Genomic DNA, 230,686 nt, shown 5'->3' with positions numbered 1-230,686 from the left:
CATTTACACCCTGTAAACTCCGCGTTTTCGCCGATTTTTGCCTTGTCTCGCCTTCGCTCGATGACTTTTCGTACAAACCCTAGAGCCAGCCCCACGGAACGTGACTCTATTCAAAGCGCTTCATATACCAGATTCAAGGGACGGCCCCGATGTCGGATCATCTGCACCCACGCCCCAGCCAGCTCACGCGCGAGGATTTCATCGCCAGCTATGGTGATATCTACGAACACTCGGCGTGGATCGCCGCCGCCGCCTGGGACAGCGGCCTCGATAGCCGCCACGATACTCCCGCGGGGCTCGCCACGCGGCTGCGCGAACCGATCGACGCCGCCTCCCCCGAGGCCCAGCTCGCGCTGATCCGCGCCCACCCGGACCTGGCCGCCAAGGCCGCCGTGGCCGCGACCCTGACCGCGGATTCGCGCCGCGAGCAGGCCGGGGCCGGGCTCGACCAGTGCACCCCGGATGAGTTCGCCCGCTTCGAGCAGCTCAACGCCGCCTACCGCGAGCGCTTCGGCTTCCCCTTCGTGATCGCCGTACGCGGTCTCGACCGCCACGCCATTCTCGACGCCTTCGAACAGCGCCTGGCACAGCCCCCGGAGGCCGAGCGCCACACCGCGCTTGCCCAGATCCACCGGATCGCCCTGCTGCGCCTGGAGGCGCGCGCCACCCCCGCCTGACGTCGGCCCACGAAGACAGCCTACTACCGCTCGGGTTATCCTGAACGATGCCCGGCGCCACCCGCATGGCGCGCGCCGGGCTCAGCCAGGAATCTCAATCACGAATCTCAACCACGAGAGCGGCAGCGGGTGACGGAACGAAAGCGGCAGCGGGCGAGCGACACCAACCAGCAACGGGCAGCGGACACGACGCAACCGCAGGTACCCGAGACGGCAGCGCAGCGGACCACCGGCGAGAAGCGCCGAGCGGTCGGGCGCCCCGCCGGTGGCGGCAAGAGTGCTGGCAAGAGCGGCGGTGGCCACAGCCAGTCGCTGGTGCGCGGCCTGACCATCCTCGAAGCGCTGGCCGCCGCGCCCAACGGGCTGGCACTCTCGGAGGCCGCCGATGCGGTCGGCCTGGCCCCTTCCACCGCCCACCGCCTGCTGCAGGCGCTGCACCAGCAGGGCTTCATCACCCAGGATGGCAGCAACGGCCTGTGGCGGATCGACGTCAAGACCTTCCGTATCGGTAACAGCTTTCTCGAGGCGCGCGATTTCGTCGCCACCGCGCGCCCCTTCCTGCGTCGGCTCACCGCGCTCAGCGGCGAGACCGCCAACCTGGGCATCCGTGACGACGGCATGGTGGTCTATCTGGCCCAGAGCGAATCGCCGCAGATGATGCGCATGATCACCCGCCTGGGCTCGCGCGCGCCGCTGCACGCCTCCGGCGTGGGCAAGGCATTGCTGGCGTGGATGCCCGAGCCGGAGTTCGCGCGCATCATGGGCGGGCGCGTCCTCGAGGGCGAGACCCCCAATACCCTCACCGATCTGCCCACGCTACGCGCCCAGCTGGAGACGATCCGGCGCCAGGGCTATGCGGTCGACCGCGAGGAGCACGCCATCGGTCTCAACTGCGTCGCCGCCACCCTGCACGACGAGAGCGGCCTGCCGCTGGCGGCGATTTCGGTCTCCGGCCCGGTGGCGCGGATCGACGACTCGCGCCTGCCCGAGCTGGCCGCGCTGGTCGCCGATACCGCCCGCGAGATCACCGCCAGGCTCGGCGGCAAGACCCCCAGCGAACCGCCGGCCTGAGGCGCGGGGCAAGTATCGCGACGTGCGACGGCTGATCGCGGGACGGATGATCCCGGCGAGCCTCGGCGCTACACTATCGCCCGGCCAGACCGGCCCCGATACCGCCACCCGCCAGTGAGGTCCGCCATGTCCCCGCACCTGCTCTCCGTCGACTCTCTCAATCGCGACGCCGTGGATCATCTGATACGCCTCGCCGAGCGCATGGAACCGATCGCCCAGCGGCGCCAGGTGACGCGGGTACTGGAGGGGGCAGTGCTCGGCAATCTGTTCTTCGAGGCCAGCACGCGCACGCGGATCAGCTTCAACGCCGCCTTCTGCCGCCTCGGCGGCAGCGTCTGCGACACCACCGGCTTCACCTTCTCGTCGATGGCCAAGGGCGAGTCGCTCTACGACACCAGCCGGGTGATGGGCGGCTATGTCGATGCCATCGTCATGCGTCACCCGGAGCAGGGCTCGGTGGCAGAGTTCGCCGAGGCGACCCGGGTGCCGGTGATCAACGGCGGCGACGGCCCCGGCGAGCACCCCAGCCAGGCGCTGCTCGACGTCTATACCATCAGCAAGGAGTTCGCGCGGCTGGGCAAGCCGCTGGCGGGGGCGCATCTGCTGCTGACCGGGGATCTCAAGTACGGGCGCACGGTGCACTCGCTGATCAAGCTGCTGTCGCTCTACGATCCCCTGCGCATCACCCTGGTGTCGCCGCCGGGGCTGGAGATGCCGCAGCACCTGATCGACCTGGTCGCCTCCCGCGGCCACCGTATCGAGACCCGACCCAGCCTGGCCGAGGACTTTGCCGATGTCGACGTGATCTACGCCACGCGCATCCAGCGCGAGCGCTTCACCGCGGAGATGACCGAAAGCTTCACCGAGCTGACCGCCGATTTCGTCGTCGACCGCGGCTTCCTCGACCGCCGCTGCTCGCCCACCACCGTGGTCATGCACCCGCTGCCGCGGGACAGCCGCCCCGGCGCCAACGACCTCTCCACCGATCTCAACGGCGACCCGCGCCTGGCGATCTTCCGCCAGACCGACAACGGTATCCCCATGCGCATGGCGATCTTCGCCCACCTGCTCAAGGTGGAAGAGGAGATCACCCGCGACCTGCGCGAGGTGCGCTGGTTCGTGCCGGAGACCTTCGGCGTCGACGATCGCACGCTGAAGGCCCAATAAGACATACCGGATCGAGCGACAGGCGGGATCGAGCGGCAAGCGTGACATCCGGATGCAGTGTCACGCCTGCCCGCGGGTGAACCAGTTCTCCAGAATCAGCTGTGCGGCGATGCCGTCGACGCCGCGATCGCGGTAGTTGCCGCGGTGGCCACCTTGGGCGGCGATCTGCTTGGCCGCCTGGGTGGTGCCGCGCTCATCGAACATCTCGACCGGCTTGCCGAAGCGCCCGTGCAAGCGATTGCCGAACTTGCGCGCACGCACGCTCATCTCCGACTCGCTGCCGTCGTCGTGGATCGGCAGCCCCACCACCAGCAGGTCCGGCTGCCACTCCGCCAACAGGCGTTCGATCTGCGCCCAGTCGGGAATGCCGTCCCGCGCCGGCAGTGGATCGAGGCCGCTGGCCGAGCCCAGCATCTCATTGCCCACCGCCACGCCGATCCGCCGAGTACCGTAGTCGAAGGCCATCACCAGACGCTGGCCGCGCTTGTCGCTGGCGCCGCCGCCGAGGCTTGCCATCAGGCGTGCCCGGCGTCGCGGGTCATCAGGTTGAGGTCGACCCCGAGCCGCCCGGCGGCGGCGGCCAGACGCTGCTCCGGGGGCTGGCGGAACAGGATGTCGCCGTCACCCTCGACCGTCAGCCAAGTGTTCTGCTTGAGCTCGTCCTCGAGCTGACCGGCCTTCCAGCCGGCGCAGCCCAGGGTGACCAGAAAGTGCTCCGGGCCGCGCCGCTGGGCGATCGCCTGGAGCATGTCCATCGAGGTCGTCAGGGCGATGTCCTCGGCCACCTGGATGCTGGAGTCCCACTCACCGGCGCTGCCACGGTGCAGGATGAACCCGCGGTCGCGATAGGTCGGGCCGCCGTCGTAGACCAGGATCTCGTTGTGCGGCCCCGGCTCGGACTCGATGTCGAGCTGCTCGAACAGCCCCTGCAGGGTGAGTTCGGAGGGCCGGTTGACGATCACCCCCAAGGTGCCATCGTCATCGTGGTCGCACAGATAGGTCAGGGTGCCGGCGAAATTGGGATCTTCCAGGTGCGGCATCGCCATCAGGAAGTAGTGTTTCAGGCTTTGCATGAGACTCCGTCGAAATCGCAGCGCGCCGCCGGCCTGCCGGCACGCCTGAGGTCAGCTTGCAGTGTAACACCCGCGTATCCCGGCGTTGTCGTCGGGGCGACGGAAGTCGCAGCGCCACCGGGCGTCGCGCGCCATTCACTGGCGCGCAGCGTGACAGGACACGCCGAGATGGGGTCGTGTCGCGGCGGAATCAAGCCAGACGCGTCTCGATCGCGGCCATCAGCAGCCCCGGGATATCGGTACCGCGCTGGTCGTCGATCTCGCGCACGCAGGTCGGGCTGGTGACATTGATCTCGGTGATGTAGTCGCCGATCACGTCGAGCCCGACGAACAGCAGGCCGCGCTCGCGGATCGCCGGCTTGACCTGCTCCACCAGCCAGTAGTCGCGCTCGGTCAGCTCGCGGGAGACCCCGCGCCCGCCGGCGGCCAGGTTGCCGCGGGTCTCGCCGGCGCTGGGAATGCGCGCCAGGCCGTAGGGCACCGGCTCGCCATCGACCAGCAGAATGCGGGTGTCGCCCTCCTTGATCTTAGGCAGGTAGCGCTGGGCCATGATCTGGCGCTGGCCGCGCTCGGTGAGCTGCTCGATCACCGCGCCGAGGTTGCGCCCCTCGGGGCCGATATGAAAGATCCCGGTGCCGCCCATGCCGTCGAGCGGCTTGAAGATGGTATCGCCATGCTCGGCCTGGAAGGCGCGCAGCACCGCCGCATTGGCGGAGACCACGCTGGGCGGGATGCACTGGGTGAACTGCTGGGCGAACAGCTTCTCGTTGCACTCGAACAGCGCCCGGGTCGGGTTGACCACCAGGGTGCCTTCGCGCTCGGCGAACGCCAGCAGGTGCACGGCGTTGAGGAAGTGCCCGTCCACCGGCGGGTCCTTGCGCATCAGAATCACGTCGAGCTCGCCCAGCGGCATCGCCTCGCGCTCGCCGAGATCGAACCAGTGCTCCGGGTCGCGGTGCACATCGAGCGTGCGCACGCTGCCCATGGCGCGCCCTTCGTAGAGGTAGAGATCCTCCTGCTCGAGGTAGTAGAGCGACCACCCCTTGGCCTTGGCCGCCCACAGCAGTGCCAGGGTGGTGTCCTTCTTGTAGGCGATATCGGCGATGGGATCCATCACCACGCCCAGCTTGATGGTGTTCTGACTCATCGGTGAGGTCTTCCGTGTCGGTGTGTCCCGCCGGCCGAGCGGGCGGGAGAAGCGTGGCGCTCAGTATGCCCGAGCGCCACGCGCAGCACCAAGACGCCGGCCGGCGCCCTAGCTCGCTCCCAGTCTTTGCCACAGAAAACGCCACGCCAGCGCGCCGAGACGGGCGCGCTGGGCGTTGTCGGCAGCGCCGCCGTGGCCGCCTTCGGTGTTCTCGTAGTAGTGGACGTCACCTGCGTGCATCGCTTCCATCTTCGCCATCATCTTGCGCGCGTGCCCGGGGTGCACGCGGTCATCGCGGGTCGAGGTGGTGAACAGCACCGCCGGGTAGTCCACGCCCTCGTGCAGGTTATGATAGGGCGAGTAGTCCTTCAGGAAGCGTTCCCAGTCGTCGCTTTCCGGATCGCCGTACTCGGCCATCCAGGAAGCGCCGGCAAGGAGCTGGTGGTAGCGGCGCATATCGAGCAGCGGGACTTCACAGACCGCAGCGGCGAAGTGGTCCGGGTAGCGGGTGATCATGTTGCCCACCAGCAGGCCGCCGTTGGAGCCGCCCTGAATGCCCAGCCGACGCGGTGTGGTCACGCCGCTGGCGACCAGGTCCGCGGCCACCGCGGCGAAATCCTCGAACGCCTTGTGGCGATCCGCCTTGAGCGCGGCGCGGTGCCAGCGCGGGCCGTACTCGCCGCCACCGCGGATGTTGGCCACCGCGTAGGCACCGCCCCGGGAGAGCCAGCAGCGCCCCACGTCGGGGGCATAGTGCGGCGTGAGCGAAATCTCGAAACCGCCATAGCCGTAGAGCAGCGTGGGCAGCGCTGTTTCACGTGAAACGTCGTCAGCGCCCGCCGGCAGCACGAGGAAATAGGGCACACGGGTGCCGTCGGCGCTGGTGGCGAAGCGCTGCTCGACCCGCATGCCGCTGGCATCGAAGAAAGCCGGCGCCTGCTTGACCGGGCTGGGTGCCACGGACGCGGTCTCGGCCTGGGCCAGGTCGAGGCGCGATAGCGTGGTCGGCGTCAGATAGTCGGTAACCACGACAAAGACCTCGTCGCTGGCCTCGTCGTCCACCGCCGAAAGACCGACCTCGCCGGTGGCTGGCAGGGCGTCGAGGGCAAAGCTCGACCATTCGCCCTCGACGCGCGGTTCGAGGCGCACGAAGCGGTGTTTGACGTCTTCGAGGATATCCAGCACCAGGTAGTGGCGGGTCCACTCGAACCCTTCCAGCGAGCGCCGGGCATCCGGCGTGAACAGCACGCGGAAGTCGCGGGCGCCGGCCTTGAACGCGGCGTAGTCGATCGCCAGCAGCGCCCCGCTGGGGTAGCGGGTCGTCTCTGGCATCCAGTCGTCGCGCAGCAGTACCAGCAGCCACTCGCGGTGCACGCTGGCCTGGGCCGAGAGCGGCAGGTCGAGCGGCAACTGGGTGCCATCGGGTAGCCTTTCGATCAAGCGCTGCTCGTAGAACGCCAGGGCGTGGTGGATGAAGTCGCGCTCGAAGCCGCGGGTGTGATCGCGAAAGGCCACCGCCATCAGATCACTCTCCGCCGCCTCGAACAGCGTCTCCGCCGCCGCCAGCGGCTGCCCCCGCCGCCAGCGCTTGACGCAGCGCGGATAGCCCGAGCTGGTGAGCGCGCTCTGCCCCGCGGCATCGGCACCGAAATCGGTATAGACATAGACCGTATCGCGGTCGATCCAGCTCATCCCGCCCTTGGCCGCGGGCCGCTGGAAGCCCTCCTCGACCCAGCGCTTGTCGATGAGATCGAACTCGCGCGTCACGTCGGCATCGGTTCCGCCCGGAGAGAGTGAGACCAGCGCCCGCTCCCAGGTGCCCGCCGGGTCCTCGGGCTCGAGGCAGTGCGCGCCGTGCCACACCCAGCTCTCGCCCTCGGCGGCGTTGAGCGCGTCGACGTCGATCAGCACTTCCCACGCCGGCCTGGCCTGGCAGTAGTCGGCCCAGTGGGTCCGCCGCCATACCCCACGCGGGTGGTCGGCATCCTGCCAGAAGTTGTAGTAGTGCTCACCGCGCTTGACCACGAAGGGGATGCGGTCGTCGGCATCGAGGATCTCGCGCAGCTCGGCGCTCAGCGTATCGAGCTCGGGGCCGCCCAGGGCGCCGAGGGTCTCGCGGTTGTGCGCCTCGACCCAGGCCAGCGCCGCGGGGTCGTCGATCGCCTCCAGCCAGCGGTGCGCGTCGGCCTCGGCGGTCACGTCGAGGTCGGCCCCTCCGCCCGCGGCATCGGGCGTCTTGGCAAGATAGAGAAATCCGGGGAAGCGGCGCATCGCGCGTCTCCTGCTTGTCGTCGTTGGCATCGAATCTCAGAGCCTACGCCATGAGCAGAGTTCACGCGCGCCCTGGCATGCGCCCCCGGCGCCGGCTCAGAAGTGATCGACGGCGGCAGCGCGCCAGTCGGCCTGCCACGCCTCGGGAATCTCATCCACCAGCAGCTGGCCGTCGGTCAGCCGTGGCAGCTCGAACGCCGCATAGCCACGCGCCGGCGCATAGCTGCTGCGGTGGCGGATATGGTCCGGGGTCAGCGCATCGAAACGCTCGAGCCCCATGGCGCCGGTGATCGCGGCGAAGCCATCCAGGGTTGCGCGGTGATAGCGCGCCACCCGCTCGGCCTTCTCCGGCACGTTGATCGCGCGTGCCCGCTTGGGGTCCTGGGTGGCCACGCCCGTGGGGCACTTGTTGGTGTGGCAGCGCCGGGCCTGGATACATCCGACCGCGAACATGAATGGGCGCGCAGCGTTGCACATGTCGGCGCCGAGCGCGGTCTTGACCACCATGTCGTAGCCCAGGGCGACCTTGCCGCTGGCGACCAGGCGGATCTTGTCGCGCAGCCCGGCGCCGCGCAGGGCGTTGTCGACGAACGGCAGCGCCTCGTCGATGAACACGCCGAGGCGGTCCGAGAACTCCTGCGGTGCCGCGCCGGTGCCACCCTCGGCGCCATCGATGACGATGAAGTCGACCAGGGTGCCGGTCTCGATCATCGCCTTGCAGATACCCAGGAATTCGTGGCGCACACCGAGGCACAGCTTGATGCCCACCGGCTTGCCGTCGCAGAGTTCGCGCAGCCGGGCGACGAACGCCATCAGCTCGCGTGGGTTGGAGAACTCCGGATGCGCGGGGGGCGAGGCACAGTCCTGGCCGGCCTCGATCTGGCGCGTGCTGGCGATCTCCTGATTGACCTTGGCCCCCGGCAGCAGCCCGCCGTGAGAGGGCTTGGCCCCCTGAGAGATCTTGATCTCGACCATCTTGACCTGATCGCGGCGCGCCTTGTCGCGAAAGGTCTCGGCGTCGAAGCGGCCATTCTTGTGGCGACAGCCGAAGTAGGCGGTGCCCAGCTCCCAGATCAGATCACCGCCGTGCTTCTCGTGATAGGGGCTGATCGCGCCTTCACCGGTGTCGTGAGCAAAGCCGCCCTGCTTGGCCCCCAGGTTCATCGCCTCGATGGCGTTGCCCGAGAGCGAGCCGAAGCTCATCGCCGAGATGTTGAGGCGCGACGAGCGGTAGGGGCGTGTGCACTGGGGGCCGCCAATGGTGATGAAGCGCTGCTCGTCGGGCACTTTGCGCGGCGCCATCGAGTGGAAGGAGAAGTTGTAGCCGGCGGCATCGACGTCACGGATGGTGCCGAACGGCGAGGTGTCGCCGGTGCCATCGGCACGGGCATTGATCAGGTTGCGCTGCTCACGGGAGAAGGGCCGCCCGCTGGTCTCGGACTCGAAGAAGTACTGGCGCAGCTCCGGGCGCACAAACTCGAGCATGTAGCGCAGGTGGCCAATCAGCGGATAGTTGTAGAGCACGTTGGCGGTGGAACTCAGATCGCGCCAGCCGATCAGCGCCAGCGGCACCCATAACAGCAGCAGCCACAGCCAGGGGTGCCAGACCACGCCGACGGCGAGAATCAGCGCCAGCATCACGGGAACGAGAAGATAAAAGAGGCGACGGTACATGTCGTGGTGTCCATCCGAGGAGTCGGTCTTTCAGTGTTGGTCGCGGTGACCGATTGTTCAAATCGGTAACACGCCCCTCTCCGTTCTCCTCTCCTTTCCCTCACCCCTTTTCACTCCCTGCTCGCTATTGTCCGACATTGATCATTCAATATCTGACATAAAGACCATCGTCGACTGTCGTCGTTGCCCACTTCATGCCACTTTGATAGATCAGGTTTCCCTACTAGAGGTCTCTCCCATGGACGGCTGGACGCAAACCCTGTCGGCCGGGCCACTGCTCGGCATCGCCGCCGCCGCGATCGCCCTGCTGCTGGTTCTAATCATTCGCTTTCATCTGCACGCCTTCCCCACCCTGGTGCTGGTCAGCCTGCTGACCGCCTTTGCCACCGGCATCCCCGCCGGCGCCATCGTCGATACCATGACCGACAGCTTCGCCGGCACGCTGGGTTCGGTGGCGCTGCTGGTTGGCTTCGGCGCCATGCTCGGCAAGCTGGTGGAGCACTCTGGCGGTGCCCAGGTGCTGGCCGAACGCATGGTGTCGCTGTTCGGCGAGTCGCGCGCACCGTTCGCACTGGGTATCGCCTCGCTGATCATGGGCTTCCCGATCTTCTTCGATGCCGGGCTGATCGTGATGCTGCCGATCATCTTCGCGGTGGCCAAGCGCCTCGGTGGCCCGGTACTGCTCTATGCGCTGCCGGCGGCGGCGGCGTTTTCGGTGATGCATGTGTTCGTGCCGCCCCACCCCGGCCCGGTCACCGCCACCGAGCTCTACGGTGCCAATCTGGGCCTGGTACTGCTGGTGGGGATCCTGATCGCCTTCCCGATGTGGTACCTCTCGGGTTACCTGTGGGGGCGTTTCGCCGCCAGCCGCTTCGACTTCAAGCTCGAAGTCAGCCTGTTCGGCGGCCAGGACAACGACACCATCGAGAACCCGCCCAGCGTGGGCACGGTCATCGCGCTGCTGCTATTGCCGCTGGCGCTGATCTTTCTCAACACCGGGCTCGATTTCGCCCGCGCCGCCGGCGTGGCCGACAGCGACGCCACCTGGTTCCAGTTTCTCTCCTCGCTGGGCGAGACGCCGATCGCGCTGCTGATCTCGGTGCTGGTGGCGATCTACGTACTGGGCAGCCGCCGCGGTGAAGGCGGCAGCGCGCTGGAGAAGATCGTCGACTCCTCGCTGGGGCCGATCTGCTCGGTGATCCTGATCACCGGCGCCGGCGGCATGTTTGGCGGCGTGCTGCAGGCCTCTGGCATCGGCGATGCGCTGTCGGATTCGATGAGCGATCTGGGCATGCCGGTGATCGTCGCCGCCTATCTGGTCGCGGTGGTCATGCGCCTGGCCCAGGGCTCGGCCACGGTGGCGCTGGTCACCGCCGCCGGGCTGATGGCACCCGCCGTCGCCAGCGGCGATTTCTCGGCCATGCAGGTGGTCGCGATCACCCTCGCCACCGCCGCCGGCTCGGTGTTCGCCGGCCACGTCAACGACTCCGGCTTCTGGCTGGTGGGGCGGCTATTGGGCATGGACGTCAAGACCACGCTGATGACCTGGACCGTGCAGCAGGCGCTGGAGTCGATGGTCGGCTTCCTGCTGGCCGGCGTCGTCTATCTGCTGTTCTGATCCAGCCAGGGGGAGATATCAGGGGTATCAATCGGGGGGTAGAGATCCAGCGTATAGTCAACGCCTATCGCAACGGTAGTCAGCGACATTGGTTGGTCGGCTAATCGTTAACTAGACTTTGGTCGACCTGCCGATACCGGCAACCAATTCCGTCGCCAGTCTGGAAAGGAGTTCTCGATATGGCATCGCTGTTCGAACCGTTCGATCTCAACGGCACACGGCTCAATAACCGCATCGTCATGGCGCCGATGACCCGCTCGCGCGCGCCGGACGATATCCCCAACGAAATGGGCGCACTCTATTATCGCCAGCGCGCTTCCGCTGGCCTGATCATCTCCGAGGGCACGCCGATTTCGCGCCAGGGGCAGGGCTATCTCTACAACCCCGGTATCTTCGGCCCTGACCAGATCGCAGGCTGGGCCAAGGCGACCCGCGCGGTACACGAGCGCGGCGGTGTCTTCTTCGCGCAGATCTGGCACGTGGGCCGGGTCTCGCATACTTCGATCCAGATCGCCGGCCAGCCTCCGGTCGGCCCCAGCGAGCAGCAGGGTGGCATGGCCTTCGGCTATAACGACGCCGGTACCCCGGACATGCTCGCGGCGAGCCAGCCGCGCCGGCTCGAGACCGCTGAAGTCCGCGAGATCGTGCGCGATTTCGCCCAGGCGGCGGTCAATGCCCGCGAGGCGGGCTTCGACGGGGTCGAGGTGCATGGCGCCAACGGCTATCTGTTCGAGCAGTTCCTCAATCCCCACGTCAACGACCGCGACGACGCCTATGGCGGCTCGCGGGAGAATCGCTGCCGCCTGCTGCTGGAGGCCGTCGACGAGGCGAGCAAGATGATCGGCGCCCACCGGGTCGGCGTCCGGCTGTCGCCCTTCGGCACGCTGTTCGACATGCCGGAGTACGACGACAACGGTGAGACCTATCTGTATCTCGCCCGTGAATTCGACAAGCGCGGACTGGCCTATGTCCACCTGCACGATCAGGGTGGCCAGGGCATGCCGCCGATGCCGCGCGAGTATCTGCGCCGGTTCCGCGAGGTCTACCACGGTAATCTGCTACTCGCCGGCAACCTGGATCAGGCCGAGGCACAAGCACTGGTCGATGAAGGCACCATCGACCTGCCGGTATTCGGGCGTCTCTACACCTCCAATCCGGATCTGGTCGAGCGCATGCAGAACGGCTGGCCGCTGGCCGACTTCGACCCGGATACCTTCTACGGTGGCGATGCCCGCGGCTATGTCGACTTCCCCACCTATGCCGAAGAGCAGGCGCGCAAGGCGCGCGAGCAGGCGATCCAGGCGAAGTCCTGACATCCTGAAAGCTAGAGCGCCGCGTCAGATCATTGCGGCGCTCGATAGGCGCGCCACGCTGCGCACGCCACTCAGAGCGGCCAGCCCAGAGCAGCTAGCCCAGACGCCCCGGCCAAGCGCCGGGGCGTCTGCGTGTCGTCACCCATGGCGCTCTCTCGCCGAGGGCGATCACTCATGTCCGCGCGCCTCGTTCCCGCGCGCATAGAAGCGCTGAATACTGGAGAAGTCGTGGCCCTCGCCACCGGCGGCAGCGTGAAAGCCATAGAGACTCTTGGCCAGCGCCCCCAGCGGCGTGGTCGAGTGGCTCCTGAGCGCGGCCTCCTGGGCCAGACGCAGATCCTTGTTCATCAGCGTGACGCCGAAGCCGCCTTGATAGTCGTGGCTGGCCGGCGCCTCGGGCATCACCCCGGGCCAGGGGTTGTAGACCTTGAGTGCCCAGTTGCTGCCGGAACTCTCGGCCATGATCGCCGACAGCACAGCGGGGTCGAGGCCGTTGTCGACGCCGAGCTGCAGCGCCTCGGCGGTGCCCGCCATGAGAATGCCCAGCAGCATGTTGTTGCAGATCTTGGCGGTCTGCCCGGCGCCGCTGTCGCCGGCATGGAAGACGTTGCGCCCCATCGTCTCCAGCACGGGCCGGGCGCGCTCGACCGCCGCCGCCGGGCCGCCGCAGATGAAGGTCAGGGTGCCGGCGCGGGCCCCGCCCACGCCGCCGGAGACCGGGGCATCGAGCATGACCCGCCCCAGCTCGCCGGCACGCGCCGCCAGCGCGCGGGAGGTCGCGGCGTCGATGGTTGAGCAGTCGATGATCAGCGCCGCCGGGTCGATCGTCTCGAGCAGGCCGGCGTCAGCGGCGCCGTCGCCCAGATAGAGCCCCTGGGCCGCCGCCGCCGAGGGCAGCATGCTGATCACCACCTCGGCCCCGGTGACCGCCTCACGCGGCGTAGCGGCAGCGCTCGCACCGCTGGCCACCGCCGCCTCGACCAGCGCCGGCAGCAGATCGAAGACACGCACCGTATGCCCCGCCTTGACCAGATTGGCGGCCATCGGCCCGCCCATGTTACCGACACCGAAAAATGCGATGTTCATCGTCCACTCTCCCCTGAGATGGCGTATCCGTCTCTCGTCCTGACCTACCCGTCTCTCTCGTTCTCACGTATCTGCCCCAGGCCCTGACCTATCCGCCGAGAGACCTGGGAGGCTGGCCGCGGCGGCGTCTCACTGCAGCTGTATGGAAAGATTGGGCCCGGCCACGTCTTGCTCCTCGAACCAGCGACTGGTGACCGTCTTGGTCTCGGTGTAGAAGCGCACCGCCTGCTTGCCGTAGGCGTGCTGATCACCGTAGAACGAGCCCTTCCAGCCGGTGAAGCTGAAGAACGGCAGCGGCACCGGGATCGGCACGTTGATGCCCACCTGGCCCACCTCGACCCGCTGCTGATAGCGCCGCGCCGCCGCCCCGCTGGCGGTGAAGATCGAGGTGCCGTTGCCGTAGGGGCTGGCGTTGACCAGCGCGATCGCCTCGTCGAGGGTGTCGACGCAGATACAGCAGAGCACCGGACCGAAGATCTCCTCACGGTAGATCGCCATCTGCGGGGTGACCTCGGTGAACAGCGTCGGCCCCACCCAGTTGCCATCGGGCAGCCCGGCCACCTGGCAGTCGCTGCCATCCAGCCGGCAGGTCGCCCCTTCGGACTTGCCGCGGGCGATCAGATCGAGAATCCGCGCCTTGGCCTGAGGGCTGATCTGCGGGCCGTAGGCGGCATCGGGATCGTCCCAGGCGCCGGGGCGCAGCTCGGCGAAGGCGGCGGTGAGCGGTTCGATACACTCGCGCGCGCTGCCGACGAACACCGCCACGCTGATCGCCATGCAGCGCTGGCCGGCGGCACCGCAGGCGGACCCCACCAGGGCGTTGACCACCTGGGTGGGGGCGGCGTCCGGCATCACCACCATGTGGTTCTTGGCCCCGGCGAAGCACTGGGCGCGCTTGAGATGGTCGGTGGCGGTACGGTAGACGTGCTGGCCCACCGCCACCGAGCCGACGAACGAAACCGCGGCGATCTGCGGGTGCGTGAGCAGCGCATCGACCTGCTCGCGGCCACCGTGGATTACCTGCAGCAGATCCGGCGGCGCGCCGGCTTCGAGAAACAGCTCCGCCAGCCGGTTGGGGGTCATCGGGTCCTGCTCCGAGGGCTTCAACACAAAGGCGTTGCCGCAGGCGATCGCCAGCGGGAACATCCACAGCGGGATCATCGCCGGGAAGTTGAACGGGGTGATCCCCGCGCACACGCCCAACGGCTGGGTCCAGGAGTGGGTATCGATGCCCCGGGCCACGTTCTCCAGCGTCTCGCCCATCATCAGCGACGCCACGTTGGCGGCCTGCTCGACCACTTCGATCCCGCGCCACACGTCACCCTTGGCATCCTCGAAGGTCTTGCCGGTCTCCCGCGAGAGACCCGCAGCGATCTCCGCCTGATGGGCCTTGAGCAGCGCCTGGTAGCGCATCATCAAGCGTGCCCGCTCGCTCACCGGCACCTCGCGCCAGCGCTCGAAGGCCGCCCGCGCCGAGGCCACGGCGCGCTCGATCTCCTCCGGGGTCGCCGCCGGCGCCTCGCACAGCACCTGCTGCGTGGCGGGGTCGGTGACCGCGATCCAGTGTTCGCTCTCGCTCTGGGCGAATTCGCCCGCGATCAGTTGAGGCAGTCTCAAGGTCATGGTCAGCTCCTGAAGCGCTGACAGACCGAGCTGACGCCAATGGCCATCGTGACGTGGATGCCACCGGCAGCGCCGCGCGGTCCGCCTTCTAGGGTGATCCCGAGCCGTGTCGAGCCGGGCCGTTCGATCAATGGCTAAGGTGTACCACGCGCCTGGCGATCATAAGATGGTGGAAATTGCCGGGAGATGGACAATGTTGCGCCAGCCGTTGCCACCATTGTCGGCCCAGACCTCGCCCTGGCCGCTGCCGCTGAGCGGGCGACGGGTGGTGATCCCCCAGGCGGCGATCGCCACGCTGGAGACCCACCCGCTGTGCCGTGAGTGTCTGCCCCATGGAGTCGGCTTCTATCCCCACGCCGCCGGCCACCAGATGCGGCGGCCGGCCCCGCGCGACCATCTGCTGATCTACTGCGAGGCGGGGTCAGGCATGGTGGAGTGCGCGGGTCAGCTCTTTCCGGTGCGCGCCGGCGACGTGCTGCTGCTGCGCCCGCAGCGCGCGCATCGTTACCGCGCCAATCCACGTGATCCGTGGACGATCTACTGGGTGCACCTGGGCGGGACGGCGGCGGCGGACTACTTCGATGCCATCGCCGAATCGCACGACGAGGTGTGTATCCCTATCGGCCACCATCCGCGAATCGTCGCCGAGTGGGAGCTGCTGCTGTCGGTGGTGACACGCTTTCGCACGCTGCCGCTGATCCACGCCGCCAATCAGCTCAAGGCGCTGCTGACCTACATCGCCCTGGTGCGCCATCAGCGCGAGGCTCGCCATGCGGCGCTGGACGTCGCCCGAGTCAACGCCTGGCTGCAGGCGCACCTCGACCACCGGGTGGAACTCGCCACCCTGGTCGAGGCCACCAGCGAGCTCTCGCGCTGCCAGTTCATCCGCGAGTACAAGCGCCAGACCGGGCAGACGCCGATGCAGGCGTTCCAGCACTTCAAGATCAGCCGCGCCTGCTACCTGCTCGATGTCACCCCGCTCGGCGTAGGCCAGATCGCCGCCGACCTGGGCTACGACGACCCCTACTACTTCTCGCGTCAGTTCAAGAAGGTGATGGGCGTGGCACCCCGCGACTACCGCCGCGAGCGTGCCACGCATTGAATGCCCCCGCTCGTCTCCAGCGCTCCACCTAGGCCGGCAATGCGTCTGCAAGCGCAAGTTTCACCACAGGCGCCCTACATTAAATTTACTTCAGGCCGATAATCTCCCGCCCAGCACTCGAACTTTAATTCGAAATCAGGAAAGGACTCCGGGACGATGCATTGGCCCATTACCTCCAAGACACCCCAGGCGCTCTCCCGCCTGCTGACACAGCTCGAATTCGGTGAAGCCCCGAGCTTCGGCAATACACGCGAGTCACGCCGCCTGGGCCCCATCGTCGAGCGCATCGCCGAGCTGATCGACCGCGCCGGCGACAGCGGCGATACCGAGACCGCCGAGGCCTTGGAACACCTCCAGCAGCGCTTCGACCTGATCTGCGATGTCACCTCCGACGGTCTCTGGGACATGACCGTGCGCAACGGTAACGCCGCCGACCCGAGCAATCCGTTCCAGTGGTCGCAGCAGTTCCGCCGTCTGCTCGGTTTTCGCGATACTCAGGACTTCCCCAACGTGCTGGGTAGCTGGTCGGACCGGCTGCATCCGGAAGACAAGGCGCGCACCCTGGCGGCGTTCAAGGCCCACCTGGCGGACAGCAGCGGGCGCACGCCGTTCGACGTTAAATATCGGCTCGCCACCCGCAGCGGCGATTACCGCTGGTTCCGCGCCCAGGGCGATACCCTGCGCGATGCCCACGGCGCGCCGCTGATCGTTGCCGGTTCACTGCGTGACATCCACGACCAGACGCTGCGCGAGGCCGAACTCGACAAGGTCGTGACCCGCTTCGAACTCTCGCGCGAAATGCTCAATGACGGTCTGTGGGACATGGAGGTGATCGCCGGTGACCCGGTCAATCCCAACAATCCATTCTGGTGGTCGCCGCAGTTCCGCCGCCTGCTGGGATTCGAGACCGTGGAGGAGTTCCCGGACGTGCTGGAGAGCTGGTCCGGCCGCCTGCACCCCGAGGACAAGGAGGGCGCCATCCAGGCGTTCGGCAATCACTTGAACGACTATTCGGGGCAGACACCCTACGACATCACCTTCCGCCTCAAGTGCAAGAACGGCGCCTATCGCTGGTTCCGCGGGCGGGGTCAGACCCGGCGCGATGCCGACGGCCGGCCGCTGCGCGTGGTCGGGGCGCTGGTGGATATCCATGCTCAGCACGAGCAGTCACTGATGCAAGAGGCACAGCAGGCGCAGCAGGCCCGGCTGGAACGGACCATCGCCAGCGTCGACGATATCGTCTCGACCATTCAGCGCATTGCCGATCAGACCAATATCCTGTCGCTCAATGCGACCATCGAAGCCGCGCGGGCGGGAGAGAGCGGGCGCGGGTTCGCGGTGGTCGCCAGCGAAGTGCGCAAACTGGCCAACGAGATCCACGACGCCACGCGGAAAGCACGCGAGCTGGTCAACCGTGCCACGACCGAGGATGGCAACGCGGCGTCATCCGCGGCCGCTCTTAGCCACGCCTGACAGGCAGGGGCCGCCGGCGCCCGGCTCTCCCGGTGCGACTCGCGGCCCCGCTCAAGGTAGATAAGAAAAGAGGGTGGATACGAAAAGAGGGTAGGTACGAGAAGAGGATAGATAGGAAAAATCGGCGAGCGCAGGCAGGTGACGTACGCAGCCTACAGGTCGCCGAAGTAATGTTGCAGCAGCGTCAATGCCACTACCGGGGCGGTTTCGGTGCGCAGGATGCGCGGGCCGAGGGTGAGCGGCTGGAAGCCGGCATGCTGCGCGGCGGCGACCTCGGCGTCGGTGAGGCCGCCTTCGGGGCCGATCAGCAGTGCGGCGCTGTCGACCGCCTCGGCCTGACGCCAGCTGTCGTCGGTGGCGGGGTGGAGCACCAGACGCAGGCGCTCGTCACGCGCGGCGAGCCAGGTGTCCAGCATCTGCGGCGGATGCACCCGTGGCACGCTGGCGCGCCCGCACTGCTCGCAGGCGCTGACCGCCACGCCCTGCCAGTGGGCGAGCTTCTTGGCCTCGCGCTCGCCTTTCAGGCGCACATCGCCGCGCTCGACGTAGAGCGGGGTGATCGCCGCCACGCCCAGCTCCACCGCTTTCTGGATCGCATAATCCATGCGGTCGCCCTTGGAGATCGCCTGCCCCAGATGCACCGCCAGCGGTGACTCGCCGCGGCCGGATGCGAGCGACTCGACGCGCGCGACCACGCGCTTGCGCCCGGCCTCGATCAGGCGGGCGTGAGCTTCGAGCCCGGCACCGTCGAAGAGCACCAGCGGCGCGCCCTCGCCCAGGCGCAGCACCAGCGCCACGTGGCGCGCGGGCCCCTCGGGCAGAACGACGTCGCCGCCGACCCGGAAGTCGGCGGCGACATGAATACGCGGCATGGCCATGGCGCGCTTACTGCGTGGTGTCGCTGGCCTGGGCGGCGCGCTGCTGCTTCTGGGCGTACATCGCCTCGAAGTTGACCGGCGCCAGCATCAGCGGCGGGAAGCTGCCGCGCCCGACCAGGCTATCGATGCACTCCCGCGCGTAGGGGAAGAGCACGTTGGGGCAGAAGGCGCCCAGGGTGTGGTCGAGCTGCGCGCCGTCGAGGCCCGCGATACGGAACAGGCCGGCCTGCTCGACCTCGACCAGGAAGGCGGTGGCGTCGTCTTCGTTGTTGGAGACCTGAGCCGTCACCTTGACCACGACCTCGTAGAGATCCTGGCCGACCGACTCGCTGGTGGTGTCCAGATCGAGACCGACCTTGGGCTTGAACGGCTGCTGGAACACGCGCGGGGAGTTGGGGGCCTCGAACGAGATGTCCTTCACGTAGATGCGCTGCAGGGAGAACTGGAGCTGCTGTTCCTGCGTGCCCTGCTGATTGTTGTCTTCCGCCATGGTGCGTTTCCTTTGGATGAGATCGGAGCGGTTGGCGTGTGGCCCGCGGACGGGCGCGTATCGGGTCGGCTCAGCGCTTGACCACCGGCAGGCTGTCGGCCTGCCACTGGGCCATGCCGCCCTTGAGCTTGTAGACCCGCGAGAAGCCCGCCTGGCTCAGCTCGGTGACCGCAGCCGCCGAGCTCTGGCCATGCTTGCAGACCACCACCACGGGCTGGTCCTTGTGCTTCTCCAACTGGCCCAGGCGCTCCTTGAGGCGGGCCTGGGGCACGTTCTTGGCGCCGGCGATATGGCCGGCCTTGAACTCGGCGCTGTCGCGGATATCGATGACGACGCCATCTTCGCGGTTGATCAGCGTGGTCGCCTCGCTGGTGGAGACGCCGGAAGCGCTGCCCCGCTTGGCCTCGAACGCCAGCCACGCGAGCAGCACGACCAGGAAGGCGCTGACCAGCAGCGGATGATTTTCAATGAATTCGAACAACTGATCGATCATGGGTCTGCCGACACTCTCAAAGCGGGAATGCTGGGGCCGGGAAGCGCCGGGCCGCAAGACGCGGCGGCGCGGTTCCTGGCGCGCGTGGCCAAGCGCTGGCGCGGCACCTGAACCCAGGCAAGAGCACCACGCTGGCTGAAACTCACGGCCCGTTTTCGGGCGCCGGCCATTATACACGAGGCGGCAGCCGAGACGAGGCGCACGCCGGCCGAGCCGATACCGCGGGTGCGCTATCTCCCATGGGTACGCTATGCTGCGAGGCCGGGGCGCGCCCGCCGCGCCGCCGTGCGTATCGTCACCCTGTGTGTTTTCCGTTCATCCGATCTTACCGAGGCTTGTCATGGCAGAGACTTCCACGCCGCGCCCCGTGGCGCTCTTGATTCTCGACGGCTACGGCCAGAACGACGATAGCGCCGCCAATGCGGTCGCCAGGGCCGAGACGCCGGTGATGGATCGGCTCAAGCGCGACTACCCCAATACCCTGATCCACACCGACGGCCCCTATGTCGGTCTGCCCGAGGGGCAGATGGGCAACTCCGAAGTGGGCCACATGAACATCGGCGCCGGGCGCATCGTCTATCAGGACTTCACCCGGATCACCAAGGCGATCGAGGATGGCGAGCTGGGCGAGATCGCGGCGCTGACCACGCCGATCGACGACGCCGTCGCCAATGACCGCGCGGTGCATCTGATGGGGCTGCTCTCGCCGGGTGGCGTGCATAGTCACGAAGATCACCTGCTGGCGGTGGCCGAACTCGCCGCCGACCGCGGCGCCAAGCGCATCTACCTGCACGCCTTCACCGATGGCCGCGACACTGCGCCCAAGAGCGCCGGCGCCTCGATCGAGCGCGCCAACGCCAAGTTGGCCGAGCTGGTCGGCGGCGACAACGGCTTCGTCGCCTCGCTGGTGGGCCGCTACTACGCCATGGACCGCGACAACCGCTGGGACCGGGTGGAGCAAGCCTACCGCCTGGTGGCCTTCGGCGAGGCCGAGCAGGTCGCCGAGAGCGCCGAGGCGGGGCTGGAAGCGGCCTACGACCGCGGCGAGACCGACGAATTCGTCAGCGCCACCGCGGTACGCCCGAACGGTGACAAGCGCGCCATCGCCGAGGGTGACGCCGCGCTGTTCCTCAACTTCCGTGCCGACCGCGCGCGCGAACTGACCCGCGCCTTCGTCAATCCGGATTTCGACGGCTTCGACCGCGGCGAGCGGCTTAAGCTCGCGGGCGAGGGGCTGGTGATGCTGACCCAGTACGCCGACGACATCGATGCGCCGGTCGCCTTTCCGCCCAAGGATCTGGTCAACACCCTGGGCGAAGTCGCCGCCAGCCATGGTCTCAAGCAGCTGCGCATCGCCGAGACCGAGAAGTACGCCCATGTCACCTTCTTCTTCTCCGGCGGCCGCGAGGAGCCGTTCGACGGCGAGGATCGCGAGCTGATCCCCTCGCCGAAGGACGTCAGAACCTACGACGAGAAGCCGGAGATGAGCGCCTATGAGCTGACCGACACCCTGGTCGGCGCAATCGAAAGCGGCAAGTACGACCTGATCATCTGCAACTACGCCAACGGCGACATGGTCGGCCACACCGGCGATCTCGACGCCGCCACCAAAGCGATAGAGGCAGTGGATGTCTGTCTCGGCCGGGTGGTCGAGGCGATCCAGAAGGCCGGCGGCGAGTGCCTGGTCACCGCCGACCACGGCAACGCCGAGCTGATGACCGACCCCAAGACCGGTAACCCGCACACGGCGCATACCACCTTCATGGTGCCGCTGGTCTACGTGCATCGGGATGGCCAGGACGACGCGGCCACGCTGCAGGCGGATGGCCGCCTGTGCGATCTCGCGCCGACGCTGTTGCATATGCTGCACCAGCCGGTTCCCGAGGAGATGACCGGCAACGTGCTGATCGAGGGGGCCTGACGCGGGCATGGCGGCAGTGCAACGTGACACCGCAGGACCCCGGCGCTCGTGACGCGCGGGGGTCTGCGTTTGGGGGTGATCGTGCTGGCCGGCAGCCTGCTGCTGGCCGGCCCGGCGTGGGGTCAGGCCAACCCGCAGGAGGCGCGCGCGCGTCTCGATAGCCTGGCCACCGATATCGAAGCGCTGCAGGGCAAGCTCAAGCAGACCCAGGCGGCGCGCGGCGACGCCCAGAGCCAGCTCGAGACGGTGGAGACCGCGATCGGCGCGATCCACAAGCGCATGGACGCGCTCCAGAACGAGCGCCACGATCTCGACGACCAGGTGGCCACGCTCAGCGCCCAGCGCCAGACCCTGGACGCCGAGCGCCATCGCCAGCGCCAGGCCCTGGCGCAGCAGTTCGACGCCCTCTATCGGCTCGGCACCACGCCGCAGCTCAAGCTGCTGCTCAATCAGGACGACCCCGCCGAAGTCGATCGCCTGCAGCACTATCTCAATGCGATCTCGCAGGCGCGCCAGGCACGCCTCGACAAGCTGCGCGATCTCAACCGACAGCTCGACCAGAACCTGGCCGCGATCGACCAACGCCGCCAGCGGCTCGATCAGGTGCAGCGCGATCTCGACCAGCAGCGCGAACGCCTGGCCACCAGCCTGCGCCAGCGCCAGACGCTGGTCGCCAAGCTCGACTCGCGCTATGCCAGCGAGCAGTCGCGGCTGGAGGATCTCAACCAGGACCGCGCCCACGTCGAGCGGCTGCTCGATCGCATGCAGCAGGAACTGGCCAAGCTCAAGCAGCCGCCGCCCTCGACCGCCATACGCAAGACCCGAGGCGATCTGCCATGGCCGGTACAGGGGCGCGTGCTCTCGAACTATGGCGACGGTGATGGGGTCGATCGCAACGGTGTGCTGATCGGTGCCGCCGCCGGCAGCGCGGTCAAGGCGGTGCATGCCGGGCGCGTGGTGTTCGCCAACTGGATGCGTGGCTTCGGCAACCTGCTGATCCTCGACCACGGCGATGGCGTGCTCACCCTCTACGCGCATCTGCAGCAGTTCACGGTCACCCCCGGCCAGCAGGTCTCCAACGGCCAGACCGTGGGTGCCGTGGGCGACACCGGCGGCCAGACCCGCCCCGCGCTCTACTTCGAGGTGCGCCAGAACGGCGAGCCGATCAACCCCAACCGCTGGATGGCCAAGCGCTGAGCCACTCCCGTCTTACGCCGCGTTAACATCCGCCCCGGGAGGCGCTATGCTGGGGTTATCAAACGCCGTTCCATCATCCGGCCAGCCGTATTGACGTAGCGCCGGGTGGCAGCCCCCGTCGGCGCCAGCGGCCCCTCATCCAGCCCGAGTCGCGGAGACCGCATGACACCCACCCGCCCGAATGCCCTGGCTCGTCGCCGGTGGCTCGCCCCCGCCGCCTGCGCCCTGAGCCTGGCCCTGGCCATTCCCGGTGCGGCGCTGGCCGCCGAACCGGCCGCGACACGCCAGCCCGCCGACGACGACCTGCCGGTCAAGGACGTGCAGACCTTCGCCGAGGTCTTCGAACGCATCAAGCGCGCCTACGTCGAGGAGGTCGATGACAAGACCCTGCTGCGCAACGCCATGCGCGGCATGCTCAGCCAGCTCGACCCACACTCGGAGTATCTGGATGCCGATGCCTTCGAGGCGCTGCGTGAAACCACCGAGGGCGAGTTCAGCGGCGTCGGCATCGAGGTCGGGCTGCGCGACGACCAGCTCACGGTGATCTCGCCAATCGACGACACGCCGGCGGCCAAGGCGGGTATCCAGCCCGGCGACCGTATCGTCGCCATCGACGGCACGCCCACCGAGAACCTGACGCTGCAGGAAGCGGTCGACCTGATGCGCGGCGACCCCGGCAGCCACATCCAACTGACCATCCTGCGCGACAGCGAGCAGACGCCGCGCACCTTCGACCTGCAGCGTGAGTCAATCCAGTCGGAGAGCGTCACCCAGCGCGAGCTCGAGCCCGGCTACGGCTACCTGCGCATCAGCCAGTTCCAGAGCCGTACCGGCGACCAGACGCGTGAGGCGCTCGCAGCGCTCACCGCCAAGGGGCCGCTCAAGGGGCTGGTGCTGGACCTGCGCAACAATCCCGGCGGCGTGCTCTCCAGCGCCACCGAGGTCGCCGATCAATTCCTCTCCAGCGGCCTGATCGTCTACACCAAGGGCCGCCTGGTCGACGACGACATGCGCTTCACCGCCCACGCTGCCACCCTGGCGCCGGACGTGCCGCTGGTGGTGCTGATCAACGGCGGCAGCGCCTCGGCGGCGGAGATCGTCGCCGGTGCACTGCAGGATCAGCAGCGGGCGGTCTTGATGGGCACCCAGAGCTTCGGCAAAGGCTCGGTGCAGCAGGTACTGCCGCTGGGCAACGGCGATGGCCTCAAGCTGACCACGGCGCGCTACTACACCCCCAGCGGGCGCTCGATCCAGGCCGAGGGCATCACCCCGGACGTGCGTGTAGTGCGCGGCCGGCTGGAGGTCGACGACACCCCCGGCTTCCAGCTGCGCGAATCCGATCTGCGCGGCCACCTGCAGAACGCCAGCCCCAGCGCGCAGCGCAACGCCCCGGAAACGCCCATCGCCGCCAACGACTATCAGTTGAGCGAAGCGCTCAACCTGCTCAAGGCGCTCAACGTGGTTCACTCGGCCCGCGCGTCGGCCAAACCAAGCGCAGCCGAGCGCGAGACCGCCGACTGAACCGAGCGCTGGCCGAGCGTCGATCGATGAAGGGGAGCGAGAATGGGAACGGGAGTGAGAGTGGGCGTATAAATGGAGTATATAAAGTAACGTAGAGAGCGTCGTGGAGACGGAGGCGTCGACATGAATCGAAGTGAAACACTACGGCGACTACGCGATCATATGCCCACACTGGTGGCAAAGTTCCAGGTCGAGTCGCTGGCGCTGTTCGGGTCTGTCGCTCGCGACCAGGCGGCGGCGGAGAGCGATATCGACATCCTCGTCAGCTTCCAGGGGCCGGCGACCTCGGCGCGCTACTTCGGTCTGCAGTTCTATCTCGAGGATCTGCTGGGCAGGCCCGTGGATCTGGTCACCGACAAGGCGCTTCGCGCTGAACTCAGGCCCCGAGTCGAGCGCGAGGCGGTGCATGTCCCGGCGCACGCCTGAACGTGAATGGCGTTTCTATCTCGATGACATGATCGGTTTCATCGAGAAGATCACGAGCTATACCCAAGGGCTCGACCAGGCGTCATTCGTCGCCAGCGAGCTGACCTACGACGCCACCCTGCACAATCTAGCCCTACTGGGCGAGGCCGCGACTCGCATACCCGATACCGTCCGCCAGCGCCATCCCGAGATCCCCTGGCGCCTTATCGTGGCGACGCGAAATCGCTTGATGCATGCCTATCTCGGCATCGACGACGACACGATCTGGAGCATCATCCAGGACGAGCTGCCCAAGCTGTCGAATCAATTGGCATCGATTCGCGCCGCGCAATGAGCCACTACCGACACCGCTGTGGCACGTCGCCATATTCGCCCAGCGCCTGACGGATCAGCAGGCGCTTGAGCAGCGGCAGCCGGTCGACCCCGGAGAGCCCCCAGTTGCGCGCCAGCCGCAGCGCCGGCTGACGGCTGCCGAAGAGCCGCTGGAAACCCTGCATGGCGGCGAGCATCGCCGCGTTCTCGCCGCGCCGGCGCCGCGCATAGCGCGCCAGAATGCGCGGGTCGCCGGGCTCGGCCCCGCGCTGGCGGGCGCGTATCCACTCCTCCGCCAGCACCGCGGCGTCCATCAGCCCCAGATTGACCCCTTGCCCGGCCAGCGGATGCAGGGTGTGGGCGGCATCGCCGATCAGCGCCAGGCCCTCGGCGACATAGTCGCTGGCGTGGCGCTGCACGATGGGAAAGTGAGGCGCGGCATCGATCACTTCGAGCCGCCCCAGGCGCCCGTCGATGGCCCGTTCGAGCTCTCCGGCCAGCGCCGCGGGCCCGCTCTCCTGCTCGCCCAGTGCGGTGAGCCGGCGGGCCTCCGCCGGCGTGGTCGACCACACGATCGAACAGTGGTGCGCTGCGCCATCGATCGCCAGTGGCAGAAACGCCAGCGGGCCGCTGGGCAGGAAGACCTGGCGCGCGGTGCCCGCATGGCCATGCTCGCAGCGTACGCTGGTGACCACCGCCGCCTGGCCGGTATCGCGGGCGGAGAGCGCGATGCCCGCCAGGGTGCGCAGCGGCGAGTGAGCCCCATCGGCGCCCACCACCAGCGGCGCACGCCACTGCTCGCCGCTGTCCAGGGTGACCACCGCCTGCCCCGCCTCGCGGGTGTAGCCGGTCAGGCGCACGCCGCGCAGGCAGGTGACCTGGGGCAGCGCCTCGAGCCGCGCCTCGAGCCCGGCGACCAGTAGATCGTTCTCGACGATATGGCCCAGCGCCTCGACGCCGACGTCATCGGCATCGAAGCCGATCTCGCCACCGCCCTCACCGTCCCACACCTGCATGCGGCGATAGGGCGCGACGCGCCGGGCGGCGACCCAGGGCCAGACGCCGAGCGACACCAGCAGCCGCTGCGAGGCGGCGGTCAGCGCGCTCACCCGCAGGGCCGGCGCGCCCTTGCCAGGCGGCGTCGCCCGTTCGGCGGGCGGCGCGGCATCGAACAGCGCGACCCGCCAGCCGGCTTCGCCCAGCAGCAGCGCCAGCGTGGCGCCGACCATCCCGCCGCCGACGATCAGCACGTCGCTGGTTGGCTGTGTCATGTCGGATCTCCCGTCTTGCTCATCGTCATCTCTCGAGCCCCATGGCTCGTCTCGCCACCATTCGCTTGAGCGGCGCGACGGTGTTGAGCCCACCCAGCCCCAGCCCGCGCGCCTGCCCCATCAGCGGGTAGTTCAGGCCGAATAGCCGGATCAAGCCGTCGCTGAAGCGCACGATCTGGCGATAGTCGGCGCTGCGCCGCGCCTCGAATGCCGCCAACACGCTGGCATCCCCCGGCGAGCGCTCCTCGGCCCGGGCACGTTGGATCTCGGCGGCCAGGTCCATCACCCCGCGCAGGGCGAGGTTGAAGCCCTGCCCCGCCACTGGGTGCAGCGCATGGGCGGCGTTGCCGAGCACCGCCAGGCCGGGGCGGATCGTCTCGCGCGCGGTGACCAGCGACAGCGGATAAGCGTAACGCTGGCCGACCCGCTGAAAGCGCCCGGCGCGGTCACCGAAGGCGTGCTGCAGCCGGCTCAGAAAGGCATCGTCGGAGAGCGCCAGCGCGGCCTGTTCGGCACCCTGCTCGAAGGTCCACACCAGCGTCATGCGCCGCCCCGAGAGCGGCAGCAGCGCGATCGGCCCCTCGCTACTGAAGCGCTCGAAGGCCCAGCCCTGATGCGCCCGGCTGGTCTCGACCGTGGCGATCAGCGCGCTCTGATCGTAGGCGTGGTGCGCGCTCTCGATCCCCAGGCGCTCCTTGAGGCCGGAGCGGCCACCGTCGGCGAGCACGGTCAGCCCGGCCTCCAGCCTCTGGCCGTCGTCCAGGGTCAGCCGATAGCCTTCGGGAGTGGCGTCGAGCGCCTCGACCCGGGCCGGACAGTGCCAGTCGAGTGGCAGCTCGGCGAGCCGGCGGTGCAGCACACGGCCCATCCAGGCATTGGGGATCACATAGCCCAGCGCCTCGCTGCCGACATCCTCGGCGTGCAGCCGGGTCACCCCTAACTGGCCGCGCTCGCTGATATGGATATGGCGGATCGGCGTGGCCTGCGCCGCCATGCCCTCGTCCTCGGCGTCAGACCACAGCGCCAGGCGCTCGAAATGGCGCCGCGAGCCGTAGGCGATAGCGCTGGACCGCACGTCGAAGCTGGGCTGCAACGGCGACGTATCCGTGGCGGGCAGCGGCTGGGCCTCGACGATCGCGATGCGCAGCCCCTCTTCGCGGGCCAGCTCGCCCAGCGCACAGGCCAGGCTGGCGCCGACCAGGCCGCCGCCGATGATCGCCACGTCGACCTGCACCGGTTGTGTCGCTTCACTCATGGGCACTAGTCTCCTCAGCACGGGCCGGTGCGGCCCGGCCTCTTCGTCACGTCCTGGCCGCCGCCATCAGCGCTTCGATCTCGTCGGCGGCCTTGGGCACGCCGGCGGTCAGCACCTCTCCACCACCAGCGGTCACCACCACGTCGTCCTCGATACGAATGCCGATACCGCGATAGGCCGCGGGGATATCCTCGGCGTCGGGGATATAGAGCCCCGGCTCGATGGTCAGCACCATGCCAGGTTCGAGTGGGCGCGGCTCGCCGTCGACCCGGTAGCTGCCGACATCGTGCACATCGAGCCCCAGCCAGTGCGAGGTGGAGTGGAGATAGAAGCGCCGGTAGGCCTTGGACTCGATGCACGCGTCGAGTTCACCTTCGAGCAGGCCCAGCGCCAGCAGCCCGGCGGTGAGATCGCGCACCACGCCATCGTGGATCGCTTCCAGCGTGGTGCCCGGTGCGACCGCGGCCACGGCGCGCTCTTCCGCCGCCAGGACGACGTCGTAGAGGGCACGCTGGGCCTCGCTGAAGCGACCGTTGACCGGGAAGGTGCGGGTGATGTCGCCGGCGTAGAGATCGAACTCGGCACCCGCATCGATCAGTACCAGATCGCCGTCGGCGAGCCGAGCGGCGTTCTCGACATAGTGCAGCACACAGGCATTGATGCCGCCGCCGACGATGGTGCCGTAGGCGGGCGCGCGGGCGCCGTGCCAGGCGAACTCGTGCTCGATCGCTGCCTGCAGCTGATACTCGAAGCGCCCCGGGCGGCTTTCGCGCATGGCGCGGCAGTGCGCCTGGGCACTGATCTCGGCGGCATGGCGCATCAGCGCCAGCTCGCTCTCGCTCTTGGTCAGGCGCAGTTCGTGGATCAGCGCGCTGACATCGACGAAGCCGCTCGGGGCCGCCGCGCCGCGTCGCGCGCGCGCCTGCAGCCGGGCACGGATGCCGTCGGCCAGGGCCATGGCGTGGCTATCCGCCAGCGGCAGGTAGAGCGTGCGTCGCCCTTCCAGCAGGTCGGCCAGGTCGTCGCGACTGGCGTTGTCGAAAGCCTGATCCATCCCGTAGTCGCGGATCGCCCCTTCGGGGCCGATGCGAATGCCGGTCCAGGCCTCCTTCTCGGGGTCCTTCTCCTGGCAGAACAGCAGCGCCTCGCCGGCCTCGCGGCCGGGCAGCAGCACCAGCAGCGCGTCCGGCTCGGGAAAGCCGCACAGATAGTGGAAGTCGCTGTGCTGGCGGAAGGCGTAGTCGCTGTCGTGGTTGCGGGTCTTGAGCACGGCACCGGGCAGCAGCACCGCTGCGTCCTGTGGCAGCTCGGCCATCAGGCGCTCACGCCGGGCGGCGTACTCTTCCTGGGTGATCGGGGCGGGCCCGGGGCGCAGGTCCTCTGTCGTCACGGCGTCTTGTGTCGAACTCGCGGCTGTCGGCATGCTCTCTCCATAGGCGGGGTGTCCATCGCGCCAGGTGTCGTGCTCTTGGCGGTGCTCGTGGTGATGATCGTCATGGGCATCGCGCTGGCAGCTCAATGCAGTGTCGGCGTGTCGTCGTTGGCGCCAGCGTCAGCCGAAGGGTCCTGGTCGCTCTGCTCGACCTGGGGCTGACCGGGGTGCTGCTCGGTATACAGCAGCATCGCCGCCATGCGCGCGTGCTCGGTGAGCGCGAACAGGTCGTTCTCGTTCTCCGGGTCGTCGTCGATCTCGACCTCGATCGCCGCCAGCTGGCCAAGATCCTCGAGCGCTTCGCGTAGCGGGCTCGACCAGCGTTCGTAGGTTTCGCCATCGACTTCGTTGACCACTTCGGTGAAGCCCTGCACCCACTCCTTGAGTCCCTGAGCGCGCTCGCCCAGCGAGAACAGCTCGTCGGGCAGCAGCGGCTCGAAGTTGAGCTCCGATGCCGCCAGCGCGTCCAGGGTCTGGCGGCGCCAGCCCAGCAGCACATCGGCATCTTCGCGTCTCTCCGGCTGTTCGACGTTGAGCGCCAGGCTCACCTCCTCCAGCCAGCGCTCGGCGCTGAGGTCCTCGAGCGCCAGCTCGGCGCACAGTCGCCCGTCGAAGAAGGCCGGCGACTGCAGACTGCCGTGGGCCAGAAAGACATTGGCGACGGTGGAGAAATCGAGTTGCTCGTTGATGATCGACATGTCGGCATCCGTAGTGGCACGCCGCCCTGTGGCCCGCGCCGGCAGCGCGTTGACCGGGTGTGGGCGGCTCTCTATAGTGGCTGGTCAATCGCGGCGCCAGCGGTGCCGGCGGCCATCAGCATAGCCGCTGACGTGCGAATCCCCCCATTTTACCCGATCGGTCTTCAAGGCCCACCCCGGAGCGAACCATGAGCGACACGTCTCGCCCGACCACCGAAGTGACCCTCTTGGGCAAACCCTACGTGATCGCCTGCCCGCCGGAAGAGCAGGAACAGCTGAAGCGCGCCGCGCGCTATCTCGACCGCGCCATGCACGGCATCCACTCCCGCGGCAAGGTGCTCGGCGCGGAGAAGATCGCGATCATGGCGGCACTCAACATCACCCACGAGCTGCTCAGCGCCTTGGATGCCAACCGCGCCGGCGAACAGAGCTTGAGCGAGCTGGGTGAGCGTCTGGAGCGTGCCCTGAGCGGTATCGGCAACGACACCCCGCAGGCCTCCCGCTGAGCCGGCAGCCCGGCCGTCGCCCCGTCTGAGTCGATTGCGATTGGGCAACGCCGCCCCCTCTGCTACGATAGTGTCGTTCCCTGGGGTGTGCGCCAGTCGTTACAAGTCCCTCGAGCCTATGCGCAGTACCCAGGGGGCCAATAGCTAGGCAGGCCCGTGTGCATGTCCGCGCGACGGAAAGCCTAACGGCCTGCCTGCGGCCACCCACCTTGAACCAATGGGTTCAAGGGCCAGAACGACAGCGGCACTCTGGGGAACTCTGCTTGTCTTCGACGTCGATCACCAGCGCTCTCGATGACGGGTCCACCGCTGACGGACCCAACGCGCTTGCCCTCTCGGGCGATCGGCGTCGCCTGCGGCGCGATCTGCGCCGCGCCCGCCGCGCGCTGAGCCCACACCAGCAGCGCATCGCCTCGCAGGCGCTGTGCAGGCGCCTGCGCCAGTTGCCGGAGCTCCAGCGCGCCCGCCGCGTGGCGCTCTACCTGCCCAACGATGGTGAAATCGACCCCACGCCGCTGATCGCCTGGCTGCGCCGGCGTGGTGCCGAGGTCTATTTGCCGGTACTGCGCCCGCTGGTCGAGAACCGGCTGTGGTTCGTGCGCTACGACAGCGATACGCGCATGCGCCGCAATCGTTTCGGTATTGCCGAGCCGCACACCCGCTTCGGTGCCAAACGCCAGCGCCGACTGCCGGCGTGGGCGCTGGATAGCGTGCTGATGCCGCTGGTGGGGTTCGATGGGGCCGGTGAGCGCATCGGCATGGGCGGCGGCTTCTACGACCGCACCTTCGCCTTCACCCGCCTGCGCCGCCCGGCGCCACGCCTGATCGGTCTGGCCCACGCCTGTCAGCGAGTGACGGCGCTGCCGGTGGCCGCCTGGGACGTGCCGCTGGATGCGATCGTCAGCGACTGCGAGGTTCTCCGCCCGCAGCGCACCAAGGGCACGAACGACGACGGCCGGTAGCGCTCGAAACGCTACCGGCCGTCTTGCGATCAGTGCCCCCTCTGGCGGTCACTGATCGGGCGTGTCTGGTCTATCCATTACTGCTCTGGCTACTACGACTCTGGCTACTACGACTCTAGCTACTACTACGGTCTATCTACTCATCTAACTAACCTGAACTATCTACTACCCACTATCTAATAGTTACAGACTACTGACTATTGCCTACGAGCTTACTATCCGCAAAGGCTGCCCGCGGCCGTTACCCGCCGTATTGCTATCTTGCCGTATTGCTACAGCCTCAAGCGCCGAGCAGCGTCTGCGCATACCCCGTCGCGACCACACCCACGCCGAAAATCAGTACCAGTGCCATGACCAGGTCGGGCTTGCGTTTCATTTCGACTCCCAGAGATTCGGTTCGGTCTCCGCCCCCGCGGCGACGCGCACGACTATAGGGTTAGGCTAAAAGCTTGACAAGACGCTTGCCAGGCGGACTCGCCCCTTTTTTCGTTACCGAAGATTATCGGACGTTACCGAAAAAGGTTTAGCTCGAATTGACCCCGAAAAAGGAGCTATTTCATCATCGCCAAAACGCCGCTGACCTCATGCAGAGGCCAGCGGCGTCAGGGGTGGAAGAAAGCAACCTCGGCGGCGTGCTCAGGCCATGAACAGCCGGTAGGCGGTGTTGTCGGTCTCTTTCCAGTAGCGGTAGCCGATCCGATCGAAGTGCTCCTCGGCATGGGCCCGGTCGCCATTGGGCATCTGCAGCCCGACCAGCACTCGCCCGTAGGCGGCACCGTGGTTGCGATAGTGGAACAGCGAGATGTTCCAGTCGGCGGGCAGATGCGTCAGGAAGTTCATCAGCGCGCCGGGGCGCTCGGGGAATTCGAAGCGATAGACCTCTTCCGAGAACTCGACCTTGGGCCGACCGCCGCCGAGGTGGCGAATATGCAGCTTGGCCAGTTCGTTATCGGTGAGATCCTCTACGGGATAGTCCGCGTCGCGCAGCTTTTGGATCACCTCGGCGCGATCCTCACCACCCGGCTTGACCTGCACACCGACGAAGATATGCGCGCGGTCGTCATCGGCATAGCGATAGTTGAACTCGGTCACCATGCGCCGCCCGATGGCGCGGCAGAACTGCTTGAAGCTGCCCGGCCGCTCGGGGATCTCGACCGCCAGAATCGCTTCACGCTGCTCGCCGAGCTCGGTACGCTCGGCGATGTGCTGGAGCCGGTCGAAGTTGATGTTGGCGCCGGAGTTGATGCACAAAAGCGACTGGTCGCGCGCCTGGGTCTGCTGCACGTACTTCTTGAGCCCGGCCAGCGACAGCGCGCCGGAGGTCTCGGCGACCGCCCGGGTGTCATCGAAGGTGTCCTTGACCGCGGCACACATCTCGTCGGTATTGACGGTGATGACGCCATCCACGGTGTGACGCAGGATCTCGAACGGTGCCTCGCCGATCTGGGCCACCGCGACCCCCTCGGCGAACACCCCGACCTGATCAAGCACCACCCGCTCGCCGGCGTCCAACGCCGCCTTGAGGCAGGCCGAATCCTCCGCCTCGACGCCATAGACCTTGACCTCCGGGCGCAGATACTTGATGTAGGCGGCGATCCCGGCCAGCAGCCCGCCGCCGCCTACCGGCACGAACACCGCATCCAGCGGCCCGGTGTGCTGGCGCAGAATCTCCATCGCCACGGTGCCCTGGCCGGCGATGACGTCGTTGTCGTCATAGGGCGGTATATAGGTGTAGCCGTGTTCGGCGATCAGCGTCTTGGCGTGCGCCAGCGCTTCGCCGAAGGCATCCCCCTTGAGCACCACCTTGGCGCCCCAGCCGCGTACCGCCGCCACCTTGATCTCGGGGGTGACCCGAGGCATCACGATCACCGCCTTGACCCCCATCTGGCGCGCCGCCATCGCCAGCCCCTGGGCGTGGTTGCCGGCCGAGGCGGCGATCACGCCCTTCTCCTTCTGGGTCTCGTCGAGCTGCGCCATCTTGTTGTAGGCACCGCGAATCTTGAACGAGAACACCGGCTGCAGGTCTTCGCGCTTGATCAGAATGCGGTTGCCGAAGCGGCGCGAGAGCGAGGGCATGGGCGAAATGGGGGTCTCCCGGGCCGCTTCGTAGACGCGGGCCTGGAGGATCTTCTTGACGATGTCTTCGAGTAGCATTGCGGTGTCCTGGCGTATCGCACTGGCGTATCGCACTAAAAGAGGCTGCCTGAGCGCGCCGCGGAGAGCCCGACGGCGGCGATGAACGTGGCGGATCGACATTGTTAACAGACGCCAGCCCCGAGCGTCCAGCGTTAACAGATGCCCGCCCCGCGCGTCAGCGCCATCGGCAGCGCAGGCGGCTTGCTCTATACTGGCGCCTCTCTTTTGCCAGCCTGCCAGAGCCGACATGAACCAGGACGACCTCAAACGCGCAGTGGCCGCCGCGGCGCTCGAAGACATCGATAGCCTGCTGACGCCGGATGCGGTGATCGGCATCGGTACCGGCTCCACCGCCAATCATTTCATCGATCTGCTCGCCGCGCGGCGCCATGACTTTCGCGGTGCCGTGGCCAGTTCCGAGGCCAGCGCGGAGCGCCTGAAGGCCAACGGGATCGACGTGCTCGAGCTCAACCACGTGGGCACGGTGCCGGTGTATGTGGACGGCGCCGACGAGATCGATGGCCACCTGCGCATGATCAAGGGCGGCGGGGCCGCGCTCACCCGCGAGAAGATCGTCGCTGCCTGCGCCGAGCGCTTCGTCTGCATCGCCGATGCCAGCAAGCGGGTCGAGGTGCTCGGCGGCTTCCCGCTGCCGATCGAGGTGATCCCCATGGCGCGCTCCTACGTCGCCCGTGAGATGGTCAAGCTCGGCATTACGCCGGTCTACCGCGATGGCGTGCTGACCGACAACGGCAACCGCATCCTGGATGGCTACGACAAACTGTTCGACGAGCCGGAAGCCATGGAAGCGGCCCTCGATGCCATCGTCGGCGTGGTCACCAACGGCCTGTTCGCCAAGCGTCCGGCCGACGTGCTGCTGCTTGGCGGTGCTGGGGGGGTCGAGCGCTTCACCCGCTGAGAGGGTGTTTACAAAATGCCTGCGCTCGACGATACGGCGTTGAAATCGACCTCAAAGTACTCATTTACACCCCGTAAACTCCGTCTTTTTCGGCCGATTTCGCCTTGTCTCGCCTTCGCTCGTCGAATTTGTAAACACCCCCTGAGACCGAATCAGAGCCGATTGGGGCAAGCCAGGTCGCGGGCGTAGGCGACCAGGTTGGCGCAGGTGACCTGCGCGATCTCGTCCAGCGCCTCGGCGGTGAAGAAACCCTGATGGCCGGTGATCAGCACATTGGGGAAGCTGGCCAGGCGGGCGAAGACGTCGTCTTCGATGATCTCCGCCGAGTGGTCGTGGAAGAACAGCTCGCTCTCCTGCTCGTAGACGTCGATCGCCAGCGCGCCGAGCTGGCGCGACTTCAGCGCATCGATCACCGCCGGGGTGTCGATCAGCGCGCCGCGCGAGGTGTTGACCAGCATGGCGCCGGGCTTCATGCCCGCCAGCGCGGCGGCGTCGATCAGATGGTGGGTCGCCTCGTTCAGCGGGCAGTGCAGCGAGACGATGTCCGCGCGTGACAGCAGCGCCGCCAGCGGCACGTTCTCGCCGTAGGCTTCGAAGGCGGCCGCAGGCGCGGGATCGTAACCCAGCACCTCGCAGCCCAGCCCGTGCAGGATTCGCGCCATGGCCAGGCCGATGCGGCCACTGCCGACCACCCCGGCGGTCTTGCCATGCAGGGTCACCCCGAGCAGCCCATCGAGGGCGAAATTGCCCTCGCGCACCCGGTTGTAGGCGCGATGGGTCTTGCGGTTGAGCGTCATGATCATGGCCAGCGCGTGTTCGGCCACCGCCTCCGGCGAGTAGGCCGGCACCCGCGCCACGAACAGGCCGAGCCGCCGGGCGGCCTCCAGGTCGACGTTATTGAAGCCGGCACAGCGCAGTACCACGGCGCCTACACCCTGGGCTGCCAGGGCCTCGAGCACGGCCGCTTCGAGGGAGTCGTTGACGAACACGCAGACGGCGTCACTGCCCGCCGCCAGCGCCACCGTCTGCCGGGTCAGGGCGACGGGCTGGTAGTGCCACTCGATCCCGGCGTCGGCGAAGCGGGTGGCGCCGACCTCGTCGAGAAAGCGACGGTCGTAGGACTGGGCACTGTAGACGGTGACTCGCATGGCAACGCTCGCACGGCAATCGAAGAGCCCCTATCGTAATCGATCCCCAGGGCCTCACCAGTGACAGGACGCCGCAACCCGTGGCTCGACCGCTCACCTCAATGCCACTCACCTCAATGCCATTCACCTCATCGCCACTCAGCCTACTGCCATTCACCCCACTGCCGCGCATCCACCGTCCGGGCCATAGCTGCGCCTGACCCAAGCGCCACTCCTTTCCCCTGACCGAGCATGATCGCCGGGCGGTTACGATCGCGACCTGAACGCGCTCGCCGGTCGGCACGCCCAGTTGTTCCAGGCTGGACTCGCCACCCTCGACGCCGCGGGGTCGAGCTGACCCGAGAGCGCCAGATACTTGTGCATCACCAATAGCCCCAGCAGCAGCTCCTGACGCGGATCGCGAAACTGGGCGACATGGGCGTTGGCGCGGCGCACGATCGCCTCGGCCTCGGCGGGATGGGCATCGTAGTAGGCCATCTGGGCTTCCATGTCGCTGCAGTCCTCCTTCAGCGGCACATAGTGCACGTAGGGTTCGAGCGTTCCCTCCATGAACCAGGTCTCGAAGCGCGGCGGCGGCATGAAACAGAGCGAGTTGGAGGCCAGAATCCACTTGAGGTTGGTGGCCACGTCCTTGCCTTCGAGGCTCAGCACGTAGCGATAGCGCAGCTGTTCGCGGATCGACAGGTAGGGTCGATAGTCGCGCTGATCACGGCGCTTGGCATGGCTCTGGCCGATATCCATGCGCGGATGGTCGCAGAACTCACGCAGCACTGCGGCGCGATGCGCGTGGAAGCACTTGCCCCGCCACACCACGCCCGAACGCTTGTCGCGAAACGCCAGACGATCGTCGACGAACTGGAAATGACGCACACTGTTGAGCTTGAGCAGCACGCCGTTGGCGTTGCTGGGCGGCGTGGCGCGACAGATCGGGCGGCTCTTAACCAGCGTGGGCCGCTCCGGCACCCAGGTGACGTCGCCAAAGCGGTAAGCAAAGCGGTGCTGCGGGGCGAAGTGGCGCACGATCTGCTTGGCATCGAGATAGTAGGCGCCGCGCCGCTCGTAGCGGAAGTCGCCGACGGCGACCGCACCTTCGCCGGGATCGAACGCCTCCTCCAGGCGGTTGTAGTAGTCGACGCGCGCGGCGAGCCGCTGCCACTCGGCTTCGGGGAGTTGTTCCATCCACTGTATCAGGCGCCGGCGGTAGTACGCATCGGGGATCAGCAGGCGCGCAACACCCGCGGTATAGAAGCGCAGCTTGCGGCTCTTGAAGCGGATATCCATCGGCGGTCACCGGTCGTGATTCCTGGTCGGGGACGATTGTCGGGGTCGGGCATGACAAGCGTTTGACAGGTATCACGGCGCGGTGCCAGCGTGCCTGGCGTCAGCTATCGCCGGTGGCGGTATCCAAAAGATACGTGGCGAGATGCTGGCGCGTGGCGGCGAGCGCGCCGCGGTTGGCCGCGACCACCTGGCGGCCGGCAGCACCCAGCCGCTCGCGCCGCGGGGCATCGTCGAGCAGTGCCGCCACCGTCTGCCCCAGAGCCTCGCCATCGGCGACCTCGCAGCGCGCCTCGTGCTCGGCCAGGGTATCGGCGATCTCGCGCAGGTTGTCGAGGTGGGGCCCGCTCACCACGGCCACGCCGAGGGCGGCCGGCTCGAGCAGGTTGTGGCCGCCGATCGTCACCAGCGAGCCGCCGACGAAGGCAACATCGGCGCAGCCGTAGAGCTTGATCAGATCGCCCATGGTGTCGCCCAGCAGCAGCGTGGTTTCGGCGTCCACCCGAGCGCCGGCGCTGAGCCGCACCAGGCGCTCGCCGGCGGCCTCGCACAGCTCAGCCACGGCCTCGAAGCGCTGGGGATGACGCGGCACCAGGATCAGCAGCGAATCGGGAAGCTGGCGCCGCACCCGAGCGTGGGCGGCGAGCACCTGTTCATCCTCGCCGGGATGGGTGGAGCCGGCGATCCAGACCGGTCGCGGCCCCCAGCGCTGGCGCAGACGCCGGCTGGCCGCCAGCACGCTCTCGTCGACATTGAGATCGAACTTGAGCGCGCCGGTCATCGCCACCGCCTCGGGACGCGCCCCAAGGGCCCGGAAGCGCTCGGCATCGCTTTGCGACTTCGCCCCGACCCAGTCGAGCGGCGCGAGCATGCCGCGACACAGCGCGCCGAGACGCCGATAGAGGCGAAAGGCACCGGGGCTGAGGCGCGCGTTGGCCACCACCACCGGTATGTCGCGACGGTAGCAGGCCGCCAGCAGGTTGGGCCACAGCTCGGTCTCGGCGATGATCGTCAGGCGCGGATTGATGCGCGCGACGAAGCGCCGGGTCGCCCCGGGAAAATCGAGCGGCAGGAAGTGGTGGCGCACGCGGTCGCCGAAGGTCTGCTGCAGCTGCCGGGCGCCGGTGGCGGTCATGGTGGTGACGATCAGAGCGTGATCGGGGTAGTCGTCGAGCAGGGCACGAATCAGCGGCGTCGCAGTGACCACCTCGCCGACCGAGGCTGCGTGCAGCCAGATACAGCGGCGCGCGCCCACCGCGGGCACATAGCCCAGCCGCTCGCGGCGCGGGTGAGTGGGCAACCACTCACGCCACACCCGCCACCAGATAAGCGGTGATAGCAGATAGAGCAGTAGCGAGTAGAGTCGCCGCGCCAGCCGGGGAGACATCGCCGCTCAGCGCTCGCGGTCGAGAATGGTATCGATCATGGTGGTGGTCGAGACGCCATCCTCGAATCCCAGCACGCGCACCTCACCGCCGTTGGCGATCACCGCCTCGCCGCCGGCGATCTGCTCGGGAAGGTAGTCGCCGCCCTTGACCAGCAGGTCGGGCAGCACCGCCTCGATCAGCCGCGCTGGCGTATCCTCGGCAAAGCCCACCACCCAGTCGACCGCAGCCAGCCCGGCCAGCACCTGGGCACGCCGCGCCAGGGTGTTGATCGGCCGCTTGGGACCCTTGAGCCGGGCCACCGAGGCGTCGTCGTTGACCGCCACGATCAGCCGGTCACCGAGCTTGCGCGCCTGCTCCAGATAAGCCACGTGGCCGGCATGGAGAATGTCGAAGCAGCCGTTGGTCATCACCACCTTCTCGCCGCGCGCCTGGGCCGCGCGCACCGCAGCGATCAGCGGCGCTTCGGCAATCACGCCGAACTCGGCCAGCTTGTCGCCGTGCAGTGCGGTGTAGAGCTCGGCCACCGAGAGCACCGCGGTGCCCGGCTTGGCCACCACCAGCCCGGCGGCCAGATTGGCCAGCATCACCGCTTCACCGAAACCGTGCCCGGCGGCCAGGGCCAGCCCCAGCACACCGATCACGGTGTCACCGGCGCCGGTGACGTCATAGACCTCGCGCGCATGGGTCGGCAGGTGCAGCGGCGCGTAGCCTTCGCGGATCAGCGTCATACCGCGCTCGCTGCGGGTCACCAGCAGCGCTTCCAGGGCCAGCTCGGCGCGCAGACGCTCGCCCTTCTCGGCCAGCTCAGCGTCATTGGCGCAGGGGCCGACGATCGCCTCGAACTCGCCCAGGTTGGGGGTGATCACGCTGGCGCCACGGTAGCGGGTGAAGTCGCTGCCCTTGGGGTCCACCAGCACCCGCTTGCCCGCCGCCCGCGCCGTGGCGATCAACTGCTCGACCCGGTTGAGGCTGCCCTTGCCGTAGTCGGAGAGAATCACCACATCGACCTCGGCCAGGGCCTGCTCGACCTGGGCATCGAGCGGCGCGGTATCGACGTTCCACAGCGGGCTCTCGAAGTCGAGCCGGATCAGCTGCTGATTGCGACTCATGACTCGCAGTTTGGTGATCGTGGGCACTTCGGGGCTACGCTGAAAGTAAGTGCTCACATTGGCAGCATCCAGCGCGCGTTCGAGACGCTCGGCGTTGTCATCATCGCCGACCACGCCGGCGAGACTCGCCCGCCCACCCAGCGCCGCAATGTTGAGCGCCACGTTGGCAGCCCCGCCCGGGCGATCGTCGGCCTCTTCCACCTTGACTACCGGCACCGGTGCCTCGGGCGAAATGCGCGACGTGCCGCCATGCCAGTAGCGGTCGAGCATCACGTCGCCGACCACCAGCAGGCGGGCGTGCTCGAGCTGGGAAAGATCGACTTTCATGCGTTGGGCTCCCTATCGTCCTGAGCCACCGGCCCCTGCTCGGGCCGATGAATCCCGCCATCATCCCGGTTCGTGGCAGTCTCCGCCAGCAGCCGATCCAGTTGCCCGACCACGTCGTCGAGGGTGATCAGGCTCATGGCATCGGCATGGCGCACGCGGGTGCCCCAGTTCACCGTCTCCGGGGTCTGGTGCAGATAGTGCGCCAGGGCATCGGGATAGCGGTCGACCACGTGGCGACGCCAGCAGTAAGGCGCGGCGCGATCCGGGTTGGTGGTGGCATAGAGCCCCAGGGTCGGTGTGCCCAGGGCGTTGGCCATGTGCACCGGGCCGGAGTCCGGCGCGATCACCGCGCGGGCGCGATCGAGCAGCGCCAGCAGGCCCTTGAGCGAGGTGCGGCCGATCGCATCGATGATCTCCACCTGCGGGCATAGGCGCCGAATCTGCTCGCCCATCTCGCGCTCCTGGGGGCTGCCGCCGCCGCTCAACACGCTGACCAGGCCGTGGCGCTCCCAGGCATGCGCGATCACCGCGGCATAGCCCTCGGCCGACCAGTTGCGGAAATTGCGCAGCCGCGGATTGGCGCACGGGCTGATCACCAGATAGGGCGCTTCACCGCTGAGGCGGGCGGCCTCGGTATAGGCGGCGTCGGGAATCGGCAGCGACCAGTCGAGCGAAGTGTCCTCGACCCCCAGCAGACGGGCGAAATCCATGAACGACTCGAGCACGTGGGCGCGCGGGTGCGGCGCCAGCTGGCGCTGGGTGAACCAGTGCTGCCAATCCTTGGCCCGCGCCTTGTCGTAGCCCACGCGCAGATCGCACTTCAGCCCCAGCGACAGCACGCTGGCCCGCAGCGCCTGCTGCATGTGCAGCAGCACATCGAAACGCGTACCGCGCAGTTGGCGCCAGATCCGGCGCATGCCGCCGAAACCGGTGGACTTGTCGTAGACCACGAACTCGACGCCGGAGAGCCCCTCGAGCAGCGCGTGCTCGGTCTTGCCCACGATCCAGGTGATACGCGCATCCGGCCACTGACGCTGCAGGGCACGCACCGTGGGCACCAGATTGCACACATCGCCCAGCGCCGACAGGCGCAGAATGGCGATATGGCGGGGCGAGCCTTGAGCGGGAAAAAGGGTGTGGGTCATTGATTTGTCGCGGGACGGAAAGCGTGGGAGGGATACTACACTGGGGCTGCCTCGATTTCATGTACTCGGCCCGCGCAGCGGGGCTCTCAGCGCGCACCTGGCGCCCCCGAGCTGAGCTGCGCGACCCTTTTATCGCGGTGTGATATCTCGACGTTCCATATCCGCCAGGGTCCGTTCCAGCCAGATCTTTCGACGCTGATAGGTTGCGGTGGATTGGTGAGCCTTTTTGTAGCTCTCCTTGGATACGACGAAGTTTCCCATCTCACCATGACTCTCACGATCGGCGTAGCGGTTGTCGGCTGCAAAGAAACGCGCTTTGCACGTTTCACTCCATCGCGTCTCCAAAGCGTCGTTGAAGCAGTATCCAGTGGCGAAATAGGGCACGAAACCATGGCGCTCGGCATCGCGGATGATCTGCACACCGATCGGGGCTGAACTACGCCCATCGATACCGACCTTCTGTAAGCATTTACGACTGTTGGATACATAGAGTGCCCTTGGTCTCTCACGAAAGAGGTGCGTCACCAGCAGATCGAAGACATGCTGAATGATAGGGTCGCCACGCTGCGCCGCGATGAACCAGACTTCTATTGGACGCGTGACGACTGCTTCCCGGCGAAAGGTGTAGAAGCCGAACTCACCGATGAGTAGGGGCATCCATGTCTCGAGAGGCTTCAGACAGAAAAGCGTTGCATCCGCCCAGACCCCGCCAAAGCGACTCAATAGATACAGTCGCAGGACATCGGCCTTAGTCGCCACCTTTAGGCGCACGCGACAGAGTTCAAAAGCAGCCATGAAATCGAACCCCAAGTGCGCCTCCAGCGTGTCATCGCTCAGCAGCCTGACCTCGTAATCTGGATTCATCACCTGCCAGGATCTTACGCTCAGCTGCACGACCTCGGGTGCCTGCTCCAACGGTGCATGCCAGTACATCCAGATGATTTTCGAACAAGCACCCGGACTTTCGCGTGTCTCGGCCGCGCTAAGAATGGCGCTTGCTGCCCGATGAGCATGCCTACCGGCCTGCGCCTTTCCAGAACCGCCAATGCCGTGAACGTAACAATAGCGCTTGTCCAGCCAGGCGCTATGTCGCCTCAGCCAGAAGCCCTTACGCTCGAAATTTCGACTCGCCAACCACTGATTCAGCATCGAAAACTCATTTGTCGCCTATCGATTTATCGTATGCAAAGACGCCTTTGACATACCGCGTGAAACCAGAGTGGTATTGCATCAGAGCCCCCTTTACACTCAGCTCTCTCATGCTCTGCGATCATCAAGATATGCCAGTTTCAGACGACACCGCCCCGACTATCGCACATCTCGTCAGCCTCAAGAATCTGGGCGGGGTCGAGCGCTATTTCGCACGCTTCTACCGTGCCTATGGGCATCGCCTGACACTGAGTATTCTTCTGCAGACGCAGGACATACATCCATTCATCCGTCCCTCGCTGGCAGATGCGACAGCCCGTATACACAGCATCAAAGGGCCCGGCCACTGGAGGCTACCCGAGCAGTTGGGTCTGCGCGGCGCCTATCAGCGCTCACTTGCCAAGCGGCTGACGCCCGATGCGGTCCTGGTCTGGAACAAGCTAGCGGGTAATCCCATGCCCCTGTTGGAAGGTCAGCGCGTCTTCCACTATGAGCACGGCACCGCCTGGACGGACCAGGAACCAGCGGCCGTCGCAAGCTATCTGGCTCGGATTCGCGGCCTGGTGGCAGTGTCTCGCGCGGCACAGCGCATGCTGGAGATCCGCTGGCAATTGCGGCAGGACCTGCCCGCCCTCGTTCTACACAATGCCATTGCGGTGCCCGAGCAGCAGACCGAGCACCCGGAAGGCCGCTTTCGGCTCGGGTTCGCGGGACGCCTGAAGGGCCTGAAGGCGCCGATGGTAGCACTGGAGACCTTCCGCTGCGTGCAGGCTCGCATCCCGCATGCCGAACTCTGGATTGCCGGGCAGGGGCCGCTGGAGGCCACGCTGCGCGAATGGACACGGCGCTGGGGACTAGAGGAGCGGGTCAAGTTCTGCGGCCTGATCGACGACATGGCCAGTTTCTATACCCATTTGGATGCATTCATCTGCCCGTCCTGGCGCGAGCCGTTCGGGCTGGTGGCACAAGAAGCAATTGCTTATGGCCTGCCGACCGTCGTCAGCAATGTCGATGGGCTGCCGGAAGCGATCATGGATGCTGGTTGCGGTGCCATCGTCGAGCCACGCCGTCCCAAGGCGAGCTTGAGCGTCTACGGCGATGCCTGTGCCGACGGCCCAGACCTGGTTTACTCTCCGGCGAAAGACGATCTGGTAACCGCAAGCGTCGTCGATCCAGAGGAAGCCGCAGAGCCACTGATCGCCTGGGCGCAAGATTCCAGGCTACGACGCGAGATTGGAGACCGGGCCCGAGAACGACTAGCCAGCCAGCAAAACCTTCAACGCTACGGTGACCAATTGATGGCCTTCCTGCGCCAGCACTGTTGAATCGCCCTATCGGCTGAACGCCATTGGCGTTAACGCCGACAGGCGCATGACAAGACGCTCATTTCACCGAGCCTCTGCTCTGCATCAGGGCCTCGAAAGAGCGCTTCAGCTTTTCCGTCTGTCGGCGATAGGAGTAAGCGCTCGCCAACTGCGAAAGCGACTCGCCTAAAGCGGTGCGGTCATCTTGCTCGATCAGCCGCTCAATCCGCTCCACCCAGCCTTGAGTATCTCGGCTATCGAGGATCAGATCGGAGTGCGACTCCTCGAGCAGCTCCGCCGCGCCGGTGGTGCGCGACAGCAGCACGGGTGTACCGCAGGCCATCGCTTCGAGCGAAACCCTGCCGAACTCTTCGATATGTGCCGGCAGCACGAATAGATCCAGCGCGCCATAGAGGGTCTCGACATCGCTGACCGTCGAGCGCCACTCGAAAGCGTCGGCGATGCCGGCGGCTGCGGCCTGCTGGCGGTAGGGAGCGGCATCGTCCTTCCCCACCACCAGAAAGCGACAACGCCCTGGCAGGCGCTGTGTCAGCGCCGTCGCCATCTCGACGAAGCCCGCCACGTTGCGCTTGGTGAAATTACCAGAGGTGATCAAGCCGATCAGGAAGGTGTCGTCATGAGCGCCGAGCGCTTGGCGCCGGGCATGGCGATCTTCGCGCGCACGTTCGATATTGAATGTCTCGGGATCGTAACCGGGATAGCTGATCTCTATCTTGGCGGCGTCGATGCCGTAGCGCGCTTGAAAATCCTCCGCCATCAGGCGCGAGTTGACCGCCACCTGGCGAAACTGGCCGCCGCTGAGCACGTGATCATGGATCGCCGCGACCTCGTGTCCAGCCGGCAGTTCGCGCCCATGAATCAGGCGGCTGGCGAGATGCACGCAGTTGTGCATGTAGACCGTATCCGGCGTCTCGACGTCGCCGTGGCTCACCAGCAGCGCTGGACGCTGACGACGACACCAGGCCTGCACCCGGCGATTGAACCAGAAGCGCCGGAAAGGCCCTTTCAGCGGCCAGCGCCATAGGCGAACCAGCTCGGCACCGAAGTGCTCGGCCAGCGCAGGGCGGCCACGCTCGGCCAGAATGACCACGCGGTAGCCCAGGCCCCCCAGGGCGACCGCCTGCTCGAAGGCGTTGCGACTGGCGCCAGTGCTCTTCTCCACCTGGCGAATGGCAATGACCGCCAAGGGCTTGTGTGAATCGCGGGTCACGAGGCTTCCTCATGGATGAAAACGGATAACAACGAACGTCGAGTGCAACGCTATGCGCGGCAGGTGCCTGCGCCGGGCCACGCAGCGCGCCTATGCGCCCACCTTCCGGCACGGGTACAATGCCGCGCGAACAGTGGACGGCGCCTGGCCGTCAGTCAAACCGCCGGCTGAACATGGCGGCGCCAACAGGACCCGGCCATGGCCCTTGCGACCTATCATCACCGCGGCACCCACATCTTATACGATCCGGCCCGCCTCGCTCAGCCCGATCATGCGCTGCTGCCAACTCCAGGCCCGGATTGGCTGAGCCCCGCCGCGTGGCGTGCCAAGGGCCTAGTGGTGGGCTCGGCACCCGGCCGCGGCGCGAGTCAGTTCCTGCAGGTGGAAGACCAAGCCTGGGTACTGCGCCCCTATCGGCGCGGCGGCATGGTCGCCCGCCTCAGCGAGCAGCGCTACCTCTGGCAGGGTCTGGAGCGCACCCGGGCCTTCCGCGAGCTGCGCCTGACCCTGGCGCTCTACGAGCGCGGCCTGCCGGTACCGGCCCCAGTGGCCGCACTGGTCTGCCGCCAGGGACCCACCTACCGTGCGGCCCTGCTGACCCAGCGCCTGGCCCACTCGCGCGCGCTGGCCGACTGCCTGGATCCAGACGCGACCGAGCTGCTGCATGAGGTGGGGCGAGTCACTCGGCGCTTCCACGACGTTGGCCTCGACCATGTCGATCTCAACGCGCGTAACCTGCTGATATCGACCGACCCGGTTTCAGGCCACGACAAGGTGTGGATGATAGATTTCGACCGCTGCCGTCTGCGCCCGGCCGGAGCCTGGCAGCAGCGCAACCTGGCACGTCTGGAACGCTCCCTGGCGCGCTTTTCCCCCGCGAACGCCAGCGCCCTCTTCGCCGCCATCCGCGATGGCTATCACGGCGCCAACGTTTCTGATCAAGGTTAGAGCCCCATGCACGACACTCTGAGACGCCGCTGGCGTACCACACTGGTCTTCGCCCTGCTGCAGCTACCGTTGGTGTGGCTGATCGCCCTGCGCTATACCCCCTATCTGGCCCTGCCGCACGATGCCATGGGCATCGCCTATCTGGTCCTGACCTGGGTCGGACACTTCGGCATGCTGGTGCTGCTCGGCTGGTTGCCGCTGGGCGTGCTGGCGCTGGTGCTCAGGTCACGCTGGCTATGGCTGCCGGCCACACTGCTGGGCGCGCTGGGACTGTGTGCGCTGCTGCTCGATACGGTGGTCTACGCCCAGTACCGTTTTCACGTGAACCTGTTCATGGTGTCGCTGTTCTTGAACGACAAGAATGGCGAGATCTTCGACTTCACCACCTCCACCTGGCTGGTGGTCGGTGCCTGCGTCTTCGTGGCACTAGCACTGGAAGCTTGGCTCGCCCGCCGGGTGATCATCGGCGATCGCGCGCGCCGCCTGCCCAAGGGCCTGATCTGCGGCGTGATTCTGCTGACACTGATCGGCAGCCACGTCGTACACCTGATCGCGGATGCTCGCTACATGCGCAGCGTCACCCAGCAGGTGGGCATCTACCCGCTGCTGTTCCCGGCCACCGCCAAGGACTTCATGGAGAAGCATGGCTGGCTCGACCCGCGTGCGGCGCGCGCCGAGCGCGCCGACATCGACGGCAAGCAGGCGCAGAATCTCGACTGGCCCAAGCACCCGCTGAGCTGCCAGGCAGACTCGCCGCCCAACGTGCTGGTGGTGCTGATCGACTCCTGGCGCGCCGATGAATATGGCCCCGAAAATACGCCCAATCTCTACGCCGCGCTCGACGCCGACGGCCGACGCTATCTCGATCACTTCAGCGGCGGCAACGCCACCCGCAACGGCACCATGAGCCTGTTCTATGGCCTGACCGGCAACTACTACGCCTATCTGGACAATACACAGACCCCGGCGCTGTTGATCACGCAGATGCAGAAGCAGGGCTACGCCATGGGTATCTTCGCCTCGGCCAGCCTCAACGGTATCGGTTTCGATCGCACCATCTTCTCCTCGATCGACTCGCTGCGTCTGCGCACCGAAGGGCCGACGCCTGCCGCGCGCGATCGCCAGATGACCGACGACTGGCTGGCCTGGCTGTCGCAGCAGGAGCAGTCAGACACGCAGCCGTGGTTCGGCATGCTGTTCTACGACGCCCCCCACGGCTACGACGTGCCGGCGGACGCAGCACAGCCTTATCAGCCTTCGGTCCAGGATATGAACTATCTGAAGCTGGGGCCGGATACCGACCCGACGCCCTACTTCAATCGCCACCGCAATGCCGTGCACTACGACGACACCCTGCTCGGCGAGGTGATCGACGATCTCAAGGCCAAGGGTGAGTGGGACAATACCCTGCTGGTAGTCACCGCCGATCACGGCCAGTCGTTCAACGATTTCGGCAAGAACTACTGGGGCCACAACAGCAACTTCGCCGCCCCCCAGACCCACGTGCCGATGATCGTGCACGGCCCTGGCGTCGACCCCGGCACGGTCGACGGCATGACCAGTCACCTCGATGTGGCACCGATGCTGATGCGCCATGCCCTCGACTGCACCAACCCGCTCTCCGACTATGCCCAGGGCGTAGACCTGCTTACCCCGGGTATCGATCAACCCTGGGTTCAGGCCAGTAGCTATCTGGATTACGGCATCATCGAGCCGTCACGGATCACCGTGATCGACGGTGCCGGCCAGTGGCAGATTCTCGACCACCGCCTCGACCCGATTCCCGGCGCAGAGTTCTCGCCCGCGGTTTTTCAGGCGATGCAGACTTTCCGTCAGTTCTATCGCTAGGGCATCGACGGCTACAATGGACGCCGCCCAGCCCCGGGCGCGCGTCCATCGATGACTCAGGATACAGCCATGGCTAATATCAGCGGCGTGGTGATCACGCTCAACGAAGCGGACAACATCGAAGCCTGCCTGGCCTCGCTGGGACGCGTGTGCCAGGAGCTGATCGTGGTCGACTCCGGCTCGCACGATGCCACCGTGGCCCTGGCCGAGGCCTGCGGCGCACGTGTCATCAGTCAGCCCTATCTGGGTGACGGCCCACAGAAGAACGTCGGCCCGGCGGCCGCCAGCCATCGCTGGGTGCTGTCACTGGACGCCGACGAGCGTCTCACCGACGCGGCGGTGGCCAAGATCGGCGCACTCGATCTCGAGAACACGCCGCACGACGCCTTCGCCCTGCGCCGGCGCAACTTCATCGGCAGCCGCTGGGTGAAGCGCTGTGGCTGGTACCCGGACTACTGCCTGCGACTCTACGATCGCCAGCGCTGCGCCTTCTCCGACTCGCGTCAGCACGCCTCGGTGCAGGCACGCCAGCCGCACCGGCTCGATGCCGATCTCGAGCACTACTCCTTCGCCAACCTGGGCGAGCTGTTCGGCAAGGCCAGCGGGCGCTTCTCCAACCGCGCCGCCAAGATCATGTATCTGAAGGGCAAGCGCGCCAACGCCGGCTCGCCGGCGCTGCACGGTGCCAACGCCTTCATGCGTAAATACCTGTTCCAGGGCGGCATACTGGGCGGGCTGGACGGCCTCTCGGTCTCACTCTCCGCGGCAGTCAACGCCTATCTCAAGTACGCCAAGCTGCTCGAACTCCAGCGCGACGCCCGGGTGCGCGACACCGAAGATTTCGACAAGGTGTGGTGAACGCATGCCGGCCGCTCCCCTGCATATCCGTCACGTCAATCTGGCCCGCGGCTTTCGTGGCGGCGAGCGTCAGACGCTGCTGCTGATCGAGGCACTGGCAAAGCTCGGCCAGGGCATCACCCAGAGCTTGGTATGCCGGCGCGATTCACCGCTGCGTACCCAGTTGACCACTCCGGAGGTGCAGCTGATCGATGCCGATCACGCCCTGGCCGGACACCTGCGTGGGCCGCGCCCCAGTCTGGTCCACGCCCACGAGGCCAAGGCGGTGCACTGGGCCTGGCTCGAGCGGCGCCTGCGCGGTACACCCTATCTGCTCACCCGACGCGTGCCCCAGCCGGTCAAGGACAAGCCCTTCAACCGCCTGACCTATGGTGCTGCGGCCCGCGCCGTGGCGATCTCCTCGGTGATCGAGACCCACCTGCGCCAGCGCGCTTGGTGCCCGGTCGAGCGTATCCCCAGCGTACTTTCCGGTCAGCCCAGCGACCCGGCGAAGGTGGCGGCGCTGCGCCAGCGTTTCGCCGGTCACCCGGTGATCGGCCACATCGGCGCGCTGGTCGACCGCCACAAGGGCCAGCGGGTCCTGCTCGATGCCGCCCGCCGCCTGCGCGAGAGCCACCCCGAGGTGCGCTTCCTGCTGCTCGGCGAGGGCGAAGATGGGGCGGCACTCGCGGCCGAGAGCCGGGATCTAGACAACGTGATCTGGGAAGGTTTTCAGCCCAACGTCGGCGACTATCTCGAGATCATGACGCTATTCGCCTTCCCTTCACGCAACGAAGGCCTGGGCTCGACGCTGCTCGACGCCATGGATCATGGTGTACCCATCGTGGCCAGCCGGGTCGACGGCATCCCGGATCTGATCGAGGATGGCGTAAGCGGCCTGCTAGTGCCGCCCGCCGACGGCGCCGCCCTGAGCGCGGCGCTGGCACGGCTGCTCGACGATCCGCCACGCCGCCGAGCGCTGGCCGCGGCCGCCCGTGCGCGTTTGGCGGCCTTCACGCCCGAGGCCATGGGGGCGTCCTACCTGGCTTGCTACCGCAGTATCCTCGACGAGCACGAGCCAAAGTCGCCCGGTAACTGACGGCAGGCCGGCCGGGGCATGCTCGGGCTCGCTGCCACCAATAGAATAATGAGCGGACGGCGGGCACCACAAACCGCCAGCACCAAAGACAAGACCATGAAACTACTCATCACCGGCATGGCCGGTTTCATCGGCCACGCCGTGGCCAGTCAGCTGGCCCCGCGCGGGATCGAGATCGTCGGCATCGACAATCTCAACGACTACTACGACGTGGGGCTCAAGCGCGCGCGCCTCGCCGATCTCGAACCCTATGCCAACGTGCGTTTCGTCGCCTGCGATCTGACCGATCGCGACGGCATGCAGGCGCTGTTCGCGCGCGAACGCTTCACCCGGGTGATCCATCTGGCTGCCCAGGCCGGCGTGCGCTATTCGCTCGAGAATCCCCACGCCTACACCGACAGCAATGTAACTGGCCACCTCAACGTGCTCGAGTGCTGCGCGCATCACGCCATCGAGCACCTGGTCTACGCCTCCTCCAGCTCGGTCTACGGCATGAATCCCAAGGTGCCGTTCTCGACCCAGGACAGCGTCGATCAGCCGATCAGCCTCTATGCGGCCACCAAGAAGGCCAACGAGCTGATGGCCTATACCTACGCCCACCTGCATCGTCTACCGGTGACGGGGCTGCGCTTCTTCACCGTCTACGGCCCCTGGGGGCGACCCGACATGGCGCCGTTCAAGTTCACCCGGGCGCTGCTGGCGGGCGAACCGATTCAGGTCTTCAACCACGGTGACATGCAGCGTGACTTCACCTATATCGACGACATCGTGGCCGGAGTGACACGCATTCTAGAGGTGATACCGCCGGCAGGTAGCCTCGACGGCGGCGAACGCCCGCCCTACGCGCTCTATAACATCGGTCACGGCAGTCCGGTGGCGCTGATGGATTTTATTCACGCCCTCGAGAAGGCGACCGGTCGCCAGGCACGCTGCGACTTCCAACCGATGCAGCCGGGCGACGTGCCGCGCACCTGGGCGGACACCGAAGCCTTCTTCGCCGCCACCGGCTACCGCCCCCGAATCGGCGTGGAGGAAGGCGTGGCACGCTTCGTCGACTGGTATCGGCGCTTCTATCGCGTCTGACATCATCAGGCACCGCTGCCATGGTCACCCCGGGCAGCGCAATGGACGGCGACGTGGCATCATGGCGCGCAGGATGGCGCCCCAGGCGCTCACCAGATCTATCAGCGGAGCGGTGGCATGAGCAAAATTCGGGTCGGGGTGATCTGCGGCGGCAAGTCGGCGGAGCACGAAGTCTCTCTGCAGTCGGCGAAGAACATCGTCGACGCGCTGGACCGCGAGCGCTTCGCGGTGAGCGTCATCGGTATCGACAAGCAGGGGCAGTGGCATCTCAATTCGGCCGATGACTTCCTGCGCCATGCCGATGATCCGCGGCGTATCGCACTCAACCCATCGTCGGGCGATCTCGCCCTGGTCCCGGGCCGCCCCAGCTCACAGCTGATCGCCGCTGACGACGCGCGCCAGCTCCTCGACCAGCTCGATGTGATCTTCCCCATCGTCCACGGCACCCTGGGCGAAGATGGCTCGCTGCAGGGGCTGCTGCGCATGGCCAACTTGGCGTTCGTCGGCTCCGGCGTACTCGGCTCCGCCGTGGGTATGGACAAGGACGTGGCCAAGCGGCTGCTGCGCGATGCCGGCATTCCTGTTGCGCCCTTCGTCACTTACACCCGTCACAGCGCCCGCGAAGCGAACTTCGAGGCCCTGCGCGAGACCCTGGGCACGCCGCTGTTCGTCAAGCCCGCCAACCAGGGCTCCTCGGTCGGCGTCAGCCGGGTCGAGAGTGCCGCGGCGTTCACCGAGGCCCTGGAGCTGGCTCTGGCGTTCGACCACAAGGTGCTGGTCGAGGCCGCCATCGACGGCCGCGAGATCGAATGCGCGGTGCTCGGCAATGAACACCCCGAGGCCAGCGTCTGCGGTGAGATCGTGGTATCCCAGGGTTTCTACTCCTACGACACCAAGTATATCGACGACGGCGCGACCATCGCCGTGCCGGCAGACATCGAAGAGGCGGCGAGCGAGCGTATCCGAGCGCTCGCGGTGCGCGCCTTCCAGGTGCTGGAGTGCGCCGGCCTGGCCCGGGTGGATGTCTTCCTGACGCCGGCGGGCGAGGTGGTGATCAACGAGATCAATACCCTGCCGGGCTTCACCCGTATCAGCATGTACCCCAAGCTGTGGCAGGCGAGCGGGTTGACCTATCCCGCCCTGGTGACGCGCTTGATCGAACTGGCACTGGCGCGTCACGCCGCCGATGGGGAATTGCGTAGCTCGCGCGACTGAGATTTTTTGCGCAAAGTCGGCGAGGAAGCCGGTCACCGAACGGTCATGATAAAGTCATCCTGACCCGCCGCGAGCCGGCACGCTCGAGCAACGGCACTCAGGCGGTACCCGGGATGGGTGCCGCGCCTCAGCAGACGTTCACGGATCGAAAACGTCATGACTCTCTCCCGCAATATGCGACGTTGGTTTGTACTCACTTACATCGGACTCTGCATCGGCTATGCGGTCATGGTGATGTGGGTACTGCCCTGGTGGACCCCGGCGCTGATCGCGCTGGCATGGCTGGTACCGGCCCATCGCTTCGGCTGGGGCGCCCCCGAGCAACGTGCCGCGCGGCGCCGGGCGTGGCCCTGGTCGCTGCTGCCGCTGGCTCTGTGGTGGGTCTATATCTATCTCGACGACAGCTTCGGCAAGCTCGATCTCGGCGCGGTGATCTTCCACCTCCAGGCCGGCATCGAGGAGAACGGCAGCACCGACCGCCAGATCGCCGGCGCAATCTACACCCTCGCCGCCATCCTCATGCTGGTATGCGTGACCTGGCTAGTGCGCGCAGACCACCGCTGGCGCCTGTGGGAGCGCGTGCTGAGTCTGTTTCTGCTCGCTTTCAATCCGCTACTATTCGGACTCTCGCTGCGTGGCGCCTCGGTGATCGACGATAACGCCTCGTGGCTCGCCGATCGCTATCGTCCGCCGCAGATCGTCTCCGCTCCAAAGCAGCCACCCAATCTGATCTATCTCTATCTGGAGAGCACCGAGCGCACCTATGCCGATACCCAGCGCTTCGGTAACGCCTATGAAGACCTGGCCGCGCTGGGCCGACGCGGCGTGGTCTTCCACGGCGTTCAGCAGCTCGACAACACCGGCTGGACCATGGCCGGCATGGTTGCCAGCCAGTGCGGCGTCCCGCTGATGCCGGCGGGGCTGATGCACGACAACCAGTTCGAGCCGCTCTCCGACGTGCTTCCCGGCGTCGACTGCCTGGGCGACCTGCTCAAGGCCAGAGGCTACGCGCTGACCTTCATGGGTGGCGCCAGCACCAAGTTCGCCGGCAAGGCGAAGTTCTATCGCGGCCACGGCTTCGATACCGTGCTGGGCAAGGACGAGCTGCTGGATCGGGCCCCCAAGGACTATCTCAACGACTGGGGGCTCTATGACGACACCCTGCTGGGCCTGGCCGAGGCGCGCATCCGCCGCCTGCACGACGCCCACAAGCCCTACGCCTTCTTCGGTCTGACCCTGGCTGCGCATCCGCCGTTCGGCCATCCGTCGCAAACCTGCCGCGACAATCAGGGGCCGTTCGACGGCACCGACATTCTCTATTCGGTGAAGTGTACCGGCTGGCTGGTCAAGAACTTCATCGCGCGGCTCGATGCCGATGGTTTGCTCGACAACACGCTGGTGGTGGTGTCCAGCGATCACCTGTCGATGAAGAACTCGGCCTGGGAGCAGCTGATCGCGGGGCCGCGTGAGGACACCCTGATCCTGTTGGGCAAGCACCAACGCCCTCGTATCGTCGAGCGCCAGGCCAGTATGGTCGACGTCCTGCCGACGGTGCTCGAGGCGATGGGTTTTGGCATACCCGACCATCGCGCCGGCCTGGGTGTCTCGCTGCTGTCGCCACAACCAACGCTGGTCGAGCGCTACTCGCTGGAGGAGCTGAACCGACGCATGCGCAGCGAAAATCGGCTGCAGGAAGAGCTATGGAACGGCGTCAACTAGCACGCCGTTCTGTCGCGTTGCTCTTGATGCCCTTCGCCGCTGGCATGCGCCCGCTCCTCTCCACAAAGCGCCCAAGAGGCGGCACGCATGGGTGATGGACACGCCGTCGGCCGCTGCCTGCGCGGCGCCGGCCAACTGAAGGGCTCCTCGCGACGGGTTGGATCCAGATCACCCGGCTCACGCGCCGGCAGGCACCCTGGCAGCGCCGCGGCGACCCGGGCCAGCGCCTGTTCGCCCCGCGCGCCCTGGACCACACGCGCCCACCACTGGCGATGGACGGCGCGCACCACCACCGGAATCGACGGCAGGCCCAGCCGCTGAGCCATTGCCAGCCGGTGCAACCCGCGATTGATCTTGAGCAGCGTACCGTCACGGGTCACCGCCACTCCCAGCGCATCCTTGCCCAGGCTGGCATCGAAGCCATGGGTAGCCATATGGTCGAGATAGCCCAGGTAGGTGCGCAGATAGGCCAGGATCTTCTCTTCGGAGTCGAGCACCAGGCCTTGGCTGCGCGAGCGCCAGGGATTTCCCGCCGCCAGCCGAGAGCGATACTGGCGAAAGCGTTCGGTGCGGGTGAGATCGTCGCGGTTCTCATCCAGATCGCTGATGAAGCGATAGCGCGAACCGAAGCGCAGGTCTCCCCGGCTACGGTCCCAATCGCCATCCCAGATGAACGCGGACGACGGATTCTTCTTGCCGCCCACGCCCGCGGCGTTGCGATCGCGAATCAGCTGACGCGGATCGATCTCGACCACCAGCGCAGCGCTCAGTCGCGCATCGACCACCCGGCGTGGCAGGCCTCGCCGGGCCACAAGGTCACCGCCCGGCCAACCCCGTTGCCAGTAGCTGAAGAGAGCGGTTTCCAACGGCCGCACGACGCCCTGCTGGACGGCACCACGCAGCCGTATCACCCTGCGTGTGTGGGGCCCTTGATCCGCTCGCTTCGACGCGCTCGAGCACGCTCGCCCGGACCCATAGCAAGAGTCCTGTGTCTCGGCTATCGGCGCTGGGGAGCAGGAGATACGGCACATGGCTAACTCGAGAGGTAGATTGCAGCGGTTTCATGAGGTGCTGCTCAGAAAAACAATAGCACCCTAATAAGGATGCTATTAAATTACACTCAGGATAGCAGGTCGCGCATTATAGTCCAGGCGTTATCGTTGGTAACACGATAGTGACATAGCCTCATCAATGGTGTGGTCCATCAGGGCGTGGTGGGCAGATCCAGAAACTGCTGCATGATGCGGGTATCACGATAGCGCTCGACCAGCTCCGGGTCGCTCGCCAGATCGGGCGGCTGGCTCAGGCCTTCGCGAATCTTCTGCGCCAGACTAGCAACACTTTCATCGGCGATCAGACGTGCCTGATCGTGTACGAGCACGTTGCGCACTCCGCCGGGGCAGCCGATCGCCGCACAGGGTGTACCGCAGATCAGGCTCTCCGCCAGCACGATACCGAAGGCTTCGCTGTGCGAGCTCAGGACGAACAGTCGAGCGTGTTTCATCCACGGATAAGGATTGGTCTGGCTGCCCACGAAGTGAACGCGCTGGCGCAGCCCCAATTCGTCGACGAGCGCCTCGAGCTCTGGCCGCTTGGCGCCGTCACCGACGATGACCAGATCCTCTTCGATCTGCGCTTCACGATAGGCACGGATCAGCCAATCCTGCCGCTTGACCCGAGAAAGCCGAGATACATGTACGATGAAGGATCGCGATGGTAGTTCGATCGGCGCCTCCGCCTGACGTCGTACGCTCTCGATATCACACAGATTGGGGATGATCACGCTGTGCGCTGGCGTGATGCCATGGCGCTGCCACAGGACCTCGAGCTGCCGGGCCACGAAGTCGCTAACGCTGATCACCCGCTTGCCTTGATAGAGGCACGCCAGATAGCGCCCTCTCAACCAGCCGCGGTGCTCTCCCGGCCACGACTCGGTGACCTGCCATAGCCGCGGATCGCGCCACGACCAGGCGGTTTCGAAAGCTCCCTGGCCCCGAATCACGATCAGATCCAGGCGGCCACATTCACGCTCCAGGCGCTGTACGAAACGCTTCAGATAGCGCCCGCCATACCAGCCACGCCAGACGAAACCCGACCCCGGCAGCAGCGGCTTGAGCAGTGCCCGGGTGAAAAGATCGTAGAGCAGGCCGATACCGGTTCTGCGGAAGTCCTTGTCGAAGTCGACCCGATGTACCACGACACCGGGCGCCGGCTCCAGCTCATGGCCGCCCTTGAGTACGAGCACGTGCACCTCGTGCCCCTCGCGAACCAGCACACTGGCCAGATCCAGGGTGGCACGCTCGATGCCACCGATCTTGAGCTTGCGTAACACCAGCAGCACGCGCTGAGACATGGGTCATCACTCCTGGAAGCCGTCGTCGGCGGCGACTCGGGGGTCACTGCATCGCCCGCAGCACCAGCGACGGCGTCAGCTGACGCAGGCAGTCGTGGTGGCCCAGCGGACAGGTACGCTGGAAGCAGGGCGAACAGGAGAGCGCCAGATAGTGGATCTGGGCATCATCGCTCAGCGGCGGCGTGTAGGCCGGCGAAGAAGAGCCGTAGAGCGCCTGGATACGCGTGCCGACCGCGGCGGCGACGTGCATCAGCCCGGAGTCGTTGGTGACCACCTGCTCGCAGGCCGCGAGCAGGTCCACCGCATCGGCGAGACGGGTCTTGCCGCACAGGTTGCGGGCGTGTTCGAGCCCGTCGACGATCGTCTCCCCGGCCTCGACATCCTTGGGGCCACCGAGTATCCACACCGTGTAGCCCTGGCTGATCAGCGTCTGGGCCAGCTCACGGAAGTAGGCCAGCGGCCACTGCTTGGCCGGGCCGTACTCGGCCCCCGGCATCATGCCGATGGCCGGGCGCGTGCCGAGGTCCAGCGTTTCGCACAGGCTCGCCTGGCGTTCGGCGTCGACGCGCAGTCGCGGATGCGGCAGGGGGAAGTCGCCCTGCGCCGCGGTCTGCGCGTCGAGGCCCAGCGCCACGAAGCGTTTGACGGTCTGATCGAGCACGCTTTTGTCGAGCTGGCGACGATCGTTGATCAGCCAGTAGCGCTGCTCGCCGGTGAAGCCGGTGCGCTTGGGGATACGTGCCAGAAACGGCACCAGCGCCGACTTCAGCGAACGCGGCAGCACGATGGCGTGATCGAAGCGGCCCTGGAGTTGGCGCGCGAGTTCGCGGCGGGTACTCCAGCCGAATTCACCGTGCTTTACATCGAGGGCAATGGCCTCATCGACCTCCGGCATGCGCTCGAGAATCGGCAGCGACCACCCCGGCGCCACCACCCCCAGCATGGCGCCGGGATGGCGCTGCTTGAGAGTGATGAACAGACTCTGCGCCATGACCATGTCGCCGACCCATGACGGGCCGACGACGAGGATCCGCGGCGCGCGGCTTACTGTCTCAGCCATTCAGCCATTCCAGATAGGCCGTGACGCCCTCGCGCACGGTCTTGAACTCGCCACTGTAGCCCGCCTCGCGCAGGCGCCCGATATCGGCCCGGGTGTAGCTCTGATAGCGCCCCTTGAGCTCATCGGGGAAGTCGATGTACTCGATCTCGCCCTGGGCCCCGCCATGGCGTGCATGAAAGTCGATAACCGTCTCGGCGATCGCCTTGAACGGCTCGGCGCGCCCGGTGCCCAGATTGAAGATGCCCGAGACCTCGGGGTTGTCGAGGAACCACAGGTTGACGTCGACCACGTCGCCCACATAGACGAAGTCGCGGCTCTGCATGCCGGCCTCGAAACCATCCCAGGCGCCGAAGAGTTTCGGATTCTCGCCACGCTGGACCTGGTTGTGATGGTGAAAGGCGACACTCGCCATCTTGCCCTTGTGCTGCTCGCGCGGGCCGTAGACGTTAAAGTAGCGAAAGCCCACCACCTGGGTCTCGAAGCTGTCCCAGCGCGCACGCACGTACTGATCGAACAGCAGCTTGGAGTAGCCGTAGACGTTGAGCGGCTTCTCGTGCTCCGGCGCCTCGACGAACACCTCGCTGCCGCCATAGGTCGCCGCCGAGGAGGCATAAAGAAACGGGATGCGCTTGGCCTGACAGTAGCGCAGCAGCGTCTTGGAGTACTCGAAGTTGTTCTCGAGCATGAAGCGCCCGTCCCACTCGGTGGTATCCGAGCAGGCGCCTTCATGGAAGATCGCCTCGATCGGCGGCAGGCCACCGATCTCGCCGCGCAGTTCGGCCTGGACCCGAGCCAGGAAGTCGTCCTTGTCGAGATAGTCGCCCAGCGTGCAGTCGGCCAGATTGACGAACTTGGTGCCATCGCTGAGGTCATCGACCACCATCACGTCCTGGCGACCGCGCGCGTTGAGTGCCTTGACCAGATTGGCCCCGATGAAGCCGGCCCCGCCGGTGACTACGATCATGTCGCTATCCTCTCTGTCTCGACTCGGCCATGCCGACAGCGGCCCGGGGATATCGCCCGCGGTCGATTGCTGCCGGTGCCTATAACCGATTGAGTGCTAATTGTATACTTGGCGGCTTACGAATTCATGGGCAACGGTACGCAGTCAATGACAGAGTCGACGGCAGATGCGAAAACCTTTCAGGGGCTGATCCTCGCCCTACAGCAATACTGGGCGGAACACGGCTGCGTCGTGCTGCAGCCGCTCGATATGGAAGTGGGCGCCGGCACCTTCCACCCGGCCACCTTTCTGCGCTCGATCGGTCCGGAGAGCTGGAACGCCGCCTACGTCCAGCCTTCGCGCCGCCCCACCGACGGGCGCTATGGCGAGAACCCCAACCGCCTGCAGCACTACTATCAGTTCCAGGTGGTGATGAAGCCTTCGCCGGCAGACTTCCAGGCGCTCTATCTCGGCTCGCTCGAGCGTCTGGGCATCGACCCCAAGGTCCACGACATCCGCTTCGTCGAGGACAACTGGGAGTCGCCGACACTGGGGGCCTGGGGCCTGGGCTGGGAGATCTGGCTCAACGGCATGGAGGTGACCCAGTTCACCTACTTCCAGCAGGCCGGTGGCCTGGAGTGCTATCCGGTCACCGGCGAGCTGACCTACGGTCTCGAGCGCATCGCCATGTACCTGCAGGACGTCGACAGCGTCTACGACCTGGTGTGGACGATCGCCCCGGATGGCACCCGCGTGACCTACGGCGACGTCTATCTGCAGAACGAGCGCGAGCAGTCGGCCTACAACTTCGAGCACGCCGACGTGCCCTACCTGTTCGAGGCCTTCGACCACTGCGAGGGCGAGTGCAACAAGCTGCTCGCGGCCAATCTGCCGCTGCCCGCCTACGAGCAGGTCCTCAAGGCCTCGCACACTTTCAATCTGCTGGACGCCCGCCACGCCATCTCGGTGACCGAGCGTCAGCGCTATATCCTGCGCGTGCGCACGCTGGCGCGGGACGTGGCCCACGCCTACTACGCCTCGCGTGAGGCGGCCGGCTTCCCGCTGGCACCGGAAGCGCTGCGGCGCGACCTGCTGGCGCAGACATCGCAAACCACTCAGGGAGACGCATGAGCATGGCAGCCAACACCCTACTGATCGAACTGGGCGTCGAGGAGCTGCCACCTGGGGCCCTGCGCGATCTCGCCCAGGCCCTGCGTGACGGCGTGACCAAGGGGCTCGCCGAGGCCGAAGTGCCCATGGCCAGCGCCACCGCTCTGGCCTCTCCCCGCCGCCTCGCCGTGCGCGTCGAAGCGCTCGCCGACAAGCAGCCCGATCGTGAGGTCGAGAAGCGCGGCCCGGCCCTCGCCGCCGCCTTCAAGGATGGCCAGCCGACCAAAGCAGCCGAGGGCTTTGCCCGCTCCTGCGGTGTGAGCGTCGACGAGCTGATCCACCTGGAGACCGACAAGGGCACCTGGCTCGGCTACCGCGAGCAGCAGCAGGGCGAGTCCATCGACGCCCTGCTCCCAGCCATCGTCGCCAACGCGGTCAACGCCCTGCCGGTGCCCAAGAACATGCGCTGGGGCGCCTCGCGCATCGAGTTCTCGCGCCCGGTGCACTGGCTGGTGCTGCTCTACGGCGATCGCGTCATCGATGCCGAGGTGCTCGGCCTGCACGCCGGACGCGCCACCCGCGGCCACCGCTTCCATGCCCCCGAGGCTTTCGACCTGGCCCACGCCGACGACTACCAGGCGGCGCTGGAGAACGCCTATGTACTGGTCGACATGGACCGCCGGCGCACGCGCATTCGCGAGCAGGTGCTGGCGGAGGCCGAGGTCCACGATGGGCAGGCAGTCATCGATGATGCCCTGCTCGAAGAGGTCAACGGCCTAGTGGAATGGCCGGTGGCGCTGACCGGAAGCTTCGACGAGCGCTTCCTCGAGGTCCCCGCGGAGTGCCTGATCTCCTCGATGAAGGCCAATCAGAAGTACTTCCACCTGCTCGATGAAAACGGCAAGCTCATGCCGCAGTTCATCACCGTGGCCAATATCGAAAGCGAAGATCCGCAGCAGGTGATCTACGGCAACGAGAAAGTGATTCGCCCGCGCCTGGCCGATGCCGTCTTCTTCTTCGAGACCGATCGCAAGCAGACGCTGGCCTCACGCCAAGCCTCACTGGCCAACGTGGTGTTCCAGCGCGAGCTCGGCAGCCTAGCCGACAAGGCGGCACGCAGCGAGGTGGTGGCGCGCTTCATCGCCGAGAAGATCGGTGGCGACAGCAGCGCCGCGGCGCGCGCGGCCCAGTTGGCCAAATGCGACCTGGTCACCGAGATGGTGCTCGAGTTCCCCGAGCTCCAGGGCATCATGGGCACCTACTACGCCCGTCACGATGGCGAACCCGATGCGGTCGCCGATGCGCTGCACGAGCAGTACCTGCCGCGTTTCGCCGGCGACGAGATTCCGCGTACGCCGACCGGCATGGCGATCGCCCTGGCCGATCGTCTGGATACGCTCACCGGCATCTTCGGTATCGGCCAGCGCCCTACCGGGGCCAAAGACCCGTTCGCCCTGCGCCGCGCCACCATCGGTGTGCTCAACATCCTGATCAAGGGCGAGCTGGACCTGGACCTGCGCGAGCTGCTCGAACTCGCCGCCTCCCAGCACCGCGACCTGCCCAAGGCGGACGGCCTGGTAGATGACGTCCTCACCTACATGCTCGATCGCTTCCGCGCCTGGGCTCAGGACGAAGGTCTGCCCGTGGATGTCTACCTTGCCGTACGCGCACGCCCGGTGACGCGTCCGCTCGACTTCGCCCGTCGCCTGCGCGCGGTGCATCGCTTCGAGCAGCGCGAGGAAGCCGCCGCCCTGGCGGCCGCCAACAAGCGCGTGGCCAACATCCTCTCCAAGCAGCAGCACCATGCCGGCGCCGAGATCGACGCTTCGTTGTTGAGAGAAGAAGCGGAAATCGCCCTGGCGCGTGCCGTTACCGACTGCCGCGATCAGGTGGAGCCGCTGTTCCGTCAGGCCGACTACGCCCAGGCGCTGGATATTCTGGCCACGCTGCGCGCGCCGGTGGATCGCTTCTTCGACGAGGTCATGGTGGCGGTCGATGACGACGCCGTGCGCACCAACCGCCTGGCACTCCTGGCCAGCCTGCAAGGGCTGTTCCTCGCCGTGGCGGACATCTCCGAGCTGCAGCAGTAACGTTTCACGTGAAACATTCCCCGCCCGGAACATTCGGGCGGGTCTCTTCTCTCCCGGTATCACCCCGAGTCTCTAGCCTCCGCACGCCCCTTCCGCCCCTGTCGCCCCTGTCGCCCCTGTCGCCCCTGTCGCCCCTGTCGCCCCTGTCGCCCCTGTCGCCCCTGTCGCCCCTGTCGCCCCTGTCGCCCCTGTCGCCCCTGTCGCCCCTGTCGCCCCTGTCGCCCCTGTCGCCCCTGTCGCCCCTGTCGCCCCTGTCGCCCCTGTCGCCCCTGTCGCCCCTGTCGCCCCTGTCGCCCCTGTCGCCCCTGTCGCCCCATCATCGCCTCACTGGCCAAGCACACCGCAATAGCCAGATTGTTCCACGTGAAACATCGCAGGACCGAGTTGGCGCCAGAGCGCGGCAGCGCGATAATGCATTGACATTCGCCTCGAACCAGGCCGCGCCATGCAGAAACTGGTCATCCTCGACCGCGACGGCGTCATCAACGAAGATTCCGACGCCTATATCAAGTCCCTCGACGAGTGGCACCCCTACCCCAGCGCTATCGAAGCCATCGCCACGCTTACACAGGCAGGCTGGCAAGTGGCCATCGCCACCAACCAATCGGGTATCGGCCGCGGCTACTACGATCGCAACACTCTGGATGCCATTCACGCACGGCTGCGCGCGCTAGTGCATCAGGCCGGCGGCGAGATCGTGCATATCGCTTACTGCCCCCATCTGCCGCAGGACGAGTGCGACTGTCGCAAACCCAAGCCGGGCCTACTGTTGCAGATCCAGCAGGCCCTGGGGCTGCCGACACTGACAGGCAGCTGGATGGTGGGCGATAGCCTGCGTGACATCGAGGCAGGAATCGCGGCCGGCGCGCAGACCGCACTGGTCAGCACGGGCAAGGGGGGACGCTACGCCCACGACGTCGCCCGCGAGCATCCGGAGACCTGGCACTGCGACGATCTCACAAAATTCGTTGAACGCCTGTTGTTGGCAGCGGACTGAGTCGAGCTCGACCTTTTCGCCGAGAAAGCGAACGAACTCTCTCAACGACTGTGGTGATCGCCGCCAATGCTCTGCGCTGAATCCTGAGTGAGCCCTGAGACCGGCATGTTTCACGTGAAACATATTGACCCGACCGCAGGCTTGGCCTGGCAACGTTACGTCACAAACGCTACGTGAAGACTCGGCTATTCTTGGGACAACAAGCCCAAGGGATGGGACAGGGTCATGACAACGGGGAAGAAGATCGGCCTTTCACTACTGGCCTTCGTGCTGGTAGTCGTTATCGCACTGGTCATCGTGGTGCTGACATTCGACTGGAATCGTCTCAAGCCCACGCTCAACCAGCGGGTCTCGGCGGCCATTCACCGCCCTTTCGCCATCGAGGGCGACCTCGATCTCTCCTGGGAGAGACCGAAGGATGTCGACGGCTGGCGCGGCTGGGTGCCCTGGCCGCATCTGCACGCCGAGCAGATTCGTGTCGGTAGCCCTGAGTCCATCACCGATGCCGATCTCGCCAGGCTGCGCGCGCTGGACTTGACGCTGGCGCCGCTATCGCTGCTCGAGCGCCGCGTGACGATCCCGCGCATAGCGCTCAGCGGCGGTGAAGCCACCCTGGTCAAGCGGCAGGATGGCAACAACAACTGGACCTTCGATCTCGGCGATACAGCCGACGATGCCGATACGACCGACACCCAGCCCGGCTGGACCGTGGATATCGGCGATATCACCTTCGACCCCATCGCCCTCCACTATCGCGACCCGACCCTGGATGCCGATGTCGATGCCACCCTGAGTCTGCTGGGCCAACCCATCGCCTTCAGCGAGCTGAGCGGCGAAGTGCCTGTGACGAACAGCGGCACTGATCGACCAGTCGCCGACTACGCCTTTGGCTGGCAGGCCAGCGGCACCTATCGGGGCCAGCAAATCCGTGGTGAAGGCAAGCTGGGCAGTCTGACAGCGCTGCGCCAGGCGGGCGCACCCTACCCGTTGCAGGCCGATGTCACCGCAGGCCAGACGCGCGTGAGCGTCGCCGGCACGCTGACCGATCCGCTGGCGCCCAAGCGGATCGATCTCGATCTCACCTTCGCTGGCCAGAATCTGGGCGACCTCTACCGGGTGATTGGCGTCACACTGCCGGATACGCCACCGTACTCGACGCGGGGCCATCTGAGCGCCGACCTGGCGACGCGGGACGCGCTCACCTTTCGCTACCGGGACTTCGACGGTCAGGTTGGCGACAGCGATATCCATGGCGACCTGACCTACACCCTGGGCAAACCCCGCCCGTCCCTTACCGGAGAGGTCGTCTCGCGCCAGCTGCGTTTCGCCGATCTGGCACCATTGATCGGTGCCGATAGCAGCGGCGATGATGGCGAATCCCAGCAGGAAGCGCCGCAGCAGCCAACCGACAAAGTACTGCCGGTGGCGGAGTTCCAGACCGAGCAGTGGCGCGCCATGGACGCCGACGTCAAGTTCACTGCCCAGCGTATCGAGCATGGCGACTCGCTGCCGCTGGAAGACCTGTATACCCACGTCCGGCTCGACAATGGTGAGATCCTGCTCGACCCGCTGCGCTTCGGCGTCGCCGGCGGCAACCTCAACACCACGCTGCGTCTGGATGGCAGCCAGACACCGCTTCAGGCGAGAGTCGACCTGCATATCCGGCGCCTGCTGCTCAGTCGCCTGTTCCCTGAGGTCGAGTTGATGCAGAACAGTCGTGGCGAGCTCAATGGAGACGCCTCGCTCAGCGGCCATGGCAACTCGATTGCCGCCCTCCTGGGTAGCAGCAACGGTGACCTCGGCATGATCGTCAGCGATGGCCTCATCAGCCGCAATCTGATGGAGCTGGCCGGGCTCAACGTAGGCAACTACCTGGTGGGCAAGCTGTTCGGAGACGAGCAGGTTCGTATCAACTGCGCCGCCACCAGCCTGGAAGTCGACGATGGCCTGGCACGTCCGCGCTTCTTCGTCATCGACACCGAGAACGCGCTGATCAAGATCGACGGCAGTATCAACTTCGCCAACGAAAGGCTCGATCTCAACATCGTGCCTGAGAGTAAGGGCGCTCGGGTATTCACCCTACGCTCGCCGCTCTATGTTCACGGCACTTTTGCCAACCCCTCGCCAGGGGTGGATGCCAGCTCACTACTGGCACGCGGCGCGGTGGGTGCCTTCCTCGGTACCGTCGCCGCGCCCGCCGCTGCGCTGCTAGCCCTGGTCTCGCCGAGCGCCGGAGAGACCACGCCGTGCAATGACTTCCTGAGCCAGATTCAGACCCGGCCGTGATGCCTGATTGTTTCACGTGGAACATTGCCGGCGTTGCATAGCAGTGGTTGCTGCCACGCCTCGTGGGAGCGGCAGCCGAGGGGCTCGCCCTCTCTGGCTCGGATGCCGCCCGCTTCCCAGATACGTGGGTTTTGCGGCTCCGGTGGCTGTCCCCATTCTGCCCCCGCCATCGACGATTGATCGCCACTCGATCAGCACGGCGAATCTTGTGAGGGCGCATCAGGCGTGCGGATCAACGGTCGCAGGCCTTGTTCCACGTGAAACATCTCGCAGACGATCTCATCATCCATACTCATGAATGCGTCCGACGAGTATCAGTGGCTCGGGAAAGCGCACACAGAGAAGGAGCTACTTGCAGCGATCCACGCATAAAAGAGGCCCGCCCTGGTCTTGAAACGACACAGTGGCGGGCCGGGAGGCAACTCGTGTGGAAGGTCAGTCGCGGGACGCGGTATTGCCACCTTGGGCATCGTGATGAGCCGCGCTGTCGGTATCAGCGCTATCACGATAGTGGCGGCCCAGGGATGCCAAGGCGTCGATCAGCTTGTCGATCTCGCTGCTGAAGCGCTGCTGCTGCTGAGCGTAGAAGTGGCGGGTATAGGAGGAGCCCTTGTGCTTCTTGACCAACGAATCGAACTGCTCGCCCAACTGCTGGGTATGGAAGCGCAAACGCTCGGTCAGAAACTCGGCATGCCCTTGGTGACAGGCCACATCCATCAGCGCCCTCACCTGCACGGTGAGCAGGTAGAGCTGCATGACATTGCGCTCCTGTACCTCCTTCTGCGTGGAGACGCTGTCATCGAGCAGATTGATCGCACTCATCTCGCAGCAGTCCGTTGCCTCCGACATCGGACGCTGCTCGCGGCGTTCCTGCGTCTGCATCATGATGACCTCCTCGGCTACGGTGCGTGCAATACCTTCAGTCTAAGCAGCGCCGGGGCTTAACTCCCTCAGCCATTAGTCGAAAGCGTCAATGCGCCGCAGGCCGGTTCGAACGGGACGACATCACGCGCCCATCCACGCGATGCGAAAATCTGACTTTCAGGGTGGCCTGGGCATTCGATGAGAGTGCTCCGGTCAACATCACACACGCTCTCGTCTCATGCGCGATCCGCACGCGTGGTTGCCTGGGGCGCGGCCGCCGAGATCAGTTCGGCGAAGCGTTGCAGATCGACGTTGCCCCCGGAGAGCATGATCCCGACACGCTGTCCCTTGATCCCTACGCGGCCCGAAAAAGCCGCCGCGGCCGCCAGGCAACCGGTCGGCTCGACCAACTGCTTCATGCGGCCGGCGAGAAAGCTCATGGTCTCGACCAGCTCAGCGTCAGTGACGGTGACGATCTCATCGACGCACTGCTGCAGCACCGGGAACGTCAGGCAGCCCAGTGCCTGGGTCTGAGCGCCATCGGCGATCGTGCGCGGCGTGGCAATCGTGACGATCTCGCCACTGGCCAGGCTTCTCTGGGCGTCGTTGCCGGCTTCCGGCTCGACGCCGATGATCCGGCAGCGCGGATAGCGCGCCCTGGCAACCGTGGCACAGCCTGACAGTAGCCCACCGCCGCCCAGCGGCACGATCAGCGTATCCAGCTCGCCCACATCGTCGAACAGCTCCTTGGCCGCAGTTCCCTGCCCCGCCATGACGTGGGGATGATCGAACGGCGGGATCAGGGTCAAGCCTTCGGCCTCGGCCAGTTCCCGGCCCAACGTCTCGCGGTCCTGGGTATAGCGATCATAGAGCACCACCTCGGCACCATAGCCCCGCGTGGCCGCTATCTTGATCGCAGGCGCATCCTCGGGCATCACGATGACGGCACGAATGCCGTGCAGTCTGGCCGAGAGCGCAATCGCCTGAGCATGATTGCCCGAAGAAAAGGCGATCACCCCCGAAGCCTTCTGGCCATGATCGAACTGACTGAGGGCGTTATAGCCACCCCGAAACTTGAAGGCGCCGACGCGCTGGAGATGCTCGGCCTTGAAGTACAGCGCGGCGCCGCTGCGCGCATCGGCTGTCGCCGAGCGCAGCACGGGCGTATGGTGGGCGATGCCCGCCAACCGCCGGTGTGCCGCCACCACATCGTCATAATCGATCGCCAAACAGCTCATGCGCTATCTCCTGTCACCTACCACCATCATCTGTCCCCTGTCACGGCCGTCCCTGACACCCGTTGGCGGGCTGCGTAATATGTTAGGTGCTGTCTGAAAAGTCGACGAGCGAAGGCAAGGCCGGGGCGCACAGCTAAGGCAAAAATCGGCGAGAACGCGGAGTTTACGGGGTGTAAATGAGCATTTTTGACCGGGCTGGCGCTCCAGCCGATTTTTAACGCCGCATGGGCGAGCGCAGTACTTTTCAGACAGTGCCTTGTGACAGTGTCACGCGCAACGCCCCCCAAGGAAAGTGACAGATGACGACATACGACTGGCGCTGGTACCGCGGCGAACAGCTCGATACCCACACCCTCTACGCCCTGCTGGCGCTGCGCACGGCGGTGTTCGTGGTCGAACAGCAGTGTGCCTACCAGGAGCTGGACGGTCATGATCTGGATACCACGACCGAACATCTCGCGGTGTGGGCAGATGGCACCTTGGCCGCATCACTACGCCTCCTGGCGCCGGTATCGCCAAGCGAGCCTGTGACCATCGGGCGCGTGGTGATCGCGCCCGACCATCGCGGCGCGGGCCTGGGTCATCGGCTGATGACGGCAGCGCTCGAACATCTCGCCGAGCGCTGGCCGGGTCGCGACGCCTACCTCTCCGCTCAGGCCCACCTGCAGAACTACTACGCTGGCCACGGTTTCGTCGCGGTGACAGACACTTATCTGGAGGACGATATCCCGCATATCGGTATGCACCGGCACGGCGGCTGAAAGGATCCGAGCGCAGATGGCACCTGCGCACAGGCTCGAACTGGCGCCACCAGCGAGTCATTGAGGCCAGGCGCCCAAGACCCGCAGCACTCACCGGACATAAAAAAACCGGCACCCTCGCGGGTGCCGGTCGCATGCGTCACGACGCCGTTCAGGCGCCGAATTCGCTCAGCATGGCCTCGATCAGGTCCAGACCCTCTTCCAGCACCGCGTCACTGATGGTGACCGGCATCAGGAAGCGGATGGTGTTGCCGTAAAGGCCGCAGGAGAGCAGGATCAGCCCGCGCTCGCGCGCGGTCTTGCACAGCTTGGCCGCCAGCTCGGTGTTGGGCTGCGCGCTCTTCTTGTCGCTGACCAGGTCGAACGCCGCCATGGCGCCCAGGTTGCGCGCATTGGCGACCGAGGCGTAGTCCTGCTGCCACTTGTCGAAGCGCGCCCGCAGTTTCTCGCCCAGCGCCTGGCTCTTCTCCAGGATGCGCTCCTCCTCGAACACCTCGAGTACCGCCAGCACCGCGGCACACGACACCGGGCTGCCGGTATAGGTGCCGCCCAGCGAGTTGCCGCCGGATGCGTCCATGACCTTGTCGGTGCCCACCACGGCGGAGATCGGCATGCCATCGGCCATGCTCTTGGCCATGGTCATGATGTCCGGCTCGACGCCCGAGTGCTCGATCGCGAACAGCTTGCCGGTACGTCCGAAACCCGACTGCACCTCGTCGACGATCATCAGGATCCCGTGCTCGTCGCAGATCTCGCGGATCGCCTCGAGGAAGCGCTTGGGTGCGGCGTGGAAACCGCCCTCGCCGAGCACCGGCTCGATCACGATCGCCGCGGTGTCGCGCGGGTTGGCGTCGGTCTTGAGCACCATCTTGAGGTGGCGCAGGGCCTCCTCTTCACTGACCCCGATCGACTCGACCGGATAGGGTGCACGATAGACCTGCCCCGGCATCGGGCCGAAGTCGTTGCGGTAGGGGGCGACCTTGCCGTTCATCGCCATGGTCATGAAGGTACGCCCGTGATAGCCGCCGGAGAAGCAGATCACGCTGGAGCGCCCGGTGGCCGCCCGTGCCACCTTGACCGCGTTCTCCAGCGCCTCGGCGCCGGAGTTGGCCAGCATCACCTTGGCGTGACCACGCACCGGCGTGACTTCGCTCAGCTTCTGCGCCACGCGCACGTAGCCCTCGTAGGGCATCACCGTCTGGCAGGTGTGCATGACGCGGTCGAGCTGCGCCTTGACCGCCTCGACCACCTTGGGGTGCCGGTGACCGATATTGAGCACGCCGATACCGCCGGCGAAGTCGATGAAGCGCTTGCCGTCCTCGTCCCACAGCTCGGCGTTCTCTGCCCGCGCGGCGAATTCGACCGCCGGGCTGGCCGCACCGCTGGCCACGTAGCGCTGCTTGAGTTCATTGAGTTCTGCGTTGGTCATGCAACTCTCCTCCTGAAACGGCGCGCGTCATGGCGCCGATGAGCCGTCCCGGACGTCCGCACGGGTGTCGACGGGACGAGGGTGACTGTCACGATTTCGTGTAAGAGGCACGGATGAGACGATCGCCTACCTCTCGACCGTAGCGCTGTCGCGCCCACACGTACAGCAGCAATCCGCCGATCATCCAGCCGCCGAACACCACCCACTCCACCGGCACCAGCGCCGACGGGCTGCCCGGCAGATAGAGAAACACCATGCCCAGCGACAGCAGGACCGCGAGTACGCCGACCAGACCGCCGGCCTTGACCCGATAGGGGCGCGCCATCTCCGGCTCGCGCCGGCGCAGAATCAGAAACGACAGCGACACGAACAGATAGGCGATGACGATCCCCAGGCCGCCGGCATCGACCAGCCACACCAGCGCCGGGCGGCCGAAGAACGGCGCCAGGGTGGAGAGCACGCCGATCAGGATGATGGCGTTAGTGGGCGTCTTGTAGCGCGGGTGCAGCTTGCCCAGGAACGCCGGCAGCATGCCCGAGTGGGCGAGCGCGTAGATCGCCCGCGAGCCGCCGATGTAGAAGGCGTTCCAGCTGGTGATGATCCCGGCGATCCCGGCCAGCACCATCAGATTACCGGCCCAGGCGCCATCGAACACCGCCTGCATGGCATCGGGCACGCTCAGGGTACTGCCGCCCAGGGCGTCGTTGTCGAGCATCAGGCTGGTGCCCAGCACGATCAGGGTGTACCAGGCCACCGCCATGAGTACCGACAGCACCAGTACCTTGCCGATGTCACGGAACGGCAGATCGATCTCCTCCGCCGCCTGGGGGATGACGTCGAAACCGACGAACAGGAAGGGCACCAGCACCAGCACCGCGACGATACCGCCGAAGGCGCCGTGTTCGCCGCTGGCGAACAGCGGCTGCATGTTGCCGGTGTCACCGCTGAACAGCGAACCGGTGACGAACATCACCCCGGCGATCAGGATCAGACCGGTGACCACCTTCTGCAGCAGCGCCGCCGTCGAGATCCCCAGATAGTTGATCACCATCATCACCAGCGAGCCGATCACCCCGACCGCCACCCAGCTGGCCTTGACCTCCCAGCCTGCGATGGTCCACAGATCGCCCACGGCATAGCCGGGGAACAGGTGCTCGACCACCGTGGGCAGCGCCACCGCCTCGAACGAGGCGACGCTGACATAGCCGAGCACGATGCTCCAGGTACAGACGAAGGAGGCGAAATGCCCCAGCGCGCGATAGCTGTAGACGTGCTCGCCGCCGACCTGCGGCATCGCCGCCGCCAGCTCGGCGTAGGTCAGGCCGACCAGCAGCACCGCGATGCCGCCGATGATGAAGGCGATGATCGCCCCCAGGCTGCCGCCGTCGAGGATGGCGCCGCCGGTGAGCACGATCCAGCCCCAGCCGATCATCGCGCCGAAGGCGAGCGCCAGCACATCGGCCCGCGCCAGCACGCGCACGAACTCGGTGGGTTGAGAAGCGTTGGACATAGCAAGATCTCTTGACGTTGTTGTTGATGAAGCGTGTCGATGACGCGCGGTTGCCGAAGCATCGTCGACGAGTCGCTATTGGGGCGACCCTGGTGCCACGCTATCACCGCCGCCGGCAGCGATGAGTAGACCACTCCTGCTACTCAGATAGACCACTTGAGCGGCAAGCGCCATAATTCCATCGTCACTGCCTGCCCCGGAGGCACCCATGGAAGATCGCCGCCGGGCGCTGACCCGGATCGAGAGCGGCTACCACGCCCAGCCCGCCCATCTGACCAAGCACCAGCGCCTGGAGCAGACCCTGCTGTGGCTGATCGAACGCCACTGGCAGAAAGGTCAGCGTCTGCCCGGGCACCGCGATTTGTGCGCGTCGCTGGGCGTGGCCCGCAATACCCTGGCCGGGGTGATCGAGCGGCTGGTCCAGCAAGGCCACCTGATCACCGACCACGGCCGCGGTACCTGGGTCCACAAGCCCGCGCCCCCCGAAATCAGCGCGCCCACCACCGGGCCGATCTCCCGACGTGCTCACCGGCTCCTGGGCGATGTCGGCGCCAGCCCGGTACAGAGTGGCGCCTTCGTCCCCGGGGTGCCGGATATCGTGCACTTCCCGCTGGCCCGCTGGCGTCAGCTCTACTCGCGCGTCTCCGTGCCGCACAACACCCTGCTGCTCGCCTACGCCTCGGGCGGCTACGGCCCTCTCAAGCGTGCGATCGCCGGCTTCCTCGCCCGCTGGCGCGGCATCCACTGCGAGCTCGATCAGATCGTGATCACCGAAGGCGCCCACCACGGTCTGCAGCTGTGCGCCCTGGCGCTCGCCGACGAGGGTGATCGGGCGGTGATGGACTCCCCCTTCTACTGGGGCGCGCGCAATGTCTTCCAGGCCTGCGGCCTGAGTGTCGATCACGCCATATGGGACCCTCGCCACGGCTATCGTCAGCCGTTGCCGCCCCCTGCGCCGCGCCTGGTCTACTTCACCGGCTCGCACCACTATCCGCTGGGTGTACAGTCAGTAATCGCTCACAAACAGGCACTGATCCAGCATCTCGCACCCGAGTGGATTCTCGAGGATGACTACGAGTTCGGGGACGGCGACCGCCAGCCCCTGGCGTTCGACCCGCGCAGCGGCAACCGCATCCTGATCGGCTCCTTCTCCAAGCTGATGTTCCCCGGGCTACGGCTGGGCTACCTGGTGGTGCCCAGCGCTCTCAGCCATACCCTCAACCGGGTGCGTACCGGAGTCTTTCGCGAAGGCCGGCTGCTGGACCAGGCGGTGCTCGCGGCTTTCATCGACGCCGGCGATCTGGATCGCTGGTGCCACCGAATCGCCGCCGACTACCTGGGCCGCCAGCGCGAGCTCCACGCCCTGCTGGCAGAGACGCCTGGGGTGATCGCCGTCTCCCCGCCGGCACCCAATATCAGCTTGAGCGTCGAGCTCTCCCCCACCCTCGACGACGAACGCCTGTCGCACTACCTGCTCAACCGCCACCACCTGGTGGCACGGCCGCTGAGCCGGGTCTGCGCGCCCGGCGATACGCGTCGCGGTCTGGTACTCGGGGTGGGCATGGCCGAAGGGGAGGCGCTGACACGCCAGGGTCGGCAGCTGGCGGCGGCGATCCGCACTTTCGTCGAGCAGCAGGCGTAAGTCTCGACAGCGCCAGGGTCCGTCGCGCGGCGTAGAGCGTTGTTTCGAGAAGCGTTGTTTTTAGAAACCCTGTTATCAAAAGACGCCGCCTCGAAAAGCGCTGTCTCTAAGAGTGCCTTTTACAACCGCTGGACGACGTGGGCTTATCCGGCGGCAGGGCGTCGCGAGGGCGCTGTGAACCCCTCCCTGGGCGCTACCTTTGCCATCCCTGGCAAAGGACCCTCGCTTTGCCCTGCCCCCGGCGCCCATCGTCAGAGGGTTGGGAAATGGCCTCTAAAAGCGTTGTTTCTAAAAACTGGGTTTCTAAAAAACCATCCCTGAACGCAAAACGGCCCGCCCCCGGTCGGGGGCGGGCCGTCGGCTGGCCTGGCAGTGTCTCGAGCGCGCTCAGATATCCAGATTGGCCACCAGCGCGAAGCGCTCGATGAAGTCGCGGCGCGGCTCCACTTCATCACCCATCAGGGTGTTGAACATCTGGTCGGCAGCCACCGCGTCCTCGATCGAGACCCGCAGCATACGCCGCGACTGCGGATCCATGGTGGTCTCCCACAGCTGGTCCGGGTTCATCTCGCCCAGCCCTTTGTAGCGCTGGATCGAGAGCCCGCGCTGGGCCTCGAGCATCAGCCACTCCAGCGCATCGTAGAAGGTCTCGATCGGCTTCTGGCGCTCGCCACGGGCGATGTAGGCGCCCTCCTCGACCAGCCCGTCGAGGGTCTCGCCGAGGCCCGCCAGCGCGCGGTAGTCGGCGCTGCGGAAGAAATCGATACCCCACACGTAGTCGGTGGTGACACCGTGGGCGGTGAGCGACACGCTCGGCAGCCACAGACCGCGCTCGGTGTCCTCCTGCAGCTGGAAGGTGTAGCGCGGGCCGCCCTCGTGGGCGATCAGCGAATCCATCTCCACCTGCAGCGCCTCGATCCACTGCTGCAGGGTGCCGCGATCGCTCAGGTTGGCCTCCTCCAGCTTGGCGGCGTGGACCATCTTGCGCAGCACCGCATTGGGATAGACCCGCGACAACCGGTCGATGCGCTTCATCACGTCACGATACTGGCTCACCAGCGCCTCGAGCTGTTCGCCGGCGATCCCCGGTGCGTCGGCATTGACACACAGGCGGGCGCCGTCCAGCGCGGTGGTGGTGAGATAGTCGGTCATCGCCTGCTCGTCCTTCAGGTACATCTCCTGCTTGCCGCGCTTGATCTTGTAAAGCGGCGGCTGGGCGATGAACACGTGCCCGCGCTCGATCAGCTCCGGCATCTGGCGGAAGAAGAAGGTCAGCAGCAGGGTACGGATGTGCGAACCGTCGACGTCGGCATCGGTCATGATGATGATCGAGTGGTAGCGCAGCTTGTCCGGATTGAACTCCTCGCGCCCGATGCCGCAGCCCAGCGCGGTGATCAGCGTGCCCACCTCGGCCGAAGAGAGCATCTTGTCGAAGCGCGCCTTCTCGACGTTGAGGATCTTGCCCTTGAGCGGCAGGATCGCCTGGGTACGCCGGTCACGGCCCTGCTTGGCACTGCCGCCGGCGGAGTCACCCTCGACCAGGTAGAGTTCGGAGAGGCTGGGGTCCTTCTCCTGGCAGTCGGCCAGCTTGCCCGGCAGCCCGGCGATATCCAGCGCGCCCTTGCGCCGGGTCATGTCGCGCGCCTTGCGCGCCGCCTCGCGGGCACGCGCGGCGTCGATCATCTTGTTGACGATCGCCTTGGCCTCGTTGGGGTGCTCGACCAGATAGTCGGCGAACTGACGGCTCAGCTCCTGATCGACCGCTGTCTTGACCTCCGAGGAGACCAGCTTGTCCTTGGTCTGCGAGGAGAACTTGGGATCCGGCACCTTGACCGAGATGATCGCGGTGAGACCTTCGCGGGCATCGTCGCCGGAGGTCGCCACCTTGGCCTTCTTCTGGATGTCCTCGGCTTCGATGTAGCTGTTGAGGCTGCGCGTCAGCGCCGCGCGGAAGCCGGCCATGTGGGTGCCGCCATCGCGCTGCGGAATGTTGTTGGTGTAGCAGAAAACGTTCTCGGCGAAGGTGTCGTTCCACTGCATCGCCACCTCGACACCGATGCCATCCTCGCGCTGGACCTCGAAGTGGAAGACCGGATTGAGCGCGGTGCGGTTGGTGTTGAGATGCTCGACGAAGGCGCGCAGGCCCCCCTCGTAGTGGAACAGCTCCTCGCGACCGTCACGCTCGTCGACCAGGCGGATCGCCACGCCGGAGTTGAGGAACGACAGCTCGCGCAGGCGCTTGGCCAGCACATCGTAATGGAACTCGATGTTGGCGAAGGTCTCGCTCGACGGCTTGAAGCTGATCTGGGTGCCCGACTTCTCGGTCTCGCCGACCACCGTCAGCGGCGCCTGCGGCACGCCGTGGTGATAGACCTGCTCGTGAACCTGGCGATTGCGCCAGATGGTCAGCTTGAGCTGTTCGGAGAGCGCATTGACCACCGACACCCCGACCCCGTGCAGGCCACCGGAGACCTTGTAGGAGTTGTCGTCGAACTTACCCCCGGCGTGGAGCACGGTCATGATGACCTCGGCGGCGGAGACCCCTTCGTCGTGAATGTCGGTGGGGATACCACGGCCGTCGTCGGAGACGGTGATCGACTCATCCGGGTGGATGACGATGCGGATCTCGCTGCAATGGCCGGCCAGCGCTTCGTCGATCGAGTTGTCGACGATCTCGAACACCATGTGGTGCAGGCCGGTGCCGTCATCGGTGTCGCCGATGTACATGCCCGGGCGCTTGCGCACCGCGTCCAGCCCCTTGAGGACCTTGATGCTCGATGAATCGTAGGCCTGTTCGCTCATTGCTCACTCCATGGTGAAATCATTCCGAATGCAGCCGTCCGCCGGCGATACACGATGCCACGACATCCGTGTCCGGCTGCCAGACGTCGGCCAGCGCCGAGCGCTCGACGCTGGTGATGAAGACCTGACAGTCGAGCGTCTCGAGCCACCGGCAGAAGATGCGCTGGTGTTCGCCGTCGAGCTCCGCCGGCAGGTCGTCGATCAGATAGAGGCAGGTCTGCCCGCTCAGCTGCTCGAGCAGGCGCCCCTGGGCCAGTTTCATGGCGCTGACCACCAGCTTCTGCTGCCCGCGGGAGAGCACCTCCACCGCGGCGTGGCGCCCGACCCGAATGCGCAGGTCAGCGCGCTGTGGCCCCTGCTGGGTGAAACCCATCTGGCGATCGGTGTCGCGACCGCTCTCGAACACCTCGAGCAGGGCGCGCTGGCGATCCCAGCCGCGCGAGTAGCGCAGGCTCAGATCCGGCAGCGGCAGCAGTGCCGCCAGGGTCTCCTCGAACACCGGCAGGAAGCGCGTCATGTAGCCGTCGCGCAGCGCGTCCAGCCGCTCGCTCCAGTGGGCCAGTTCCTGCTCCCAGACGCCTATCGACGCGCGGTCGATTCTATCATGCCTGAGCAGGGCGTTCCGATGTTTCAGCGCACGCCGCACGCGCTTCCAGGCGTCGAGAAACAGCGGCTCGGCATGGAATACCCCCCAGTCGAGAAACTCGCGTCGCGCCGCCGGCGAGCCCTCCAGCAGGCGGAACGCATCCGGGTTGATCAGCTGCAGCGGCAGCGCCTCGGCGAGCTGGGTCACGCGTGCCGCGCGCTCCCCGCCGATGCGGATCTCAAGCTCCTGGGTATCGCGCCGCCGGCGCACTCCCAGCGGGCGTGGCGGATCGCCGTCGAGACGCCCGAACAGGGTCATCTCCTCGGCATCGTGGGTAATCAGCGCCTTGAGCTTCTGGGTACGAAAGGAGCGCGCCATGCCCAGCACGTGGAGCCCTTCGAGCAGCGAGGTCTTGCCGCTGCCGTTGGCCCCGCTGATCACATTGATGTGCGGCCCCGGCGTCATCTCGAACGGATGGAGATTGCGCAGGCCGTGAAAACTCAACCGATCGAGCGGCATGGCACGTAAAGACTCATGACGAGAGACGAGAGGAAACGCCCGGACCGCGGGCAGCATGGAAAGAAGCACCCGAACATTTAACCGCCGAAATGTAAGAAGTTGGCGAGCGACGATCAGGCGCGGCAAAAATCGGCGAACCAGCGGAGCTTATGTGGGTATAAGTGAGCAAGGTTCGCCGGTTTTTAACAAAGCATGATCGAGCGCAGCCACTTCCCTGCACTCAAAGGCGCATCGGCATGACCACGTAACGGGCATCCCCACCGCCCGGCTCTTCCATCAGCGCCGAACTGTTGGCATCCGACAGCGTCATCTGCATGCGATCGGCGTCGAGCACGTTGAGCACATCGATCAGATAGCCGACGTTGAAGCCGATTTCCAGCGCGTCCCCGGCATATTCGATGCCGACGTTCTCCTCGGCCTCTTCTTGCTCGGGGTTGTTGGCCATCACCTTGAGGTTGTTCTCCTCGAGCTGCAGGCGCACGCCGCGATACTTCTCGTTGGAGAGGATGGCGGTACGCGCCAGGATCTGACGCAGCTCGCCGCGCTCGGCGATGAAAGTCTTGTCGCCGCCCTTGGGGATGACCCGGTCGTAGTCGGGGAACTTGCCGTCGACCAGCTTGGAAGTGAAGGTGAATTCGCCGGTATTGGCACGGATATGGTTGGCGCCCAGCGCCAGCTCCACCGGCTCCTCGCTGCCGTCGAGCAGCCGCGACAGCTCCAGCACACCCTTGCGCGGGATGATCAGCTTGCGCGAATCGGTAAGCTCGATCTCGGCGCTACGCTCGCACACCGCCAGACGGTGGCCATCGGTGGCCACGGTGCGCACCAAGTGGTTGGCCAGCTCCAGCAGCATGCCGTTCAAGTAGTAGCGCACGTCCTGCTGCGCCATGGCGAAGGAGGTGGCGTCGATCAGATACTTGAGCGTGCCCCGCGGCAGCGACAGCGTGGTGTCGTTTTGACCATCCTCGATGTTGGGAAACTCGGCCACCGGCAGGGTGGAAAGGGTGAAGCGCGAGCGTCCCGCACGCAGCACCACGCGGCCATCCTCCAAGGTGAAGCTGATCTGCGACTGATCCGGCAGCGACTTGCAGATATCCATCAGCTTACGCGCCGGCACGGTGACGGAGCCCGGCTCGTCGACCAGGTCAGCGGTCGCGCGGCCGATCAATTCCACCTCGAGATCGGTGCCGGTCAGCGAGATACCGCCGTCCTGGACTTCGATCAGCACATTGGAGAGCACCGGCAGGGTCTGACGGCGCTCGACCACGCCGGCCACCAGCGTCAGCGGGCGCAGCAGGGCTTCGCGGGAGATGGAAAATTTCATGGGAGCTCCGTGGTTGAATTCGATCCTGAAAGAAACGTCGGCGCCGCGGCGACGCTGCCGGCTGGGGTTCATTCTTGCTGCCCGGGGCGCTACGGGCAATCCCTCCGGCAACAGCCACCGCCAGCCGGGGTCAGCTGGTCAGCAGCCGCATCAGATTCTTGTAGTCCTCGCGGATGTCCGCGCTCTCCTCCTTCAGCGCCACCACCTTGCGGCAGGCGTGCAGCACGGTGGTGTGGTCGCGTCCGCCGAAGGCGTCGCCGATCTCGGGCAAGCTGTGGTTGGTCAGCTCCTTGGCCAGCGCCATGGCGACCTGGCGCGGCCGCGCCACCGAGCGCGAGCGGCGCTTGGAGAGTAGATCGGCCATCTTGATCTTGTAGTACTCCGCCACCGTGCGCTGGATGTTCTCGATGCCGACCTGCTTGTCCTGCAGTGCCAGCAGATCCTTGAGCGACTCGCGAATGAAATCCTGGGTGATCGGCTTGCCCATGAAGTGGGAGTCGGCGATCACTTTCTTCAGCGCCCCCTCCAGCTCGCGCACGTTGGAGCGGATCTTCTGGGCGATGAAGAAGGCGGCGTCATGCGGCAGGTCGACCTTGGCCTGATCGGCCTTCTTCATCAGGATCGCCACCCGGGTCTCCAGCTCCGGCGGCTCGATCGCCACCGTCAGGCCCCAGCCGAAGCGCGACTTGAGGCGCTCCTCCACCCCGCTGATCTCCTTGGGATAGCGGTCGGAGGTGAGGATCATCTGCTGGCCGCCCTCGAGCAGCGCATTGAAGGTGTGGAAGAACTCCTCCTGGGAGCGCTCCTTGCCAGCGAAGAACTGGATATCGTCGATCAGCAGCGCATCGACGCTGCGGTAGAAGCGCTTGAAGTCGTTGATCGCATTGAGCTGCAGCGCCTTGACCATGTCGGCGACGAAGCGCTCGGAGTGCAGATAGACCACCTTGGCGTTGTCGCGCAGACCGGCCAGATGATTGCCCACCGCATGCATCAGGTGGGTCTTGCCCAGCCCCACGCCACCGTAGAGGAACAGCGGGTTGTAGGCGCCACCGGGGTTTTCCGACACCTGGCGCGAGGCGGCCCGCGCCAGCTGGTTCGACTTGCCCTCGACGAAGGTTTCGAAGGTGAAGTTGGGGTTCAGCCCGCTCTGGTGCTTGAGACTGCCCTCCACCTGCACCTGGCGTTCACCGCCTCGCCGGCCGCCCTCTTCACGCTCGCGGCTCTGGTCGAGCGCCTGCTCCTCGGCAACCTCGGGCGAGCGCGGCGGGGTCTGCACGCTGGGCGCACTGGGGCGCTGCGGCGGCTGGCTGGGGGCCGACACCGGCGCGCCCAGATCCCGCGGCGACACGGCGGCCGCGCGGCGGCTGCCCACCACCAGACGCACCTTGGGGGGCTTGCTGCTGGATGCCACTTCGCGCAGCAGCTCGTTGATACGCTTCAGGTACTTGTCGCTGACCCAGTCGCGCACGAAGCGGTTGGGCGCCAGCAGACAGAGCTCGTCCGTCTCGCCATCCTCCGCCTGCAGGGGGCGGATCCAGGTGTTGAACTGCTGCGAGCTCAACTCATCCTGAAGCGAATTGAGACATTGTTGCCAGAGAGCGACCGACACACGACCTCACGGGGATTTCGGCAGATGAAAAGAAAACGGCCGCACAGTGTAGCGCCGGCCAGGCAGGTTATCCACACGTGGTCGCCAGGTCATCTCTCTGTGGATAAGCGGCAGAGAACCCGTTGACAGCCTTGGGAAAACGATCGCGAGATGGCGCTCTGCCATAGACGCCCAACGCCTCGGGAGTTCTCGCCACACGCAGGATTTTCACCTCTCTTACGCATCTTCCCCACAGCCGAGAAAATCCCATAAGCATATGAAAATATAAGGTTAATATGAGTTACCCACAAACATTATCCCCATCCTTAACCACATGGTGCGATTGACAAGCAGACAGCTTGGGGATAAGCCGCAGACACGCATGGCCGCCCTCGGCTGCCGATCGCTTCGCTACCTAACGGCGTGCGCGCGTGACCGCCGCGGCGATGTGACGCAAGGGTTTCGCCCACAAACGGGTGTGGATAATTCAGAGAAAAATTGCACCCGATCGCCTGATTCACTAGAATTCCCGCTCTTGAGCCGAGTGAGCCCGGTTTCCGTACGCGTGTCGGGCATCCCGTTTCGAACCAGTTTTTCGAGCTAAATCAATAGCTTAATCACTCAACCAATTGGGAAAAAGCCACCATGAAACGTACTTTTCAGCCGAGCGTCCTGAAGCGCAAGCGCGTCCACGGTTTCCGTGCCCGCATGGCGACCAAGAACGGCCGTCAGGTCATCAATCGTCGTCGTGCCAAAGGTCGCAAGCGTCTCAGCGCCTGATCGGACATCGGGTGTCCGATCAAGGTTTCCCCGGCAGCTTCGGTTGCTCAACGCCGGGGACTACAAGCACGTTTTCGACCACGCTCCCTTCAAGGTCCACGGTAAAGGCATGCTGGTGTTGGCACGCCCCAACGCGCTTGGCCATCCGCGGATCGGGTTGATCTTCAGCAAGAAGAACGTGCGTCGTGCCGTCGACCGCAATCGCCTCAAACGCCTCGTGCGCGAATCCATCCGTCTGCAGCAGCATCGCCTGCCGCCCGTGGATATCGTTCTTCTCGCTAGGCGAGGCGTACACGAGCTGGACAATGCAAGCGTCGCACGCCAGCTCAACGGCATGTGGCGACGCCTGGAAAAGTCCGCGCGTCAGACACGCCACGACACCTCGTCGACCTGATCGGACATCCCCGCGCTGCTGGCCGGGGAGCTTCGGCGTCCATCGCCGAATGATCGCCGTTGCCCGGCGCCTACCGAACCACTCCCTCACCGGGCAGACCCCTCTATGGATTTCAAACGACTCCTTTTCGTGATTCCGCTGGCCGTACTCGCCTATCTGCTGATCATGCAGTGGAATCAGGACTACGGTCAGAACGTCGTGAACAACCCGGCACCGGAAGTCGCCTCCGCCGCCAGTGATGGTGGCAACGAGAGCAACGCCCTCTCCGCCCCCGACAGCAGCGGTAAAGGCAAGACCCAGCCGATCGAGGACGACATGCCCGCGGGCAGTGAACCCGCCAAGGGCAGCAACCTGATCCAGGTCCAGAGCGACGTGCTCGATCTGCGCATCAACCCCAACGGCGGCGATATCGTCTACGCCGCGCTGTTCGGCCATGACCAGGTCCTCGACTCCGACAAGCCCTTCGTGCTGCTCAGCGACAACAAGGTGCGCAGCTACGTGGCCAAGTCCGGCCTGCAGATCGAGGGGCACAGCGGGCGTATCGATTTCCGCGCTGACAAGTCGAGCTACACCCTCGGCGAGGGCGAGAAGACGCTCAACGTCGACCTGCACGGCAGCGTCAACGGCGTCGATATCATCAAGCGCTTCGTGATCGACCGCGACAGCTACGCGATCAAGGTCGAGTACCTGCTCGACAACGAAAGCCAGCAGCCGGTCACCGCCCGCTTCATCGGCCAGCTCGCCCGCGACCAGAGCGCCGACCCGACCAGCGGCCAGGGCGTCGGCATGCACTCCTTCCTGGGCGCAGCCTTCTCGTCGCCGGAAGAGAAGTACAGCAAGGTCAGTTTCGAGGACATCCGCAAGGGCAACTTCCAAAACCGCGACGTCAAGGGCGGCTGGGTCGCGATGATCCAGCACTACTTCACCTCCGCGTGGGTGCCCAACCCGGATCAGCAGAACCTCTACTACGGCAGCGTCGACAATCGCGATCGCACCGTGGCGGCCTTCGCCGGCCCCAACGAAACCGTCCAGCCGGGCCAGAAAGAGACACTCGCCGCGACCCTCTACGTCGGACCCAAGGTGCAGTCGGAGCTGGAAAAAGTGGCCCCGCACCTGGAGCTGACGGTCGACTTCGGCTGGCTGTGGTTCCTCGCCAACCCGCTGTTCTGGCTGCTCGACCATATCCACGACATCGTCGGCAACTGGGGCTGGTCGATCGTCCTGCTCACCGTCTGCGTCAAGATCGTGCTCTTCCCGCTGGCAGCCAAGGCCTACAAGTCGATGGCGCGCATGCGCAAGATGGGCCCGGAGATGCAGCGGCTCAAGGAGCAGTACGGCAACGACCGCCAGAAGATGTCGCAGGAGATGATGAAGTTCTACCAGAAGGAGAAGATCAATCCTCTGGGGGGCTGCCTGCCGATGGTGATCCAGATGCCGGTGTTCATCGCGCTCTACTGGATGCTGATGGAGTCGGTGGAGCTGCGCCACGCGCCCTTCATCCTGTGGATCCATGACCTCTCGGCCAAGGACCCCTACTTCATCCTGCCGATCATCATGGGCGGCACCATGCTGCTGCAGCAGTTCCTGAACCCGACCCCGCCGGACCCGATGCAGGCGAAGATCATGAAGATGCTGCCGATCGTCTTCACCTTCTTCTTCCTGTGGTTCCCGGCCGGTTTGGTCATCTACTGGATCGTCAACAACTCGATCTCGATCCTGCAGCAGTGGTTCATCACCCAGCGCGTCCTCAAGGACGACAGCGGTGGCGGCAAGGCGCTCAAGAAGAGCTGATCGCCCTCCGCGAACCCTCCCAGACCCCCGCCCCGGCGGGGGTCTGGCGTTTATGTCCCGCCTTCCTGTACAACTACCCGCGCGCGGCCCCGAGCGTCGCCGTTACCCCGTGCCACCGGAGACCATGATGAACGCACCGCTCTATCGTCAGGACACCATCGCCGCCCTGGCCACGCCCCCGGGACGGGGCGGCGTGGGTATCGTGCGAGTCTCCGGGCCCGCCGCCGGCGTCATGGCGGAACATCTGCTGGGCCACCGTCCCCAGCCGCGTCACGCCCACTACGGCCCCTTCCACGCCGAGATGGGCATCATCGACGAGGGCATCGCCCTCTACTTCCCCGGCCCCCACTCGTTCACCGGCGAGGACGTGCTCGAGCTCCAGGGCCACGGTGGCCCGGTGCTCATGGACATGCTGCTGGAGCGCTGCGTGGCGCTGGGCGCGCGCCTGGCGCGGCCGGGCGAGTTCTCAGAGCGCGCCTTCCTCAACGACAAGCTCGACCTGGCCCAGGCCGAAGCGATCGCCGACCTGATCGATGCCAGCTCCCGGGCCGCCGCGGAGAACGCCCTGCGCTCACTGCAGGGCGAGTTCTCCAGCCGCGTCTCGCAGCTGGTCGCCGAGCTGATCGAACTGCGTCTCTACGTCGAAGCGGCCATCGACTTTCCCGAAGAGGAGATCGACTTCCTTGCCGACGGCGTGGTCGCGGCCAAACTGGCGGCTCTGCGCGAGACCCTGGCCGCGGTGCGCGCCAGCGCCAACCAGGGCGCGCTGATGCGCGAAGGCATGAGTGTGGTGATCGCCGGACGCCCCAACGCCGGCAAGTCGAGCCTGCTCAATCGTCTCACCGAGCGCGACAGCGCCATCGTCACCGAGATCGAGGGCACCACCCGCGACGTGCTGCGCGAGCATATCCATATCGACGGCATGCCGCTGCACGTGATCGATACCGCCGGCCTGCGTGACACCCCCGACGCGGTGGAGCAGATCGGCGTCGCCCGCGCCTGGGCCGAGATCGAGAAGGCTGACCGCGTACTGCTGCTGGTCGACGCCCGCACCACCGCCGAGACCGACCCGAGTGCGATCTGGCCCGAGTTCGTCGCCCGCCTGCCTCACCCCGAGCGGCTGACGCTGGTGCGCAACAAGATCGACGAGAGCGGTGAAGGCGATGCCGCCGACTTCGATGCCACGCCGCCGGTGATCCGCCTCTCGGCGCATACCGGCGCGGGGGTGGATGAGCTCAAGACCCATCTCAAGGCGGTGATGGGCTTCGATGCCACCACCGAGGGGCGCTTCTCCGCCCGCCGTCGCCACCTGGATGCCCTCGAACGCGCCAGCCAGGCGCTGACCAGCGGCACGGCCCAGTTGGAGGGCGCCGCCGCCGGCGAGCTGCTCGCCGAGGATCTGCGCGATGCCCAGCAGGCACTCAACGAGATCACCGGCGAATTCACCGCCGACGATCTGCTCGGCGAGATCTTCGGCAGCTTCTGTATCGGCAAGTAAACAGAGAGTGAGCCGAATATAACCTCTATTCGGCTCATAAAATGAGCCGAATATGCTACGCTTTTGGCTCATCGCCCCCACGAGCCACCATGACCATGTCCTCAGCGCCTTCATCGACGACCTGGATCTGGCAACAACCGCAGTGGCCCAGATTCCATTGGCAGACAGCAGCCGTCGCGCCGGCGCTACGTCGAGCCACGCTGCGTCAAGGCGAGCTGCTGGGATTGAGCCACAGGGGCGATGACACTCAGCCCGAGCAAGCGCTGGAAACGCTACTGACCAATATCGTCCACTCGTCCGCCATCGAAGGCGAGAGACTCAACGTGCAGTCGCTGCGCTCCTCGCTGGCACGGCGCCTAGGGTTGAGCGACGCGTCAGCCTACCCCGTCTCGCGCCGTTCGGAAGGGCTGGCGGAGTTGATGCTCGAAGCCGTTACCGCGCTGGAAATACCGCTGACGCTGGATACGCTGCTGCGTTGGCATGCGCTGCTGTTTCCAGAGCCGGGGCTGTTGCAACCCGTCGCCGCCGGCCAACTGCGCCGAGATGATGACGGCCCGATGCAGGTGGTCTCGGGGCGCATCGACCGGCCCAGGGTGCATTTCGAAGCGCCTCCGGCCAGCCGCCTGGGGGGCGAATTGACACGCTTCGTCGAGTGGTTCAATGCCAGTCTCGACGATAACGCGCTGGATCCCCTGATCCGTGCCGGACTATGTCACCTCTATCTGATTACGCTGCATCCGTTCGAAGATGGCAATGGACGCCTGACGCGGGCGCTGACCGATCGCGCCCTGGCACAGGCCGAGGCGCAGAGCATAAGGCTCTACGCCATGTCGGAAGCGATCATGGCCCGGCGCAGCGACTATTACGCCGTATTGGAGTCCACCCAGCGCGGTGGTCTGGATATCACCGCATGGTTGGTTTGGTTCCTGGAAACCCTGGAAGCCGCGATGCGCGAGGCCATCGCCAAGGTCGAACGTACCTTCGAACGCCAGCGGTTCTGGCAACGACACGCGATGACGGCGCTATCCGACGCTCAGACCCGCGTACTCGAGCGCCTGCTGGCGGGCGGCGAGCGTGGTTTCGAGACGGGCATCAGTGCGTCTCAGTACCAGAAGGTCGCCAAGGTCAGCAAAGCGACCGCGACGCGCCATCTGCAGGATCTGGTCGAGAAGGGTTGCCTGGAGCCGATGCCCGGTGGCGGGCGTAGTACGCGGTATCGGGTCAGTGGCGAGCAGTAAAAGCCGAGGTTGAATATCGGCAGCATGGCCTGAGAGCGGGTACACTCGAGAGTTACGACATAAAAATTAAGAATGTCTTATCAGCGGCTCAGAGGAACACTCGATATGGCGAGGATGTGGATGGTGCGCAGCGATGGCAGCAGTCTCTACGCGAACGTAATGTCGCAGCCATCGGCTGGGGTCAGTTGGCTACCCACGCAGAGCCCAGTATCAAACGCCAGAAGCTGGTCGAAATTTATCAACCCCTTGAGCCACAAACGAAACAAGGCACCATCATCGCCGGTGCCTCCCAGGTTTGGCGCTTCGTCAAAGAAATCCAGGATGGTGATGGTGTCATCACCTACTCCCCCGTCAGTCGACTTTACCTAATGGGCAGCATCAGCGGCCCAATGGAGTTCCATACCGAATGGGCTGAGCAGAACATGCCCCTGGCACGGCCAATGCAATGGCAGTCACAGGAGTTAGTCCGTGACAGTCTGGGTACCGGCACCAAGAACAGTCTGTGTTCCACCTTGACCATGTTGGAGGTTCTACCCAGTGCCAAGGATGAAATTCCAGCGGCACTCAAGGGCGAGCTAACGCTTGTCGTCGAGGAGAGCAGTGAAGAGTCCGTGGTCGATCCACTGGCCGACATCGAACTACACATCAAGGGTTTGGTCAGTGAACTCGATTGGGACGAGATTCAGCAGTTGGTCGCTGGTTGAATCGCGCCATGGGCTACAAGACGCAGGCGTCACCGCCCGGCTCCGACCGCGGCAAGGATATAGTCTCCTCGCCGGACGGCTTTGGCTTTGGCTTTGAGCACCAGCGTATAGTCGTGGAGGTTAAGCACCGCAAGGGACAGATGGGCAGCCAGGAGATTTGCGGCTTTCTCGGTGGGCGCCACAAGGACAATCGCGGACTGGATGTCAGCACCAGCGGCTTCACCAAGGATGCCCAGTACGAAGCCGACCGCGCCTCCACCCTCCTGGCGATGTGGACGCTGGACCACGTGGTCCGCTCTTTGATCGAAAACTACGACGCCACCGACGCCGAAACCAAGTGCATAGAGCCACTGAAGTGGCTGTAATGGCCAGCGTGAGCTAGAAATGAACAACATTGATCCAACTGCCATGCCACAGAAGCTCAACCGACATGCGACAATGCGACTTCAACACACCATCAAGGTGAGCATATATGGCGCAAGCTGACACCTTGGTTGCCCTGGTAAAAGCAGCCAGCAGCGGCGACCAACCATCCTTCCGAAAATCGGCCGAAGCCTTGGTACAGGAAGAACGCGGGAAGGGTCACCGTATTCTGGCCGATCGCCTGGAAAAAGCACTGCTTGCGTCCTCTTCCCAGGCACGTTTGTTCGAATCACCGGCTTCGACGGCCCGACAGACACATGCCAGCGGCTTTACACGGAAGGATCTGGTGACAGAGTCGATACCAGAACGCTCCCTGGATAGTCTGGAGCTCGCTGACAATCTTCGCGGGCAGTTACGGGAAGTCATCGAAGAACAGCATCGCGCTGAATTGCTACATGCTCATGGCTTGAGCCCAAGGCATCGTATCCTTTTGGCGGGTCCCCCTGGAAATGGCAAAACATCTCTCGCTGAAGCTCTGGCATTCGAGTTGATGGTCCCATTGATCGTTGTGCGCTATGAGTCACTGATTGGCAGCTATCTGGGTGAGACGTCTGTTCGCTTGAAGTCCCTGCTCGACTATGCCCGGACACGGCACTGCGTGTTGTTCTTCGATGAATTCGAGACTTTAGGCAAGGAGAGGGGAGATACCCACGAGACGGGAGAAATTAAACGTGTCGTCAGTTCCCTACTGATGCAACTCGATGACCTCCCCGACTATGTGGTGGTGGTTGCCGCCAGTAACCATCCAGAACTCCTGGATAGGGCCACCTGGCGTCGCTTTCAGGTTCGACTAGAGCTTCCCCTTCCCACACGTGCACAGTTGACCGCATTCATCACCTCGATCGGCCAGCGTAGCAAGGTCAATTTTGGCCTGATGGCTGAGACCATCGCAAAAAAACTACTGGGCTTAAGTTTTTCAGAAGTGGAAGAGTTCTGCCTGGGTGTGATTCGACGGGCGGTGCTGGACAAAAAAGTGGATGACGCTAGAAGCATCGTCTATTCCAGGTTGGAACAATGGAATAAACGACTGAAACCTGCCGATAAAGAACCACCAGGAAAATAAAACACTAGGGGGGAGTATGCCTGCTGAGTACTTACCGTTGCTGGTCTTTCCTGAAAGGCGAATTCTCCAACCAGAAAAAGGTAAGGGGTTTCCGCCGGGTACACAGAGCTTGCCCAGTCATGGTGCCCAAACAGTACGTATCGGCAGGCAGATCGAACAACTGGAGCAAGATTTCGCACGCTACCAGGCCAGCCTGACCGGAGCACTGGCTGGGTTGGAACCTGAAATGGTTTTGGTCATCGAAATCGTTGGACTTCTGGACGACTTCAAGCAAGCTGTCGAAGCTGCTGGTCTAGAGTGGCTGGGAGAGACCGAGATCGACGATCTGGAAGCCGAAGATGAAGGCTTCTACAAGATAGATAATGCATTGGAACGAACGGTCAAGCCACTGAGCGGCCGAATGTTTCTGGCTATGAGTAACATGGCCGGCATGCAGGAAATACTCTCTCTTTGGGAACAGTGGAAGGCGCATAAAAGCTTGCCCCACGGCAAAACTAAATGGAAAGCTATCTTCGAGCAGCTAAATGTGCTACGACGCTGGGGGATTGAAGAGACACTGGTCGAAACCGGAATGATCGACCTCTGGCAGGACCTTCTGGACCCTATCAACCCTGATGAGAAGATCACCTTCCAGATAGAACTTTTCTACCGAAAAAATTCCGAAATTCGGAGGAAAAACGAAAACATTATCCGTTCTTTGCTTAAAAGTCTTGGAGGCAGGGAGCTTTCCTACTTTCTGGATATACCAGAAATCGCGTTCCACGCAGCCAAGGCCGAGTTACCTGCCCACGCCATCCAGTCGCTTCTCGATCAAGTGGTTGCGGAAGGAAAGGATGTCGACATCGAATTATTCAAATTCGCCGGCATCATGTATTTCCGCCCCACCGGCCAGAGCCTGACGGTTTCAGAGGACGGCGAAGGTGAACCTGCCATTTACCCCCAAGGAATAAGCGACCTTCCTCCTGTCGCAGCGCTTCTCGATGGTGCACCACTCCAATTGCATAGAGCCTTGGAAGACCGACTTCTGATGGATGATGCATTTGGTCTGGAGGCTTCCTACCAGCCCGGTGAACGCAAGCATGGTACCGCCATGGCATCCTTGATTCTACATGGAGATCGCAGCAATCCGGAATCTGAGCCGCTAAGACGCAAGTTGTATTGCATCCCGGTAATGCAGCCTAACCATCAGACCCGAGAGCACGATGAGCACATGCCGGACGACATCTTCTTTGAAGACCGCATCCATATAGCTATAAGGCGCATGTTCGAAGGCTCAGGGGAGGTTCCTCCACAGGCGCCGACGGTCAAGGTGATCAACCTTTCAATAGGTGATCCTGCACGAGAATTTATTCATGCACCCAGTCCATGGGCGCGGTTACTCGACTGGTTGGCCTATCGCTACCGCATACTGTTCTGCATTAGCGCGGGCAACTACTGCGACGAGATTAATATCGGATTCAATCAACAGCAGTTCGCTGCTCTTTCTCATAATGACAAGATAAAAGCCACCGTCAAAGCAATATCTCAAAGCCTCTCTTCTCGACGTCTGCTTTCACCGGCTGAAGCGATGAATGCCATTACGGTAGGGGCAGCTCATGCCGATGACTCAGGAGATGCCTATCAGCAATATGGCCAGCGTGTAGATGTGTTTCCTTCGCACGCTTTGTTCAGCCCCGCCTCCCGGCTGGGGTTCGGTTTTCGGCGCTCCATCAAACCAGATATTTTCATGCCAGGAGGGCGGCAACTCTACAACGCCCCTATGCTGAATAGTGCCACCCTGTACAGCATTGACCATTCAATCGGTGCTCCAGGTCAAAAAGTGGCACTCGACAGCCAACAGCAAGGCGTATTGAGCAACGAAGCCTTCTGGCGCGGCACCAGTAACGCGACGGCACTGGCAACTCGTGGCGCGGTTCAGTTGTACGATATGTTGGACCGACTCCGTACCGAAGAAGGAGAGGACATTCCCGAGACGTTGATATCGGTGCTGATAAAAGCGCTATTGGTGCATGGCGCTAAGCAAAACGACACTGGCAAACAACACATCGAACAAGCGTTAAAAGATACGCGCAACTCTCGTCAGTTCAAGCAAGTTATCACGCGCTATCTTGGCTATGGCACTGTAGATATCGAACGTGTGCTGACTTGTACTGCTCAACGGGCAACAGTTTTAGGCTGCGGAGAAATCCGAGAAAACGAGGTGCATGAGTACGCGTTCCCCATCCCTCCCGGTTTTTCTTCCCAAAAGATCTGGCGGAGGTTAGTCGTAACACTCGCCTGGTTGACACCGATTAATCCGAATCACCGCAATCTCCGGGAAGCCAAACTAACCGTATCACCAGGAGGCGAAAACTGGTCCAAGCAAATCCTGCGTCTAGAACGTCAAGACGGAGAGTGGAGACAGGTCGAGCGCGGCACCGTGCAGCATGAGGTGCTGGAAAGCAAAAAACAGATTCAAGCCTTCGAAGATGGCGAGACCCTGCGCCTTCGTGTCACTTGCAAGAAAGACGCAACCGACCATCTCGATGCAGTCATTCCCTACGGCCTTGCCGTCACGCTGGAAGCTAAGGAAGACATTCCTATCTATCAACAGGTCCGCGCCCACATCAAACCGCAGGTTCGCATCGCTCCTGGCATAGACAGATAATCACTGAAAAGCATGAAGCATACAGATCACCGGCGAATTCACCGCCGACGATCTGCTCGGCGAGATCTTCGGCAGCTTCTGTATCGGCAAGTGATCGGCCAAAAGTCGACTTCTCCGATGCCGTCGCCGGCGCTATGCTGATGGACGGATATTCACACTCGAATGACGGTTTCCCATGTCGCCACGCATCCCGCATCCGCACGCTTCCCGCCTTACCGAACTGTCGGTAGGGCCGCGGGTGCTGGCGGCGACACCTCCCCCCGCTCCTCTGCCGCACGTGTCGTGGCCGACGTCTTGGCTGACACCGTGGCTCCGCCTGCGGTTGTCGCGAGTGTCGCTGGCGTGCAAGCGCCGCCACGCCTCGTCGCGCTGGGCTGATCCGCCCGGCGATCCCAAGCCCAACAATCCCCGTTCGCTGTGCATGCTGGTCGACGCGCATCGCGTCCAGCAACGGGGCGTCACGTCTTCGACAGATGAGTCTTTACATGATCCGTTCTTCTTCATGGGGCCAGGCCGCCCCGATGGCCCTGTTCGTGCTGCTGTGGGGCAGCGCCCCGATCTTCACCCGCTGGGGGCTGGATCACGGTTCGCCGCTGGCGCTGCTGATCCTGCGCTTTCTGCTCGCCCTGGCCGTGCTGCTGCTGCTCGCCGCCCAGCGCGAAGCCTGGCTACCACCGCGGGGCCAGCGGCTGCGCGTCGCCGGCGTCGGCACGCTGCTGATCGGCGGCTACTCGGTGTGCTACTTCGAAACGCTGGACCACGCCATCACGCCCGGGCTGTTGGCAACCCTGCTGGGTATCCAACCGCTGCTGACGCTACTTTTGACCGAGCGCCGGATCTCCGGCTGGCGCATCGCCGGGCTGTTGCTGGCGCTCTGCGGCCTGGCACTGGTGGTATTGCAGAGCCTAGTGGCCGCGCACTTTCCCGCATCCGGAATCTTGCTGGCAATGGCCACCCTGGCCTGCATGACCCTCGGCGCGATCGGGCAGAAGTCGATCGCTCTGCCGCCAAGCCAGGTGCTTCCACTGCAGTACATGGCAAGCCTGGTGCTGTTCCTGCTGCTGACGCCGTGGCGCCCGGTGAGTGTCAGCTGGCAGCCTGGGTTGATCGTCGCCGTGGTGTGGTTAGGACTGGTGATTTCGGTACTGGCACAGCTGCTGCTCTATCGCATGATCCGGCAGGGCAACCTGGTCAACGTCACCAGCCTGTTCTATCTGGTGCCGATCGTCACCGCAGTGCTGGACTATCTGCTGCTGGGCAACGCGCTCTCGCCGCTGGCCATCCTCGGCATGGCCGCGATCCTAGGCGGCGTGGCGCTGGTGTTCCGCACGCGTTAGCCACACCCAGGGTACCGTGGTGCGCGCACCGCGTTCATACTGAACGCCATCGCACACCGGAGATCCACGATGACCACGCGTACCCTGCTCTGCTACGGCGACTCCAACACCCACGGTACCGAGCCGGTCAGGGCGCTGGGGCCGCTTTCACGCTATCCCTTCGAGACGCGCTGGACCGGAGTGATGGCCGCGGCCCTCGGCAGCGAGTGGCGGGTGATCGAGGAGGGGCTACCGGCACGCACCACGCTGCACGACGACCCCATCGAAGGGGTGCACCTCAACGGCCTGCGCTATCTGCGCCCGTGTCTGCTCAGCCAGCTGCCGCTGGATGTGATGACGCTGATGCTGGGCACCAACGATCTCAAGGCGCGTTTCTCCGTCACCCCCGACGATATTGCCCTGAGCATGCAGCGGCTGCTGTGGGAGATCGACGCCGTCAGCACCCAGTTCGGCGTGGCCGCCCCCAAGGTGCTGCTGATCGCGCCGGCGCCGATCCGTGAGATCGGCCCACTGGCCGGTATCTTCGCCGGCGGCGAGCGCAAGTCGCGCCAGCTGGCGAGCCGCTACCGCAAGATGGCGCGGGAGGCAGGTGTCGGCTTCGTCGACGCCGGTAGCCTGATCCAGGTCAGTGAAGTCGACGGGGTACACTTCGAACCCGATCAGCAGCGTCTGCTGGGCGAGGCGATCGCCGCCGAAGTGACTCGCCTGATCGACTGAGCGCCAAGATCGGGCGCGGCAACCAAGCGGCCTGATCGAGGGCGGTGGATCAAGCCGTCTCCGGCCGCGCGACGCCAGCCCCCTGGATCAGCAGCTCCGTCACACGCTGCCCCACGCGCCTCACCGCAAGGGCAATATCGTCATCGAACACGGCGTGGTTCAAGCGCAGACAGTGGCGGTACTTGCCGGTGGCGGAGAACACCACCCCGGGGGCGATGCGGATGCCCTCTGCCATCAGGCGCTGATTGAGCGCGACGCTGTCGATGCCCTCAGCGCACTCGAGCCAGAGCATGAAGCCCCCAGCCGGATAGCTGACCCGGGTCGAGACGGGGAAGGCGCGGGCGATCACATCGAGCATGCGGTCGCGGTTGCCCTGATACTGGGCCCGCATCCGCCGCAGGTGCGGCTCGTGGTGCCCCTCGCGGATGAACTCGGCCACCGCCATCTGCCCCTGGGTCGCGGTGGAGCCGGTGCCGACGTACTTCATGTGCAGGGCGCGCTCGTGATAGCGGCCCGGGGCGATCCAACCGATGCGCAGCCCCGGCGCCAGGGTCTTGGAGAACGAGCTGCACAGCAGCACCCGGCCATCCTCGTCGAACGACTTGATCGTCGGCGGGCGCGGAAAGCCGTAGCTGAGATCGCCATAGACGTCGTCTTCGATGATCGCCACGTCGAAGCGCCGGGCCAGCGCGTAGAGCGAGCGCTTGCGCGCCTCCGAGAGGGTATAGCCGAGCGGGTTGTTGCAGGTCGGGGTGAGCTGGATGGCGCGGATCGGCCACTGCTCCAGGGCCAGCTCCAGCGCCTCCAGGCTGATGCCGGTCTCGGGGTCGGTGGGGATCTCCATCGCCTTCATGCCGTAGGCGCGGATCGACTGCAGCGCGCCGTAGAAGCTGGGGGAGTCCACCGCGATGATGCCGCCGGGCTCGCACACTGCGCGCATGGCGATCGAGATTGCCTCGTGGCAGCCGGTGGTGACCACGATGTCATCGGGATGCAGCCGGCAGCCCTGGCCCACCGCTAGCCGGGCGATCTGCTCGCGCAGCTCGGGGCGCCCGTGCAGGGTGTCGTAGTTGAGCCCGATCAGATCCTGGCGCCGGCTGACCCGGGCCAGCGCACGCAGCAGCGGCTTGAGCGTCGGCGCATCGATATCCGGCATGCCGCGGCCCAGGTTGTGCATGCTGGCGTCCGGCAGTACACAGGTGCCCTCGCGCACATGCTCCCACTGGGACACCTCCACCGGGCGCTGGGCGGTACGCGCGACCGGCGGCGCGGGCAGGCGCTCACGCCGCGGCGAGACGAAGTAGCCCGACTTGGGCCGCGCCTCGATCAGTTGAGCGTCTTCCAGCTGATGATAGGCGTGCTGCACGGTGGAGAGACTGACCCCGTGCGCCTGCGCCAGCGCACGCACCGAGGGCAGGCGCTCGTGGACCTGATAGAAGCCGGCCTGGATACGCTCGCGCAAATGATCGGCCAGGCGCTCATAACGGTGCATGTTCCCCTCCCCGCCTCGCATGATGTGTCACGTCCGTCATTGTGTATGCTCGCGTTTGGCACTTCACGTGACAGATCGCGCACAAAGCGGGCATACAGAGCGCAAAAGCGCCTATCTGTGTGCCAGAGATAGTCGTTTTCTGCCTCTGTGTGGCACGCCGGCGGCTGCCTAAGCTGGACGCTCCCTCATCGAATCCGGGAGCCTCCGCCATGCGCTTCATGCCCTTGCACCTGTTCGTCACCACGCTGAATACCGTGGACGGTATCCTGTGGGGTGATATACACCAACGCCAGCGCTCGCTGCGGCGTGACTCGCCCAACGTCTGGCAGCGTCGGCGCACCCGCCGCCAGTTGGCCGAGCTCGATGCGCACCAGTTGCAGGATATCGGTCTGTTGCCTAGTCAGGTATACCGGGAGACTCATCGTCCGTTCTGGCGCTGAGTCGACCACGGAGATAGCCCAGCCAGCCGGAGAATGAAGCGATGAGTGAGCACACACTATCGACCGATAGCACGCCAGAGAAACGTTCTCTGTTGCAGGCTAGCCAAGCTCGTGGACGCCGTGGCTATCGCTACGTGCTGCTGGATGTCTTCACCGCCACGCCCTTCGCGGGCAATCCGCTGGCCGTGTTTGCTGATGCCGCCGCGCTGACAGACACGCAGATGGCGCAGTTGGCCAAGGAGCTGAACCTCTCCGAGAGCGTGTTCATCACCGCACGCGAGCCCGGTCGTATCGCCTTGCGCATCTTCACCCCCAGCGGCGAGCTGCCCTTCGCCGGGCATCCCAGCGTGGGTACCGCCTGGCTGGCGCGGGCGCTGGGCTGGCACGACGCGGACACGCCTCTGATCCTCGCGGAGGGCGTGGGCGACGTGCCAATCCGTTTCGCCGGCACTCAGGCCTGGCTGAGCACGGCGCAACCGCTCGAAGTCAGTGAAGACTCACTGTCGATCGAGCAGGCAGCGGAGATCGTGGGGCTGTCCCAGGCGCAGATCGCTACTCGGCCGGTCAGAGCCTCTTGTGGCGTGCCCTATCAGTTGATCGAACTCGCCGATCTCGATGCACTGGCCAGCGTTCAAGTCGAGAGTGGCGCGCTCGCCCGCGCCCTGCCCGCTGCCAGCGAGCGCAATCTCTACCTCTACGTACGCGACACGTCGCTGCGGCTGCGCACGCGGATGTTCACAGGGGAAGCGAGTCTCTACGAAGACCCCGCCACCGGCAGCGCCGCCGCACCGCTGATCGGCTATCTGTCCCGCCAGTCGGGCACCCGGACGCGCGACTGGCAGGTCGTCCAGGGGGTGGAGATGGGGCGGCCGAGCCATATCCACGGCCGCGTGACCCGCACCGAGGCGGGCCAGCAGACGATCCAGATCGGCGGCGAGGCGATCATCGTCGGCGAGGGTGTGCTCTACGTCTGAGCGCGCCACGGATGCCCAGGTCCGGATTGCGCACCATCGCGGTGCAAATTATTCCCCTTTCCCGATAACACCGCTTTATCGATAGGCGTCTTTGAGCGACCCTCGGCCCGAACGGCACGCTTACTGCATGGTAGAGACAGAGCCTTCCTCGGGAGAGATGCCATGTGGTCGCTGCTTCGCCCGCTCCGTGCCCTGCTCGGCAGTGTCGCCCTGCTGCTGCTGGGCAACGGTCTGATCAACACCCTGCTGACCCTGCGCGGCGCCAGCGAAGGATTTCCGACCGCTCTGATCGGTCTGATCATGTCCGGCTACTTCGTCGGCTTCGTCTGCGGCACCTGGGTCAGCGGGCGCCTGATCCGGCGCATGGGCCATATCCGCACCTTCGCCTTCTGCGCTAGCCTCTGCGCCTCGACCGCACTGCTGCACCTGATCTTCATCGACCCCTGGGTCTGGCTCGCGCTGCGCGTGCTCTACGGGCTCAGCTTCATCACTGTGATGACCGTGATCGAGAGCTGGCTCAACGCCCAGGCCGCCAGCCACGAGCGCGGCCGTGTCTTCGCCCTGTACATGGTGATCAACCTGGGCGCCCTGACGCTGGCCCAGCAGATGCTGCGCCTGGACACTCCCGAGGGTCATCTGCTGTTCCTGATGACCGCGATCTTCATCTGCTGGGCCCTGCTGCCGATCACCATGACCAAGCGCAGCCAGCCGGTGATCACGGCACGCCCCAAGAGCCAGCTCAAGGCGCTGCTCGGCTTCGCCCCGCTGTCGGTGGCCGCCGCCGCGCTCTCGGGGCTGGCGATGGGCGCCTTCTGGGCGCTGACGCCGGTCTACGCCCGCGCCCAGGGCTTCGATGTCGGCGGTGTCGGTCTGGTGATGAGCGCGGCGATTCTGGGTGGCGCGCTGCTGCAGATTCCCATCGGGCGCTTCTCCGACCGCCACGATCGCGCTCGGGTGATGACCTGGGTGGTGCTGCTCGCCGCCCTGTGCGCCGCGGTGATGCCTCTGGTGCCTGACCCCAGGGCGCTATTGGGTCTATTCTTTGTCTGGGGCGGCTTGGCATTTTCCCTCTACCCCCTGGCGGTGGCGCAGTTGGTCGACCAGTTGCACCCCGACGAGATCGTCTCAGGCTCGGCCGACATGCTGGTGGTGCAGGGTGCCGGCAGCGCCTTGGCGCCGATTCTCGCCGGCGCTGCGATGAGCCTGTTCGGTAACCAGGGGCTGCCACTCTACATCGCCGGCGTGCTGGCCCTGCTGGGGCTCTACGCGCTCTATCGCCGCCGCCGCGTCTCGACCCTGGTCAGCGGCGACAGCGCACATTTCGAGCCGATGACACCGACCAGTAGCCAGGCGCTGGAGATGATGTACGACGACGTGCAGCAGGATCTATTCGCCGACCCCAGTTTTTACGCAGAGCACGAACGCCGGCGGATCCTCGACACGGCCGCAAAGGCCTGAGGCGCCCCCGGCCGACGTTGCAGGGAACTACACCCCGGCCGCGCCGGGCAGGAGAAGAACATGCTACTCGCGACCGATCTCGACGGTACCTTTCTGGGTGGCGCCCCGGAAGACCGCCTGAGCCTCTATCAGACCATCGCCGCGCATCCGGACATCCAGTTGGCCTACGTCAGCGGGCGCAGCCTCGAGGCGATCCTGCCGCTGCTCTCCGACCCCACGCTGCCGCAGCCCGACTATATCGTCGCCGACGTCGGTGCCAGCCTCTATCACGGCGATACCCTGCAGCCGATCCAGGCGCTGCAGAACCCCATCGACGCATGCTGGCCGGGCGAGTCGCGTATCGCCAGCGCCATGACCCGCTTCCCCGAGATCGTGCGCCAGGACGAGCCGCAGATCCGGCGCTGCTCCTACTACTGCGCGCCGGAGCAGGCCGAGAGCCCCGAGCTCGCCGCGCTGGCCGACGAGCTCGGCTGCGAGATGCTCTACTCCGCCGGACGCTATCTCGACTTCCTGCCACAGGGCGTCAACAAGGGCTCCAGCCTGCAGAAGCTGGTCGAATGGCTGGGCATCGCCCACGACGAAGTGCTGGTGGCCGGCGACACCATGAACGACCTGGCGATGCTGAGCGCCGGCTTCAAGGCGGTGTGCGTGGGCGACGCCGAGCCCGAACTGCTCGAGCGCACCCGCCAACTGCCTAAGGTGATGCACGCCAGCGCCGTCGGCTGCGGCGGTATCATCGAAGCCTTCGCGCACTTCGGCTTTCTGGGCGCGCGCGGGCTGGCGGCGGAGAATCGCCGCGACACCCCCCATGCCGGCAAGGCCGAGCTGGTGATGGTCTACCACCGCCTGCCCTATGAAGAGTATCGCGTCGACGGCAAGATCCGCCGCCGCCGCCCGACCTCGCCCAATGGCATCATCCCGACGCTGCAGAGCTTTTTCGCCAACCAGCGCGGCTCGTGGATCGCCTGGTCGATCTACGAAGGCGACGAGGAGCCCGAGGACTTCGTCACCCATACCAGCGTCGACGCCAAGCAGTATCCGCTGCTCACCGCGGCTCGCGTGGCGCTGACCAAGGCGCAGGTGGACATCTTCTACAAGCGCTTCTCCAAGGAGGCGTTCTGGCCCACGCTGCACACCTTCTGGGAGCGTGCCCGCTTCCGCGAGGAGGACTGGGACACCTACTGCGAAGTCAACCGCGCCTTTGCCGAGCGCACCGCCGAGGAGGCCGCCGAGGGCGCGCTGGTCTGGATCCACGACTACAATCTGTGGTTGGTGCCGGCCTATCTGCGCGAGCTGCGCCCGGACCTGCGCATCGCCTTCTTCCACCACACCTACTTCCCCTCGGCGGATGTCTTCAACGTACTGCCGTGGCGCCGCGAGATCGTCGCCAGCCTGCTGCAGTGCGACTACGTCGCCTTCCACATTCCGCGCCAGGTGGAGAACTTCGTCGATGTCGCCCGTGGCGTGGTGCCGCTGACCACCCTGTCACGCCAGAATTGCGCCCCGCGTTTCCTCACCTACGGCTGCGCGGTGGGGCTGGAGACCATGACCACGGCGATCGACACCGGCTCACGCGTGGTCAGGCTGGGCGCGCATCCAGTGGGTCTGGATATCGGGCGTATCCGCAACGCGCTGGAACACGACGGCGCCGAGGCGCGCATGGCCGAACTGCGCGACGAGTTCGAGGGCATGAAGCTGATCCTCTCGGTCGAACGCCTCGACTACACCAAGGGGGTCCTCGAGAAGCTCAAGGCCTACGAGCTGCTGCTCGACGAGAACCCCGAGCTGCGCGGCAAGGTCACGCTGGTCAGCATCTGCGTGCCGGCGGCGCGCGAGATGACCATCTATGACGAGCTGCAGACCCAGATCGAGCAGACCATCGGCCATATCAACGGCCGCTTCGCCGATGTCGGCTGGACCCCGGTGCAGTTCTACTTCCGCGGCTTCCCGTTCGAGGAGCTGATGGCGTGGTACGCCATGGCCGACGTGATGTGGATCACCCCGCTGCGCGACGGGCTCAATCTGGTGGCCAAGGAGTTCGTCGCCACCCAGGGGCTGACCCAGGGCTGCGGCGTGCTGGTGCTGTCGGAGTTCACCGGCGCCGCGGCGGAGCTCAAGGGCGCGATCCTGACCAACCCTCACGACCTGCACGATCTGGCACGCACCTGCTATCTGGGGCTCAACCTGCCCCGCGCCGAGGCCCAGGCACGCCTGCGCCAGCTCAACGATATCGTCGAGTACAACGATATCCGGCGCTGGGGCGACGAGTTCATCGCCGCGATCAAGGATGACAGCGAACCCAGCGCCAGCGCTTAAGCACTGCCATCTTGCCGAGCCCGCCGATTGGCGGGCCTGGTGTTTCAACGCTCCGCGGTCCACCACTCCCCATGATGCACCGCCCGCTCGGCGAGCAGCGGTGCCAGCGTGGCGAAGGCGTTGTCCAGGGTCTGATCGAGCTGCCACGGCGGGTTGAGCAGTACCAGCCCGCTGCCGTACATACCGCGCTCGGCATTGGCCTCGCGCAGGGTGATCTCGCTGCGCCACAGCTTGGGAATGCGCGCCTCGCGCAGCCCCTCCAGAAGCGTCAGGTGACGCCCGGCCGGCAACAGCGGATACCAGATCATGACCACCGCGTGGCGCACCTTGCGCACCACCTGGACGAGCGTGTCGACCACCTCGCGGTACTCCTCCTTGCGCTCGTAACTGGGGTCGATCAGCGCGCACAGCCGCGGCGTGGGTACCGGCAGCCGCTGACACAGCCCCTTGAGACCGTCGGCATGCAGCCGCTGGGCATTGGCATGGATCGGCGCCTGCGCGTCGAGGTGCTGATGCTCGCCGGGGTGCAGCTCATACAGCGTCAGCCGATCCTGCGGGCGCAGCGCGTCGCCGAGCCACCACGGCGAGCCCGGATAGCACTCCAGCACCGGGCCGGCCTGCAGCGTGGCCAGCCGCGCCAGCCAGGCGCCCAGGGCAGGCTCGGCGGCCAGCGCCTGGCGCCGCCGCCACAGCCGCTCGACACCCTCGCGATACTCGGCGAGCTTCTGCGTCTCCGTCGCTGCCAGCGGATAGAGCCCGCGCCCGGCATGGGTGTCGACGAAACTGATCGCAGAGGACTTGCGCGTCAGCGCCTCGAGCAGGTGGAAGAGCCCCAGGTGCTTGTGTACATCGGCGAAGTTGCCGGCATGATAGGCGTGCTGATAGGCCAGCATCGGCGGCTACCCCTCGCAGTGAGACGCTTCGCGGTGAAGCGCCTGGAAATGTAATGTCTGCTGATGAAGCGTTCAGCCGTGAAACGCGCGAACGTGAAACGCGGCCCCGAGAGGCCGCGTCATCCCACCAATCGATACGCGATCAGGACTGTTGCGTCGGCGTCAGGGTGATCTCGACGCGACGGTTCTGAGCCCGCCCGGCATCGGTGTCGTTGCTCGCCACCGGATGGCTCTCGCCATAGCCCACCGCGCTGATCCGCCCGGACTCGACGCCGCCCTGTTCGAGGTAGCTCGCCACTGCCTGGGCGCGGCGCTCGGAGAGCTTCTGGTTATAGCTCTCGGCGCCGGTGCTGTCGGTATAGCCGGCAACACCGATGCGGGTGTCCGGATAGGCACGCAGCACCGCGTTGACGTCGTTGAGCGCCTGACGCGCCGGCGTCTGCAGCTCGCTCGAATCGAAGCCGAAGGTGACACTGCTGGGCATGTTGAGGATCAGGTTGTTGCCGTTACGCTCGACCCCGATACCGGTGCCGTCGAGGCGATTGCGCAGCTCTTTCTCCTGGGAGTCCATGTAAGCGCCGACGCCGCCACCGATCGCGGCACCGGCAGCGGCACCGATCAGCGCACGGTCGCGAGTACTGCTGCCACCGTGACCCGTAAGAGCCCCAGCCACCGCCCCGGCCACGGCACCGATACCCGCACCGCCCCAGGTGTTGGTGTTGCCGCTCTCCTGCTGGGAAGATTGCTGCTGATAGCCGTCGTTACTGGCACAGCCGCTGACACCCACGGCCACGGCGAGCGGTACGGCCAGCCACCAGGTCTTGTTCATCATCGTTTTCATGCGCGAATCGCTCCTTGCCCTGCGTCGCCGGATCGATCCGACGACGACGTTATGTAGTGACACGGCTCGCGACGGGTCACGCCTCGTCGAGCAGTGCCAGCAGATCATTCAAGAATAACAGTCCTTGCGGCGTCGCCTGCAGCCGAGACGGCGAGTCCACCAGCAGGCCTCGCTGCCGCGCCACGGCGAGACGCGGCGTCAACTCAGACAGCGCGCGCCCGGTATGGTTTTGCCAGTCGTCGAGATCGACACCTTGCGTCAGCCGCAGCGCGTTCATCAGAAACTCCAGCGGCAGCGTCTCCTCATCGACCGTACGCCCGCCGGCGACGAAGCCGCGCGGGTCGTTGGCTCGGCGCAGATAGGCCTGCGGCTGACGCGTCTTCCAGCGCCGCTCGATCTGCAGCCCACCGTCGCCATCGGGTCGGCTCAGCTTGGCGTGGGCGCCGGCGCCGATCCCCAGATAGTCGCCAAAGCGCCAGTAGTTGAGATTATGCCGTGCTGCGCGCCCGGGCCGGGCATAGGCGGAGATCTCGTAGCGCGAGAAGCCGGCCACCTCGAGCAGCGCATGGCCAGCATCCTGGATGTCCCACAGCCGCTCCTCGTCGGGCAGCGGCGGCGGCTGCGAGAAGAATTCGGTGTTCGGCTCCAGGGTCAGCTGATACCAGGAGAGATGCGTCGGCCCCAGCGCCAGCGCCTGCTCGATGTCGGCCAGCGCCAGCGCGGTGTCCTGCCCCGGCAGCCCGTGCATCAGATCGAGATTGACGTTGTCGAACCCGGCGTCGCGCGCCAGCTGCATCGCCTGTACCGCCTCATCGCCGCTATGGATGCGCCCGAGTGCGGTCAACTGCGCGGGCTGGAAGCTCTGCACACCCAGCGACAGGCGATTGATTCCCGCCTCGCGGTAGCCGGCGAAACGCCCGTGCTCGGTGGTCCCGGGGTTGGCCTCGAGGGTGATCTCGATATCTGCGGCAAAAACCAGCCGCTGGCGCAGCCCGGCGAACAGCTTCTGGTAGGCCTCGGGGGAAAACAGGCTGGGGGTACCGCCACCGATGAAGATGCTGACGATCTCGCGCCCCTGCACCCACGCCAGGTCGGCGTCGAGATCCTCGAGCAGCGCAGCCACATAGGCCGCCTCCGGCAGGGCAGCGCCGTAGCCGACCCCGTGCGAGTTGAAATCGCAGTAGGGACACTTGCGCACGCACCAGGGCACGTGGATATAGAGCGCCAGCGGCGGCAGCCCGCCGGGCGCCGCCGCATCAAAGAAATCCAAACTCACGCCTTCAGCCGCGCAATCAGCGCCTGCAGGGCGCGGCCGCGGTGACTCAGGCGGTTTTTTTCCTCGGCGCTCAGCTCGGCGACACTGGCACCGCACTCCGGCACCCAGAACAGCGGATCGTAGCCGAAGCCGCCCTCGCCCCGTGGGTAGGCAAGAATATCGCCCGGCCAATCCTGCTGGACGATGATCGGCACCGGGTCGTCGGCGTGACGCAGATAGACCAGCACACACCAGTAACGCGCCCCGCGCTGGCCCTCGGGCACTTCGCGCAGCGCGCTCAGCAGCTTGTCGTTGTTGGCGCGGTCGCTCTTGGGCTCCCCGGCGTAACGCGCGGAGTAGATGCCCGGGGCACCGCCCAGCGCATCCACCGCCAGGCCGGAGTCGTCGGCCAGGGCCGGGCCGCCGCTGGCACGGGCCGCGGCGCGCGCCTTGAGCAGGGCATTTTCGACGAAGGTCAGGCCGGTCTCCTCGACGTCATCGACGCCGAACTCGGCCTGGGCCCGGACACGAAACCCCAGCGGCCCGAGAAGCTGTTGAAACTCGGCCAGTTTTCCCGGGTTACCGCTGGCGACAACGAGATCTTGCGGGGTGGCGGTCATGCGCGTCTTCCTGCCAAAAGCCCCATTCTACGGGCCGCACGGAAGCGGGTATAGCGTTGCCGGAAACGCCAGAAAACGCCGAGCCCCCACCCCGGCGGACTTCGCTCTTTCGGGTTCAATTGAGCCGCATGCGTTCCTGAATCAGCGAGGCCAGGGTCAGGTTGGCGTCGGCTGCCGTGGTATCCAGATGCACCAGGTAGCTAGCCTCATCGTCGGCGAACGGCTCGAAGCGCTCGAGCTGGCGGTCGAGGATTGTCAGGCTGGTTTCGGATGGCTCGCCGCTACGACGGGCGCGCTTGACGATGCGCGCGCGCAGGGTGGCGTGATCGGCCTCGAAGCTCACCATCAACACCGGCAGCCCGCGGCGCTCGGCCTCGAAGCGCAGCAGCTTGCGCTGTTCGCGCAGCAGGCAGGTGGCGTCGATGCACGCCGGTAGCCCCGCCTCCAGTACGCTGCCAGCCAGCTCGGCCAGGCGCTGGTAGGTCTGCGCCGTGGCGGCCTCGCCATAGACTTCGTCGGCGTCTGCGGGCAGCGCGCTGAAGTCGAACAGGCGCTTGCGCTCGACGTCGGAGCGGATGCGTACCCCGCCCAGACGGCGCACGATCTCCTCGGTGAAGCGGCTCTTGCCGCTGCCCGACACGCCGACGGCGAGGATCAGATAGGGAAAGCGAAATTCGCTGTACTCCCGAGCCATCGCCAGATAGCGCCGGAACACCTCTAGCGGCTCCCCCTCTGGCAGATCGTCGATGCGCCCGGCGTCATGGTCGCGGATCAGCTCGATGCGCGCCCGCAAAAGCGCCCGGTAGCGCTTGTAGAAGTCGAGCAGGCGCACCACGGGGTAGTCGCCGGAGAGTTCGAGATAGCGGTTGAGCGCGTGGTGGGCGAACTCGCGCTCGCCGCGCGCCTCCAGATCCATGATCAGAAACGCCAGCTCGCAGGCGACATCGCACCAGCGCAGGCGCTCGTTGAACTCGATGCCGTTGAACAGGATCGCCTTGCCCTCGAAGCGCACCGCGTTGCCGAGATGGATATCACCATGGCTCTCGCGGATGAAGCCGTCACGGCGGCGCGCCGCGAGCAGTGGCTCGAGCCGGGCGAAGCTCTCCAGGGTCAGTGTCTTGACGCACTCGAGCTCGGCGCGGTCCTCGCTCGTCTGGCCGACCGCTTGCTGGTCGAGCAGCGACTCGATCAGCTCGAACTCCTCCACCAGCATCTGCCGGGTATGCGCCGGCGAGCCGTAGGGGCTGTCGTCAGCGATGCGTGGCGCCGACTCGTGCAGCGCCACCAGCTGGTCGATCAGATCGTCGAGCAGCTCCAGCGACAGCTCGCCGCTGGCCTGCAGCGAGCTCAGCAGATGGCGGTTGCTGAACTGGCGCATCTTGACCGCGTATTCGATCGGCGCGCTGTCGTCGTTGACCCGCGGCGCCTCCTCGCTGCCGGAGATGGCGACACAGCCCAGATAGAGCGCCGGCGCCACACGCCGGTTGAGCTCGACCTCCTGCTCGCACAGCCGCCGACGCTTGTCGAGGCTGGAGAAGTCGAGGAAGGTGCCGTAGTCCAGCGACTTCTTGATCTTGTAGGCGTAATCGCCGGTCAGCACCACCCAGGAGATGGGGGTCTCGAATACGTCGATGGCACCGACCGGATGGTCGAAGCAGTCACTCTCCTTGAGTGCCTGGATCAGCGCTCGGCTCATGCCGGATCTCCCTGTCGATGGCGGCGCGGTCGGCTCACCGGGCCATGGCCGCGAACGCACGCTCGCTGGCCAGCAAAGTGGTCTGGATGTCGTCGTGCGTATGCGCGCTCGACATGAAGCCGGCCTCGAAGGCCGACGGCGCCAGATAGACGCCGGACTCCAGCATCCGGGCGAAGAAGTCGCGGAACGCCTGGGCGTCGCAGGCCATGGTCTGGCCGAAGTTGTCGACCCGCTGCTGGGCGGTGAAGAAGAGCCCGAACATGCCACCGGCACGCTGGGTGATCAATCCCACCCCGGCTTCTCTGGCCCGCGCCTCGAGCCCGTCGCAGAGGGTCTCGACGCGGGTCGCCAGGGCCTCGTGGAAGCCCGGCTGGCGCACCTTCTCGAGCAGCGCGATGCCCGCCGCCATGGCCAGCGGATTACCCGACAGCGTACCCGCCTGGTAGACCGGCCCCAGCGGCGAGATCTGGCTCATGATCTCACGCTTGCCGCCGAACGCGCCCACCGGCATACCGCCGCCGACGATCTTGCCCAGGCAGGTGAGGTCCGGGGTCACGCCGAAGTGCGCCTGGGCCCCGCCGAGGGCGACACGGAAGCCGGTCATCACCTCATCGAAGATCAGCACGCTGGCATAGCGGTCGCACACCTCGCGCAGCGCCTCGAGGAAGCCAGGACGCGGAGGGATCAGGTTCATGTTGCCGGCCACCGGCTCGACGATGATGCAGGCGATCTCGTCGCCCAGCGACTCGAAGCACTCGTGCACCGCCTCGATGTCGTTATAGGGCAGCGTCAGCGTGTGCTCGGCGAGCGCTGCCGGTACACCGGGCGAGCTCGGCTCGCCGTGGGTCAGCGCGCCGGAGCCCGCCTTGACCAGCAGCGAGTCGGAGTGACCATGGTAGTTGCCCTCGAACTTGACGATCTTGTCACGCCCGGTAAAGCCGCGCGCCAGGCGAATCGCCGACATGGTCGCCTCGGTGCCCGAGTTGACCATGCGCACCATGTCGATCGACGGCATGATCTCGCAGATCAGGTCGGCCATGGTGGTCTCGATTGCGGTCGGCGTGCCGAAGGAGAGCCCGCTGTCGAGACGCTCGCGCACCGCCCCGAGCACGTCCGGGTCGGCGTGACCGGTGATCATCGGCCCCCAGGAGCCGACGTAGTCGATGTAGCGCTTGCCCTCGACATCGAACAGATAGGCCCCCTGGGCGCGCTCGACGAAGACCGGCGCGCGCGACATCCCCTTGAAGGCACGCACGGGAGAATTGACGCCGCCCGGAATATGGCGGCAGGCACGTTCGAAGAGTTCGGCGGAGGTCGTCATGAGGTCATTTCTACCCATCAACAGTTACGGAATTCAGAAATCGGTGCCAGACGCGCATCCAGCGCGCGTACCGCGGCGGCGATATCGGGGCTGGCGAAAATGGCGTTGACCACCGCCAGCAGCTCGGCGCCGGCTTCCCGCGCGGCGCCAATGGTAGCCGCCTCGATGCCGCCGATCGCCACCCGCGGCAGGCCGAAACGGGCGGCCTCGGCGAGCACGGATAGCGGCGCCGGCGGCGCCTCGGGCTTGGTGCGCGAGGCGAAGAAGCGGCCGAAGGCGAGATAGCTGGCGCCGGCATCGGCGGCCTGCGCGGCCAGCGTCAGCGAGGCGTGGCAGGTGGCGCCGATGATCGCGCTATCGCCCAGGCGCTGGCGGGCCAGCGCCAACGGGGTGTCCTGCTGGCCCAGATGCAGCCCGACCCGCTCGCCCCAGCGCTGCTGCAGACGTTCGGCCAGGGCCAGGTCGTCATTGACGATCAGCGTCACGCCGAAGCGCTCGCCGAGCGCCGCCAGCGCCGTGGCCTGGCGCCAGCGGCGCTCGGCATCCGCCGACTTGTCGCGGTACTGCAGCAGCACCACCCCAGCCGCCAGCGCCTGTTCGCAGGCCGTAAGCAGCGTATGGTCGTCCGCCAGCAGCTGGCTGTCGGTGATCGCATAGAGCCCTCGGGGCAGTGCCCCTGGCCTGCCGCCAGGTGGTATCGGCATCGTCACTCCAGCGTGGCATCGAAGTCGGGCGCCCGCCACACCCGGTCGGGCAGAAACTGCCCCCGGCCCAGCGCCAGACCGTGATCGAGGGTATCCCAGGTAAAGCGCTGCGCCTGGGCGCAAGCGGCGGCCAGCCCTTCACCGGCGGCGAGCCGGGTAGCCAGCGCCGAGGCCAGGGTGCAGCCGGAGCCGTGATAGTCGGCGGGCAGCCGCGGCCACTGCCACTGGCGGTTGAGCTCCGGGGTGTGCAGCGTATGCACCACATGCCCGGCGGTCGGCTCGCCCTCCAGCGGGTCGGTGCCGGTGACCAGCACCGCGGCACAGCCGAGCGACATCACCTCGACCACCTGGGCGACCTCGTCCGCCGCCGGCTGGGTGGCCAGCAGCGAGAGCTCGCGGCGGTTGGGGGTCAAGATATCCACAAGGGGTAAGAGGCGATTGCGGATGTCAGCGGCCAGACCGGGTGTGGATAACTCAGAACCACTGCCGCTGGCGATCACCGGGTCGACGATCAGTGGAATGCCCGGGCGCATGCGCGCCACGTCGATGATCGCCGCCAGTACCTCGGCGTCGGGGATCAGACCCACCTTGATCGCGGCGATGCGAAAATCCTCGAACAGCGCCCGGGCGGCGCGGCGGATGAAGTCGCCGCTGCACGGCTCGACCGCATGCACGTCGCGGGTCGACTGCACGGTCATCGCGGTGGGGATGGTGACCGGCCAGCCGCCGCAGCCGCGCACCGCCTCGGCATCCGCCACCAGCCCGGCGCCGCCGCTGGGATCGTGCCCCGCCAGCACCAGTACCACCGGCTTGTCTTCATAACGGATCATCTGCCCCTCCCGCACCCGCTCATGGGGGCCATTGCCGTGGTGTCGAGGTAGCCTGTCAGTCGTCGCATGCGTGCTTTCCTCTTCACTCGCTGTCCGTCTAGGCGTTATCTACTCGCTATCGGTAACAAGCCTGCGCTCAGCGCTTGCGCCGATAATAATTCTCGATCGCCTCGCGGGTGATGATACCGGAAATCTTGCGGATCATCGGCGCCGTGGTGTGCTCGACGTAGAGCGCCTCTACCCCGGATTCGTTGAGGGTATCGTAGGCTTCCGACAGCGTCGCCTCCAGGTGCACCGGGGCCAGCTCCAGACGCTGCCCGGGCACCTCCTCGAGATCGATCTGCGGATGCTCGGCGAGCCAGGCATCGTCATGCAGCACGCGGGCCAGGTTGGCCGCCTTCATCGCCAGCGGCGGCTTCTCCTTGTCGTCCTGCATGATGATCAGCCAGGTCGGCTTGGCATCGAGCAGCGACTTGGCGCGCTCGTGGTCGATCACCCGCGGCGTGCGCGCCAGATTGCGCTCCATCACGGCCGGCACCGCCACCCGCGACAGCGCCTGCATCAGCGGCTGCTGCAACGGATGCAGCCCCTGCTGAGCCAGATGCGACATGAAAAAGCCCTGACAGCCGCAGAGCTGGCGCGCGGTCATCACCGCCACCACCACTGCCAGCATGCCGGGCAGCATGATCTCGGTATTGCGGGTCAACTCCAGCAGCGCCAGCAGCGCCGCCAGGGGGCCTGCAGCGCCGCCGCCATCATCGCCGCCATGCCCAGCACGGCGTAGAGCGCCGGGGTATCGACCACGCTCGGCCACAGCATCGCGCCCAGCGCCCCCAGCAGCGCGCCGGTCGCCGCCCCCGAGACCAGCAGCGGGCCGATGATGCCCACCGAGACGCCGCCGGCCATGCAGATCGCGGTCAGCGCCAGCTTGACCACGGCCAGGGCCAGCAGCACATCGAGAGTCATGCTGGCGTTGAGCATGCGGTCGATGCTGTCGTAGCCGATCCCCTGGACCTGTGGATACCACCAGGCGGCGAGCGCCGTCAGCCCGCCGATCAGCGCCAGACGCAGGGCGAACGGCAGCCGGGTCACCGCCGGATGGCCCTGGGCGAGTCGCACGAAGCCCCCCGCCAGCAGCCCCACCACTAGTGCGGTGAGCACGATGCCGGGCAGATCCATCAGCGAGGAGAGCTGCAACGGGGGAACGCTGAACGCCGGTTCGGCGCCGTAGACCGCCCACGACACCAGCGCGCCCATGGTCGAGGCGAGAATCACCGGCATGAAGCCGGCGATGGTGTACTCCATCATCACCACTTCCATGGCGAAGATGACGCCGGCGATGGGGGTGTTGAACGACGCCGCGATGCCCGCCGCGGTGCCGCAGGCCACCAGCACGCGCAGACTGTTGTGGGGCAGACGCAGACGCGAGCCGATCCAGCTCGAGGCCGCCGAACCGAGGTGGATCGCCGGCCCCTCACGGCCGGCGGATAGCCCGCCGATGACCGAGATCACCCCGACCCACCACTGGTTGATCCAGTTGCGCAGCGGCATCTTGCCCTGCTGATAGGCAAGGCGTTCGATCACATGGCCGATCCCCATCTTCAGCGCGCGGCTGGGCTGCGGCCACAGCCAGACGCCGATCAAGCAAACCGCGATCAGCGGCAGTAGCGCGCGAATCGGCGGCGGCAACGCCTCGAACGCCTCCGGATTGCCATCGGGCATGAAGAATAGAGCTCCGAGCTTGAGCAGCAGGCGGAACAGCACCATCACGCTGCCGGTGAGAATGCCGGCGAAGATGCCCAGCAGGCACAGCTGAGGCATGGCATCGACGCTCGCCAACTGGCTGCGGAAACGATCGAGACTCAGACGTCGCAGAGCGAACCTCGGCATGCGTGAACCGCCCTCCTGGATTTCCCGATGGCCAGCATCCGCCTTTTGTGGGACACGCTGCGGCCACCGAGCGAGCGTGAAACGGTCATGACATCATACACGCTCGGCGACCCGCCCGGGCCCGGGTGACTTCCACGTGCGAGCGGCGGGCGTGGTCATATCCCCCTATGGCATCCCCCTATGGCGGCCGCGCCAAAGTTGACCCTTTTACTGGGTATTAACGATAATGGCCCCATCGACAGGCGATCCGGCCTGCGCAACCCTTCCACCGACGAGGTCGGCACCCCCGACACTCAGGGAACGTGACGATGAGTACAGTGGAGTCCTTCGCTCCGACCCCGATGTTCTTCACCGATGCCGCCGCCCGCCGGGTCAAGGCGCTGATCGCGGCGGAGAACAACCCCGACCTCAAGCTGCGGGTCTACGTCACCGGCGGCGGCTGTTCCGGTTTTCAGTACGGCTTCGATCTCGCCGATCAGCTCGCCGAAGATGACACCGTGATCGACAACGACGGCGTAAGCCTGGTGGTGGATGCGCTCTCCTATCAGTATCTGGTCGGCTCCACCGTCGACTATGAAGAGGGCCTGGCCGGCGCCCGCTTCCTGGTCAAGAATCCCAACGCTCAGTCCACCTGCGGCTGCGGCGCTTCTTTCTCGGTGTGACCCGGCGCGGCGGGTCTCGCCGCCGCGCGCCCATCGTCTCTCTTGACGCTAGCCCCGGACCTCCTCAAGGTAGTGAGTGATTGTTTTGCTCAATCAACCACTTGAGGTCTACATGAAAAACAACGCTCGCCTCCGCAAGACACTGGCCCTCTCCGCCCTGGCGCTCTGCCTGGGCGTCGGCGGTGTGGCCAACGCCCAACAGACCACGCTCAAGGCCGTCACCGATCCCAGCTTCGTCCCGTTCGAGATGATGGATCAGGACAGCGGCAAGATGGTCGGGTTCGACATGGATATCCTGCAGGAAGTCGCCGATCGCGCCGGCTTCGACGTCGATCTCAAGACCATGGATTTCAACGGCATCATCCCCGCGGTACAGACCGGCAACGTCGATCTGGCCATCGCCGGCATCACCATCACCGACGAGCGCCAGAAGATCGTCGACTTCAGCGATCCCTACTACGACTCCGGCCTGCGCATCCTGGTCAAGGATGGTAGCGAGGTGAAGACGCTCGATGATCTCGCCGGCAAGCGCATCGGCACCAAGATCGGCTCCACCAGCTACGACTTCCTCCAGAAGCAGCTCGGCGACAAGGCCGAGATCACGCCCTACCCGGGCAGCTCCGACATGTACATGGCGCTGATGGGCGGCAACGTCGATGCCGTGTTCTACGACGCCCCCAATGTCGGCTACTTCGCCCAGACCAAGGGCAAGGGCAAGGTCGAGACGGTCGGCCCGCTCTACGAAGGCCAGCAGTACGGCATCGCCCTGGCCAAGGGCAGCGACTGGGTCGAACCGGTCAATCAGGCGCTCGCTGCGATGCATAAGGACGGCAGCTACGACGAGATCTACGAGAAGTGGTTCGGCAAGGCGCCGGACGCCAAGTAACGCTGCATCCCGAGCGGGCCGGAGACACCTCCGGCCCGCTGCCTTCGGGCCCTGATATCGCGGCGTGGCGACGGCGTCGGTCGTCGCTGGCGTCCGCTCGACGGAGACCTCTTTCGTGGACCTGCATTTTCAGTTCGACTGGCAGGCGGCGATCGCCTCCCTGCCCTATCTGCTCAAGGGTGTGCCCTACACCCTGCTGATCTCCTTCGGTGGTCTGGCCATCGGTTTCGTCATCGGCATGCTCTTCGGTCTGATGCGTATCGCCCCCAGCCGCTGGCTGCGCTATCCCGCCGTCTTCTATATCGAAGTGTTCCGCGGCACCCCGGTACTGGTCCAGGTACTGTTCATCTTCTACGGGCTGCCGACCCTGCTGGGCGGGCCGATCGATGCGCTCACCGCGGGGATCGCAGCCATCGCGCTCAACGCCGGGGCCTATATCTCGGAGATCGTGCGCGGCGGCGTGCAGTCGATCGAGCGCGGCCAGCGTGAGGCGGGGCTGTCACTGGGCCTCTCCGCCACCCAGACCTTCCAGTACATCATCTGGCCCCAGGCGCTGCGACGCATGATTCCGGCCCTCGGCAACCAGGGCATCGTCAGCATCAAGGACACCTCGCTGTTCTCGGTGATCGGGGTCGGCGAGCTGGTGCGCCAAGGTCAGGTCTACATCGCCCAGACCTTCACCGCGCTGGAGGTCTACTTCATGATCGCGCTGCTCTATCTGGCGATCACCCTGAGCCTGTCGATGGCTCTGAGTCTGCTCGAACGCAAGGGGCTGGTGGGATGAAAGACGACAAGCAGATCCAGCGCGATACCACACCGATCGTGCGCCTCGACAAAAACGACAACAAGCAGATCCAGCGCGACGCGGCGCCGATCGTACGCCTCGACAAGGTCAACAAGCACTTCGGCGAGCTGCACGTGATGCGCGACATCGACCTCAGCGTGGCCCCGGGCGAGGTGGTGGTGATCATCGGCGCCAGCGGCTCAGGCAAGTCGACCCTGATCCGCTGCGTCAACGGACTGGAGCCGTTCCAGTCCGGGCGTATCGAGGTCGACGGCAAGACCCTGGCCCCCCACGGCGCCAGCGGCAAGTCGCTGCAGGCGGTACGTACCGAGGTCGGCATGGTGTTCCAGCAGTTCAACCTGTTCCCTCACCTGTCGATTCGCGACAACGTCACCCTGGCCCCGCGCAAGGTGCGTGGCTGGTCGCGCCGGCAGGCCAACACCACCGCCGAGCGCCTGCTCGAACGCGTGGGGATCGCCGACCAGGCCGACAAGTACCCCAGCCAGCTCTCCGGCGGTCAGCAGCAGCGCGTGGCGTTGGCCCGGGCGCTGGCCATGGAGCCGCGGCTGATGCTGTTCGACGAGCCTACCTCGGCGCTGGATCCGGAGATGATCGGCGAAGTCCTGGATGCCATGCGCGAACTGGCCAAGGACGGCATGACCATGATGATCGTGACCCATGAAATGGGCTTCGCGCGTGAAGTCGCCGACCGCGTGGTGTTCGTGCACGGCGGCGAGATCGTCGAGCAGGGAACGCCGGAAGCGGTCTTCGACGACCCCCAGCACGAGCGCACCCGCGCTTTCCTTTCCCGCGTGCTGAAACACTGACCCCTCTCCCACCCGGCAAGAACGGGGCCACCCCGGCGGTGGCCCGTTCTCGCTAGCTTCGATCGTCTCTCATGAGCCCCTGGCTGGCTGCGGTTCCTGCGCCGCTCTGTCTTCGCGTCATGCCCCTTCCCCTGAAGCCCATTTCCAAACCCTCTGACGATGGGTGCCGGATTCCCCTCGGTATCCCCCCCGAATCCCCTTCGAATCGTCTCGATATCTGCACGCCATAGCGCCAGAAAGGTTATCCCGAGCGGTTTTTTCCGCCTGTGGATAGTTTTTTGGCCTATCTGGACCCAGCCCGCGTCGGGCGTGCCCTTCAGCGCGATGTCCATGCTGGGGACCGTCACGGTGACAGCAGGCGTATGCAGCGGTGGACAAGCGCTGGGTGGCTGGCGCTGTGTATAAAGCCGCTTTTCGTCCACAGCTTGAGCGCTGTCTATCAGCAGCCTCATCAGTGCTTTTCAATGCTTTCGATAACAATCCAAGCAAATGTTTTCTATAGAGAAAATCTGCTTGTCCACAAAATATGTCCACACCAGTAGTAACCATCACTACAGAACTTCTTTTCTATTTTTCTTTATTTTTTTAGTAATGACTCTGTGGTCTGGCTGACACCGCCACGCGGTGTGGAAAACCCCTGACGGTTACCCACAGGACGTTTATACTGGGCGGCTTTCGCGACTCCGGTCGCCGCTGCCGGTGGGATCCTTGACTCCGAGTCAACAATCCCGGCGGGCAGCCATTTTCGAGATTCATTCACTGTCGGGTGCCGGTTCGAGCACTCAACGAGGTGGACTGTGGAGTACCCCGACCGCTTTCAGGTCATCGTCATCGGTGGCGGCCACGCCGGCACCGAAGCCGCGCTGGCGGCGGCCCGCAGCGGCGCACGCACGCTGCTGCTGACACACAACATCGAGACGCTGGGCCAGATGTCGTGCAACCCGGCCATCGGTGGCATCGGCAAGAGCCATCTGGTCAAGGAGATCGATGCACTCGGCGGCGCCATGGCCACCGCGACCGATCTCGCCGGGATCCAGTTCCGCGTGCTCAACTCACGCAAGGGTCCGGCGGTGCGGGCGACCCGTGCCCAGGCCGACCGTGTGCGCTACAAGGCCGCCATTCGCTCGCTGCTGGAAAACCAGACGAACCTGACGCTGTTCCAGCAGGGGGTCGACGATCTGGTTGTGGATAACGACCGGGTCACCGGCGTGGTCACCCAGACAGGCATCCGCTTCATGGCCGATACCGTGGTGCTGTGTACCGGGACCTTCCTCGGCGGGGTGATCCATATCGGTCTCGACCACCACGCTGGCGGCCGTGCCGGCGATCCGCCGGCCAACGCCCTGGCCCAGCGGCTACGCGCGCTGCCGTTCCGGGTCGATCGGCTGAAGACCGGCACGCCGCCGCGGATCGACGCCAAGAGCGTCGATTTCAGCCGGCTCGAGCCGCAGCCGGGCGATACGCCGCTGCCGGTGATGTCCTATCTGGGGGCGCGCGAGCAGCATCCGCGTCAGGTCGATTGCTACATCGCCCACACCAACGCCCGGACCCACGAGATCATCTTCGCCAATCTCGATCGCTCACCGATGTACTCCGGGGTGATCGAAGGCGTCGGCCCGCGCTACTGCCCGTCGATCGAGGACAAGGTCCATCGCTTCGCCGACAAGTCGAGCCACCAGATCTTTCTCGAGCCCGAGGGGCTCGACACCCACGAGCTCTACCCCAACGGCATCTCGACCTCGCTGCCGTTCGATGTCCAGCTGCAGGTGGTACGCTCGATCGAGGGGCTGGAGAACGCGCATATCACGCGTCCCGGCTACGCCATCGAGTACGACTTCTTCGATCCGCGGGATCTCAAGCACTCGCTGGAAACCAAATTTATCCACAACCTGTTTTTCGCCGGCCAGATCAACGGCACCACGGGTTACGAGGAGGCCGGCGCTCAGGGGCTGCTAGCGGGCATCAACGCGGCACGCCGGGCACGCGGTGAATCCGCCTGGTGGCCACGCCGCGACGAGGCCTACCTCGGCGTGCTGGTGGATGACCTGATCACCCTGGGCACCCAGGAGCCCTACCGCATGTTCACCTCGCGCGCCGAGTACCGGCTGCTGCTGCGCGAGGACAATGCCGACCTGCGCCTGACCGCCGCCGGACGCGAGCTCGGGCTGGTCGACGACCAGCGCTGGGCGGCGTTCGAGGCCAAGCGCGAGCGCATCGCCCGCGAGAGCGAGCGCCTGCGCACGACCTGGATTCAGCCCGGCACCCCGGCCGCCGATACCCTCGCGACCAAGCTCGGGCAGCCGCTGGCGCGCGAGTACAACCTGATGGATCTGCTCAAGCGTCCGGAACTCACCTACGCCGACGTGGCATCGCTCAAGGGCGAAGCGGAGCGCGACGAGACGGTCGCCGAGCAGGTCCAGATCGAGGCCAAGTACTCGGGTTACATCGCGCGCCAGCAGGAAGAGATCGAGCGGCTCAAGCGCCACGAGGCGACCCCGCTGCCGGAGGCGCTGGATTACGCCAAGGTCGAGGGGCTCTCCCACGAGATTCGCCAGAAGCTCGAGCAGGCGCGGCCGCAGACCCTGGGTCAGGCCGGACGCATCTCCGGGGTCACCCCGGCGGCGGTGTCGATTCTGCTGATCCATCTCAAGAAACGTCGCCTGATCGACGACAGCCAGGCGCTGCGTGCATGACCCCGGCCTGCGAACGCATTCTCGACCAGGGTCTGGCGGCGCTCGAAGTGGCCGTCGACGCCGCCCAGCGCCAGCGGCTGCTGGCGCTGCTGGGGCTGTTGCACAAGTGGAACCGCGCCTATAACCTCACCGCAGTGCGCGAGCCCGAGGCCATGGTCGCGCGGCATCTGCTCGACAGTGCCAGCGTGGCCTTCGCGGTGCGCGGGCCGCGGCTTCTGGATGTCGGTGCCGGTCCCGGTTTCCCCGGTCTGGTGCTGGCCATTCTCGACCCGCAGCTGGCGGTCACTCTGCTCGACAGCAACGGCAAGAAGGTTCGCTTCCAGCGCCAGGCGGTGATGGAGCTGGGGCTCGACAACGTCACCTGCGCCCAGCATCGGGTGGAAGCCTTCAGCGGCGAGTACGACCAGATCATCTCGCGCGCCTTCGCCGCACTGGGCGATTTCGTCGGCCTGACCGAGCCGCTGCTGGCGGCCGACGGCGAATGGCTGGCGATGAAGGGGGGCCTCGAGGCGGACGAGCGCGAGGCGCTGCCCGCCGGGGTGAGCATCGAGACCCGCCAGGCGCTCGAGGTGCCGGGGCTCGATGGGGCCGAACGCCAGCTTTTGCGGCTGCGCCGCATCGCGGGCGGCGATCGATAGCGACGGCGCATCGCCGTTGCGCTGCAGTTTCGACGAAGGGAGTCGCCAGTGACCAGAATCATCGCCTTGACCAACCAGAAGGGCGGCGTCGGCAAGACCACCACCGCGGTCAATCTGGCGGCCTGCCTGGCGGCGCTCGATCGCCGCGTGCTGCTGATCGATCTCGATCCGCAGGGCCACGCCACCATGGGCAGCGGCGTCGACAAGCACGATCTCGACGGCAGCGTGCTCGACGTCCTGTTGGGTGACAAGAGTGCCGCCGAGGTGATCGTCGACTGCGCCGTGGCCGGCTATGCGCTGCTGCCGGGCAACGGCGATCTCACCGCCGCCGAGGTCGACCTGCTCGACCGCGACGGCCGGGAGCGGGTGCTGACCCGGGCGATCGACAGCGTGGCCGCGGACTACGACGTGGTGATCATCGACTGCCCGCCGTCGCTCAACATGCTCACCGTCAACGCCCTGACCGCGGCCAACGGCGTGCTGATTCCGGTGCAGTGCGAGTTCTATGCCCTCGAAGGGCTCTCGGCGCTGCTCGATACCGTCGAGCAGATCCAGGAGAGCGTGAACCCCAATCTCGAGATCTTCGGCATCGTGCGTACCATGTTCGACCCGCGCAACAGCCTGACGCGGGACGTCAGCAAGCAGCTCGGTCAATATTTCGGCGACTCGCTGCTCAAGGCCACCATCCCGCGCAACGTGCGCGTCGCCGAAGCGCCCAGCCACGGGCTGCCGGTCACCAAGTACGCCCGCCTGTCGCGGGGCAGCCAGGCGCATCGCGTGCTGGCCAAGGAACTGATTCGCCGCCTGGCGCTGTAATGATGATCTCTGCGAGGAACACGCCATGACGACGCGCAAACGTCCGCTGGGACGCGGGCTCGATGCCCTGATCGGTTCGGGGGCCCGGCGCCGCGACGGCAGCGTGACCGAGAGCGCCGCCGACGCCGCGCGGGCCCAGGCGCTGCCGGCGGGCGAGGGCGGTGGTGAGCGGCTCGAACGCCTGCCGCTGCGTCAGCTCAGCCGGGGCAAGTATCAGCCGCGCCGCGATATCCAGCCGGAAGCGCTCGAAGAGCTGGCCGATTCGATCCGTGCCCAGGGCGTGATGCAGCCGATCGTGGTGCGTCAGATCGGTGCCGAGCGCTACGAGATCATCGCCGGTGAGCGCCGCTGGCGCGCCTCCCAGCTGGCCGAGCTGGAGACCATCCCGGCGGTGATCCGCGAGGTCAGCGACGAGGTCGCGCTGGCGCTGGCGCTGATCGAGAACATCCAGCGCGAGAATCTCAATCCGGTCGAGGAGGCGATGGCGCTCAAGCGTCTGCTCGACGAATTCGAGCTGACCCAGCAGCAGGTCGCCGATGCGGTCGGCCGCTCGCGCGCCCAGGTCGCCAACCTGCTGCGTCTGCTGGCGCTGGACCCGCACGTGCAGACGCTGCTCGAGCGTGGCGATCTCGACATGGGGCATGCCCGCGCGCTGCTTAGCCTGTCCGCGGCCAAGCAGCGCCAGGCCGCCCACGAGGTGGTATCGCGGGAGCTCACCGTGCGTCAGACCGAGGCGCTGGTGAAGCAGATCGCCGAGGGGCGCAAGAAACCCGACGACAAGCGCCCGCCGGCGGACGTGGGGCGGCTCGAGAATCGCCTCGCCGACCTGCTCGGTGCGCCGGTCAAGATTCATCACAACGCCTCGGGCAAGGGGCGGGTCACCATTCGCTACACCAGCCTCGACGAGCTCGACGGCATTCTCGGGCACATCCGCTGAGGCCTGCGCGCTGGCAAGGCGCTTCGGGGCGAAAACGTTTAGCGCGATAATGGAATTTGCGCACTTTTCGTGATCGTTTTTCGCGCAGGACGCCTCAGATCGGTGCAGGTTCGGTTGATGCGGCATGGCCGCTTCTCTATAATCCGCCGAGGTTTGCCAGGCGCACGCCGAACGCAGCAACGACAAAATACGCATTCAGAATCAACGGCGAGACCGACGCCATGCAACCAAGGGCACCGGCCAGGCTTCCTAGACCGCGCATCGCGGCGATGATTCTCGTGCAGTTCGGCGGCGTGATGGGCATGGCCCTGATCGCCTGGGGCGTCCTGGGGCAGGGCGTGGCGCTATCGCTTTTGTGCGGTGGGCTCGTCGCGGCCGTGCCCAGTGCCTTCTTCGCTTGGCGCGCCTTCCGCTACCAGGGAGCGGGGCAGGCGCGATACATCGTCAAGAGCTTCTACCACGCCGAGGCCGGCAAGTTCGGTTTGACGGCGGCACTGTTCACGCTGGTGTTCGTGGCCGTGCCCCCCTCAAACCCCGCTTTCTTCTTTGGCGCTTATGTGCTGACGCTGCTGCTGCAGTGGCTGGGGCCCTGGCTGCTGCGCCGTCCGTCACACATTCAATCTCGAGGCTGAACCATGGCTGGCAACAACCCGACGAGTACGGAGTACATTCAGCACCACCTGCAGAACATGACCTTCGGTCTGCATCCGGAGCATGGCTGGTCGCTGGCGCACTCTGCCGCAGAGGCCCGTGAAATGGGCTTCTGGGCGATCCATGTCGACACCATGGGATGGTCCATCGGGTTGGGGGTGCTGTTCCTGTATCTGTTCCGCCTGGTTGCCAAGCGCGCTTCCACCGGTGTGCCCACCGGTCTGCAGAACTTCGTCGAAATGATGGTCGAGTTCGTCGACGGTTCGGTGCGCGAGACCTTCCACGGCAAGAGCAAACTGGTCGCCCCGCTGGCGCTGACCATCTTTTGCTGGATCTTCTTGATGAACCTGATGGACCTGGTGCCGGTGGACTTCCTGCCGATGCTGGCCCAGAAGGTCGGTGCCTGGTTCGGTGCCGATCCGGCGCACGTCTACTTCAAGGTCGTGCCGACCACCGACGTCAACGCCACCTTCGGCATGTCGCTGTCGGTCTTCGCGCTGATCATTTTCTATTCGATTCGTACCAAGGGCCTCTCCGGCTTCCTCGCCGAGCTGACCCTGCATCCGTTCAACACGCCCAACAAATTCGCCCAGATCCTGTTGATTCCGGTCAATCTTCTGCTTGAGCTCGTCACCCTTCTGGCCAAACCGGTCTCTCTGGCGTTGCGACTCTTCGGTAACCTCTACGCCGGTGAGTTGATCTTCATCCTGATCGCGATGATCGGACTGTGGCAGCTGCCGCTGCACTTCCCGTGGGCGGTGTTCCACATCCTGATCATCACGCTGCAGGCATTCATCTTCATGATGCTCACCATCGTCTATCTCAGCATGGCGACCGAAGAGCAGCATTGAGACGCGTTTCCTTCAACCCCTAACCCGTAAACTCGACTGCAAGACTGACTGAAAACTGGAGACAACCATGGAAGCACAAGTTCTGGGCATGACCGCGATTGCCGTTTCTCTGCTGATCGGCCTCGGCGCACTGGGTACCGCTATCGGTTTCGGTATTCTGGGTGGCAAGTTCCTGGAAGGCGCTGCGCGTCAGCCGGAGATGATCCCGCAGCTGCAGGTCAAGATGTTCATCGTCGCTGGTCTGCTCGACGCCGTGACCATGATCGGCGTGGGTATCGCTCTGTTCTTCACCTTCGCCAACCCGTTTGTCGGTTAACGTCGCCGTCTACGGCCCGCGTGGCCGCGGTGACCTTAACCCCAAACTTGTGACGCGAGAGGTGCTGGCGTGAATCTGAACCTTACACTGATTGGTCAGGCCATTGCCTTTGCGGTCTTCGTCTGGTTCTGCATGAAGTATGTATGGCCGCCGGTCATGCAGGCGCTGCAGGAACGACAGAAGAAGATCGCCGACGGTCTGGATGCGGCCAGCCGTGCTACCCGCGATCTCGAAGTGGCTCAGGAAAAAGCCGAAGAGACGCTCAAGGAGAGCAAGGAGCAGGCGCAGCAGATCCTCGAACAGGCCAACAAGCGGGCCAATCAGATCGTCGAAGAGGCCCGTGACAACGCGCGGGCGGAAGGCGAGCGCATCATTGCAGGCGCTCGCAGCGAAATCGATCAGGAGATCAATCGCGCGAAGGAAGAGCTGCGTGCCCAGGTGGCGCTGCTGGCCGTGGCCGGCGCCGAGCGCATCCTGGAATCCTCCATCGACGAGTCGAAGCATCGTGAACTCGTCGACAAGCTCGCTGCCGAGCTCTAAGGAGGCGCACCATGGCTCAAACGTCTAGCGAAACCGTTGCACGACCCTACGCCAAGGCGGCGTTCGAGTTCGCGCGCGACAAGCAGGCGCTTCAAGCGTGGTCTCAGAGTCTTGCCCTGGCCGCGCAGGTGGCCGGGAACGCGGATGTCGGTGAGCGCGTGCTGGGCAATCCGCGGCTGACCGCCGCGGACAAGACCCGGCTGCTGCTGGAAGTGTGCGGCGACGACCTGAACGACACGAGCGTGCAGAACTTTCTGCACCTCGTCGGCGAGAAGGGGCGTCTGGCTGCACTGCCCGACATCTTCGAGGAGTTCGAGGCGCTGCGCGCCCAGGAAGAAAAGCGGGTCGACGTCACCATCGTCTCCGCCTTCGACCTGGACGAGGCGCAGCAGAACGTCCTCGCCGAGGCTCTGAAGAAGCGTCTGAATCGTGAAATCTCCATTACTACTCAGGTGGACCGCGAGCTGTTGGGCGGCGTGATCCTGCGTACCGGCGATACCGTCATCGACGGGTCGGTACGCGGTCGATTGCAGCGTCTGCGCGAAGCGCTCACCGCTTGAGTTCGAGGGACATGGCATGCAGCAACTGAATCCTTCCGAGATCAGCGACATCATCAAACAGCGTATCGACAAGCTGGATGTCGCCTCCGAAGCCCGTAATCAGGGCACCGTCGTCAGCGTCGCTGACGGCATCGTCCGCATCCACGGCCTGGCCGATGCGATGCTCGGCGAAATGATCGAATTCCCCGGTGGCGTCTACGGCATGGCGCTCAACCTCGAGCGCGACAGCGTCGGCGCCGTGGTCCTGGGTGACTACCTCGAGCTCGAAGAGGGCATGACCGCGCAGTGCACCGGTCGTATCCTCGAAGTGCCGGTGGGTCCGGAGCTGGTCGGCCGCGTGGTCGATGCGCTGGGCAACCCGATCGATGGCAAGGGCGACATCGAGACCACCCAGACCGACGCGATCGAAAAGGTCGCCCCGGGCGTCATCACCCGTCAGTCGGTCGACCAGCCGGTGCAGACCGGCCTCAAGTCGATCGACGCCATGGTGCCGATCGGCCGCGGCCAGCGTGAGCTGATCATCGGCGACCGTCAGATCGGTAAGTCCGCGGTGGCGATCGACACGATCATCAACCAGAAGGGCACCGGGGTCACCTGTATCTACGTCGCGATCGGTCAGAAGCAGTCGACCATCGCCAACGTGGTGCGCAAGCTCGAAGAGCACGGCGCCATGGACCACACCATCGTGGTCGCCGCCGGCGCCGCCGATCCGGCCGCCATGCAGTACCTGGCGCCCTACGCCGGCTGCACCATGGGCGAGTACTTCCGCGACCGTGGCGAAGATGCGCTGATCGTCTACGACGACCTCTCCAAGCAGGCCGTCGCCTACCGTCAGATCTCGCTGCTGCTGCGCCGTCCGCCGGGCCGTGAAGCCTATCCGGGTGACGTCTTCTACCTCCACTCGCGTCTGCTCGAGCGCGCCGCGCGCGTCAACGCCGAGTACGTCGAGAAGTTCACCAACGGTGAAGTGAAGGGCAAGACCGGCTCGCTGACCGCGCTGCCGATCATCGAGACCCAGGGTGGCGACGTCTCGGCGTTCGTTCCCACCAACGTGATCTCGATCACCGACGGCCAGATCTTCCTCGAGACCGGTCTGTTCAACTCGGGTATCCGTCCGGCCATCAACGCCGGTCTCTCGGTCTCCCGTGTGGGTGGTTCGGCCCAGACCAAGATCATCAAGAAGCTCGGCGGCGGTGTGCGTCTGGCGCTGGCCCAGTACCGTGAGCTGGCGGCGTTCTCGCAGTTCGCGTCCGACCTCGACGAGGCGACCCGCAAGCAGCTCGAGCACGGTCAGCGTGTCACCGAGCTGATGAAGCAGAAGCAGTACTCGCCGATGTCCGTGGCTCAGATGGCGCTGACGCTGTACGCCGCCAACGAAGGCTATCTGGACGATGTCGCGGTCGACAAGGTCCTCGATTTCGAGCGTGCCCTGCAGGACTACATGAAGTCCGAGCACGCCGACCTGCTCGACAAGATCAACTCAAGCGGCGGCTACGACGACGAGATCCAGAAGGGTCTCAAGTCGGGTCTCGAGTCGTTCAAGTCCACTCAGACCTGGTAAGCGGTGCGGCCCGCCTCCTCCGGGAGCGGGCCGCCTCGCCCAGCTGAGCGGCAGGAATCAGGTGATCCGCGATGGCAGCTGCAAAAGAGATCAAATCCCAGATCGGGAGCATCAAGAACACGCAGAAAATCACCAGCGCCATGGAAATGGTCGCTGCGTCGAAAATGCGTCGGGCCCAGGACCGCATGGCGGCCAGCCAGCCCTATGCCAACCTGATCCGCCGGGTGGTCGGCCACGTCGCCAAGGCCAATCCGGAGTATCGTCACGAATATACCCTCGAGCGTGAGGTCAAGCGCGTGGGCTATATCGTGGTCTCCAGTGATCGGGGCCTGGCCGGCGGCTTGAACGTCAATCTGTTCAAGGCCGTGGTCAACCACGCCCGCGACTGGCACGACAAGGGTGTCGGCGCCGACTTCGCGGCCATCGGCAGCAAGGCCGGCGGTTTCTTCCGCAAGCGTGGCGGCAACCTGCTGGCGGCCAAGAAGGGGCTCGGCGATGCGCCGGAAGTCCAGGATCTGGTCGGCAGCATCAAGGTGATGCTCGATGCCTTCGACGAAGGCAGTCTGGATCGGCTCTACGTGGTGTACAACGAGTTCGTCAACACCATGAGCCAGAAACCCGTGGTGCGTCAGCTCCTGCCGCTCGAGGCGGTCGAGGACGACACCAAGGGCGATGAACAACCCAGTCCCGGTACGAATCAGGGTAATTGGGACTACCTGTATGAGCCGGATGCCAAGACCCTGCTCGATCACCTGCTGGTTCGCTACGTCGAATCCCAGGTGTATCAGGCCGTGGTCGAGAACGCGGCCTGCGAGCAGGCTGCGCGCATGATCGCGATGAAGAACGCGACCGACAACGCTGGCAATCTGATTGACGATCTGCAACTGGTGTACAACAAGGCGCGTCAGGCGGCCATTACCCAGGAAATTTCGGAAATCGTCGGTGGTGCCGCGGCGGTATGACGACGTCGCCCCGCGGGGCGACGCTCGCGAGTACGGCTTGGCCTACAGGTTTCATTTGCAGGTTTACGAGGAACCACTATGAGCGGACGTATCGTACAAATCATCGGCGCGGTGGTTGACGTAGAGTTTCCGCGGGACAATGTCCCCAAGGTCTACGACGCGCTGACGGTCTCGGGCAAAGAGGCCATTCTCGAAGTGCAACAGCAGCTCGGCGACGGCGTGGTGCGCGCCATCGTCATGGGCTCCAGTGAAGGTCTGCAGCGCGGCATCGAAGTGGCCAACACCGGTGCCCCGATCTCCGTGCCGGTGGGCAAGGAGACGCTGGGCCGCATCATGAACGTGCTCGGCGAGCCGATCGACGAAGCCGGCGACATCGGTGGCAGCGCCAGCGCCGACGTCGAGCGCATGCCGATCCACCGTCAGGCACCGACCTACGCCGAGCAGGCCGCGTCGAGCGAACTGCTCGAGACCGGCATCAAGGTCATCGACCTGGTCTGCCCGTTCGCCAAGGGCGGCAAGGTCGGCCTGTTCGGCGGCGCCGGCGTGGGCAAGACCGTCAACATGATGGAGCTGATCCGTAACATCGCCACCGAGCACAGCGGTTACTCGGTGTTTGCCGGTGTCGGTGAGCGTACGCGTGAAGGTAACGACTTCTACCACGAGATGCAGGAGTCGAACGTTCTCGACAAGGTCGCACTCGTCTACGGCCAGATGAACGAGCCGCCGGGCAACCGTCTGCGCGTGGCCCTGACCGGCCTGACCATCGCCGAGAAGTTCCGTGACGAAGGTCGCGACGTACTGCTGTTCGTCGACAACATCTACCGCTACACCCTGGCCGGTACCGAAGTGTCGGCCCTGCTGGGTCGTATGCCGTCGGCGGTGGGCTACCAGCCGACCCTGGCCGAAGAGATGGGCGCCCTGCAGGAGCGTATCACCTCGACCAAGACCGGCTCGATCACCTCCGTGCAGGCCGTCTACGTGCCCGCGGACGACCTGACCGACCCGTCGCCGGCGACCACCTTCGCCCACCTCGACTCCACCGTGACGCTGTCGCGCTCGATCGCCGAGCTGGGTATCTACCCGGCCGTCGACCCGCTCGACTCCACCTCGCGTCAGCTCGACCCGCTGGTGGTCGGCGAGGAGCACTACGACACCGCGCGCGGTGTGCAGAACGTGCTCCAGCGCTACAAGGAGCTCAAGGACATCATCGCCATCCTGGGGATGGACGAGCTCTCCGACGAGGACAAGCTGGCGGTATCGCGGGCGCGTAAGATCCAGCGCTTCCTGTCGCAGCCGTTCTTCGTCGCCGAGGTGTTCACCGGCGCGCCCGGCAAGTACGTCTCGCTCAAGGAGACCATCCGTGGCTTCCAGGGCATCCTCAACGGTGACTACGACGACATGCCCGAGCAGGCTTTCTACATGGTCGGTACCATCGACGAAGCGGTCGAGAAAGCCAAGAGCATGAAGTAAGTCAGCCTGGTTCCGGGGTATCGTACCCCGGGGCCTCTGGCACAAGAGGATAGCGCTATGGCCACATTTCAGTGCGATATCGTCAGCGCCGAGAAGGAGATCTTCTCGGGCAGCGCGGAGCAGCTCATCGCTGCCGGCGTGGCTGGCGATCTGGGTATCCTGCGCGGTCACGCGCCGCTTCTGACCGAGCTCAAGCCCGGTCCGGTGCGCGTCATCCAGGAGAGCGGCGAGGAAGAGCTCTACTACGTCACCGGCGGCTTCCTCGAAGTCCAGCCGGACGTGGTCTCGGTGCTGGCGGATACCGCCATTCGCGCCAGCGACCTGGACGAAGCCGAAGCCGAGCAGGCGCGCCAGCATGCGCTGCAGTCGCTCAACGACCAGCAGTCGGAGCTCGACTACACGCGTGCCGCCGCCGAGCTGGCCGAAGCCGCCGCCCAGCTGCGCACGCTGCAGCAGCTGCGGCGCAAGGGCGGGCGCGGCTGATCCTGCGCACCTGCGCAGGTGCCGACCCCGCTGGCAGGACCCGAAAAAGGCGACTCTCCGGAGTCGCCTTTTTCATGCGGTGCGGTTACCTCGATAATGGCACCGACCCGATACCGAACAGGAAAGGATGATCCCATGTCACTCGACGTCGTGATTCTGGCCGCCGGCCAGGGAACCCGCATGCGCTCCAAGACCCCCAAGGTACTGCACCGCCTGGCGGGCAGACCGCTGGTGCAGCATGTCGTGGACACCGCCGCGGGGCTCGAAGAGGCGCGTCTGCACGTGGTGGTCGGTCATGGCGGTGAGGCGGTGCGCGAAGCCCTCGACGGACGCGGCCTGAACTTCTGCGAGCAGGCCGAGCAGAAGGGGACCGGCCATGCCGTTGCCCAGGCCCTCGACGACCTCGGCGATGGCAAGGTGCTGGTGCTCTACGGCGACGTGCCGCTGATCCAGGCCAAGACCCTCAAGGCACTCCTCGAGGGGGTCGACGAGCAGCACATGGGGCTTCTGACCGTGACCCTCGACGACCCCAGCGGCTACGGGCGCATCGTGCGTAACGACAAGCAGGCGGTGGTGGCGATCGTCGAACACAAGGATGCCACCAGCGCGCAGCGCGCCATCCGCGAGTGCAATACCGGAATCATGGCGATGACCGCAGCCCAGCTCAAGCGCTGGCTGCCGCAGCTCTCCGCCGAGAACGCCCAGGGCGAGTACTACCTGACCGACGTCATCGCCATGGCCGCCGGCGATGGGGTCGAGATCAAGGCTGCCCAGCCGGCGTCGCCGATCGAGGTCGAAGGGGTCAACGAGCGCCGCCAGCTCGCCACCCTGGAGCGCGCCTTCCAGCGCCGCCAGGCCGAACGGCTGATGGCCGCCGGGGTGACCCTGGCCGACCCGGCACGCTTCGATCTACGCGGCGACGTCACCGTGGGGCGCGATATCGAGATCGATGTCGGGGTGATCCTCGAAGGCCATGTCATTCTCGAGGATGACGTGGTGATCGGCCCCCATTGCGTGATCAAGGACAGCGTCATCCGCCGCGGGGCGGTGATCAAGGCGCACAGCCATCTCGACGGCGCCGAGATGGGCGAGGAGAGCGACTGCGGGCCCTTCGCGCGTCTGCGCCCGGGGACGCGTCTCGGCGCCCGCGCCCATATCGGCAACTTCGTCGAGACCAAGAACGCCACCCTCGGCGAGGGCGTCAAGGCGGGGCATCTCAGCTATCTGGGGGATGCCGAGATCGGCCGCGACACCAACGTCGGCGCCGGCACTATCACCTGCAACTACGACGGTGCCAACAAGCACCTCACCCGGATCGGCGAGCGGGTCTTCGTCGGCTCCAACACCGCCCTGGTCGCGCCGCTGGCGATCGCCGACGATGCCACCATCGCCGCCGGCTCCACCATCACCCGCGAGGTGGCGCAGGGCGAGCTGGCCCTGGCCCGCAGCCGTCAGGTGGCCAAGCCCGGTTGGCAGCGCCCGGTGAAAAAGCCAAAAAACTGACTCTAGGCATCGCCAACTTCACCAGCGCTGGGATTAGCCACCCGATAGCGCCTATCGAGCGCACGCTGCGTATCTCTCGCCAAGCTGGGTCTTGCGACATGGATGTCGCAAGAGGCGCGTTGGGACAGGGATGTCCTTACGCGCCGACCCAAAGCGTGGGCGCGTGATACGCAGGGTTTCGTGCGCTTGTGGCGCGAAAAAGGGGAGCGCGAGGGGCTTGCCCCTCGCATTCACGAGCAGAAGGCTGGTCAATGAGCCCACAGTGGTAAGCGCTCGGCATTGAATCCAATCCGATACCTCCTCAAAGAGAATCTCCTCAACGACGCATACACTGCTGCCAGCGCGTTTCGACCCGCTGGGCGAACCAGGCGGTGGTCAGGTCGCGGGTGATCTTGGGACTTTCGAGCTTGATCCCCGGCAGGTGCGCATAGGGGGGCGGATGACCCGCCTGCCGCGCCGCCAGCGCGCGGACCTTGTCATAGAGCGCGGTACGCTCGAAGTCGAGAGAGTCTTCCTGCTCGAGGGCATCGCGGATCTCGCCGTTATCCATCCCCAGCCGCGGTTTCAGCGTGCGTACCGCGAGTTCGGTCTGTCCGGCCTGGCGTGAGCCGGGAATGATCAGGTCGCCGTCGAGGGCCAGCGGAATGCCGGAGAGCTGGCTCACCGCAGCCTGAAAGGCCGCATTGCGACTGGCGTACCAGCCCGCGTTGTAGTCGGCGAAGCGGTAGATCGGCTCAGCGTAGTGGGCGGTGTAGCCGAGCAGATGTGCGATGCCGAAATAGACGCCGCCGCGCCGGGTGAACACCTCGTGACGGATCGAGCCGTCGATCGGGTACGGGTAGTCGACGGCGTGCTTTTCGGCGAAGGCCACGCTGACCTGCATCGGCCCACCGGTATGCACCGGGTTGAGACCGCCGAACAGCTCCCGCCCCAGCGGCGCCATGTCGATGAAATCCTCGTACAGCTCGCTCAGTTGGCGCTCGCTGCGCACCTGGTCGAGGCGTTCGGCATAGGTCTCGCCGGTGGGCGAGGTCAGCTTCAGCCCCGCCGCGAGCAGAAAGCCGGGCACATGCAGCGCCGCGGCGCGGCGTTCGATCTCCTCGCGGGCGATACGGCCCAGATGGGGCACCTGCGGGTCGGCGTCGAAGGTCGACTCCTGGCCGATCACCGCCAGCGTGGCGCACAGGTTTTCGCGCGTGGCCGGCAGGTTCTGGGCCGCGAACGCCGCGGTGATGTCCGTGGCCCAGCCGTCGCGGTCGTGAGTGCCGGCAGGCATCAGCGTGACCAACTGCTGCTTGACGCTCGCCGGGGGCTGCTCGAAGCCGGGCTGCGGCGCCTGCGAGCTGCAGCCGGCGAGCAGGGCCAGCAGCGCCACGCCCAGCCAGCGGCGGGGCGCGCGCCGCACGCGGTCGCGGTGACAAGCCTTCGGACGAGGACGCCCGCCAGACGGGGCCAGGGCGAGGGGCGATAGCAGGGAAGTCGGCACGCGGGTCTCCATGGACGAGAAGGGATGATGATGCCCAGCCCGCGGCGGCTTGACCATGACATGGGACATTTTTACGCCCTCTTTACGCCTCACGGCGCTTTTCGATCTCGAATTTTTACGCCGCCGGCATCGAGACTGAGCCTCCCCTGACCTGGAGTGCTCGGCATGTCCTACCTGATGCTGGCGATCGCCGCCGCCACCGCGCTGTATCTGGGAGTCGCCCTGTGGCGGCCGGAGCGGTTCTGAGATGAGTGCGCTGACGCTCTGCTATGCGCTGCTCATCGGCCTGGCGCTGCCCCTGGGCCTCTACATGGGCCGTGCGCTGGATACGCATCGCCCCAGCGCGCTGGATCGCCTGTTCGGGCCGCTGGAGGCGGCCCTGATGCGCCTGGCCGGTGTCGACCGACGCGCGTCGATGACCTGGTCGGCCTATCTGCTCGCGGTGTTGAAACTCCACCTGCTGCTGATCGTGCTGGCCTGGCTCGTCTTCATGGGCCAGGGAGTGTTGCCGCTCAACCCCGATGGCATTCCCGGCATGCACTGGGATACGGCACTGCATACGGCCGTCTCGTTCGCCACCAACACCAATCAGCAGCACTACTCGGGCCAGGCCCAGCTCTCCTACCTGAGCCAGACCCTGGCCATCGTCACCCTGCAGTTCCTGACCCCGGCCACCGGGCTTGCGGTGCTGCTGGCGATCACCCGCAGCCTGCTGCGCCGCCCCGCAGCCGCGGACAATGCGACCGCCGGCGTGGGCAACTACTACCTCGACCTGACCCGCATCGTGATCCGGGTACTGCTGCCGCTGGCGCTGGTGACCGCCCTGGTCCTGGTATGGCAGGGCGTGCCGGCGACCTACCAGGGCGCCCAGCGGGTGACGATGCTCGAGAGTGGCGCGCTGCAGACGATCCCGCGCGGGCCGGTGGCGGCGATGGTGGCGATCAAGCAGCTGGGTACCAATGGCGGAGGTTGGTACGGGCCCAATTCGAGCGTGCCGCTGGAGAACCCCACCGCGCTCGCCGACGTGGTCGAGAGCGTGGCCCTGCTGCTGATTCCGCTGGCCTCGCTGATCGCGGTGGCGATGATCAGCGGGCGCCGTCGGCTCCTGCTGGGGATCGGCGGGGTGATGCTGGCACTGTCGTTGGCGAGCACCACCCTGGTGATGTTCTCCGAGCGCCTGCCCAATGCCGCTCTCCACGGTCTGGCGCTGGCCGGGCCCAACCTGGAGGGCAAGGAGCTGCGCTTCGGCAGCGACCTCTCGGCGCTGTGGGGTAGCTGGACCACCCAGACCTCCAACGGCTCGGTCAACGCGATGCTCGACAGCTTCAATCCGCTCGGCGGGCTGGGGCTGTTGATGGACATGTTCGTCAACGTCACCTTCGGCGGTATCGGGGTCGGCCTGATCGGCTATCTGCTCTACCTGATGCTGGCGGCCTTCATCGGCTCGCTGATGGTGGGGCGGGCGCCGGAGCTGTTCGGCAAGCCCCTGGAGACCCGTGAGATGCGCTGGATCTCGCTGGCGATCCTGGCTCAGCCGCTCAGCGTGCTCGGCCTGAGCGCCCTGGCGGTGAGCTTCCCCGGCCTCGCCGGCACCAGCAACCCGGGCTATCACGGGCTCTCCCAGGTGCTCTACGAATACACCTCGGCGTTCGCCAACAACGGCTCGGGCTTCGAAGGTCTCGCCGACGCCACGCCGTGGTGGAACCTGAGCTGCGTGGTGGCGCTGGCGCTCGGGCGCTTCCTGCCCATGCTGGTGCCGCTGGCGGTCGCCGGCTGGCTGGCCGGCAAGCGCACGGCGCCGCAGGGGCGCGGCAGCCTGGATCTGGAGAGCGGCGCCTGCGTCGGGCTCACCGCCGGGGTCATCGTCATCGTCAATCTGCTGGGGTTTCTGCCCGTGCTGGTGCTGGGCCCCATCGCCGAACAGTTGAGCCTGGCCGGCTGAGCCCGCGCCCGGACATCACGAGGAGCTCCCATGACTCTGCTTGCCTCTGATACTGCCGCGCGCCGCGCGCGCCCGGCACCGCTGTGGCTGATGGGCGAGTCCCTGCGCCGGCTCGATCCGCGCAGCCTGGCGCGCAACCCGGTGATGGCGGTGGTCGCCATCGGCACCCTGGTGTGTGCGCTCTACACCGCGCTGACGTTCGCCCGCGGCGAGAGCGGTACCGGCTTCGCCCTCGCCGTCAGCCTGATCCTGCTCGCCACGCTGCTGTTCGCCAATGCCGCCGAGGCCCTGGCCGAGTCGCGCGGCAAGGCCCACGCCGGTGCCCTGCGTGCCACCCGCGGCGAGTTGCAGGCACGCCGTCTTACCCAGAACGGCGAGGAGATGGTCGCCGCCGAGCGGCTGCGCCGGGGGGACCGCGTGCGGGTGGTCGCCGGCGAGCTGATCCCCGCCGACGGTGAGATCGTCGACGGGGCCGGCTCGATCAACGAATCCGCGGTCACCGGTGAATCGGCCCCGGTGCTGCGCGAGGCCGGCACTGACAACAGCGGCGTCAGTGCCGGTACCAAGCTGCTCTCCGACGAACTGCTCGTCGAGGTCAGCGTCGACCCCGGTGAGTCGCTGCTCGATCGCATGATCGCCCTGGTCGAGGGCGCCAGCCGCCAGAAGACTCCCAGCGAGCTGGCGCTCTCGGTGCTGCTGTCGACGCTCACCCTGATCTTTCTGATCGTCGTCGTCACGCTGGTACCGCTGGCCCAGTTCGTGGGTATCTCGGCTTCGCCGGTGATGCTGGTGGCGCTGCTGGTGTGCCTGATTCCGACCACCATCGGCGGGCTTTTGCCGGCCATCGGTATCGCCGGGATGGAGCGCGCCATGCGGGCCAATCTGGTCGCCAAGTCGGGCAAGGCGGTGGAGATCGCCGGCAGCATCGACACCCTGCTGCTCGACAAGACCGGCACGATCACGCTCGGTGACCGCCGTGCCACCGAGTTTGCCGCCTGCCACGGGGTCGACCCGGCGCGACTGCGCGAGGTCGCCGCGCTCTGCTCGCTCGAGGACCCAACGCCGGAAGGCCGCTCGATCGTGGTGCTGGCGAGAGCGCAGGGTGCGGCGCTGGCGCCCGTCGAAGACGCCGACGTGGTGCCGTTCAGCGCCGCCAGCCGGGTCTCCGGGCTCGACTTCGCCGATGGCCGGCGTTGGCGCAAGGGCGCGCCCAACGCCATCGCCCGGCAGATACAGGAAGCCGGTGGTCGCGTGCCGGCGGATTTCGAGACGCTGGTCGAGCGCATCTCGCGCCACGGTGCCACCCCCTGGCGGTGGCCGAAGAGGCGCGCCTGCTGGGCGTGATCGCGCTCTCCGACGTGATCAAGCCGGGCATCGCCGAGCGCTTCGCGCAGCTGCGCCAGATGGGCGTGAAGACGCTGATGATCACCGGCGACAACCCGATCACCGCCGCGGCGATCGCTGCCGAGGCGGGGGTCGACGACTACGTCGCCGAGGCGACCCCCGAGCGCAAGCTCGCGCTGATCCGCGAAGAGCAGGCCGCCGGGCGGCTGGTGGCGATGATGGGCGACGGCACCAACGACGCCCCGGCGCTGGCCCAGGCCGATCTCGGCCTGGCGATGAATTCGGGCACCCAGGCCGCGCGCGAGGCGGCCAACATGGTCGATCTCGACTCCGACCCCGGCAAGCTGCTCAGCGCGGTGGAGATCGGCAAGCAGCTGCTGATCACCCGCGGCGCGCTGACCACCTTCTCGTTGGCCAACGACGTGGCCAAGTACTTCGTCATCCTGCCGGCGATCTTTGCCGCCAGCGCGCCGGCGCTGGGCAGTCTCGACGTGCTCGATCTGCACTCGCCGCAGTCGGCGGTGCTGGCGGCGGTCATCTTCAACGCCCTGGTGATCCCCGCGCTGATCCCGTTCGCCCTGCGGGGCGTGCGCGTACACGCGGCCTCGGCCAGCGCCATGCTGCGGCGCAACCTGCTGATCTACGGCGTCGGCGGCCTGCTGCTGCCGTTCCCGGCGATCAAGCTGATCGATCTGGCACTCGGCGCCCTGATGTGACGCCCTGCCGCTGGATAAGTCGACTGCTTCTACCGGTTGGGAAAGACATTCTCAGAAAAGGTCGTGAAAGACGCTCCGAGAGGGACAAGACGATGAGCAACGAGACGATGAGTGATGTGGCGATGAGTGATGTGCAGAGGGTCGATGAGACTGGCGCGGCCGCCGCGCCGGCCCGGGCCGGCGCCGGCTGGGGCTCGGCGCTGCGTTTCACGTTCGCCATGGCGCTGCTGCTGGGCCTGCTCTACCCGCTGGCCGTGGTCGGGCTGGGACAGTGGCTGTTTCCCCATCAGGCCAACGCCAGTCTGTTGGCCGACCCCGAGGGGCGGGTGCTCGGCTCGACGCTGGTGGGGCAGGCGTTCACCGGCGAGCGCTACTTCCAGGGCCGGCCCTCGGCGGTGGATTACGCCGCCGACACCCTCGGCGGCTCCAATCTGGCGCCGAGCAATCCGGCGCTGCGTCAGCGCGTCGAAGCCGATGCCAAGCGCATCACGGCCCGTGACGGTGTGGCGCCGGGCCGGATACCGGGGGATCTGCTGACCGCCTCGGGCTCCGGGGTCGACCCGCACATCAGCCCTCAGGCGGCGGCGATCCAGATCGCCCGGGTGGCCCGCGCCCGTGGCCTGCGCGAGGCGGATGTCCGCGCGCTGGTGGCGCGCTATAGTGACAGCGGCGGGTTCGGCCAGCCGCGGGTAGCGGTGCTGCCGCTCAATCTGGCCCTCGATGGCATCGCCATGCGGCCGCTGCCGTGAGCCTGCGTCGGGTATCTGCCGGTGTACCGTGCCGCCCCTGTCGGAGCCCTGTGTGAACCACACCCAAGACCCCCCGCGTCCGGACCCGGATGCGCTGTTGGCCACCACCCAGCATGGCGCTGCGCTACGCATCTTTCTGGGTGCCGCGCCGGGGGTGGGCAAGACCAGCGCCATGCTGCGTACCGCCCGCGAGCGTCACGAGCGCGGCGAGGAGGTGGTACTGGGGGTGATCGAGGCCCACGGGCGCGCCGAGACCGAGCAGCTGTGCGTCGGGCTCGAGCAACTGCCACCGGTGACGCGCGACTACCGCGGCCGTGGCTACTCGGAGTTCGATCTCGACGCAGCGCTGGCCCGGCGTCCGGCGATCCTGCTGGTCGATGAGCTGGCCCACCGCAATATTCCCGGCGGGCGCCACGCGCGGCGCTGGCAGGATATCGAGGAGCTGCTCGATGCGGGCATCGAGGTGTGGACCACGCTCAATGTCCAGCACGTCGAGCGGCTCAACGACGACGTCGCCCGGATCACCGGTGTGCGCATGCGCGAAACCGTGCCCGACGCGCTGATCGCCCGGGCCCGCGACCTGTCGCTGATCGACCTCACCCCGCAGGAGCTGATCGAGCGGCTCAAGCAGGGCAAGGTGTACGTCCCCGAGCAGGCCCGCGCGGCGCTGGCGCGCTACTTCTCTCCGGGTAACCTGACCGCGCTGCGTGAGCTGGCGCTGCAGGTGATGGCGGAGCGGCTCGACAGCGATGTGCGCCGGGTGATGGATGCCGGCGGCGTCGCCGGGCCCTGGCCGGTGCGCGCGCGTCTGCTGGTGGCGGTGGAGGGGCGGCGCGGTGACCAGGCGCTGCTGCGCGCCGCCAGCCGCTGGGCGCAGCGCCATCAGGCGCCGTGGGTGGTGGTGCTGGTGACGCCGCTGCGCGAGCTCGATGCCGCGGCGGCCGGCGAGGTGGGCACGCTGCGCCAGCAGAGCGAACAGCTCGGCGGCCGCTGGGAGACCCTGCGCGGTGACGATCCGCTGGCCGAGCTGCTCGAATACGCCACGCGCCACAACGTCACTACGCTGATGCTCGGACGCACCCCGCTCAAGTGGCGCTGGTGGCAGGCGCCGCTGGTCGATCGTCTGCTCGCCCGGCGTCCGCCGTTCGATCTGATCCTGCTTGCCGAGGCGCCCGCGGCACCGTCGCGGCGTACCCGGCAGTGGCGCTGGCCGCGCTGGCGCGAGGGGCTATGGCCGCTGGCCAGCGTGGCCCTGGCGGCAGCGGTGGCGGCGGGGCTGTCGAGCCTGCTCGATCTGGCCAACCTGTCGCTGGTGTTCCTCGCCGCGGTGCTGGCCTGCGCGCTCAAGGCGGGGACCCGCGCGGCGATGCTGGCGGTGGCGCTGAGCGCGCTGGTCTACAACTTCCTGTTCACCGAGCCGCGCTTCAGTCTGGCGATGATCCATCAGGATCAGGTGCTTACGGTGCTCGTGTTCTGCCTGGTCGCGGCGGTGGCCGGGCAGCTGGCCGGCAAGGTGCGGCGCCAGCTGCTGCTGCTGCGCCAGAGCCGGCATCAGATTCAGGAGATGCTGTCGATCTCGCGCGCCCTGGCGGCAGCGGTGGACCGCGAGCGGGTCCGTGAGATCGCGGTCAAGGTGCTGGCGGACCAGCTCGAGTTGCCGTGCGTCTTCGTCGACAGCCCCGAGGCCGAGGCGCCGCCGCGGGTCAGCGCCTCGCACCCCGGCAGCATCTCACTCGACGCCGCCACCCTGCAGGCGGCGCACTGGAGCCAGCGCCACGCCCGTCCCAGTGGCCACGGCACCCAGACCCTGGCCGCGCAGCGCTGGCGCTTCGTGCCGATCCTCGAGCAGGGCGCCAGCGAGGGGCCGGTGCCGGCGGTGCTGGGGCTGGCGCTCGGCGAACGTGGAACGGGGCTCGACGAAGCCGAGGAGGCGCTGGTGGCCAACCTGATCAATCAACTGGGTGCCGCGCTGGCGCGCACTCGGCTGGTCGAGGAGCTTGGCGCGGCCAGGCTGGCGGAAGAGAACGAACGCCTGCGCTCGGCGCTGCTGTCGTCGGTCTCCCACGACCTGCGCACGCCGCTGGCGGCGATCATCGGCTCCGCCAGTGCGCTGCGCGACCTGTGGGCCGAACTGGCGGAGAGCGACCGTCGCGAGCTGCTCGACGGCGTGCTCGGCGAGAGCGAACGTCTCAACCGCTATATCCAGAACCTGCTCGACATGACCCGGCTCGGACACGGCGGGCTCAAACTCGAGCGCGACTGGGTCGCCCTCGCCGATATCTTCCACTCGGCGCTCACGCGCCTGGGCTCGGTGGTCGAGCCGCTGCGCATCGAGCGTCACCTCGACCCACAGTTGCCACTGCTCTACGTGCATCCGGCGCTGATCGAGCAGGCGCTGATCAACGTGATCGAGAATGCCGCGCGTTTCTCGCCGCCGGGCGGGCGACTGCGGCTGGTGGGCGAACGGGAAGGGGAGTGGATCGTGATTCGGGTCGCCGATCAGGGGCCGGGTATTCCGGAAGCGCTGCGCGAGCGTATCTTCGACATGTTCTTCAGCGGTGGCGACGGCGACCGGGGCCCCCAGGGCAGCGGTCTGGGTCTGGCCATCTGCCGCGGCATGGTCGGCGCCCACGGTGGCGAGATCCGTGCCCGCGCGGCGGACTGGGGCAGCGGTAGTGAGATCGTGATCCGGCTGCCGCTGTGGGCGCTGCCCGAGACCGACACGAATTCCGAGATCGATATCAATAGGGAGAGCCAACCCCGCCATGACTGACGTCTCCCCCGAGCGTGGGCCGCGCCTGCTGGTGATCGAGGATGACCGCCAGATTCGGCGCTTTCTACGTATCAGTCTCCGCTCCCAGGGCTTCGAGGTGGAGGAGTGCGAGAGCGGTGCCGCCGGGGTGGCGGCGTTCAACCGCCAGCCGCCGGCGCTGGTGCTGCTCGATCTCGGCCTGCCCGACGTCGACGGCATGGAGGTGCTCGACGCCCTGCGCGCCCAGAGCGAGGTGCCGGTGCTGGTGGTCTCTGCCCGCGGCAGCGAGCGCGAGAAGGTCGCCGCGCTGGATGCCGGCGCCAACGACTACGTGACCAAGCCGTTCGGTATCCAGGAACTGCTGGCGCGGGTGCGTGTGGCGCTGCGCGCGCCTGCCACCGGTGCCACCCCCACGCTTTATCATCTGGGCGAGCTGACGCTGGATATCGCCGGGCACCGTGTCACCCGGCGCGGCGAAGCGCTGCACCTGACGCCGCGCGAGTTCAGCGTGCTGTCGATGCTGGCGCGCCAGCCGGACCGGGTGGTCACCCAGCATCAGCTGCTGGCCGAGATCTGGGGGCCGGTGCATGTCCACGACACCCACTATCTGCGCATCGTCATCAGCCGCTTGCGCCACAAGCTGGGCGACGACCCCGACGCCCCGCGCCTGATCCAGACCGAGCCGGGGGTCGGCTACCGTCTGGTGGCGACGCCTTGAGTCGAGCCGCTCGCCGCAACGTTCAGGGCAGCGCCTTCACCAGGTCAGAGCCGTCCAGCGCCGGGCTCCGGCTCTCGTGCAGCTTGCCATCGCCATCCTCCTGGATGAACAGCACCGCCAGATGCTGGGCCCGCGCCACCGCCATGCCCGCCTGCTGACCCAGGCAGAGCATCGCCGTGGCCCAGGCGTCGCCCAGGCGCGGGTCGCTGCCGATCACGCTTGCCGAGACCAGATCGTGGGTCACCGGGGCGCCGGTGCGCGGATCGAGGATATGCGAGTAGCGGTGGCCTGCCGCATCGAAGAAGTGGTGATAGGTGCCCGAGGTATTGATCGACACCCCCGATTTACCAGTGATCGCGAGCACCCGCTCGACCGCCATGCGATCCGGCGAGGGACGCTCGATCGCCACCTTCCAGGTGCTGCCATCCGGCTTGCGCCCGCGCGCCAGCATGTCGCCACCGAACTCGATCAGATAGGCCTGGATGCCGGCGTTCTCCAGCACCTGACGCAGGCGCCACAGGGTGTAACCCTCACCCATCGAGGACATGTCCACCGAGAGCCCGGGCAGCGTCTTGCGTACCCGATCCTGCGCCGGGTCGAGCTGCAGATGGTCGAAGCCGACCTTGGCCAGGGTCGCTTCGATGCTTGACTGGCTCGGCGGCTGGAAGTGGTCGGCGCGAAAGCCCCACAGATCGAACAGCGGCGCGATGGTGGGGTCGTAGCAGCCCCGCGATTCGCGGTGCACCGTGTGCGCGATCGACAGCAGCTGGACGACATCGCTGGGGAGCGTCTGCCACTGGGTGGACGACCCGCGGTCGAAGCGCTCGATCAGGGAGTCGTCGCGGTAGTTGGAGATCCACAGATCGACCTGCTGCAGCGCCTGATCGATGTTCTTTTCGAGCGCTTCGGGGTCGACCTCGCGCTGCGACCACCAGCTGATGTGATAGGTCGTGCCCTCGGCCGCCCCCGCCAGCTTGTGGATCTCCGGCGGGCGCGAACAGCCCCCCAGCAGCAGCATGGCGAACAGCGTGACGACGGTGATGAGCCAGCGGAGATGGCGGCGACAGAGGGCAGTGGGCGAGGAAAGATGAAGCATCGCGGGATGACCTGAGATGAGCAGCGGTAAACGGCGTTCATTATCGCAGATCGGCTGACGAGCGGGCTGTCCGTGCGCGGAAGAGGGCGAATCCTAGACCTCTCGCTTGACATGAGACGCGCTTTAAGTTTCGATTCGATCTCAATTATCTTTCGAAGTGAAAGAATGCCGAAACGCGATACCGCCCAGCGACGCCACGCCATCCTCGCCTACGTCAACGCCCACGGCGAGACACCGGTGGAGGCGCTGGCATCGCGCTTCGCCATCTCCGAGGTCACGGTGCGCAAGGATCTCGCCACCCTGGAGAGCAGCGGCCTGCTATTGCGCCGCTATGGCGGGGCGGCGCCGCTGCCCCAGGAGATGCTGGCCGAACCGGCGCAGACGCTCTCGCCCCACAAGCGTGCCATCGCCCGCGCCGCCCGGGCGCGTATCCGTGAGCACAACCGCATCATCGTCGACAGCGGCACCACCACGGCGGCGCTGATCGGTGAGCTCGGCGGCCTGCGCGGGCTGGTGGTGATGACCAACTCCCTCGCCGTGGCCGGCGCCCTGCGCGAACTCGAACCCGAGCCGGCGCTGCTGATGACCGGCGGCACCTGGGACCCGCACTCCGAATCCTTCCAGGGGCAGGTCGCCGAACAGGTGCTGCGCGCCTACGACTTCGATCAGCTCTTCGTCGGTGCCGACGGCATCGACATCGACCGTGGCACCACCACCTACAACGAGCTGTTCGGCCTTACCCGCGTGATGGCGGAGGTCGCGCGTGAAGTGGTGGTGATGGTCGAGGCTGATAAGCTCGGCCGCCGTATTCCCAATCTGGAACTCCCCTGGGCAAGTATCGACATCCTGGTGACCGACTGGCGCCTCGCGACGGCGGATGCCGTCGCCATAGAGGCTCAGGGCGTGACGCTGGTGGTCGCCGACGCGCCCCAATAATCTCGAGGACATCGAACATGTGTGGAATCGTCGCCGCGTTGGCAGCGCGCAACGTGCAGGGCATCCTGCTGGAAGGGCTCAAGCGGCTCGAATATCGCGGCTACGACAGTGCCGGCATGGCAGTGCTGGGCGGCGATGGTGGGCTGGCACGCCTGCGCGCGCTGGGCAAGGTCGCGGCGCTGGAAGAGAAGCTCGCCGCGGAGGATCTCAAGGGGCATATCGGTATTGCCCACACCCGCTGGGCGACCCACGGCAAACCCTCCGAGGCCAACGCCCACCCGCACGTCGCCGGTGGCCGTCTGGCGCTGGTGCACAACGGCATCATCGAGAACTACGAACCGCTCAAGCGCGATCTCGAGGCCGAAGGCGTGACCTTCCACTCCGAGACCGACACCGAGGTGGTGGCGCATCTGCTCGAACGCGCCTTCGACGCCCACGGTGATCTGCTCGCCGCGGTGCAGGCGACCCTGGCCCGGATCGACGGCGCCTACGCGCTGGCGGTGATGCACGTGGAGGCCCCGCGCGAGATCGTCGGCGCGCGCAAGGGCAGCCCGCTGGTGGTCGGCGTAGGGATCGACGAGCACTTCCTCGCCTCCGACGCCCTGGCGCTTTTGCAGGTCACCGACCGCTTCATCTATCTGCAGGAGGGCGACGTGGTGCGCCTCTCCGACGCCCACGGTATCGAGATCCACAGTGCCGGCGGCGAACGCGTCGAGCGCGAAGCCCATGTCTTCGAGCATGGTGACGGCGCCGCCAGCCGCGGCGAGTATCGCCACTTCATGCTCAAGGAGATCCATGAGCAACCGGCGGTGGTCGCCGCCACCCTGGAGGGGCGCCTCAGCGGTAGCCGGGTACTGGAGAACAGCTTCGGGGTCGACGCCAAGGCGCTATTCGCGCGCGTCGAGCAGATCCATATCATCGCCTGCGGCACCAGCTATCACGCGGGTCTGGTGGCGCGCTACTGGCTGGAAAAGCTGGCCGGGATACCGACCCAGGTGGAGGTCGCCTCGGAGTATCGCTACCGCGAAGTGGTGGTGCCGAAGAACACCCTCTTCGTCACCCTCTCCCAGTCCGGAGAGACCGCCGACACCCTGGCCGCGCTGCGCTACGCCAAGGGCCGCGCCGACGGCCAGCGCTATCTCGGCGCGCTGGCGATCTGCAACGTACCGGGCAGCTCGCTGACCCGTGAATCGGATCTGGCGCTGATGACCCAGGCCGGGCCGGAGATCGGGGTCGCCTCGACCAAGGCGTTCACCACCCAGCTGGTGGCGCTGTTGCTGCTGACCCTGGCGCTGCGCCGTGAGCGCGGCGATGCCCGCGAGACGGCGCTGGTACAGGCCCTGCGCGGTCTGCCGGCGCTGCTCGAACAGGCGCTGGAGATGGACGGCCCGATCGCCGAACTTTCGGAAGCCTTCGCCGAAAAGCACCATGCGCTGTTCCTGGGCCGGGGGACCCAGTTCCCGATCGCCCTGGAGGGCGCGCTCAAGCTCAAGGAGATCTCCTACATCCACGCCGAAGCCTATCCGGCGGGTGAGCTCAAGCATGGCCCGCTGGCGCTGGTCGATGCCGACATGCCGGTGATCGCAGTGGCACCCAACGACGAGCTGCTGGAGAAGCTCAAGTCCAACCTGCAGGAAGTGCGCGCCCGCGGCGGTGAACTGTTCGTCTTCGCCGACGCCGACGTCGGGCTGACCGCCGCTGACGACCTGCGCGTGCTGCACCTGCCGCAGATCGATGAAGTGCTCGCGCCGATTCTCTACACTCTGCCGCTGCAGCTGCTCTCCTACCATGTCGCCGTGCTCAAGGGCACCGACGTGGATCAGCCGCGCAACCTGGCCAAGAGCGTGACGGTGGAATAGATCGCGACGGCGCGACGGGGACCAAGCGGTGCCCGTCGTGCCAACCGTTGCCTCGAATCATCCCTGACGCCAGACAGCCTGACTTCTCCCCCGCGCATACCGATCTCCGAAGCCGTCAATCCGGCCATAGCGCATCTCTAAATCGTTATGTTATAACTTCGCGCTTCTCGACCTTTCCAGCAGGAGCGTGGCGTGGTGCCCGAGCCCAACGAGCCCGTGTTACGGGTGGACAATCTGTCGGTGCGTCTCGGCGCGCAGCGCGTGGTGGATGGTCTCGATTTCACGGTCGGGGCGGGTGAGCGCGTCTGCCTGATCGGCCCCTCGGGTTCGGGTAAGTCGCTCACCGCGGCGGCGATCCTGGGCATCACGCCGCCCACGGCGAGCGTCGAAGGGCGTATTCGCCTTGGCGAATTCGATGTCGCCGGCGTGGTGGCGGCCCGGCGTCCGCGTGCGCTGCGCATCGGCATGGTATTCCAGAACACCCAGGCGGCCCTGAACCCGCTGGTGAGCGTGGGCGCCCAACTGAGCGAGCCTTTCGTGCGCTTCCACGGGCTACCGCGCCGGGCGGCGCGGGTCGCCGCCGCCGAGCTGCTGACGCGCATGCGACTGACGGCGGCTAATGAGCTGCTGACGCGCTCGCCCGCCGAACTCTCCGGTGGCCAGCGCCAGCGGGTCTGCGTGGCGCTGGCATTGGCCTGCAAGCCTTCACTGATCGTGGCCGATGAGCCGACCACCGCGCTGGATGCGTTGACCCAGGCAGAGGTGCTGACGCTGTTGCATGAGACCACCGGTGGCGCCGGGAAGCCTGCGCTGCTGTTCATCTCCCACGACATGGGGGCGGCCAGCCGACTGTGCCAGCGCGCGGTGATTCTGGAGCAGGGGCGGATGATCGAGAGTGGCCCGCTGGCGGATCTGGTTGCGTCACCCCGGCAGCGTTTCACCCGCGAGCTGGTGTCTGCGATGCGCAGCGCCGAGATGGCGCCCGAGATGCTGGCGGCAGCGGACGCCTGGCCCGCCGGTGCTGCGGTGGGTGAGCGATGAGACACCTCGATGATTGCCATCCGTCGAAACGCGACGAGGGCGTTCGCCCAGACGCCGATGGCTTTTCTCCAAACGCTGATGGCTCTCTCCTTAGCGCTGATGGCTCTTGTTTAAACGCTGATGGCTCTTCTCTAAACGCTGATGGCTCTTGTTTAAACGCCGATGGCGCTTCTCTAAACGCTGATGGCTCCCTCCTGCGCGTCAGTGGGCTGAGCCGCTGGGTGGCGGGGCCACGGCGCTGGGGCTGGCGGCGCGAGCGGCAGCCGATCTTGAAGGCGGTGGATTTCGCCATCCGCCCGGGGGAGTTGATCGGTCTCGCCGGGGTCTCCGGGGCGGGCAAGTCGACGCTGCTCAATCTGATGCTGGGCCTAGCGCGTGCCAACCGCGGCGAGATCTGGTGCCAGGGGCGGCGTATTCGGCCCGGTTCGGTGCGCGCGCTGCGCTGGTACCGCCGGGTGGTGCAGTACATCCCGCAAGACCCTGCTGCCTCCCTCGACCCGCGCATGCGAGTCCGCGAACTGGTGCGTGAGCCGCTGGTACATCTGGGTATCGATGGCGATCACCGGCGGCGGGTAGGCGAGGCGCTGGCCCAGGTAGGGCTGGATGGCAGTTTTCTCGAGCGCCGCCCCGACTCGCTCTCGGGTGGGCAGGCGCAGCGCGTGGCGATCGCCCGGGCGATCGTAGTGCGGCCCCGGCTGCTGCTGGCGGACGAGCCGTTGAGCGGGCTCGACCTGCCAGTGCAGGCCAAGGTCACCCGGGTGCTCAAGTCGCTCAACCACGATGCCGGCATCGGCCTTTTGCTGATCTCCCACGATCTCTCGGTGGTGTGCCGGCTGTGCCAGCGCACGCTGATCCTCGATGCCGGCGAGATCATCGAAGACCGCCCCACGGCGGCACTTTTCCGCCAGCCGGCCCAGGCGCATACCGCAGCGCTGCTGCGCGCCGCCACGACCTTTTCTACTGCCTTGTCCACGCCCGTACCGACCTCGGAAGCCGCCGGGCGCCGCCCCACGACCCAGGAGATCCCCTCGTGACCTTCCCTGCCACTGCGACTTTCGGCATCGCCGCGACGCCCCGGCGCGCCTCGACCACACGCCACCCGGTCAGCCTGCTGCGGCGCGCCCTGACGCTACCGCTGATGGTGCTGTCGTTCTCTCTTCTCGCCGGCTGCGGGCAGGATGAGGAGACCTCGGCGGCGCGTGACGATGCTCCCGAGAAGACACAGACGCAGGACCGACGACTCCGCGTCGCCATGCTGCAGCCGCCGCGCTCCGGGCTCAATCCGCTGACCGATGACGCCTTCAAGCTGTCACGCTGGCGCACCGCCGAGACGCTGATTCGGCTCGATACCAATGGTGATCCGCAGCCGTTTCTGGCCACCGAATGGGATCAGCTCGACCCGCAGACCTGGCGTTTCACCCTCCGCCCGGACGTGACCTTCCATGACGGCACCGCGCTGACCGTCGAGCGCGTGGTGGCCTCGCTCACCGCCGCGACCAACGCCGTGCCCAAACCGCGCATCCTAGACGGGGTCGAGATGCATATCGAGGCGGACGGCGAGAACGCGATCATCGTGCGCACCGCGGATGCCGACCCGCTGGTGCCCAACCGGCTCTCCAGCCCACAGCTGGCGATCATGGCGCAGCGGGCCTATGCCCAGGCGGGCCACGTCGACCCCACCCGCGCGGGCACTGGGCCCTTCGTGCTCACCGAGATCAACGGCACCCAGAGCGCCACCCTCGAGCGTTACGACGGCTACTGGGGCGAGCGTGCCGAACTCGCCGGCATCGACGCCGACTACGTGCCCGATGGCACTGCCCGCGGCGCCGCGCTGCGCACCGGGGCGGCGGATGTGGTCGAAGCGGTACCGGTGTCGCAGGTAGCGCTGATCGACCCCAAGCTGATTCACGAAGTGCCGATGCCGCGCACCAACACCCTCTATCTCAACACCACTTCCGGTGTGTTTAAGGACCCGGCTCTGCGTGCCGCGGCACGCGAGGCGCTCGACCGTGGCGCCATCGTGCGCACCGTCTACGAGGGGCGCGCCGATGTCGCCGAGGGGCTGCTGGGCCCGGCGGTGGCCTGGGCAAGCGGGCTGCGCCAGCCTGTTCAGCGCCCCGCCGCCGCCGAGCCCAGCGGCGCCCGCATCACGCTGGCTACCTTCACCGATCGCGCCGAGCTGCCTGAAGTGGCCGTGCTGCTCGAACAGCAGCTCGAGGCGGCGGGTTTCGATGTCGAGCAGGAGGTGCGCCAGTACGCGCATATCGAGCCCGACATGCTGGCGGGCAAGTTCGACGCCTTCATCCTGTCGCGGGCGACCCTGCTCGATTCCGGCGACCCGGTCGCCTATATGGTCAGCGACTTCTCCTGCGTGGGCTCGTTCAACATCGCTCAACTGTGCGATCCGGCGATCGACGCCGCGCTGGCCAAGGCCGGCGATCTGCCGCCAGGCCCGGAACGGCGTCAGGCGATCATCCAGGCCGAGGCGGCGATCCTGAAAACGGACGCCGCGATCCCCATGCTCCACGAGCGGGTGATCCAGGGCGAAGCCACCAATGTGGTCGGGGCACTGCGCGACCCGCGCGAGCGCGAGCTGATCGATGAGCACACCCACTTCCGTCAGGCTGACGATGCCCGCTAGTCAGGCGCCGAGCAGGGCCCCGCGGGCCATCACGATGGCATGGCGCTGGGAGGCGTGGCAGCGCCTGCTGCCGACGCTGTCGCGGCTGGTGACGCTGGCCGGCGTGGTGGTACTGGTGGGGCTGCTGCCGTGGCTCTCCGGGCGTGACCCGGCGCTGAGCATTCTGCGCGCCCGCGCCGGCGATCAGAATCCGAGTGCAGAGGCGCTGGATGCCATCCGTGCCCAGCTCGGCCTGGCCATGGGGCCGTTCGAGAAGCTGGGCCACTGGCTGAGCGGGCTTACGCACGGCGATGCCGGTGTCTCCTGGATCTCCGGCACCCCGGTGCTGCCGGGCATGTTGCAGGCGTCACAGGTCTCGCTGACGCTGATGGCTGCAGCGCTGGGCGTGGCGCTGGTGGTCACCCTGCTGCTCTGCCTGCCGACGCTCAAGCGGGGGCTCGCCGGCGAGGCGACGCCGACCTCCGGTGCGCTGGGGGCGGCGCTTACCGCGCTGCCGGAATTCCTGCTCGCGGCGCTGTTGCTGGTGGTCTTTGCCGCCTGGCTCAACTGGCTGCCGCCCTATGGCTGGGGTGACTGGCGCCATCTGATCCTACCGGCGCTGGCCCTCGGCCTGCCCGGCGGCGGGCTGCTCGGGCGGCTGTTCAGCGATGCGCTGACGGCGGCATTCGCCGAGCGCTGGGTGGTGACCTGGCACGTGGCCGGCTTTGCGCGCCGGCGTATCGCCCTGGCGGCGATCCAGCGCACCCTGTCAAGCCTGCTGCCGCAGGTGGGGCTGGTGATGGTGGGGTTGACCGGCGGCGCGGTCGCGGTGGAGCAGGTGTTCTCCATTCCCGGTCTGGGGCGGGCCACCCTGGGGGCCGCCTCGGCCCAGGACCTGCCGGCGCTGCAGACCGGTATCCTGATTCTGCTCGTTATCGCCATCGTGCTGGGTGGCGCCGCCAATCTGTGCCGGACACTGCTGCTGGGGCGCACCCTGCGTGCCGGCGCTGTGCCAGTGGCGATGGCGCCAACTGAACCCGGACGCTGGCGCTGGCTGATACCTGCGCTCGCGGCGGCGGCGCTCGCGCTGATCATCGTCGCGGGGCTTTGGCGTGATCCGCTGAGTTCGGCTTACCTGCGGCTGCAGCCGCCGAGCCTGGCGCTGCCGCTGGGGGCCGATGGGATCGGCCGCGATATCCTGGCGCGGGTCAGCCATGGCGCGCTCTCGACCATGGGCATGGCGCTGCTGGCGGTAGGCATCACCTTTGTGCTTGGAGTGACGATGGGGCTAATGCCGCGTCTCGCCGCCGGGCCGATCGAGATCACCAACGCCACCCCGCCGGTGATCGCCGGACTGATCGTCGCCGGTCTGATGGGGCCGAGCGCCAGCGGCGCGGTGATTGCGATCACGCTGGTGAACTGGGCACCATTGGCGGCCCACACCGCAGCGCTGGTGACCGAAACGCTGGGACAGCCGCACGTGCGCATCACCCCGATGCTTGGCGTGGGGCGGCTGCGGCTGCTCACCCGCTACCTGCTGCCGGCGGTGGTTGGCCCGGTGTTCCGCCACGCCATGCTGCGCCTGCCGGGCACCGCGCTGGCGCTGGCGGCGCTGGGCTTTCTCGGGCTGGGCCCACGGCCACCGGCGCCCGAGTGGGGGCTGCTGCTGGCCGAAAGCCTGCCCTATCTTGAACGCGCGCCCTGGGCGGTACTGGTACCCGCACTGGCGCTGGTGCTGATGTCGGTCCTGGCAGTCTCGCTCTCCAGCGCCGGGTCGCTGCCGCGGTGGCGCAGGACGGCAGCGCCGGTTTCAGCCTGAACGCCTGTGGCTACGGTGTTCGCGTGAGTGGGCCTCAGCTACCCGCATACGAGCGCATCGTCTGCTGATTCCAGGTCTCGAAGTGATCGAACATGGCCTGGCGCGCCAGGTCGGGGTCCCTCGCCTTGATCGCCGCGACGATGGCGATATGGGTTTCGTTGGTCTTCTTCAGCGACTGCGGGTATTGGCGCGCGAGCACGCGGCGGTGGTGAAGCACTTTTTTCAGCACCGACGAGAGTCCCTGGAAAATGATCAAAATGGCGGGGTTACCGGCCATGATCGCCAGCTGTTCGTGGAACTCGTAGTCGGCCTGGAGACCGTCGTTGATATCCGTGGTGGTGACGATGCGCTCGCAGAGCTGCTCCAGTGTTTCCAACTCCTGGGCGGTGTGATGCGTCGCCGCGGCCTGGATGATCTCGCGTTCGAACATCTCCCGCGCCGTTTCCATGTGATCGACGGAGATATAGTTCAACTTCAGGGCCAGTTCGAAGTAGAGCTGGATGAAGACGGGTTCGGGCATTTTCAGGAACGTGCCCGAACCCTGCCGGCGCTCGATGAATCCCAGGCTCTGGAGCACCGACAGCAGATTCCTGACCGATGAGCGATGCATCGAGAAGCGCTCGCACAGCGTTCTTTCCGGCGGCAGTTTCAGGCGTCCATCGCGGGACAGTTCCGATACCGAAACGAAGTCGTGCAATTTGGCCAGAAGGTCGGAATCAATCTCGCTCATAGGCGTTCCAGTCGCTGCCGTCGGTCGAAAGAGGTCGGCGGCAGCTTAGCATGTCAATGAATGTGCATACCGCCGTTCACATCGATCGTGGCACCGGTGATATAGCTGGAGAGGTCGCTGGCCAGGAACAGGAATGCGTTGGCGACATCGTCGGGCAGGCCGAGCCGCTTTAGTGGAATCCCTTCGAGGATCGGAGCCTTCATTTCCTCGGTCAACTTGCCGGCAGTGATATCGGTATCGATCAGCCCGGGCGTCACCGAGTTGACGCGAATGCCAAAGGCCCCCAGCTCGCGGGCCATCGCCTTGCCCAGACCCAGCATTCCGGCCTTGGCGGCGCTGTAGTGGGGCCCGCCGAAAATACCGCCGCCGCGCTGCGCCGAAACCGAAGAGGTATTGGCGATCGCGCCACCGCCCGCTGCCTTCATGTGCGGCACCACGGCCTGGGACATGTAGAGCATACCGCGCAGGTTGACGTCGAGGATTCGGTCGTAGCCCTCGGGGTCGATCTCTTCGAACTTCACCGGCTGGGTGATACCGGCGTTGTTGATGAGCACATCGATCTTGCCGAATCGTTCGAGCGCGCGCTCGACCACGTCGCGGCATTCGTCGCGGCGGGTGACATTGGCCACCACCACCAGACAGCGCTCGGGGTCGAACGCCTGGCGTACCGCATCGCAGGCCGATTCGTCGATATCGGAGATGACGATGTTCGCCCCGTGTTCGTAGAACAGGCGAGCGGTCTTCAAGCCGATGCCACGGGCACCGGCGGCGCCAGTGATGAGGCAAACCTTGTTGTCGAGAAGCATGTGGGTATCTCCAGGCGTCATTGAAGGTTGTCGAGCCATTCGAGGGAACGGCCGAGTTTTTCCTCGATCAGATCGAGAGGTAGTGGCTTGGCGTCCCGCCAGGGTTGCGCCTGGGGGTCCCGGTGGAGCCGGAAGGGAAGTTCCAGCGAGAACGACCGCTCGGCGGCCACGAGGGCGCGGAGTACGCGGGCCTCGTCGATATCGCTGTCGCCGAGTTCGGTGAAGTCGTACCCGTCAGCCGTGCGGCGGCAGGGCTTGATATGGAAGTGATCCGCCAGCGGCAGGGCCTGCTCGATGTCCGCTTCGGGTGAGCGTGCGGGCTGGTGCGAGAGCAGGTTGCCGCAGTCGTAGTTGATGCCGAAGGTCGCATCATCGAGGGTGGCCATCAGCGCCGGGATGTCGCCGGCGTGATCGAGCATGTTGGGTTCACCGTTGCCGGGGTTCTCGAGCAGGATGCGCACGCCATGGTGGCGGGCGATATGACCCATCCGCTCGGCATTGGCGAGAAAGCGTGCCCGGTTGCCGAGCGTCGCGGCATTGGTGATAACGAACTTGGCGCCGAGTGCTGCGGCGAATCGGCAGCGCGCTTCGAGTCGCGCCGGGGCGTTGTCGAGCCCGAGATCGATATGGCCGGAGAAGTAGCGGCAGTGCTGATCGAGACCGCGCATCTCGCGACACAGATCGTCGGCCAGTGCCAGGGTCAGATCGGCATCGGTGAACGCCTCCACGTAGCCGTCGATGAAGGCGAACTCGACTTGGCGCACGCCGCAGCGGGCCAGGGACGGCAGGATGCGGTCGAAGCCGTAACCGTCGTAGGCCGCTGTGCTGACGGAACACGAAAGCGCGCTCATGCCTGGCTGCCTCCCTCGGGGTCGCAGCCGTTGAGCCGGCGATAGGTGCGGATCAACTGGCTGTCGTCCAGACGGCCTTCGCCGCCCTCTGCCGTGGCCACGAAGAGCTGATGCGCGCTGTGGGCGAGAGGCGTATAGGCCCGCGACGAAGCGGCGGCGTCGCAGACGATGCCCAGGTCCTTGCAGAAGATATCGATGGCGCTGGTGACCTCCCCCGGCGGCGCGACCATTCGCGGCCCCCGGTCGCGCAGCATCCAACTGGAGGCGGCCGACCCCTGGACCAGCTCGAGGGCGACCTGCCGGTCGATGCCGCTCTTCTCGGCCAGGGCCAGCGCTTCCGCCGCCGCCGCGATATGCACCCCGCACAGCAACTGATTGACCGCCTTCATGGCCGCGCCCTGCCCGGGGCGATCGCCGACCTCGAAGATCGCCTGGCCGAGGATCTCGAACAGCACACGACAGCGCGCGAGTGGCGCCGCCTCGCCGGCGGCCATGATGCTGAGCGTGCCGGCTTTCGCCCCCACCACGCCGCCCGACACTGGGGCATCCACGTAGTGAAGATCCGGCCGTACGGCCGCGACCTCGGCGGCCAGCGCTGCGGCATCGGCCGGCGCGACGGTGGACATCTGCACGATGCAGGCGTCTGCGGGCAGCTGGGATACCAGCCCGCCGGCGACGAGAACATCGGAGAACAGCAGCGCGCGAATCTGCGCGGCGTTGACCACCATGATCACCAGCGCCTCGACGCTGTCGATAGCGGCTTTGTGGCCGGACGCCTGGCGGTGAAAGGCGTCGGCACGCTCGCTCAGGGCGTCCAGAGCGAGTACCTCGAGCCCGGCCTGGTCGAGGTTCTCGGCCATGGGCCAGCCCATGGCACCCAGGCCTGCAACAGCGACTCTCTTCATCAGGGTTCCTCAGTAAAGGATCAGTGCGGGCACGTACGAGACGAGCAGCAGCACGCTGATCGCGACGAGATAGAACGGAATGAGTTCGCGCACGACGCTGCCGATGCGCTCGCGCGCGATGGCCGAGGCGACGAACAGCGTGGTGCCGATAGGGGGTGTGAACAGCCCGATGCTCAGGTTCACACACATGATGATGCCGAGCTGGACCAGATCCATGCCGATGGCGTTGGCGATCGAGACCAGGGTCGGCCCCAGCAGCAGGATCGCCGCCGGTAGATCGAGGAACATGCCGATGAACAGCAGCAGCAGGTTGATCGCCAGAATGACCAGGATCGGATTGCCGAGGGTGTCCACCGCCCACTGGGCCACCGCCTGGGGCACACCACCGCTGGTGAGGATGTAAGCGATGATATTGGCGGCGGCGATGATCAGCATGACCATGCCGGTCGTCACCACCGTGCCCGAGAGCGCGGCGACCACGCGGGCAAGGGTCAGGTCGCGGTAGATCAGCGCACTGACCACCAGCGCATAGGCCACGGCGATGATGCTGACCTCCGTGGGCGTGGCGATACCGGTGCGCAGCAGCACCAGAATGATCACCGGCATCAGCAGGGCGGGCAGCGCCGTGACCAGGATGCTCCGGACCTCCTGTGCGGTGTATTTCAAGGTGAGGCGGGGAAAGTTGCGGCGCTTTCCGGTCACGTAGCAGGCGGTCATCATCCCGATCGCCAGCATCAGCGCCGGCAGCACGCCGGCAATGAACAGCGCCGCGATGGAGACGTTGGAGACCGTGGCGAACAGGATCAGCGGGATCGACGGCGGCATCAGACCGGCGATCACCGACGACGAAGCGGTGACCGCGGCGCCGAAGGCCCCAGGGTAGCCCTCTCTCTTCTGCCAGGGGATGAGCATCGACCCCAGTGCCGACGCCTCGGCAACGGCAGAGCCGGAAACACCGCCGAAGATCGTCGAACCGACCACGTTGACCTGGCCGAGCCCGCCGGGGTACTTGCCGACCAGCATCGAGGCGAGCGCCACCAGGCGTTGCCCCAGCTTGCCGGACATCATCAGGCTGCCGGAGAGCACGAAGAACGGAATCGCCAGCAGCGGAAAGCTCTGGGTCGGCTGGAAGATCTTCATCACCACCATGCTCGAGGGCATCGAGCCGAACACCGACAGCGCCGTCCAGCCGCTGATCACCAGCGAATAGCCCACTGGCATCGCCATCAGCATGAGCAGCACGAAGGAGATCAACATGTTGACCGTCATGAGGCTTCCTCCCCGTGGGTCGCCAGCGACTCGGCGACCGGCACCCGGCGGTCGAGCGCGATGAGAACGTTGAGCAGGGAAACCAGTGCCAGGCCAGCGAAGCCGACGACGACCGACCAGTAGGACCACGACATGGCGATGCCGGTAATGGGCAGGCGCTGGCCGCCCGCGATGGCGACCACGTCCAGCCCGTGCCAGGCGATGAATGAGAAGGCGACGACTGCGAGCAGGTTGGTCGCGAGACCGATCACGCGTCGCAGCGGCGGCGGCAGCCGTTCGACCACCGCCTCGATCCCGATATGCTCGTTCTTGGCCGCGGTCGCGACGATCGCGCACATGGTGAGCCACGGAAACAGGATGTTGGGGACTTCCGACGTCCAGTCGAGATTCGTCTCCCACACGTAGCGCACGAACACGGCCGCCAGCAGCGTGGCGAACATCACCAGCAGCGAGAGAATGCCGAGCCACTTGAACAGGTGATGAATCGCGGCTTTCAGGCGCAGCGGGGGCGAACCGGGATGCCCCGGTTCGCCATGCCTTCCTGCGATGACATCAGACATGGCGAACGCTCCCGTTTACTGTGACGCGGTTTTCGCGGCTTCGACGACCATGTCGACCATCTTCGGGTACTTCTGCCGCCAGGCATCGTAGACGCCGCGCGTCGCCTCGATGAAAGGCGCCTGATCCACCTCGTTGAATGTCACCCCCGCCTGCTCCATCTTCGCGCGCAGCTCCTTGTCGGCCGCGAGCGAGGCCTGGCGGTTGTACTTTCCGGCTTCGATGGCGGCGTTCTGGATGACCTTCTGGTCTTCGGGAGAGAGGCCATCCCAGACGATCTTGCTCATCAGCAGCGGCGTGGACTCGTACTTGTGGCCGGTAAGCGAGATGTACTTCTGTACCTCATAGAGCTTTGACGAATAGATGTTCATCAGCGGGTTCTCCTGGCCATCCACCACGCCCTGCTGCAGCGCGATATAGAGCTCGGAGAAGTTCATCGGGGTTGGTGTCGCCCCCAGCGCGTCGAAGATATCCACGGTCATCTCGTCCGGCGGCGTGCGGATCTTCAGCCCTTTCAGGTCGGCGGGCTTCTCGATCGGGCGGACGTTGTTGCTGACGTGACGGATGCCGTTGTCCCACAGCGCCAGCAGCACCAGCCCCTGCTCTTGCGCCAGGCGCTTGAGTTCGTCGCCGACCTTGCCATCCATCACCTTCCAGGCGGTGGGCAACGAATCGAACAGAAACGGCAGCCCCAGCACGGAGAACTGCGGGACGATGCTCGCCACCGGGCCCTGACTGTTGGCGCTGAATGCCAGGCTGCCCATGCGCATCAGGGTCAGCGCTTCCATGTCATCGCCATACTGGGCATTGCCGCCCACGTCGACGTGGATCTGGCCGTGGGTGCCCTCCTCGACGAGCTTGGCGAAGCGCTCGGAGGCTTCCCATTTGGGATTGCCCTCGGCGGCGTTGTGGGCCAGTTGCAAGGTCTGCGCTGCCAGCGCCGGCGTGTTGGCGGCGAGGGCGACGGCGAGAGCGGCAGCCAGGGCCGTGGTTTTCTGAAGCGCTTTTGGAATCGCTTGTGGAATCGCTTTTGGAATCGTTGTCGGAATCGCTTTCAGGATCGTTTTCAGGGTCGCTTTAGTCATTGTCGTTGCGCTCATGGTTGCTGACGGGGCATGGGGTTACTGACGGTACGTGGTGAAGCCCTCGCTATGGCGCGTTCCGGCTCAGCTGGCGTGCGTGAGCGAGATGCGCGACGCCAGGGTCTTCACCACTGCCTGGGTCGAGATGCCATAGCGGTCATGCAGGGTGGGCAGTGCGCCGGCGTCGAGGAACGCATCCGGCAGCCCGATCTGGTGGAACTCCGGATGCACGCCGGCATTCATCAGGAGTGCGGCCACGCTCTCGCCCAGCCCGCCGATGACGGAGTGATTCTCCGCCACGTAGACGGGGCGCTGGGGATGACGCCGAATCTCATCGAGAATCGTCTGCGCATCCAGCGGCTTGATGGTGGGCGAGTGAAGCACTCCCACGTGCATGCCGCGCTCGGCGAGGAGGTCGGCGGCTTCGATGGCACGCATGGTCATCAGCCCGGAGGAGATGATCAGCGCATCCTCGCCATCCATGAGTCTGCGCGCCTTGCCGATCTCGAAGCGGTAGTCCGCAAAGCGATCGAGCACGCGGGGCACCTTGCCGCGCAGCAGACGCAGGTAGACCGGCCCATCGTGGGCGGCCATGGCATGGGTGGCCTGCTCGATATCCACCGCATCACAGGGGTCGACGATGGTGAGGTTCGGCATGCCGCGGAAGATCGCCATGTCCTCGGTCGCCTGATGGCTCGGCCCGTAACCGGTGGTGAGGCCCGGCAGCGCGCAGACGATCTTGACGTTGAGTTTCTCCTCGGCGATCGCCATGCAGATGAAGTCGTAGGCCCGGCGTGAGGCGAAGACGCCATAGGTGGTCACAAATGGGATAAAACCCTCGCGTGCCATGCCGGCACCGGCACTCATCAGCAGCTGCTCGGCCATCCCCATCTGATAGTGGCGCTCGGGATAGGCCTGGGCGAAGACGTGCAGGTCGGTGTACTTGCCCAGGTCCGCGGTCATGCCGACGATACGCTCATCGGCCGCGGCCGCCTCGACCAGGGCATGGCCGAAGGGTGCCGAGGTGGTCGGCTGACCTTCCGCCGCCAGTGAAGCGATCATCGCGGATGTCTTGAGTCGCGGTTGGGTCGTCATGAGTGCTCGCTCCCTGCGGCGTGGGATGAATGGGCATAGGTATCGTCGAGTTGCTTCAGGGCGATGCGCCATTCGTCTTCGTCGACGCGTATGAAGTGGGTCTTGTCGCGGTCTTCGAGCAGCGGCACGCCGCGCCCCATCAGGGTGTCGCAGATGATGACGCAGGGTTTGCCGTCGGCGCTTTCCAGTGCGCTATCGAAGGCCTCGACCAGCGCGGCGATGTCGTTGCCGTTCACCCGTAGCGCGGTCCAGCCGAAGGCGCGCCACTTGTCGGCGAAGGGCTCGTAGTCGAGTACGCTCGACGACTTGTCGTCGGCCTGCTGATCGTTGACATCGACGATGGCGACCAGGTTGTCGAGCTTCCAGTGGGCGGCCGAGGCGGCGGCCTCCCAGGTCGAGCCCTCGTTGAGTTCGCCGTCGGAGAGCAGGTTGAAGATGCGCGAATGGCTCTGCTTGCGCTTCAGGCCGAGCGCCATGCCGACACCGATTCCCAGCCCGTGGCCCAGCGAGCCGCCGGTGATCTCCATGCCGGGGGTGTAGGCCGCCATCCCGGACATCGGCAGCATGCTGTCGTCGCTGCCGTAGTTCTCGATTTCGCTCTCGCTGATGACGCCTGCCTCGATCAACGCGGCATAGAGAGCGATGGCGTAGTGACCGATCGACAGCAGGAAGCGATCGCGCTCTTCCCACTCGGGGTCGTCGGCGCGCAGATTCATGGCACGGAAGTAGGCGACCGCGAGGACGTCGGCAATGCCCAGGGCCTGGCCCACGTAACCCTGGCCCTGCACTTCTCCCATGAGGAGCGCATGGCGACGGATCCGATAGGCGTGTCGTCGAAGGGCGGGAATATCGGCGGGGGCGATCACGCGGTGGGTAGCCGGCTGCATAGAACGGGTTCCGTGAATTGGTTGACCAATTAACGGTAATGAGGGCCTGCAGTGAAAAGAAGACCGACTTTGGTCGCAGCAGCGCCATCACTCGAAGTGGATGAATCGGCTCAACCCCGTCTGAACGAAAGAAGCGGCCACGCGGTCGCCAAAAAATGCTTCTGGTTATCAGATGATTACGGGATTCTTGAGTGACGCCTGTCTGTTACGGCTAGGTACGTCCAGGCAGGGGGCTGGAAGGGATCGGGTACTGCCAACCTGAGACTAATGGTTAACCATTTTAAGAGTGCTGGCGGCAGGTATGAGACGAGAGCGCCTCGTGGCACCGATAGGACATCGGTGCCACGAGGCGTCTTTAGCTCACCGCCACCAGCAGGCTCTCCAGCGACTCGCGCGGGATATCGCGGGTGATGAACACCGGCCGCGCAGCCGGGCTAGGCACTGTCTAAAAAGTACTGTGCTCGCCCATGCGGCGTTAAACATCGGCTGGCGCGCCAGCCCGTTCCGGTTTCGCCGATTTTTGCCTTACCTGGCCTTCGCTCGTCGACTTTTCAGACAGCGCCTAGGCGCTTCTCCGTTGAATGAGCAGGAGGAAGGCCGGGAGACAAAACGATGGAGGGATACAGTGAAGAGGCTAGGGCGACCTCTACAACTGGCATTCGTTGCCATCAACGCTCCAGAGGCAATTGGTATATCTCGGGAGAGTCGGAGAGCGACTGATGCACGCTTCGGGAAATCTCGTCGGCGAGCACCTCTCTCGCATTCGCCTCGAGCGCTGCATAAGTCTTATCCACGACCTCGCCAGGAGCCGTCTTGGGCACATCTAGATCGCGGGTGAGATCGGTGTCGATAAAGCCGACATGTAGCGCCAATACTTGGGTTTGCTGCTCGGTGAGCGCGTGTCGCAGGCCATTTGTCAGCGACCAGGCCGCGGCCTTGCTGACGCCGTAGGTGCTAAGAAAAGGCGTATTGATCCAACTGGCGACCGAGAGCACGTTGATGATTCCGCCACCACCATTGGCCTTCAGCACGGGTGCAAAGGCCTGCGTGACACGCAATGGGCCGAATAGATTCACCGCCAACTCTGCTTGCATGGCGATTTCCGCCTCAGCATCGAGAAGCGGGCGCGAGTCGGCAATGCCGGCGTTGTTGATCAGTAGGGTGACGTCATGGCAGCGCTTGGCTGCGATCTTCACCTCGTCAGGTGAAGTCACGTCCATTTGAACCGGTATCACGCCCGGGATGGCTACTCCATCAGGGTTGCGTGCTGCGCCATAGACCTTTTTCGCGCCCAACGTCAGCGCACGCTCGGCAAAGGCCTTTCCCAGGCCACGATTGGCGCCAGTCACGAGGACGACGGCATCTTTGAGTTTCATGGCTTTCTCCAGTGAAAACTATGGGACGTACTTCTCGAATGACATAATCAATCTAGCCTGATAGATTACGAGTGTCATCTAAAAAGAGTCGAAAGATGAGTCGAGTTTCCAAGGAACGTGCCGCCCTCAATCGCGAAGCCGCTGTGGTGGCGGCGTCCGCCCTGATCCGCGAAAAGGGACTGAACGGTATCGGCGTGCGAGAGCTGATGGCGTCGGTGGGTCTGACCCAAGGCGCTTTGTCGAAGCAATTCGGTAGCAAGGAACAACTGGCGGCCGAGGCCTGTCGTCACGCTTTTGAGAGCGCGAGCGAAGCATTGAGCGCTGCTGCGGGCGCGAGCGATGCCGATCAGCCGCGGCGTCTGACCGCGTTTTATCTCGAACCCAAGGCGGCGGATCGGAGCTGCCCGATGGCGATGCTCTCGTCAGACGCTGCGCGCTGTCCGCAGGCGAGCGCTTTCCGCCAAGCTTATGATGAGGGACTCAGCGCGATGATCACCGACTTCACCGGTAATCCGCCGTCACGTGATCGTTTGGCGCTGGTTGCTGCTTGGGTGGGCGCGGCGCTGTTGATCAACGCCACGCAGGATGAGGCGCTGATCTTGCAGATTAGGCAGGCGGTCGAGCAACTGAGCGAGACGATAGCCTAGTTGGATTCCGCTGGTGCAGTGGCGGGAAAGCGCGCGCGATGGCGGTCGGCGAAGCGCGCCAGGTCCGCCTCGGTGCAGGGCTGACCGGTAAAGATGCGAACGTACTCGGCGACCCGGGTAATGCGGGTGTCCTTGCTCTCCTGTACGTGCATGGAGATGTAACCGATCTGGAGCAGGTAGACGGTCCTCGCGCGAGTATCCGCCTCCAGCGCGGGGTAGCCGAAGCGCGAAAACATCGCCTGGATCGCGGCCAGCCGCTCGGCGTCGGCGCGCTGCACGCGCTTGGCCACCGCCGGGTCCTGCAGGCTCCAACTGCGTACGGCGTATTCGAATTCGGAATCGAACACCGCGGGATCGAACCAGCAGTCGAAGACGTTGAGCGTAGCTTCGACGATCGAAGCGGCGTAGCGCTCGCTTTGGGTGATGACGGCCTGGGTGTTCTGCGCCTCCCAGCGTGCCAGCAGCGCCTCCAGAATCTCCTCGCGATCCTTGAACAGCCAGTAGAAGCTGGTCCGCGAGGTCTTCAACTGCTTGGCCAGCGGCATGATCTTGACCGCGCCGACCCCGGCGCCGATCAACAGCGTATAGGCGGCATCGACCCACGCCTTGCGGTTGTTGGCGAGTTCGTCTTTCACGATGAGTCCTTGGTGACGGTGGGCAGGATGCTGAGCGTAGCAGGCCGGAGGCCGGTGTTTTAGACCCGCCTTGACCTTTCGTGTACACCAGTGTCATTTAAATTGACACTGGTGTACAGGTGGCGCTAGCGTGGAGTCCACCCCACAATAACAAGGGTGCCTGACCGTGAAGAACGATCCCCTGCTGCAGCCGCTGACGATCAAGAACCTGACGCTCAAGAACCGCGTCATGCTGACCTCCCACGAGCCTGCCTATCCCGAGGACGGCATGCCCAAGGCGCGCTATCGGGCCTATCACGTCGAGCGCGCCAAGGCCGGTGTGGCGCTGACCATGACCGCCGGCTCGGCGGCGGTATCCCGCGATAGCCCGCCGGTGTTCAACAACATCCTCGCCTACCAGGACGAGGTGGTGCCATGGATGCGCGAGCTGAGCGACGCCTGCCACGAGCATGGCACCGCAGTGATGATCCAGCTCACTCACCTGGGACGGCGCACGCGCTGGGACAAGGGCGACTGGCTGCCGGTGATATCGGCTTCCAACCACCGCGAGGTCGCCCACCGGGCCTATCCCAAGAAGGCCGAGCCGTGGGATATCGAGCGTGTGATCCAAGACTATGTCGATGCTGCCGAGCGCATGCATGCCGCGGGGCTCGACGGGCTCGAGATCCAGGCCTATGGCCATCTCATGGATCAGTTCTGGTCCCCCCTGACCAACGAACTCGACGGCCCCTACGGCGGTAGCCTGGACAACCGCCTGCGCTTTACCTTCGAGGTGCTCTCGGCGATTCGTGCCCGGGTCGGCGACGACTTCCTGCTGGGCGTGCGCTACACCGGTGACGAGTGTCTGCCCGGTGGCCTCGACGCCAATGACGGCATGGAGATCTCGCGCCGGTTCAAGCACAGCGGACTGATCGACTTCCTCAACGTGGTCAAGGGGCACATCGACACCGATGCCGGCCTCACCGACGTCATCCCCATCCAGGGCATGCCCAGCGCGCCGCATCTCGATTTCGCCGGCGACATCAAGCGTGAAATCGACTTCCCCACCTTCCATGGTGCCAAGATCCAGGACGTCGCCACCGCGCGTCACGCCATCGCCTCGGGCAAGGTCGACATGATCGGCATGACCCGTGCACACATGGCCGACCCCCACCTGATGCGCAAGGTGATCGAGGGGCGCGAGGAGGAGATCCGGCCCTGTGTCGGCGCCAACTACTGTCTCGATCGCATCTATCAGGGTGGCGCCGCCTACTGCATTCATAACCCGGCCACCGGGCGCGAGACGAGCATGCCGCACACCATTGCGCCGGCCGCGACGCGGCGCAAGGTGGTGGTGGTGGGAACCGGCCCCGGGGGAATGGAAGCGGCCCGGGTCGCCGCCGAGCGCGGCCACGAGGTGGTGGTGTTCGAGGCCGCCGACGTCCCGGGCGGGCAGATTCGCCTCACCGCTCAGAGCGAGCGTCGGCGCGAGATGATGGGCATCATCGACTGGCGCTACGAGCGCTGTCAGGCGCTGGGTGTCACCTTCCACTTCAATGTCTTCGCCGAGCAGGAGGAGGTGATCGCCGAGTCGCCGGAGGTGGTCATCGTCGCCACCGGCGGTTTGCCCAACGAGCAGGCGCTGAGCCAGGGCAACGAACTGGCGGTGACCGGCTGGGACATTCTCTCGGGGCATGCCAAGCCGGGGGCAACGTGCTGGTCTACGACGATGCCGGTGATCATACCGCGCTGCAGGCCGCCGAGATCATCGCCAGGAGCGGGGCCCGGGTCGAGTACATGACCGCCGACCGCGCGCTGGCGCCCGAGGTGATGGCGATGAACCTGGTGCCCTACCTGCGTTCGCTGCAGGTGCTCGATACGACCTTCACGCCGACCTTCCGCCTGGTCGCGCTGCGGCGCGAGGGTGACGAACTGGTGGCGTCGGTGGAGAGCGACTACACCCGCGTGGGCAAGGAGCGCCGCGTCGACCAGGTGGTGGTCAACTTCGGCACCCTGCCCATGGAGGATCTCTACGAGTCGCTCAAGCCGCTGTCGAGCAACCAGGGCGCGGTGGACTACGACAAGCTGATCGTGGGTGACCCGCAGCCGATCATGAAACCTGTGGACACGGCCGGGGGATTCCAGCTTTTCCGGATCGGCGATGCGATCTCGCACCGCAATACCCATGCCGCGATCTACGACGCCCTGCGTCTGGTCAAGGATCTGTGAGCGATCTCACGCGAATGGCACGGCTCAACTCTCGCGCAGCATCTGCTCCAGCATCGCGGCGTTGGGATCGTCGGGCTGGCTGACGATGGCATAGTTGTAGTTGCCCTTCGACCAGTACTGCGCCATGAGCTTGCCGTCGACTCGCTTGCCCGGCTCCAGCATGTGGTGACCGGCCCCCGGCGGGCGGATATACATCATCATCTGGCGTCCGCTCTGGTCGCGATAGACCACCATCGCGGCGGGCCCTTGATCGGTGGCAAGCAGACGGGCGTCGGTCATCTCCAGGCCGGCGGCGCTGAGATCCGGCGGCATGATCCCGTCGCTGAAATGGGCCCGGAATAACCTGGCGATCTGTTCCCGACCGTGGCTGGCCGGCACAGGCGCCGTGGTGGCCGTGGCGTCATTGGCATCGACGATATGGCCCTTGTCGATGGCGTCATGGCCGTCGAGCGAAACGTCAGCGGTGAACAGGCGGTAGGCCTGGACCGCATCCGCCATTGGCGGTGGCGAGTCCGGACTCGTCATGTCGCGCATCGTCCAGCCGCCGGTCAGGCCGATACCCAGGGCCATGACCAACATGGCAGCCGTGGCCAGCCAGCGCCGCTGCCCCGCTCGCTGACGGCGGCGAATCGCAGCCGGATCGAGTGCGGGGTTGGCCGGCCACTGTTCCGGATTGGCGTAGCGCGCGCGCAAGTGTTGGGCGTCCCGACGCCACGCCTCGAGTTCCGCCGCCCGCTCCGGATTGGCCTGGAGCCAGGCTGCCACCCACTGCCGGCGCTCGGCGTCCAACTGGTCGTCGAGATAGGCGTGCAGGTCCTGTTCGGTGGGTTGATTCGGGTTCATTTGAGCCTCCTGAGTGACGGTGCCGGACGCTTCTCGCGTGATTCTCCTTCATCCAGCTCGCGCAGAGATCGACGCGCTCTTGAGAGTCGCGACATGACCGTCCCCATCGGAATATCCAGGGTTTCGCTCACCTCGCGATAGCTCAACCCCTCCACCGAAACGAGCATGAGCAGGGCCCGCTGCTCGGGGGGCAACTGGTCGAAGGCGTCCCAACTGGCATTGACCACGACGATATCTTCCGCCGAGGCGCTGGTCTGAGGTTCGCTGGTGAACAGCTGCAGCAGCCGGGCATAGCGCCCGGCGCGACGCCGACCGTCGAGGAACTGCCGATACAGAATCGAAAACAGCCAGGCGCGAAGATCGCCGTCGGGGCGGCGGCGCTGCCAGTGGCCGATCGCTTTTTCCATCGTCGCCTGCACCAGATCGTCGGCATCGCTGGGATCGTGGGTCAGCGACACGGCAAAGCGCCGCAAACGGGGCAGGATTTCACGCAGTTGATCGTCATCGGGTGGATTCATGGAGGTTCCAGCGTATCGAAGGAAGTCGCTGTAGGACGAACCGGAGGGAATTCTATTCCCTTTCATCGTCAAGGGAATCGTCAATCGCTCTCCGGCGGGATTCAGGTACGCAATGACCGAGCGGGAATAAAGTATCGGCAGCGGCGTCCTACTCGCTCCATGCAGGCCACCTCCCCGGAGCAGACATGACCCCGAAAAACCCACCACCGCTGAACACGATATTCCGGTTCACGGTCATCGGACTCGTTGTCGCCATCCTGGCGACGGCCTTCGCCTATGTTGGCGGCTGGCTGGACCCCGGCCGGCTGACCCCGGATCGGATGATCAATACGCTGGAAGACAACGCCGGCGTTCATGAAGGTTATCGCCGCAATCACGCCAAGGGGTACTGCGTGGTGGGCAGTTTCGAGAGCAATGGCAATGCAGAGAGTCTCTCGCGTGCCACGGTTTTCGCGACGGGACAGGTCAGCCCGCTCATCGGCCGCCTCGCGATCCCCGGAGGCAACCCCCATGCCGATGATGGCATGCCGCCGATACGCAGTTTCGCGCTGCAATTCGAGTTGCCGAACGGTGAGCAGTGGCGAACCGCGATGAACGCGATGCCGGTGTTCCCGGTATCGACGCCACAGGCGTTTTGGGAACTGTTGCAAGCCTCCCAGCCGGATCCCCGGAGCGGCAAGCCGGACCCCGCGAAGATGGGGGCCTTCTTTGCCGGCCATCCGGAAACCAAGCCATTCCTGGCCTGGGTGAAAACCGCCCGGCACTCCTCGAGTTTCGTCAATGTCGAGTACAACAGTCTCGACGCATTCCGCTTCATCGATGCCGGCGGGACGACTCACTTCGTGCGTTGGGGGCTGGTGCCGGAAGCGCCGTTCAAGCCGATGACCGATGCCCAGAAGCAGGATCCCGATTTCCTCTCCCATGACCTGCGGGAACGCCTGGATAAAGGTCCCCAGCGCTGGCACCTGATCGTGACCGTGGCCAATCCCGGCGACCCCACCAACGATGCCACCCTGGCCTGGCCCGCGGACCGCCGCCAGATCGATGCCGGCATCGTCACCATCGATCGGGCCCAGGATCAGGCCGACGGCCCCTGTCGTGACATCAACTACGACCCGCTGGTGCTGCCCGACGGTATCGCCGGCTCCGATGACCCGCTGTTGAGCGCGCGCTCCGCGGCCTATTCGGAATCCTACAACCGACGCACTCGCGAGGAGGCCGAATCGGCGACATCCTCGACCCAGGAGCCACGATCATGAGCCCGCGGACTGCCGTTACCTTTTCCCTTCCTGCCCGTCTGCTTCACTGGCTGATGGCGATCATGATCCTGACGATGCTGTTTGTCGGCGTCGGCATGGTGGCCACGGTTTCCGAGCGTCATGTATGGCTCGTGCAACTGCATAAACCGCTGGGGATCGCGATTCTCGCGCTGGTCATCGTGCGGCTTCTGGTGCGCTGGCGATATGGCACCCCGGCGCTGCCCGCGGACCTGCAGCCCTGGCAGCGCCACTCCGCCCACCTCTCCCACTGGATGCTATATGCGCTGATGCTGGCGATGCCGCTGATCGGCTGGACCATGCTCTCGGCTGGCGGTTATCCGGTCACCCTCTTTGCCGGCGTCACGCTACCGGATCTGGTCTCGCCTTCTCCCACGCTCTACAGCGCGTTGCGTTTCGCCCACACCTGGTTGGCGCTGAGCCTGTTCGCGCTCATTCTTCTCCACTTGGCGGCAGCCTTGTACCACGGCTTGATTCGTCGGGACGGCGTACTGGCCAGCATGACGAAGGGCCGCCGAAAGCCCTGAATCATGGGTCGCTTTTTCATGGAAAAGGCGATTGAATTGAACCTGAGTAAAGCGGTCGGGGTAGGTGTAACCCCACGCCGATCGCTGTCAGCGTTTCCCTGAAGATATCAGGAAGTGCCATGTCGGTATGGACTAAAGGAAGTTGATGTCGGTATGGGAAAAGCAAAAATAATTCTAGGTTATAGGCACTGTCCGAAAAGTACTGTGCTCGTCCATGCAGCGTTAAAAATCGGCTGGAGCGTCAGCGCGCTCGGTGCCCCCGTCAAAATGCTCATCTACAACCCGTGAACTGAAGCGAAAGACGGGACTGTTTTCGCCGATTTTTGCCTTGGCTGCGCGCCCCGGCCCGGCCTTAGCTCGTCGACTTTTCAGACAGTATTCAGGGTAGAAAGACAGCAAAAAGCCGAGGTGATTAGCCTCGGCTTTGACGTGAAGGTCGCTATCCATCAAGCATCTCTCAGGCGGGATCGACGCTGTAGAGACGTTTCACAACGTCCATCTGAGCAGCACTCTGCCCTTCCGCTATCAAGCTCTGCTGGGCCCGGCCCAGCGCTTTCATGGTGGTCATGCCGGTGCGGTTTTGTTCGGCACGCAGCGCATTGGCGCTGGCTTCGCTTTGGCCGGCGCCGATATCCACGCGCCAGTCGCCGAACTGGTTGGCCGTCATCATCGCCGGCTGCAGATTCAGCGGCTGGTGCAGTCGCTGCATGGCTTCCTGCTGGGCGATGCTATCGTTGGCCTGCGCCAGCACGGGCAGAAATCCGGCAAGCGCCACGGCGGCGGCGACTCGGGCCAGGTGGGACACGATCTGAGTTTTCATCATCGACTCCTGTCATCGAAATGTCTGCGACCTCGACATGGGGCCGCGGTCGACAGCGGGAGAATTCCTGTCACTGTCGGCTGCAGGTAAGACGAATGACACTGCGATCTATTCCCCTTTTTGTTTCTCGGATTTCTCGTTCCATGTCAGAAGTGCATCCAGGGCGGGGCAAAGTTCCTGTCCCCAGGAGGTCATCCGATAGTCGACCTTGGGTGGCACCTCGGGATAGACCTTCCGGGAGACGATGCCGTCGTTTTCGAGCTCGCGAAGTTGCTGGGCAAGCATCTTCTGGGAGATGCCCGGGATCTGGCGTTCGAGATCGGAGAAACGCTGAATCTTGCCATCGAAGAGGTGGAAGATGATCAGCAGTTTCCATCTCCCTTTCAGTAGTTTGAATATCGATTCCAGCTCGAGCGCGGCGCTCTCCGGCGTGTGATTCTTGGCCATAACTTTTGGGTAAGCCTCTTACTATTTCGTGCGTTCTTGTTTCCCTTTCAGCAGCGAAGATAATGGCATTTCACCGAGCGGGTTGGCTTTTTGAACCAAGACGATAGCTAAAAAGGAACGATCATGGACCTGGGCTTACAGCATACTCGTGTCTTTGTGACCGGCGGTACCAAAGGTATTGGCAGAGCCGCCGTCGAGCTTTTCCTCGACCTGGGGGCGAGTGTGGTCACTGCCGCTCGCCACAGGCCCGACACGATGCACCCGGAGCTCGTCATCGCCGCGGATCTCGCCACCGACGAGGGCTGTCGCCTGGCGGCGGAGTCGGCGCGCGAGCGGCTGGGGCATATCGATGTCTTGGTGCATGTCCTGGGCGGGTCGTCGTCGCCGGGTGGCGGCTTCACCGCCCTGGGCGAGGATGAGTGGAGGCAGGAGCTCGATCTCAATCTGTTTCCCGCGGTACGGCTTGACCGCCATCTGGTACCGCACATGATGGCGCGCGGCTCTGGGGTCGTGATTCATGTGACGTCCATTCAGCGAGCGCTGCCTCTGCCGGAGTCCACCACGGCCTATGCTGCGGCGAAGGCGGCGTTGTCCACCTACAGCAAGAGCTTGTCCAAGGAGCTGGCGCCTCAAGGCGTGCGGGTGGTACGGGTGTCGCCGGGCTGGGTCGAAACCGAGGCATCAGTCGCGCTCGCCGAGCGATTGGCCGAGGAGGCGGGTACCGACTACGAGGGCGGCAAGGAGATCATCATGCAGTCGCTCGGGGGCATTCCGCTGGGACGGCCCTCCTCGCCTGGGGAAGTGGCCAATCTCATCGCGTTCCTGGCCTCATCCAGGGCGGCGAGCATCACCGGTTCCGAGTTCGTCGTCGACGGCGGTACCATTCCCGTGGCGTGAGTCTTCAACCATCCGCTGACCACGCCGCCCCGGTCAATTCACACGACACTGTCCATAGCCGATCTTCCACCGCCCGGTCCCTGGCCGCAGCACTGCGATGGGCGCGCTTGGGTGCGCCGCGGGTCTCGCTGAAGCCGTCGGGGCCGAAGTAGTCGCCGGGGCGCACGTCATCGGCGAGTGCAGCGTGGAGCGTGGGCCTGGCGCCTTCGGCGGCGGATTGGCTGACCAGCGGCATCACCAGCTTGAATGCCTGGCCGATCAGCGCGCGGCTCTTCACCCCGGCATCGAACAGCGCCGTGCGGGAGAGCCCGGGATGGGCGGCGACGCTCAACAACCCCCAGCCGTGCCGGTCGCTCCGTTGCTGCAGCGCCTGGGCGAACAGCAGCATGGCGAGCTTCGACTGGCGGTAGGCGCGCCAGGGATCGTAGTCGCGTTCTCCATTCAGATCGTCGAAATCGATCCTGCCGCTGCGGTGCGCCAGGCTCGAGAGCTGGACGACGCGCGCAGGCGCTAAATCCCCCGACGAGGCGGCGACCAGCAGCGGCAGCAGCAGGCTGGTGAGCAGGAAGTGGCCGAGATAGTTGACCCCGAACTGGCGCTCGAAGCCGTCCTCGGTGCGCTCGCGCTTGGGCAGCGCCATGATGCCGGCGTTGTTGATCAGCCGGTGCAGCTCGGTTTCGCGCTCGCGCAGGCGCGCGGCGAACTGACGCACCGACGCGAGACTGTCGAGATCGAGCCACTCGAAGCGAACCTCGGCACCGGGCTGATGGGCGCGCACCGCGTGGCAGGCGAGCTTGCCCTTGTCGGCATTGCGTCCGGCGACGATGACGCGATACCCGTTCGCTGCCAGGCCCTTGGCAGTTTCCAGTCCGAGTCCGGCGGTGGCGCCGGTGACAATGGCCAGCGGCGCTGCCGGCGGGGCGGATTCGGTCATCGAAGTCACTCCCGTGAAGGTCTATGTTGAAGATCGGTATTGAACGATAGATTCGGTGCAGCGTTCAGGTTTCCTCGAACAGGGATATCAATGGGAGTCGTCAATGGCAACGAGAAGTCTCATCGGACGTAGCTGGTGGATCCTGATGACGTTCGGCGTCATCGCCATCGTATTCGGCCTGATCGCGGTGTTTCAGCCGCTGGCCGCCATCGCGGCGTTGACCTGGATCATGGGCATCATGGCACTGGCGGAAGGCGTCTCCACGCTGTTCATGACGGCGACGGCCTATCGAGGCGCGGGCAAGGGATGGCTGATCGGCTACGGCGTGCTGTCGATACTGTTCGGCCTGCTCGCGATCTTCGATCCGCTCTCCATGGCCAGCGCGTTGCTGGTGCTGGTGGGTATCTGGTTGATCATCGCCGGCGTCTATCGCTTGCTGCTGGGGCTGCGCATTCGCCGCCCGGTGGCCGGCCAGGGCTGGGCGCCCGGAGAGGGATGGACCGTTCTCAGTGGGGTGCTGGCGCTGCTGCTGGGTATCCTGCTCGTCGTCAGCCCGCTCAGCGGCCTGGTGGCCACCGCGCTGTGGATCGGGATCGTCGCGCTGGTCTACGGCGTCATTCAGGTGATCGCGGCGTTGCGGGTGCGCAAGATGTTCGCCGGCTCTCGCTAGCGAGGGCCGCAATGTCCAGAGAGCGCCCAAGCGATCGGGCGCGCTCTCATTTGGGCATCAGCACCCACATCTCGCCCCGCTGTTTCATCCGGCTGGCGGCTTCGCCGGCGGCGTCGCCGTGGCCCCAGTAGAAGTCCGCTCTCACCGCGCCCTTGACCGCGCTGCCGGTATCCTGAGCCACCATCAGGCGCTGCAGCGGCTGGTTGGAAAGCGGCTGGGTAGTGGAGAGAAACACCGGCGCGCCGAGCGGGATCTCGTCGGGGTCGACCGCGATGCTGCGCTCGGAGGTGAGCGGCACCCCCAGCGCGCCCACCGGGCCGCTACTGTCGGAAAGCGCCTGGTCGCCGGTCAGCTCGCGGAAGAACACCATGCGCGGATTGACGTTGAGCATCTCTTCCACCTGGCTCGGGTGGCGCCGGGCCCAGGCGCGCACGCCGGGCAGCGTGGCCTCGGCGGGGGTGATCTCGCCGCGATCGATCAGCCGCTTGGCGAAGGAGCGAAAGGGCTGATTGTTGGTGCCGGCATAGGCCACGCGCATGGTGGTGCCATCGGTCATCTCGATGCGCCCCGAGCCCTGGATCTGTAGATAGGCTGCCTCTACCGGGTCATCGACCCACACCAGCTCGGTACCCTTCAGATCGCCGCTGCGCATCAGCTCGCGGCGGGTCGGGCCGACGTGGGTGTGCTTCTTCCAGTACTTCGGATACTCGTAGAGCGGCGTCTGGTAGGGGCCGCCACGCACCCGCGAGCCGCGCAGGATGGGCTCGTAGTAGCCGGTGATCAGCCCGGTGGAACTGCCGTCGCTGTTGGTCACCCGGTAGGGCGTGAAGCGGGTCTCGAAGAATTGCTGAATCGCCTGGGCGTTGAGCGGGTCGACCGACTTGGCATCGGCGCACACCCCGCGCCACAGCGGCTTGCGCGCCAGCCGGGTGCAGCTTTCGCGAAAGGCGCTCCACGCCGCCATCGGCTGATCCCGGCTCCAGCCGGGGAGGTGCTGCCAGCTGGTGGCGCGATCCTGGCGCTCGACCCGGGTCTCGGCATCGCCGCTCGGCGTCACGCTGGTGATCGGCGCGCTGCTGCAGCCGGCCACTACCAGCGCCAGCAGCAGGCTCCCCAGCAGTGCCGCATGCCGGTGCAGCGCAGCCATCGGGCGGACGCGTAAGCGCGGCGCCGAAAGAGACGCCGATAGCGGGCAAGACGATGCGGAAAAAGGCAGCGCGGGGGAAGACGACGCGGGTAAAGACAACGCGGAAGGAGAAGCGGCGGCGCGCTCGGCTGACAGCATACGGTTTCGATCCTTGAACACGGTAAGGTGGCGGCGCGGCGGGGCCTAGGTCGCCACTTCGCGAGCATATCGCCACCGCCTGCCAGCGTCGAGACGCCGCCGTGCCGAGGCCTAGCCCTGCCCCTCGTTCATTTGGGGCATTACACTGTGCTTTTTCCCCGCGGTAGGAACGCGCCATGACCCATGTCATCTCCATCCAGAGCCACGTCGCCTACGGCTATGTCGGCAACCGCGCCGCGGTCTTCCCACTGCAGCGGCTGGGGCTGGAAGTCACCGCCATCAACACGGTCCAGTTCTCCAACCACACCGGCTACGGCGCCTTCACCGGCGAGGTGTTCTCGCCCGCCCACCTGCGCCAGGTGCTCGATGGCGTCGAATCGCTGGTCGGTCTGGGCGGCGTGGATGCGGTGCTCTCCGGCTACATGGGCGACGAAGGCATCGGCCGTGCGGTGCTCGACAGCGTCGACCGGGTCAAGCAGGCCAACCCCGAGGCGCTCTATTGCTGCGACCCGGTGATGGGCGATGTCGGCCGCGGCTTCTTCGTGCGCGAGGGAATTCCCGAATGGATGCGCGATCACGCCATCCGCCGCGCCGATATCGTCACCCCCAACCAGTTCGAACTCGGCTTCCTTGCTGGGCGCGAGATTCACACCCTGGAAGACGCTCTCGCCGCCACCGCGGCGCTACGGGCCCAGGGCCCGCGGGTGGTGCTGGTCACCTCGCTCGAGGTGGCGGACGACGACGCCGGCCATATCGGCATGCTGGTGGACGCCGCCGGCGGCAGCTGGCGCATCGCCACGCCCAAGGTCGACTTCGCCATTCCGCCCAACGGCGCGGGTGACTTCACCGCCGCCATGTTCCTGGCCCAGAGCCTGCGCGCCGGGCTCGGCGACGAAGGCCCGGCGCGGGCACTGGAGCAGACCGCCGCCGCGGTGCAGATGCTGTTCGAACACACCCGCCGCGCCGGCACCCGCGAACTGGCGATGATCAGCGCCCAGCACGATATCGTCTCGCCGACGGTGACCCTGCACGCCGAGCGCCTGCGCTGACCGATGACCCTCGCGGAGACACCCCAGCCGCCGCTCTACCTGGGCATGGCGATGTGGGCCAACAACGACTGGCGCGGCAGCCTGCTGCCGGCCCACGGTGACGCCGGCCTGGCCGACTACGCCCGGGTGTTCAACGCGGTGGAGGGCAACACCACCTTCTACAGCGGCCTGCCCAAGGCGGAGACCATTGCCGCCTGGGCCGCGCAGGCGCCTTCGACCTTTCGTTTCTGCTTCAAGCTGCCGGGCCAGCTGACCCACGCCAAGCGCCTGCGAGAGATCGACGACGAGTTCGCGCGTTTCGTCGAGGGCCTCGGCCCGCTGGCGGATCGGCTCGGCCCGCTGATGGTGCAACTACCGCGGGATTTCGGCCACGCCGAGCTGCCGGCGCTGGCGCAGCTACTCTCGCGCTGGCCGCCGGGCCTGCCCTGCGCGGTGGAAGTGCGGGAGCTTGAATTTTTCCACAAGGGGTTGGCGGAACAGTCACTCAACCGCTTGTTGATAAGTCAAGACGTGGATCGCGTGATGCTCGACGTTCGCGCGCTATTTGCCACCCCCGCGGGGCTTGACAAAAAGCTCGCAGCCGCTCAAGGCGAAAAGCCGAAAGTCCCATTACACGTGCTCTCCACGGCGGTCAACCCTGTCGTGCGCTTCATCGGGCACTTCGATGAAGCGATCAACGCAGCGCGCTTCGCGCCGTGGATAGAACGGCTTGGCCTGTGGATAAAACAGGGGAAAACCCCTTTTCTCTTTGTGCATACGCCGGATAATCGCCAGGCGCCGGAGCTGGCGCGACAGTGCTACAGCCGGCTCGCCGAGCGGGTTGCGCTACCCCCGCTGGCCGAGTTTGCTGGTGACCGGCAGGAATCCCTGTTCTGAGTGGCATGCCCCGCTAGAAACAGCGGCAGCGCACCCTGCCTTGGTTGATCTTCACGTTAAGGTCAAATCCCGGTAGGGTGAAGAAAAGTTAACAACAGGCAATGCCCGTGTCCGGCCCAACCTACGCCATTGGCGAACTCGCGCAGCAGTTCGACGTTACCACCCGCACCATCCGCTTCTACGAGCAGGAAGGCCTGCTCTCTCCCGAGCGCCGCGGCAAGACCCGCGTCTACCGCGACAAGGACCGCGTGCGCCTCAAACTCGCCCTGCGTGGCAAACGCCTCGGCTTCTCGTTGATCGAGATACGCGAAGTGCTTGATCTCTACGACGACCGCAACCACGGCAGCGTACGCCAGCTCGAACGCATGCTCGAAATTCTCGCCGACAAGCGCGCCAATCTGGAACGCCAGCTAGAAGACATCCGCGCCATGCAGCGCGAACTCGATCAGGTCGAAGCGCGGTGCCAGAGTGCGCTGGGCGAATTGAAGGCATCCGAGCGTTCTTGAAGCTGGCCGCTCTCGTTATGCCAAGCAGCCAGTGACACTCCCCACCTCCTAAATAATCCTCGGTTTCCAAAGCACCAGTGCCCCTCCCTCTGACGCCACGACTGATTAATGCTTTAGTGGCGTTGTCTCTAATGTAATGCTTGGTTACTGTGCGTAGAACAGCACAAGAGAAGGCTTACAGCGTCACAAGCTTACAAAGGAGAGCCGCGCTGGGGCGATGGTAACCATCGTCATCCTCCATGGCTGGCGGTAGCGTGGCGGATTTCTCCATAGTGCACCTGAACGGGCACTAAGATATGACTGTATCTATGCACAGTTATATCGGGCCGAGCAAAATGCGCGAGCACGTGAATTCTGTAAAGCACGCCTAATTATTTTTAGAAATCTTTAAAATCAATGGGTTAATTTCGAAATGGCTGACTAGATAAGTCTGTTAAACGCGCGAGATTGTTCAAGTGGTAAAGTCAGCGGCTACCTACCCCTACTGGGCATAAGAAAGGATGAGTAATGAGCGAAAGTGGTGCAAATGAAAGTGGGGAATTAACGCCCACCAGTAAGGACATCTCCCTAACACCTTCACTGACAGCTCTATTTAAGCCTACTTTTGATTTGGTTGGCTTGGAGATAAGAAATTATGTCAAAGAAAGTATTGATAGCTTGAAAGAAAAACGTAGGAAAAGGAATCTCGAATCGCACATTAAAGCAGTTAATGAGAAGATAAAGGGAGATCGGCCTTTTGGCCAGAATGAGCCCTCTATCAATCAGCTAAGTCTCTTTGAAGATTGGGTAGAGGGTGTTCAGGATATTGATCCAGCCGATGAAGAACTTAGCGCCATCTGGCAAAGTTTGTTGATTCGGGCAGCGCAAGGCGAGCACATAGGAGAAGAAGTTCGGAATATACTAAAATCTTTGTCGCCAAAAGAAGCGCAGTTTCTCTTGGAAATAAAAAAACGAGTGCCAGCATTTCCTCTAGGGTCCGGTATAGTTAAATCCAGGGATCGATACTTAGCAAATCAGTTGTTGGCTAAAGGTTTGGCTGAAAAAGACTATGCGTTTCCGATTTTTTTTATAACAACGATGATTGCGTCCACAACTATTATGTTTTCTATTGTTGGAGGCTCTATGGGAGGCTTGAACATTGGAGTGGTTGCGAGCGGTGCAGCGGTCTTTATTGCTGCGCTGGGCTTTTCTCTCAGGTCAGGATTAGCTCGGTGGCGATTAAGCTGGCTCGGCCAAGAGCTAATCGGGCTAGTCAAAACTCCGAGCAGAGAATAGCGGACCGAGCCCAACAAGACGCTCTAGCCGACTGCTAAAGCGACGGTTGAACTTCGGCGTTATGCAGTGCGAAGCAGTTCAATTTGATCTAGGGGGAATAGTCATGAGCGATGATGCTGGCACAGAAAAGCCAGAAGAGGCAGCAAAGCCTGAATCACCTAAGAGTGGTGCAACTGGTAAAACAAGGGCAAAACCCAAGCGCAAGCCAAAACGTGAATTTCCTCAGTATAGCATCGAAGAGAGCAAAAAAGTTGTAGAGGTCATAAAAGACCTCAATGCAGGCAACCCATGGTCACCAGCCGACATCGCCTCCGCTTTAGATATGGGTAAAGGCAACAACTTTTTCTACCTCACCGCTTCATCTAGAGATTACGGTCTAACAATTGGAACACGCGATACGGCTAAGATTGAAATCGGTGACATTGGAAAACGATTTGCCTATCCCAAGTCGCCAGCGGAAGAATATGAAGCGGTGAAAAATGCGTTTCTTAATGTCGAGCTATTTAAAAAAGTTTATGAGTATTATCAGGGCGAAAATCTTCCTGAAATCCAGTACCTAAAAAATACACTCAAAACCGAATTCGGTGTCGATGAATCGTTGCAAGATGAGTTTTACGATCTTTACCAAAAGAACCTAAAGTTTCTAAATAGTGTAAAAGAAAAAACTGGAGTATCAGAATCTCCTAGTGCTGAGTCGGCAACCGCCGGGCGCTCAGGTTCTTCATCTTCTATTCTTCTGGGTGAGTCGAAAAATGCCGGAGGATTAGTCGCATTCGTTGCAATGCCTTTTTCTGAAAAAACGTCGCAGTATCCCAAAGGCTACTTCGATGAGGTGTTAAAACACCTGATAACTCCCGCTGCGGTTCAAGCAAACTTTAATGCAAAAACAGCAAAAAAAGCAGGGAGTGAGGTGATCCAATCCACTATAGTGAACGACCTAGATGCTGCAGATCTTGTTATTGTAGATTTATCTGAGCACAATCCTAATGTTCTTTTCGAGCTTGGAATGCGTATCGCCTTTAATAAGCCAGTATGTTTGATTAGAGCAAAAGGGACTACCCCGATATTTGATATCGACCACATGTTAAGGGTGTACGATTACAACCCTTGCCTGTGGCCATCAACACTTGAACAAGACATCCCCGGGCTTTGCGAGCACATTACCGAGACATGGATTAATAAAGATAAAGAGCGGTCATATTTGAGCCTGTTGCGTGAGAAGAGCAATGCATAACCAAACTTGTCACGGCGACAGCTTTTACTTTGCTGCTGCGCCTGCATTACAAATGCTATGCATGTTGGCGGCGATAAAGAATACTAAGTCATGCACTAGACACCACAGAATAAAATCAATCGGAGATAAGGTATGCCTTACCTGCACAATTACAGGCTTTTCGTAAGCCATGCTTGGCGTTATAGCGAACGGTATGACCGAGCGATCAAATTTTTAAACTCAGCTCCTAACTTTTCTTGGACAAACTACTCGGTGCCCGTTGACAAGAAATTTGGGCATATGTCAGTCCATGCACTTGAAGAAGAACTTCGTCAGCAGATCCGTCCCACCCAGTGCGTAGTTGTGCTCGCGGGAATGTATGTAGCCCATAGTGATTGGATCCAGTTTGAAATAGATTTTGCAAAATCGCTAGGTAAGCCCATTCTTGGAATTATTCCATGGGGTGCAGACCGGACACCGATAAGTGTTTCATTGGCAGCAAATAAGATGGTTGGCTGGAACGCTAATGCCATCGTTTCGGGTATTAGGGAGATAACACCTTGAGATCTTTGCACTTGGATTATCCGGCACTATATAAAGCTGCAAGTGATTTGTCAGAGAAATCTCAGAATTGGTATCACCGCCTCCTGAAATTGGAATACTGCCTTTTGATCTTGGCCGCAGTTATTTCGATGGTCGCCAATCCTAGTAGAGAAGTCCAGTCATTACATGCAGTAGTATTTATTGCACTTGCTGCGTTATTGTTTTATCGTTTCAAGAATAAGCCGGAGCAAGATTGGTATAAGGGGCGGGCACTCGCAGAGTCAATTAAAACCTCAACTTGGCGTTACTGCATGAGATCGGCTCCATTCGAGAATGTAACGGATGTTCGGATAATTCGAGCTGAATTCAGAAATCATCTACGCGAAATCTTACGAGCCAACCGATACATCGGAGATCGTATCCCTCCAGATTCGGCCGCAGATGATCAAATCACTGGTTCGATGGGTGACATTAGAGCACTATCGATTGAGGAACGTAAGCAGTTTTACATGGAAAACCGCATCAAGGAGCAGCGTGGTTGGTACACAAAAAAAGCGAGAGGCAATAAAAAAGCTGCAACGCGTTGGGTCGTCGTATGTACGGTGACATATGGAGCTGCGATTGTCCTGTTAGTGCTCCGTCCCTCATTTCCAGAATGGCAGATTTGGCCATTCGAGCCACTAATAGTGTTAGCGTCGTCAATTATCGGCTGGATGCAAATTAAGAAGTTTAATGAATTGGCCTCGGCCTATACGTTGACTGCACATGAAATTGGGATAATCCAAGGGCGCCTCGAAGAAATAGAATCTGAAGAATTGCTATCAGAGTTTATTAATGAAGCAGAGCTGGCTTTTTCTCGAGAGCATACGCAATGGGTTGCACGACAAAATGCGCTCTAACCAGCTCCGGCACGGTTGCGCCCACTGTATTGCACCCTCGGCTCAATTTTGTGGGCGCGCATGCTGCAAGTGTTATTCAATAGGGGAAATGTTTTGCTAGGACGAACTTTTAGTTTCAAGAAAACATAAAATCCACTTCTTCGTGGTTACAGCGAAGAAATTATAGATGAAATATATTTTTGCTTCCTGCGATGCAGAAAGAAGTGCGCATATTCGGGCTCAGGAGCGAGCCAGAGAAATAAAAATGGATCTTTCATTTGCTCAAGGAGAGCCCCGAGATACCGCTGACGCCAGCTGTGCTACTCGAACTGAGGAGTACCCTGGCCAAAGGTGAGGCGCTGCTGGAGCCGCGCAATTGCGATGTCGCTGTCGATTAAGTGATGCATGTCGGAGACTACAGTGCCGCTTCATGGGCTCACTCAAGGCGACGTTCGATATACTCGCAGAGCAGTGCGGGGGTAGCGTCTGGCTCGATGAGTGGCAGTAGCTAAGCTCAGCAGCCCGGATAGCCAATGCGCTGAGCATATGGATCTCATGTTCTGTACTGCAAGACTCGCGTCTATCGCGAGAAGGACGCTTGCGCCAACTCGAGCGTATGCTGGAAACCTTCGCCGAACAAGCGCGCCAACCTCGAACGCCAGCTGAAAGACATCCGCGCCATGCAGCGCGAACTCGATTAGGTCGAAGCGGGGTGCCAGAATGCGCTGGGTGAGTTAAAGGAATTCGGGCGCTCTTGAACCTGGCCTCTCTCGCTAAGCCAAGCGGGAAGCGCCCCCTCTAAACCTAAATAATCTTCGGTTTTAGACGCAGCGACGCCCCGCCTCTGAAGCCACGATTAATTCTTTTGTGGCGTTGTTTCTAATATTATGCTTGTTTACTGTGCGTATAACAGTACAAGAGATGGTCTACAGCATCACAAGCTCACAAGGGATAGCCGCGCTGGGACGATGGTAACCATCGTCATCCTCCATGGCCGGCGGTAGTGTGGCTGCCTTTACCAAAAAGCTAGTCAGACGACCTGCCGCTACATGACTGTATCTATGCACAGTCATCTCAGCCTGAAAAAAGCGCGCGAGCACGCAAATTCTGCAAATAGCGGCTAATTATTCTGAGGGCTATTTTAAGTTAATGGATTAAATACGAAATGTTTGGCTAGATAAAGCGTATTAAACGCGCAAACTTGTTCAAGTGACCAAGCGAGCGGGCTATCTAATATCTGTTATGTGTTAATTCCCGCATCAGTAAGTGAGAAACTAAATGAAAGATTTATGTAAATTTTATAATAAGAGAGAGGCTATCGAAAACTCCCATGTCATTCCCTCTTATATATATAAATGGCTAAAAGACACATCTCCAACTGGCTACCTTAGAGCGACTAGTGAACCAAATAAGCGTGAGCAAGACGGGTCTAAATCGCCCTTGCTATGCAAAGAATGTGAGCGTGATTTTTCGGAGCATGAAAATTTTTTTAAGAAAGAAATATTCTCGAAAGTGGCAAACTACAGAGATCCATGCCCTGAGCGATTAGAGGTTTCAGAATCATCTAAAATATGTATATACATCATTGCCTGGAGGGTTTTAGCTGATGCTTATTATTTTCCAAAGGCTAATCAGTATACACAAGATGAATTTGATAGACCCCCTGGTTTTTTAGTTGATATAAAATCTCTAATCAAAGGGAATAAAAGTAATAAGTTTCGGACTCATCTCATTCCTTGTACAAGAGAGGTTTTAACTAAATTAAACCTCCCAAAGGTTGATTGGTTTTATTACGAAAGGTCGGTTGGGGCAGAGCCAAGGATATGGGATGATTTGGAAAGGTTTTTAATATATATAAAAATCCCATTCTTGATAATATGTTTCGAAATGGTGCCCAATGATGGTGACTGTTGGGAAGGGACTCAAATTGATGATGTCGACAGCATCCCTCTTAATGCAATAAACTCATGCGCAGATTATGTTCCTGCTCAGGTGGAGCACTTTTTTGAAGTGTTTAAAAGAAGTAGAGATCGTGTTTCAGAAAAGCAGATAGAGAAGATGAAAAAGGATATGGAAAAGGCAAATCTAGACTGTGGTTTTTTTAAATCAATGAATAAAATGTGGTGAACACGCCAACACATAACAAGATCTTGCAATCTGACCTTCGGCCGCTTTCAGCTTTTGTGCAAAGAGCCGCACAAAAGCCGCCAGCATTTGGCGGCGGTGTTATGCGAATAAAGGAACTTCTAGATGACAGCAAGTGTGTTTTTAAGTCATAACCATCGCGACAAGGATTTTGTGAAAAAATTTGCGAGAGACTTGGAAAGTCACGGTGTTCGTTATTGGCTTGATGAGGCGGAAATGAAAGTAGGCGATTCATTGATACAGAAAATACGCGAAGGTATTGATTCTGTAGACTTCTTCGCCGTTGTCCTCTCTCCTAATTCTGTTGAATCACCTTGGGTTGCAAATGAGCTTGATGTTGCTATGAATCACCAGATAAACGGAAAGCCTATTAAAGTACTCCCCATTCTGCTCAAAGAGTGTGAGCCTCCAGGGTTTCTAATTGGGAAAAAATGGGGGGATTTTCAGAACGAAGCTCAGTACGAAAACTCATTTAGAGAGTTTGTTAATAGTATGGGTTTGGTATTTAATAAGAGCGTTATGATCTCTGAAAGAAGCTCAAGCAGTCTCGGAACTGCCCTAGATAAAGCTTTCTTGAAAAGTTTGCCTCTAATGTCAAAACCTTTTCATCGGCCATTTCAATATATTGGAATGCCCATCCACAAGGCTGAGGCAGAGGTTGGAGTCAATGCGAACCCTGTAGGTAACATTATCGTCGAGAATGATGATTGCAGAATGCTCTTAGAGGCAGAAGGCAACTTTATTAGCTATGTAGAAATTGATCTGAAAGCCACTGCTCCACATAACCAAAATAAAGAATTCGACTCTGAGCCTGTTCTTGGTGCTTTAAGCATCGGATTGACGGAACTTGATTTAGAAAGGAAGAAAACCCATTGCCACACCTACTATGACCATAGAAGAAAGCTCAAAGTCAGCGTTTCATGCCTTTATGATGGGGCACCGCTTTCAGTGGCATTCAGTTCAAAATACTATGGTATGTGAATCGCAGAACAAATCATTACAGCGGATAAGCTGCTGAATTCGGCGTTAAAGGGTAAATAAAATGCGGCGTACTTTCCCAAATATGTTGTTGCCACCAGAAATAGCGTACGAATTTCTTGGGACTTTCGCACGCTGCGAGTACGCCCTCAAGGGTTCTGGGTTTGCACGCGGAAATGAAAACTCTGTAGATGCAAACTGGGATGCCTTTGCTATAAGTATCGATCAGAGCTTTCAAACCTTGGGAGAACCTGAGTTCCGTGAGGCGATTGACTACCTGTTGACAGAGCCGCCGAGGAAGCAAGTTCTTAATAATGGTCGGATTGGTTGGAAGGAATCTCCACCCGATAAAAATTTACCGCAAGCGCAACAAGTATTGCTAATGGTTCGAAGGGTCAGGAACAACCTCTTTCATGGCGCTAAAATTTGGTCTCCTGAGAATAGTAATCGTGAGCGTGACATAAAACTTGTGAAGGCTGGATTGTTAGTTATGAAGCACTGCGTTAACCTCAGTGACGAAGTTTGCATGGCATACAAAGTGGGTGTTTTCTAGCAATTCAAATCAGGCTGGCGGCTTTTCCGTTCCTTGTTTTGTGATTTAACGCTACGCTATCACAAAAGAGCCCACTACAAAGTCGCATCTCTTTGCGGTGTTAGCTTTTCAGTGGTTCTACTAATTGAGATATTTGCAGGTCGATTTATTAAACACACATTCTTTGGGGGCTCACATGGTCGTCGTTTATGGCATCAAGGAGCACTTGAACTCTATCAAGGCACAGCTTTCGAACGTCATCCATGGCTGCATGCAGGATGTTCTCGGGTTGCCGGAGAGCAAGCGTGCCCATCGATTCGTGCCGCTGGACGCAGAGAATTTCTATTCCCCTGACGATAGAACGTCGGCTTACACGGTCATCGAAATCAACATGATGGAGGGGCGCTCCAAGGAGACGCAGAAGGCGCTGATCAAAGCGCTTTTCCGCCAGATAGAAGCCGAGATTGGCATATCGCCCATCGATATCGAGATCACGCTCAAGGAGCAGCCCGCTCACTGCTGGGGATTTCGTGGCATGACCGGAGATGAAGCGCGTGATCTACAATATTCGGTGAATGTCTGACGTGGCAGCTAGTGCCTAGACTCATGCACGCGGGATCAACCGAGTACTGACGATGGATTGGCTGACGTTCATTTCGAGCCTCGTCCGGTCGCTGGCCTGGCCGGTGTTCGCTCTGATTCTCGCGCTTCTCTTCCGCGACCAGATCCTGCAGTTTGGGTCCTTCATCAAGAAGCTGCGGGCCGGGCCCATCGAGGCCGAGTTCGAGCACGACCTTGAGCAGTTGCGCTCGCTGTCGCCAGGTCGGGGTGACGTCGTCGGCGTGCGTGCTGGTGAAGAAGAAACGTTTCTCACCGAGCTGGCCGAGCGCCATCCCCGTACGGCGATAGTGGAGGCGTGGACTCGACTGGAGCGCGCGGCCCGCGCGTCGCTGTCGTCACAGGAAGGCGGCGAGAGTGGCCCGGGCGAGGTATCAGCGGCTCGGCTGCCGGAGCTGCTGGTGCGGGCAGGGCTGATTGATCAGCCTCAGGTGACGCTGTATCACGAGCTGCGGCGTCTGCGTCGCGAGGTGGCTCGCGATCTGGAACCGGCGAAAGAGGCGGCACGCATCTATGTCGAGTTGTCTCTCGCGCTGCAATCCCAGCTAATCGCGCAGCCCTGAACAGTTGATCCATGAATGACGAGGTTCTGTATGAAAAGTCAGCGAGCGAAGGCAAGACAAGGCAAAAATCTGCGAAAACGCGGAGTTTACGGGTTGTAAATGAGCATTTTGAGCCGATTTTTAACGCCGTATTGCCGAGCGCAGGTAGTTTTCGTACAAAACCTAGCGCGCCGCCAGCGCAACCCCCACCTTTGACCGATTCGGCTTGCCGATCGTCTGTGTTATCCACATCCCTGTCTCTGCCAAGTTATCCAGATCCACGCCGCTGTCGATGCCGAGGCCGTTGAGCAGGTAGATCACGTCTTCCGTGGCAACGTTGCCGGTGGCGCCCTTGGCGTAGGGGCAGCCGCCGAGTCCGGCGACGGCGCTGTCGATCACGCTGATGCCCTCTTCGAGTACAGCGTAGAGGTTGGCCAGCGCCTGGCCGTAGGTGTCGTGGAAGTGGGCGGCGAGCTTGTCCCTGGGGATATCTCGGCTCACGGCGTCGAGCAGGCGCTTGGCCTCGAGTGGGGTGCCGACGCCGATGGTGTCGCCCAGCGAGATTTCATAGCAGCCCATCTCATAAATCGCCCGAGAGACCTCGGCGACCCGCTGCGGGGCGATGTTGCCTTCGTAGGGGCAGCCGAGCACGCAGGAGACATAGCCGCGCACGCGCACGCCGGCTTCCCGGGCGCGTTCGATCACCGGTTCGAAGCGCGTTAGCGACTCGGCAATCGAGCAGTTGATGTTCTTGTGCGAGAAGGCTTCGCTCGCTGCTGCGAAGACGGCGACCTCCTCGACGCCGCATTTCAGCGCGGCTTCCAGCCCTTTGAGATTGGGCGTGAGCGCGGAGTAGATCACACCTGGCCGGCGGCGAATGCCGGTCATCACCTCGCGGTGATCTGCCATCTGCGGCACCCATTTGGGCGAGACGAAACTCGCCGCTTCGATCCGCTTGAGCCCCGCCGCGCCGAGCCGCTCGATCAGCTCCAGCTTGGCGGCGGTGGCGATGGGCTCGGCTTCGTTCTGCAGCCCGTCCCGTGGGCCGACTTCGACGATACTGACGTGCTTCGGCATTGCCATGTCAGCTGTCCCCACCCGTGTCGGCGCCGGTGTTGGTCATCGCTTCGGCATTGGTGAACGCGAGCAGCTCATCCCCCTGCGCCACGGCGTCGCCCACCGCGACGTGGAAGGCTTCCACCGCGCCGTCGGCGGGGGCGCTCAGGGTGTGCTCCATCTTCATCGCTTCCACCACCACCAGCGGCGTGCCTTTCTCCACCGTTTGTCCGGGTTCGGCCAGCAGCGCCACCACGGTGCCGTGCATCGGTGCGGTCAGCTTGGCTTCGGTCTCTTGCGGCAGATGGTCGGCGCGGTCGGCGCGGCGCCAGATCAGGCGCGATTCTTGACCTGCGGCGGTGAGCACGATGGCGTCGCCCTCGCTGGCCGGGTCGAGCCGGGCGAAGAGGCGCTGGCGATGGCCATCCAGGGTGAGCGCCAGGGTGTCGTTGTCGAGGCGCTGGCACTGCCCGGCGAGTCGGCTCGTCTCCTCGCCGTCGCGCTGTACCTGAAGCTGCCAGGTCGCCTGTGCTGGCTCCTGTGCCAGACCCTGAGTCAGCGCCTGGGTGGCGATCACCTCATACGTGCCGCTGCCATCGGTCTCCTGGAAGGCGAGACGTACTCGGTGTGGTGCGTTGAGCCGCCAGCCGTCGCGGCGCTGCCAGGGGTCGTCGGCGCGCGATGTTCCGTCGGTATGGTTCCTGGCAAGCTGATCGATAGCAACCAGGGCCGCGCGGGCGATATCGGCGTCGGTGGCGTGGGGCGCGGCGAACAGCGCATCGTGATGATGCTCGATGAAGCGGGTATTCAGCTCGGCGGCGATGAAGTCCGGGTGGGTCACCAGCCGCTGCAGGAAGCGGCGATTGGTGGTCACGCCGCTGATATCCAGCGCGGCCAGGGCGCGGGCCATTTCGGCCAGGGCCTGGCCGCGATCCTCGCCGTGGACGATCAGCTTGGCCAGCATCGGGTCGTAGTGCATGGTCACCGTGTCACCGGCCTCGACGCCGCTGTCCAGGCGGATGCGCCCGTTTAAATCGGCGCTTGCCAGCGGCAGCGCAAAGCGCAGGAGCTTGCCGGTGGCGGGGAGGAAGTCGTTGTCCGGGTCTTCGGCGTAGAGCCGCGCTTCGATGGCGTGGCCGGTGAGCGTCAGCTCGCTCTGCGCCTTGGGCAGCGCCAGGCCGGCAGCGACCCTTAGCTGCCACTCGACCAGATCCTCACCGCTGATCATCTCGGTAACCGGGTGCTCGACCTGCAGCCGGGTGTTCATCTCCATGAAGTAGAACGGTGAGCCGCTCTCCTGCGTGGTCTCGGCGGCGGCATCCAGCAGGAACTCCACCGTGCCGGCGCCGACATAGCCGATTTCCTGGGCGGCGCGCACCGCGGCCTCGCCCATCTCTCGGCGCAGCGCTTCGGGCAGATGCGGTGCGGGGGCCTCTTCGAGCACCTTCTGATGGCGCCGCTGCACGCTGCAGTCGCGCTCGAACAGGTAGACGCCGGCGCCGAGGCTGTCGCAGAACACCTGCACCTCGACATGGCGCGGCTGGGTCAGATACTTCTCGATCAGCATGCGCTCATCGCCGAAGGCGGCGCGGGATTCGCGGCGGCAGCCATCGAGCGCCGCCTGGAACTCGCGCTCGGACTCGACCACCCGCATGCCCTTGCCGCCGCCGCCGGCGCTGGCCTTGAGCAGCACCGGGAAGCCGATCTTGCCGGCTTCTTCCCGCAGCAGGGCGTCGTCCTGCGCTTCGCCGCGATAGCCGGGCACCAGCGGCACGCCGGCGCTGGCCATGCGCGCCTTGGCCGCGGCCTTGTCGCCCATGGCGGCCATGGCGCTGGCCGGCGGGCCGATGAAGACGAGCCCGGCAGCGTCGCAGGCGGCGACGAACTCGGCGTTCTCGGAGAGAAAGCCGTAGCCCGGATGGATGGCGTCGGCGCCGCTGCGCTGGGCGGCGGCGATGACCTTGTCGATGGCGAGATAGCTCTCGCCGGCTGCCGCCGGGCCGAGGCGGATCGCTTCGTCGGCCTCGCGCACGTGGCGGGCGCGGGCGTCGGCATCCGAATAGACCGCGATGGTCCGCAGGCCGAGGCGCCGCGCGGTGCGAATCACGCGGCAGGCGATCTCGCCGCGGTTGGCGATCAGTACGGCGCGCAGCGGGCGGGGCGCAGTGGCGAGACTCATGAGCGCGGCTCCTTGTCGCCGCCGCTGGCCGCGAGCCAGGCGGGCGGGCGTTTGTCGAAGAAGGCGGCCAGCCCTTCCTGGCCTTCGGCGCTGACCCGTAGCTCGCTGATGGTGCGGCACGCAGCCTCGCGGGTGGCGTCGCTCTCCGGTTCGCGGGCGATCTGCGCGAGTAGCGCCTTGGTGGCGCGCTGGGCCTGGGGGGAGGCAGCGAGCAGGGTGTCGATCTGGCGGTCGATCTCTTCATCCAGCGCGTCGCCAGCCACCACCTGGTGCACCAGCCCCAGTTCGCGGGCGGTGGCGGTGTCGATCACTTCGGCGGTCAGCGCGTAGCGGCGCATCTGGCGGGCGCCGATGGCGCGCTGGACATAGGGCCCGACCACCGCTGGCGAGAGGCCGATCTTGACCTCGGAGAGGCAGAAGCGCGCCGCCATTGATGCGATCACCAGATCGCAGCAGGCGGCCAGCCCCACCGCGCCGCCGTAGGCCGCACCCTGCACTCGGCAGAGCGTGGGGCAGGGCAGGGTGTCTAGCCCGTGCATCAAGCGCGAGAGCTGGCGTGAGTCGGCCAGGTTGTCGTCGACGCTGTAGTCGACCATGCGCTTCATCCAGGCGAGATCCGCCCCGGCGGAGAAGTGCTTGCCGTGGGAGCCGAGCACCACCACCCGCACCTCGCCGCTCGCAGCCAGGGCGTGGAGGCGCTCGAGATGGGCGTTGAGTGCGGCGATCAAGGCGTCGTCGAAGGCGTTGTGTACCGCGGGGCTGTCCAGCGTCAGCCGCGCGACGCCGCGGGCATCGATGTCCAGTTGGGCGTGCTGTGAAGTCGTCATGGCATCACATCCTGAAGACGCCGAAACGCGTCTCTTCGATCTCTGCGTTCATTGCGGCGGAGAGTGCCAGGCCGATCACATCGCGGGTCTGCAACGGGTCGATCACGCCGTCGTCCCACAGCCGGGCGCTGGCGTAGTACGGGTGGCCCTGGCGCTCGTACTGTTCGCGAATCGGCGCCTTGAAGGCGGCTTCCTCGTCTTCCGGCCAGTCGCTGCCGTCGCGCTCCATCTGCTCCCGTTTCACCTGCGCCAGCACGTTGGCCGCCTGTTCGCCGCCCATCACCGAGATGCGCGCGTTGGGCCACATGAACAGCAGGTTGGGGTCATAAGCACGGCCGCACATGCCGTAGTTGCCGGCGCCGAAGCTGCCGCCGATCAGCACGGTGAACTTGGGCACCTTGGCGCAGGCCACGGCGGTAACCAGCTTGGCGCCGTGCTTGGCGATGCCCTCTTGCTCGTATTTGGAGCCGACCATGAAGCCGGTGATGTTCTGTAGAAAGATCAGCGGGATCTGGCGCTGGGCACACAGCTCGATGAAGTGCGCGCCCTTCTGCGCGGACTCCGAGAACAGCACGCCGTTGTTGGCGACGATACCCACCGGGTGGCCGCACCAGTGGGCGAAGCCGGTGACCAGGGTGTCGCCGTAATAGCGCTTGAACTCGTCGAAGTCGGAGTCGTCCACCAGCCGCCCGATCACCTCGCGCACGTCATACGGCTTGCGCAGGTCGGTGCCGACGATGCCGTAGAGCTCCGAAGGGTCGAGCCGCGGCGGGCGGGATTCGCGCAGCGCCAGTTCGCCGCGCTTGCGCCAGTTGAGCCGGGAGACCGCGCGGCGGGCGAGCTGCAGCGCATGGGCGTCGTTCTCGGCGTAATGGTCGACCACACCGCTGATCCGTGCGTGCACGTCCGCGCCGCCGAGATCCTCGGCGCTGATGGTCTCACCGGTGGCGGCCTTCACCAGCGGCGGGCCGCCGAGAAAGATGGTGCCCTGGTTGCGCACGATGATCGATTCATCGGCCATCGCCGGCACGTAGGCGCCGCCGGCGGTGCACGAGCCCATCACCACCGCGATCTGCGGGATGCCCGCGGCGGAGAGCGTGGCCTGGTTGTAGAAGATGCGGCCGAAGTCGTCGTGGTCGGGGAAGACCTCGTCCTGCTCCGGCAGGTAGGCGCCGCCGGAGTCGACCAGGTAGAGGCAGGGCAGGCGGTGCTTGCGGGCGATCTCCTGGGCGCGCAGGTGCTTCTTCACCGTCAGCGGGAAGTAGGTGCCGCCCTTGACCGTGGCGTCGTTGGCGACGATCACGCACTCCACGCCGCTGACCCGGCCGATGCCGGCGACCACGCCGGCGGCGGGCACCGGGGTGTCGTAGACCTCATGCGCCGCCAGCGCGCCGATCTCGAGAAAGGCCGCGCCCTCGTCGAGCAGCTGGTCGATGCGCTCGCGCACGAACAGCTTGCCGCGGGACTCGTGCCGGGCGCGGGCCTTGTCGCCGCCGCCCCGGGCGATCTCGGCGCTCAGCGCGTGGAGCTTGTCGACCTCCGCCCGCAGCGCCTGGGCATTGGCCTGGAAGGCCTCGGCGCGGGGGTTGATCTGGCTACTCAGTATGGCCATGCGACCCTCCTATGCCGATTCGGAGAACAGTTCTCGGCCAATCAGCATCCGCCGAATCTCGCTGGTGCCGGCGCCGATCTCGTAGAGCTTGGCGTCACGCAGCAGCCGCCCGGTGGGGTACTCGTTGATATAGCCGTTGCCGCCGAGCAGCTGGATGGCATCCAGCGCCATCTGGGTCGCCTTCTCTGCGCAGTAGAGGATCACCCCGGCGGCGTCCTTGCGGCTGACCCGGCCGCGGTCGCAGGCGCCGGCCACGGCGTAGAGATAGGCGCGGCAGGCGTTGAGCGTGGTGTACATGTCGGCGAGCTTGCCCTGGATCAGCTGGAACTCGCCGATCGCCTGGCCGAACTGCTTGCGCTCGTGGACGTAGGGCAACACCACATCCAGACACGCCTGCATGATCCCGATCGGGCCGGCGGCGAGCACCGTGCGCTCGTAGTCGAGCCCGCTCATCAGCACGCGCACGCCGCGGTTCTCCTCGCCCAGCACGTTCTCCGCCGGTACCTGGCAATCTTCGAACACCAGCTCGCAGGTGTTGGAGCCGCGCATGCCCAGCTTGTCGAGCTTCTGTGCGGTGGAGAAACCGGCGAATCCCTTCTCGATCAGAAAGGCGGTGATGCCCTTGGCACCGGCCTCGGGGTCGGTCTTGGCGTAGACCACCAGCACGTCGGCGTCGGGGCCGTTGGTGATCCACATCTTGTTGCCGTTGAGCACGTAGTGGTCGCCTTGCTTGTCGGCGCGCAGACTCATCGAGACCACATCCGACCCGGCGCCGGGTTCGGACATCGCCAGCGCCCCCACGTGCTCGCCGCTGATCAGCTTGGGCAGGTACTTGGCCTTCTGCTCGTCGGTGGCGTTGAGCTTGATCTGGTTGACGCAGAGATTGGCGTGGGCGCCGTAGGAGAGCCCCACCGAGGCGCTGGCCCGGGAGATCTCCTCCATGGCGATGCAGTGGGCCAGGTAGCCCATGCCGCTGCCGCCGTCTTCTTCGCTGACGGTGATACCGAGCAGGCCCATGTCGCCGAACTTCTGCCACAGGTCCGCGGGGAAGGCGTTGTCGTGGTCGATCTGGGCCGCGCGCGGTGCGATCTCGTCGCGGGCGAAGGCGTTGACCTGCTCGCGCAGCATTTTCAGCTCGTCGTCGAGGCCGAAATCGAGCTCGGTGTAGGGGGCGTGCATCGGATGATCCTCCGCTGTCGATGGACGAGAACGCGGGGTCGCGGGCCATGGCTCGCAGGCGCTCTCGGCTTTATACGTTGACGTTAACGTCAATATTTAGATAGAGCCAGAGCCCCTCGACCATGGTCTTAGGCACTGTCTGAAAAGTACTGCGCTCGCCCATGCGGCGTTAAAAATCGGCTCACTGAACAACGTTCAGAACGTCCGAAGGACGGCCCGAAGGGCGAGCGGAGCGAGTCACATGCTCATTTACACCCCGTAAACTGGAGCGCCAGCCCGGTCCGTTTTCGCCGATTTTTGCCTTGCCTGGCCTTCGCTCGTCGACTTTTCAGACAGCACCTAGGCTCTTCGAGGAGGACTAAGAGCATCGGGCCTCCCCCGGGACCGCCGCCCGATCCAGCAGCAGGATCTTGCCGTCGGCCTCGGCGACGATCTCGTCGCGCTGGTTGCGGCAGTGCCCCGCCAGCACCGCGATGCCGCCCTGATGGTGGGGCTTGGCGATCAGCTCGGCGATGCGCCACTCGGTGGTCAGGGTGTCACCGGCGAAGACCGGGGCCAGAAAGCGGCAGTCGTGCGCCAGATAGGCGACTGCGGTGGCATAGAAGTACATGCCGATGGAGGCGGTCATGTAGGCCGAGGTCATCGGCCCGTGCAGGATGCGCTGGCCGAAGCGTGTCTGCTGGGCGAAGGCGTCGTTGCTGTGCAGCGGGTTGAAGTCGCCGAACAGGCCACAGGCCTGGACGATATGCACCTCGGTGATGGTCAGGGTCTGGCCGAAGATGTCATCGACGGCGATCTCGTCGAAGGCGTTGCCGACAAAGTTCATGCGATCACTCCAGGGCTCGCAAGGGGCGTGTTCATGGGGTCTCGTCGCGATCCAGCGTTCTCTCGTCATGATCCAGCGTTCGCAGTGCCTTGCGCACGATCTTGCCGGTGGCGGTCATCGGGAATTCGTCGACGAAGTGGATCTCGCGCGGGTACTCATGGGCCGCCAGGCGCGAGCGCACGTGCTGCTGCAGCGTCTCCACCAGCGCCGGGGAAGCGTCCCAGCCGTCGGCGAGCACCACGTAGGCGGCGACGATCTCGGTGCGCAGTTCGTCAGGCTTGCCTACCACGGCGGCCATGCGTACCGCCGGGTGGCCCAGCAGGCAGTTCTCGATCGGCGCGGGGCCGATGCGATAGCCGGCACTGGTGATGACGTCGTCGTCGCGGCTGAGAAAGCTGAAGTAGCCCTCGGCATCGCGCCGGCCCATGTCGCCGGTCAGCAGCCACTCGCCGGCGAACTTGGCCGCGGTCGCCTCCGGCTTCTGCCAGTAGTGCAGAAACATTACCGGGTCCGGCGCGCGCACCGCGATATGCCCGGTCTCGCCGTCGGCGAGGCGTTCACCCTCGGCGTCGACGATGGCCAGCTCGTGCCCCGGCACCGCCTTGCCGATCGCCCCCGGTCGGTGCACGCCGAGCGCCGCGCAGGCCGAGAGCACCATGTTGCACTCGGTCTGGCCGTAGAACTCGTTGATGGTGAGCCCGAAGGTCTCTTGTCCCCACGCCAGCAGCGCCTCCCCCAGCGACTCGCCACCGCTGGCGACGCTGCGTACGTCGAGTCGCCAGCGGCGTTGCGGCTGCTCGACCCGGCGCATCAGCTTGAGCGCGGTCGGCGGCAGGAACAGGTTGCGCACGCGGTGGCGCTCGATCAGCGCGAACGCCGCCTCCGGCGAGAACTTGAGCATGCGGTGGGCGACGATCGGCACTGCGTGGTAGAGCGCCGGCAGCAGCACGTCGAGCAGGCCGCCGATCCAGGCCCAGTCGGCCGGGGTCCACAGGCGGTCACCGGGCTGCGGCAGCAGGTTATGGGAGATCTCCACCCCCGGCAGGTGTCCCAGCAGCACCCGGTGGCCGTGCACTGCGCCCTTGGGGCTGCCGGTGGTCCCGGAGGTGTAGATGATCAGCGCCGGCTCGTCGGGTGGGTTGGCCATTTCCGGTGACGAAGGCGTCGCTGGCAGCGGCTAGCTCGGCGTGGAAGTCGAGCGCGTCAGAGGTCGGCCGACCCCCGTCGGGCACGCCATCGACGGTGTAGATCGCCTGCAGCGCGGGTAGCTGGAGGCGGATCTCGTCGAGCGTCGCCAGGCCGCGGGCATCGCTGACGATGGCACGCATGCCGCAGTCGGCGAGCCGGTGATGCAGCGCCTCGGGACCGAACAGGCTGAACAGCGGCACCGAAATCGCCCCCAGCTTGAAGCAGGCCAGATGCACCAGCGCGGTCTCGTGGCGCTGGGGCAGCAGCACCCCGACCCGGTCGCCGGGCTGCACGCCCTGGGCGGCCAGGCTGTTGGCCAGCCGGTTGGCACCGCGCTGGAGCTCGGCGAAGGTGATCTCGCGGGCGCTGCCATCGTCACCGATCTCGATCATCGCCAGGCGCTCGGGGTCCTCCGCCCAGCGGTCGCAGCAGACACTGGCGATGTTGAAGCGTGCCGGCACCGCCCACGCGAAGTTGGCGTGGAGGCGGTCGTAATCGCTCTCCGCTGGCAGCAGGGCGTTGGCGTCGGGGGTATTCATCGGCTCAGAAACTCCCGAACAGGGTGCCCAGGGTGATCACCGCGACCAGCGTGATCATCGGCACCACGATGGTGACCATGGCGATGTTGGGGTAGGCCTGGCGGTGGGTGAGGCCGCAGATCGCCAGCAGCGTGATCACCGCGCCGGAGTGGGGCAGGGTGTCCATGCCGCCGGCGGCGATGGTGGCGACCCGGTGCATCAGCTCGGGATTGAGACCGACCGCATTGGCCATGCGCAGATAGTCGTCGCCGAGCACGCTGAGGGCGATGCTCATGCCGCCGGAGGAGGAGCCGGTGACCGCCGCCAGCACGTTCATCGACACCGCCTCGGAGATCAGCGGATTGCCCGGCGCCAGGCTCAGCACCGCATCGCGGATGACCACGAAACCGGCGAGGCTGGCGATCACCGCGCCGTAGCCGACCTCGGAGGCAGTGTTGAACACCGGCAGCATCGAGCCGAAGCAGCCCTTGTTGATGGTGCCCTTGAGATCCGCCCAGTGGCGCCAGCGGCTGACGATCAGCCAGGCGCACGACACCAGCAGTGCGATGATGATCGCCCACAGCCCGAGCATGGCGCCGGGGTCGAGGGTGCCGAAGCGCGCCTCCGGCAGTCCGGAGAAGTCGAGACCGGGCAGGATGGCGTAGGTCAGCAGGGCGTTGAGGCCGATCACCATCACCAGCGGGGTGAAGGCGGCCAGGGTACCGATCTCGGGTACGCCGGCCGCGGTCTCGAGGGGCTCGATCTGCTCGTCGGGGTGATGGCCGTAGCCCTCGCCCCGGCGCGTCGCCCGGCTCGCCCGAGATTGCAGCCACCAGGTACCCAGCCCCAGCATCATCGCCCCGGCGATGATGCCGAGCCCGGGCGCGGCGAAGCTGGTGGTGTGGAAGAACGGAATCGGGATCGCGTTCTGGATCGCCGGCGTACCGGGGAGCGCGGTCATGGTGAAGGTGAACGAGCCCAGGGCGATGGCGCCGGGGATCAGCCGCTTGGGCGTTCCGGTCTCGCGGAACAGCGCCGCCCCGATGGGGAAGACCGCGAACGCCACCACGAACAGCGACACCCCGCCATAGGTGAGAATGGCGCAGGCCAGCACCACGGTCAGCACCACATGGCGGGTGCCGAGGCGCTTGATGATCCAGCGCGCGATGGCGTGCGCGGCGCCGGAGTCGGCCATCAGCTGGCCGAACAGCGCGCCCAGGATGAACAGCGGAAAGAACTTGATCAGATAGCCGCCGAGCGCCTTCATGAAGGTATCGGTGTAGATCGGCAGCAGCAGCCCGCCATCACCGGAGAGCAGCACCGCCAGTGCCGCCATCAGCGGCGCCAGCAGCAGCACGGTGATACCGCGATAGGCGAGCACGATCAGCAGGATCAGCGAGACGACGATAGCCAGGGTACTCATGGTGCCAGGCCCTTGTGTCGGGGACTCGTGGCGCAGGCACGCCGGAGCCGCGTTGTTGTGGTTGTGAACGTTGTCAGCGCTGCGGGAGACGCGCGTGGCGCGATGCCGCACGGGACGACATGACCATAGATATCGATTAACGTTAACGTCAACGTGGTGTCGCGCCAACTAGCCGAAAGGGGGAGGCGCTTCGGACATACCTAGAGCGGTGCTCAGACCAACGCAGTGATCTACAGCCCGATCGAGATAGTCAGGGCCAATGGTCTTTCACCCTACGAGTATCTGCAGTTTGTTTTCGAAACCCTGCCGACCCTGTACGCAAGACTGTCTCCGCTCTCTGCTGCCCTGGCATTGGACGGAAACATGGCCGGCCTGAGTCAGGTCGGTACAGCTGGGGTTTATGGAGTGCGAAAAACCCGTAGTGCCCCTGTATCCGGCCGAATCATTACGCCTCCTCCACGGGGACAAAGCGCGGGGACGCGGCGGGGGTAACGCGCGCTGCCGCTCGTCGATGTGGGATCGGCTGTGAGGTGCGGGCGTAGATCGATGCCACGCTCTGGCTGATCACCGAGGTCGCGCACGACATGAGCGACACCGGCTACATCACCACACTATCGCTCGAGATCGATGCGGGCTAGAAAAGATAACCCTGGGCGCATAAAAAATTGGAAAGATACGCCCAGAGTTATAAGATATGACCCATACATACGGCAACAGGGGCGGGGGGTGAAAAGCAGAGACCTGATCAAGGAGTTGGAAGCCGATGGCTGGGTACTGGACCGCATCCGAGGTAGCCACCACGTCTTCAAACACCCAACGAAGCCAGGAGCCGTGCCGGTTCCTCACCCCAAGAAGGACATGAAGATCGGCACGATCAACGCCATCAGGAAACAAGCCGGGCTCAAGTAGCCCGGCTATCTGCGACTCACCGCCCAGGAGGAACGAACATGCAATATCCGATCGCCATCGATTGGGGCGACGACACCCACGCCACCGGTATCGTCTTCCCCGACATTCCCGGCGCCATCACCGCCGGCGACAGCGTCGCTCACGCCTATGAAATGGCGGTGGAGGTCGCCCATATCCAGCTCGAGGAGCTGGTCAGCGCCGGCCAGCCGATCCCCAAGCCGGGCAGCATCGAGCAGCACCGCCAAAACCCCGACTTCGAGGGCTGGGGTTGGGGGTTGGTCGAGATCGACGTCACGCCCTACCTGGGCAAGACCGAAAAGGTCAACGTCACCCTGCCCGGAACGCTGGTCAAGCGAATCGACGACTATGTCAGCCTCCACGGCATCAAGAGCCGTTCGGCCTTTCTGGCGTCCGCCGCGCTCCACGAACTGGAGCATCGCTCCCGCTGATTAAGAGATCGCGGCCATTCGCGTCGGCACCCCTTGACCTCGCGGCCCCGGCAACTGCCGGAGCCGCGTTGTTGTGATTGTGAGCGTTGTCAGCGCTGCGGGAGACGCGCTTGGCGCGATGCCGCACGGGACGACATGACCATAGAGATCGATTAACGTTAACGTCAACGTGGTATCGCGCCAACTAGCCGAAAGGGGGAGACTCCCCGCTGCCCCATCTGTCGATCAAGGAGACCATCGATGTCGATCTGGAAACGTTCCGCTTCCCTGGAAGCCCTCGCCACCCAGTGCCAGCAGACGCTGGTCACACATATCGGGATCGAGTTCACCGAGCTGGGTGACGACTGCCTGCGCGGGCGCATGCCGGTGGATGCGCGCACCCACCAGCCCTATGGCCTGCTCCACGGCGGCGCCTCGGTGGTGCTGGCGGAGACGCTGGGCAGCATTGCGGCGAACCTGTGTCTGGCCGACGAGAGCAAGATGGCGGTGGGGATGGAGATCAACGCCAACCACGTGCGCGCGGTGCGTGAAGGCTGGGTCGAGGGGTGTGCCCGGCCGCTGCATCTGGGCAGTACCACCCAGCTGTGGGAGATCCGTATCGAGGACGAGCGCGGCCGGCTGGTGTGCGTGTCGCGGTTGACCATGGCGGTGGTCAAGGCGGCCTGATAGGGGCCGCCTCGACAGGCGGTATCAGGGCGCCAGTTCGTCGCTCATCGCCTGGCGCATGCGGAATTTCTGTACCTTGCCGCTGACGGTCATCGGGAAGTTGTCGACGAATTTCACGTAGCGCGGAATCTTGTGGTGGGCGATGCGCTCGCGGCAGTAGGCGCGCACGCCCTCGGCGTCGAGTTCGGCGCCGTCCACCAAGCGTATCCACACCGCCACCGCCTCGCCGTAATGGGCGTCCGGCACGCCGAACACCTGGGCGTCGGAGATCGCCGGGTGGGTGTAGAGAAACTCCTCGATCTCGCGCGGGTAAAGGTTCTCGCCGCCGCGGATGATCATGTCCTTGATGCGCCCGGTGATCGCCACATAGCCGTCGTCGTCCATCATCGCCAGGTCGCCGCTGTGCATCCAGCCGTGGGTGTCGATCGCCTGGCGGGTGGCGGCGTCGTTGTCCCAGTAGCCCTGCATCACGCTGTAGCCGCGGGTGCAGAGTTCGCCGCTGGTGCCGCGCGGGAGCACCTGGCCGCTGGCCGGGTCGATGATCTTCACCTCCAGGTGTGGATGTATGGTGCCGACGGTGGCGACGCGCTTCTCCAGCGGCGCGTCGGGGCGCGTCTGCAGGCTCACCGGGCTGGTTTCGGTCATGCCGTAGGCGATGGTGACCGCTTCCATGTGCATGCGCTCGATCACCCGTTTCATCACCTCCACCGGGCAGTTGGAGCCGGCCATGATGCCGGTGCGCAGGCTGGAGAGATCGAAGTTGGCGAACTCGGGGTGCTCGAGCTCCGCGATGAACATGGTGGGTACGCCGTAGAGGGCGTCGGCGCGCTCGGCTTCCACCGCGCGCAGGGTGGCCGCCGGATCGAAGGCGGCGTTGGGGTAGATCATGGTGGCGCGGTGGGTGAGACACGCCAGGTTGCCCATCACCATGCCGAAGCAGTGGTAGAGCGGCACCGGGATCACCACGCGTTGTGCCGGCTGCAGGTTCATGCCGGCGCCGACGAAGTAGCCGTTGTTGAGAATGTTGTGGTGGGTCAGCGTCACCCCCTTGGGCGCACCGGTGGTGCCGGAGGTGTACTGGATGTTGATCGGGTCGTCGAACTGCAGTTCGGCCTGCAGCGCCGCCAGCCGCTCGGCGGGTACCGCCTCGGCGAGGGTGTGCAGCTCGTCCCAGCGCCACATGCCCGGGGTGGCGAGCTCGGGGTCGAGACACACCACTTGCTTGAGTTGGGGCAGGCTGGCGCAGTCGAGTCGGCGCTGCTCTGCGTTCGGAGCGGGGGCGTCGCGCAGCTCCGGGGCGAGCTGGCAGAGGATGTCGACGTAGTGGGAGCGGATCTCTCCGCCGGCGCGGTGGGCGCCCTGCAGCACCAGTACCGAGAGCCCTGACTGCAGCAGCGCGTGCTCCAGCTCGCGCGCCCGATAGGCCGGGTTGAGGTTGACCAGGATCGCGCCGAGCTTGGCGCTTGCCAGCTGGGTGAGCGCCCACTCCGCACAGTTGAGTGACCAGATACCCACCCGGTCGCCGCGCTCGACCCCCAGCGCCATCAGGGCGCGGGCGATGCGGTTCGCCTCGTCGCGCAGCTCGGCGTAGGTGTAGCGCAGATTCTGATGGCAGCTCACCAGTGCCTCGCGGTCGGGGCAGTCGCTGGCGGTGGCGTCGAGACAGTCACCGATGGTCAGGCCCAGCAGCGGCTGCTCGCTGGTGCCGCTGACGTAGCTGGGCGCTGGAAATTGAGCATGCGCCGAGGCGCCCGGGTCGTGGCTGTGCATCTCTCTTCCTCTCTTCTTGTCGTTGTCCTGAACGGCCGCGCTTTTCAGGCCGCGCCTAGCGCAGCCGTTCGATGCCTACCGCCGTCGCCTCGCCGCCGCCGATGCAGATCGCCGCCACGCCCCGGGTCAGGTCGTGATGGGTGAGCGCGTTGAGCAGCGTGACCACAATGCGCGCGCCGGAGGCGCCGATCGGGTGGCCCAGGGCGCAGGCGCCGCCGTGCACGTTGACCCGTTCGTGGTCGAGAGCGAGCTCACGCATGGCCGCCATCGCCACCACCGCGAAGGCTTCGTTGATCTCGTAGAGATCGACGCTCTCCCGCGACCAGCCGAGCCGCTCGTACAGCTTGCGCACGGCGTGGATCGGCGCCACCGGGAAATCGCCCGGGCGCATGGCGTGGCTGGCGTGGCCGTGGAGACGCGCCAGCGGGGTCAGACCCTGGCGCTCGGCCTCGCGCTGGCGCATCAGCACCAGCGCCGCGGCACCGTCCGAGATCGAGCTGGCGTTGGCCGCGGTGACGCTGCCACCCTCGCGAAAGGCGGGCTTGAGCTGGGGGATGCGCTCGAGATTGGCCTTGTGCGGCTGTTCGTCCTGGTCGACCCGGCGGGTGTCGCGGCCGGCGGGGGCGTCGAGGGCGACGATCTCATCCCGAAAGACACCGCTCTCGATCGCCTGGCGCGCGCGGGTCAGCGAGGCGATGGCGTAGGCGTCCTGGGCCTCGCGGCCGAAGCCGAAGGCCTGGGCGCAATCCTCGGCATAGGTGCCCATCAGCCGCCCCGGCTCGTAGGCGTCCTCGAGCCCGTCGAGGAACATGTGATCGAGCACCTGGGCATGCCCCATGCGCAGCCCGGCGCGCGCCTTGGGCAGTAGGTAGGGGGCGTTGCTCATGCTCTCCATACCGCCGGCGATGGCTTGGGCGGCGTGACCCAGCGACAGCGCGTCGAACGCCTGCATCACCGCCTTCATGCCGGAGCCGCACATCTTGTTGACGGTAGTGCAGGGCGTCGACTCGGCCAGGCCCGCGCCGAGTGCCGCCTGGCGCGCCGGCGCCTGGCCCTGCCCGGCGGGTAGCACGCAGCCCATGATCAGCTCGTCGAGGCTGTCGGGCGCCAGCCGGGCCTGTTCGAGGGCGCCGCGAATCGCCGCCGCGCCCAGCTGCGGGCAGTTGAGCCCGCCCAGGGCGCCCTGGAAAGCGCCCATCGGCGTGCGCTTGGCGCCGACGATGACGATCGGGTCCGGGGTGTTCATAGTCTGCTCTCCCATACTGGTGAGGGATCGATGTTCAGCCGCTTTTCACCGCGCACTCATGCGAATGGCGCCATCCAGACGAATCACCTCGCCATTGAGATAGCGGTTCTCGAGGATCTGACAGGCCAGCGCGGCGTACTCCTCGGCGTGGCCCATGCGCGGCGGGAACGGCACCTTGGCGTTGAGGCTCTCGCGCACCTCCTCCGGCATGCCCTGCATCATGGCGGTGTCGAAGATGCCGGGGGCGATGGCCATCACCCGGATGCCCGAGCTGGCCAGCTCGCGGGCGGCGGGCAGGGTCAGCCCGACCACACCGGCCTTGGAGGCGGCATAGGCGGCCTGGCCGATCTGGCCTTCGTAGGCCGCCACCGAGGCGGTGTTGATCACCACCCCGCGCTCGCCGTCGTCCTCCGTCGCCGGGTTCTCCTGCATCGCTGCCACCGCCAGGCGCAGCATGTTGAAGGTGCCGATCAGGTTGATGTCGACCACCCGGCGGAAGCGTTCGAGATCGTGCACGCCGCGCTTGCCGTGGATCTTCTCTGCCGGCGCCACCCCGGCGCAGTTGATCAGCCCGTGGAGAGCGCCGAAGTGGTCGCGGGTGGCGGCGATCACCCGCTCGGCATCCGCCGCCTGGGTGACATCGGCGGTCACCGCCAGGGCGTTCGCCCCCAGCGACTCGGCGTGGGCCTGTACTGCTGCCTCATCATGGTCGGCCAGGGTCACGCGGGCGCCGGCCGCCACCAGCCGCTGGGCGGTGGCGGCGCCCAGGCCGGAGCCGCCGCCGGTGACGATGAAGGTGTGGTCGGCCAGTTGCATGCGTAAAGCTCCTTGGACTGTGTAAAAAACGGCCTGCGCGCGCTGACTTTTTTCAAACCCTAGCGTGGCGGTGAACGCGCCGCGGGGCAGGGTCAGGGGTTGCCGGGCGGCTGACGCAGTTCGGGGAAGTCGCTCTCGCGGTACTCGTCGTGGGCGCCATTCGGGTCGGCGGCGGCGGTCGCTGCATGGGCGCGCAGCTCGACCCGGCGAATCTTGCCGGAGATGGTCTTGGGCAGTTCGAAGAACTCCAGCCGGCGGATACGCTGGTAGGGGGCCAGCCGCGCGGCGGCGAAGCGCAGGATCGAGAGCGCGGTATCGCGGTCGGCTTCGAAACCCTGGCGCAGGGTCAGATACGCCTTGGGCACGTTGAGGCGCAGCTCGTCGGGGGCCGGTACCACGGCGGCTTCGGCCACCGCCTCGTGCTCGATCAGCAGCGACTCCAGCTCGAACGGGCTGATGCGGTAGTCGGAGCTCTTGAACACGTCGTCGGCGCGGCCGATGTACCAGTAGTAGCCGTCGGCGTCGCGGCGGGCGACATCGCCGGTGCGGTAGTAGCCCTCGTCGAGCACCTGGCGCATGCGCGCGGCGTCGTCGCGGTACTCCTGCATCAGGCCCACCGGGCGCTCGTCGAGGCGGATCGCGATCTCACCCTCGTCGCGCTCCTGGCCATCGGCGTCGAGCAGCGCGATGCGATACCCCGGCAGCGGCCGCCCCATCGAACCGGCGCGCATCGGCTGCCCCGGCGGGTTGCCGATCTGGGCGGTGGTCTCGGTCTGGCCGTAGCCGTCGCGAATCTCCAGCTTCCAGGCCCGGCGCACCCGCTCGATCACTTCGGGGTTGAGCGGCTCACCGGCGCCGACCAGCGCGCGCAGCTGGGTCCGGTAGCTGGCCAGATCCTCCTGGATCAGATGCCGCCACACCGTCGGCGGGGCGCACAGGGTAGTGACCCCGTAGCGTGCAATGGCGTCCAGGGTCGCCGCGGCGGAGAAGCGCGCGGCGCGGTAGACGAAGATGGTGCAGCCGGCGTTCCAGGGCGCGAAGACGTTGGACCAGGCGTGCTTGGCCCAGCCCGGCGAGCTGATGTTGTAGTGGACGTCGTCCGGGCGCAGGCCGATCCAGTAGAGGGTCGAGAGCGACCCCAGCGGATAGCTCTGATGGGTATGTACCACCAGCTTGGGCCGCGAGGTGGTGCCGGAGGTGAAGTAGAGCAGCAGCGGCTCGTCGGCCCGGGTCGGGGCGTCCGGGGTGAAGTTGTCATCGGCGTCGAAGGCATCGTCGTAGGCCTGCCAGCCGGGCACCGCGTCGCCCACGGCGATCCGTGTCAGGCCGGGGTCGAGCCCGTCGAACTTGGCCGTATGCGCCTGACCCACCACCAGATGGCGGATATTGCCGCGCTGCAGGCGGTCGGGCAGGTCCTGCGCCGCCAGCAGTGTGGTCGCCGGCACGATCACCGCGCCGAGCTTGATTGCCGCGAGCAGGGTCTCCCACAGCTCGACCACGTTATCCAGCATCAGCAGCAGGGCGTCGCCGCGCTTCACCCCCTGGGCGCGCAGATGGTTGGCGAGCTGATTGGAGCGCCGGCGCATGTCGTCGAACGAGCGCTTGAGCTCGCCGCCGTCTTCGTCCACCAGCCACAGCGCGGTGCGGCTATTGCCCGCGGCCTGAACGTCGAAGACATCCAGGGCCCAGTTGAAGTGGGTCAGGCGTGGCCAGCGGAAGTCCCGGTAGGCGCGGGAATAGTCTTCGCGCTGGGCGAGCAGGAAATCGCGGGCGGCGAAGAACTCGGCGGTGGCGGACATGACGATCGGCTCTCCTGGTGGTGGCGCGGGCGGGCGACGCTTACCCGATGACGTGGTCGTGCAGCTCGCGTAGCGGATGCGCCTGCCGCGGCCACGCCGGGGCGAGGCAGGCCTCGAGGTCGGCCGCCGGCACCGCGCCGTGGGCGTGGCGCCAGGCCGGCGCGTGGTCCTTGTCGATCAGCAGCGCACGCACGCCCTCGGCGATATCGCCGTGGGTGGCGCAGGCCAGCGACAGGTCGAGCTCGCTGCGCAGCGCCTCGGCCAGCGAGACCCGCCGGCAGCGCGCCAGCTGGCGCAGGATCAGCCGTGCCGAGAGCGGTGAGCCGGCGGCCAGGCTGCGCGCGGCGCGGGCGATCCAGGCGTCGTCGCTGTCGCTGGCGGCGATGACCGCGGCGATCAGGTCTTCGTCGCTGTCGGCGTCGGTCAGTGCGGCGATCGCCTCCTGGCGCGGGGCGACCTCGGCGGGCGGGGCGAACTCGCGGCTCGCGGAGGCGTGCGTGCGCAGCACTCGGTCGAGTGCCGCGCGCGGCCGCGACCAGTCGGCCTCGAGCAGGTCGTCGATCACCGCGTCGCGGCGTTCGGCGGCGATCAGGCGGTCGGCGAGACCGACGAACAGGGCGTCGCTGGCGTTGAGGCGGGCGCCGGTCAGGCCGAGGAAGATGCCGCTGGCCCCCGGCATGCGGTTCAGGAACCAGCTCGCGCCCACGTCCGGGTAGAGGCCGATGGTGATCTCCGGCATCGCCAGCATCGAGCGCGGCGTCACCACCCGATGCGAGGCCCCGGCCAGCAGCCCCATGCCGCCGCCCATGACGATACCGTCGCCCCAGGCGACGATCGGCTTGGGATAGGTGTGGAGGGCGTGGTCGAGGCGATACTCGTGGGTGAAGTAGCGCGCCACGGCGCCATCCGCGGACTCGGGATCGCGGCCGGTGCGGCCCTCGGCGATGGCGTGATAGAGCGCGACCACGTCGCCGCCGGCGCAGAACGCCTTGTCGCCGGCGCCCTCCAGCCACAGCGCGACTATCTCGGGGTCCGCGGCCCAGGCGTCGATCTGCGCCTGGATGGCCTCGATCATCTCCAGCGACAGCGCATTGAGACTCTTGGGGGCATCAAGGACGATGCGTCCGAGACGGTGGCCGTCGGCGGTGGCCAGGGTGTCGAATTGCACCGGCGCGCTCATGCCTGATCTCCCTCGCCGGTATCGTCGCCGGCGCCCGGGGTCGGGTCCTCGCGCCAGCGCGGCGGGCGCTTGTCGAGGAAGGCGCCGATGCCTTCCCCCGGGGCGGCGGTGTCGAACAGCTCCATGAACAGTTCACGCTCCATGCGATAGCCGTGGGGCAGGCCGTGGTCGCGAGCGTTCATTATCAGGCGTTTGCAGCGCGCCAGCGCGTCCGGGCTCTGGCCGCCGCTCTGCTCGGCCAGGGTCAGCGCGGTGGGCAGTGCCTGGCCGGATTCGACCAGCTCCTCGACCAGACCGATGCTCAGCGCGCGCTCGGCATCGATCCGCTCGCCGCACAGGATAATGCGCTTGGCCCAGCCTTCGCCGACCAGCCACGGCAGGTGCTGGGTGCCGCCGGCGCAGGGCAGCAGCCCCACCTTGGCTTCGGGCAGCGCCAGCTTGGCCTGGCGCTCGGCGATCCGGATGTCACAGGCCAGCGCGCACTCCAGCCCGCCGCCCATGGCGTAGCCGTTGATCGCGGCGATGGTGACCCCGGGGTAGGCGCTCAGGGTCTCGAAGGCGCGGCCGAAGCGGGTCGCCATCTCCAGCGCGGTGGCCTTGCCCTCGGTGAAGCGCTTGAGGTCGGCCCCGGCGGAGAAGAACTTGTCGCCGGCACCGGTGATCACCAGCGCCGGCGGCTGGGGCTCGGCGGCCAGCGCGTCGAGATGCTCGGCGAGCGCCGTCAGCGAGCCCTCGTGCCAGGTGTTGGCGGGCGGGTTGTCGATGGTCAGCACGGCGATGGCGCCACGGCGTTCCAGGCGCAGTCCGTCGGCGGCGTGGTCGGTCATATCAGGGTCTCCAGGTCGTCCTTGTCGAGCAGGCGGCGGGCGATCACCAGGCGCATGATTTCGTTGGTGCCTTCGAGAATCTGGTGCACCCGGCAGTCGCGCACGTGACGCTCCAGCGGGTAGTCGCGCAGGTAGCCGTAGCCGCCGTGGAGCTGCAGGGCCTCGTTGCAGATGGCGAAGCCCTGGTCGGTGGCGAAGCGCTTGGCCATGGCGCAGTAGAGCGTGGCGTCGGGGTCGCCGCGGTCGAGCTTGCTCGCCGCCAGACGCACCATCTGGCGCGCGGCGACGAGCTGGGTGGCCATGTCGGCGAGCTTGAACTGCAGCGCCTGGAAGCTGGCCAGCGGCCGCCCGAACTGTTCGCGCTCGTTCAGGTAGCGGTGGGCGGTGGTGAGCGCGGCCTGGGCGGTGCCCACCGAACAAGTGGCGATATTGATACGCCCGCCGTCGAGGGCGCGCATGGCGATACGGAAGCCTTCGCCTTCGTCGCCGAGGCGGTGGTCCGCCGGCACGCGCACGCCATCGAAGCTGATCGCCCGGGTGGGCTGGCTGTTCCAGCCCATCTTGGTCTCTTTCTTGCCGTAGTCGATGCCCGGCGTGTCCGCCGGCACAGCGAAGGCGGAGATGCCGCCGGCGCCGCTATCGGGCGCGCCGGTACGGGCCATCACCACCAGCAGGTGGGTATCTCCGGCGCCGGAGATGAACATCTTGTTGCCGTCGATCACGTAGGCGTCGCCGTCGCGGCGCGCCCGGGTGCGCAGCGAGGCGGCATCGGAGCCGGCGTTGGGTTCGGTGAGGCAGTAGGAACCGAGCTTCTCACCGGCGAGCATCGACGGCAGCCAGGCCTCGCGCACGGCCTCAGTGGCGTAGCTGGCGAGGATCCAGTTGACCATGTTGTGGATGGTCAGAAAGGCGGTGGTGGAGGTGCAGCCCTGGGCCAGCTCCTCGATGATCAGGGTCGCATCGAGGCGGCTCAGCCCCAGCCCGCCGGCGGCTTCAGGGGTGTACAGGCCGCAGAAGCCGAGATCTCCGGCCTGACGCAGGACATCCACCGGAAAGACGCTGTTGGCGTCCCATTCGGCGGCGTTGGGTGCCATTTCGCGCTGGGCGAACTGACGTGCCGCCTCCCGATAGGCCTGCTGGTCGGCGTCGAGTTCGAAGTCCATGAGCAGTCGACACTCCTCGTCTTGGAAAATCCCGTCTGGAACGCATCCGCCTGGAAATAGCCCGGCCGGGCGTAGTCCGTCTGGAGATAGTCCTTCTGGAAATAGTCCGTCTGGAAAGAATCCGTCTGGAAATAATCCGTCTGTAAATAGCCTCATGATCAGAGGACGCACGCGCCTGACCGGGTAGATCGGGCGCGTCGCACTGTTCTAGCGACGCTGCGTCGCGCAGGACAATAGGACCTAGTGCTGAAAGACCAAGGTCGGATGGCGGCGAGTTGACATTAACGTCAAGGTCATATGTCGAAAGCCGCTCACAAAGCGCATCGCTCTCTCGGCCATCTCGATTTCAGGAAGCGCCAGATGAAGACGACCCGATCCACGGCGAAGCCGGTCCACAAGCCCGTCTTCGCCAATGGCGACGATATCCAGATCCCCGTATTCACGCTGCTCAAGCCCGATGGCACCCTCTACGCCGGTGCGGGCCAGCCGAGCCTGGAACGCGACACGGCGCGGCGCCTCTACTGCGCCATGCTCTACACCCGGGTGCTCGACGAGCGCATGATGGTGGCCCAGCGCCAGGGGCGGCTCAGCTTCTACATGCAGTGCACCGGCGAGGAGGCCGCGGTGGTGGGCGCCACCGCGGCACTCGACGATGCCGACATGATCATGGCGCAGTACCGCGAACAGGGGGCGCTGGCCTACCGCGGCTTCACCACCGAGGCCTTCATGGATCAGCTGTTCGGCAACCAGGGCGACCCCGCCCACGGCCGCCAGATGCCGATTCACTACGGCTCACGTGAGCTCTACTACCTCACCATCTCGTCGCCGCTGGCGACCCAGATTCCCCAGGCCACCGGCTACGCCTACGGCCAGAAGCTGGCCGGCCAGGGCCACTGTACGCTGGCGATCTTCGGCGAGGGGGCGGCCTCGGAGGGGGACTTCCACGCCGCGCTCAACATGGCCTCGGTGCACAAGGTGCCGGTGATCTTCCTGTGCCGTAACAACGGCTACGCCATCTCCACCCCGGTCACCGAGCAGTTCGCCGGCGACGGCGTCGCCGCGCGCGCGTTCGGCTATCGCATGCAGTCGATCCGGGTCGACGGCAACGATGCCCTGGCGGTCTACGAGGCGACCCGCGAGGCCCGGCGGCTGGCGGTGGAGGAGAACGAGCCGGTGCTGATCGAGGCGATGACCTACCGCCTGGCGGCGCACTCCTCCTCCGACGACCCCTCCGGCTACCGCAGCAAGAAAGAGGAGGAGGCGTGGCGCAAGAAGGATCCGCTGCGCCGCCTGCAGCGCTGGCTGCTCGATCGCGGCTGGTGGGAGGAAGACGAAGAGCGCGAGCTGGTGGAGTCGCTGCGCCGTGAGGTGCTCGATACCATGAAGCGCGCCGAGAAGCGCCGCCCGCCGGCGCTGGAGACGCTGGTCACCGACGTCTACGCCGAGGTGCCGCCGGCGCTGCGCGAGCAGTTCGAGACGCTGGTGGCGCATGTGCGGCGCCACCCGGAGGCCTATCCGCGCAGCGCGCCCTGGCTCGATACCGACCAGGCCGATGAGGCGCTGCGGGGTGATGCTTCGACCAATGGTGGGGAGGCACGCCCATGAGCCGCATGAATCTGCTCCAGGCGATCAATAACGCGCTGGATACCGCCATGGCGGCGGACCCGCGGGTACTCTGCTTCGGTGAGGACGTGGGCGTGTTCGGTGGGGTCTTCCGTGCCACCAGCCATCTGCAGGAGAAGTACGGCCGCGAGCGCTGCTTCAACACCCCGCTGGTGGAGCAGGGCATCGTCGGCTTCGCCAACGGGCTGGCGGCCCAGGGCTCGGTGCCGGTGGCCGAGATCCAGTTCGCCGACTACATCTTTCCGGCGTTCGACCAGATCGTCAACGAGAGCGCCAAGTTCCGCTACCGCTCCGGCAGCCTGTTCGATGTCGGCGGGCTCACCATCCGCGCCCCCTACGGCGGCGGTATCGCTGGCGGCCACTACCACTCGCAGTCGCCGGAGGCCTATTTCGCCCACACCCCGGGGCTGACCGTGGTCGTGCCACGCAATCCGCACCAGGCCAAGGGGCTGCTGCTGGCCGCGATCCGCTCGCCGGACCCGGTCATCTTCTTCGAGCCCAAGCGCCTCTACCGCGCCGCCGTGGGCGAAGTGCCGGACGAGGACTACCAGCTGCCGCTGCGCCAGGCCGAGGTGATCAAGGCCGGCGAAGACATCACCCTGCTCGCCTGGGGCGCCCAGGTCGAGGTGGTCGAGCAGGCGGCGGAGATGGCCGAGGAGGCGGGTATCTCGTGTGAAATCATCGATCTGCGCACCATCGTGCCGTGGGACGTGGAGACCGTGGCCAGCTCGGTGCTGAAGACCGGGCGGCTGGTGGTGAGCCACGAGGCACCGCTGACCGGCGGTTTCGCCGCCGAGATCGCGGCCACCATCCAGAGCCGCTGCTTCCTCTACCTGGAGTCGCCGATTGCGCGGGTCACCGGGCTCGATACGCCGTTTCCGCTGACGCTGGAGAAGGAGTACATGCCCGGGCCCCTGAAGGTGTTCGAAGCGATCCAGCAGACGATGGATTTTTAGGCTATGTACGAAAAGTCGGCGAGCGATGACCAGACAAGGCAAAAATCAGCGAAAAGACGGAGTTTACGGGGTGTAAATGAGTACTTTGAGCTGTTTTTTAACGCCGTATGGTCGAGCACAGGCAGGTTTCGTACAAAGCCGAGGAGGGTGAGATGAGCGATTTCCTACTACCCGATCTCGGTGAAGGCATCGTCGAGTGCGAAGTGGTCAAGTGGCTGGTCGCCGAGGGCGACAGCATCGCCGAGGATCAGCCGGTGGTCGAGGTGAGCACCGACAAGGCGGTGATGGAGATCACCGCGCCCGACGCCGGGCGGGTGACCCGGCTCTATTGCGGCGAGGGGCAGACCGCCCGCGTGCACGCGCCGCTGTTCGCCTATGTCGTCTCGGAGGACACGGCGACGCACACCGACAGTGCCGCCGCCAGCCCGGCAGCCCGCGCGCCCGCGCCTGAGGCGGCCACCCCCGACACGGAAATTCCGCAGCCGCCTGCGCCGCAGGACGAACAGACGCCGCAGGACGAACAGGCGCCACTGAACGAACCGACGCTGCAGGACGAGCCGGCCCCCGCCGCGGCCAAGCCTTTCCTGCTGCCCGATCTCGGCGAGGGCATCGTCGAGTGCGAGGTGGTGGCGTGGCAGGTCGCGGAAGGCGAAGAGATCGCCGAGGATCAGCCGGTGGTCGAGGTGAGTACCGACAAGGCGGTGATGGAGATCACCGCGCCCGAGGCGGGGCGCCTGGCGCGGCACCACTGCCAGGTCGGCGAGAGCGCCCGGGTGCATACGCCGCTGTTCACCTATCACCCCGCGACGAGCGAAACGTCCACCGCTTCCGGCACGACAACCGACACGGTCCCTGGTGCGGCAGCCGATGTCTCGCAGTCGGCCTCGCAGTCGACCGCATTGGCGAGTGTTTCACGTGGAACCTCGGCGCCCGCGGCATCGCCGACTGGGCGGCGGCGTATTCCCGCCAGCCCGGCGGTGCGCCGGCGGGTGCGCGAGCTGGGGCTGACACTCGATGAGATCCCCGGCAGCGGCAAGGATGGCCGCGTGCTCAAGGAGGACGTGCTGGCATTCCAGCAGCGCCGTGACAGTGCCGCCGAGACAGCGCAGCCTGCGGCCGAGCGCGGCGACGAGAATCAGAGCCAGGCCCAGAGCCAACCCCCGACCGCTGGCGAGCCAGCGGCGGAGGATCGGATCGAGCCGCTCAAGGGCATCCGCGCGGTGATGGCGCGGCGCATGAGCGAGGCCGCGGCGAGCATCCCCACTTCGCCTACGGCGACGAGTTCGATGTCACCGAGCTGCTGGCCCTGCGCGAGCGGCTCAAGGCCAGTTTCGCCGAGCGCGACGAGCGGCTCACCCTGATGCCGCTGCTGATGAAGGCGCTGGCGCTGGCGGTGAGCGAGTTCCCGCTGCTCAACTGCCGCTTCGATGCTGACGCCGAGGCGATCCACTATCAGCCCGGGTGCCATATCGGCATGGCGGTGGATAGCCAGAGCGGCCTGCTGGTGCCCAACGTCAAGCATGTGGAGACGCTGAGCCTGCGTCAGGTGGCGGCCGAGGTCGAGCGCCTGACCCGGGCCGCGCGGGAGGGCCGGGTCGCGCCGGCGGATCTCAAGGGCGGCACCATCAGCATCTCCAACATCGGCGCGCTCGGCGGCACCTACGCTATGCCGATCATCAACGCGCCGGAAGTGGCGATCGTCGCCCTCGGTCGGGTGCAGCGGCTGCCGCGCTTCGATGCCGAGGGACGGGTGGTGGCGCGCTCGATCATGACCGTGACCTGGTCCGGCGACCACCGCGTGCTCGATGGCGGCACCATGGCGCGCTTCTGCAACCGCTGGAAGGGCTACCTCGAAGCGCCGGAGAGCATGCTCGCCGAGCTGCGCTGAGTCGATCCCATGACCTCCGAGCCGACGGGACTGCAGCAGTTCTATATCCCCGAGGAGCAGTCGGTCTACCTGCTCAGCCAGAGCCAGGCGCGCCAGCTGCGCGCCTGGATCGCCCGCTGCTGCCGCCAGCTGACCCAGATCGGATATCGCGACGTCGAGCTGATCGGCAAGGGCGCCTACGGCTTCGTCTTCGCCGGCATCGAGGCGGGTGGCGCCAGCCACGTGTTCAAGTTCACCCGCCAGAATCTGCCCCAGGCGTTCCACGAGCGCCTCGAGGAGGAGGCGTTCATGCTCGAGCAGGTCGAGCATCCCCGGGTGCCGCGGCTGATCGCCTATCGCACCCTGCGCCATCAGGCGATGCTGGTGATGCAGCGCGCCCCCGGGGTCAATCTGGAGGAGTACTCGCTGCGCCACGGGCGCCTGCCGGCGCGGCTGATCATCGCCATCGCCGCCCAGCTCGCCGATATCCTGCGCGCGCTGCGGCGCGATGCCGAGCAGGGGCGCATCGTGGTCCACGGCGACATCAAGCCCTCCAACCTGATGTTCGACCCGCAGAGCGGGCACATCGCGCTGATCGACTGGGGCTCTTCGGTCTTCGCCCAGCTCGATGCCGCGGGCCAGTTCCTGTCGCGCCATGTGATGGCGCTGATGTCCGACGACCTGCAGCACACCAATGCGCGCATGGGCGACGTTTACTATATCGGCGAGGCCCAGCTCAACGGCGCGCTATCGTCGCCGCGCTTCGACGAGCAGGGTGCCGCGGCGACCCTCTATGCCCTGGCCTCGGCGCAGTCGAGCCGCTTCGGCCGTGCCACCATCCCCGCCACCGCGCTGGGCCTGCCGGTGGAGTTCGCGCGCCTGCTGGATGCCATGCTCGCCGACGACCCCAGACTGGCGCGCCGCGCCGGGGACTATTTCCTCGCCCATATGCCGCGGATCGCCCGCACCCGGCTGCCCGAGGTCGCCTCTCCCGCGGAGACACCGCTGGTGCCGGTGTGGGTACGTTCGCTGGAGCAGGAGATCGAGACCGTGGTCTACAGCTCGCGCAAGGCCTTCCTGCGCGAGGACGCGCGCCAGGAAGGGCGCGACGAGGACGCCCTGCGGGCGGTCAACGACGTGCAGCTCGACCGCTACTACAAGCACTTCATGCAGGGCATGGGCGATCTCGAGAAAGCGTTCCTGGTCGCGGTGGGTCGGCTCGGCCGCTATCCGGTGGTGGGCGGGCTGGCGCTGCGCTGGAGTGATGCCGGGGTGGAGGTCGACACCTCGCTGAGCCTGCACGAGAGCGAACTGCGCAGCGCCTTCGTCGCCGCGGTTAACAATATGGTCACCCTGGCGCGGGCGATTCATCGCCCCGAGGGCGTGTTCAAGGCGTGTCTGTTCAATGCCCGGCGCACCCTGCACATCGACCGCGACGACCCTGCCCAGCCGTTCGTGCCCAAGCCCGGCTGGGCGATCCCCTACGAGGTCAGCCCCACGCCGGAGCTGGAGGACACCAGCCGTGAGCACTCCTATTTCGAGGATGGCCCCGACCCGGAAGAGTTCCTGCGCCTACCGCCGGTGATGATCGAGGCGCTGTCACGCCTCAACGCCATCCACCACACCGGAATGATCATCTTCGAGGCGCTGCCGACCCATCTCAAGATTCACAGCCACTACCGCCTGCTCGATCCGGCCCGCGAGGGGGAGTTTCGCCAGTGTCTGGAGACGCTGCTGGCGGCGGTGCCGGAGATCGACGGCCTGGGGGTCTCCGGCTACATGAAGATGCCCTACAAGAACGCCCGGCACTTCGCCCATCGGGCGCATCTGCCGGAGCGCTTTCATCCTCGCTGAGACGGTGCTTTAGCGAGGAGATTCCGGGTTTTTTCCCCGTTTTTTATCGCTTTTCCCGCGTCACACGGGATCAACAATGCGCGAGTCGCTATAATCCGCGCGGAAAATAAGAAGCCCCGGCCGGCCCGGTGGACTTCCAACAACACATCCAGTCGATGGTGAACTCATGGCCAAATCCCACACCCATGCGCAGTGGTCCTCTCGCACGGCCTTCGTCCTGGCGGCGACCGGCTCGGCGGTCGGGCTCGGCAATATCTGGAAATTCCCCTACATGGTGGGCGACAGCGGCGGCGCCGTGTTCGTGCTCGTCTACCTGGTGTGTATCGCGCTGATCGGGCTGCCGATCCTGGTCTCCGAGTGGCTGCTCGGCCGCCGTGGCCAGTCCAACCCGATCAACACCATGCAGACGCTCAGTCGCAAGGAGAAGAAATCGCCGGACTGGGTGCTGGTGGGGATCGCCGGCGTGCTCGGGTCGTTCCTGATTCTCTCTTTCTACAGCGTGGTCGGCGGCTGGTCGCTCAACTACACCTGGAGCACGCTCAGCGGTGATCTCGGCCGCTCCAGTGGGGTCAGCGTGGGTGACTACTTCACCACCCTGCTGGGCCAGCCGGGTACGCTGCTGCTGTGGCACACGCTGTTCATGCTGCTGACCTTCGGCATCGTCGCCGGCGGGGTCAAGGGCGGCCTGGAGCGCGCCGCCAAGTGGCTGATGCCGTTGCTGATCGTGGCGCTGATCGTGCTGATCGGCTTCGGCATGACCACTTCCGGCTTCGGCCAGGCGGCCACCTTCATGTTCTCCCCCGACTGGAGCAAGCTCAACGGTGGGGTCATCCTCGCCGCGCTGGGGCATGCCTTCTTCACCCTGTCGCTGGGCATGGGCATCATGATGGCCTATGGCTCCTACCTGGGGCAGGACGTCGATCTGATCAAGACCGCGCGTACCGTGGTGATCCTGGATACGGTGATCGCCCTCGGCGCCGGCATGGCGATCTTCCCGGTGGTCTTCGCCAACAATCTCGACCCCAGCGCCGGCCCGGGCCTGCTCTTCGTCACCCTGCCGCTGGCGTTCATCGACATGCCCTGGGGGCTGGCGTTCGGCACCATCTTCTTCGCCCTGCTCACGGTGGCCGCGCTGACCTCGGCGATCTCGCTGCTGGAGCCGGTCACCGAGTTCCTCGAAGAGCGCACGCCGCTGTCGCGACTCGGTTCGGCGTTCGTCGCCGCCCTGGCGACCTGGAGCCTGGGGATCGCCGCGCTGCTGGCGTTCAACCTCTGGTCCGGCTTCCAGCCGTTCGGCTTCAACGTCTTCGATCTGCTCGATGCCCTCACCAGCAAGCTGATGCTGCCGCTGACCGGGCTCGCGGTGATCGTCTTCACCGCCTGGTTCCTGGACAGCGACGACGTCAAGCAGGAGCTGGGCCTGGGGCCGAAAGGACGCGTGCTGTGGCACTACGTGTCGCGTTACGTCGCCCCCATCGGCGTCATCGTGGTGTTCTTCAACAGCCTCTGATGCTCGGAAGCGCTTGAGTTTCGAAAGCGCCTGTTTTCACAAGCTGAAAGACGCATACGGCCGGGGCCCGGGGGCATGATGCTCCCGGGCCCCGGTGTCGTTTTCGCCGATTTTTTGTCTCAGCCACGCGCCCCGGTCTGGCCGTCGCTCGCTGACTTTTCGTACAAATCCTAGCGCCGGCATCGGCGCGAAAGAAGGGGTAGGGCAGCGGCCGCGTGGCGCTGCCCCGAGGGCCAGACACCCCCTCAGCGGGGCGTCTGGTGTGCCGAATGGATCGCCCTAGTCGGGCAGCTCGGCGATATGCTGCTGTAGACGGCGCCTCTCCGCGCGCTGTTCGATACCGCGACGCGCCTTCAGGTAGCGTACCGCGGCGCGACGCTTGCGCTGCTCGTGCTCGTCGACTTCGAGATGCATGAAAATGTCGAAAATTTCGCTCTTCAGGGCGTGAAGATTTTCAATGTCCTTCATTGATCGAATCTCCTGGCATCCTCAGGTCATCGGGTTGGGTGCCCGATATGCATACTATACCCAACTTTACAAGATCATGACGTCCGACTTTTTTCCCTTTTTCGGCGCCCGGTGGGCGCGTGATCCCACCCGGCGAGTGGGGCATACTTAGGGTTCGTACGAAAAGTCGGCGAGCGAAGGTAAGACAAGGCAAAAATCGACGAAAAAGCGGAGTTTACGGGGTGTAAATGAGCATTTTGAGCCGATTTTTAACGCCGTATTGCCGAGCGCAGGCAGTTTTCGTATAGACCCTAGCCACCCCACGCTAAAGCGAGACCGATAATGCTGCGATACGAGGGACGGGCATGAGCCGTTCGCTGTTCGACGAACTGCGTGTGCACATGGATCGCCTGCGGCGCTCCGAGCAGAAAGTCGCCCGTTTCGTGCTGCGCCACCCCGAAGAAGTGATCCTGATGCGGATCACCGATCTCGCCAGCGAAGCCCAGGTGAGCGAGCCGACGGTGGTGCGCTTCTGCCGCGCCATGGGCATGGCCGGTTTCCAGGAGTTCAAGCTCAAGCTGGCCCAGATGATGGCCAAGGGCAGCCAGTACGCGCAGTTCTCGCTGACCGATGCCGAGAGCGTCTCCGAGTTCTCCCACGGTATCTTCGATACCACCATCGAGACCCTCGAGCAGGTACGCGACAGCCTCGACAACGAGGCGCTGGGCCGCGCGATCGCCGCGCTGGCGGTGGCCAATCGGGTCGAGTTCTACGGCTATGGCGCCTCCGGCGTGGTCGCCGCCGACGCCCAGCACAAGTTCTTCCGCCTGCAGATCCAGACCTCGGCCTACGCCGATCCGCACATGCAGGCGATGTCGGCGGCGACGCTGAAGGTCGGCGACGTGGTGGTGGCGATCTCCCAGACCGGACGCACCCGGGCGCTGCTGGCCAGCGCCAAGACCGCGGTCAAGGCCGGCGCCACGGTGATCGGGCTGTGTCCCAGCGACTCGCCGCTGGCCCACGAGGTGAGCCTGGTGCTGCCGGTGGACGTGCAGGAGGACACCGAGGTCTATATCCCCATGACCTCGCGTATCGCGCATCTGTTGACCATCGACGTGCTGGCGGTGGGCGTGGCCAAGAATCGCGGCCCGCAGATCAGCGACCAGCTCAAGGCGATCAAGCGCAGCCTGGGCACGCTGCGGGTGCCCAATACCCCCTCGTCTTCGGCCTGACGCACACGCCTTCTCGGTTCCGCGCTCTCGGACGCCGTGCTCTCGAATCCCGCTCTCTCTGTCTTCTCTCCGCCTTTTCTCTGCTCCCCCGGCGCTTGCCGGGCCGCGCCCGTGCGGTCCATGCGTTCGTTCGGGACTCGTTCGCTCAGACGCGCTCTGCCGGCGCGGCGCCCTTCGCTGCCGGGCCAAGGCATGTCACAAATACTGTATATATAGACAGTATTTGGGTTTGTGAGCGACACTATCCCCTTCGAAGGCCAGGGGGATGTCGCCCATGTCTGAGTGTCATCGTCAGCTTTGCCGCCACGTTGCCGCGAGCTGCCGCCTCCGGTGTACCTGGCGTTGCCAGTGCCAGTGCCAGTGCCATTGCCGGAGCCGCGGGCGGTGAGTGCGCTCGATCGGCTGCTCGATAGCCGCGTCGTCTGGCGCGCTCAGGAGAGCGCCGCCGAGTCTCCCGCCAGCGCGGTCGCCAGTGGCCACCCGACGCTGGATGCGGCACTCCCGGCGGGCGGCTGGCCGCGCGGGGCGATCAGTGAGCTGCTCTGTAGCGGTGCCGGCAGCGGGGAGCTCGCGCTGCTGTGGCCGCTGCTGGCACGTCTGACTCGCGAGCAGCGCCCGGTGGTGCTGGTGGCGCCGCCGGCGCTGCCCTATCCGGCGGCCTGGCGGCGCGCCGGGGTCGAACTCGACCACTGCCACTGGCTCGACGTGAGCGGGCGCGAAGCGCTCTGGGCCACCGAGCAGTGCCTGCGGGCCGGCTGCTGTGCGGCGGTGCTGGCGTGGCTGCCGCAGGCCGATGCGCGGGCGCTACGTCGGCTGCAGGTGGCCGCGGCGAGTGGCGATACCCTGGGCTTCGTGCATCGGCCGCTGGCGCGCGCCAGCGAGGCCTCACCGGCGGCGCTACGGCTGCGCCTCCATCCGCCGGGCACCGGGCGCACGCCGGCGCTGGAAGTGCTCAAGTGCCGCGGCGGGTGGCCGCGTGCCACGCACATCGCCCTCGAAGCGGGGGCGTGACGCCGTGAGCTGGGCCTGTCTGCTGTTTCCGCGGCTGGCGCTGGAGGGGGCGCTGCGCCGGCGTGACGACCCCACGGCGCCTTTCGCGCTGCTCGAGGGCGCGCCGCCGCGCCAGCGCATTCGTGCCGCGAATCAAGCCGCACGCGACCAGGGGGTCAAACCCGGCCAGCCGCGCGGGCTGGCCGAGGCGTTCTGCCCGGCGCTTGACTGCGCCCCGCTGGAGGCCGCGGCGGTGGAGCGCTGGCGCCAGCGTCTGGCCGCCTGGGCCTATGCCTACAGTGGGCAGGTGAGTCTCGACTATCCGCATGCGCTGGTGTTCGAGGTCGCCAGCAGTCTGGCTCTGTTCGGCCCCTGGCCGGCATTCGAGGCGCGGCTACGTGGCGAGCTCGCCGCCCTGGGGTTTACCCACCGCCTGGTGGTGGCGCCCAATCCGGCGGCGGCGCGGGTGCTGGTCAATGCCCACGACGGCCTGGCAGTGGACGACGCCGGGCTGGAAGCGGCGCTGGCGAGACTGCCGCTGGCGCGTAGTGGGCTGGCGGCGGAGAGCGTGCAGACCTTGAACCGCAGCGGCTTCCGCCGGCTCGGCGAGCTGTTCACGCTGCCGCGCCCGGCACTGGCGCGGCGCTTCGGCGGCGGCGTAATGCGCCATCTCGGCGAGCTGCGCGGGGAGTGGCCGCTGGCGCTGGCAGTCTATCGCCCGGCGACGCACTTCTCGCGCAGCTTCGAGTTCGAGCGCCCGGTGCACGCCATCGCCGGGCTGGCCTTTCCGCTCAAGCGCCTGCTGCAGGAGCTGAGCGCTTTCCTGCGCGGCCAGGATGCCGGGGTCGAGCGTTTCAGCCTGGTGCTGGGGCTGGAGGGTGGCCCGGCGCAGCGCTTCGAGGTTGGCTTGCTGGCCCCCCAGCGCGACGCCGAGACGCTGCTCGAACTGACCCGCGCGCAGCTCGAGCGGGTGCGTCTTGAAGGGCCGGTGCTGAGCGTGACCCTGGCGGCCTCGCGGTTCACCCCCTACGCCCCGGTGCGCCGCGAGCTGCTGGCCGGCCCCGCGCGCCAAGCCCAGGTCTGGGCGGCGCTGCATCAGCGGCTGGTGGCGCGGCTGGGCGAGGCGGCGCTGAAGCCGCTGGTCGAGCATCGCGAGCACCGCCCCGAGGCCGCCGTGTTCGCCGCCGCCGGGCCGCGCGCCACCGACACCCCCGAGGCCCGATTGCGTCCCGGCTGGCTGCTCGCCGAGATGACGCCGGCGGAGCCCGGTATCGCCCGGCTGCTGGCCGGGCCTGAGCGGATCGAGAGCGGCTGGTGGGATGGTGACGACGTGCGTCGCGATTACTATCTGGCCGAGTGGCACGATGGCCGCCATGCCTGGGTCTGGCGCGAGCCCGGCGGTGAGGGCTTCCATCTGCACGGGTGGTTCGGATGAGCCGCCCGCCTGCCTGGTCGCCCGGCGATGCCGCCAACGATGCCGCCAACGATGCCGGCGCGGCCGCCCACGGCGACGAGACAACGGGCTCCGGCGCGGCTACGGGCGCCCATGATGAGACAACGCCCCCGGGTGCGGCTGCGGGCGCCCACGAATCGCCGGGCCACGAGGCCAACGCCTACGCCGAGCTGCACTGTCTCTCCGCCTTCAGCTTCCAGCGCGGTGCCTCCACCGCGGACGAACTGTTCGCCCGCGCCGCGCGGCTTGGTTATCACTCGCTGGCGATCACCGACGAGGCGACCCTGGCCGGCATCGTGCGTGCCTGGCAGGCCGCCAGGGCCCACGGGGTGCGCCTGATCGTGGGTGCCGAACTGCGTAGCGAGAGCGGCCTCAAGCTGGTGCTGCTGGTGGAGAACCGTCACGGCTATGCCCAGCTGTGCGGGCTGCTGACGCGGATTCGCGGCCGCGCGCCCAAGGGTGAGTACCGGCTCTACGACAGCGACCTGGCCGCGCTCGACGGCGGTGCCGGCCTGTTCGCGCTGTGGCTGCCGGGCGACAGCGCCACGCTCGCGGCAGGCGCGCGCCTGGCCGGTTACTTCCCCGGCCGGCTGTGGCTGGCAGCGGAGCTGCACTACGGTTTCACCCAGGGGCTCGACGATGCTGCCCGGCTAACCCGCTGGCAGGCCCTGGCGGCAACGCTGAAGATACCGCTGGTGGCCGCGGGCGATGTGCACATGCACGCCCGCGGGCGGCGCGCGCTGCAGGACTGCCTGACCGCGATCCGCCAGCACCAGAGCGTGTTCGAGGCCGGCGATACGCTGTTCCCCAACGGCGAACGCCATCTGCGTACGCGTGCCGCGCTGGCAGCGATCTACCCCGCCGAGCTGCTGGCGGAGAGCGTGGCACTGGCGGCACGCTGCCACTTCGATCTCGGCGAACTCGAGTACACCTATCCCCATGAAGTGGTGCCGGCGGGGCAGACTCCGGCGGCGTGGCTCGCCGAGCTGACCCGCCAGGGCGCACGGCGGCGCTGGCCCGATGGCGTACCGGAGACGGTGCAGCGTCAGCTCGACCACGAGCTCGCGCTGATCACCGCGCTGGGTTACGAGCACTACTTCCTGACCGTGCACGACATCGTCGCCTTTGCCCGCGGCGAGGGCATCCTGTGCCAGGGGCGCGGCTCGGCGGCCAACTCGGCGGTCTGCTTTGCCCTCGGCATCACTTCGATCGACCCGGCCCATAGCGCGCTGCTGTTCGAGCGCTTCATCTCGCCGGAGCGCAACGAGCCGCCGGACATCGACGTCGATTTCGAGCATGCCCGCCGCGAGGAGGTGATCCAGTACGTCTTCCGCCGCTATGGCCGCCAGCGTGCGGCGTTGACCGCGGTGGTCAGCCACTATCATGCCGCCGGCGCGATCCGCGATATCGGCCGCGCGCTGGGCTTCGCCCCCGAGCGTATCGACCAGCTGGCGCGCTGTGCCGGGCGCTGGAGCGATGAGATACCCGATGCGGCGCGCCTGCGCGAGTACGGCTTCGTCCCCGAAGAGCCGCCGCTGCGGCGGCTGTTGGTGCTGGCCGCGAGCCTGATCGGTTTTCCGCGCCATCTGTCCCAGCACCCCGGCGGCTTCGTCATCTCGGACGCCCCGCTCGATACCCTGGTGCCGGTGGAGAACGCGGCCATGGCCGAGCGTACCGTGATCCAGTGGGACAAGGACGATCTCGATCTGGTCGGGCTGATGAAGGTCGACGTGCTCGCCCTGGGCATGCTCACGGTGCTGCGGCGCAGCTTCGACCTGCTGCGCCGCCACCGCGGCCTCGACTACGGCCTGGCGGACCTGCCCGCGGAGGACCCCGAGACCTACGCCATGATCCAGCGCGCCGACACCCTGGGCGTGTTCCAGATCGAGTCCCGCGCGCAGATGGCGATGCTACCGCGGCTGAAGCCGGCCACCTTCTACGATCTGGTGATCGAGGTGGCGATCGTGCGCCCGGGGCCGATCCAGGGCGACATGGTGCACCCCTATCTCAAGCGGCGCAGCGGCGAAGAGCCGATCACCTACCCCTCGGCGGAGGTCGAGGCGGTGTTCGCGCGCACCCTCGGCGTGCCGCTGTTCCAGGAGCAGGTGATGGCGCTGGCGGTGGCGGCGGCCGGCTACACCCCCGGTGAGGCGGACCAGCTGCGCCGCTCGATGGCGGCGTGGAAGCGCCACGGCGGGCTCGAACACCACCGCCAGCGGATCGTCGAGGGCATGCTGGCGCGGGGCTATACGCAGGCGTTCGCCGAGCGCCTGTTCGAGCAGATCAAGGGCTTCGGCAGCTACGGCTTCCCCGAATCCCACGCCGCCAGCTTCGCCCTGCTCACCTATGCCAGCTGCTGGCTCAAGTGCCACGAGCAGGCGATCTTCGCCTGTGCGCTGATCAACAGCTGGCCGATGGGCTTCTACTCGCCCGATCAGGTACTACAGGACGCTCGCCGCCACGGGGTCGAGGTGCGCCCGGTCGATATTCGCCTGAGCCAGTGGGAGAGCACCCTGGAACCGGTGGACGAACACGTCGGCGCGGACACCGGCGAGCTGGCGATCCGCCTCGGTCTGCACATGATCCAGGGGCTCGCCGAGGCCGATGCCGAGCGCCTGCTGGCGGCGCGCGACACGCCCGGCTGCGATAGCGTGGCGCGGCTGGCCGCGCGTGCCGGGGTCAAGCCGGCGGTGATGTCGCGGCTGGCCGATGCCGGTGCCCTGGCGGCGCTCGTCGGTGACCGCCACCAGGCGCGTTGGGCGGTGGCGGGTATCGAGACCACGCTGCCGCTGTTCGGCGAGCTGGAGGGGGAGGAGGCGGCGCTCGCGCTGCCGCCCATGGCGGTGGCCGAGGCGGTGCGCGCCGACTACGCCAGCGTCGGCACGACGCTGGGCCCGCACCCGCTGGCGCTGCTGCGCCAGGCCCGCGGCCTCGGCGGGGTGGTGGACTCGCGCCGTCTGGCCACGCTGCCCGGCGATATCGGGGTCAACGTGGCCGGGTTGGTGGTCGGGCGCCAGCGCCCGGGCTCGGCCAAGGGTGTGACTTTTCTCACCCTCGAGGACGAGTTCGGGCTGGTCAACGTGGTGGTGTGGAAGCGGCTCGCCGAGCGCTACCGCCGCGTGCTGCTGGAGGCGCGCCTGCTGCGGGTGGTGGGGCGCCACGAGTGTCATCAGGGCGTGCGCCATGTCATTGCCCGGCGCCTGATCGACCTCAGCGCGCTGCTCGACGGCCTCGCCCCGCGCAGCCGCGACTTTCATTGAGTCGATGTCACTCTGGGCCGATGCCACTGAACCGAAGCCCACGGCGAGACCTGTCGGGCTGGCCGACGGTGGCTGAATTATGCTTAGGTAAGGAACCATAAGTGCTCGCTTTCGGTCTCTTGAGAACGCTGCATAAATGCCTGCGCTAGCGAATCGCTGCGTTGCGTGGTACTCGAACACTCGCCTAACCCCCTGTTATGTCTCGTGTTCTGTGTTCCATGCGCCTTGCGCTTCATCTCGCTCGTCGATTTATTCAGCGTTTCTCTTATGGCCGGGGCACGAGCGCCCGATTTCATCGATAACCGAGAGGCAGCGGAGTATGGAGAGCATTGGCGTAGGGCCCTGGATCGCGATCGTCGTGGCGGTGGGCGCCGTGGGCGTGCTGGTGGGTTACTGGCTGGGGGCCAAGCTCGGAGGGCACAACACCGAGCCGATGCGCGAACTGCATCGTGAGCAGAAGGCCTACAAGGACGAGGTGCGTGAGCATTTCGAGCAGGTCTCGGCCACTATGACGCGCATGGTCGAGGACTACCGCGACCTGTACCACCACGTGGCCAAGGGGGCCGAGAAACTCGCCGATATGCACCATGAAACCGTGATCGAGCCGCCGCCCAAGCCCGAAGCCATCACCCGCCAGCGTGCGGCCTCCGACAGCGAGAGCGACGCCGGTGCCGCCCGCCGCGCCTCGGCCACGCCGACCACCCAGGCCGCCGCCGAGGCCAGCGCCGGGCCCGCCGGCACCACCCACGACCACGGCAAGCCGCTGGACGCCAAGCAGCAGGCTCCGGGCTCGTCGACGCCCTCGGCCACCGAGCGCCCGCAGGACGCCGCCATCCGCGCTGCCGCCGAGGACGCCGCGAGCAAGCGCTGAGCGTGGCCCGGCGCCCGCAGCGGGCGCCGGGGCAAACGGCGGCTGTGGTAGACTGGTAGTTCGTTGCGCGGCCGTCATATGAGCAGGCCGGCACGTGCCTTCGGGCCGTGCCGGCCTGCGTGTGGCCGCGCCGGCCGCTTCTCCAACCGCAGGTCTCGCAGCTCTCCATGGACGACGTCTCGGCACTCATCGACTCCCTCAACGCCAACCAGCGCGACGCCGTGGCCGCCGCGCCCGGCAACATGCTGGTGCTGGCCGGCGCCGGGTCGGGCAAGACCCGGGTGCTGGTGCATCGCATCGCCTGGCTGTTGCAGGCCGAGGGTGTCTCGCCCTACGCCATCCTGGCGGTGACCTTCACCAACAAGGCGGCGCGCGAGATGCGTACCCGTCTGGAGGCGCTGCAGGGCGTCTCGCTGCGCAGCCTGTGGGTGGGTACCTTCCACTCCATCGCTCACCGTCTGCTGCGCACCCACTGGCACGATGCGCGCCTGCCGCAGCACTTCCAGATCATCGACAGCGACGATCAGCTGCGGCTGGTCAAGCGCCTGCTGCGCGACCACGGCGTCGACGATGAACGCTTCCCGCCCAAGCAGGTGCAGTACTTCATCAGTGGCTGCAAGGAAGAGGGCCTGCGCCCGTCCCAGGTCGCCACCCACGGTGACGCCTACATGGCGCAGATGGTCGATCTCTACGAGCGCTATCAGTTGACCTGCGAGCGCGGCGGGCTGGTCGATTTCGGCGAGCTGCTGCTGCGCAGCCTGGAGCTTCTGCGCGACAACGCGGCGCTGCTCAAGCACTACCGCGAGCGCTTCGGGCATATCCTGGTCGATGAGTTCCAGGACACCAACACCCTGCAGTACGCCTGGCTCAAGCTGCTCGCCGGCACCGAAGGCGACGGCGAGAGCGCCTGCATGACGGTGGTCGGCGACGACGACCAGTCGATCTACGGCTGGCGCGGCGCGCGGGTCGAGAACATCCGCCGCTTCGAGAGCGAATTCCGCGACACGCGCACGGTGCGCCTGGAGCAGAACTACCGCTCCACCAGTGCCATTCTGGATGCCGCCAACGCCCTGATCAGCCACAACACCGGGCGCATGGGCAAGGAGCTGTGGACCGACGGCGACGCCGGCGACAAGATCTCGGTCTACGCCGGTTTCAACGATCTCGACGAGGCGCGCTTCATCGTCGACACCATCAACGAGCAGCACCGCAACGGCCACGCCCGGCGCGAGATGGCGGTGCTCTACCGCTCCAACGCCCAGTCGCGGGTGATCGAGGAGGCGCTGATCCGCAGCGGCGTGCCGTACCGCATCTACGGCGGCCAGCGCTTCTACGAGCGGCTCGAGATCAAGAACGCCCTGGCCTATCTGCGCCTGCTGCTCAACCGCGAGGACGACGCCTCGCTGGAGCGGGTGATCAACGTGCCGGCGCGGGGCATCGGCACGCGCACGGTCGAGATCCTGCGCATGCGCGCCCGCGATACCGGCGTCTCGCTGTGGCAGGCGCTCCACGACAGCCTGGGCGATGCCACCCTCAAGGGGCGCGCCGGCAACGCGGTCAACGCCTTCGCCGAGCTGATCGAACGGCTCGACAACGACACCGCGGGGATGGCGCTGCACGAGATCATCGATCACGTGATCACGCTCACCGGGCTGGTCGAGCATCACCGCAACGAGAAGGGCGAGAAGGGCCAGGCGCGGGTCGAGAACCTGGAGGAGCTGGTCAACGCCGCGCGCGCCTTCCAGCAGAGCGAAGGCAACCCGATCGACCTGCAGGAGGCCGGTGAGGGCGCGGCGGCACTGGAGCCGTTCCTGGCCGAGGCGGCGCTCAACGCCGGCGACCACGAGGCCGACGAGTTCGAGGACTGCGTGCAGATGATGACGCTGCACTCGGCCAAGGGACTGGAGTTCCCGGTGGTATTCGTCGCCGGCATCGAGGAGGGGCTGTTCCCGCACAAGATGTCGCTGGAGGAGCCGGGGCGTCTCGAGGAAGAGCGCCGGCTCTGCTATGTCGGCCTGACCCGGGCGATGCGCAAGCTCTATCTCACCTACGCCGAGATTCGCCGCCTGCACGGCCGCGAGACGATGGCGCGGCCGTCGCGCTTTCTGCGCGAGATCCCCGAGGCGCTGCTCGAGGAGGTCCGTCTGCGCGGCCAGGTGTCGCGTCCGGTGACCTCGCGGCCGAGCGTCGGCGTGGCGCGCCAGCAGAGCGTCGAGGGTGGCGACGAGCTGCCCTCGCTGGCCCTGGGCCAGCGTGTCAGCCACCCGCTGTTCGGCGAAGGGGTGATTCTGGACGCCGAAGGCGAGGGCGCACGCGCCCGGGTCCATGTCAGCTTCGAGGGCGAAGGCGACAAGTGGCTGGTGCTGGGCTTTGCCAAGCTGACGCCGCTGTGACCGCCAGAGCGCTGTAATGACCAGAGCGCTATGATCGCCGGGCCGGTGTCATATGCTTGCAATAAAATCGCGGCACCATGCTGCGATAGGTGGTAATACGCCCACGCCGTCCGCGTACGGCCATCGCCCTGACGTCTCGTCCTTTCGGAGCCCTCGATGGATATCACCAGCGATACCCACAGCCAGCACATCTCGCAGCAGTTCAACCAGGATCTCGAAGCGCTCAAGAGCCAGCTGATGGCCATGGGTGGCCTGGTCGAAAAGCAGCTGCAGGAATCCATCTCGGCGCTGCTCGAAGGGGACAGTACGCTGGCCACCCGCGTGCGCGACAACGACACCAGCGTCAACGACCTGCAGCTCAAGATCGACGAGGAGTGCGTGCGCATCCTGGCCCGGCGCCAGCCGGCGGCCTCCGACCTGCGTCTGGTGATCGCGGTGATCCGCGCCACCAACGACCTCGAGCGCATGGGCGACGAAGCCAACAAGATCGCCCGCAACGCCATCGATCTGATCGATGCCGGGCGCATCCCCCAGGGTAGCGTCGAGATCCGCCACATCAGCGAGCACGTGCGCCGCATGCTGCGCGACGCCCTGACCTCCTTCGCTCGCTTCGATACCGATCTGGCGCTGAGCGTGCTGCAGGAAGACGACTCGGTGGATACCGAGTACACCTCCGCCATGCGCTCGCTCTCCACCTTCATGATGGAAGACCCGCGCTCGATCAGCGGCATTCTCAACGTGATGACGGTGCTGCGCGCCCTCGAGCGGATCGGCGACCATGCCGACAACCTGGCCGAGCACGTGGTCTATCTGGTCAAGGGCCGCGATATCCGCCACACCTCGATCGACAAGCTCGATGCCGCCTCGCTGGGCCAGAGCGGCCCGGCGGAAAAGCACAGCATCAAGCGCGACGACAAGCCCGACCAGGGCTGAGTCGGGCGATTGCCCCCGCCGTGACGCCAGGCTAGCTTGCCGGGGGCGCGGACTGTGTTAGCTTGTCGATCTTGCAACGCACTGTCCGGATGGCGGAATTCGAATGATCTACTCCCTGCAAGCGATCGTCCGTGGGACCCGGCTGGTACTCGAACCGGGCCTGCGGCGCTTCGTCATCGGCCCGATCGTGGTCAACCTGCTGCTCTACGGCGGCGCCATCTACTATCTGATCGGCAACTTCGGCGGTTGGCTCGACTACGGCATGCGCCAGGTGCCCAGCTGGCTCGAGTGGCTGGAGTGGCTGATCTGGCCGCTGCTGGTGGTCGCGCTGGTGCTGATGGTGTTCTTCACCTTCACCCTGGTCTCCAACCTCATTGCGGCACCGTTCTACGGCTTTCTCGCCGAAAAGGTGGAGACTCGCCTCACCGGGCGCCCGCCCAGCGACGAGCGCGGCTGGATCAAGACCGGCGTCGACGCCCTGGGGCGCGAGCTGGTCAAGCTGGGCTACCTGCTGCCGCGCATGGCGCTGCTGTTCCTGCTCGGCTTCGTGCCCGGGCTCAACCTGATCACCCCCTTCCTGTGGGCGGCGTTCTCCGCCTGGATGATGGCGATCCAGTATCTCGACTACCCCATGGACAACAACCAGGTCGCGTTCACCGACATGCGCCGACGGCTGCGCGCGCGCTGGTGGCCGACCCTCACCTATGGCGGCTGCATGTCGCTGGCGACCTGGGTGCCACTGCTCAATCTGGTGCTGCTGCCGGGCGGTGTGGCCGGCGGGGTGATGCTGTGGGACCGCTACTACCGCTCTCTTCCCGTGCCGGCGCGCTGAGGTCGATATGTCGGATCTGCGTGATGTCGTGAGTTGGCAGCGTGGCCTCGGGGCGCTGCTGCTGGTGGCCGCCATACTGCTGGCGGGGGTCTCTCTCACCGGCCTGCACGAGAGCTTCGCCGCGCTGGGCAATGTCCAGGCGGGGATTCTGGCGAGCCTGATCGCGGGGTTGTTCACCCCGGTGGGGGCGCTGCCGATTCTGCTGCTGCGGCGCATCAGCCAGCGGCTGGAGGATTCACTGATGGGCTTCGGCGCCGGCGTGATGCTGGCGGCCACCGCCTACTCGCTGATGCTGCCGGGGTTCGAGGAGGCGCTGACGCTGAGCCGCAGCCAGTGGCCGGCGCTGGCCATCGTCTGCGCCGGCATGACCCTGGGCGGAGTCACCATCCTGGCGATCGAGCGCCTGCTGCCCCACGAGCACTTCGCCCTGGGCAAGCAGAGTGGGGCCGATGCGCTGCAGATTCGGCGTATCTGGCTGTTCGTGCTCGCCATCACCATCCACAACTTCCCCGAGGGGGTGGCGGTGGGTGTGGGCTACGGCACCGGCGACGTCTCCGCCGGGCTGGCGCTGACGCTGGGGATCGGCATCCAGAATCTGCCCGAGGGGCTGATCGTGGCGCTGGGCTTGATCGCCATCGGCTATTCACGCGGCATGGCGCTGCTGGCGGCACTGATCAGCGGTCTGGTGGAGCCGGTCGGCGGTATCGTCGGCGCGCTGGCGGTCAATCTGGCCTCGGCGCTGCTACCGGTGGGGCTGGCCTTTGCTGCCGGTGCCATGCTGTTCGTGATCAGCCACGAGGTGATTCCCGAGTCGCACCGCAAGGGCCACGAGAGCTTCGCCACCGCCGGCGTGCTGCTGGGGTTCATGCTGATGTTCGTGTTCACCCAGGTGCTGTGAGCGGCGTCTGGCAGCGCGGCGGGGCGGTCATGCACGTGCCCGACACGCAGGCCCGGAAAAAAACCCGCCCACGGGGTTGAAAGCGCCCCTGGGGCACGCCATGTAGGTGGTGTAAGACGACATTTTTGCCAAGTCGCTCCGCGTCGGGCGGCTTTGTAAAAGGCACTGAAGATCAGCAGGTTAGCGTCAAAAAGGCAGGGCGCCAGACGGTGCCGATCGGTTTGACACCGCCGCGCGCTGCTCACTATGGAAGCGCTGAATAAATCGCCGAACGAGATGAAGGGCAAGGCGCCCGGAACGCAGAAAGCGAGACATAACATTGGGTTAGGCGAGCTTTCGAGTACCGCGTAACGCAGCCACTCGCTCGTGCAGGCATTTATGTAGTGATTCCACTATTGTTATTCACCCGCGAGGCGCCCGTGCCTCTTGAGAAAGGGAGTTTGATCATGGCTCATAGCTTACCGTCACTGCCGTACGCCTACGACGCGCTGGAACCCAAGATCGATGCGATGACGATGGAGATCCACCACTCCCGTCACCATCAGACCTACGTCAACAACCTGAATGCCGCGCTGGAAGGCACCGGGCTGGAAGACGTGCCGGTCGACAAACTGATGGCCGACATCGACAAGGTGCCGCAGGACAAGCGCCAGGCGGTCATCAACAACGGCGGCGGCCACGCCAACCACTCGCTGTTCTGGACCGTGATGTCCAAAGATGGCGGCGGTGCCCCGACCGGCAAGGTCGCCGAGGCGATCGACAGCGAACTCGGCGGCTACGAGAACTTCAAAGAGGAGTTCAAGAAGGCGGCCACCGGTCGTTTCGGTAGCGGCTGGGCGTGGCTGGTGGTGACCCCGGAGAAGAAGCTCAAGGTCATCAACACCCTCAACCAGGACAGCCCGCTGATGGACGGCCTGACGCCGATCCTGGGTCTGGACGTGTGGGAGCACGCCTACTACCTGAAGTATCAGAACAAGCGCCCGGACTACATCGCGGCCTTCTTCGACGTCATCAACTGGGATGAGGTCAACCGCCGCTACGCCGAAGCGACTGCCTGATCGGCTCACCGCGCCCGGCACGCAGCCGGGCTACGTGACCCTGCCATGCCCCCGCCTCGACGGGGGCATGCTGCGTCTGGGGCCTGTATCCCGACACGCCATGTCTGCTAGGCTGTCGCTCGATGCTGGCGCTCGCCGGCCCGCCTTGTGACGCCTCCTCGCGTTTCCCGCGCCATCCCGCTGACGGTTCGACATCATGACTGCACTTCGCTGCGATGCCACACTGACGCTTACTGATGTAAATAATTTTCAATCGCGCCTGAGAGCCTTTCTGGATGAGTACGATGTCGGCTATCGCAGTGAAGGTGCCAGCATCGTGGTCGAGCTGCCCGGCGGCGAGGCGAGCTTCACCGCTATCCGGGTCGGCCTGCGCCTGGCGGCGTGTGCCGCCACCCGCGACGGCCTGGAGACGCTGCGCAGCGTGATCGAGCACTATGCGACGCTGTTCGCCGGCGACAACGCCGTGCCATTGCACTGGCATGGCGATGTCGTTGCCGCGCCGACCTTCGCCAACTTCCGCGAGATGCGCGTGGTCAAGAGCGAGGCGCTGTCGCCGAGCATGCGCCGGCTGACCCTGGCCGGTGAGGACCTGGCGCGCTTCGACCACGACGAGGAGTGGCACGTGCGCCTGCACTTTCCGCCGCCGGGGCTGGCGCGGCCGCAGTGGCCGCGACCGACGGAGGAGGGCGCCACGCTGTGGCCGCCGGAAGAGGTGCGCGCGGCGATCCGCTACTACACCATCCGGCGCCTGGATCGCGAGCGCGGCGAGGTCGAGATCGACTTCCTGCTGCATGCGGCGCCGGGGCCGGGCGGTGACTTCGCCCGCCGCGCCCGGCCCGGCGATCTCTGCGGTATGGCCGGGCCCTACGGGCGCGGTGTCGCCAGCGCTGCGCACTATCTGCTGGCGGGGGACGAAACCGCGCTGCCGGCGATCTCACGCCTGCTCGAGACGCTGCCGGCCGCGGCGCGCATCGAGGCGTGGCTGGAGGTCGAGTCGCCGGCGGATCGGCTCACGCTGCCGGCTCACCCCGGCGCGCATTTGCACTGGTGCTATCGCTGCCAGGGCCACGCCCCCAGCGAACAGCTCGCCAGCGCGGTGGTCGCGGCGCTGCCGACGGCGGACAGTGACCGCTTCGTGTGGTTCGCCGGCGAGGCCGAGGTCAGCCAGCGCCTGCGCAAGCGCTTGAAGCAGGAGTTCGCCCTGGCCAAGGGGCAGCATCTGATCACGGGTTATTGGAAGCGCGAGGCGGGTTGAGCGGTGGGCTGTCGGCTCACCACGCCTAGCGCGTGCGCTCGAGCACCAGCAGCGGATCGATACGCGTATCGAACCAGTTCATGCCCCAATGCAGGTGCGGCCCGGTGGCCCGACCGGTGGCACCCACCGCGCCGATCACCTCGCCCTGGTCGACGTGCTGGCCCACCGCGACGTCGATCCGCGACAGATGCAGGAAGTTGGAGCTGATGCCGTAGCCGTGGTCGAGCAGCACGGTGCCGCCGGTGAGGTAGAGGTCGTCGGCGAAGGTGATCACGCCGCTGGCCGGCGCCTTTACCGGGGTGCCGGTGGCGGCGGCGATATCCATGCCCGAGTGGGCCGAGCCGGGGGTGCCGTTGTAGACCCGCTGATTGCCGAAGCGCCCGCTGATGCGCCCCTTCACCGGCCAGATGAAGGCCTCGGCGAAGCCGACCCGATCGTCGTCACGCTGGCGCTGGGCGCTCACCGCGGCCTGCTCGCGGGCGATGCGGGCGGCGATCTTGGGCGGCGGCGAGACCGTCTTCGGCGGCACGCCATCGATACGTTCGATCGGCCAGTCGCGCGGGGTGATCGCCACCGACGCCTGCTGCTGTCGGCCATCCGGGGTGACGATCTCGATCGACTGCGCGCCCTGGGCGTCGCGGCCGACGCCGAACACCACAGTACCGTAGCCGGTGACCCGCAGCGTGTGCCCCGCCACCCGTACCTGGCTGCCCGGCGGCACCCGCCCGATCACCACCGAGCCCTGTTCGACGCTGGCGGGGAAGGTGATCGCGACCGGTGCCGCCACGCCAGCGGCGGCCCACAGCCATAGCGTCGCGGCCAGGAGCAGGGCGCTTGCAGCGCGATACGGGTGGCGTCCAGTGGGGCGAGATCGCAGGCGGGTGATCGGCAGCATGGGTACGGCGCTCCGGCAGAGAGAAAGGCGCCCATCTTAACCTGTCGTTGCTGCAGGTCTGGAGCGCCTGTTGTAGCCGGTAAACGAAGTGGGCCGGTGGCAGGACGTCGCGAGGACGCTGTAAACCCCTCCCTGGGCGCTAACTTTGCCATCCCTGGCAAAGGACCCTCGCTTTGCTCTGCCACCGGCGCCCATTGTCGGAGGGTTAGGAAATTAGCGCTTGAGTCGTGATGGCGTCGGCTGGAGGGGGCAAAGAGAGCGGGGCCGGCATGCCGGCCCCGCGGGTGTGGGAGTGCGCTGTGTGGCGCTTAGAACGACTCCCAGTCGTCCTCGGTGGTGGCCATGGCCGGCCGGCGGGTCGCGCTCAGACGGGTGGCTGGCGCTACCACCTGGGGCGCTGCCACCTGGGGCGCTGGCGTCGACACCTGGGGTGCGGACGTGGCCGTCGCCATCGGGCGCGACTCGGCCCCGGCGATGCGGAAGCCGGCCAGGGCCTGCTCCAGGCGCTGGACCTGTTCGTTGAGACTGGCCGCGGCGCTGCTCGCCTGCTGCACCAGCGAGGCATTCTGCTGGGTGACCTGATCCATCTGCACCACGGCTTCGTTGACCTGGTCGATGCCGTTGGACTGCTCGGCGGAGGCGACCGAGATCTCCTCGATCAGATCGGTCATGCGCGAGACCGACTCGACCACCCGACCGATGGTCTCGCCGGCCTCGGCGACGATCCTCGACCCCGCTTCGATCTTGCGGTTGGAGGCATCGATCAGCTCGCGGATCTGACGCGAGGCGTCGGCGCTGCGGCTGGCCAGCGTGCGTACCTCGTTGGCGACCACGGCGAAGCCGCGCCCCTGCTCGCCGGCGCGGGCCGCTTCCACCGAGGCGTTGAGGGCGAGGATATTGGTCTGGAAGGCGATCGAGTCGATCACCTCGACGATGTCGGTCACCTGGCGCGAGCTGTCGGTGATGCCTTGCATGGTGGAGACGACCTGATCCATCATCGCCCCGCCTTCGCTGGCGGTGCTGCGCGCCTGGCCGGCGAGGCCATTGGCCTGGCGCGCGTTCTCGGCGTTCTGACGTACGGTCTGGGTCAACTGCTCCATGCTCGAGGCGGTCTCGCCGATCGAGGCGGCCTGCTGGTCGGTACGTGCCGCCAGGTCCTGGTTGCCGCTGTGAATCTGCCCCACGCCCACGGTGATGGTGGTGGAGGCCTGACGCACGCCGCCCAGGGCCTCGGCCAGATGCACGCGCATACCCTCGATGGCGTGCAGCAGGCTATGGCGGTCATTGGGCTTGAGCGTCAGCGCCCGGGTCAGGTCGCCCTCGGCGATGCCCTGCACCGCGTTACGCGCGTGGCGTGGGTCGCCGCCCAGATCACCCAGCACGCTGCGGATGATCCACGCCATCACCAGGGTGATCGCGATGCCGATCGTGCCGGCGATCAGACTCATCTTGAGCACCCCCATCCAGAACGCGTGCTGGATGTCGCTGACATAGACGTTGGCGGCGAGATACCAGTCCCAGGCGGGGACATGGCGCACGTAGTTGATGCGCGAGACGTCCTCGCCGTCGGCGTTGGTCGAGGTGTATTCCAGGGTGCCGTCGTCGGGCGAGTCGGCCAGCGCTTTCAGCTCGCGATAGAAGTAGACGCCGTTGTCGTCACGGAAGTTGCTCATGTCGGTGCCGATCGCCCGCTTGGGGTGATAGACGAGGTGAATCTTGCCGTTGAAGGCGTAGACATAGCTGCCGTCGAGATCGAGCGCCGACAGATTGCGCCGGGCGAAGTCCTGCGCCGCTTCGACGCTGAACTCACCCTGGGCGGCGCGATCAGCGTAGCGCTGTACCAGCGTCTGGGCGCTGGCGACGAAGCTCTTGAGACTCTGGACCCGCTCGGCCATCAGGGTGTCGCGCTTTTCCAGGGCCATCCAGCCCACCAGCACCAGCATGCCGAACCACATCAATCCCACCGTGATCCAGAGTTTTTGCCGCATCGTCATCGCGAAAGCCGTCCTTATCCGAGGTATCTGCCGATTCATGTAGAGGAATGTATTACTAGTCCGCTCACTTTATCGGCAGCACCTACTTAAGATTTAGATAACAATCCGCTGCGCATCGCGCCGTTGCCATGGAAGCGTGCGCGACGAACCCGGTGCGATAAAAAGGGGCGATGGGAAAGGGTCGATGGAAAAAGGGTCGATGGAAAAAGGCCCGCTCAATCGTGAGCTGATGGAGAGTGGATCTAATGCTGAGACCAGTAAGAGCCAGAGGCCAGCGAGAGCCAGGGGACAGCTAGCGTAGGGCAGCCGTGCGTGAAAAGGCGGAAAGAGCCGGGCCGCGCAGTGCCGCCCGCGGCGTTCATGGCTGCGCCGAGATCGCCGGCGTGTTGCCTTCGTCGTTTGTGATCAGACGCGTGGCGGGGAAGACGCAGCGGAAGCGGGCGCCCATGCCGGGTCGGCTGACGATCTCCAACTGAGCATCGTGGCGCAGCAGCACGTGCTTGACGATGGCCAGCCCCAGGCCGGTACCGCCGGTGGCGGCGCTGCGCCCCTTGTCGACGCGGTAGAAGCGCTCGGTCAGGCGCGGGATGTGCACCGGGTCGAAGCCCTCGCCGTCGTCCTCCACCTCGATCGCGGCGCCATCGTGCCAGGGCTTCCAGCGCAGGGTGATACGGCTGCCTTCGGGGGTGTAGCGCACGGCGTTGAAGACTAGGTTGGAGACCGCGCTGCGAATCTCCTTGGTGTTGCCGAGCAGGCGATGAGGCTCGTCGACCTGCAGCGCGATCTGCTGGTGCCCCGCGCTCAGCCCGCGGGCGTCGTCGACGATGCTCTCGAGCAGGGCGCGCACATCGATGGCGTCGCGGTCGTCATTGGGGCTGTCGATCTCCAGGCGTGACAGCAGCAGCAGATCCTCGACCAGGTTCTGCATCCGCGTGGTCTGCGCCTGCATCTGCGAGAAACCGCGCTGCCAGCGGGTCGGCAGCTGATCGGCGTGGTCGGAGTAGGTCTCCAGATAGCCCGCCAGCACGGTCAGCGGGGTGCGCAGCTCGTGGGAGACATTGGCGACGAAGTCGCGGCGCATCATCTCCAGCTGGTGCAGCCGGGTCACGTCGCGCACCATCAGCAGGCGCTCGTCGTCGCCGAACAGGGTGATATGGAACTGCAGGGTGTGCGCGGCGTCGATCGGCGAGGGGATCATGAGCGGCTCGCGGTAGTCGCGGGCCTCGAAGTAGTCGATGAAGCGCGGATCGCGCAGCAGGTTGGTGATCGGCTGGCCGCGGTCGTGGTCGGGCTGCAGGCCGAGCATGTCGGAGGCGGCGCTGTTCCACCACTCCAGGTCGCCGCGCGGATCGAGCATCACCACGCTGTCGCGCATCGCCTCGCAGGAGTCCTGGATGCGCCGCAGGATATCGCGCAGCCGTTGCTGCATCTGGCTCTGCGCTTTCTGGTAGGTGTAGAGGCGGTCGAACAGATCGCCCCAGACGCCGGTACCGGGCGGCGGCGCCTCGCGCGGATGGCGCAGCAGCCACACATAGAGCAGGCGCACGTGGCGTAGATGCAGGAAGACGTAGAGCCCTAGCCCCGCGGCCAGCCCCCAGCCGAGGCCGGCAAACAGCGCGCCGAACAGCTCGCCCAGCAGCGTACCCATCGCGCCGAGCCCGAACAGCATGTAGCCAAGGCGCCACAGCTCGTTGATCCAGTAGCGCACGCTGCGACTTACTCCCTGATCGAAAAGCGGTAACCGGTGCCGCGCACCGTCTGGATCAGATGCTGGTGCTTCTCGCCCAGCGACTTGCGTAGCCGGCGGATATGCACGTCGACGGTGCGCTCCTCGACGTAGACGTTGCCACCCCAGACCTGATCGAGCAACTGGCTACGCGTGTAGGCGCGCTCCTGATGGGTCATGAAGAACTGCAGCAGGCGGTACTCGGTGGGGCCGATCTCCAGCGCGCTGCCGTGGGAGGTGACGCGATGGCTGGCGGGATCGAGCTTGAGCCCCTCGACCTCGACCGCCTCCTCGATGCCCGGTGGCGTGGCCCGGCGCAGCACGGCCTTGAGCCGGGCTACCAGCTCGCGCGGCGAGAACGGCTTGGTGATGTAGTCGTCGGCGCCTGCTTCGAGCCCCTGGACCTTGTTGTCCTCCTCGCCCTTGGCGGTGAGCAGGATGATCGGCATCTCGGCGGTGGCCTCCTCGCGCTTGAGGCGGCGCGCCAGCTCGATCCCGCTGGTGCCCGGCATCATCCAGTCGAGCAGCATCAGGTCCGGCTTGTGGTCCAGCGCCATGGCGTGGGCGCTCTGGGCGTTGTCCGCCTCCAGCACGCGGTAGTCGGCCATCTCCAGCGCCACCGCGATCATTTCGCGGATGGAGGGCTCGTCGTCAACGATGAGTACGGTCTTGGAGCTCATGACAGGCCTCGAGTGAGCCGCCGGAGGAGGCGCGCGTGCAGCGGACAACCTTCCGGCCGTGACAGAACGGTGACGATTACAGCGTGAAAATATGACAAATACGTGACATCGATGTCATCCCTCACATCTCGCATCGAGACCATCGACCCTGGCGGCGACCGCTGGGGGCGCGAAGAGGCGATCGATGAGGGCAGCGGCTCATATCACCGGCCACAGGCTCAGCACCACCCCGGCGAACAGTAAAAGCCCCGACCAGAAGTTGTTGAGAAAGGCCTGGAAGCAGGGGCCGCGCTCGCGCCCACGGATCAGCCACTGCTGATAGACGAAGGTCGCCGCCATCGCCGCCAGCCCCAGCCAGAAGAACCCGCCCAGCGCCAGGCGTGCCCCGATCCCGGCCAGCAGGCCCAGCGTGGCCAGTTGCAGCAGACCGATGATCAGCTTGTCGGCGCGGCCGAACAGGCGCGCGGTGGACTTGACCCCGATATTGATGTCGTCGTCGCGGTCGACCATGGCGTACTGAGTGTCATAGGCCACGGTCCAGGTCAGGTTGGCCAGCAGCAACAGCCACGCCTCCAGCGGCACGCTGCGGCTCACCGCCATGAACGCCATCGGGATGCTCCACGAGAACGCCAGCCCCAGCACCACCTGGGGCAGGTGGGTGTAGCGCTTCATGAACGGATAGAGCGCGGCCAGCGCCACGCCGACGAAGGAGAGCAGCACCGTGGGCAGATTGGTGAAGCAGACCAGCACGAAGGCCGCCGCCACCAGCACCGCGAACAGGGTCTTGGCCTCGTGTTCGCGGATGCGTCCGGTGGCCAGCGGGCGCTCCTTGGTGCGCTTGACGTGGCCGTCGATCTTGCGGTCGGCGTAGTCGTTGACCACGCAGCCGGCGGCGCGCATCAGATAAACGCCGAGCACGAAGATGATCAGGTTGGCGCGGTCCGGCAGGCCGTCGGCGGCGAGCCACAGCGCCCACAGCGTGGGCCACATCAGCAGCCAGGTGCCGATCGGCTTGTCGAGCCGGGTCAGGCGCAGGAAGTCGGGGATTCGCGCCAGGCCGCGGGGGCGTGGCGTGGGGTCGGCGGCGGACATCGAATTCTCCAGAACGGCGAGCGGGACGCGACTGGCTGGACCTTACACCACAACCCCGCCGGCAGCGAGGCGCGGCGATAGGCGTGGCAGTTGGCGCAGCGATAGCGTACGGGGCGTAGCGATAGATATTGCTTTTGTCACGCTGACGCGCTCAGACTCGAGGTGGGCGCGGTCAGCGGATGTCGGCGTCGCTCCTGGGTGTCGATAGACGCTGGCAGCACTGGGATCGCGGAACAGGGTGGCTCGATCCTTGGGAGTAGAACAATGACAAACCACGGTAAACCCGCCGTCGGCATCCACTACCAGCAGCAGGATGCCAGCTATTTCGACAAGCGCGGCCTGCGTCGCCACGCCGGGCCCTGGTCGCTCTGGGCCCTGGGTGTGGGCGCGGTGATCTCGGGCCACTACTCGGGCTGGAACCTGGGGCTCGCCTCGGGCGGCTGGGGCGGCATGGCGATCGCCACCGCGATCATCGCGGTGATGTACCTGGGCCTGACCTTCTGTATCGCCGAGATGTCGCCGGCCCTGCCGCACACCGGTGCGGCCTACTCCTTCGCGCGCTCATCCATGGGGCCCTGGGGCGGTTTCGTCACCGGCCTGTGCGAGAACGTCGAGTACGTGCTCACGCCGGCGGTGATCGTGTTCTTCATCGGCTCTTATCTGGGCAGCATCTTCGAGACGCCGGCGGCGTTCCAGCCGCTGTGGTGGCTGCTGGGCTATCTGCTGTTCGTCGGCCTCAACATCGTCGGGGTCGAGCTGTCGTTCAGGGTGACGCTGGCGGTGACCCTGCTGGCGCTGGCGGTGCTGGTGGTGTTCTGGTTCAGCGCCGTCACCCATCTCGACTTCTCGACCTGGGCGCTGAACATCGCCCCCGGCGGCGGTGAGCTCGAAGGCGGCCACGGACCGCTGCTGCCGATGGGTATCGGTGGGGCGCTAGCGGCGATGCCGTTCGCGGTGTGGCTGTTCCTGGCCATCGAGCAGTTGCCGCTGGCCGCCGAGGAGTCGGTCGACCCGCGGCGTGACATGCCGCGCGGCATCCTGCTCGGCATCACCACCCTGATCGTCTCCGCGACCCTGATCCTGGTGCTCAACCCCGCGGTGGTAGGCGTTGGTAGCTACGCCCTGAGCCAGTCCGGTGAGCCGTTGCTGGATGGTTTCCAGGCGATCTTCGGCGCCGGCACCGCCAAATTCCTCGCGCTGCTGGCGCTGGTCGGGCTGATCGCCAGTTTCCATACCATCATTTTTGCCCAGGGTCGCCAGATCTACTCGCTCTCCCGCGCCGGCTACTTTCCTACCTTCCTCTCGGTGACCCACGGTACGCGCAAGACGCCGTACGTGGCGATGATCGGCGGCGCGCTGGTGGGCATGACCATCATGCTGATCTGCTTCTTCGGCCTCGGCACCCAGGAGGGTTCGGCGGTGATCGGGGGCACGCTGCTCAACATGGCGGTCTTCGGCGCCATGTGCTCCTACATCGCCCAGGCGCTCTCCTTCATTCTGTTGCGTCGCCATCACGCCCATATCGAGCGCCCCTACCGCAGCCCCTTCGGGATTCCCGGCGCCGTGGCGACCCTCGTCATCGCGCTGATGACGATCTACTTCCAGCTCAGCGACAGCACCTATCGGATCGGCGTGATCGGCGTCGCCCTGTGGCTGGCGGTGGGTATCGGCTACTTCGCCTGCGTCGGGCGGCATCGTCTGATCCTGTCACCGGAGGAGGAGTTCGCCATGCAGCGAGGCGAGCAGGCCGAGGCGGGCGACGACGGCCGCGCGGTGTGATCCCGATCTCCCTGACACTGTGAGTGAGGAAAGGCCATGAGTGATCACCAAGCCAGAAGCGTGCGCACCGCCGCCCAGGCGCGCGAACTCGTCGAGGCGCGCGGGCTGAGCCACGTCAAGGTCGGCATGTTCGACATCGACGGCGTGATGCGCGGCAAGTACATGCAGCGCGACAAGTTCTTCGCCGCGCTGGAGAAGGGGTTTGCCTTCTGCGACGTGGTGCTGGGCTGGGACAGCAAGGACGAGCTCTACGACAACGTCGCCTTCACCGGCTGGCATACCGGCTATCCGGATGCGCCGCTGCGGATCGTCCCCGAGAGCTGCCGCGAGGTGCCGTTCGAGGGCGACATGCTGCTGTTTTTGGCCGAGTTCGAGGGCGATGCCGGCCAGCTCTGCCCGCGCGGGCTGCTCAGGCGCGTGATCGCCCGTGCCGAGGCGCTGGGGTTCGCTGTCTTCGGCTCGCTGGAGTACGAGTTCTTCCTGTTCCAGGAGACCCCGGAGTCGATTCGCGAGAAGGGCTATCGTGACCTCAAGCCGCTGACGCCGGACATGATGGGCTACTCGATGCTGCGCAGCTCGGTGCATGGCGAGCTCTACCACGACCTGCTGGCACTGGCGGAGACCATGGACTTCCCCATCGAGGGGCTGCACACCGAGACCGGCCCCGGCGTGCTCGAGGCGGCGATCGGCGTCGACGATGCCCTGAACGCCGGCGACAAGGGGGCCTTGTTCAAGACCTTCACCAAGGTGTGGGCGCAGCGGCGCGGGCTGATGGCGACCTTCATGGCCAAGTGGTCGCCGGACTATCCCGGTCAGAGCGGGCATATCCATCTCTCGCTGCGCCATCGCGACGGCGACCGTTCGGCTTTCTTCGATGCCGACGCGCCCCATGGCATGAGCCAGCTCCAGCGCCACTTCGTCGCCGGCCAGCAGCGTTTGATGCCGGAGCTGCTGGCGATGCTTGCGCCGACGATCAACAGCTATACCCGGCTGGTTCCCGGCTTCTGGGCGCCCACCGATGCCACCTGGGGGGTCGAGAACCGCACCTGTGCGCTGCGCGTGATCCCCGGCTCACAGACGTCCCAGCGGGTCGAGTATCGCCTCGGCAGCGCCGACGCCAACCCCTATCTGGCCCTGGCTGCCGCGATCGGTTCCGGGCTCTACGGCATCGAGCAGGGGCTCGAGCCGGAGGCGCCGGTCACCGGCAATGCCTACGAACTCGAACACCCGGCGTCGCTGGCGTTGCCGCGCACGCTGTGGGATGCCGCCAGCCGCCTGCGCGGCTCGGATGCCGCCCGCGAGCTGTTCGGCGACGCCTTCGTCGAGCACTTCGCCGCCACCCGCGAGTGGGAGGAGCGCCAGTTCCGTCGCCATATCACCGATTGGGAGTTGGCGCGTTACTTCGAGATTATTTGAGCCCCCCGGGCACGGCCGGGATAACGACACTTTCTGGGTGGGAGCAGCGCATGGCACGACAACACACGATTTCCCCCGTGGATGGCGGGGTCTATGTCGAACGCGAGCTGGCCGAGAAGGCGCAGATCGAAGCCTGCGTCGCCGACGCCGTGGCGGCGCAGCGGGCATGGCGCGAGACGCCGCTGGCCGAGCGCGCGCGGCTGTGTACGGCGATGGTCGATGCCTTCGTCGCGCGGCGCGATAAACTGGCCGAGGAGCTGACCTGGCAGATGGGGCGGCCGATCGCCGCCGCGGGTGGCGAGATCGGCGGCTTCGAGGAGCGCGCTCGCGGCATGATCGCCCTCGCCGAGTCGGCCCTGGCGCCGATCCGGCTGGCCGACAAGCCCGGCTTCACCCGCTATATCACCCGCGAGCCGCTGGGTGTATCGCTGATCG

General features: G+C 65.6%; 199 protein-coding genes, 1 other RNA gene and 3 pseudogenes (1 of these 203 cut by a window edge). 118 read left to right on the top strand and 85 right to left on the bottom strand.

Translation table 11 applies throughout. The features are described from left to right. Positions 1-149: 149 nt before the first annotated feature. The 3 genes from uraD to pyrB all read left to right on the top strand — a co-directional run bounded on the left by uraD (position 150) and on the right by pyrB (position 2,915). A complete protein-coding gene (uraD, locus tag QO259_RS19295) occupies positions 150-677 on the top strand; it encodes a 2-oxo-4-hydroxy-4-carboxy-5-ureidoimidazoline decarboxylase (RefSeq protein ID WP_285951236.1) in 528 nt (175 codons plus the stop codon). Positions 678-806: 129 nt separating this feature from the next. Next, positions 807-1,748 carry an IclR family transcriptional regulator gene (locus QO259_RS19290; RefSeq protein ID WP_285951235.1) on the top strand — a complete coding sequence of 314 codons (942 nt, stop codon included), beginning with the start codon at positions 807-809 and terminating at the stop codon, positions 1,746-1,748. Between the two features lie 126 nt (positions 1,749-1,874). Further along, positions 1,875-2,915 (top strand): aspartate carbamoyltransferase, encoded by a 1,041-nt coding sequence (gene pyrB / locus QO259_RS19285; RefSeq protein WP_207036438.1) that lies wholly within the window; start codon positions 1,875-1,877, stop codon positions 2,913-2,915. Between the two features lie 60 nt (positions 2,916-2,975). On the opposite strand, the gene ruvX is transcribed toward pyrB, so the two are convergent. The 5 genes from ruvX to QO259_RS19260 all read right to left on the bottom strand — a co-directional run bounded on the left by ruvX (position 2,976) and on the right by QO259_RS19260 (position 9,080). Beyond that, positions 2,976-3,431, bottom strand: coding sequence for a Holliday junction resolvase RuvX (ruvX, locus tag QO259_RS19280; protein ID WP_207036440.1), 456 nt, complete (start codon positions 3,429-3,431; stop codon positions 2,976-2,978). After that, positions 3,431-3,988 carry a YqgE/AlgH family protein gene (locus tag QO259_RS19275; protein ID WP_035470720.1) on the bottom strand — a complete coding sequence of 186 codons (558 nt, stop codon included), beginning with the start codon at positions 3,986-3,988 and terminating at the stop codon, positions 3,431-3,433. Before QO259_RS19275 ends, ruvX begins: the two co-directional genes overlap by 1 nt. Positions 3,989-4,178: 190 nt before the next feature. Next, positions 4,179-5,135, bottom strand: a complete 957-nt coding sequence (gene gshB, locus QO259_RS19270) for a glutathione synthase (protein ID WP_285951234.1) — start codon at positions 5,133-5,135, stop codon at positions 4,179-4,181. A gap of 108 nt (positions 5,136-5,243) precedes the next feature. Further along, entirely contained in the window at positions 5,244-7,406 is a 2,163-nt protein-coding gene (locus tag QO259_RS19265) for a prolyl oligopeptidase family serine peptidase (protein ID WP_285951233.1), read from the bottom strand. A gap of 96 nt (positions 7,407-7,502) precedes the next feature. Next, positions 7,503-9,080: an FMN-binding glutamate synthase family protein gene (locus tag QO259_RS19260; protein ID WP_285951232.1), complete on the bottom strand. Its 1,578-nt coding sequence runs from the start codon at positions 9,078-9,080 to the stop codon at positions 7,503-7,505. Between the two features lie 238 nt (positions 9,081-9,318). Between QO259_RS19260 and QO259_RS19255 the strand changes: the two genes are divergently transcribed. Then, positions 9,319-10,698: a GntP family permease gene (locus tag QO259_RS19255; protein WP_285951231.1), complete on the top strand. Its 1,380-nt coding sequence runs from the start codon at positions 9,319-9,321 to the stop codon at positions 10,696-10,698. A gap of 179 nt (positions 10,699-10,877) precedes the next feature. After that, on the top strand, positions 10,878-12,011 hold the full coding sequence (locus tag QO259_RS19250) for an alkene reductase (protein WP_285951230.1): 1,134 nt from the start codon (positions 10,878-10,880) through the stop codon (positions 12,009-12,011). A gap of 168 nt (positions 12,012-12,179) precedes the next feature. Here the strand turns inward: QO259_RS19250 and mmsB are convergent, their stop codons facing one another. Both mmsB and QO259_RS19240 read right to left on the bottom strand, forming a co-directional pair. Continuing rightward, positions 12,180-13,097 (bottom strand): 3-hydroxyisobutyrate dehydrogenase, encoded by a 918-nt coding sequence (mmsB, locus tag QO259_RS19245; RefSeq protein ID WP_285951229.1) that lies wholly within the window; start codon positions 13,095-13,097, stop codon positions 12,180-12,182. 129 nt (positions 13,098-13,226) lie between these two features. Next, entirely contained in the window at positions 13,227-14,720 is a 1,494-nt protein-coding gene (locus QO259_RS19240) for a CoA-acylating methylmalonate-semialdehyde dehydrogenase (RefSeq protein ID WP_285951228.1), read from the bottom strand. Between the two features lie 193 nt (positions 14,721-14,913). Between QO259_RS19240 and QO259_RS19235 the strand changes: the two genes are divergently transcribed. From QO259_RS19235 to QO259_RS20405, 3 genes and pseudogenes are all read left to right on the top strand, one after another. Continuing rightward, on the top strand, positions 14,914-15,822 hold the full coding sequence (locus QO259_RS19235; protein ID WP_285951227.1) for an AraC family transcriptional regulator: 909 nt from the start codon (positions 14,914-14,916) through the stop codon (positions 15,820-15,822). A gap of 156 nt (positions 15,823-15,978) precedes the next feature. After that, a pseudogene (locus QO259_RS19230) lies at positions 15,979-16,974 on the top strand (PAS domain-containing protein); the annotation flags it as partial. A gap of 21 nt (positions 16,975-16,995) precedes the next feature. Continuing rightward, positions 16,996-17,295 carry a methyl-accepting chemotaxis protein gene (locus tag QO259_RS20405; protein ID WP_370635790.1) on the top strand — a complete coding sequence of 100 codons (300 nt, stop codon included), beginning with the start codon at positions 16,996-16,998 and terminating at the stop codon, positions 17,293-17,295. Positions 17,296-17,447: 152 nt separating this feature from the next. Here QO259_RS20405 and QO259_RS19225 read toward each other — a convergent pair whose 3' ends face one another. The 3 genes from QO259_RS19225 to QO259_RS19215 form a co-directional block, all read right to left on the bottom strand. Next, positions 17,448-18,167, bottom strand: a complete 720-nt coding sequence (locus tag QO259_RS19225) for a 16S rRNA (uracil(1498)-N(3))-methyltransferase (protein WP_285951225.1) — start codon at positions 18,165-18,167, stop codon at positions 17,448-17,450. A gap of 13 nt (positions 18,168-18,180) precedes the next feature. Then, positions 18,181-18,663 carry a protein-export chaperone SecB gene (gene secB, locus QO259_RS19220; protein ID WP_035469782.1) on the bottom strand — a complete coding sequence of 161 codons (483 nt, stop codon included), beginning with the start codon at positions 18,661-18,663 and terminating at the stop codon, positions 18,181-18,183. A 70-nt stretch (positions 18,664-18,733) separates the two neighbouring features. Beyond that, a complete protein-coding gene (locus tag QO259_RS19215) occupies positions 18,734-19,156 on the bottom strand; it encodes a rhodanese-like domain-containing protein (RefSeq protein WP_035469780.1) in 423 nt (140 codons plus the stop codon). A 340-nt stretch (positions 19,157-19,496) separates the two neighbouring features. On the opposite strand from QO259_RS19215, the gene gpmI reads away from it, so the two are divergent. The 5 genes from gpmI (at position 19,497) to QO259_RS19190 (ending at position 24,555) form a co-directional block, all read left to right on the top strand. Continuing rightward, positions 19,497-21,077, top strand: coding sequence for a 2,3-bisphosphoglycerate-independent phosphoglycerate mutase (gpmI, locus tag QO259_RS19210; protein ID WP_285951224.1), 1,581 nt, complete (start codon positions 19,497-19,499; stop codon positions 21,075-21,077). A gap of 48 nt (positions 21,078-21,125) precedes the next feature. Continuing rightward, complete coding sequence (locus tag QO259_RS19205) at positions 21,126-22,274, top strand: murein hydrolase activator EnvC family protein (protein WP_285951223.1); 1,149 nt, start codon at positions 21,126-21,128, stop codon at positions 22,272-22,274. Positions 22,275-22,436: 162 nt separating this feature from the next. Beyond that, positions 22,437-23,795, top strand: a complete 1,359-nt coding sequence (locus tag QO259_RS19200; protein ID WP_285951222.1) for a S41 family peptidase — start codon at positions 22,437-22,439, stop codon at positions 23,793-23,795. A gap of 123 nt (positions 23,796-23,918) precedes the next feature. After that, on the top strand, positions 23,919-24,221 hold the full coding sequence (locus QO259_RS19195; protein WP_207036463.1) for a nucleotidyltransferase family protein: 303 nt from the start codon (positions 23,919-23,921) through the stop codon (positions 24,219-24,221). Continuing rightward, positions 24,202-24,555, top strand: a complete 354-nt coding sequence (locus QO259_RS19190) for a HepT-like ribonuclease domain-containing protein (RefSeq protein WP_285951221.1) — start codon at positions 24,202-24,204, stop codon at positions 24,553-24,555. The genes QO259_RS19195 and QO259_RS19190 overlap by 20 nt, the downstream gene beginning before the upstream one ends. 4 nt (positions 24,556-24,559) lie before the next feature. Here the strand turns inward: QO259_RS19190 and QO259_RS19185 are convergent, their stop codons facing one another. The 4 genes from QO259_RS19185 to QO259_RS19170 form a co-directional block, all read right to left on the bottom strand. Next, positions 24,560-25,804, bottom strand: a complete 1,245-nt coding sequence (locus tag QO259_RS19185; RefSeq protein ID WP_285951220.1) for a UbiH/UbiF/VisC/COQ6 family ubiquinone biosynthesis hydroxylase — start codon at positions 25,802-25,804, stop codon at positions 24,560-24,562. 25 nt (positions 25,805-25,829) lie between these two features. Continuing rightward, positions 25,830-27,059, bottom strand: a complete 1,230-nt coding sequence (ubiH, locus tag QO259_RS19180; RefSeq protein ID WP_285951219.1) for a 2-octaprenyl-6-methoxyphenyl hydroxylase — start codon at positions 27,057-27,059, stop codon at positions 25,830-25,832. A 46-nt stretch (positions 27,060-27,105) separates the two neighbouring features. Further along, positions 27,106-28,482 (bottom strand): Xaa-Pro aminopeptidase, encoded by a 1,377-nt coding sequence (pepP, locus tag QO259_RS19175; protein ID WP_285951218.1) that lies wholly within the window; start codon positions 28,480-28,482, stop codon positions 27,106-27,108. A gap of 92 nt (positions 28,483-28,574) precedes the next feature. Further along, entirely contained in the window at positions 28,575-29,189 is a 615-nt protein-coding gene (locus QO259_RS19170) for a UPF0149 family protein (RefSeq protein ID WP_285951217.1), read from the bottom strand. Between the two features lie 188 nt (positions 29,190-29,377). Between QO259_RS19170 and QO259_RS19165 the strand changes: the two genes are divergently transcribed. From QO259_RS19165 to QO259_RS19155, 3 genes are all read left to right on the top strand, one after another. Beyond that, positions 29,378-29,695 carry a cell division protein ZapA gene (locus tag QO259_RS19165; RefSeq protein WP_106418933.1) on the top strand — a complete coding sequence of 106 codons (318 nt, stop codon included), beginning with the start codon at positions 29,378-29,380 and terminating at the stop codon, positions 29,693-29,695. Between the two features lie 74 nt (positions 29,696-29,769). Further along, positions 29,770-29,955, top strand: a non-coding RNA gene (gene ssrS, locus QO259_RS19160) — 6S RNA. A 93-nt stretch (positions 29,956-30,048) separates the two neighbouring features. Continuing rightward, the gene (locus tag QO259_RS19155) at positions 30,049-30,657 is read left to right on the top strand and encodes a 5-formyltetrahydrofolate cyclo-ligase (RefSeq protein ID WP_285952803.1); all 609 of its coding nucleotides are present in this window, start codon (positions 30,049-30,051) and stop codon (positions 30,655-30,657) included. Positions 30,658-31,293: 636 nt separating this feature from the next. On the opposite strand, the gene ilvA is transcribed toward QO259_RS19155, so the two are convergent. Further along, positions 31,294-32,913: a threonine ammonia-lyase, biosynthetic gene (gene ilvA / locus QO259_RS19150; RefSeq protein WP_285951216.1), complete on the bottom strand. Its 1,620-nt coding sequence runs from the start codon at positions 32,911-32,913 to the stop codon at positions 31,294-31,296. 127 nt (positions 32,914-33,040) lie between these two features. On the opposite strand from ilvA, the gene rpiA reads away from it, so the two are divergent. Further along, positions 33,041-33,712, top strand: a complete 672-nt coding sequence (rpiA, locus tag QO259_RS19145; protein ID WP_285951215.1) for a ribose-5-phosphate isomerase RpiA — start codon at positions 33,041-33,043, stop codon at positions 33,710-33,712. Between the two features lie 152 nt (positions 33,713-33,864). On the opposite strand, the gene QO259_RS19140 is transcribed toward rpiA, so the two are convergent. The 6 genes from QO259_RS19140 to QO259_RS19115 form a co-directional block, all read right to left on the bottom strand. Continuing rightward, complete coding sequence (locus QO259_RS19140; RefSeq protein WP_285951214.1) at positions 33,865-34,860, bottom strand: 2-hydroxyacid dehydrogenase; 996 nt, start codon at positions 34,858-34,860, stop codon at positions 33,865-33,867. Positions 34,861-35,106: 246 nt separating this feature from the next. Further along, complete coding sequence (locus QO259_RS19135; RefSeq protein WP_285951213.1) at positions 35,107-36,141, bottom strand: glycosyl transferase family 90; 1,035 nt, start codon at positions 36,139-36,141, stop codon at positions 35,107-35,109. A 100-nt stretch (positions 36,142-36,241) separates the two neighbouring features. Next, complete coding sequence (gene waaA, locus QO259_RS19130) at positions 36,242-37,525, bottom strand: lipid IV(A) 3-deoxy-D-manno-octulosonic acid transferase (protein WP_285951212.1); 1,284 nt, start codon at positions 37,523-37,525, stop codon at positions 36,242-36,244. Between the two features lie 6 nt (positions 37,526-37,531). Next, complete coding sequence (gene hldE / locus QO259_RS19125; RefSeq protein WP_285951211.1) at positions 37,532-38,962, bottom strand: bifunctional D-glycero-beta-D-manno-heptose-7-phosphate kinase/D-glycero-beta-D-manno-heptose 1-phosphate adenylyltransferase HldE; 1,431 nt, start codon at positions 38,960-38,962, stop codon at positions 37,532-37,534. Further along, positions 38,959-40,107, bottom strand: a complete 1,149-nt coding sequence (locus QO259_RS19120) for a glycosyltransferase family 9 protein (protein ID WP_285951210.1) — start codon at positions 40,105-40,107, stop codon at positions 38,959-38,961. Before QO259_RS19120 ends, hldE begins: the two co-directional genes overlap by 4 nt. 129 nt (positions 40,108-40,236) lie before the next feature. Then, positions 40,237-41,256 (bottom strand): capsular polysaccharide synthesis protein, encoded by a 1,020-nt coding sequence (locus QO259_RS19115; protein WP_285951209.1) that lies wholly within the window; start codon positions 41,254-41,256, stop codon positions 40,237-40,239. 131 nt (positions 41,257-41,387) lie between these two features. On the opposite strand from QO259_RS19115, the gene QO259_RS19110 reads away from it, so the two are divergent. Next, on the top strand, positions 41,388-42,581 hold the full coding sequence (locus tag QO259_RS19110) for a glycosyltransferase family 4 protein (protein ID WP_207036488.1): 1,194 nt from the start codon (positions 41,388-41,390) through the stop codon (positions 42,579-42,581). A 58-nt stretch (positions 42,582-42,639) separates the two neighbouring features. Here QO259_RS19110 and QO259_RS19105 read toward each other — a convergent pair whose 3' ends face one another. Next, entirely contained in the window at positions 42,640-43,791 is a 1,152-nt protein-coding gene (locus QO259_RS19105; RefSeq protein WP_285951208.1) for a glycosyltransferase family 4 protein, read from the bottom strand. Between the two features lie 198 nt (positions 43,792-43,989). Here QO259_RS19105 and QO259_RS19100 point away from each other — a divergent pair, with 198 nt between their 5' ends. The 7 genes from QO259_RS19100 (at position 43,990) to QO259_RS19070 (ending at position 52,540) form a co-directional block, all read left to right on the top strand. After that, positions 43,990-44,739 carry a 3-deoxy-D-manno-octulosonic acid kinase gene (locus QO259_RS19100; RefSeq protein WP_285951207.1) on the top strand — a complete coding sequence of 250 codons (750 nt, stop codon included), beginning with the start codon at positions 43,990-43,992 and terminating at the stop codon, positions 44,737-44,739. A gap of 6 nt (positions 44,740-44,745) precedes the next feature. Continuing rightward, entirely contained in the window at positions 44,746-46,587 is a 1,842-nt protein-coding gene (locus QO259_RS19095; RefSeq protein WP_285951206.1) for a DUF3413 domain-containing protein, read from the top strand. Between the two features lie 69 nt (positions 46,588-46,656). Then, positions 46,657-47,445 carry a glycosyltransferase family 2 protein gene (locus tag QO259_RS19090; RefSeq protein WP_207036496.1) on the top strand — a complete coding sequence of 263 codons (789 nt, stop codon included), beginning with the start codon at positions 46,657-46,659 and terminating at the stop codon, positions 47,443-47,445. 4 nt (positions 47,446-47,449) lie between these two features. Then, positions 47,450-48,523 carry a glycosyltransferase gene (locus QO259_RS19085; protein WP_285951205.1) on the top strand — a complete coding sequence of 358 codons (1,074 nt, stop codon included), beginning with the start codon at positions 47,450-47,452 and terminating at the stop codon, positions 48,521-48,523. A gap of 96 nt (positions 48,524-48,619) precedes the next feature. Further along, positions 48,620-49,606: an NAD-dependent epimerase gene (locus QO259_RS19080; RefSeq protein WP_285951204.1), complete on the top strand. Its 987-nt coding sequence runs from the start codon at positions 48,620-48,622 to the stop codon at positions 49,604-49,606. 117 nt (positions 49,607-49,723) lie between these two features. Then, positions 49,724-50,821, top strand: coding sequence for a D-alanine--D-alanine ligase (ddlA, locus tag QO259_RS19075; protein WP_285951203.1), 1,098 nt, complete (start codon positions 49,724-49,726; stop codon positions 50,819-50,821). Positions 50,822-50,995: 174 nt separating this feature from the next. After that, positions 50,996-52,540: a sulfatase-like hydrolase/transferase gene (locus tag QO259_RS19070; protein WP_285951202.1), complete on the top strand. Its 1,545-nt coding sequence runs from the start codon at positions 50,996-50,998 to the stop codon at positions 52,538-52,540. On the opposite strand, the gene QO259_RS19065 is transcribed toward QO259_RS19070, so the two are convergent. The 4 genes from QO259_RS19065 to rfaD all read right to left on the bottom strand — a co-directional run bounded on the left by QO259_RS19065 (position 52,537) and on the right by rfaD (position 56,917). Continuing rightward, positions 52,537-53,352 carry a hypothetical protein gene (locus QO259_RS19065; RefSeq protein WP_207036503.1) on the bottom strand — a complete coding sequence of 272 codons (816 nt, stop codon included), beginning with the start codon at positions 53,350-53,352 and terminating at the stop codon, positions 52,537-52,539. The genes QO259_RS19070 and QO259_RS19065 overlap by 4 nt on opposite strands. A gap of 392 nt (positions 53,353-53,744) precedes the next feature. Further along, on the bottom strand, positions 53,745-54,893 hold the full coding sequence (locus QO259_RS19060) for a glycosyltransferase (RefSeq protein WP_207036505.1): 1,149 nt from the start codon (positions 54,891-54,893) through the stop codon (positions 53,745-53,747). A 43-nt stretch (positions 54,894-54,936) separates the two neighbouring features. Next, complete coding sequence (gene waaF / locus QO259_RS19055; RefSeq protein ID WP_285951201.1) at positions 54,937-55,953, bottom strand: lipopolysaccharide heptosyltransferase II; 1,017 nt, start codon at positions 55,951-55,953, stop codon at positions 54,937-54,939. Beyond that, positions 55,946-56,917: an ADP-glyceromanno-heptose 6-epimerase gene (gene rfaD, locus QO259_RS19050; RefSeq protein ID WP_285951200.1), complete on the bottom strand. Its 972-nt coding sequence runs from the start codon at positions 56,915-56,917 to the stop codon at positions 55,946-55,948. Before rfaD ends, waaF begins: the two co-directional genes overlap by 8 nt. A gap of 147 nt (positions 56,918-57,064) precedes the next feature. On the opposite strand from rfaD, the gene glyQ reads away from it, so the two are divergent. The 4 genes from glyQ (at position 57,065) to QO259_RS19030 (ending at position 63,379) form a co-directional block, all read left to right on the top strand. After that, entirely contained in the window at positions 57,065-58,027 is a 963-nt protein-coding gene (glyQ, locus tag QO259_RS19045; protein ID WP_285951199.1) for a glycine--tRNA ligase subunit alpha, read from the top strand. 2 nt (positions 58,028-58,029) lie between these two features. Further along, positions 58,030-60,096 (top strand): glycine--tRNA ligase subunit beta, encoded by a 2,067-nt coding sequence (glyS, locus tag QO259_RS19040; protein WP_285951198.1) that lies wholly within the window; start codon positions 58,030-58,032, stop codon positions 60,094-60,096. Positions 60,097-60,541: 445 nt separating this feature from the next. Beyond that, complete coding sequence (gmhB, locus tag QO259_RS19035) at positions 60,542-61,093, top strand: D-glycero-beta-D-manno-heptose 1,7-bisphosphate 7-phosphatase (RefSeq protein WP_285951197.1); 552 nt, start codon at positions 60,542-60,544, stop codon at positions 61,091-61,093. A 225-nt stretch (positions 61,094-61,318) separates the two neighbouring features. Next, positions 61,319-63,379 (top strand): AsmA family protein, encoded by a 2,061-nt coding sequence (locus QO259_RS19030; protein WP_285951196.1) that lies wholly within the window; start codon positions 61,319-61,321, stop codon positions 63,377-63,379. A 435-nt stretch (positions 63,380-63,814) separates the two neighbouring features. Here the strand turns inward: QO259_RS19030 and QO259_RS19025 are convergent, their stop codons facing one another. Next, positions 63,815-64,264, bottom strand: a complete 450-nt coding sequence (locus tag QO259_RS19025) for a hypothetical protein (RefSeq protein ID WP_035474969.1) — start codon at positions 64,262-64,264, stop codon at positions 63,815-63,817. 215 nt (positions 64,265-64,479) lie between these two features. Beyond that, entirely contained in the window at positions 64,480-65,481 is a 1,002-nt protein-coding gene (locus tag QO259_RS19020) for a threo-3-hydroxy-L-aspartate ammonia-lyase (protein WP_285951195.1), read from the bottom strand. Positions 65,482-65,780: 299 nt separating this feature from the next. Between QO259_RS19020 and QO259_RS19015 the strand changes: the two genes are divergently transcribed. Then, positions 65,781-66,242: a GNAT family N-acetyltransferase gene (locus QO259_RS19015; protein ID WP_285951194.1), complete on the top strand. Its 462-nt coding sequence runs from the start codon at positions 65,781-65,783 to the stop codon at positions 66,240-66,242. A 151-nt stretch (positions 66,243-66,393) separates the two neighbouring features. Here QO259_RS19015 and gabT read toward each other — a convergent pair whose 3' ends face one another. Continuing rightward, on the bottom strand, positions 66,394-67,671 hold the full coding sequence (gene gabT, locus QO259_RS19010; RefSeq protein WP_285951193.1) for a 4-aminobutyrate--2-oxoglutarate transaminase: 1,278 nt from the start codon (positions 67,669-67,671) through the stop codon (positions 66,394-66,396). 88 nt (positions 67,672-67,759) lie between these two features. After that, positions 67,760-69,181 carry an APC family permease gene (locus QO259_RS19005; RefSeq protein WP_285951192.1) on the bottom strand — a complete coding sequence of 474 codons (1,422 nt, stop codon included), beginning with the start codon at positions 69,179-69,181 and terminating at the stop codon, positions 67,760-67,762. A 208-nt stretch (positions 69,182-69,389) separates the two neighbouring features. Between QO259_RS19005 and QO259_RS19000 the strand changes: the two genes are divergently transcribed. After that, positions 69,390-70,823: an aminotransferase-like domain-containing protein gene (locus QO259_RS19000; protein WP_285951191.1), complete on the top strand. Its 1,434-nt coding sequence runs from the start codon at positions 69,390-69,392 to the stop codon at positions 70,821-70,823. Between the two features lie 387 nt (positions 70,824-71,210). Here QO259_RS19000 and gyrB read toward each other — a convergent pair whose 3' ends face one another. The 4 genes from gyrB to dnaA form a co-directional block, all read right to left on the bottom strand. Further along, positions 71,211-73,625 (bottom strand): DNA topoisomerase (ATP-hydrolyzing) subunit B, encoded by a 2,415-nt coding sequence (gene gyrB, locus QO259_RS18995; RefSeq protein WP_285951190.1) that lies wholly within the window; start codon positions 73,623-73,625, stop codon positions 71,211-71,213. A gap of 19 nt (positions 73,626-73,644) precedes the next feature. Continuing rightward, a complete protein-coding gene (recF, locus tag QO259_RS18990) occupies positions 73,645-74,730 on the bottom strand; it encodes a DNA replication/repair protein RecF (protein WP_285951189.1) in 1,086 nt (361 codons plus the stop codon). Between the two features lie 220 nt (positions 74,731-74,950). Continuing rightward, on the bottom strand, positions 74,951-76,054 hold the full coding sequence (dnaN, locus tag QO259_RS18985; protein WP_035474961.1) for a DNA polymerase III subunit beta: 1,104 nt from the start codon (positions 76,052-76,054) through the stop codon (positions 74,951-74,953). A 130-nt stretch (positions 76,055-76,184) separates the two neighbouring features. Beyond that, complete coding sequence (dnaA, locus tag QO259_RS18980; protein WP_207036528.1) at positions 76,185-77,663, bottom strand: chromosomal replication initiator protein DnaA; 1,479 nt, start codon at positions 77,661-77,663, stop codon at positions 76,185-76,187. 624 nt (positions 77,664-78,287) lie between these two features. Here dnaA and rpmH point away from each other — a divergent pair. The 11 genes from rpmH to QO259_RS18925 all read left to right on the top strand — a co-directional run bounded on the left by rpmH (position 78,288) and on the right by QO259_RS18925 (position 90,234). Then, positions 78,288-78,422 (top strand): 50S ribosomal protein L34, encoded by a 135-nt coding sequence (gene rpmH / locus QO259_RS18975; protein ID WP_035473559.1) that lies wholly within the window; start codon positions 78,288-78,290, stop codon positions 78,420-78,422. Continuing rightward, positions 78,391-78,816, top strand: a complete 426-nt coding sequence (gene rnpA / locus QO259_RS18970; protein WP_285951188.1) for a ribonuclease P protein component — start codon at positions 78,391-78,393, stop codon at positions 78,814-78,816. The genes rpmH and rnpA overlap by 32 nt, the downstream gene beginning before the upstream one ends. 105 nt (positions 78,817-78,921) lie before the next feature. Beyond that, positions 78,922-80,607: a membrane protein insertase YidC gene (gene yidC, locus QO259_RS18965; RefSeq protein WP_207036529.1), complete on the top strand. Its 1,686-nt coding sequence runs from the start codon at positions 78,922-78,924 to the stop codon at positions 80,605-80,607. A 127-nt stretch (positions 80,608-80,734) separates the two neighbouring features. Further along, complete coding sequence (gene mnmE / locus QO259_RS18960) at positions 80,735-82,105, top strand: tRNA uridine-5-carboxymethylaminomethyl(34) synthesis GTPase MnmE (RefSeq protein WP_285951187.1); 1,371 nt, start codon at positions 80,735-80,737, stop codon at positions 82,103-82,105. Positions 82,106-82,194: 89 nt separating this feature from the next. Continuing rightward, complete coding sequence (locus QO259_RS18955) at positions 82,195-83,343, top strand: Fic family protein (RefSeq protein WP_285951186.1); 1,149 nt, start codon at positions 82,195-82,197, stop codon at positions 83,341-83,343. A 116-nt stretch (positions 83,344-83,459) separates the two neighbouring features. Next, the gene (locus QO259_RS18950) at positions 83,460-84,047 is read left to right on the top strand and encodes a restriction endonuclease (protein ID WP_285951185.1); all 588 of its coding nucleotides are present in this window, start codon (positions 83,460-83,462) and stop codon (positions 84,045-84,047) included. Positions 84,048-84,055: 8 nt separating this feature from the next. Then, positions 84,056-84,412, top strand: coding sequence for a restriction endonuclease (locus tag QO259_RS18945; RefSeq protein ID WP_285951184.1), 357 nt, complete (start codon positions 84,056-84,058; stop codon positions 84,410-84,412). 107 nt (positions 84,413-84,519) lie between these two features. Further along, a complete protein-coding gene (locus QO259_RS18940) occupies positions 84,520-85,533 on the top strand; it encodes an AAA family ATPase (RefSeq protein ID WP_285951183.1) in 1,014 nt (337 codons plus the stop codon). Positions 85,534-85,549: 16 nt separating this feature from the next. Beyond that, a complete protein-coding gene (locus tag QO259_RS18935) occupies positions 85,550-88,180 on the top strand; it encodes a S8 family peptidase (protein WP_285951182.1) in 2,631 nt (876 codons plus the stop codon). A gap of 485 nt (positions 88,181-88,665) precedes the next feature. Next, positions 88,666-89,517, top strand: a complete 852-nt coding sequence (locus QO259_RS18930; protein WP_285951181.1) for a DMT family transporter — start codon at positions 88,666-88,668, stop codon at positions 89,515-89,517. 69 nt (positions 89,518-89,586) lie between these two features. After that, positions 89,587-90,234 (top strand): SGNH/GDSL hydrolase family protein, encoded by a 648-nt coding sequence (locus tag QO259_RS18925; protein ID WP_285951180.1) that lies wholly within the window; start codon positions 89,587-89,589, stop codon positions 90,232-90,234. 49 nt (positions 90,235-90,283) lie between these two features. Here QO259_RS18925 and QO259_RS18920 read toward each other — a convergent pair whose 3' ends face one another. Beyond that, positions 90,284-91,726 (bottom strand): aminotransferase-like domain-containing protein, encoded by a 1,443-nt coding sequence (locus QO259_RS18920; RefSeq protein WP_285951179.1) that lies wholly within the window; start codon positions 91,724-91,726, stop codon positions 90,284-90,286. 209 nt (positions 91,727-91,935) lie between these two features. On the opposite strand from QO259_RS18920, the gene QO259_RS18915 reads away from it, so the two are divergent. The 4 genes from QO259_RS18915 to ggpS all read left to right on the top strand — a co-directional run bounded on the left by QO259_RS18915 (position 91,936) and on the right by ggpS (position 96,914). Further along, entirely contained in the window at positions 91,936-92,166 is a 231-nt protein-coding gene (locus QO259_RS18915) for a DUF1127 domain-containing protein (RefSeq protein ID WP_285951178.1), read from the top strand. Positions 92,167-92,207: 41 nt separating this feature from the next. After that, complete coding sequence (locus tag QO259_RS18910; protein ID WP_285951177.1) at positions 92,208-93,140, top strand: PhzF family phenazine biosynthesis protein; 933 nt, start codon at positions 92,208-92,210, stop codon at positions 93,138-93,140. A 162-nt stretch (positions 93,141-93,302) separates the two neighbouring features. After that, the gene (locus tag QO259_RS18905) at positions 93,303-94,598 is read left to right on the top strand and encodes an MFS transporter (RefSeq protein WP_285951176.1); all 1,296 of its coding nucleotides are present in this window, start codon (positions 93,303-93,305) and stop codon (positions 94,596-94,598) included. Between the two features lie 60 nt (positions 94,599-94,658). Further along, a complete protein-coding gene (gene ggpS, locus QO259_RS18900; RefSeq protein ID WP_285951175.1) occupies positions 94,659-96,914 on the top strand; it encodes a glucosylglycerol-phosphate synthase in 2,256 nt (751 codons plus the stop codon). A gap of 44 nt (positions 96,915-96,958) precedes the next feature. Here the strand turns inward: ggpS and QO259_RS18895 are convergent, their stop codons facing one another. The 9 genes and pseudogenes from QO259_RS18895 to QO259_RS18855 all read right to left on the bottom strand — a co-directional run bounded on the left by QO259_RS18895 (position 96,959) and on the right by QO259_RS18855 (position 106,964). Beyond that, positions 96,959-97,807 (bottom strand): 23S rRNA (adenine(2030)-N(6))-methyltransferase RlmJ, encoded by an 849-nt coding sequence (locus QO259_RS18895; protein ID WP_207036535.1) that lies wholly within the window; start codon positions 97,805-97,807, stop codon positions 96,959-96,961. Positions 97,808-97,949: 142 nt separating this feature from the next. Continuing rightward, positions 97,950-98,636, bottom strand: a complete 687-nt coding sequence (locus tag QO259_RS18890) for a YiaD family glycine zipper/OmpA-like lipoprotein (RefSeq protein WP_207036896.1) — start codon at positions 98,634-98,636, stop codon at positions 97,950-97,952. Positions 98,637-98,724: 88 nt separating this feature from the next. After that, positions 98,725-99,918, bottom strand: a complete 1,194-nt coding sequence (gene hemW, locus QO259_RS18885; protein WP_285951174.1) for a radical SAM family heme chaperone HemW — start codon at positions 99,916-99,918, stop codon at positions 98,725-98,727. A 2-nt stretch (positions 99,919-99,920) separates the two neighbouring features. Continuing rightward, entirely contained in the window at positions 99,921-100,523 is a 603-nt protein-coding gene (gene rdgB, locus QO259_RS18880) for an RdgB/HAM1 family non-canonical purine NTP pyrophosphatase (protein WP_285951173.1), read from the bottom strand. A gap of 115 nt (positions 100,524-100,638) precedes the next feature. After that, positions 100,639-102,219 carry a bifunctional aminoglycoside phosphotransferase/ATP-binding protein gene (locus QO259_RS18875; RefSeq protein WP_285951172.1) on the bottom strand — a complete coding sequence of 527 codons (1,581 nt, stop codon included), beginning with the start codon at positions 102,217-102,219 and terminating at the stop codon, positions 100,639-100,641. A gap of 34 nt (positions 102,220-102,253) precedes the next feature. Beyond that, positions 102,254-103,540 (bottom strand): glutamate-1-semialdehyde 2,1-aminomutase, encoded by a 1,287-nt coding sequence (hemL, locus tag QO259_RS18870; RefSeq protein WP_285951171.1) that lies wholly within the window; start codon positions 103,538-103,540, stop codon positions 102,254-102,256. Between the two features lie 17 nt (positions 103,541-103,557). Further along, positions 103,558-104,244, bottom strand: a complete 687-nt coding sequence (gene thiE, locus QO259_RS18865; protein ID WP_285951170.1) for a thiamine phosphate synthase — start codon at positions 104,242-104,244, stop codon at positions 103,558-103,560. A 2-nt stretch (positions 104,245-104,246) separates the two neighbouring features. Then, positions 104,247-105,071, bottom strand: coding sequence for a bifunctional hydroxymethylpyrimidine kinase/phosphomethylpyrimidine kinase (thiD, locus tag QO259_RS18860; protein ID WP_370635791.1), 825 nt, complete (start codon positions 105,069-105,071; stop codon positions 104,247-104,249). Positions 105,072-105,210: 139 nt separating this feature from the next. Then, positions 105,211-106,964 (bottom strand): annotated as a pseudogene (locus tag QO259_RS18855) (chloride channel protein). Between the two features lie 308 nt (positions 106,965-107,272). On the opposite strand from QO259_RS18855, the gene erpA reads away from it, so the two are divergent. The 18 genes from erpA (at position 107,273) to glmU (ending at position 124,104) form a co-directional block, all read left to right on the top strand. Next, positions 107,273-107,626, top strand: a complete 354-nt coding sequence (erpA, locus tag QO259_RS18850) for an iron-sulfur cluster insertion protein ErpA (RefSeq protein WP_035473526.1) — start codon at positions 107,273-107,275, stop codon at positions 107,624-107,626. A gap of 112 nt (positions 107,627-107,738) precedes the next feature. Then, on the top strand, positions 107,739-108,512 hold the full coding sequence (locus tag QO259_RS18845; protein ID WP_207036544.1) for a transporter substrate-binding domain-containing protein: 774 nt from the start codon (positions 107,739-107,741) through the stop codon (positions 108,510-108,512). Positions 108,513-108,627: 115 nt separating this feature from the next. Then, a complete protein-coding gene (locus tag QO259_RS18840) occupies positions 108,628-109,296 on the top strand; it encodes an amino acid ABC transporter permease (RefSeq protein WP_035473524.1) in 669 nt (222 codons plus the stop codon). Next, entirely contained in the window at positions 109,293-110,123 is an 831-nt protein-coding gene (locus tag QO259_RS18835; RefSeq protein ID WP_285951169.1) for an amino acid ABC transporter ATP-binding protein, read from the top strand. The genes QO259_RS18840 and QO259_RS18835 overlap by 4 nt, the downstream gene beginning before the upstream one ends. Before the next feature lie 797 nt (positions 110,124-110,920). Beyond that, positions 110,921-112,816, top strand: a complete 1,896-nt coding sequence (gene mnmG / locus QO259_RS18830) for a tRNA uridine-5-carboxymethylaminomethyl(34) synthesis enzyme MnmG (RefSeq protein ID WP_285951168.1) — start codon at positions 110,921-110,923, stop codon at positions 112,814-112,816. Continuing rightward, complete coding sequence (gene rsmG / locus QO259_RS18825; RefSeq protein ID WP_285951167.1) at positions 112,813-113,454, top strand: 16S rRNA (guanine(527)-N(7))-methyltransferase RsmG; 642 nt, start codon at positions 112,813-112,815, stop codon at positions 113,452-113,454. Before mnmG ends, rsmG begins: the two co-directional genes overlap by 4 nt. A 48-nt stretch (positions 113,455-113,502) precedes the next feature. After that, the gene (locus QO259_RS18820) at positions 113,503-114,270 is read left to right on the top strand and encodes a ParA family protein (protein ID WP_035473520.1); all 768 of its coding nucleotides are present in this window, start codon (positions 113,503-113,505) and stop codon (positions 114,268-114,270) included. 25 nt (positions 114,271-114,295) lie between these two features. Then, positions 114,296-115,207 (top strand): ParB/RepB/Spo0J family partition protein, encoded by a 912-nt coding sequence (locus QO259_RS18815; protein WP_285951166.1) that lies wholly within the window; start codon positions 114,296-114,298, stop codon positions 115,205-115,207. Positions 115,208-115,263: 56 nt separating this feature from the next. Further along, positions 115,264-115,839, top strand: coding sequence for a F0F1 ATP synthase subunit I (locus tag QO259_RS18810; RefSeq protein WP_233076761.1), 576 nt, complete (start codon positions 115,264-115,266; stop codon positions 115,837-115,839). Between the two features lie 3 nt (positions 115,840-115,842). Then, positions 115,843-116,709 (top strand): F0F1 ATP synthase subunit A, encoded by an 867-nt coding sequence (gene atpB, locus QO259_RS18805; RefSeq protein ID WP_035470106.1) that lies wholly within the window; start codon positions 115,843-115,845, stop codon positions 116,707-116,709. A gap of 67 nt (positions 116,710-116,776) precedes the next feature. Next, a complete protein-coding gene (gene atpE / locus QO259_RS18800; protein WP_011508579.1) occupies positions 116,777-117,025 on the top strand; it encodes a F0F1 ATP synthase subunit C in 249 nt (82 codons plus the stop codon). Positions 117,026-117,094: 69 nt separating this feature from the next. Next, a complete protein-coding gene (locus QO259_RS18795; protein WP_110673744.1) occupies positions 117,095-117,565 on the top strand; it encodes a F0F1 ATP synthase subunit B in 471 nt (156 codons plus the stop codon). An 11-nt stretch (positions 117,566-117,576) separates the two neighbouring features. Next, positions 117,577-118,125 carry a F0F1 ATP synthase subunit delta gene (locus QO259_RS18790; protein ID WP_207036551.1) on the top strand — a complete coding sequence of 183 codons (549 nt, stop codon included), beginning with the start codon at positions 117,577-117,579 and terminating at the stop codon, positions 118,123-118,125. A gap of 16 nt (positions 118,126-118,141) precedes the next feature. Continuing rightward, positions 118,142-119,686 (top strand): F0F1 ATP synthase subunit alpha, encoded by a 1,545-nt coding sequence (gene atpA, locus QO259_RS18785; protein WP_035470101.1) that lies wholly within the window; start codon positions 118,142-118,144, stop codon positions 119,684-119,686. Positions 119,687-119,757: 71 nt separating this feature from the next. Further along, positions 119,758-120,648 carry a F0F1 ATP synthase subunit gamma gene (gene atpG, locus QO259_RS18780; protein ID WP_285951165.1) on the top strand — a complete coding sequence of 297 codons (891 nt, stop codon included), beginning with the start codon at positions 119,758-119,760 and terminating at the stop codon, positions 120,646-120,648. Positions 120,649-120,726: 78 nt separating this feature from the next. Then, positions 120,727-122,118: a F0F1 ATP synthase subunit beta gene (atpD, locus tag QO259_RS18775; protein WP_285951164.1), complete on the top strand. Its 1,392-nt coding sequence runs from the start codon at positions 120,727-120,729 to the stop codon at positions 122,116-122,118. Between the two features lie 57 nt (positions 122,119-122,175). Beyond that, complete coding sequence (locus tag QO259_RS18770; RefSeq protein WP_035470097.1) at positions 122,176-122,601, top strand: F0F1 ATP synthase subunit epsilon; 426 nt, start codon at positions 122,176-122,178, stop codon at positions 122,599-122,601. 135 nt (positions 122,602-122,736) lie between these two features. Continuing rightward, complete coding sequence (gene glmU, locus QO259_RS18765; protein ID WP_285951163.1) at positions 122,737-124,104, top strand: bifunctional UDP-N-acetylglucosamine diphosphorylase/glucosamine-1-phosphate N-acetyltransferase GlmU; 1,368 nt, start codon at positions 122,737-122,739, stop codon at positions 124,102-124,104. A gap of 316 nt (positions 124,105-124,420) precedes the next feature. On the opposite strand, the gene QO259_RS18760 is transcribed toward glmU, so the two are convergent. Beyond that, the gene (locus tag QO259_RS18760) at positions 124,421-125,590 is read right to left on the bottom strand and encodes a DUF1615 domain-containing protein (protein WP_285951162.1); all 1,170 of its coding nucleotides are present in this window, start codon (positions 125,588-125,590) and stop codon (positions 124,421-124,423) included. A gap of 165 nt (positions 125,591-125,755) precedes the next feature. Here QO259_RS18760 and QO259_RS20325 point away from each other — a divergent pair, with 165 nt between their 5' ends. The 7 genes from QO259_RS20325 (at position 125,756) to QO259_RS18730 (ending at position 133,811) form a co-directional block, all read left to right on the top strand. Beyond that, positions 125,756-125,836 (top strand): potassium-transporting ATPase subunit F, encoded by an 81-nt coding sequence (locus tag QO259_RS20325; protein WP_081919048.1) that lies wholly within the window; start codon positions 125,756-125,758, stop codon positions 125,834-125,836. Position 125,837: 1 nt separating this feature from the next. Continuing rightward, complete coding sequence (gene kdpA, locus QO259_RS18755) at positions 125,838-127,532, top strand: potassium-transporting ATPase subunit KdpA (protein WP_285951161.1); 1,695 nt, start codon at positions 125,838-125,840, stop codon at positions 127,530-127,532. A 30-nt stretch (positions 127,533-127,562) separates the two neighbouring features. After that, positions 127,563-128,876: an HAD-IC family P-type ATPase gene (locus QO259_RS20400; protein ID WP_502949121.1), complete on the top strand. Its 1,314-nt coding sequence runs from the start codon at positions 127,563-127,565 to the stop codon at positions 128,874-128,876. Further along, the gene (locus QO259_RS20395; protein ID WP_502949120.1) at positions 128,846-129,592 is read left to right on the top strand and encodes an HAD-IC family P-type ATPase; all 747 of its coding nucleotides are present in this window, start codon (positions 128,846-128,848) and stop codon (positions 129,590-129,592) included. The genes QO259_RS20400 and QO259_RS20395 overlap by 31 nt, the downstream gene beginning before the upstream one ends. Before the next feature lie 92 nt (positions 129,593-129,684). Then, on the top strand, positions 129,685-130,341 hold the full coding sequence (gene kdpC, locus QO259_RS18740) for a potassium-transporting ATPase subunit KdpC (protein ID WP_285951159.1): 657 nt from the start codon (positions 129,685-129,687) through the stop codon (positions 130,339-130,341). Between the two features lie 52 nt (positions 130,342-130,393). Next, positions 130,394-133,114, top strand: a complete 2,721-nt coding sequence (locus QO259_RS18735) for an ATP-binding protein (RefSeq protein WP_285951158.1) — start codon at positions 130,394-130,396, stop codon at positions 133,112-133,114. Then, positions 133,107-133,811 carry a response regulator gene (locus tag QO259_RS18730; protein WP_285951157.1) on the top strand — a complete coding sequence of 235 codons (705 nt, stop codon included), beginning with the start codon at positions 133,107-133,109 and terminating at the stop codon, positions 133,809-133,811. Before QO259_RS18735 ends, QO259_RS18730 begins: the two co-directional genes overlap by 8 nt. Positions 133,812-133,833: 22 nt before the next feature. Here QO259_RS18730 and QO259_RS18725 read toward each other — a convergent pair whose 3' ends face one another. Next, entirely contained in the window at positions 133,834-134,907 is a 1,074-nt protein-coding gene (locus QO259_RS18725) for an FAD:protein FMN transferase (protein ID WP_285951156.1), read from the bottom strand. A gap of 165 nt (positions 134,908-135,072) precedes the next feature. On the opposite strand from QO259_RS18725, the gene QO259_RS18720 reads away from it, so the two are divergent. The 6 genes from QO259_RS18720 (at position 135,073) to QO259_RS18695 (ending at position 143,182) form a co-directional block, all read left to right on the top strand. Then, positions 135,073-135,843 carry a DeoR/GlpR family DNA-binding transcription regulator gene (locus QO259_RS18720; protein ID WP_285951155.1) on the top strand — a complete coding sequence of 257 codons (771 nt, stop codon included), beginning with the start codon at positions 135,073-135,075 and terminating at the stop codon, positions 135,841-135,843. Between the two features lie 17 nt (positions 135,844-135,860). Further along, complete coding sequence (gene glmS / locus QO259_RS18715; RefSeq protein ID WP_285951154.1) at positions 135,861-137,702, top strand: glutamine--fructose-6-phosphate transaminase (isomerizing); 1,842 nt, start codon at positions 135,861-135,863, stop codon at positions 137,700-137,702. A 195-nt stretch (positions 137,703-137,897) separates the two neighbouring features. Continuing rightward, positions 137,898-138,743 carry an ATP-binding cassette domain-containing protein gene (locus QO259_RS18710; protein ID WP_285951153.1) on the top strand — a complete coding sequence of 282 codons (846 nt, stop codon included), beginning with the start codon at positions 137,898-137,900 and terminating at the stop codon, positions 138,741-138,743. 278 nt (positions 138,744-139,021) lie between these two features. Continuing rightward, positions 139,022-139,777: an ABC transporter ATP-binding protein gene (locus tag QO259_RS18705; RefSeq protein WP_285952802.1), complete on the top strand. Its 756-nt coding sequence runs from the start codon at positions 139,022-139,024 to the stop codon at positions 139,775-139,777. Next, the gene (locus tag QO259_RS18700) at positions 139,774-141,384 is read left to right on the top strand and encodes an ABC transporter substrate-binding protein (protein ID WP_285951152.1); all 1,611 of its coding nucleotides are present in this window, start codon (positions 139,774-139,776) and stop codon (positions 141,382-141,384) included. The genes QO259_RS18705 and QO259_RS18700 overlap by 4 nt, the downstream gene beginning before the upstream one ends. 34 nt (positions 141,385-141,418) lie before the next feature. After that, positions 141,419-143,182, top strand: coding sequence for an ABC transporter permease subunit (locus QO259_RS18695; RefSeq protein ID WP_285951151.1), 1,764 nt, complete (start codon positions 141,419-141,421; stop codon positions 143,180-143,182). Positions 143,183-143,216: 34 nt separating this feature from the next. On the opposite strand, the gene QO259_RS18690 is transcribed toward QO259_RS18695, so the two are convergent. From QO259_RS18690 to QO259_RS18645, 10 genes are all read right to left on the bottom strand, one after another. After that, on the bottom strand, positions 143,217-143,912 hold the full coding sequence (locus tag QO259_RS18690) for a FadR/GntR family transcriptional regulator (RefSeq protein WP_285951150.1): 696 nt from the start codon (positions 143,910-143,912) through the stop codon (positions 143,217-143,219). Between the two features lie 53 nt (positions 143,913-143,965). Then, positions 143,966-144,718, bottom strand: a complete 753-nt coding sequence (locus QO259_RS18685; protein WP_285951149.1) for an SDR family NAD(P)-dependent oxidoreductase — start codon at positions 144,716-144,718, stop codon at positions 143,966-143,968. Positions 144,719-144,735: 17 nt separating this feature from the next. After that, entirely contained in the window at positions 144,736-145,569 is an 834-nt protein-coding gene (locus tag QO259_RS18680; RefSeq protein WP_285951148.1) for a sugar phosphate isomerase/epimerase family protein, read from the bottom strand. Beyond that, positions 145,566-146,474 (bottom strand): NAD(P)-dependent oxidoreductase, encoded by a 909-nt coding sequence (locus tag QO259_RS18675; RefSeq protein WP_285951147.1) that lies wholly within the window; start codon positions 146,472-146,474, stop codon positions 145,566-145,568. Before QO259_RS18675 ends, QO259_RS18680 begins: the two co-directional genes overlap by 4 nt. Before the next feature lie 9 nt (positions 146,475-146,483). Next, the gene (locus QO259_RS18670; RefSeq protein ID WP_285951146.1) at positions 146,484-147,743 is read right to left on the bottom strand and encodes a TRAP transporter large permease; all 1,260 of its coding nucleotides are present in this window, start codon (positions 147,741-147,743) and stop codon (positions 146,484-146,486) included. After that, positions 147,740-148,303 (bottom strand): TRAP transporter small permease, encoded by a 564-nt coding sequence (locus tag QO259_RS18665; RefSeq protein ID WP_285951145.1) that lies wholly within the window; start codon positions 148,301-148,303, stop codon positions 147,740-147,742. Before QO259_RS18665 ends, QO259_RS18670 begins: the two co-directional genes overlap by 4 nt. 15 nt (positions 148,304-148,318) lie before the next feature. After that, positions 148,319-149,386: a TRAP transporter substrate-binding protein gene (locus QO259_RS18660; protein WP_285951144.1), complete on the bottom strand. Its 1,068-nt coding sequence runs from the start codon at positions 149,384-149,386 to the stop codon at positions 148,319-148,321. A gap of 81 nt (positions 149,387-149,467) precedes the next feature. Then, a complete protein-coding gene (locus QO259_RS18655) occupies positions 149,468-150,478 on the bottom strand; it encodes a transketolase family protein (RefSeq protein ID WP_285951143.1) in 1,011 nt (336 codons plus the stop codon). Further along, a complete protein-coding gene (locus tag QO259_RS18650) occupies positions 150,475-151,275 on the bottom strand; it encodes a transketolase (protein ID WP_285951142.1) in 801 nt (266 codons plus the stop codon). The genes QO259_RS18655 and QO259_RS18650 overlap by 4 nt, the downstream gene beginning before the upstream one ends. Before the next feature lie 758 nt (positions 151,276-152,033). After that, positions 152,034-152,741 carry an SDR family oxidoreductase gene (locus QO259_RS18645; protein WP_285951141.1) on the bottom strand — a complete coding sequence of 236 codons (708 nt, stop codon included), beginning with the start codon at positions 152,739-152,741 and terminating at the stop codon, positions 152,034-152,036. A gap of 95 nt (positions 152,742-152,836) precedes the next feature. Between QO259_RS18645 and QO259_RS18640 the strand changes: the two genes are divergently transcribed. Further along, positions 152,837-153,388 carry a TetR/AcrR family transcriptional regulator gene (locus tag QO259_RS18640; RefSeq protein WP_110715270.1) on the top strand — a complete coding sequence of 184 codons (552 nt, stop codon included), beginning with the start codon at positions 152,837-152,839 and terminating at the stop codon, positions 153,386-153,388. Here QO259_RS18640 and QO259_RS18635 read toward each other — a convergent pair. Beyond that, complete coding sequence (locus QO259_RS18635; protein ID WP_285951140.1) at positions 153,385-154,023, bottom strand: TetR/AcrR family transcriptional regulator; 639 nt, start codon at positions 154,021-154,023, stop codon at positions 153,385-153,387. The genes QO259_RS18640 and QO259_RS18635 overlap by 4 nt on opposite strands. Positions 154,024-154,189: 166 nt before the next feature. Between QO259_RS18635 and QO259_RS18630 the strand changes: the two are divergent. Continuing rightward, a pseudogene (locus tag QO259_RS18630) lies at positions 154,190-156,231 on the top strand (oxidoreductase). Positions 156,232-156,255: 24 nt separating this feature from the next. Here QO259_RS18630 and QO259_RS18625 read toward each other — a convergent pair. Continuing rightward, positions 156,256-157,074 (bottom strand): anti-sigma factor family protein, encoded by an 819-nt coding sequence (locus tag QO259_RS18625; RefSeq protein WP_110715273.1) that lies wholly within the window; start codon positions 157,072-157,074, stop codon positions 156,256-156,258. After that, complete coding sequence (locus QO259_RS18620; protein ID WP_285951139.1) at positions 157,071-157,676, bottom strand: RNA polymerase sigma factor; 606 nt, start codon at positions 157,674-157,676, stop codon at positions 157,071-157,073. Before QO259_RS18620 ends, QO259_RS18625 begins: the two co-directional genes overlap by 4 nt. Positions 157,677-157,777: 101 nt before the next feature. Between QO259_RS18620 and QO259_RS18615 the strand changes: the two genes are divergently transcribed. Together QO259_RS18615 and QO259_RS18610 are read left to right on the top strand one after the other, a co-directional pair. Then, positions 157,778-158,851: a catalase family peroxidase gene (locus tag QO259_RS18615; protein ID WP_285951138.1), complete on the top strand. Its 1,074-nt coding sequence runs from the start codon at positions 157,778-157,780 to the stop codon at positions 158,849-158,851. Beyond that, positions 158,848-159,396, top strand: a complete 549-nt coding sequence (locus tag QO259_RS18610) for a cytochrome b (RefSeq protein ID WP_285951137.1) — start codon at positions 158,848-158,850, stop codon at positions 159,394-159,396. The genes QO259_RS18615 and QO259_RS18610 overlap by 4 nt, the downstream gene beginning before the upstream one ends. A gap of 457 nt (positions 159,397-159,853) precedes the next feature. On the opposite strand, the gene QO259_RS18605 is transcribed toward QO259_RS18610, so the two are convergent. Together QO259_RS18605 and QO259_RS18600 are read right to left on the bottom strand one after the other, a co-directional pair. Next, the gene (locus QO259_RS18605) at positions 159,854-160,216 is read right to left on the bottom strand and encodes a hypothetical protein (RefSeq protein ID WP_285951136.1); all 363 of its coding nucleotides are present in this window, start codon (positions 160,214-160,216) and stop codon (positions 159,854-159,856) included. A gap of 108 nt (positions 160,217-160,324) precedes the next feature. After that, positions 160,325-160,663, bottom strand: coding sequence for a winged helix-turn-helix transcriptional regulator (locus QO259_RS18600; RefSeq protein WP_110715278.1), 339 nt, complete (start codon positions 160,661-160,663; stop codon positions 160,325-160,327). Between the two features lie 123 nt (positions 160,664-160,786). Between QO259_RS18600 and QO259_RS18595 the strand changes: the two genes are divergently transcribed. Then, on the top strand, positions 160,787-161,560 hold the full coding sequence (locus QO259_RS18595) for an SDR family oxidoreductase (RefSeq protein WP_110715279.1): 774 nt from the start codon (positions 160,787-160,789) through the stop codon (positions 161,558-161,560). A gap of 4 nt (positions 161,561-161,564) precedes the next feature. Here QO259_RS18595 and QO259_RS18590 read toward each other — a convergent pair whose 3' ends face one another. Continuing rightward, positions 161,565-162,494 (bottom strand): oxidoreductase, encoded by a 930-nt coding sequence (locus QO259_RS18590; RefSeq protein WP_285951135.1) that lies wholly within the window; start codon positions 162,492-162,494, stop codon positions 161,565-161,567. 103 nt (positions 162,495-162,597) lie between these two features. Between QO259_RS18590 and QO259_RS18585 the strand changes: the two genes are divergently transcribed. Next, positions 162,598-163,164 (top strand): HdeD family acid-resistance protein, encoded by a 567-nt coding sequence (locus tag QO259_RS18585; RefSeq protein WP_285951134.1) that lies wholly within the window; start codon positions 162,598-162,600, stop codon positions 163,162-163,164. 46 nt (positions 163,165-163,210) lie between these two features. Here the strand turns inward: QO259_RS18585 and mltA are convergent, their stop codons facing one another. Next, complete coding sequence (gene mltA / locus QO259_RS18580; protein WP_285951133.1) at positions 163,211-164,311, bottom strand: murein transglycosylase A; 1,101 nt, start codon at positions 164,309-164,311, stop codon at positions 163,211-163,213. A gap of 314 nt (positions 164,312-164,625) precedes the next feature. Here mltA and pdxY point away from each other — a divergent pair, with 314 nt between their 5' ends. The 12 genes from pdxY (at position 164,626) to QO259_RS18520 (ending at position 175,625) form a co-directional block, all read left to right on the top strand. Continuing rightward, a complete protein-coding gene (pdxY, locus tag QO259_RS18575; protein WP_285951132.1) occupies positions 164,626-165,498 on the top strand; it encodes a pyridoxal kinase PdxY in 873 nt (290 codons plus the stop codon). 3 nt (positions 165,499-165,501) lie between these two features. Further along, positions 165,502-166,374, top strand: a complete 873-nt coding sequence (locus QO259_RS18570) for a DUF72 domain-containing protein (RefSeq protein WP_285951131.1) — start codon at positions 165,502-165,504, stop codon at positions 166,372-166,374. Between the two features lie 101 nt (positions 166,375-166,475). Beyond that, positions 166,476-166,880 (top strand): MerR family transcriptional regulator, encoded by a 405-nt coding sequence (locus QO259_RS18565; RefSeq protein WP_035475471.1) that lies wholly within the window; start codon positions 166,476-166,478, stop codon positions 166,878-166,880. 507 nt (positions 166,881-167,387) lie between these two features. Then, positions 167,388-168,155 carry a hypothetical protein gene (locus QO259_RS18560; protein ID WP_285951130.1) on the top strand — a complete coding sequence of 256 codons (768 nt, stop codon included), beginning with the start codon at positions 167,388-167,390 and terminating at the stop codon, positions 168,153-168,155. Between the two features lie 103 nt (positions 168,156-168,258). Continuing rightward, a complete protein-coding gene (locus tag QO259_RS18555) occupies positions 168,259-169,389 on the top strand; it encodes a TIR domain-containing protein (RefSeq protein WP_285951129.1) in 1,131 nt (376 codons plus the stop codon). Positions 169,390-169,521: 132 nt separating this feature from the next. Beyond that, positions 169,522-169,932, top strand: coding sequence for a TIR domain-containing protein (locus QO259_RS18550; protein ID WP_285951128.1), 411 nt, complete (start codon positions 169,522-169,524; stop codon positions 169,930-169,932). Continuing rightward, positions 169,929-170,810, top strand: a complete 882-nt coding sequence (locus QO259_RS18545) for a DUF4231 domain-containing protein (protein ID WP_285951127.1) — start codon at positions 169,929-169,931, stop codon at positions 170,808-170,810. Before QO259_RS18550 ends, QO259_RS18545 begins: the two co-directional genes overlap by 4 nt. Before the next feature lie 1,257 nt (positions 170,811-172,067). Beyond that, on the top strand, positions 172,068-172,916 hold the full coding sequence (locus tag QO259_RS18540; RefSeq protein ID WP_285951126.1) for a hypothetical protein: 849 nt from the start codon (positions 172,068-172,070) through the stop codon (positions 172,914-172,916). 123 nt (positions 172,917-173,039) lie between these two features. Next, positions 173,040-173,915 (top strand): toll/interleukin-1 receptor domain-containing protein, encoded by an 876-nt coding sequence (locus QO259_RS18535; RefSeq protein WP_285951125.1) that lies wholly within the window; start codon positions 173,040-173,042, stop codon positions 173,913-173,915. A 61-nt stretch (positions 173,916-173,976) separates the two neighbouring features. Continuing rightward, complete coding sequence (locus tag QO259_RS18530; RefSeq protein WP_285951124.1) at positions 173,977-174,465, top strand: hypothetical protein; 489 nt, start codon at positions 173,977-173,979, stop codon at positions 174,463-174,465. Positions 174,466-174,640: 175 nt separating this feature from the next. Beyond that, entirely contained in the window at positions 174,641-175,027 is a 387-nt protein-coding gene (locus QO259_RS18525; protein WP_285951123.1) for a tautomerase family protein, read from the top strand. A 52-nt stretch (positions 175,028-175,079) separates the two neighbouring features. Further along, positions 175,080-175,625 (top strand): hypothetical protein, encoded by a 546-nt coding sequence (locus QO259_RS18520; protein ID WP_285951122.1) that lies wholly within the window; start codon positions 175,080-175,082, stop codon positions 175,623-175,625. A gap of 162 nt (positions 175,626-175,787) precedes the next feature. Here the strand turns inward: QO259_RS18520 and QO259_RS18515 are convergent, their stop codons facing one another. From QO259_RS18515 to QO259_RS18475, 9 genes are all read right to left on the bottom strand, one after another. Then, on the bottom strand, positions 175,788-176,687 hold the full coding sequence (locus tag QO259_RS18515; RefSeq protein ID WP_285951121.1) for a hydroxymethylglutaryl-CoA lyase: 900 nt from the start codon (positions 176,685-176,687) through the stop codon (positions 175,788-175,790). A 1-nt stretch (position 176,688) separates the two neighbouring features. Beyond that, the gene (locus QO259_RS18510; RefSeq protein ID WP_285951120.1) at positions 176,689-178,839 is read right to left on the bottom strand and encodes an acetyl/propionyl/methylcrotonyl-CoA carboxylase subunit alpha; all 2,151 of its coding nucleotides are present in this window, start codon (positions 178,837-178,839) and stop codon (positions 176,689-176,691) included. Continuing rightward, positions 178,836-179,666, bottom strand: coding sequence for an enoyl-CoA hydratase-related protein (locus tag QO259_RS18505; RefSeq protein ID WP_285951119.1), 831 nt, complete (start codon positions 179,664-179,666; stop codon positions 178,836-178,838). The genes QO259_RS18510 and QO259_RS18505 overlap by 4 nt, the downstream gene beginning before the upstream one ends. A 4-nt stretch (positions 179,667-179,670) precedes the next feature. Continuing rightward, a complete protein-coding gene (locus QO259_RS18500) occupies positions 179,671-181,278 on the bottom strand; it encodes a carboxyl transferase domain-containing protein (RefSeq protein ID WP_285951118.1) in 1,608 nt (535 codons plus the stop codon). Between the two features lie 9 nt (positions 181,279-181,287). Further along, positions 181,288-182,457, bottom strand: coding sequence for an isovaleryl-CoA dehydrogenase (locus QO259_RS18495; RefSeq protein ID WP_285951117.1), 1,170 nt, complete (start codon positions 182,455-182,457; stop codon positions 181,288-181,290). Between the two features lie 358 nt (positions 182,458-182,815). Further along, complete coding sequence (locus QO259_RS18490; protein ID WP_285951116.1) at positions 182,816-183,283, bottom strand: MaoC family dehydratase; 468 nt, start codon at positions 183,281-183,283, stop codon at positions 182,816-182,818. A gap of 31 nt (positions 183,284-183,314) precedes the next feature. Beyond that, positions 183,315-184,397, bottom strand: coding sequence for an AMP-binding protein (locus QO259_RS18485; protein ID WP_285952801.1), 1,083 nt, complete (start codon positions 184,395-184,397; stop codon positions 183,315-183,317). After that, a complete protein-coding gene (locus QO259_RS18480; RefSeq protein ID WP_285951115.1) occupies positions 184,303-185,010 on the bottom strand; it encodes an AMP-binding protein in 708 nt (235 codons plus the stop codon). The genes QO259_RS18485 and QO259_RS18480 overlap by 95 nt, the downstream gene beginning before the upstream one ends. 4 nt (positions 185,011-185,014) lie before the next feature. After that, complete coding sequence (locus QO259_RS18475) at positions 185,015-186,412, bottom strand: GntP family permease (protein ID WP_285951114.1); 1,398 nt, start codon at positions 186,410-186,412, stop codon at positions 185,015-185,017. A gap of 726 nt (positions 186,413-187,138) precedes the next feature. Here QO259_RS18475 and QO259_RS18470 point away from each other — a divergent pair. The 3 genes from QO259_RS18470 (at position 187,139) to QO259_RS18460 (ending at position 188,436) form a co-directional block, all read left to right on the top strand. Further along, entirely contained in the window at positions 187,139-187,321 is a 183-nt protein-coding gene (locus QO259_RS18470) for a type II toxin-antitoxin system HicA family toxin (protein ID WP_207036655.1), read from the top strand. A gap of 38 nt (positions 187,322-187,359) precedes the next feature. Continuing rightward, entirely contained in the window at positions 187,360-187,770 is a 411-nt protein-coding gene (locus QO259_RS18465) for a type II toxin-antitoxin system HicB family antitoxin (RefSeq protein ID WP_207036657.1), read from the top strand. Positions 187,771-188,010: 240 nt separating this feature from the next. Further along, on the top strand, positions 188,011-188,436 hold the full coding sequence (locus QO259_RS18460; RefSeq protein WP_285951113.1) for a hotdog fold thioesterase: 426 nt from the start codon (positions 188,011-188,013) through the stop codon (positions 188,434-188,436). A gap of 24 nt (positions 188,437-188,460) precedes the next feature. Here QO259_RS18460 and QO259_RS18455 read toward each other — a convergent pair whose 3' ends face one another. From QO259_RS18455 to QO259_RS18425, 7 genes are all read right to left on the bottom strand, one after another. Next, complete coding sequence (locus QO259_RS18455; protein ID WP_285951112.1) at positions 188,461-190,206, bottom strand: AMP-binding protein; 1,746 nt, start codon at positions 190,204-190,206, stop codon at positions 188,461-188,463. Positions 190,207-190,261: 55 nt separating this feature from the next. Further along, the gene (locus QO259_RS18450) at positions 190,262-191,452 is read right to left on the bottom strand and encodes an acetyl-CoA C-acyltransferase (protein ID WP_285951111.1); all 1,191 of its coding nucleotides are present in this window, start codon (positions 191,450-191,452) and stop codon (positions 190,262-190,264) included. Between the two features lie 45 nt (positions 191,453-191,497). Beyond that, on the bottom strand, positions 191,498-192,268 hold the full coding sequence (locus tag QO259_RS18445) for an SDR family NAD(P)-dependent oxidoreductase (RefSeq protein ID WP_285951110.1): 771 nt from the start codon (positions 192,266-192,268) through the stop codon (positions 191,498-191,500). 92 nt (positions 192,269-192,360) lie between these two features. Beyond that, the gene (locus QO259_RS18440) at positions 192,361-194,067 is read right to left on the bottom strand and encodes an AMP-binding protein (RefSeq protein ID WP_285951109.1); all 1,707 of its coding nucleotides are present in this window, start codon (positions 194,065-194,067) and stop codon (positions 192,361-192,363) included. A gap of 40 nt (positions 194,068-194,107) precedes the next feature. Beyond that, the gene (locus QO259_RS18435; RefSeq protein ID WP_285951108.1) at positions 194,108-195,247 is read right to left on the bottom strand and encodes an enoyl-CoA hydratase/isomerase family protein; all 1,140 of its coding nucleotides are present in this window, start codon (positions 195,245-195,247) and stop codon (positions 194,108-194,110) included. Continuing rightward, positions 195,244-196,074: an enoyl-CoA hydratase gene (locus QO259_RS18430; RefSeq protein WP_285951107.1), complete on the bottom strand. Its 831-nt coding sequence runs from the start codon at positions 196,072-196,074 to the stop codon at positions 195,244-195,246. The genes QO259_RS18435 and QO259_RS18430 overlap by 4 nt, the downstream gene beginning before the upstream one ends. Further along, a complete protein-coding gene (locus QO259_RS18425) occupies positions 196,071-197,237 on the bottom strand; it encodes an acyl-CoA dehydrogenase family protein (RefSeq protein WP_035474259.1) in 1,167 nt (388 codons plus the stop codon). Before QO259_RS18425 ends, QO259_RS18430 begins: the two co-directional genes overlap by 4 nt. A gap of 360 nt (positions 197,238-197,597) precedes the next feature. On the opposite strand from QO259_RS18425, the gene QO259_RS18420 reads away from it, so the two are divergent. From QO259_RS18420 to QO259_RS18395, 6 genes are all read left to right on the top strand, one after another. After that, on the top strand, positions 197,598-198,842 hold the full coding sequence (locus tag QO259_RS18420; RefSeq protein ID WP_285951106.1) for a thiamine pyrophosphate-dependent dehydrogenase E1 component subunit alpha: 1,245 nt from the start codon (positions 197,598-197,600) through the stop codon (positions 198,840-198,842). Further along, positions 198,839-199,816, top strand: a complete 978-nt coding sequence (locus QO259_RS18415; protein WP_285951105.1) for an alpha-ketoacid dehydrogenase subunit beta — start codon at positions 198,839-198,841, stop codon at positions 199,814-199,816. Before QO259_RS18420 ends, QO259_RS18415 begins: the two co-directional genes overlap by 4 nt. 152 nt (positions 199,817-199,968) lie before the next feature. Further along, a complete protein-coding gene (locus tag QO259_RS18410) occupies positions 199,969-201,177 on the top strand; it encodes a biotin/lipoyl-containing protein (RefSeq protein WP_285951104.1) in 1,209 nt (402 codons plus the stop codon). Beyond that, positions 201,114-201,704: a 2-oxo acid dehydrogenase subunit E2 gene (locus QO259_RS18405; RefSeq protein WP_353057332.1), complete on the top strand. Its 591-nt coding sequence runs from the start codon at positions 201,114-201,116 to the stop codon at positions 201,702-201,704. Before QO259_RS18410 ends, QO259_RS18405 begins: the two co-directional genes overlap by 64 nt. 9 nt (positions 201,705-201,713) lie before the next feature. Next, positions 201,714-203,537: a protein kinase domain-containing protein gene (locus QO259_RS18400; RefSeq protein WP_285951103.1), complete on the top strand. Its 1,824-nt coding sequence runs from the start codon at positions 201,714-201,716 to the stop codon at positions 203,535-203,537. 166 nt (positions 203,538-203,703) lie between these two features. Further along, positions 203,704-205,047 carry a sodium-dependent transporter gene (locus tag QO259_RS18395; protein ID WP_285951102.1) on the top strand — a complete coding sequence of 448 codons (1,344 nt, stop codon included), beginning with the start codon at positions 203,704-203,706 and terminating at the stop codon, positions 205,045-205,047. 279 nt (positions 205,048-205,326) lie between these two features. Here the strand turns inward: QO259_RS18395 and QO259_RS18390 are convergent, their stop codons facing one another. Then, a complete protein-coding gene (locus QO259_RS18390) occupies positions 205,327-205,515 on the bottom strand; it encodes a PA3496 family putative envelope integrity protein (RefSeq protein WP_035469655.1) in 189 nt (62 codons plus the stop codon). Positions 205,516-205,859: 344 nt separating this feature from the next. On the opposite strand from QO259_RS18390, the gene hexR reads away from it, so the two are divergent. From hexR to QO259_RS18335, 11 genes are all read left to right on the top strand, one after another. Continuing rightward, complete coding sequence (gene hexR / locus QO259_RS18385) at positions 205,860-206,726, top strand: transcriptional regulator HexR (RefSeq protein ID WP_035469657.1); 867 nt, start codon at positions 205,860-205,862, stop codon at positions 206,724-206,726. 384 nt (positions 206,727-207,110) lie between these two features. Then, the gene (gene imuA, locus QO259_RS18380; protein WP_285951101.1) at positions 207,111-207,737 is read left to right on the top strand and encodes a translesion DNA synthesis-associated protein ImuA; all 627 of its coding nucleotides are present in this window, start codon (positions 207,111-207,113) and stop codon (positions 207,735-207,737) included. A 4-nt stretch (positions 207,738-207,741) separates the two neighbouring features. Further along, positions 207,742-209,151 (top strand): Y-family DNA polymerase, encoded by a 1,410-nt coding sequence (locus QO259_RS18375; protein WP_285951100.1) that lies wholly within the window; start codon positions 207,742-207,744, stop codon positions 209,149-209,151. Beyond that, complete coding sequence (locus QO259_RS18370; protein ID WP_285951099.1) at positions 209,148-212,429, top strand: error-prone DNA polymerase; 3,282 nt, start codon at positions 209,148-209,150, stop codon at positions 212,427-212,429. Before QO259_RS18375 ends, QO259_RS18370 begins: the two co-directional genes overlap by 4 nt. Before the next feature lie 319 nt (positions 212,430-212,748). Then, entirely contained in the window at positions 212,749-213,300 is a 552-nt protein-coding gene (locus QO259_RS18365; RefSeq protein WP_207036686.1) for a ZapG family protein, read from the top strand. Between the two features lie 167 nt (positions 213,301-213,467). Continuing rightward, on the top strand, positions 213,468-215,693 hold the full coding sequence (gene uvrD, locus QO259_RS18360) for a DNA helicase II (RefSeq protein ID WP_285951098.1): 2,226 nt from the start codon (positions 213,468-213,470) through the stop codon (positions 215,691-215,693). Between the two features lie 156 nt (positions 215,694-215,849). Then, the gene (phoU, locus tag QO259_RS18355; RefSeq protein ID WP_207036688.1) at positions 215,850-216,626 is read left to right on the top strand and encodes a phosphate signaling complex protein PhoU; all 777 of its coding nucleotides are present in this window, start codon (positions 215,850-215,852) and stop codon (positions 216,624-216,626) included. A 103-nt stretch (positions 216,627-216,729) separates the two neighbouring features. Then, entirely contained in the window at positions 216,730-217,458 is a 729-nt protein-coding gene (gene cysZ, locus QO259_RS18350; RefSeq protein WP_035476104.1) for a sulfate transporter CysZ, read from the top strand. Positions 217,459-217,465: 7 nt separating this feature from the next. Next, entirely contained in the window at positions 217,466-218,356 is an 891-nt protein-coding gene (locus QO259_RS18345) for a ZIP family metal transporter (RefSeq protein ID WP_285951097.1), read from the top strand. A gap of 446 nt (positions 218,357-218,802) precedes the next feature. Further along, complete coding sequence (locus tag QO259_RS18340) at positions 218,803-219,414, top strand: superoxide dismutase (protein ID WP_285951096.1); 612 nt, start codon at positions 218,803-218,805, stop codon at positions 219,412-219,414. Between the two features lie 196 nt (positions 219,415-219,610). Beyond that, entirely contained in the window at positions 219,611-220,669 is a 1,059-nt protein-coding gene (locus QO259_RS18335) for a siderophore-interacting protein (protein ID WP_285951095.1), read from the top strand. A gap of 25 nt (positions 220,670-220,694) precedes the next feature. On the opposite strand, the gene QO259_RS18330 is transcribed toward QO259_RS18335, so the two are convergent. From QO259_RS18330 to ubiA, 5 genes are all read right to left on the bottom strand, one after another. Then, positions 220,695-221,564, bottom strand: coding sequence for a M23 family metallopeptidase (locus QO259_RS18330; protein WP_285951094.1), 870 nt, complete (start codon positions 221,562-221,564; stop codon positions 220,695-220,697). Between the two features lie 308 nt (positions 221,565-221,872). Continuing rightward, positions 221,873-223,558: a methyl-accepting chemotaxis protein gene (locus QO259_RS18325; protein WP_285951093.1), complete on the bottom strand. Its 1,686-nt coding sequence runs from the start codon at positions 223,556-223,558 to the stop codon at positions 221,873-221,875. A 358-nt stretch (positions 223,559-223,916) separates the two neighbouring features. Then, entirely contained in the window at positions 223,917-225,266 is a 1,350-nt protein-coding gene (phoR, locus tag QO259_RS18320; protein WP_285951092.1) for a phosphate regulon sensor histidine kinase PhoR, read from the bottom strand. Between the two features lie 8 nt (positions 225,267-225,274). Next, entirely contained in the window at positions 225,275-225,964 is a 690-nt protein-coding gene (gene phoB / locus QO259_RS18315) for a phosphate regulon transcriptional regulator PhoB (protein ID WP_035470561.1), read from the bottom strand. 198 nt (positions 225,965-226,162) lie between these two features. Next, the gene (gene ubiA / locus QO259_RS18310; protein WP_285951091.1) at positions 226,163-227,056 is read right to left on the bottom strand and encodes a 4-hydroxybenzoate octaprenyltransferase; all 894 of its coding nucleotides are present in this window, start codon (positions 227,054-227,056) and stop codon (positions 226,163-226,165) included. A 264-nt stretch (positions 227,057-227,320) separates the two neighbouring features. Between ubiA and QO259_RS18305 the strand changes: the two genes are divergently transcribed. The 3 genes in view from QO259_RS18305 to QO259_RS18295 are tightly spaced (at most 50 nt apart) and all read left to right on the top strand, a layout consistent with a single transcriptional unit that may run on beyond the window. Next, on the top strand, positions 227,321-228,835 hold the full coding sequence (locus tag QO259_RS18305; RefSeq protein ID WP_285951090.1) for an amino acid permease: 1,515 nt from the start codon (positions 227,321-227,323) through the stop codon (positions 228,833-228,835). Between the two features lie 36 nt (positions 228,836-228,871). After that, a complete protein-coding gene (locus QO259_RS18300) occupies positions 228,872-230,251 on the top strand; it encodes a glutamine synthetase family protein (RefSeq protein WP_285951089.1) in 1,380 nt (459 codons plus the stop codon). A 50-nt stretch (positions 230,252-230,301) separates the two neighbouring features. After that, positions 230,302-230,686, top strand: the beginning of a protein-coding gene (locus tag QO259_RS18295) for an aldehyde dehydrogenase family protein (protein WP_285951088.1). 1,001 nt of this gene lie beyond the right edge of the window; 385 of the gene's 1,386 nt are visible here — the first part of the coding sequence; it begins with the start codon at positions 230,302-230,304; its stop codon lies off the right edge, out of view.

It is taken from the genome of Salinicola sp. JS01, from assembly GCF_030284585.1.
Lineage (GTDB): Bacteria > Pseudomonadota > Gammaproteobacteria > Pseudomonadales > Halomonadaceae > Salinicola.
The sequence above is the reverse complement of the archived record's forward strand: the minus strand, read 5'-3'. Positions and strand labels throughout refer to the sequence as shown.

Excerpts from the sequence above, each read along its gene's own strand:
- uraD (WP_285951236.1), top strand. The coding sequence starts at position 150 with ATGTCGGATCATCTGCACCCACGCCCCAGCCAGCTCACGCGCGAGGAT.
- pyrB (WP_207036438.1), top strand. The coding sequence starts at position 1,875 with ATGTCCCCGCACCTGCTCTCCGTCGACTCTCTCAATCGCGACGCCGTG.
- ruvX (WP_207036440.1), bottom strand. The coding sequence starts at position 3,431 with ATGGCAAGCCTCGGCGGCGGCGCCAGCGACAAGCGCGGCCAGCGTCTG.
- QO259_RS19275 (WP_035470720.1), bottom strand. The coding sequence starts at position 3,988 with ATGCAAAGCCTGAAACACTACTTCCTGATGGCGATGCCGCACCTGGAA.
- gshB (WP_285951234.1), bottom strand. The coding sequence starts at position 5,135 with ATGAGTCAGAACACCATCAAGCTGGGCGTGGTGATGGATCCCATCGCC.
- QO259_RS19265 (WP_285951233.1), bottom strand. The coding sequence starts at position 7,406 with ATGCGCCGCTTCCCCGGATTTCTCTATCTTGCCAAGACGCCCGATGCC.
- QO259_RS19260 (WP_285951232.1), bottom strand. The coding sequence starts at position 9,080 with ATGTACCGTCGCCTCTTTTATCTTCTCGTTCCCGTGATGCTGGCGCTG.
- QO259_RS19255 (WP_285951231.1), top strand. The coding sequence starts at position 9,319 with ATGGACGGCTGGACGCAAACCCTGTCGGCCGGGCCACTGCTCGGCATC.
- QO259_RS19250 (WP_285951230.1), top strand. The coding sequence starts at position 10,878 with ATGGCATCGCTGTTCGAACCGTTCGATCTCAACGGCACACGGCTCAAT.
- mmsB (WP_285951229.1), bottom strand. The coding sequence starts at position 13,097 with ATGAACATCGCATTTTTCGGTGTCGGTAACATGGGCGGGCCGATGGCC.
- QO259_RS19240 (WP_285951228.1), bottom strand. The coding sequence starts at position 14,720 with ATGACCTTGAGACTGCCTCAACTGATCGCGGGCGAATTCGCCCAGAGC.
- QO259_RS19235 (WP_285951227.1), top strand. The coding sequence starts at position 14,914 with ATGTTGCGCCAGCCGTTGCCACCATTGTCGGCCCAGACCTCGCCCTGG.
- QO259_RS20405 (WP_370635790.1), top strand. The coding sequence starts at position 16,996 with ATGCAAGAGGCACAGCAGGCGCAGCAGGCCCGGCTGGAACGGACCATC.
- QO259_RS19225 (WP_285951225.1), bottom strand. The coding sequence starts at position 18,167 with ATGCCGCGTATTCATGTCGCCGCCGACTTCCGGGTCGGCGGCGACGTC.
- secB (WP_035469782.1), bottom strand. The coding sequence starts at position 18,663 with ATGGCGGAAGACAACAATCAGCAGGGCACGCAGGAACAGCAGCTCCAG.
- QO259_RS19215 (WP_035469780.1), bottom strand. The coding sequence starts at position 19,156 with ATGATCGATCAGTTGTTCGAATTCATTGAAAATCATCCGCTGCTGGTC.
- gpmI (WP_285951224.1), top strand. The coding sequence starts at position 19,497 with ATGGCAGAGACTTCCACGCCGCGCCCCGTGGCGCTCTTGATTCTCGAC.
- QO259_RS19200 (WP_285951222.1), top strand. The coding sequence starts at position 22,437 with ATGACACCCACCCGCCCGAATGCCCTGGCTCGTCGCCGGTGGCTCGCC.
- QO259_RS19195 (WP_207036463.1), top strand. The coding sequence starts at position 23,919 with ATGAATCGAAGTGAAACACTACGGCGACTACGCGATCATATGCCCACA.
- QO259_RS19190 (WP_285951221.1), top strand. The coding sequence starts at position 24,202 with ATGTCCCGGCGCACGCCTGAACGTGAATGGCGTTTCTATCTCGATGAC.
- QO259_RS19185 (WP_285951220.1), bottom strand. The coding sequence starts at position 25,804 with ATGACACAGCCAACCAGCGACGTGCTGATCGTCGGCGGCGGGATGGTC.
- ubiH (WP_285951219.1), bottom strand. The coding sequence starts at position 27,059 with ATGAGTGAAGCGACACAACCGGTGCAGGTCGACGTGGCGATCATCGGC.
- pepP (WP_285951218.1), bottom strand. The coding sequence starts at position 28,482 with ATGCCGACAGCCGCGAGTTCGACACAAGACGCCGTGACGACAGAGGAC.
- QO259_RS19170 (WP_285951217.1), bottom strand. The coding sequence starts at position 29,189 with ATGTCGATCATCAACGAGCAACTCGATTTCTCCACCGTCGCCAATGTC.
- QO259_RS19165 (WP_106418933.1), top strand. The coding sequence starts at position 29,378 with ATGAGCGACACGTCTCGCCCGACCACCGAAGTGACCCTCTTGGGCAAA.
- ilvA (WP_285951216.1), bottom strand. The coding sequence starts at position 32,913 with ATGTCGATCCGCCACGTTCATCGCCGCCGTCGGGCTCTCCGCGGCGCG.
- rpiA (WP_285951215.1), top strand. The coding sequence starts at position 33,041 with ATGAACCAGGACGACCTCAAACGCGCAGTGGCCGCCGCGGCGCTCGAA.
- QO259_RS19140 (WP_285951214.1), bottom strand. The coding sequence starts at position 34,860 with ATGCGAGTCACCGTCTACAGTGCCCAGTCCTACGACCGTCGCTTTCTC.
- QO259_RS19135 (WP_285951213.1), bottom strand. The coding sequence starts at position 36,141 with ATGGATATCCGCTTCAAGAGCCGCAAGCTGCGCTTCTATACCGCGGGT.
- waaA (WP_285951212.1), bottom strand. The coding sequence starts at position 37,525 with ATGTCTCCCCGGCTGGCGCGGCGACTCTACTCGCTACTGCTCTATCTG.
- hldE (WP_285951211.1), bottom strand. The coding sequence starts at position 38,962 with ATGAAAGTCGATCTTTCCCAGCTCGAGCACGCCCGCCTGCTGGTGGTC.
- QO259_RS19120 (WP_285951210.1), bottom strand. The coding sequence starts at position 40,107 with ATGACCCACACCCTTTTTCCCGCTCAAGGCTCGCCCCGCCATATCGCC.
- QO259_RS19115 (WP_285951209.1), bottom strand. The coding sequence starts at position 41,256 with ATGCTGAATCAGTGGTTGGCGAGTCGAAATTTCGAGCGTAAGGGCTTC.
- QO259_RS19110 (WP_207036488.1), top strand. The coding sequence starts at position 41,388 with ATGCCAGTTTCAGACGACACCGCCCCGACTATCGCACATCTCGTCAGC.
- QO259_RS19100 (WP_285951207.1), top strand. The coding sequence starts at position 43,990 with ATGGCCCTTGCGACCTATCATCACCGCGGCACCCACATCTTATACGAT.
- QO259_RS19095 (WP_285951206.1), top strand. The coding sequence starts at position 44,746 with ATGCACGACACTCTGAGACGCCGCTGGCGTACCACACTGGTCTTCGCC.
- QO259_RS19090 (WP_207036496.1), top strand. The coding sequence starts at position 46,657 with ATGGCTAATATCAGCGGCGTGGTGATCACGCTCAACGAAGCGGACAAC.
- QO259_RS19085 (WP_285951205.1), top strand. The coding sequence starts at position 47,450 with ATGCCGGCCGCTCCCCTGCATATCCGTCACGTCAATCTGGCCCGCGGC.
- QO259_RS19080 (WP_285951204.1), top strand. The coding sequence starts at position 48,620 with ATGAAACTACTCATCACCGGCATGGCCGGTTTCATCGGCCACGCCGTG.
- ddlA (WP_285951203.1), top strand. The coding sequence starts at position 49,724 with ATGAGCAAAATTCGGGTCGGGGTGATCTGCGGCGGCAAGTCGGCGGAG.
- QO259_RS19070 (WP_285951202.1), top strand. The coding sequence starts at position 50,996 with ATGCGACGTTGGTTTGTACTCACTTACATCGGACTCTGCATCGGCTAT.
- QO259_RS19060 (WP_207036505.1), bottom strand. The coding sequence starts at position 54,893 with ATGTCTCAGCGCGTGCTGCTGGTGTTACGCAAGCTCAAGATCGGTGGC.
- waaF (WP_285951201.1), bottom strand. The coding sequence starts at position 55,953 with ATGGCTGAGACAGTAAGCCGCGCGCCGCGGATCCTCGTCGTCGGCCCG.
- rfaD (WP_285951200.1), bottom strand. The coding sequence starts at position 56,917 with ATGATCGTAGTCACCGGCGGGGCCGGCTTCATCGGGGCCAATCTGGTC.
- glyQ (WP_285951199.1), top strand. The coding sequence starts at position 57,065 with ATGACAGAGTCGACGGCAGATGCGAAAACCTTTCAGGGGCTGATCCTC.
- glyS (WP_285951198.1), top strand. The coding sequence starts at position 58,030 with ATGGCAGCCAACACCCTACTGATCGAACTGGGCGTCGAGGAGCTGCCA.
- gmhB (WP_285951197.1), top strand. The coding sequence starts at position 60,542 with ATGCAGAAACTGGTCATCCTCGACCGCGACGGCGTCATCAACGAAGAT.
- QO259_RS19030 (WP_285951196.1), top strand. The coding sequence starts at position 61,319 with ATGACAACGGGGAAGAAGATCGGCCTTTCACTACTGGCCTTCGTGCTG.
- QO259_RS19025 (WP_035474969.1), bottom strand. The coding sequence starts at position 64,264 with ATGATGCAGACGCAGGAACGCCGCGAGCAGCGTCCGATGTCGGAGGCA.
- QO259_RS19020 (WP_285951195.1), bottom strand. The coding sequence starts at position 65,481 with ATGAGCTGTTTGGCGATCGATTATGACGATGTGGTGGCGGCACACCGG.
- QO259_RS19015 (WP_285951194.1), top strand. The coding sequence starts at position 65,781 with ATGACGACATACGACTGGCGCTGGTACCGCGGCGAACAGCTCGATACC.
- gabT (WP_285951193.1), bottom strand. The coding sequence starts at position 67,671 with ATGACCAACGCAGAACTCAATGAACTCAAGCAGCGCTACGTGGCCAGC.
- QO259_RS19005 (WP_285951192.1), bottom strand. The coding sequence starts at position 69,181 with ATGTCCAACGCTTCTCAACCCACCGAGTTCGTGCGCGTGCTGGCGCGG.
- QO259_RS19000 (WP_285951191.1), top strand. The coding sequence starts at position 69,390 with ATGGAAGATCGCCGCCGGGCGCTGACCCGGATCGAGAGCGGCTACCAC.
- gyrB (WP_285951190.1), bottom strand. The coding sequence starts at position 73,625 with ATGAGCGAACAGGCCTACGATTCATCGAGCATCAAGGTCCTCAAGGGG.
- recF (WP_285951189.1), bottom strand. The coding sequence starts at position 74,730 with ATGCCGCTCGATCGGTTGAGTTTTCACGGCCTGCGCAATCTCCATCCG.
- dnaN (WP_035474961.1), bottom strand. The coding sequence starts at position 76,054 with ATGAAATTTTCCATCTCCCGCGAAGCCCTGCTGCGCCCGCTGACGCTG.
- rpmH (WP_035473559.1), top strand. The coding sequence starts at position 78,288 with ATGAAACGTACTTTTCAGCCGAGCGTCCTGAAGCGCAAGCGCGTCCAC.
- yidC (WP_207036529.1), top strand. The coding sequence starts at position 78,922 with ATGGATTTCAAACGACTCCTTTTCGTGATTCCGCTGGCCGTACTCGCC.
- mnmE (WP_285951187.1), top strand. The coding sequence starts at position 80,735 with ATGAACGCACCGCTCTATCGTCAGGACACCATCGCCGCCCTGGCCACG.
- QO259_RS18955 (WP_285951186.1), top strand. The coding sequence starts at position 82,195 with ATGACCATGTCCTCAGCGCCTTCATCGACGACCTGGATCTGGCAACAA.
- QO259_RS18945 (WP_285951184.1), top strand. The coding sequence starts at position 84,056 with ATGGGCTACAAGACGCAGGCGTCACCGCCCGGCTCCGACCGCGGCAAG.
- QO259_RS18940 (WP_285951183.1), top strand. The coding sequence starts at position 84,520 with ATGGCGCAAGCTGACACCTTGGTTGCCCTGGTAAAAGCAGCCAGCAGC.
- QO259_RS18935 (WP_285951182.1), top strand. The coding sequence starts at position 85,550 with ATGCCTGCTGAGTACTTACCGTTGCTGGTCTTTCCTGAAAGGCGAATT.
- QO259_RS18930 (WP_285951181.1), top strand. The coding sequence starts at position 88,666 with ATGATCCGTTCTTCTTCATGGGGCCAGGCCGCCCCGATGGCCCTGTTC.
- QO259_RS18925 (WP_285951180.1), top strand. The coding sequence starts at position 89,587 with ATGACCACGCGTACCCTGCTCTGCTACGGCGACTCCAACACCCACGGT.
- QO259_RS18920 (WP_285951179.1), bottom strand. The coding sequence starts at position 91,726 with ATGCACCGTTATGAGCGCCTGGCCGATCATTTGCGCGAGCGTATCCAG.
- QO259_RS18915 (WP_285951178.1), top strand. The coding sequence starts at position 91,936 with ATGCGCTTCATGCCCTTGCACCTGTTCGTCACCACGCTGAATACCGTG.
- QO259_RS18910 (WP_285951177.1), top strand. The coding sequence starts at position 92,208 with ATGAGTGAGCACACACTATCGACCGATAGCACGCCAGAGAAACGTTCT.
- QO259_RS18905 (WP_285951176.1), top strand. The coding sequence starts at position 93,303 with ATGTGGTCGCTGCTTCGCCCGCTCCGTGCCCTGCTCGGCAGTGTCGCC.
- ggpS (WP_285951175.1), top strand. The coding sequence starts at position 94,659 with ATGCTACTCGCGACCGATCTCGACGGTACCTTTCTGGGTGGCGCCCCG.
- QO259_RS18895 (WP_207036535.1), bottom strand. The coding sequence starts at position 97,807 with ATGCTGGCCTATCAGCACGCCTATCATGCCGGCAACTTCGCCGATGTA.
- QO259_RS18890 (WP_207036896.1), bottom strand. The coding sequence starts at position 98,636 with ATGAACAAGACCTGGTGGCTGGCCGTACCGCTCGCCGTGGCCGTGGGT.
- rdgB (WP_285951173.1), bottom strand. The coding sequence starts at position 100,523 with ATGACCGCCACCCCGCAAGATCTCGTTGTCGCCAGCGGTAACCCGGGA.
- QO259_RS18875 (WP_285951172.1), bottom strand. The coding sequence starts at position 102,219 with ATGAGCCGAGCGCTGATCCAGGCACTCAAGGAGAGTGACTGCTTCGAC.
- hemL (WP_285951171.1), bottom strand. The coding sequence starts at position 103,540 with ATGACGACCTCCGCCGAACTCTTCGAACGTGCCTGCCGCCATATTCCG.
- thiE (WP_285951170.1), bottom strand. The coding sequence starts at position 104,244 with ATGCCGATACCACCTGGCGGCAGGCCAGGGGCACTGCCCCGAGGGCTC.
- erpA (WP_035473526.1), top strand. The coding sequence starts at position 107,273 with ATGAGTACAGTGGAGTCCTTCGCTCCGACCCCGATGTTCTTCACCGAT.
- QO259_RS18845 (WP_207036544.1), top strand. The coding sequence starts at position 107,739 with ATGAAAAACAACGCTCGCCTCCGCAAGACACTGGCCCTCTCCGCCCTG.
- QO259_RS18835 (WP_285951169.1), top strand. The coding sequence starts at position 109,293 with ATGAAAGACGACAAGCAGATCCAGCGCGATACCACACCGATCGTGCGC.
- rsmG (WP_285951167.1), top strand. The coding sequence starts at position 112,813 with ATGACCCCGGCCTGCGAACGCATTCTCGACCAGGGTCTGGCGGCGCTC.
- QO259_RS18815 (WP_285951166.1), top strand. The coding sequence starts at position 114,296 with ATGACGACGCGCAAACGTCCGCTGGGACGCGGGCTCGATGCCCTGATC.
- atpB (WP_035470106.1), top strand. The coding sequence starts at position 115,843 with ATGGCTGGCAACAACCCGACGAGTACGGAGTACATTCAGCACCACCTG.
- atpE (WP_011508579.1), top strand. The coding sequence starts at position 116,777 with ATGGAAGCACAAGTTCTGGGCATGACCGCGATTGCCGTTTCTCTGCTG.
- QO259_RS18790 (WP_207036551.1), top strand. The coding sequence starts at position 117,577 with ATGGCTCAAACGTCTAGCGAAACCGTTGCACGACCCTACGCCAAGGCG.
- atpA (WP_035470101.1), top strand. The coding sequence starts at position 118,142 with ATGCAGCAACTGAATCCTTCCGAGATCAGCGACATCATCAAACAGCGT.
- atpG (WP_285951165.1), top strand. The coding sequence starts at position 119,758 with ATGGCAGCTGCAAAAGAGATCAAATCCCAGATCGGGAGCATCAAGAAC.
- atpD (WP_285951164.1), top strand. The coding sequence starts at position 120,727 with ATGAGCGGACGTATCGTACAAATCATCGGCGCGGTGGTTGACGTAGAG.
- QO259_RS18770 (WP_035470097.1), top strand. The coding sequence starts at position 122,176 with ATGGCCACATTTCAGTGCGATATCGTCAGCGCCGAGAAGGAGATCTTC.
- glmU (WP_285951163.1), top strand. The coding sequence starts at position 122,737 with ATGTCACTCGACGTCGTGATTCTGGCCGCCGGCCAGGGAACCCGCATG.
- QO259_RS20325 (WP_081919048.1), top strand. The coding sequence starts at position 125,756 with ATGTCCTACCTGATGCTGGCGATCGCCGCCGCCACCGCGCTGTATCTG.
- kdpA (WP_285951161.1), top strand. The coding sequence starts at position 125,838 with ATGAGTGCGCTGACGCTCTGCTATGCGCTGCTCATCGGCCTGGCGCTG.
- QO259_RS20400 (WP_502949121.1), top strand. The coding sequence starts at position 127,563 with ATGACTCTGCTTGCCTCTGATACTGCCGCGCGCCGCGCGCGCCCGGCA.
- kdpC (WP_285951159.1), top strand. The coding sequence starts at position 129,685 with ATGAGCAACGAGACGATGAGTGATGTGGCGATGAGTGATGTGCAGAGG.
- QO259_RS18730 (WP_285951157.1), top strand. The coding sequence starts at position 133,107 with ATGACTGACGTCTCCCCCGAGCGTGGGCCGCGCCTGCTGGTGATCGAG.
- QO259_RS18725 (WP_285951156.1), bottom strand. The coding sequence starts at position 134,907 with ATGCTTCATCTTTCCTCGCCCACTGCCCTCTGTCGCCGCCATCTCCGC.
- QO259_RS18720 (WP_285951155.1), top strand. The coding sequence starts at position 135,073 with ATGCCGAAACGCGATACCGCCCAGCGACGCCACGCCATCCTCGCCTAC.
- glmS (WP_285951154.1), top strand. The coding sequence starts at position 135,861 with ATGTGTGGAATCGTCGCCGCGTTGGCAGCGCGCAACGTGCAGGGCATC.
- QO259_RS18695 (WP_285951151.1), top strand. The coding sequence starts at position 141,419 with ATGGCATGGCGCTGGGAGGCGTGGCAGCGCCTGCTGCCGACGCTGTCG.
- QO259_RS18690 (WP_285951150.1), bottom strand. The coding sequence starts at position 143,912 with ATGAGCGAGATTGATTCCGACCTTCTGGCCAAATTGCACGACTTCGTT.
- QO259_RS18685 (WP_285951149.1), bottom strand. The coding sequence starts at position 144,718 with ATGCTTCTCGACAACAAGGTTTGCCTCATCACTGGCGCCGCCGGTGCC.
- QO259_RS18680 (WP_285951148.1), bottom strand. The coding sequence starts at position 145,569 with ATGAGCGCGCTTTCGTGTTCCGTCAGCACAGCGGCCTACGACGGTTAC.
- QO259_RS18675 (WP_285951147.1), bottom strand. The coding sequence starts at position 146,474 with ATGAAGAGAGTCGCTGTTGCAGGCCTGGGTGCCATGGGCTGGCCCATG.
- QO259_RS18670 (WP_285951146.1), bottom strand. The coding sequence starts at position 147,743 with ATGACGGTCAACATGTTGATCTCCTTCGTGCTGCTCATGCTGATGGCG.
- QO259_RS18665 (WP_285951145.1), bottom strand. The coding sequence starts at position 148,303 with ATGTCTGATGTCATCGCAGGAAGGCATGGCGAACCGGGGCATCCCGGT.
- QO259_RS18660 (WP_285951144.1), bottom strand. The coding sequence starts at position 149,386 with ATGACTAAAGCGACCCTGAAAACGATCCTGAAAGCGATTCCGACAACG.
- QO259_RS18655 (WP_285951143.1), bottom strand. The coding sequence starts at position 150,478 with ATGACGACCCAACCGCGACTCAAGACATCCGCGATGATCGCTTCACTG.
- QO259_RS18650 (WP_285951142.1), bottom strand. The coding sequence starts at position 151,275 with ATGGGAGAAGTGCAGGGCCAGGGTTACGTGGGCCAGGCCCTGGGCATT.
- QO259_RS18645 (WP_285951141.1), bottom strand. The coding sequence starts at position 152,741 with ATGAAACTCAAAGATGCCGTCGTCCTCGTGACTGGCGCCAATCGTGGC.
- QO259_RS18640 (WP_110715270.1), top strand. The coding sequence starts at position 152,837 with ATGAGTCGAGTTTCCAAGGAACGTGCCGCCCTCAATCGCGAAGCCGCT.
- QO259_RS18625 (WP_110715273.1), bottom strand. The coding sequence starts at position 157,074 with ATGAACCCGAATCAACCCACCGAACAGGACCTGCACGCCTATCTCGAC.
- QO259_RS18615 (WP_285951138.1), top strand. The coding sequence starts at position 157,778 with ATGACCCCGAAAAACCCACCACCGCTGAACACGATATTCCGGTTCACG.
- QO259_RS18610 (WP_285951137.1), top strand. The coding sequence starts at position 158,848 with ATGAGCCCGCGGACTGCCGTTACCTTTTCCCTTCCTGCCCGTCTGCTT.
- QO259_RS18605 (WP_285951136.1), bottom strand. The coding sequence starts at position 160,216 with ATGAAAACTCAGATCGTGTCCCACCTGGCCCGAGTCGCCGCCGCCGTG.
- QO259_RS18600 (WP_110715278.1), bottom strand. The coding sequence starts at position 160,663 with ATGGCCAAGAATCACACGCCGGAGAGCGCCGCGCTCGAGCTGGAATCG.
- QO259_RS18595 (WP_110715279.1), top strand. The coding sequence starts at position 160,787 with ATGGACCTGGGCTTACAGCATACTCGTGTCTTTGTGACCGGCGGTACC.
- QO259_RS18590 (WP_285951135.1), bottom strand. The coding sequence starts at position 162,494 with ATGACCGAATCCGCCCCGCCGGCAGCGCCGCTGGCCATTGTCACCGGC.
- QO259_RS18585 (WP_285951134.1), top strand. The coding sequence starts at position 162,598 with ATGGCAACGAGAAGTCTCATCGGACGTAGCTGGTGGATCCTGATGACG.
- mltA (WP_285951133.1), bottom strand. The coding sequence starts at position 164,311 with ATGGCTGCGCTGCACCGGCATGCGGCACTGCTGGGGAGCCTGCTGCTG.
- pdxY (WP_285951132.1), top strand. The coding sequence starts at position 164,626 with ATGACCCATGTCATCTCCATCCAGAGCCACGTCGCCTACGGCTATGTC.
- QO259_RS18570 (WP_285951131.1), top strand. The coding sequence starts at position 165,502 with ATGACCCTCGCGGAGACACCCCAGCCGCCGCTCTACCTGGGCATGGCG.
- QO259_RS18565 (WP_035475471.1), top strand. The coding sequence starts at position 166,476 with ATGCCCGTGTCCGGCCCAACCTACGCCATTGGCGAACTCGCGCAGCAG.
- QO259_RS18560 (WP_285951130.1), top strand. The coding sequence starts at position 167,388 with ATGAGCGAAAGTGGTGCAAATGAAAGTGGGGAATTAACGCCCACCAGT.
- QO259_RS18555 (WP_285951129.1), top strand. The coding sequence starts at position 168,259 with ATGAGCGATGATGCTGGCACAGAAAAGCCAGAAGAGGCAGCAAAGCCT.
- QO259_RS18550 (WP_285951128.1), top strand. The coding sequence starts at position 169,522 with ATGCCTTACCTGCACAATTACAGGCTTTTCGTAAGCCATGCTTGGCGT.
- QO259_RS18540 (WP_285951126.1), top strand. The coding sequence starts at position 172,068 with ATGAAAGATTTATGTAAATTTTATAATAAGAGAGAGGCTATCGAAAAC.
- QO259_RS18535 (WP_285951125.1), top strand. The coding sequence starts at position 173,040 with ATGACAGCAAGTGTGTTTTTAAGTCATAACCATCGCGACAAGGATTTT.
- QO259_RS18530 (WP_285951124.1), top strand. The coding sequence starts at position 173,977 with ATGCGGCGTACTTTCCCAAATATGTTGTTGCCACCAGAAATAGCGTAC.
- QO259_RS18525 (WP_285951123.1), top strand. The coding sequence starts at position 174,641 with ATGGTCGTCGTTTATGGCATCAAGGAGCACTTGAACTCTATCAAGGCA.
- QO259_RS18520 (WP_285951122.1), top strand. The coding sequence starts at position 175,080 with ATGGATTGGCTGACGTTCATTTCGAGCCTCGTCCGGTCGCTGGCCTGG.
- QO259_RS18515 (WP_285951121.1), bottom strand. The coding sequence starts at position 176,687 with ATGGCAATGCCGAAGCACGTCAGTATCGTCGAAGTCGGCCCACGGGAC.
- QO259_RS18510 (WP_285951120.1), bottom strand. The coding sequence starts at position 178,839 with ATGAGTCTCGCCACTGCGCCCCGCCCGCTGCGCGCCGTACTGATCGCC.
- QO259_RS18505 (WP_285951119.1), bottom strand. The coding sequence starts at position 179,666 with ATGACGACTTCACAGCACGCCCAACTGGACATCGATGCCCGCGGCGTC.
- QO259_RS18500 (WP_285951118.1), bottom strand. The coding sequence starts at position 181,278 with ATGGCCATACTGAGTAGCCAGATCAACCCCCGCGCCGAGGCCTTCCAG.
- QO259_RS18495 (WP_285951117.1), bottom strand. The coding sequence starts at position 182,457 with ATGCACGCCCCCTACACCGAGCTCGATTTCGGCCTCGACGACGAGCTG.
- QO259_RS18490 (WP_285951116.1), bottom strand. The coding sequence starts at position 183,283 with ATGAACTTTGTCGGCAACGCCTTCGACGAGATCGCCGTCGATGACATC.
- QO259_RS18480 (WP_285951115.1), bottom strand. The coding sequence starts at position 185,010 with ATGAATACCCCCGACGCCAACGCCCTGCTGCCAGCGGAGAGCGATTAC.
- QO259_RS18475 (WP_285951114.1), bottom strand. The coding sequence starts at position 186,412 with ATGAGTACCCTGGCTATCGTCGTCTCGCTGATCCTGCTGATCGTGCTC.
- QO259_RS18465 (WP_207036657.1), top strand. The coding sequence starts at position 187,360 with ATGCAATATCCGATCGCCATCGATTGGGGCGACGACACCCACGCCACC.
- QO259_RS18460 (WP_285951113.1), top strand. The coding sequence starts at position 188,011 with ATGTCGATCTGGAAACGTTCCGCTTCCCTGGAAGCCCTCGCCACCCAG.
- QO259_RS18455 (WP_285951112.1), bottom strand. The coding sequence starts at position 190,206 with ATGCACAGCCACGACCCGGGCGCCTCGGCGCATGCTCAATTTCCAGCG.
- QO259_RS18450 (WP_285951111.1), bottom strand. The coding sequence starts at position 191,452 with ATGAACACCCCGGACCCGATCGTCATCGTCGGCGCCAAGCGCACGCCG.
- QO259_RS18445 (WP_285951110.1), bottom strand. The coding sequence starts at position 192,268 with ATGCAACTGGCCGACCACACCTTCATCGTCACCGGCGGCGGCTCCGGC.
- QO259_RS18440 (WP_285951109.1), bottom strand. The coding sequence starts at position 194,067 with ATGTCCGCCACCGCCGAGTTCTTCGCCGCCCGCGATTTCCTGCTCGCC.
- QO259_RS18435 (WP_285951108.1), bottom strand. The coding sequence starts at position 195,247 with ATGAGCGCGCCGGTGCAATTCGACACCCTGGCCACCGCCGACGGCCAC.
- QO259_RS18430 (WP_285951107.1), bottom strand. The coding sequence starts at position 196,074 with ATGACCGACCACGCCGCCGACGGACTGCGCCTGGAACGCCGTGGCGCC.
- QO259_RS18425 (WP_035474259.1), bottom strand. The coding sequence starts at position 197,237 with ATGGACTTCGAACTCGACGCCGACCAGCAGGCCTATCGGGAGGCGGCA.
- QO259_RS18420 (WP_285951106.1), top strand. The coding sequence starts at position 197,598 with ATGAAGACGACCCGATCCACGGCGAAGCCGGTCCACAAGCCCGTCTTC.
- QO259_RS18415 (WP_285951105.1), top strand. The coding sequence starts at position 198,839 with ATGAGCCGCATGAATCTGCTCCAGGCGATCAATAACGCGCTGGATACC.
- QO259_RS18410 (WP_285951104.1), top strand. The coding sequence starts at position 199,969 with ATGAGCGATTTCCTACTACCCGATCTCGGTGAAGGCATCGTCGAGTGC.
- QO259_RS18400 (WP_285951103.1), top strand. The coding sequence starts at position 201,714 with ATGACCTCCGAGCCGACGGGACTGCAGCAGTTCTATATCCCCGAGGAG.
- QO259_RS18395 (WP_285951102.1), top strand. The coding sequence starts at position 203,704 with ATGGCCAAATCCCACACCCATGCGCAGTGGTCCTCTCGCACGGCCTTC.
- QO259_RS18390 (WP_035469655.1), bottom strand. The coding sequence starts at position 205,515 with ATGAAGGACATTGAAAATCTTCACGCCCTGAAGAGCGAAATTTTCGAC.
- hexR (WP_035469657.1), top strand. The coding sequence starts at position 205,860 with ATGAGCCGTTCGCTGTTCGACGAACTGCGTGTGCACATGGATCGCCTG.
- QO259_RS18370 (WP_285951099.1), top strand. The coding sequence starts at position 209,148 with ATGAGCCGCCCGCCTGCCTGGTCGCCCGGCGATGCCGCCAACGATGCC.
- QO259_RS18365 (WP_207036686.1), top strand. The coding sequence starts at position 212,749 with ATGGAGAGCATTGGCGTAGGGCCCTGGATCGCGATCGTCGTGGCGGTG.
- uvrD (WP_285951098.1), top strand. The coding sequence starts at position 213,468 with ATGGACGACGTCTCGGCACTCATCGACTCCCTCAACGCCAACCAGCGC.
- phoU (WP_207036688.1), top strand. The coding sequence starts at position 215,850 with ATGGATATCACCAGCGATACCCACAGCCAGCACATCTCGCAGCAGTTC.
- cysZ (WP_035476104.1), top strand. The coding sequence starts at position 216,730 with ATGATCTACTCCCTGCAAGCGATCGTCCGTGGGACCCGGCTGGTACTC.
- QO259_RS18345 (WP_285951097.1), top strand. The coding sequence starts at position 217,466 with ATGTCGGATCTGCGTGATGTCGTGAGTTGGCAGCGTGGCCTCGGGGCG.
- QO259_RS18340 (WP_285951096.1), top strand. The coding sequence starts at position 218,803 with ATGGCTCATAGCTTACCGTCACTGCCGTACGCCTACGACGCGCTGGAA.
- QO259_RS18335 (WP_285951095.1), top strand. The coding sequence starts at position 219,611 with ATGACTGCACTTCGCTGCGATGCCACACTGACGCTTACTGATGTAAAT.
- QO259_RS18330 (WP_285951094.1), bottom strand. The coding sequence starts at position 221,564 with ATGCTGCCGATCACCCGCCTGCGATCTCGCCCCACTGGACGCCACCCG.
- QO259_RS18325 (WP_285951093.1), bottom strand. The coding sequence starts at position 223,558 with ATGACGATGCGGCAAAAACTCTGGATCACGGTGGGATTGATGTGGTTC.
- phoB (WP_035470561.1), bottom strand. The coding sequence starts at position 225,964 with ATGAGCTCCAAGACCGTACTCATCGTTGACGACGAGCCCTCCATCCGC.
- ubiA (WP_285951091.1), bottom strand. The coding sequence starts at position 227,056 with ATGTCCGCCGCCGACCCCACGCCACGCCCCCGCGGCCTGGCGCGAATC.
- QO259_RS18305 (WP_285951090.1), top strand. The coding sequence starts at position 227,321 with ATGACAAACCACGGTAAACCCGCCGTCGGCATCCACTACCAGCAGCAG.
- QO259_RS18300 (WP_285951089.1), top strand. The coding sequence starts at position 228,872 with ATGAGTGATCACCAAGCCAGAAGCGTGCGCACCGCCGCCCAGGCGCGC.